The sequence below is a fragment of the Polyangium spumosum genome (genome assembly GCF_009649845.1).
In the GTDB taxonomy this organism is placed as follows: domain Bacteria; phylum Myxococcota_A; class Polyangia; order Polyangiales; family Polyangiaceae; genus Polyangium; species Polyangium spumosum.
Map to the genome: position 1 here is coordinate 516,409 of NZ_WJIE01000005.1, position 228,833 is coordinate 745,241.

197 protein-coding genes and 2 tRNA genes (1 of these 199 running past the window's edge) are annotated in these 228,833 nt (G+C 70.0%); 86 read left to right on the forward strand and 113 right to left on the reverse strand.

The window, feature by feature from the left end; all coding sequences use genetic code 11:
* The 4 genes from GF068_RS19495 to GF068_RS19510 all read right to left on the reverse strand — a co-directional run.
* Nucleotides 1-98 carry the beginning of an AI-2E family transporter gene (locus GF068_RS19495; protein ID WP_153820913.1) on the reverse strand. 991 nt of this gene lie to the left of the window's left edge, so only the first 98 of its 1,089 coding nucleotides appear in the window; the start codon lies at nt 96-98; its stop codon lies beyond the left edge, outside the window.
* An 86-nt stretch (nt 99-184) separates the two neighbouring features.
* Nucleotides 185-1,168, reverse strand: coding sequence for a hypothetical protein (locus GF068_RS19500; protein ID WP_153820914.1), 984 nt, complete (start codon nt 1,166-1,168; stop codon nt 185-187).
* 74 nt (nt 1,169-1,242) lie between these two features.
* Nucleotides 1,243-2,748 carry a vWA domain-containing protein gene (locus tag GF068_RS19505; protein ID WP_338046469.1) on the reverse strand — a complete coding sequence of 502 codons (1,506 nt, stop codon included), beginning with the start codon at nt 2,746-2,748 and terminating at the stop codon, nt 1,243-1,245.
* Between the two features lie 58 nt (nt 2,749-2,806).
* Nucleotides 2,807-4,894, reverse strand: coding sequence for a beta-galactosidase (locus GF068_RS19510; RefSeq protein ID WP_153820915.1), 2,088 nt, complete (start codon nt 4,892-4,894; stop codon nt 2,807-2,809).
* Between the two features lie 89 nt (nt 4,895-4,983).
* Here GF068_RS19510 and GF068_RS19515 point away from each other — a divergent pair, with 89 nt between their 5' ends.
* Nucleotides 4,984-5,508 carry a hypothetical protein gene (locus tag GF068_RS19515; protein ID WP_153820916.1) on the forward strand — a complete coding sequence of 175 codons (525 nt, stop codon included), beginning with the start codon at nt 4,984-4,986 and terminating at the stop codon, nt 5,506-5,508.
* A 13-nt stretch (nt 5,509-5,521) separates the two neighbouring features.
* Entirely contained in the window at nt 5,522-6,556 is a 1,035-nt protein-coding gene (locus tag GF068_RS19520; protein WP_153820917.1) for a nucleoside hydrolase, read from the forward strand.
* Nucleotides 6,557-6,590: 34 nt separating this feature from the next.
* Here GF068_RS19520 and GF068_RS19525 read toward each other — a convergent pair whose 3' ends face one another.
* Complete coding sequence (locus GF068_RS19525; RefSeq protein ID WP_153820918.1) at nt 6,591-7,280, reverse strand: DUF6968 family protein; 690 nt, start codon at nt 7,278-7,280, stop codon at nt 6,591-6,593.
* Between the two features lie 19 nt (nt 7,281-7,299).
* Complete coding sequence (locus GF068_RS19530) at nt 7,300-7,650, reverse strand: hypothetical protein (RefSeq protein WP_153820919.1); 351 nt, start codon at nt 7,648-7,650, stop codon at nt 7,300-7,302.
* 247 nt (nt 7,651-7,897) lie between these two features.
* On the opposite strand from GF068_RS19530, the gene GF068_RS19535 reads away from it, so the two are divergent.
* A complete protein-coding gene (locus GF068_RS19535; RefSeq protein WP_153820920.1) occupies nt 7,898-8,635 on the forward strand; it encodes a hypothetical protein in 738 nt (245 codons plus the stop codon).
* A gap of 276 nt (nt 8,636-8,911) precedes the next feature.
* Entirely contained in the window at nt 8,912-13,558 is a 4,647-nt protein-coding gene (locus tag GF068_RS19540; RefSeq protein ID WP_153820921.1) for an N-6 DNA methylase, read from the forward strand.
* A gap of 15 nt (nt 13,559-13,573) precedes the next feature.
* Here the strand turns inward: GF068_RS19540 and GF068_RS19545 are convergent, their stop codons facing one another.
* Both GF068_RS19545 and GF068_RS19550 read right to left on the reverse strand, forming a co-directional pair.
* A complete protein-coding gene (locus GF068_RS19545; RefSeq protein ID WP_153820922.1) occupies nt 13,574-14,380 on the reverse strand; it encodes a hypothetical protein in 807 nt (268 codons plus the stop codon).
* 1 nt (nt 14,381) lies between these two features.
* The gene (locus GF068_RS19550; protein WP_153820923.1) at nt 14,382-18,248 is read right to left on the reverse strand and encodes an NADH-quinone oxidoreductase subunit M; all 3,867 of its coding nucleotides are present in this window, start codon (nt 18,246-18,248) and stop codon (nt 14,382-14,384) included.
* A 147-nt stretch (nt 18,249-18,395) separates the two neighbouring features.
* Between GF068_RS19550 and GF068_RS19555 the strand changes: the two genes are divergently transcribed.
* Nucleotides 18,396-19,268, forward strand: coding sequence for a PAS domain S-box protein (locus GF068_RS19555; protein ID WP_153820924.1), 873 nt, complete (start codon nt 18,396-18,398; stop codon nt 19,266-19,268).
* Here the strand turns inward: GF068_RS19555 and GF068_RS19560 are convergent.
* The 5 genes from GF068_RS19560 to GF068_RS45195 all read right to left on the reverse strand — a co-directional run bounded on the left by GF068_RS19560 (nt 19,234) and on the right by GF068_RS45195 (nt 23,106).
* The gene (locus tag GF068_RS19560; RefSeq protein WP_153820925.1) at nt 19,234-20,070 is read right to left on the reverse strand and encodes a DUF3226 domain-containing protein; all 837 of its coding nucleotides are present in this window, start codon (nt 20,068-20,070) and stop codon (nt 19,234-19,236) included. The genes GF068_RS19555 and GF068_RS19560 overlap by 35 nt on opposite strands.
* The gene (locus GF068_RS19565) at nt 20,067-21,140 is read right to left on the reverse strand and encodes an AAA family ATPase (RefSeq protein ID WP_170319574.1); all 1,074 of its coding nucleotides are present in this window, start codon (nt 21,138-21,140) and stop codon (nt 20,067-20,069) included. Before GF068_RS19565 ends, GF068_RS19560 begins: the two co-directional genes overlap by 4 nt.
* A 99-nt stretch (nt 21,141-21,239) precedes the next feature.
* On the reverse strand, nt 21,240-21,797 hold the full coding sequence (locus GF068_RS19570; protein ID WP_170319575.1) for an RNA polymerase sigma factor: 558 nt from the start codon (nt 21,795-21,797) through the stop codon (nt 21,240-21,242).
* 197 nt (nt 21,798-21,994) lie between these two features.
* Complete coding sequence (yihA, locus tag GF068_RS45190) at nt 21,995-22,774, reverse strand: ribosome biogenesis GTP-binding protein YihA/YsxC (RefSeq protein ID WP_338046470.1); 780 nt, start codon at nt 22,772-22,774, stop codon at nt 21,995-21,997.
* A complete protein-coding gene (locus GF068_RS45195) occupies nt 22,771-23,106 on the reverse strand; it encodes a gamma-butyrobetaine hydroxylase family protein (protein WP_240807041.1) in 336 nt (111 codons plus the stop codon). Before GF068_RS45195 ends, yihA begins: the two co-directional genes overlap by 4 nt.
* A gap of 92 nt (nt 23,107-23,198) precedes the next feature.
* On the opposite strand from GF068_RS45195, the gene GF068_RS19580 reads away from it, so the two are divergent.
* On the forward strand, nt 23,199-24,347 hold the full coding sequence (locus GF068_RS19580; RefSeq protein WP_153820928.1) for a metallophosphoesterase: 1,149 nt from the start codon (nt 23,199-23,201) through the stop codon (nt 24,345-24,347).
* On the opposite strand, the gene GF068_RS19585 is transcribed toward GF068_RS19580, so the two are convergent.
* The 3 genes from GF068_RS19585 to GF068_RS19595 are packed head-to-tail and all read right to left on the reverse strand — an operon-like array spanning nt 24,313 to nt 28,282.
* A complete protein-coding gene (locus tag GF068_RS19585) occupies nt 24,313-25,281 on the reverse strand; it encodes a Gfo/Idh/MocA family protein (protein WP_338046471.1) in 969 nt (322 codons plus the stop codon). The genes GF068_RS19580 and GF068_RS19585 overlap by 35 nt on opposite strands.
* A gap of 60 nt (nt 25,282-25,341) precedes the next feature.
* Nucleotides 25,342-26,289, reverse strand: coding sequence for an acetyl-CoA carboxylase carboxyltransferase subunit alpha (locus tag GF068_RS19590; protein WP_153820930.1), 948 nt, complete (start codon nt 26,287-26,289; stop codon nt 25,342-25,344).
* 13 nt (nt 26,290-26,302) lie between these two features.
* Nucleotides 26,303-28,282, reverse strand: coding sequence for an adenylate/guanylate cyclase domain-containing protein (locus tag GF068_RS19595; RefSeq protein WP_153820931.1), 1,980 nt, complete (start codon nt 28,280-28,282; stop codon nt 26,303-26,305).
* A 177-nt stretch (nt 28,283-28,459) separates the two neighbouring features.
* Between GF068_RS19595 and glpK the strand changes: the two genes are divergently transcribed.
* Nucleotides 28,460-29,971 carry a glycerol kinase GlpK gene (gene glpK / locus GF068_RS19600; protein WP_153820932.1) on the forward strand — a complete coding sequence of 504 codons (1,512 nt, stop codon included), beginning with the start codon at nt 28,460-28,462 and terminating at the stop codon, nt 29,969-29,971.
* A gap of 370 nt (nt 29,972-30,341) precedes the next feature.
* Nucleotides 30,342-31,142 carry a UPF0158 family protein gene (locus tag GF068_RS19605; RefSeq protein WP_153820933.1) on the forward strand — a complete coding sequence of 267 codons (801 nt, stop codon included), beginning with the start codon at nt 30,342-30,344 and terminating at the stop codon, nt 31,140-31,142.
* A gap of 9 nt (nt 31,143-31,151) precedes the next feature.
* Here the strand turns inward: GF068_RS19605 and GF068_RS19610 are convergent, their stop codons facing one another.
* A complete protein-coding gene (locus GF068_RS19610; protein ID WP_240807042.1) occupies nt 31,152-31,844 on the reverse strand; it encodes a hypothetical protein in 693 nt (230 codons plus the stop codon).
* A 65-nt stretch (nt 31,845-31,909) separates the two neighbouring features.
* Here GF068_RS19610 and GF068_RS19615 point away from each other — a divergent pair, with 65 nt between their 5' ends.
* A complete protein-coding gene (locus GF068_RS19615) occupies nt 31,910-32,959 on the forward strand; it encodes a BMP family lipoprotein (RefSeq protein ID WP_153820934.1) in 1,050 nt (349 codons plus the stop codon).
* Nucleotides 32,960-32,972: 13 nt separating this feature from the next.
* On the opposite strand, the gene GF068_RS19620 is transcribed toward GF068_RS19615, so the two are convergent.
* The 3 genes from GF068_RS19620 to folP are packed head-to-tail and all read right to left on the reverse strand — an operon-like array spanning nt 32,973 to nt 36,085.
* A complete protein-coding gene (locus GF068_RS19620; RefSeq protein WP_153820935.1) occupies nt 32,973-33,917 on the reverse strand; it encodes a CdaR family protein in 945 nt (314 codons plus the stop codon).
* Nucleotides 33,914-35,206, reverse strand: a complete 1,293-nt coding sequence (gene cdaA, locus GF068_RS19625) for a diadenylate cyclase CdaA (RefSeq protein WP_240807043.1) — start codon at nt 35,204-35,206, stop codon at nt 33,914-33,916. The genes GF068_RS19620 and cdaA overlap by 4 nt, the downstream gene beginning before the upstream one ends.
* 3 nt (nt 35,207-35,209) lie before the next feature.
* Entirely contained in the window at nt 35,210-36,085 is an 876-nt protein-coding gene (gene folP / locus GF068_RS19630) for a dihydropteroate synthase (RefSeq protein ID WP_240807044.1), read from the reverse strand.
* 309 nt (nt 36,086-36,394) lie between these two features.
* On the opposite strand from folP, the gene GF068_RS19635 reads away from it, so the two are divergent.
* From GF068_RS19635 to GF068_RS19645, 3 genes are read left to right on the forward strand one after another with little or no spacing between them, the layout of a single operon-like run.
* Nucleotides 36,395-38,137 (forward strand): HDIG domain-containing metalloprotein, encoded by a 1,743-nt coding sequence (locus GF068_RS19635; RefSeq protein ID WP_338046472.1) that lies wholly within the window; start codon nt 36,395-36,397, stop codon nt 38,135-38,137.
* Nucleotides 38,138-38,171: 34 nt separating this feature from the next.
* A complete protein-coding gene (locus tag GF068_RS19640; protein WP_338046473.1) occupies nt 38,172-39,899 on the forward strand; it encodes an acyl-CoA dehydrogenase family protein in 1,728 nt (575 codons plus the stop codon).
* Between the two features lie 48 nt (nt 39,900-39,947).
* Nucleotides 39,948-40,916, forward strand: a complete 969-nt coding sequence (locus GF068_RS19645; RefSeq protein WP_153820936.1) for a GNAT family N-acetyltransferase — start codon at nt 39,948-39,950, stop codon at nt 40,914-40,916.
* Between the two features lie 4 nt (nt 40,917-40,920).
* Here the strand turns inward: GF068_RS19645 and GF068_RS19650 are convergent, their stop codons facing one another.
* Nucleotides 40,921-41,556 (reverse strand): hypothetical protein, encoded by a 636-nt coding sequence (locus GF068_RS19650; protein ID WP_153820937.1) that lies wholly within the window; start codon nt 41,554-41,556, stop codon nt 40,921-40,923.
* 81 nt (nt 41,557-41,637) lie between these two features.
* The gene (locus GF068_RS19655; RefSeq protein ID WP_240807045.1) at nt 41,638-42,789 is read right to left on the reverse strand and encodes an exo-beta-N-acetylmuramidase NamZ family protein; all 1,152 of its coding nucleotides are present in this window, start codon (nt 42,787-42,789) and stop codon (nt 41,638-41,640) included.
* Nucleotides 42,790-43,011: 222 nt separating this feature from the next.
* On the opposite strand from GF068_RS19655, the gene GF068_RS19660 reads away from it, so the two are divergent.
* The gene (locus tag GF068_RS19660) at nt 43,012-44,463 is read left to right on the forward strand and encodes a serine/threonine-protein kinase (protein ID WP_153820939.1); all 1,452 of its coding nucleotides are present in this window, start codon (nt 43,012-43,014) and stop codon (nt 44,461-44,463) included.
* Nucleotides 44,464-44,553: 90 nt separating this feature from the next.
* Nucleotides 44,554-46,131, forward strand: coding sequence for a serine/threonine-protein kinase (locus GF068_RS19665; protein WP_153820940.1), 1,578 nt, complete (start codon nt 44,554-44,556; stop codon nt 46,129-46,131).
* Between the two features lie 8 nt (nt 46,132-46,139).
* Here the strand turns inward: GF068_RS19665 and GF068_RS19670 are convergent, their stop codons facing one another.
* The 7 genes from GF068_RS19670 to purN all read right to left on the reverse strand — a co-directional run bounded on the left by GF068_RS19670 (nt 46,140) and on the right by purN (nt 52,968).
* Nucleotides 46,140-47,513: a trypsin-like peptidase domain-containing protein gene (locus GF068_RS19670; RefSeq protein WP_153820941.1), complete on the reverse strand. Its 1,374-nt coding sequence runs from the start codon at nt 47,511-47,513 to the stop codon at nt 46,140-46,142.
* Nucleotides 47,514-47,588: 75 nt separating this feature from the next.
* On the reverse strand, nt 47,589-48,422 hold the full coding sequence (gene truA, locus GF068_RS19675) for a tRNA pseudouridine(38-40) synthase TruA (RefSeq protein ID WP_153820942.1): 834 nt from the start codon (nt 48,420-48,422) through the stop codon (nt 47,589-47,591).
* 16 nt (nt 48,423-48,438) lie between these two features.
* Entirely contained in the window at nt 48,439-48,750 is a 312-nt protein-coding gene (locus tag GF068_RS19680) for a hypothetical protein (protein WP_153820943.1), read from the reverse strand.
* 109 nt (nt 48,751-48,859) lie between these two features.
* Entirely contained in the window at nt 48,860-49,441 is a 582-nt protein-coding gene (gene rsmD, locus GF068_RS19685; protein ID WP_153820944.1) for a 16S rRNA (guanine(966)-N(2))-methyltransferase RsmD, read from the reverse strand.
* 34 nt (nt 49,442-49,475) lie between these two features.
* Nucleotides 49,476-50,615: a PEGA domain-containing protein gene (locus tag GF068_RS19690; RefSeq protein ID WP_170319576.1), complete on the reverse strand. Its 1,140-nt coding sequence runs from the start codon at nt 50,613-50,615 to the stop codon at nt 49,476-49,478.
* An 81-nt stretch (nt 50,616-50,696) separates the two neighbouring features.
* Nucleotides 50,697-52,292, reverse strand: coding sequence for a phytoene desaturase family protein (locus GF068_RS19695; protein ID WP_240807047.1), 1,596 nt, complete (start codon nt 52,290-52,292; stop codon nt 50,697-50,699).
* A 13-nt stretch (nt 52,293-52,305) separates the two neighbouring features.
* Nucleotides 52,306-52,968 carry a phosphoribosylglycinamide formyltransferase gene (gene purN / locus GF068_RS19700; protein WP_153820946.1) on the reverse strand — a complete coding sequence of 221 codons (663 nt, stop codon included), beginning with the start codon at nt 52,966-52,968 and terminating at the stop codon, nt 52,306-52,308.
* A 62-nt stretch (nt 52,969-53,030) separates the two neighbouring features.
* On the opposite strand from purN, the gene GF068_RS19705 reads away from it, so the two are divergent.
* Nucleotides 53,031-53,957 carry an esterase-like activity of phytase family protein gene (locus GF068_RS19705; protein ID WP_153820947.1) on the forward strand — a complete coding sequence of 309 codons (927 nt, stop codon included), beginning with the start codon at nt 53,031-53,033 and terminating at the stop codon, nt 53,955-53,957.
* Here the strand turns inward: GF068_RS19705 and GF068_RS19710 are convergent, their stop codons facing one another.
* Nucleotides 53,958-54,827, reverse strand: coding sequence for a serine/threonine-protein kinase (locus tag GF068_RS19710; RefSeq protein WP_170319577.1), 870 nt, complete (start codon nt 54,825-54,827; stop codon nt 53,958-53,960). It lies immediately after the preceding gene.
* 127 nt (nt 54,828-54,954) lie between these two features.
* Between GF068_RS19710 and GF068_RS19715 the strand changes: the two genes are divergently transcribed.
* The 3 genes from GF068_RS19715 (at nt 54,955) to GF068_RS19725 (ending at nt 56,744) form a co-directional block, all read left to right on the forward strand.
* Nucleotides 54,955-55,395, forward strand: coding sequence for a hypothetical protein (locus GF068_RS19715; RefSeq protein ID WP_153820949.1), 441 nt, complete (start codon nt 54,955-54,957; stop codon nt 55,393-55,395).
* A 292-nt stretch (nt 55,396-55,687) separates the two neighbouring features.
* Nucleotides 55,688-55,924 (forward strand): hypothetical protein, encoded by a 237-nt coding sequence (locus tag GF068_RS19720; RefSeq protein WP_153820950.1) that lies wholly within the window; start codon nt 55,688-55,690, stop codon nt 55,922-55,924.
* Nucleotides 55,925-56,081: 157 nt separating this feature from the next.
* Entirely contained in the window at nt 56,082-56,744 is a 663-nt protein-coding gene (locus tag GF068_RS19725; RefSeq protein ID WP_153820951.1) for an AMIN-like domain-containing (lipo)protein, read from the forward strand.
* Between the two features lies 1 nt (nt 56,745).
* On the opposite strand, the gene GF068_RS19730 is transcribed toward GF068_RS19725, so the two are convergent.
* A complete protein-coding gene (locus tag GF068_RS19730; protein ID WP_153820952.1) occupies nt 56,746-57,603 on the reverse strand; it encodes a phosphatase PAP2 family protein in 858 nt (285 codons plus the stop codon).
* A gap of 59 nt (nt 57,604-57,662) precedes the next feature.
* On the opposite strand from GF068_RS19730, the gene miaA reads away from it, so the two are divergent.
* Nucleotides 57,663-58,640 (forward strand): tRNA (adenosine(37)-N6)-dimethylallyltransferase MiaA, encoded by a 978-nt coding sequence (gene miaA / locus GF068_RS19735; protein ID WP_240807049.1) that lies wholly within the window; start codon nt 57,663-57,665, stop codon nt 58,638-58,640.
* 4 nt (nt 58,641-58,644) lie between these two features.
* On the opposite strand, the gene GF068_RS19740 is transcribed toward miaA, so the two are convergent.
* Nucleotides 58,645-59,625, reverse strand: coding sequence for a BREX-2 system ATPase PglY family protein (locus GF068_RS19740; protein WP_153820953.1), 981 nt, complete (start codon nt 59,623-59,625; stop codon nt 58,645-58,647).
* 72 nt (nt 59,626-59,697) lie between these two features.
* Here GF068_RS19740 and GF068_RS19745 point away from each other — a divergent pair, with 72 nt between their 5' ends.
* Both GF068_RS19745 and GF068_RS19750 read left to right on the forward strand, forming a co-directional pair.
* Nucleotides 59,698-60,807, forward strand: a complete 1,110-nt coding sequence (locus GF068_RS19745) for a M14 family metallopeptidase (protein WP_170319578.1) — start codon at nt 59,698-59,700, stop codon at nt 60,805-60,807.
* Between the two features lie 14 nt (nt 60,808-60,821).
* On the forward strand, nt 60,822-62,339 hold the full coding sequence (locus GF068_RS19750; RefSeq protein ID WP_153820955.1) for a glycosyltransferase family protein: 1,518 nt from the start codon (nt 60,822-60,824) through the stop codon (nt 62,337-62,339).
* 6 nt (nt 62,340-62,345) lie between these two features.
* Here GF068_RS19750 and GF068_RS19755 read toward each other — a convergent pair whose 3' ends face one another.
* From GF068_RS19755 to GF068_RS19765, 3 genes are read right to left on the reverse strand one after another with little or no spacing between them, the layout of a single operon-like run.
* Complete coding sequence (locus tag GF068_RS19755) at nt 62,346-62,975, reverse strand: hypothetical protein (protein WP_153820956.1); 630 nt, start codon at nt 62,973-62,975, stop codon at nt 62,346-62,348.
* A complete protein-coding gene (locus tag GF068_RS19760; protein WP_153820957.1) occupies nt 62,972-64,177 on the reverse strand; it encodes a methanobactin export MATE transporter MbnM in 1,206 nt (401 codons plus the stop codon). Before GF068_RS19760 ends, GF068_RS19755 begins: the two co-directional genes overlap by 4 nt.
* Before the next feature lie 4 nt (nt 64,178-64,181).
* Nucleotides 64,182-65,069, reverse strand: coding sequence for an MbnP family copper-binding protein (locus GF068_RS19765; RefSeq protein ID WP_170319579.1), 888 nt, complete (start codon nt 65,067-65,069; stop codon nt 64,182-64,184).
* A gap of 249 nt (nt 65,070-65,318) precedes the next feature.
* Between GF068_RS19765 and GF068_RS19770 the strand changes: the two genes are divergently transcribed.
* The 3 genes from GF068_RS19770 (at nt 65,319) to GF068_RS19785 (ending at nt 69,414) form a co-directional block, all read left to right on the forward strand.
* A complete protein-coding gene (locus GF068_RS19770; RefSeq protein ID WP_153820959.1) occupies nt 65,319-67,448 on the forward strand; it encodes a DsbA family protein in 2,130 nt (709 codons plus the stop codon).
* Nucleotides 67,449-67,522: 74 nt separating this feature from the next.
* Nucleotides 67,523-68,338: a hypothetical protein gene (locus GF068_RS19775; RefSeq protein ID WP_153820960.1), complete on the forward strand. Its 816-nt coding sequence runs from the start codon at nt 67,523-67,525 to the stop codon at nt 68,336-68,338.
* A gap of 53 nt (nt 68,339-68,391) precedes the next feature.
* Nucleotides 68,392-69,414: a hypothetical protein gene (locus tag GF068_RS19785; protein WP_170319535.1), complete on the forward strand. Its 1,023-nt coding sequence runs from the start codon at nt 68,392-68,394 to the stop codon at nt 69,412-69,414.
* A 16-nt stretch (nt 69,415-69,430) separates the two neighbouring features.
* Here the strand turns inward: GF068_RS19785 and GF068_RS19790 are convergent, their stop codons facing one another.
* Complete coding sequence (locus GF068_RS19790) at nt 69,431-70,921, reverse strand: glutamate-cysteine ligase family protein (RefSeq protein WP_153820963.1); 1,491 nt, start codon at nt 70,919-70,921, stop codon at nt 69,431-69,433.
* Between the two features lie 40 nt (nt 70,922-70,961).
* Nucleotides 70,962-71,498, reverse strand: a complete 537-nt coding sequence (locus GF068_RS19795) for a DUF4920 domain-containing protein (RefSeq protein WP_153820964.1) — start codon at nt 71,496-71,498, stop codon at nt 70,962-70,964.
* A 101-nt stretch (nt 71,499-71,599) separates the two neighbouring features.
* On the opposite strand from GF068_RS19795, the gene GF068_RS19800 reads away from it, so the two are divergent.
* The 3 genes from GF068_RS19800 (at nt 71,600) to GF068_RS43660 (ending at nt 73,694) form a co-directional block, all read left to right on the forward strand.
* On the forward strand, nt 71,600-72,424 hold the full coding sequence (locus GF068_RS19800; protein WP_153820965.1) for a hypothetical protein: 825 nt from the start codon (nt 71,600-71,602) through the stop codon (nt 72,422-72,424).
* A 17-nt stretch (nt 72,425-72,441) separates the two neighbouring features.
* On the forward strand, nt 72,442-73,092 hold the full coding sequence (locus GF068_RS19805) for a deoxynucleoside kinase (protein WP_153820966.1): 651 nt from the start codon (nt 72,442-72,444) through the stop codon (nt 73,090-73,092).
* 221 nt (nt 73,093-73,313) lie between these two features.
* Nucleotides 73,314-73,694, forward strand: coding sequence for a response regulator (locus tag GF068_RS43660; protein WP_170319581.1), 381 nt, complete (start codon nt 73,314-73,316; stop codon nt 73,692-73,694).
* Between the two features lie 27 nt (nt 73,695-73,721).
* Here the strand turns inward: GF068_RS43660 and nadA are convergent, their stop codons facing one another.
* Nucleotides 73,722-74,675: a quinolinate synthase NadA gene (nadA, locus tag GF068_RS19815; RefSeq protein ID WP_153820968.1), complete on the reverse strand. Its 954-nt coding sequence runs from the start codon at nt 74,673-74,675 to the stop codon at nt 73,722-73,724.
* Nucleotides 74,672-75,610 carry a lysophospholipid acyltransferase family protein gene (locus tag GF068_RS19820; protein WP_153820969.1) on the reverse strand — a complete coding sequence of 313 codons (939 nt, stop codon included), beginning with the start codon at nt 75,608-75,610 and terminating at the stop codon, nt 74,672-74,674. Before GF068_RS19820 ends, nadA begins: the two co-directional genes overlap by 4 nt.
* Before the next feature lie 476 nt (nt 75,611-76,086).
* Here GF068_RS19820 and GF068_RS19825 point away from each other — a divergent pair, with 476 nt between their 5' ends.
* On the forward strand, nt 76,087-76,872 hold the full coding sequence (locus tag GF068_RS19825) for a hypothetical protein (protein WP_153820970.1): 786 nt from the start codon (nt 76,087-76,089) through the stop codon (nt 76,870-76,872).
* Between the two features lies 1 nt (nt 76,873).
* On the opposite strand, the gene GF068_RS46315 is transcribed toward GF068_RS19825, so the two are convergent.
* Nucleotides 76,874-76,996: a hypothetical protein gene (locus GF068_RS46315; RefSeq protein ID WP_275939183.1), complete on the reverse strand. Its 123-nt coding sequence runs from the start codon at nt 76,994-76,996 to the stop codon at nt 76,874-76,876.
* 4 nt (nt 76,997-77,000) lie between these two features.
* Complete coding sequence (locus tag GF068_RS19830) at nt 77,001-77,498, reverse strand: cysteine hydrolase family protein (RefSeq protein ID WP_153820971.1); 498 nt, start codon at nt 77,496-77,498, stop codon at nt 77,001-77,003.
* Between the two features lie 183 nt (nt 77,499-77,681).
* Between GF068_RS19830 and GF068_RS19835 the strand changes: the two genes are divergently transcribed.
* Both GF068_RS19835 and selD read left to right on the forward strand, forming a co-directional pair.
* Nucleotides 77,682-79,076 (forward strand): ABC1 kinase family protein, encoded by a 1,395-nt coding sequence (locus GF068_RS19835; RefSeq protein ID WP_153820972.1) that lies wholly within the window; start codon nt 77,682-77,684, stop codon nt 79,074-79,076.
* Nucleotides 79,077-79,092: 16 nt separating this feature from the next.
* Nucleotides 79,093-80,142: a selenide, water dikinase SelD gene (gene selD / locus GF068_RS19840; protein ID WP_153820973.1), complete on the forward strand. Its 1,050-nt coding sequence runs from the start codon at nt 79,093-79,095 to the stop codon at nt 80,140-80,142.
* Here selD and GF068_RS19845 read toward each other — a convergent pair.
* Genes GF068_RS19845 through GF068_RS19855 form a run of 3 tightly spaced genes read right to left on the reverse strand, consistent with a single transcriptional unit; the run spans nt 80,139 to nt 84,149 of the window.
* The gene (locus GF068_RS19845; protein WP_153820974.1) at nt 80,139-81,629 is read right to left on the reverse strand and encodes a hypothetical protein; all 1,491 of its coding nucleotides are present in this window, start codon (nt 81,627-81,629) and stop codon (nt 80,139-80,141) included. The two genes, selD and GF068_RS19845, sit on opposite strands and share 4 nt — an antisense overlap.
* Nucleotides 81,629-82,618, reverse strand: coding sequence for a tetratricopeptide repeat protein (locus tag GF068_RS19850; RefSeq protein ID WP_153820975.1), 990 nt, complete (start codon nt 82,616-82,618; stop codon nt 81,629-81,631). Before GF068_RS19850 ends, GF068_RS19845 begins: the two co-directional genes overlap by 1 nt.
* The gene (locus tag GF068_RS19855; protein ID WP_153820976.1) at nt 82,608-84,149 is read right to left on the reverse strand and encodes a serine/threonine protein kinase; all 1,542 of its coding nucleotides are present in this window, start codon (nt 84,147-84,149) and stop codon (nt 82,608-82,610) included. The genes GF068_RS19850 and GF068_RS19855 overlap by 11 nt, the downstream gene beginning before the upstream one ends.
* A 182-nt stretch (nt 84,150-84,331) precedes the next feature.
* On the opposite strand from GF068_RS19855, the gene guaB reads away from it, so the two are divergent.
* Complete coding sequence (gene guaB / locus GF068_RS19860; protein WP_153821206.1) at nt 84,332-85,783, forward strand: IMP dehydrogenase; 1,452 nt, start codon at nt 84,332-84,334, stop codon at nt 85,781-85,783.
* Here guaB and GF068_RS19865 read toward each other — a convergent pair.
* Entirely contained in the window at nt 85,771-86,562 is a 792-nt protein-coding gene (locus GF068_RS19865; RefSeq protein ID WP_153820977.1) for a hypothetical protein, read from the reverse strand. The genes guaB and GF068_RS19865 overlap by 13 nt on opposite strands.
* An 86-nt stretch (nt 86,563-86,648) precedes the next feature.
* Here GF068_RS19865 and GF068_RS19870 point away from each other — a divergent pair.
* The 4 genes from GF068_RS19870 (at nt 86,649) to rpsI (ending at nt 87,998) form a co-directional block, all read left to right on the forward strand.
* Nucleotides 86,649-86,735: transfer RNA gene (locus tag GF068_RS19870), tRNA-Ser, on the forward strand.
* A gap of 70 nt (nt 86,736-86,805) precedes the next feature.
* Nucleotides 86,806-86,890 (forward strand) — tRNA-Ser (locus GF068_RS19875).
* 254 nt (nt 86,891-87,144) lie between these two features.
* Entirely contained in the window at nt 87,145-87,588 is a 444-nt protein-coding gene (gene rplM / locus GF068_RS19880) for a 50S ribosomal protein L13 (protein WP_153820978.1), read from the forward strand.
* 14 nt (nt 87,589-87,602) lie between these two features.
* Nucleotides 87,603-87,998 carry a 30S ribosomal protein S9 gene (gene rpsI, locus GF068_RS19885; RefSeq protein WP_153820979.1) on the forward strand — a complete coding sequence of 132 codons (396 nt, stop codon included), beginning with the start codon at nt 87,603-87,605 and terminating at the stop codon, nt 87,996-87,998.
* An 82-nt stretch (nt 87,999-88,080) separates the two neighbouring features.
* Here the strand turns inward: rpsI and GF068_RS19890 are convergent, their stop codons facing one another.
* Together GF068_RS19890 and GF068_RS19895 are read right to left on the reverse strand one after the other, a co-directional pair.
* The gene (locus tag GF068_RS19890) at nt 88,081-88,569 is read right to left on the reverse strand and encodes a hypothetical protein (protein WP_153820980.1); all 489 of its coding nucleotides are present in this window, start codon (nt 88,567-88,569) and stop codon (nt 88,081-88,083) included.
* Nucleotides 88,538-90,532 carry a M23 family metallopeptidase gene (locus GF068_RS19895; RefSeq protein WP_206079500.1) on the reverse strand — a complete coding sequence of 665 codons (1,995 nt, stop codon included), beginning with the start codon at nt 90,530-90,532 and terminating at the stop codon, nt 88,538-88,540. Before GF068_RS19895 ends, GF068_RS19890 begins: the two co-directional genes overlap by 32 nt.
* A 102-nt stretch (nt 90,533-90,634) precedes the next feature.
* On the opposite strand from GF068_RS19895, the gene GF068_RS19900 reads away from it, so the two are divergent.
* From GF068_RS19900 to GF068_RS19920, 5 genes are all read left to right on the forward strand, one after another.
* Nucleotides 90,635-91,390, forward strand: a complete 756-nt coding sequence (locus GF068_RS19900; RefSeq protein WP_153820981.1) for a tetratricopeptide repeat protein — start codon at nt 90,635-90,637, stop codon at nt 91,388-91,390.
* On the forward strand, nt 91,391-92,608 hold the full coding sequence (locus tag GF068_RS19905) for a DUF2062 domain-containing protein (protein ID WP_153820982.1): 1,218 nt from the start codon (nt 91,391-91,393) through the stop codon (nt 92,606-92,608). It abuts the gene before it with no gap.
* 65 nt (nt 92,609-92,673) lie between these two features.
* Nucleotides 92,674-94,302 carry an amidohydrolase gene (locus tag GF068_RS44300; RefSeq protein ID WP_206079501.1) on the forward strand — a complete coding sequence of 543 codons (1,629 nt, stop codon included), beginning with the start codon at nt 92,674-92,676 and terminating at the stop codon, nt 94,300-94,302.
* Nucleotides 94,299-95,603, forward strand: coding sequence for an amidohydrolase family protein (locus tag GF068_RS46320; protein ID WP_153820983.1), 1,305 nt, complete (start codon nt 94,299-94,301; stop codon nt 95,601-95,603). The genes GF068_RS44300 and GF068_RS46320 overlap by 4 nt, the downstream gene beginning before the upstream one ends.
* Nucleotides 95,600-95,968, forward strand: coding sequence for a hypothetical protein (locus GF068_RS19920; RefSeq protein WP_153820984.1), 369 nt, complete (start codon nt 95,600-95,602; stop codon nt 95,966-95,968). Before GF068_RS46320 ends, GF068_RS19920 begins: the two co-directional genes overlap by 4 nt.
* 266 nt (nt 95,969-96,234) lie before the next feature.
* Here the strand turns inward: GF068_RS19920 and GF068_RS19925 are convergent, their stop codons facing one another.
* Nucleotides 96,235-97,446 carry a phage head spike fiber domain-containing protein gene (locus GF068_RS19925; protein ID WP_153820985.1) on the reverse strand — a complete coding sequence of 404 codons (1,212 nt, stop codon included), beginning with the start codon at nt 97,444-97,446 and terminating at the stop codon, nt 96,235-96,237.
* A gap of 46 nt (nt 97,447-97,492) precedes the next feature.
* Here GF068_RS19925 and GF068_RS19930 point away from each other — a divergent pair, with 46 nt between their 5' ends.
* The gene (locus tag GF068_RS19930; RefSeq protein WP_153820986.1) at nt 97,493-98,089 is read left to right on the forward strand and encodes a DUF938 domain-containing protein; all 597 of its coding nucleotides are present in this window, start codon (nt 97,493-97,495) and stop codon (nt 98,087-98,089) included.
* A gap of 4 nt (nt 98,090-98,093) precedes the next feature.
* Here GF068_RS19930 and GF068_RS19935 read toward each other — a convergent pair whose 3' ends face one another.
* The 5 genes from GF068_RS19935 to ku all read right to left on the reverse strand — a co-directional run bounded on the left by GF068_RS19935 (nt 98,094) and on the right by ku (nt 104,614).
* Entirely contained in the window at nt 98,094-99,665 is a 1,572-nt protein-coding gene (locus GF068_RS19935; RefSeq protein ID WP_206079502.1) for an amidohydrolase family protein, read from the reverse strand.
* Nucleotides 99,666-99,862: 197 nt separating this feature from the next.
* Complete coding sequence (locus tag GF068_RS19940; protein ID WP_153820988.1) at nt 99,863-100,849, reverse strand: hypothetical protein; 987 nt, start codon at nt 100,847-100,849, stop codon at nt 99,863-99,865.
* 119 nt (nt 100,850-100,968) lie between these two features.
* Entirely contained in the window at nt 100,969-101,781 is an 813-nt protein-coding gene (locus tag GF068_RS19945) for a DUF4339 domain-containing protein (protein ID WP_153820989.1), read from the reverse strand.
* 35 nt (nt 101,782-101,816) lie between these two features.
* Nucleotides 101,817-103,670 carry an ABC transporter ATP-binding protein gene (locus GF068_RS19950; protein WP_153820990.1) on the reverse strand — a complete coding sequence of 618 codons (1,854 nt, stop codon included), beginning with the start codon at nt 103,668-103,670 and terminating at the stop codon, nt 101,817-101,819.
* Between the two features lie 53 nt (nt 103,671-103,723).
* On the reverse strand, nt 103,724-104,614 hold the full coding sequence (ku, locus tag GF068_RS19955; RefSeq protein WP_153820991.1) for a non-homologous end joining protein Ku: 891 nt from the start codon (nt 104,612-104,614) through the stop codon (nt 103,724-103,726).
* A 30-nt stretch (nt 104,615-104,644) separates the two neighbouring features.
* On the opposite strand from ku, the gene ligD reads away from it, so the two are divergent.
* From ligD to GF068_RS19970, 3 genes are all read left to right on the forward strand, one after another.
* Nucleotides 104,645-107,224: a DNA ligase D gene (gene ligD / locus GF068_RS19960; RefSeq protein WP_153820992.1), complete on the forward strand. Its 2,580-nt coding sequence runs from the start codon at nt 104,645-104,647 to the stop codon at nt 107,222-107,224.
* Between the two features lie 101 nt (nt 107,225-107,325).
* Complete coding sequence (locus GF068_RS19965; protein WP_153820993.1) at nt 107,326-107,559, forward strand: hypothetical protein; 234 nt, start codon at nt 107,326-107,328, stop codon at nt 107,557-107,559.
* Between the two features lie 239 nt (nt 107,560-107,798).
* On the forward strand, nt 107,799-108,734 hold the full coding sequence (locus GF068_RS19970) for a hypothetical protein (RefSeq protein WP_153820994.1): 936 nt from the start codon (nt 107,799-107,801) through the stop codon (nt 108,732-108,734).
* 4 nt (nt 108,735-108,738) lie between these two features.
* On the opposite strand, the gene GF068_RS19975 is transcribed toward GF068_RS19970, so the two are convergent.
* The 7 genes from GF068_RS19975 to GF068_RS20005 all read right to left on the reverse strand — a co-directional run bounded on the left by GF068_RS19975 (nt 108,739) and on the right by GF068_RS20005 (nt 119,976).
* Nucleotides 108,739-109,329 (reverse strand): SRPBCC family protein, encoded by a 591-nt coding sequence (locus GF068_RS19975; protein WP_153820995.1) that lies wholly within the window; start codon nt 109,327-109,329, stop codon nt 108,739-108,741.
* Between the two features lie 136 nt (nt 109,330-109,465).
* A complete protein-coding gene (hemH, locus tag GF068_RS19980; protein ID WP_153820996.1) occupies nt 109,466-110,362 on the reverse strand; it encodes a ferrochelatase in 897 nt (298 codons plus the stop codon).
* Nucleotides 110,363-110,423: 61 nt separating this feature from the next.
* Complete coding sequence (gene cysN, locus GF068_RS19985) at nt 110,424-112,343, reverse strand: sulfate adenylyltransferase subunit CysN (RefSeq protein WP_153820997.1); 1,920 nt, start codon at nt 112,341-112,343, stop codon at nt 110,424-110,426.
* A gap of 1 nt (nt 112,344) precedes the next feature.
* A complete protein-coding gene (cysD, locus tag GF068_RS19990) occupies nt 112,345-113,256 on the reverse strand; it encodes a sulfate adenylyltransferase subunit CysD (protein WP_153820998.1) in 912 nt (303 codons plus the stop codon).
* A 101-nt stretch (nt 113,257-113,357) separates the two neighbouring features.
* On the reverse strand, nt 113,358-114,476 hold the full coding sequence (locus GF068_RS19995) for a hypothetical protein (RefSeq protein WP_153820999.1): 1,119 nt from the start codon (nt 114,474-114,476) through the stop codon (nt 113,358-113,360).
* A 296-nt stretch (nt 114,477-114,772) separates the two neighbouring features.
* Entirely contained in the window at nt 114,773-117,349 is a 2,577-nt protein-coding gene (locus tag GF068_RS20000) for a hypothetical protein (RefSeq protein WP_170319582.1), read from the reverse strand.
* Nucleotides 117,346-119,976, reverse strand: coding sequence for an AAA family ATPase (locus GF068_RS20005; RefSeq protein ID WP_170319583.1), 2,631 nt, complete (start codon nt 119,974-119,976; stop codon nt 117,346-117,348). Before GF068_RS20005 ends, GF068_RS20000 begins: the two co-directional genes overlap by 4 nt.
* A gap of 191 nt (nt 119,977-120,167) precedes the next feature.
* Here GF068_RS20005 and GF068_RS20010 point away from each other — a divergent pair, with 191 nt between their 5' ends.
* Nucleotides 120,168-121,274 carry a choice-of-anchor L domain-containing protein gene (locus GF068_RS20010; protein WP_170319584.1) on the forward strand — a complete coding sequence of 369 codons (1,107 nt, stop codon included), beginning with the start codon at nt 120,168-120,170 and terminating at the stop codon, nt 121,272-121,274.
* A 1-nt stretch (nt 121,275) separates the two neighbouring features.
* Here GF068_RS20010 and GF068_RS20015 read toward each other — a convergent pair whose 3' ends face one another.
* From GF068_RS20015 to GF068_RS20035, 5 genes are all read right to left on the reverse strand, one after another.
* Nucleotides 121,276-124,071, reverse strand: a complete 2,796-nt coding sequence (locus GF068_RS20015; RefSeq protein ID WP_153821003.1) for a M16 family metallopeptidase — start codon at nt 124,069-124,071, stop codon at nt 121,276-121,278.
* A gap of 109 nt (nt 124,072-124,180) precedes the next feature.
* Nucleotides 124,181-124,795, reverse strand: a complete 615-nt coding sequence (locus GF068_RS20020) for a Uma2 family endonuclease (RefSeq protein ID WP_153821004.1) — start codon at nt 124,793-124,795, stop codon at nt 124,181-124,183.
* A 109-nt stretch (nt 124,796-124,904) separates the two neighbouring features.
* Nucleotides 124,905-125,615: a hypothetical protein gene (locus tag GF068_RS20025; RefSeq protein ID WP_153821005.1), complete on the reverse strand. Its 711-nt coding sequence runs from the start codon at nt 125,613-125,615 to the stop codon at nt 124,905-124,907.
* Nucleotides 125,616-126,060: 445 nt separating this feature from the next.
* Nucleotides 126,061-126,285: a DUF2188 domain-containing protein gene (locus tag GF068_RS20030; protein WP_153821006.1), complete on the reverse strand. Its 225-nt coding sequence runs from the start codon at nt 126,283-126,285 to the stop codon at nt 126,061-126,063.
* A 77-nt stretch (nt 126,286-126,362) separates the two neighbouring features.
* Nucleotides 126,363-127,223: a hypothetical protein gene (locus GF068_RS20035; protein WP_153821007.1), complete on the reverse strand. Its 861-nt coding sequence runs from the start codon at nt 127,221-127,223 to the stop codon at nt 126,363-126,365.
* Nucleotides 127,224-127,288: 65 nt separating this feature from the next.
* Here GF068_RS20035 and GF068_RS20040 point away from each other — a divergent pair, with 65 nt between their 5' ends.
* Nucleotides 127,289-129,514, forward strand: coding sequence for an IPT/TIG domain-containing protein (locus GF068_RS20040; protein ID WP_153821008.1), 2,226 nt, complete (start codon nt 127,289-127,291; stop codon nt 129,512-129,514).
* 36 nt (nt 129,515-129,550) lie between these two features.
* Nucleotides 129,551-131,752: an FG-GAP repeat domain-containing protein gene (locus GF068_RS20045; protein WP_153821009.1), complete on the forward strand. Its 2,202-nt coding sequence runs from the start codon at nt 129,551-129,553 to the stop codon at nt 131,750-131,752.
* Between the two features lie 78 nt (nt 131,753-131,830).
* On the opposite strand, the gene GF068_RS20050 is transcribed toward GF068_RS20045, so the two are convergent.
* The gene (locus GF068_RS20050) at nt 131,831-133,078 is read right to left on the reverse strand and encodes a VWA domain-containing protein (RefSeq protein WP_153821010.1); all 1,248 of its coding nucleotides are present in this window, start codon (nt 133,076-133,078) and stop codon (nt 131,831-131,833) included.
* Nucleotides 133,079-133,444: 366 nt separating this feature from the next.
* On the opposite strand from GF068_RS20050, the gene GF068_RS20055 reads away from it, so the two are divergent.
* Entirely contained in the window at nt 133,445-133,921 is a 477-nt protein-coding gene (locus GF068_RS20055) for a hypothetical protein (protein ID WP_153821011.1), read from the forward strand.
* Here GF068_RS20055 and GF068_RS20060 read toward each other — a convergent pair.
* Entirely contained in the window at nt 133,914-135,194 is a 1,281-nt protein-coding gene (locus tag GF068_RS20060; protein WP_153821012.1) for a hypothetical protein, read from the reverse strand. The two genes, GF068_RS20055 and GF068_RS20060, sit on opposite strands and share 8 nt — an antisense overlap.
* A 62-nt stretch (nt 135,195-135,256) precedes the next feature.
* On the opposite strand from GF068_RS20060, the gene GF068_RS20065 reads away from it, so the two are divergent.
* Complete coding sequence (locus tag GF068_RS20065) at nt 135,257-136,408, forward strand: metallophosphoesterase (protein ID WP_153821013.1); 1,152 nt, start codon at nt 135,257-135,259, stop codon at nt 136,406-136,408.
* Nucleotides 136,409-136,423: 15 nt separating this feature from the next.
* Here the strand turns inward: GF068_RS20065 and nadE are convergent, their stop codons facing one another.
* The 3 genes from nadE to GF068_RS20080 all read right to left on the reverse strand — a co-directional run bounded on the left by nadE (nt 136,424) and on the right by GF068_RS20080 (nt 139,607).
* Nucleotides 136,424-138,343 (reverse strand): NAD(+) synthase, encoded by a 1,920-nt coding sequence (nadE, locus tag GF068_RS20070; RefSeq protein WP_153821014.1) that lies wholly within the window; start codon nt 138,341-138,343, stop codon nt 136,424-136,426.
* A 104-nt stretch (nt 138,344-138,447) separates the two neighbouring features.
* Nucleotides 138,448-138,915, reverse strand: a complete 468-nt coding sequence (locus GF068_RS20075; RefSeq protein ID WP_153821015.1) for a DUF6968 family protein — start codon at nt 138,913-138,915, stop codon at nt 138,448-138,450.
* Nucleotides 138,915-139,607: a hypothetical protein gene (locus tag GF068_RS20080; protein WP_153821016.1), complete on the reverse strand. Its 693-nt coding sequence runs from the start codon at nt 139,605-139,607 to the stop codon at nt 138,915-138,917. Before GF068_RS20080 ends, GF068_RS20075 begins: the two co-directional genes overlap by 1 nt.
* Nucleotides 139,608-140,009: 402 nt before the next feature.
* Between GF068_RS20080 and GF068_RS20085 the strand changes: the two genes are divergently transcribed.
* Nucleotides 140,010-140,288, forward strand: coding sequence for a hypothetical protein (locus tag GF068_RS20085; protein WP_153821017.1), 279 nt, complete (start codon nt 140,010-140,012; stop codon nt 140,286-140,288).
* Here the strand turns inward: GF068_RS20085 and GF068_RS20090 are convergent.
* The gene (locus tag GF068_RS20090) at nt 140,251-140,631 is read right to left on the reverse strand and encodes a hypothetical protein (protein WP_153821018.1); all 381 of its coding nucleotides are present in this window, start codon (nt 140,629-140,631) and stop codon (nt 140,251-140,253) included. The two genes, GF068_RS20085 and GF068_RS20090, sit on opposite strands and share 38 nt — an antisense overlap.
* Before the next feature lie 236 nt (nt 140,632-140,867).
* Here GF068_RS20090 and GF068_RS20095 point away from each other — a divergent pair, with 236 nt between their 5' ends.
* Nucleotides 140,868-141,998, forward strand: a complete 1,131-nt coding sequence (locus GF068_RS20095; RefSeq protein WP_338046475.1) for an IS1 family transposase — start codon at nt 140,868-140,870, stop codon at nt 141,996-141,998.
* Between the two features lie 194 nt (nt 141,999-142,192).
* Here GF068_RS20095 and GF068_RS20100 read toward each other — a convergent pair whose 3' ends face one another.
* The 6 genes from GF068_RS20100 to GF068_RS20125 form a co-directional block, all read right to left on the reverse strand.
* A complete protein-coding gene (locus tag GF068_RS20100; RefSeq protein WP_153821019.1) occupies nt 142,193-142,690 on the reverse strand; it encodes a hypothetical protein in 498 nt (165 codons plus the stop codon).
* Between the two features lie 192 nt (nt 142,691-142,882).
* On the reverse strand, nt 142,883-143,461 hold the full coding sequence (locus GF068_RS20105; protein ID WP_206079503.1) for a sigma factor-like helix-turn-helix DNA-binding protein: 579 nt from the start codon (nt 143,459-143,461) through the stop codon (nt 142,883-142,885).
* The gene (locus GF068_RS20110) at nt 143,458-143,727 is read right to left on the reverse strand and encodes a hypothetical protein (protein WP_153821020.1); all 270 of its coding nucleotides are present in this window, start codon (nt 143,725-143,727) and stop codon (nt 143,458-143,460) included. Before GF068_RS20110 ends, GF068_RS20105 begins: the two co-directional genes overlap by 4 nt.
* Nucleotides 143,724-144,029, reverse strand: a complete 306-nt coding sequence (locus tag GF068_RS20115) for a hypothetical protein (protein WP_153821021.1) — start codon at nt 144,027-144,029, stop codon at nt 143,724-143,726. Before GF068_RS20115 ends, GF068_RS20110 begins: the two co-directional genes overlap by 4 nt.
* The gene (locus tag GF068_RS20120) at nt 144,029-144,361 is read right to left on the reverse strand and encodes a transcriptional regulator (RefSeq protein ID WP_153821022.1); all 333 of its coding nucleotides are present in this window, start codon (nt 144,359-144,361) and stop codon (nt 144,029-144,031) included. The genes GF068_RS20115 and GF068_RS20120 overlap by 1 nt, the downstream gene beginning before the upstream one ends.
* A gap of 229 nt (nt 144,362-144,590) precedes the next feature.
* Entirely contained in the window at nt 144,591-145,541 is a 951-nt protein-coding gene (locus GF068_RS20125; RefSeq protein WP_153821023.1) for a hypothetical protein, read from the reverse strand.
* A 47-nt stretch (nt 145,542-145,588) separates the two neighbouring features.
* Here GF068_RS20125 and pfp point away from each other — a divergent pair, with 47 nt between their 5' ends.
* Both pfp and GF068_RS20135 read left to right on the forward strand, forming a co-directional pair.
* Nucleotides 145,589-146,911 (forward strand): diphosphate--fructose-6-phosphate 1-phosphotransferase, encoded by a 1,323-nt coding sequence (pfp, locus tag GF068_RS20130; RefSeq protein WP_153821024.1) that lies wholly within the window; start codon nt 145,589-145,591, stop codon nt 146,909-146,911.
* Nucleotides 146,908-147,387, forward strand: coding sequence for a GNAT family N-acetyltransferase (locus GF068_RS20135; RefSeq protein WP_338046476.1), 480 nt, complete (start codon nt 146,908-146,910; stop codon nt 147,385-147,387). Before pfp ends, GF068_RS20135 begins: the two co-directional genes overlap by 4 nt.
* Here GF068_RS20135 and GF068_RS20140 read toward each other — a convergent pair.
* The 4 genes from GF068_RS20140 to GF068_RS20155 form a co-directional block, all read right to left on the reverse strand.
* Nucleotides 147,384-149,000, reverse strand: coding sequence for a mucoidy inhibitor MuiA family protein (locus GF068_RS20140; RefSeq protein WP_170319585.1), 1,617 nt, complete (start codon nt 148,998-149,000; stop codon nt 147,384-147,386). The two genes, GF068_RS20135 and GF068_RS20140, sit on opposite strands and share 4 nt — an antisense overlap.
* Nucleotides 148,993-151,077 carry a DUF4139 domain-containing protein gene (locus GF068_RS20145; protein WP_153821026.1) on the reverse strand — a complete coding sequence of 695 codons (2,085 nt, stop codon included), beginning with the start codon at nt 151,075-151,077 and terminating at the stop codon, nt 148,993-148,995. Before GF068_RS20145 ends, GF068_RS20140 begins: the two co-directional genes overlap by 8 nt.
* Nucleotides 151,078-151,146: 69 nt before the next feature.
* The gene (locus GF068_RS20150; RefSeq protein ID WP_153821027.1) at nt 151,147-152,952 is read right to left on the reverse strand and encodes a WD40 repeat domain-containing protein; all 1,806 of its coding nucleotides are present in this window, start codon (nt 152,950-152,952) and stop codon (nt 151,147-151,149) included.
* Between the two features lie 104 nt (nt 152,953-153,056).
* On the reverse strand, nt 153,057-154,901 hold the full coding sequence (locus GF068_RS20155; protein WP_153821028.1) for a MutS family DNA mismatch repair protein: 1,845 nt from the start codon (nt 154,899-154,901) through the stop codon (nt 153,057-153,059).
* An 89-nt stretch (nt 154,902-154,990) separates the two neighbouring features.
* On the opposite strand from GF068_RS20155, the gene coaBC reads away from it, so the two are divergent.
* Complete coding sequence (gene coaBC / locus GF068_RS20160) at nt 154,991-156,214, forward strand: bifunctional phosphopantothenoylcysteine decarboxylase/phosphopantothenate--cysteine ligase CoaBC (protein ID WP_338046477.1); 1,224 nt, start codon at nt 154,991-154,993, stop codon at nt 156,212-156,214.
* Complete coding sequence (locus tag GF068_RS47080) at nt 156,205-156,954, forward strand: CPBP family intramembrane glutamic endopeptidase (protein WP_153821030.1); 750 nt, start codon at nt 156,205-156,207, stop codon at nt 156,952-156,954. Before coaBC ends, GF068_RS47080 begins: the two co-directional genes overlap by 10 nt.
* Nucleotides 156,955-157,019: 65 nt before the next feature.
* On the opposite strand, the gene GF068_RS20170 is transcribed toward GF068_RS47080, so the two are convergent.
* Entirely contained in the window at nt 157,020-157,862 is an 843-nt protein-coding gene (locus tag GF068_RS20170; protein WP_153821031.1) for a hypothetical protein, read from the reverse strand.
* 191 nt (nt 157,863-158,053) lie between these two features.
* The gene (locus GF068_RS20175; RefSeq protein ID WP_153821032.1) at nt 158,054-158,803 is read right to left on the reverse strand and encodes a YebC/PmpR family DNA-binding transcriptional regulator; all 750 of its coding nucleotides are present in this window, start codon (nt 158,801-158,803) and stop codon (nt 158,054-158,056) included.
* Nucleotides 158,804-159,061: 258 nt separating this feature from the next.
* On the opposite strand from GF068_RS20175, the gene thrS reads away from it, so the two are divergent.
* Genes thrS through GF068_RS45220 form a run of 4 tightly spaced genes read left to right on the forward strand, consistent with a single transcriptional unit; the run spans nt 159,062 to nt 163,909 of the window.
* Entirely contained in the window at nt 159,062-160,891 is a 1,830-nt protein-coding gene (gene thrS / locus GF068_RS20180) for a threonine--tRNA ligase (RefSeq protein ID WP_153821033.1), read from the forward strand.
* A gap of 14 nt (nt 160,892-160,905) precedes the next feature.
* Nucleotides 160,906-162,222 (forward strand): hypothetical protein, encoded by a 1,317-nt coding sequence (locus tag GF068_RS20185; protein ID WP_153821034.1) that lies wholly within the window; start codon nt 160,906-160,908, stop codon nt 162,220-162,222.
* The gene (locus tag GF068_RS45215) at nt 162,219-163,538 is read left to right on the forward strand and encodes a WD40/YVTN/BNR-like repeat-containing protein (protein ID WP_240807051.1); all 1,320 of its coding nucleotides are present in this window, start codon (nt 162,219-162,221) and stop codon (nt 163,536-163,538) included. Before GF068_RS20185 ends, GF068_RS45215 begins: the two co-directional genes overlap by 4 nt.
* A complete protein-coding gene (locus tag GF068_RS45220; RefSeq protein ID WP_338046479.1) occupies nt 163,535-163,909 on the forward strand; it encodes a zf-TFIIB domain-containing protein in 375 nt (124 codons plus the stop codon). Before GF068_RS45215 ends, GF068_RS45220 begins: the two co-directional genes overlap by 4 nt.
* 7 nt (nt 163,910-163,916) lie before the next feature.
* Here the strand turns inward: GF068_RS45220 and GF068_RS20195 are convergent, their stop codons facing one another.
* On the reverse strand, nt 163,917-164,525 hold the full coding sequence (locus GF068_RS20195) for a hypothetical protein (protein ID WP_153821036.1): 609 nt from the start codon (nt 164,523-164,525) through the stop codon (nt 163,917-163,919).
* A gap of 16 nt (nt 164,526-164,541) precedes the next feature.
* Nucleotides 164,542-165,372 (reverse strand): polyphosphate kinase 2 family protein, encoded by an 831-nt coding sequence (locus tag GF068_RS20200; RefSeq protein WP_338046480.1) that lies wholly within the window; start codon nt 165,370-165,372, stop codon nt 164,542-164,544.
* Between the two features lie 84 nt (nt 165,373-165,456).
* On the opposite strand from GF068_RS20200, the gene GF068_RS20205 reads away from it, so the two are divergent.
* Nucleotides 165,457-166,632, forward strand: a complete 1,176-nt coding sequence (locus GF068_RS20205; RefSeq protein WP_153821037.1) for an LBF_2804 family protein — start codon at nt 165,457-165,459, stop codon at nt 166,630-166,632.
* A gap of 58 nt (nt 166,633-166,690) precedes the next feature.
* Here GF068_RS20205 and GF068_RS20210 read toward each other — a convergent pair whose 3' ends face one another.
* Genes GF068_RS20210 through GF068_RS20220 form a run of 3 tightly spaced genes read right to left on the reverse strand, consistent with a single transcriptional unit; the run spans nt 166,691 to nt 170,944 of the window.
* Nucleotides 166,691-169,981, reverse strand: coding sequence for a VIT domain-containing protein (locus tag GF068_RS20210; RefSeq protein ID WP_153821038.1), 3,291 nt, complete (start codon nt 169,979-169,981; stop codon nt 166,691-166,693).
* Between the two features lie 51 nt (nt 169,982-170,032).
* Complete coding sequence (locus tag GF068_RS20215; protein WP_153821039.1) at nt 170,033-170,416, reverse strand: Hsp20/alpha crystallin family protein; 384 nt, start codon at nt 170,414-170,416, stop codon at nt 170,033-170,035.
* Nucleotides 170,417-170,449: 33 nt separating this feature from the next.
* The gene (locus tag GF068_RS20220) at nt 170,450-170,944 is read right to left on the reverse strand and encodes an Hsp20/alpha crystallin family protein (protein ID WP_153821040.1); all 495 of its coding nucleotides are present in this window, start codon (nt 170,942-170,944) and stop codon (nt 170,450-170,452) included.
* A gap of 362 nt (nt 170,945-171,306) precedes the next feature.
* Between GF068_RS20220 and GF068_RS20225 the strand changes: the two genes are divergently transcribed.
* Nucleotides 171,307-171,855 carry a YtfJ family protein gene (locus GF068_RS20225; protein WP_153821041.1) on the forward strand — a complete coding sequence of 183 codons (549 nt, stop codon included), beginning with the start codon at nt 171,307-171,309 and terminating at the stop codon, nt 171,853-171,855.
* 55 nt (nt 171,856-171,910) lie between these two features.
* Here the strand turns inward: GF068_RS20225 and GF068_RS20230 are convergent, their stop codons facing one another.
* Nucleotides 171,911-172,915, reverse strand: a complete 1,005-nt coding sequence (locus tag GF068_RS20230; protein WP_338046481.1) for a MerR family transcriptional regulator — start codon at nt 172,913-172,915, stop codon at nt 171,911-171,913.
* Between GF068_RS20230 and GF068_RS20235 the strand changes: the two genes are divergently transcribed.
* From GF068_RS20235 to GF068_RS20250, 4 genes are read left to right on the forward strand one after another with little or no spacing between them, the layout of a single operon-like run.
* Nucleotides 172,903-174,402: a phytoene desaturase gene (locus GF068_RS20235; RefSeq protein ID WP_153821043.1), complete on the forward strand. Its 1,500-nt coding sequence runs from the start codon at nt 172,903-172,905 to the stop codon at nt 174,400-174,402. The genes GF068_RS20230 and GF068_RS20235 overlap by 13 nt on opposite strands.
* Entirely contained in the window at nt 174,383-175,414 is a 1,032-nt protein-coding gene (locus GF068_RS20240; RefSeq protein WP_240807055.1) for a phytoene/squalene synthase family protein, read from the forward strand. The genes GF068_RS20235 and GF068_RS20240 overlap by 20 nt, the downstream gene beginning before the upstream one ends.
* Complete coding sequence (locus GF068_RS20245; protein WP_153821213.1) at nt 175,414-176,841, forward strand: geranylgeranyl reductase family protein; 1,428 nt, start codon at nt 175,414-175,416, stop codon at nt 176,839-176,841. The genes GF068_RS20240 and GF068_RS20245 overlap by 1 nt, the downstream gene beginning before the upstream one ends.
* A 16-nt stretch (nt 176,842-176,857) precedes the next feature.
* Nucleotides 176,858-177,664 carry a lysophospholipid acyltransferase family protein gene (locus tag GF068_RS20250; protein WP_153821044.1) on the forward strand — a complete coding sequence of 269 codons (807 nt, stop codon included), beginning with the start codon at nt 176,858-176,860 and terminating at the stop codon, nt 177,662-177,664.
* On the opposite strand, the gene GF068_RS20255 is transcribed toward GF068_RS20250, so the two are convergent.
* From GF068_RS20255 to crtD, 5 genes are all read right to left on the reverse strand, one after another.
* A complete protein-coding gene (locus tag GF068_RS20255; protein ID WP_153821045.1) occupies nt 177,618-178,502 on the reverse strand; it encodes an STAS domain-containing protein in 885 nt (294 codons plus the stop codon). The two genes, GF068_RS20250 and GF068_RS20255, sit on opposite strands and share 47 nt — an antisense overlap.
* 173 nt (nt 178,503-178,675) lie before the next feature.
* Nucleotides 178,676-179,155, reverse strand: coding sequence for a sterol desaturase family protein (locus GF068_RS20260; protein ID WP_153821046.1), 480 nt, complete (start codon nt 179,153-179,155; stop codon nt 178,676-178,678).
* Entirely contained in the window at nt 179,152-180,345 is a 1,194-nt protein-coding gene (locus GF068_RS20265) for a glycosyltransferase family 2 protein (RefSeq protein ID WP_153821047.1), read from the reverse strand. Before GF068_RS20265 ends, GF068_RS20260 begins: the two co-directional genes overlap by 4 nt.
* Nucleotides 180,342-180,989 carry a carotenoid 1,2-hydratase gene (locus GF068_RS20270; RefSeq protein ID WP_240807057.1) on the reverse strand — a complete coding sequence of 216 codons (648 nt, stop codon included), beginning with the start codon at nt 180,987-180,989 and terminating at the stop codon, nt 180,342-180,344. Before GF068_RS20270 ends, GF068_RS20265 begins: the two co-directional genes overlap by 4 nt.
* Nucleotides 180,990-181,210: 221 nt before the next feature.
* On the reverse strand, nt 181,211-182,752 hold the full coding sequence (gene crtD, locus GF068_RS20275) for a 1-hydroxycarotenoid 3,4-desaturase CrtD (protein WP_153821048.1): 1,542 nt from the start codon (nt 182,750-182,752) through the stop codon (nt 181,211-181,213).
* A 103-nt stretch (nt 182,753-182,855) separates the two neighbouring features.
* Between crtD and GF068_RS20280 the strand changes: the two genes are divergently transcribed.
* Nucleotides 182,856-183,761, forward strand: coding sequence for a polyprenyl synthetase family protein (locus GF068_RS20280; RefSeq protein WP_153821049.1), 906 nt, complete (start codon nt 182,856-182,858; stop codon nt 183,759-183,761).
* Here the strand turns inward: GF068_RS20280 and GF068_RS20285 are convergent, their stop codons facing one another.
* Both GF068_RS20285 and GF068_RS47085 read right to left on the reverse strand, forming a co-directional pair.
* Nucleotides 183,762-185,366 carry a sensor histidine kinase gene (locus GF068_RS20285; protein WP_153821050.1) on the reverse strand — a complete coding sequence of 535 codons (1,605 nt, stop codon included), beginning with the start codon at nt 185,364-185,366 and terminating at the stop codon, nt 183,762-183,764.
* A 30-nt stretch (nt 185,367-185,396) separates the two neighbouring features.
* The gene (locus GF068_RS47085; RefSeq protein WP_338046482.1) at nt 185,397-186,731 is read right to left on the reverse strand and encodes a GAF domain-containing protein; all 1,335 of its coding nucleotides are present in this window, start codon (nt 186,729-186,731) and stop codon (nt 185,397-185,399) included.
* A 197-nt stretch (nt 186,732-186,928) separates the two neighbouring features.
* Here GF068_RS47085 and GF068_RS20295 point away from each other — a divergent pair, with 197 nt between their 5' ends.
* Nucleotides 186,929-189,124, forward strand: coding sequence for a hypothetical protein (locus GF068_RS20295; protein ID WP_206079504.1), 2,196 nt, complete (start codon nt 186,929-186,931; stop codon nt 189,122-189,124).
* Nucleotides 189,121-189,996, forward strand: a complete 876-nt coding sequence (locus GF068_RS20300; RefSeq protein WP_170319586.1) for a formylglycine-generating enzyme family protein — start codon at nt 189,121-189,123, stop codon at nt 189,994-189,996. Before GF068_RS20295 ends, GF068_RS20300 begins: the two co-directional genes overlap by 4 nt.
* Here GF068_RS20300 and GF068_RS20305 read toward each other — a convergent pair.
* The gene (locus GF068_RS20305; protein ID WP_153821052.1) at nt 189,993-190,838 is read right to left on the reverse strand and encodes a hypothetical protein; all 846 of its coding nucleotides are present in this window, start codon (nt 190,836-190,838) and stop codon (nt 189,993-189,995) included. The genes GF068_RS20300 and GF068_RS20305 overlap by 4 nt on opposite strands.
* A complete protein-coding gene (locus GF068_RS20310) occupies nt 190,826-192,076 on the reverse strand; it encodes an AAA family ATPase (RefSeq protein ID WP_170319587.1) in 1,251 nt (416 codons plus the stop codon). Before GF068_RS20310 ends, GF068_RS20305 begins: the two co-directional genes overlap by 13 nt.
* Nucleotides 192,077-192,724: 648 nt before the next feature.
* Between GF068_RS20310 and GF068_RS20315 the strand changes: the two genes are divergently transcribed.
* The 4 genes from GF068_RS20315 to GF068_RS20330 all read left to right on the forward strand — a co-directional run bounded on the left by GF068_RS20315 (nt 192,725) and on the right by GF068_RS20330 (nt 197,631).
* Entirely contained in the window at nt 192,725-194,839 is a 2,115-nt protein-coding gene (locus GF068_RS20315; RefSeq protein WP_153821054.1) for a hypothetical protein, read from the forward strand.
* Between the two features lie 125 nt (nt 194,840-194,964).
* Nucleotides 194,965-195,318: an HU family DNA-binding protein gene (locus tag GF068_RS20320; RefSeq protein WP_153821055.1), complete on the forward strand. Its 354-nt coding sequence runs from the start codon at nt 194,965-194,967 to the stop codon at nt 195,316-195,318.
* Between the two features lie 56 nt (nt 195,319-195,374).
* On the forward strand, nt 195,375-196,604 hold the full coding sequence (tyrS, locus tag GF068_RS20325) for a tyrosine--tRNA ligase (RefSeq protein ID WP_153821056.1): 1,230 nt from the start codon (nt 195,375-195,377) through the stop codon (nt 196,602-196,604).
* A gap of 43 nt (nt 196,605-196,647) precedes the next feature.
* Nucleotides 196,648-197,631, forward strand: a complete 984-nt coding sequence (locus tag GF068_RS20330; RefSeq protein WP_338046483.1) for a hypothetical protein — start codon at nt 196,648-196,650, stop codon at nt 197,629-197,631.
* Between the two features lie 4 nt (nt 197,632-197,635).
* Here the strand turns inward: GF068_RS20330 and GF068_RS20335 are convergent, their stop codons facing one another.
* Nucleotides 197,636-197,842, reverse strand: a complete 207-nt coding sequence (locus tag GF068_RS20335; RefSeq protein ID WP_153821058.1) for a hypothetical protein — start codon at nt 197,840-197,842, stop codon at nt 197,636-197,638.
* Between the two features lie 76 nt (nt 197,843-197,918).
* Between GF068_RS20335 and GF068_RS20340 the strand changes: the two genes are divergently transcribed.
* Nucleotides 197,919-198,248: a PilZ domain-containing protein gene (locus GF068_RS20340; RefSeq protein WP_153821059.1), complete on the forward strand. Its 330-nt coding sequence runs from the start codon at nt 197,919-197,921 to the stop codon at nt 198,246-198,248.
* Here GF068_RS20340 and GF068_RS20345 read toward each other — a convergent pair.
* Entirely contained in the window at nt 198,193-199,734 is a 1,542-nt protein-coding gene (locus tag GF068_RS20345; RefSeq protein WP_153821060.1) for an FG-GAP repeat protein, read from the reverse strand. The two genes, GF068_RS20340 and GF068_RS20345, sit on opposite strands and share 56 nt — an antisense overlap.
* 161 nt (nt 199,735-199,895) lie before the next feature.
* Nucleotides 199,896-200,501, reverse strand: coding sequence for a 5-formyltetrahydrofolate cyclo-ligase (locus tag GF068_RS20350; RefSeq protein WP_240807059.1), 606 nt, complete (start codon nt 200,499-200,501; stop codon nt 199,896-199,898).
* Nucleotides 200,502-200,595: 94 nt separating this feature from the next.
* On the opposite strand from GF068_RS20350, the gene GF068_RS45225 reads away from it, so the two are divergent.
* The 3 genes from GF068_RS45225 to GF068_RS20365 are packed head-to-tail and all read left to right on the forward strand — an operon-like array spanning nt 200,596 to nt 203,410.
* Nucleotides 200,596-201,297 carry a glycosyltransferase family 2 protein gene (locus GF068_RS45225; RefSeq protein ID WP_153821061.1) on the forward strand — a complete coding sequence of 234 codons (702 nt, stop codon included), beginning with the start codon at nt 200,596-200,598 and terminating at the stop codon, nt 201,295-201,297.
* Nucleotides 201,294-202,760 (forward strand): C45 family autoproteolytic acyltransferase/hydrolase, encoded by a 1,467-nt coding sequence (locus GF068_RS20360; RefSeq protein WP_338046484.1) that lies wholly within the window; start codon nt 201,294-201,296, stop codon nt 202,758-202,760. The genes GF068_RS45225 and GF068_RS20360 overlap by 4 nt, the downstream gene beginning before the upstream one ends.
* Entirely contained in the window at nt 202,760-203,410 is a 651-nt protein-coding gene (locus tag GF068_RS20365; RefSeq protein ID WP_153821063.1) for a LolA family protein, read from the forward strand. The genes GF068_RS20360 and GF068_RS20365 overlap by 1 nt, the downstream gene beginning before the upstream one ends.
* Before the next feature lie 8 nt (nt 203,411-203,418).
* Here GF068_RS20365 and GF068_RS20370 read toward each other — a convergent pair whose 3' ends face one another.
* From GF068_RS20370 to GF068_RS20395, 6 genes are all read right to left on the reverse strand, one after another.
* Nucleotides 203,419-204,630, reverse strand: a complete 1,212-nt coding sequence (locus tag GF068_RS20370) for a PAS domain S-box protein (RefSeq protein ID WP_153821064.1) — start codon at nt 204,628-204,630, stop codon at nt 203,419-203,421.
* A gap of 124 nt (nt 204,631-204,754) precedes the next feature.
* Complete coding sequence (gene priA / locus GF068_RS20375) at nt 204,755-207,025, reverse strand: replication restart helicase PriA (RefSeq protein ID WP_153821065.1); 2,271 nt, start codon at nt 207,023-207,025, stop codon at nt 204,755-204,757.
* A gap of 81 nt (nt 207,026-207,106) precedes the next feature.
* A complete protein-coding gene (locus GF068_RS20380; protein WP_170319588.1) occupies nt 207,107-208,522 on the reverse strand; it encodes a serine/threonine-protein kinase in 1,416 nt (471 codons plus the stop codon).
* 50 nt (nt 208,523-208,572) lie between these two features.
* Complete coding sequence (locus tag GF068_RS20385; RefSeq protein ID WP_153821067.1) at nt 208,573-210,018, reverse strand: hypothetical protein; 1,446 nt, start codon at nt 210,016-210,018, stop codon at nt 208,573-208,575.
* A gap of 280 nt (nt 210,019-210,298) precedes the next feature.
* Nucleotides 210,299-211,405, reverse strand: a complete 1,107-nt coding sequence (locus tag GF068_RS20390) for a hypothetical protein (RefSeq protein WP_153821068.1) — start codon at nt 211,403-211,405, stop codon at nt 210,299-210,301.
* A gap of 136 nt (nt 211,406-211,541) precedes the next feature.
* Nucleotides 211,542-212,987, reverse strand: coding sequence for an MFS transporter (locus GF068_RS20395; protein ID WP_153821069.1), 1,446 nt, complete (start codon nt 212,985-212,987; stop codon nt 211,542-211,544).
* A 92-nt stretch (nt 212,988-213,079) separates the two neighbouring features.
* Here GF068_RS20395 and GF068_RS20400 point away from each other — a divergent pair, with 92 nt between their 5' ends.
* Nucleotides 213,080-214,804, forward strand: coding sequence for a rhomboid family intramembrane serine protease (locus GF068_RS20400; RefSeq protein ID WP_153821070.1), 1,725 nt, complete (start codon nt 213,080-213,082; stop codon nt 214,802-214,804).
* Nucleotides 214,805-214,860: 56 nt separating this feature from the next.
* On the opposite strand, the gene GF068_RS20405 is transcribed toward GF068_RS20400, so the two are convergent.
* Nucleotides 214,861-215,916 carry a Ca2+-dependent phosphoinositide-specific phospholipase C gene (locus tag GF068_RS20405; protein WP_153821071.1) on the reverse strand — a complete coding sequence of 352 codons (1,056 nt, stop codon included), beginning with the start codon at nt 215,914-215,916 and terminating at the stop codon, nt 214,861-214,863.
* Between the two features lie 16 nt (nt 215,917-215,932).
* Nucleotides 215,933-217,081 carry a peptide-N-glycosidase F-related protein gene (locus GF068_RS20410; protein ID WP_153821072.1) on the reverse strand — a complete coding sequence of 383 codons (1,149 nt, stop codon included), beginning with the start codon at nt 217,079-217,081 and terminating at the stop codon, nt 215,933-215,935.
* 84 nt (nt 217,082-217,165) lie between these two features.
* Between GF068_RS20410 and GF068_RS20415 the strand changes: the two genes are divergently transcribed.
* From GF068_RS20415 to GF068_RS20430, 4 genes are all read left to right on the forward strand, one after another.
* The gene (locus tag GF068_RS20415; protein WP_153821073.1) at nt 217,166-218,068 is read left to right on the forward strand and encodes an ABC transporter substrate-binding protein; all 903 of its coding nucleotides are present in this window, start codon (nt 217,166-217,168) and stop codon (nt 218,066-218,068) included.
* 10 nt (nt 218,069-218,078) lie between these two features.
* On the forward strand, nt 218,079-218,345 hold the full coding sequence (locus tag GF068_RS20420) for an acyl carrier protein (RefSeq protein WP_153821074.1): 267 nt from the start codon (nt 218,079-218,081) through the stop codon (nt 218,343-218,345).
* A complete protein-coding gene (locus GF068_RS20425; protein ID WP_153821075.1) occupies nt 218,342-220,144 on the forward strand; it encodes a fatty acyl-AMP ligase in 1,803 nt (600 codons plus the stop codon). The genes GF068_RS20420 and GF068_RS20425 overlap by 4 nt, the downstream gene beginning before the upstream one ends.
* A gap of 119 nt (nt 220,145-220,263) precedes the next feature.
* Nucleotides 220,264-220,617 carry a hypothetical protein gene (locus tag GF068_RS20430; protein ID WP_153821076.1) on the forward strand — a complete coding sequence of 118 codons (354 nt, stop codon included), beginning with the start codon at nt 220,264-220,266 and terminating at the stop codon, nt 220,615-220,617.
* A 35-nt stretch (nt 220,618-220,652) separates the two neighbouring features.
* Here the strand turns inward: GF068_RS20430 and GF068_RS20435 are convergent, their stop codons facing one another.
* Nucleotides 220,653-222,590 carry a TonB-dependent receptor plug domain-containing protein gene (locus tag GF068_RS20435; RefSeq protein ID WP_153821077.1) on the reverse strand — a complete coding sequence of 646 codons (1,938 nt, stop codon included), beginning with the start codon at nt 222,588-222,590 and terminating at the stop codon, nt 220,653-220,655.
* Between the two features lie 8 nt (nt 222,591-222,598).
* Nucleotides 222,599-223,699: a hypothetical protein gene (locus GF068_RS20440; protein WP_153821078.1), complete on the reverse strand. Its 1,101-nt coding sequence runs from the start codon at nt 223,697-223,699 to the stop codon at nt 222,599-222,601.
* A 149-nt stretch (nt 223,700-223,848) separates the two neighbouring features.
* Between GF068_RS20440 and GF068_RS20445 the strand changes: the two genes are divergently transcribed.
* Nucleotides 223,849-224,316: a hypothetical protein gene (locus GF068_RS20445; RefSeq protein ID WP_153821079.1), complete on the forward strand. Its 468-nt coding sequence runs from the start codon at nt 223,849-223,851 to the stop codon at nt 224,314-224,316.
* A 15-nt stretch (nt 224,317-224,331) separates the two neighbouring features.
* Here the strand turns inward: GF068_RS20445 and GF068_RS20450 are convergent, their stop codons facing one another.
* Entirely contained in the window at nt 224,332-224,823 is a 492-nt protein-coding gene (locus GF068_RS20450; protein ID WP_153821080.1) for a hypothetical protein, read from the reverse strand.
* Nucleotides 224,824-225,412: 589 nt separating this feature from the next.
* Here GF068_RS20450 and GF068_RS20455 point away from each other — a divergent pair.
* The 4 genes from GF068_RS20455 (at nt 225,413) to GF068_RS20470 (ending at nt 227,450) form a co-directional block, all read left to right on the forward strand.
* Nucleotides 225,413-225,757: a transcriptional regulator gene (locus tag GF068_RS20455; RefSeq protein ID WP_240807061.1), complete on the forward strand. Its 345-nt coding sequence runs from the start codon at nt 225,413-225,415 to the stop codon at nt 225,755-225,757.
* A complete protein-coding gene (locus GF068_RS20460) occupies nt 225,754-226,176 on the forward strand; it encodes a hypothetical protein (protein ID WP_153821081.1) in 423 nt (140 codons plus the stop codon). The genes GF068_RS20455 and GF068_RS20460 overlap by 4 nt, the downstream gene beginning before the upstream one ends.
* The gene (locus GF068_RS20465; RefSeq protein ID WP_153821082.1) at nt 226,177-226,716 is read left to right on the forward strand and encodes a hypothetical protein; all 540 of its coding nucleotides are present in this window, start codon (nt 226,177-226,179) and stop codon (nt 226,714-226,716) included.
* A gap of 230 nt (nt 226,717-226,946) precedes the next feature.
* Nucleotides 226,947-227,450: a hypothetical protein gene (locus tag GF068_RS20470; RefSeq protein WP_153821083.1), complete on the forward strand. Its 504-nt coding sequence runs from the start codon at nt 226,947-226,949 to the stop codon at nt 227,448-227,450.
* Between the two features lie 166 nt (nt 227,451-227,616).
* Here the strand turns inward: GF068_RS20470 and GF068_RS20475 are convergent, their stop codons facing one another.
* The gene (locus tag GF068_RS20475) at nt 227,617-228,750 is read right to left on the reverse strand and encodes an IS1 family transposase (RefSeq protein WP_153821084.1); all 1,134 of its coding nucleotides are present in this window, start codon (nt 228,748-228,750) and stop codon (nt 227,617-227,619) included.
* Nucleotides 228,751-228,833 lie beyond the last annotated feature (83 nt).

Genomic DNA, 228,833 nt, shown 5'->3' on the forward strand with positions numbered 1-228,833 from the left:
CCCAGGGCGATCGGGACGAGCAGCGTCCGGACCATCCAGAAAAACAGGACGAGCAGCGCCGTCCTCAGCACAACGGAGAGCCAGCGATCTCGTTCCATGGGCAGCCGCGCCTCGCTGAAGCGGAGAGGTGGGACGAAAGAGGCGCGGCGTCAACGGTGGGCAGGGCCCGCCGCGCGCATTTTCGTCACGCGCCGTCGCAGACCGGGCTCCCCGTCCCCGGGCTGCAAGACCCCGCGTCACAGAAGCCGCTCGCGCATTCGGCGGAGACCATACAAGGCGCGCCGTCCGCCTTCGTCGCCGTGCACGTCCCCGGGCCCGCGGCGTCGTCGCAGAAGCCGCTCGCGCATTCCGCGCCCGTGACGCACGCCCCGCCGTCGGCCTTCTTCGCGGCGCAGGCCCCCGCCGACACGTCGCAATAACCGCTCTCGCAGCCGGCGTTCACCGCGCACGGCCCGCCTTCGGGCGCGGGCGCGGCGCAGACGCCGGTGTCGAAATCGCAATAGCTGCTCTGGCACTCGATGTCGAGCGTACACGCGGCGCCGTCGGGCGTGGGGGCGAAACACTTCAGCATGCCGGCGTCGAGCCGGCAGGTGAGGCCAGGGCCGCAGAGGCCGTCCTGGCAAGGCTCTCCCTCGCCGGGCGGGGCTTTGCAAATGCCGAGCTCCGCGCCCGAGGCGCCCGCGCACTTCGCGCCGGGATCCTCGCATTCGTCGTCGCCGAGGCAGGCGCCGCCGAGCGCGACGGTGCCCTGGAACGCGGCCTCGCAATCGGGGTCCTCTTCGAGGAAATCGGAGCCGAAGAAATCGCCGCAGGAGGCGGACCCGGCCTTCGTGAAGCACGCCTCCGCGCGGGCGGCGTCGTAGACGATGCGGCCGGCCTCGATGCCGCTCCGGAGATCGACGACGACGGCGCCGAAGAAGCTCTCGTACCGCGCCTCGCATTCGGCCTGGGTGCCCGGCACGGGGTCGAAGAGGAGCACCTCGTCCCGCTCGGCTTCGTCGCAGCAGGCGAAGACGCGGCCGCACTGGACGCGGGCATAGGTGGAAGGAAGCCCGGCGAGCGGATCGTCGGGCTTCGTTTGCGGGGGATCTTCGCTGCAGCCGGCCCACGTGAAGCCGAAGAGGCCGAGCCAGAGCCCCACGCCGAGGATCTTCGCAATCGTTCGCACGCGTCTCACGTCTCCTCCGGCGTTCTAAGAGAGCTCCGGCGGAGAAGCAACAGCGCCGTTCGGCGGGCGTCGCTTCAGGGCGCCGCGTAGCTCGGGTGCTTCTTGATCAGCGCGGCGATCTCGTCGAGCTCGGCGTCGGGGGCGCCGGCCTTCGCGGCTTCGATCTGCGCGAGGGCGCTCGTGAAGGCCTCCGCGCTCGGCTGCTTCAGGGCCTCGGCATAAGCGACGATCGCCTTGCCCTTGGCGAGCTGGGGCGAGGGGGCGGCGAGCAGCTCGGCGAGGGTCGTCGTGACCTTCACCTCGCGTGATTGATACGTGAGCGGCGTCTTCCAGCGCGCGACGACCGTGACGGTGTCGTCCATGTTCAAGACCGACGCGTCGCAGGCCTTCACGACCTGGTTGAAGATCATCGCGTCGCTCGGGGCGAGGTGCTGCGGCTCGATCTCCTCGGGGTTCGTCGAGTACTCCTCGCCGTAGAACTTGTACATGCGCATGTACCAGGGCAGCGTGATCTCGACCTGCACGCCGCGCGCGGCGACCTCCATCGTCTCGTCGAATCGATCGACGAACATCCGCGTCGCCTCCGCGGTGCTGTCGAGGTAGACGTAGGCGCCGCGCCCCTTGTCCGTGACGGCGTCCATCAGCCCGTCGTTGTAATACTCGGCCGGGCCCGCGCCGACGCCGACGAGGTAAATGCCCTCCTTGTCGGCGTCCTGCGATTGCAGGCCGATGAGGCCCTCGTCGGTCACGCCCACGTTGGCGCCGCCGTCGCTGATCAGGATGACGCGGTTGATCCTCCCCGCGCCATAATGCTGCTCCGCGAGCTTGTAGCCGGCCGCGAGGCCACTCGAGAGGTCCGTCCCGCCGCTCGCCTGGATGCCATTGGCCTTCGCGAGGAGCTGCTCGTCGTTCGGCCCCGTGACCTTGTGGCCCGCGAGCACGACGTTGTTGTCCGTGTTCCACGTGACGACGTTGACGATATCGCCCTCGGCGAGGCTCTGCGCGATGGCCGCGACGGTGGCGCGCTCGCGCTTGATGGGCTCGCCGTCCATGGAGCCGGACGTGTCGAGCACGAAGGTCACGGTGATCGGCCTGCGCGGCTTGACGGCGTCGAAGGAGCGGACGCCGAGCTGGAGATCGATCTCGCCGGGGACGGCCGTCTCGGCCATGTGCGGGAGGATCGAGAGCTCGCCGGCCGGCGGCGCGGGGTACTGGATGCGGTAGTAGTTGAGGAACTCGTAGGTGCGGACGAGGTTCGCGCTCGGGGTGATGCCCATGTTCAAGAGCTCGCGGATCTGGACCGGCGAGCCCATCGAGTTCGAGTCGTCGGCCGAGAGGTAGAGGATGACAGGGCTGTCCTTGTCGAGGCTCTCACACGCAAAAGGTGCGTCGGCGTCCGCGCCCGCGTCATTGCCGTCCGGGGGCGGAGGCGCCGTCGGCGGCGCCGCCTGGCCGCCCGAGCTCCCGCCCGCATAATTCGGCATACCCTGGCCAACCTCGGCATGGTCCGCACCACACGCGGCGATTCCCACCGCGGCGAGGGTGAAGACCGCCGAGCCAAGCAAAATCGATTTTCTCACGAAGCACCTCCGAAGTCAGGACGCGGAGAGCGCCTAGCAACGGACATGCCCCCCAGGATCACCGCAGCGCCAGCATCCGCACCGTCCGCGGCTTCATGCGCACCTCGATCGTGCCGGCGCGCGCTTCGAAGGTCGAATCGTCGATCAGGTCCGTCGCCTTCGTCCGCGCCGCGCCGGCGCTCACGCGGGCCACGAAGTCCCGCTCGGACGGGTTGATCACGAAGAGCACGCGTGGCGCGCCCGAGGCGTCCTCGTGCACGGTGACGTACACGCCGCCGGGATCGCAGGCGTACGTGGGCAGGCCGAGCGTCTCGATCGCCTGCGCGACGGCCGCGTCGGCCGCGGCGGGCACGTCGGGCGTGAGCGGACCGTCGTCGCCGAGGCGGCCGAGGTCGAAGGGGACGTCCACGGGACGGAACGCGCCGTCGAAGCGAGGCTCGCGCGGGCCGAGGGTGACGCGGGCGCCACGCGCCTTGGCCTCGGCGAGGCGCTCGAAGAGCTCGGGCTTGAGGGCGCCGGAGGTCGCGCAGATGAGCCAGCGCGCGTCGCCGAGCGCGGTGTCGCGGTCCTCGCCGCCGACGACGGCGAAGGGCACGCCGCGCGACTCGAGGGCCTGCTCGAAGGCGGTGGCGAAGGTGTCGGCCTCGATGGCGAGCGGATACCCGAGGCCGAGGTCGTCCTCGACGCAACGCTCCCGCGCGCCGGCCCCGACGATGGAGAAAAACGCGCCCGAGAGCGGGCCGAAGGCGTGCATGACCCGCGCGAGCCTGCGCTCGGTGCGGGGGATGAGGATCCGGACGGGGGTCTTCCGGCGCAGATCGTGGAAGCTCGTCTGCTCGAGGGCGGCGCAGAGCTTGCGCCAGAAGGTGGCGTACGGGCGCTCGCGGCCGTGGCGGTCGATGGGGGCGCCGATCCAGCGGTCGCGCTCGACGGCCATGTAGACGTTGAAGCCACGCAGGCCGTAGGCGAGGGCGCAGAGGACGGTGAAGGCGCCGTCGCGCTCGTCGAGGGGCGGGAAGAAGGGCGGGAAGCCGGCGCCCATCTCGCAGGCGAACGCGGGCACGGAGAGGGCCTCGCAGCGCGTCGCGAGCTCGCTCGTGCGGCGGGCGATGATGGCGCGGCTCGTGGGGTTCGCCAGGTGGTAGTAGTCGAGCCCGACGAGGTCGACGACCTTGGTGACGCGGGCGGCGTTGAGGGGCGTCGCGTCCTGGCCCGGCGGCAGGTTGTGCGTCGTGGGCAGCCCGTCCATGCCGGCGGCGGCGAGCGCGCGGCCGAGGCGCTGGAACGCGGTGGCGAGCAGGTGCTCGTGGAACTCGGACCAGTCGAGGTGTCGGGCGAGGTCACGCGGGCGCGTGGCGTCGAGCTTGCGCGGCGGGTCGATGGAGGAGAAACGTGTCGCCTCGCCCTTGCGGCTCGACGGGACCTCGCCGTCCTTGGGCTCGACGCCGTAGGAGGCGCGCAGGGCCTCGATGGTGCCGTACTTTTCGCGCAGGAACTCGCGGTAGAGGCGGATCGCGTCGGGGTGGTAGTCCTGGTCGTAGGCGCCGTCGCGGAAGTAGAGGGCGCCTTCGTTGTCGATCTGGAAGAGGACGATGGGCCCGTCCGGGTAGAGCAGCGGCGCGAGCGTGGGGCCGAGGGCCTGGAAGTACCGCGCGGCCTCGTCGTGGAAGGCGTCGCTCGCGTAACTCGGGACGGGGAACGCGAACGGGAGCATGGGGAGCAAGACCGGGTTCTGGTCGGGGGAGCGGGCCTGGCAGGCCGGGTCCCAGACGATACGCTCGGGCAGGCCGAAGTAGGTGAGCTCGGCGTTGATGTGGGGCCCGGGGCGGGCGATGACGTGGAGGCCGAGCTCCTCGGCGATGCGGCAGAAGCGGGTGATGTCGCGCTGGGGGTCGGTGGCGCCGAGCTCGAGCTTGCCGGGGGCGACCTCGTGGACGCCCCAGGGGATGTAGGTGTCGACGAGGCGCAGGCCCATGGCCTTGACGGCCTCGAGGCAAGCGCGCCAGGCGCCGGGGTCGAGGCGCCAGTAGTGGACGGAGCCTGCCCAGAGCGGGACGACGTCGCCGTTGATCTCGATCCCGCCTGGGACGAGACGCACCTTTCGCCCCTGCCCTTCGGCCCTCGGCCTGTCTTCACGTGCGGTCATGGCGGCGGGGCGGAGGGTAGCAAAGAAGGGACGAACCCGTGAGCTTCAAACGGCGCGAAGAGCCGCCGAGCTCTGGTACGATGCGCGCCATGGCGAGCAAGACCCACGTCGATGGGAACAAGGTGACGATCGACGACAGCCTCTACCACGTGAGCGCCGCGGGCGGTCAGTACGCGGTGACGGACGAGTTCGGCTTGCGCACGGGTTACTTCTCGGTGCGCGGCCGGGTGGTGACGCCGGAGGACTACGGCGTGGAGGGCGCGCACCCGGTGCTGCAGATCGGCAAGCTCTGGGCGGCGGCGAACCTGTGGAAGGCGAACGAGAAGTCGACGTCGTCGCTTCCGACGAAGGGGTTCTGTCGCGTGGTGACGCACGAAAAGGCGAGCGAGGCGGACCTGGAGAAGGCGCGCGCCTATCGAGCCTGGATGCGCAAGCAGCCCGGGTGCAAGGCGAGTTATTACGTGACAGACCCGTCGAGCGGGAAAGGAATGACGATCAGCATCTGGGAGACGCGTGACCAGATGAATGCGGCCAAGGAGGCGAGGCCGCCGGAGGGAGCGGTCCTGCTGAAGTCGCTCGGGGTGGAGGTGTTCCCGATGGTGGAGGAGCCGTAGCGGGGGCGAGGGCGTGATTTCGACGCAGGAAGCCCCGCTCGGCGCGGCGCCGTCGATCTTCGACCTGGACATCGGCACGGATCCGGACGACACGTGCGTCGCGGCGATGCTGGCCGCGCGGCCGTCGCGATTTCGACCTGCCCTGCTGGTGACGAGCGACGAGACGCGCGAAAAAGGGCGCGCGCGGTTCCTCGCGGGGTTGCTCCGCGCGTCGAGGGTGGAGCTCCCGGTGGCGGCGGGGCTGCCGAGCGTGCGCAATCGGGCGTCGTGCCTGGTGGAGGAGGCGGGGCTCGCGCCGGACGACGTGCGATTCTCGGTCGACGCGGTCGGGGAGATCGTGCGGGTGCTCGAGGCGTCTCCGCGGGTCGATTACGTGGGGCTCGGGCCGCTCTCGAACCTCGACGCGGCGCTTTTGGCGCGTCCGGAGCTCGCGGCGCGGGTGCGTCTCTTTCAGATGGGCCCGGCGCTCGCGGGGGCGTACCGGCGGGAGGCGGCGCAATACAATGCGCGGCTCGACCCGGGGGCCTTCGCGCGGGTGCTCGCGCGGGTGGAGAAGCCGCGGCTATTGTTCAGCCATTCGAGCTGGGGGAGCGGGCTCGGGGTCTACCCGGACGACCCGCTGGCGTGCGCGCTCCGAGGGGCCTCTCCCGCGGGAGCGCTCTTCGTGCGGCACCTGGAGGCGTGGGTGGAGACGGGCAAGCCCTGCTCGATCATGCACGACCCATTGACGGTGCTCTCGGCGGCCTTGCCGGGGCTCTGCGATTCCGCGGATGTGTCGCTCGTGGTGCGCGACGACGGATGGGTGGGGCTGACGGAGGAGGCACACGCGGCGCTGGCGAGGGAGCTGCCAGCGCGAGGGAAGGTGATCGCAGGGTTGTTATCGGAGCGGCATGCGCAGATGGAGGGCGTCCGGATCGAGGCGCGAATGTCGCTGGATACGGATGGCGCAGCGGCGAGGCGGGCGATCGGGGAGGCGCTGCTCGGGGAGGAGGGGGCGGCGGTGGGGGTGGCGTGGGGGGATTGGAATCGGGGGCGGGGGGAGAGATGAGGGGTCGAGGTTTCGCGCAAGGGAACCGCGCGGATCACGGCGGCGCGACGGCGTCGGGATCGACGACGGGATCGGTCGCAAAGGCCCGCCCCACCTTGTAGGGGAAGTCGCTGCAGTCCAGCGCCAGCCCGGACGCCGGGCCCGTCGGGGCCATATCGTCGAACGCGACACGCGCCAGGGCGAGCGCGTCGAGGAAGGCCTCGATGAAATCGGCGCCGACGCCATACCGGACCGATGCCCCCTCGGACGGACCAAACGCAAAGCCACACTTCCACGATCCGTCGTCCGCCTGAAACGGCTTGAACACGGTGAACACGAGCTCCGTTTCGACGCCGCTCGTATCGGAATGGCCGAGCGCTCGTGTCGTGAGCACCTCCAGGTCTCCCGGGTTGCTCTCCGGCGCTGGCACCTCGGGGGCGCGATATTCGCCTGGCCTGGCCTGGGGCGTGGGCAAGCCGGAATGCGACATGCCTTGCCAGTGTGAGCGCTCCTCTTCGGGGTGCTCGACGTAACCACGCGCGACCTTGAGGCACCCGACGAGCGCCTGGATGAAATCGATGCCGCCGACGTAAACGACGCGCCGATGGGTGGGTGGACTGAACTGGAACCCGCACTTCCACCCGCCATGCTCATCCGCAAAGGGCACGAATACCGTGAGGGTGACGTCCCGCTCCTTGCCGTCGTCTCCGCGGTACTGGAGGACGCGTGTGGTCAGGGTGGCCATTCGGATCTGCCTTGGTGCTCTAGTCGGCGTAGGGGATCTTCTTCATGCAGTCTTGCAACTTGTCGGCGCAGTCCTCGTAACACAGCCGGAGCTTCTTCCTGTCCTTCAGGTTCGATCGCGTGCACCAGTCATAGCAGTGGTCGTGAAGCGTTTCGCATTCGCGGACCCTGCGCTCTCGCTCGTCCTCGCTGATCCCTCCCATCGGTATCGGGCTTGCTGTGCCCTCGCGCGACCCGAGGTTCGTTGTGTCGTTTGCGGCGGACGTCAACGTCGGACGCTGCGCCTCCGGGCGAACGTCACCGATACCCGACGCCACACCAAGCGATCCGTACAGGAAAAGCGCCCCGAGACCCAGCAGCAACTTGGCCATGATTCCCCTCCACGCTGCCCCCCCCGGGGCGCAGCATGAGCACGGTATCAGGCGTGATCCCGAAGTCCACAAACTGGCGACCGGACGCAGCGTAACGCCGCAGTCGTGCGCGACGGCGCGACCGAGGGTTCGGGGGGCGCGGGGCGAGACTCCTACGCGTCGCGGCCCACCCTCCCCAACTTTCCTCTTGTAAGCCCCCCACGTGCTCGCCTACCGTCCTCCCCCTTCCCACCTCCTGGAGGACCCCATGGCGGACAAGAACATCGATCAGGACGAGACGCAGATCTACGGCCCCTATGCCTCCAAGAAGATCCGCACGCGCCTCGTCGGGCTGGTCCCCGCGTTCGATTCTACGTTGAACTACGTCGCCGATCGCCTCGACGACACCACGAACGCCGTCAAAGCCGCCGTCGACGCAGCCCGGGACAAGGACGCCGAGCGCCGCAAGGGCACGCAAAACAAAAGGCCTCTCCTCAAGGAGGCCCGCCGATTGCTGGGGCAATTCAGCAAGCACCTCAGCGCCCATGACGCCAGTATCGTCGACCGGAAGGTGTTTTTCGTCCGCGATGGCACGGCGACGGGCGTCGGCAATGCCGCGCATGACGTGCTGCTCGCCGTCACGCATATCACGACGAAGCTAGCGGGGCCCCAGTTGACCGTGCGCGACGCGGCGCATTGGTACGGGCGGTTCGATTCCATGATGAAGACCCTCACGCCGGTCGTCGCGCACGCCGACGACGCGCTGGTCGATCGGCAATCGCTCACGCCGGAGGTCGAGGCGGCCCGGCAGGCGTGGCTCAATCGATACCTCGCCGCGCGCTCGATCGTGGAGGGTGTGCTCCGGGAGCTCGGCCGGCTCGATCAACTCTCGCTTTTTTTCTACGACCTGCGCGTCCCCGCCGGCACCAAGCTCACCGAGCCCCCGCCGGACGAGCCGCTCGCCCCGCTGGCGCCGGAAGACGACGATCAGGACGACGAGCCGTGACAGGCGAGCCGATCGGCGGCCGATCCGCCCGGCAGGAGCCTCCAGGCGCCTCGGTGGGAGGCCGATCGGCGCGGTAGGAGCTTCCAGGGGACCTGAGCGGCGGCCGATCGGCCCGGTAGGAGCTTCCAGGTGCTTCGGTGGGCTGCCGATCGGCGCGTTAGGAGCTTCCAGGGGACCTGAGCGGCGGCCGATCGGGCGACCTGGACAGGCCGGAGGCCCGCGTCGCCCGATCATCTCGCATCCCCGGCCCGAGGGCACGTGATAGGGTCGCGCGCCGTGTTGCCCTACCTCGAACCGCATGGGCTCTTCGCCCCGACGTACTTCGCGCGTGTGGTCGCCGACCCGAGAGGCACGTGCCCACGCACGCAGCCGGTCGACATCGACACCCGCCTCGCGGCCCTCGTCGAGATCTGGGGCCGTTACCGACCCTCGTTGACCATGCCCGCGCCGTCGCAGAAGGGCCTGTTCACGGACACCGCCGAGACGAAACACGTCGGGCTCCCCCGGGATCTCCGGCCCCTGCCCAAGTCGCAGGAGGCCGTGGCAGAAGGGTTCGTGCAGCTCGTGCTGGAGAAGGTCTGCGGATACCACGCCGACCCCAAGCCGCCGCTCCTCGACCCTGCGACCCAGGAAAAACACATCCCCGACTTCGTGTGCTTCGCCAGCCAGGAGGCGGCCGTGCGGCTGCGCTCCGGGCGCAAGATGCCCGAGGCGCGTGTCTACTGCGCAGATGCGTTGCTCGTCGTGGACGCGAAGCGCTTCGGGAAAGGCGTGGGCGCCGACGAGGCCGGCGATGAGCAGAGCCGCGCCAAAGGACCCAAGGCCGCACGGAAGGAGCCGACCGCGAGCGAGGACGTCGAGCAGGTCCTCCGCTACCTGCGGGTGACGGGCAAGCGCTGGGGCGTGCTCACGAACGGGCGCTCGTGGCGGCTCATGGAAGCGGGGAAGTTCGAGGCGCACCTGCGCTTCGACCTCGTGCTCTTCGCGGAGGACCTGCTCGCCCGCGGCGGCGTGTTCACCGACGAAGACCGCGCCGCGCTCACGCTGTTCCTGCACCTCTTCGGCCCCCCGGCGACGAGCGGATACCTCGACATGCTCGCGCGCGAGAGCGAGGTCGAGACCCGTCGCGTCCGCGAGATCCTCCGGGAGCGCGCACACGAGGCCGTGTCGATCGTCGCCAATGGTTTCCTGCTCCACCCGGGCAATGGCTTCGTCGCGCGGGAGGGCAGCGCGCTTTCGGCCCCGACGCAGGAGAAGCTCGACGAGCTGCGCGAGCTATCGCTCGTGTTCCTCTACAGGCTCCTGTTCGTGCTCAAGGCCGAGGCGATGAACCTGCTCCCCATGCGAGACCGCAACGGAGCGAAGACCTCTTACGCGAAGCACGCGTCCACGGAGGCGATCTTTCACGCCGTCGCGAGGCTCAGCGCGCACGAGCGGACGGAGTCGAGCGCGGCATACAAGATGCTCCGCGATCTGTTCCAGCTCATCGACAAGGGCGGCGAGTACGACGTCCTCGCCTACAACGGCGGGCTCTTCTCGGCGGGCGACCACCCGGACCTCGAAGAGCTCCGCTTGCGTGACGACGTGGTCCACGCGCTGCTCGTCTCGCTGATCTACCTCGACGCCGATACGAGCGGCGTGCGCGCGGGTGAGCCGCTCGTCGCCGTCCCGTATGCGGACCTCGACGTGCGGGATCTCGGCGACGTGTACGAGGGGCTCCTCGAACTGCGCCTCGTGCGCGACCCGCAGGTGCCACTCGATGGGGTGGGCGTGCGCCCGTTCGTGCTGCGCAACCAGGATGGCGAGAAGAAGGCATCGGGCAGTTACTTCACGCCCGACGTGATCGTCGAGCATCTGGTGCGGCGCGCCTTGCAGCCGCTGCTCGACGCATGTGGGACCGATGCGGAGGCCGTCCTGTCGTTGAAGGTCGTCGACCCCGCGATGGGCAGCGGGCATTTCCTGGTGAAGGCGATCGACGTGATCGCGTGGCACCTGACTCTGCGCTGCGATCCGCTGGAGCAAGGCGTCGCCAACGACAACGGGCCGCGGGAGCTCGCGTACTGGAAGCGGCGCGTGGTGGAGCGGTGCATCTACGGGGTGGACGTGAACCCGATGGCCGTGGAGCTCGCGAAGGTCGCGCTGTGGTTGCACACGGCGAGCGCGGGCAAGCCGCTGTCGTTCCTCGACCATCACCTGAAATGCGGCAACGCGCTGGTGGGCGCGCGCCTCGGTCGGCTCAACGTGCCGGCGCGGGTGGCGCGACGGACGAAGAAGGGCGACGTCTGGGAGCCACGGCCCACGGGCGAGGCGCAAGGCAAAGGCAAGGCGAAGGGCAAGGGTGAGGGGCCCGCGGAGCAGGCGCCCGCGCAGCGCCCGCTCGCGCTTTCGCTCGACGAAGGCTGGATGAAGGACATCGTGGCGCGCGTGGCGCAGGTGGCCGCGCAGCCGGCGAATACGGTCGCCGAGGTGCACGACAAGATCCGGCGACATCAGGACGTGGACGCGCGCCTGCGCTGCCATCGATTGCTCGCGGACCTGTGGTGCGCGCAGTGGTTTTTGGCCGCGCCGGACGTGGAGGGCGTGCACGTGTACCAGAGAGGCGAGGGCCTGTACGAAGAGCTCCGCGAGGCGTGCGTGCGGAGCGGGTCGGACGGCGACGAGCTCCGGCGGATGACGATCGAGAAGGTCGCCGACGTGCCGCTCGTCAAGGAGATCGCCCGCGTGCGCGAGGAAGGGTATGGGCCGCGTCTGCTGCGCTTCTTTCACTGGGAGCTCGAGTTCCCGGAGATCGCGTTCGACGCGACGGGGGCGCGGCGACCGCGGGTCGGCTTCGACGCCGTGGTCGGCAACCCGCCGTGGAACAAGCTGAAGCCGGCGAAGCGCGACTTCTACGGCCCCTTCTCGGACGAGGTGGCGAACACGCAAGGGCCGTCGCTCGATCGGCTGATCGACCGGTTGCAGGGGGAGCGGCCGGAGCTCGCGTCGGGGTGGGACACGTATACGAATCGAATCGAGACGCTCGTCGAGTACCTCGCGGAGGGCGGGGACTACGAACATCAGTCGGTCGAGGTGAACGGGAAGAAGACCGGGGGTGATCCGGATCTGTTCCGGTATTTCATCGAGCGGGCGCACCAGCTCGCGCGCGTCGACGGTCGTATCGGGCAGGTGGTGCCGTCGACGTTGTGGCAGGCGGAGGGGTGCACGGGGCTGCGGCGGCTCTTGCTGGAGACGTGCACCATGGGATGCCTGTACGGCTTCGAGAACGCGAGGCGATGGGCGTTTTCCATTCACTCGCAGTTCAAGTTCTCGACTTTCGTCGTGGCGCGTCGCCCTGCATCCGAGGGGCACAAGTTCCCGGCGGCGTTCATGCTACGCGACGCCCGCGTGCTCGAGGGGGGCTTGCAAGAGCGGGTGGTCGAGATGTCGCGTGCGTTCGTGGACGCGGTCAGCCCGGGGACGCTGGCGCTGCTGGACGTCAAGAATGAGCTCGAGGCCAAGCTCATCGAGCGGCTTCACGAGGAGCACCCGGCGCTCGGGAGCGAGAAGAGCGGGTGGGGCGTGAAGTACCGCAATGAACTGCACATGACGAACGACGCGTGGATGTTCCGCAACCGCGCGTGGATGAAGGCGCGGGGATTCACGCAGGTGATGCCGGTCCGTGACACGCAAGGTCAATGGACGCAGCGCTTCGAGGGACCGGGTGAGGTGGCCGAGCTGCCCGAGGCACTTCCGGCAGGCGGCGAGTACTGGGTCGCGGCGAGCGAGCGATATTATCGAAATCGAGGGTATGCCGAGCGGAGCGGCGAGATGAACGGCCAAACGGTGGCGTGGTTCATCCACCCGAGTGACGTGGGAAAGGACGAGGACAAGTCGCGTATCTTCGCGGGGGAACGGTACACGGCGCTTTACGACGGTCGACTCATTCACTCATTCGATCACTGCTATCAACGATACGTATCGGGCGAGGGCCCCAAACAGATCTGGGCACGCCTGGATCTGGGCGTGAAGAAGTACGAGCCAAGGGTATTCACATGCCGGGTGGAATCGGCAGCGCCGTTACAGGCACGATGTGGGTTTCGCGATATCGCTCGCGGAACTGATGAGCGTACGATGATCGCCGCGATCGTACCGGGCGACGTAACCTGCGGGAACAAGGTCCCCGTGCTGCGCTCGACCCACGATGACGTCGTCAATGTACTGCCCGGGATCCTCGGCTCGCTGACGGCCGATTTCATCATCCGCTTACGCGTCGGCGCGACGCTCAACTGGATTTACGTGGCACGACTCATCGTACCGCGTCGGGAAGAGATCGACAGTACATCGCTCGAACGCCTGCGAGTCCTCGTCGCCCGCCTCTCCTGCACGACGCCCGAGATGGCCGACGTCTGGACGCACGTCTTCCCGGACGAGCCTTGGTCCTACGATTCAGCAGAACGTGACCCCTGGAAGCGCGCCGAGCTGCGCGCGGAGATCGACGCCATCGTCGCGGACCTGTACGGCCTTTCCGTCCCTGAATACGCGTACGTGCTGACGACGTTCCCCTTGCTCGATCGAGACCAGCCGCCGCTGCCCGGCGATGGCTTCGTCACGGAGGGGAAGGAGGCGTCCCGCGGTTCCGACGACGAGCGGGGCGTGACCTGGGACGAGACGGAGGACGGTATCGTCGAGATCACGCCGCGCAGCTTCATCACGCGTGATCTCGCGCTGCTCCGGTACATGCAACGCAAGGGATATCCGATCCCCGCGGACCTGGACGCATTCTATCGAGACGTCGTGGGCCTGGACCCGCGAGGGCCCCTCTCGCGCTTCCGCGTCGGAGCGCTGCGAGACCTCGAAGCGCGCGTGATCGAGGCAAAGAAACGAGGCGCAGTCGCGTACGTGCCGAGCGGGCGGGGCGGGGGGCAGGACGAGGAGACGAGCTGAAGCGGTCTCGCCCCCTCACCACCCCGGCCCCTGCCCTCCAACCACGATATGCAACCCCGCGTCATGGTGCGGCACCTCGGCCCTGTCCAGGTGGAGCGCCCGCACCTGTGACGAGGCCCCCAGCACGACATGCGGCACGACGCCAATCGTGACCGCCCCGATCTTCTCCGTGCCCGCCCCGATCGCCACGCCGAGGGCCGCCGAGAGCCGCGTCTCGTTCGAGAATGCGCCGAGCAAGAGGCCACATTGCGGCAGCGGGCCCTCCAGCGGGCAATCGTCGTCGCCGGGCAAATCGAGGTACGCCGTGTGGTACGCCGCGCCATGGCTCACGTAGAGGTTGAAGAGCGGCGCCACGCGGCCCAGGCGCTTGCTGAGGTCGAGGCCCGCGCGACCCCAGGGGCCGTGGCCGACGCCCGTGTAATACCCGCCCGCCCCCAGCACGAGCGAGACAGGGTCGCCATTGTCCTCGTCGAGCACAGCGAACCGCGCCTCGCCGCCAAAACGCTGGAAGCCGAGGGAGGCCCCGATTTCGAGCCAGCGCTTCAGGCCATACCGAAAACCGACCTCGTAGGCGCCGAGGCCGCTGCTCAAGAACCACGGGAAGGTCGAGTCCTCGGGGTAGATGTCCGCGCCACCCGTGGTCACGGGGGTCTCTGCGCCGGAGGGGCGCTCGAAATGGCCCCAGCCGAAGTTCCAGGCGACCGCGTGCACGCTCCAGCCGAATTTGCCGGCCGGTGTGGTGTCGCCGGTGCGAGGGGTGATGGCAGGGCTGCAGGCGAGGAGGGCGAGGGGGAGGAGGGCGAGGGGGTGGAGGCGCGGCATTTCAGGTGCTCGTCCGGTCCTCGGGAGCGTGCACCGGGATCGCCGCAATCTGCAACGGCCCCGGTCGATCCACCAACCTGTGCATCTCGCGGCTTGCCGTATCCACCATCCCGAGCAGCGGCCTCGGCCAGATCCCGAGCACCACCACGACAATCACGAGCGGCAAGGCCGCCGCAATCTCCCGACCGTGCATCGCGGGGAACTTGCCCCCGAACGGCTCGAGGTATTTGCTCGTCCGCCACTCCTCGCGCGCCTCGCCAAACAGGAGATGCGCCATCGCGAAGAGGTGCACGCCCGCGAGCACCACGAACCCCGCCGCGCCGAGGACGCCGATCCACCGCTCGCGCGCGAACGCGCCCCAGAGCGCGAGCAAGGGACCCCAGAAACCCGCGAGAAGCGGCATTCCGAGCGAGGCGAGCATAGCCAGGCCAAAGAGCAACGCGAAGAGCGGCATTTCGCGCGAGAGGCCGCCGAACCGGCCGAGGTCACGCGAGGACACGCGTGATTCGAGCGCCGACACGAGCACGAACAAGAGGCCCACGATCACGCCGTGTAGCGCCGCCACGGCCACGCTCGCCTCGAATCCTTGCGGGGTGAGCGAGCCCATTCCCAGGAAAACAAAGCCCACGTGGGCCCCCGCGATACGGGCGAGGAATCGCTTGAGGTCACTCTCGGCCATCGCCGCGAACGCGGAGACGAAGATGGCGACCACGCCGAGGATCGAGACCGTCATCGCCGCCCAGCGCATGCCGTCCGGCAAGACGCCGACGCCGAGCCGCAAGAGGCCATAAACGCCCGTCACGAAGAGCGCGCCCGAGAGCAAGACGCTCGTCGGGGTGTCCGATTCGGAGTGCAGGTCCGCGAGGTATCCCGGGAGCGGGAAGGCGGACAGGCGGAGGGCGAAGGCGAGGAAGAGGGCGGTCCAGACGACCTTCACGGCGGAATGGCCAAAGAGGAGGAGGCCCTTGTCGACCCAGGCCACACGCGCGAGCTCGGGAATGGCCGCCGAGCGGCGGACAGCCTCGCCCGTCGAGAGATAGGTGGGGTCACCATTTTGCCAGAGCCAATAGGAGGCCGCGCAGAGGAGCGCGGCGCCGATCAGGGAGGAGACGAGCACACGAGCCGCCGCGCGGCGAGGGCCAGGGCCGCCGCGGCGCGCGACGAGAAAACAGGCCGGAAGGAGGCCGAGCAGCCAGAAGGCGCAAAAGAGGAAGAGGTCGAGCGAGACGAGGACACCCAGGGAGGCCGTGAGGAAGAGGCCGGCGAGGGCGTGGTAGGTCGAAGCGCGCTCGCGCAAGGTCGCGCTCGTTATCGAGGCGACGAAAGCGACGAGGACAGCAGAGGCGACGAGGACGAGGGATACGCCGTCGACGCCGATGGACCATTCGACGCCGAGGGAGGGGAAGAGGCGGCTCCGCTCGATGAGTTGGAAGCCGTCATTGCCGTCGGCGCGGGTGAAGAGGCGGTCGAATCGATAACAGAGCCAGCCGACGAAGAGGAGGAGCGCGCCGTGGACGGCGGCGCTCGTGGCGGCGAGGGTACGCGAATGGTCGCGGCGCGCGAGGCGGAGGAGGAGCGCGAGAAGGGTGCCGAGCAGAGGGAAAAAGACGACGACGAAGAGCGGGGCGCGGCCGAGGAGGCCACGGCCGAGGAGGCCAAGGCCAAGCGGGCGCTCGGCGCGAAGGGGCATCACGAGGGGGCGCGCGGGTTCGTCACCGGCGCGGGTGCTCGATTCGACGAGGACCTGGCCGTAGAGCTCGCGGGCGCGGGCAGCCTCGTAGCGCCATTTGACGACCACGCGGCGCTCCTGGCCCGCAGGGATACGCGTGACGAGGGGCACGCGCGCGCCTTCGACGGTGACGGTGAGGCCAGGCGGGAGGCGAGGATCGGCCGGCGAGGTGCGTAACTCGACGCGCGAGACCTCGAGCAGGCCAGGGCCCTCGTTCCGAAGGAGAAACGCGCCGGTCATCTGCTCGCCGTCTGGAGAGAGGGTGAGCTCGACGTGGTCGCCGCCGAATTCGGGGCGAAGGACGGCGCGGCCCGAAGGCGCGTCGTCCGCAAAGGCCGGCGAGGCAAAGCCGAGGAGCACGAGGGCGACGAAGAGGGAGAAGAGGCGCGAAAGGAGGCGCGCCGGGAGGCCAAGGACGAGGTCGTCGATCGCAGAGACGAGCTTCGAGGCGAATCGCGCGATCGTGGTGGCCCCTTCGAGGGTGGCCTCGCCAAGCCGAGGTCCGAGGCCTTCGAGCAGACGCGCGCCAGGGAAGGTGCGCGCCTCACGAGGGCGCTCGTCGGGGCGCTCGGAGGTCGTTCGAAGGCAAACGAGCGGGAGAAGGAGCGCCTGCAAGGAGAGGAGGACGACGGCGAAGGTCGGCGCTTCGAGGCCAACGGACACAAACGAGAGGCCCACGGAGGTGAGCGCGAGGAAGACGAGGCGGTGGAGGCGTCGGCGCTCGATCAGCACACGGAGGCCCGCGAGGAGGGCCGCGAGCACGCCGAGGGTGGTGACGATCGTGGAGGCCGTGGAGCTGAACGAGAGGAGGTCGGAGAAACGAACGAGGAGGAGAGGGCCCGGCGCGAGGGAGAGGCCAAGCACGAGCGCGAGCGCAGGCCGCGAGAGGAGCGAGGCGGCGCGAGGGAGCCAGCCAGAGAAGGGGAAGGTCGCGCTCGTGGCGAGAGCGCCGACGAAGAGGAGGAGGCAGGCGAGCGTGACGAGGCCGATCGAGCCAGCGCCGTGCTTGCGGAGGAGCGAATGGGCGAGGAGGTGCCGGCCCGTCTCGTCACGCATCACGAGCTGGTCGTGGATCTCCCGAAACGCGACCGTGGAGCCGACGGGCGCGATTCGCACCTCCTCACCTTCGAGGACGACGAGGCGCTCGATCCAGGTGACCTCGAGGCCATCCCCCGTGACCATGGCGCCGCCGCCCGGCGCGACGACGACCGCATGCGAGCCCGCAGGGATCGGGCGGCGCACGAAGGGCGCGATCGCGAAGGGCGCAGGGTTCTGCGCGAGCTGGGCGCGATCGGAGACGCCGAGGTAGACCCGCGCGCCCGCGTGGCTCGTGAAGGTGAGGAAGCCACGCTGCTCGGCGCGCTCGGCGATGATCTTGGCGTCACGCTCGCCACGCGGGCGGTCGACGTCCTCGGCGACGGTCTCTTCGTGAGGGATGCGGCCCTCGGCATGGACGGGGACGAACCGCGCGCGGTAGTCGGAGAGGAACTGGCCCTCGTCGAGCCAAGCGCCGCCGAGGCCCCAGAAGAGGAGCACGAAGCCCCCCGCGAAGGCGACGCCGCCAAAACTCGCGACCACGCCCGCGCGCACGCCCGCCGAAGCAGCCGCCTGCGTGCTCTTGCCCTGCACGAGGAAGAGGCCCGTCGCGAGCACGACGGCGCCCCAGCCAAAGAGCCAACCGATCGCATCGGCCGCGAGCACGACGAGCGAGACGCCAGACGCGAGGAGAGAAGCACACGCGGTGAAACGAATCGACGCGCGGTCGTCCTCGACGAACCTCGGCGCGAGGAGGTGCACGCCGAGGACGGCGAGCAACGCAGCGAGGAGGAAGGCCGTCGCGAGCGGATCGAGGACGAAGGAGGCGCTCGCGTCGAGAGTGCCGATCCGCAAGAGGCGGAAGGCCACGTCGAAGAGGGCGCGGCGCGCAGGCTCGAGCGAGGCGAGGCGCGCCGCACCCGCGAGCACGACGGCGAGCGAGAGCAAGGTCGCGCCGAGGCCGAGGTGCGTCACGCGACGTCGCCCGATCCGCACGCCAAAGAGAGCGACGACGATCGCGACGAGCAGAGGCACGAGCGGCACGAGGCCAAGCGGCACGAGGGGCGCCTCGACGGGCGCGAGCGGACCAGCATACGCGGGCATGGCTTTCGGGGAGGATGTCGCGGGCGTCGGCGGGCGCCAGCCCCGTTCGTCGCTCCACTCGATCAAGCGAGGAAGCCACAGGATCTGGGCGAATTTTCTGAGCCCGCCGCCCGCCGCGACGAACGAGCGGACGTGTCACGCTAGGAGATGCCTGGGAAGCCCGACGTCGCACTTCTGGTCGAGGACACGGCCGGCGAGCTGCAAAGGCTCCACGAGGAGAACCGGCGCCTGCGCGAGGCCGAGCGTCGCCTCTCGATGCTGGTGGAGCTGACGAACGACTGGATCTGGGAGGTCGACGCGAAGGCGGTCTACACCTTCGTGAGCCCACGCATCCGCGATTTCCTGGGCTACGAGCCAGAAGAAGCGCTGGGAAAGACGCCCTTCGACTTCATGCCGCCGGAGGAAGCCACGCGCGTCGCGGCCGCCTTCGTGCCGATCGTGGAGGCACGCGCGCCGTTCAGGGACCTCGAGAACGTGAACGTGCACAAGGACGGTCGGCGGGTGGTGCTGGAGACGAGCGGGGTGCCCCTGTTCGACGAAGAGGGCAGGTTCTCGGGGTTCCGCGGGGTGGACCGAGACATCACGAAGCGAAAGCAAGCCGAGGCGGAGCGAGCGCGGATGCAGGAGGAGATCATCCACGCGCAGGAGAGGATGCTCGCGGAGCTGGAGTCGCCGCTGTTGCCGGTCGCGGAGGGCGTGCTCGTGATGCCGCTCATCGGCTCGGTGGACAAGCGGCGCGCCGGGCGCATCGTGGACGCGCTGCTCGCGGGTGTGTCGGCGCGCGCCGCGACGTTCGCGATCATCGACCTGACAGGCCTGCGCGCCGCAGACCACGCAGTGGTGGAGCTGCTCTGCGAAGCGGCGCGCGGGGCGCGGCTGCTCGGCGCAGAGGTGCTGCTGACAGGGGTGCGGCCCGAGGTGGCCCGCACGATGGTGGAGCTCGACGTGAACGGGGTGCGCACGCAGAGCACGCTGGCGCAGGGGATCAGGTTCGCGCTGGGGGCGCGGAGGCGAGGGTGAGGGACGACGCCCCCGGGATGCCGAGGAGCTCGTAGAGAAACACGCGCACGGCCTTGATGCGCGGGAGCTCGCACGACGCGCCTTCGAGCCAGCGGTTGTCCTGGATGGAGACCTGGACGGCTTTGCCAGGACGAAGGACGCCTGCGATGCACGCGACGGTCGCCTTGTTGCGCCCGGCCGGCTTCGTGAAGTCTGCCATGTCGTCGCGGTTGAAGGCTGCATCCTTCGGATTCACGCCTGCCACGAGAGCGTGGGCTGCGACGAGGAGCGAGGGGTAGCTGGTCGCCGCACCCTCGAGGAGCAGGTCCTCGAGGGTGCCTGGTTGATGGTTGTCAGGCAGCACGAACACACCGGTTCGTGGGGGGCCGGGCGTGATCTCGCCGGGCTCGTCGGGGAGCGCGACGGGGGCATCCTTCGAGGCCGCGAGCTTCGCCTTCAGCTCCGCGAAGCGATCGCGGGGCGTAGCCTTCTGGTCGGCGTCGAGGACGACACCGATGGACGCAGGAGATGGGCGCAGCTCGGTGAGCGACTCTTCGATGGTCTGCGCGATACGCGACTCGCCGGTGGCCGCGTGGATGGCGAGCGAGACCTCGGTGTTCTGGAAGAAGAAGGGAACCGAAACGCGCCGGAGCAGATCGAGATCGGGCGGCGGCGGGAAGCTCGTGGGGATGAGCCGCCTCCAGTAGGGATCAACTTCCGGTTGCTTCTGGACGCGCTTCAGGCCGAGAGGCTTGAGGAGCCGCGCGACGAGCTCGACGTCGTGCGGGCCCTCGACGACGATGTACGCGTACCGGACGCTCATCGCACGTCGAGCCCTCGCTCGTAGCGGATGCGCTTGAGCAGGTCCTCGCCGTAACGGCGGGCCGTCGTCTGATCGCCGTCACGTTCCAATCGGTAGGCGACGATGTCTTCTTCGGGCGTCGGGTCGACCGCGAGGATCGCGTCGAGCGCTTCGAGGCTGTGGGTCGTGGCGAAGACCTGCACGTCGTGCTCGGCGCAGGCGTCGAGGAGCCAGCGGAAGACGTGCTGGAGCACGGAGACGTGGATGGCGGTCTCGAGCTCGTCGATGAGCAGGATGCCGCCCGCGATGCTCGGTATCGTCAGAGCGAAATGCAGAGCGCGACGAACGCCATCGCCGTAGGAGCTGAGGGGCAAGAGGCCAGCGCGCTCGTCGCGCAGGTAAACCATCGCATAGGGTTCACTCGCCCACGGGGGTACGAGGAGCTCCGCGCCGACAATCGCAGGCTCGATCTTCCGCAGCAGATCGATCGTCGCATCCCAGTGTCCACCGAGCTTCGCCTCCGAGATGTCACGGACACCGCTCGGCTGGATCGAAGCGTTGATGGCGCGAACCGGCACCTGGGGCTCGACCGGCTGCGGTGAAAATTCCCAAGCCTCCCTTTCCCAGAACGTGAACGACCCTCGCGCCTCGTCTGCGGAGAACAGGTCGAGCTGGCGGGTCTTGGCGACGACATCGATGCGCGCACCACGGCGCTCGACGGCAGGTCCAGGAACGGCCGCGCGAACGTCCTGGTATTGCGCTACGACCTCACGCACGGGCGCGCGACCCACACCAGCGACGCGGAGAGTGCCCTCGTAGGGCTTCGTGAACACGACATCGCTGGTATGGGGAAACAGCCAGCGAAGCAGCTCGCCGGCCGGCAAACCAGCAAAGACATCCCGCCATGCCGCAATCGCAATCCACTTCCGCGGATCCAGCGGCGCGCAGAAGACGGACAGCGCCTCCAGCACACTCGTCTTCCCCGAGTTGTTCCGGCCGACGAGCAGGTTGAACCGGCCGAGGTCCCGCAACTCCAGGTCACGGATCCCCCGGAACCGCTCCACCGTGAAGCTCTCGAGAGGCAGTCTCATGGGCACGACCGGGGACATGTCCCGAAGGCGGCAAGCTCTATACCATCGACGCGAACAGCGAAGGGGGCTCGACCCGATTTTCCACCCAAACCCGCCCTTTCACTCGTCCTCGGATCCGCCCACCCCGCGCATCTCGAGCGGCCCTTCGAGGGCCACGCGCAAGGCCGAGAGGGCGCGCGCCGCGCGGGACTTCACGGTGCCGAGCGGCACGCCGTCGCGCTCGGCGATCTCCGGATAACTGAGCCCCTCGAAGAAGGCCGTCTCCAGCGTCGCGCGTTGCGCCGCAGGCAGACCAACGAGCGCCGCCCGAACCGCGCGGCGCTCGAGGTCGAGGACCGAGGTCGACTCGGGATCCACGACGGGCTCGGCAGGCTCGTGCCGGAGCTCCTCCTCCGTGATCTGCGCCCTGCGGGTGCGCCGCCGCGCCCGATCGAGGGCCAGGTTGCGCACCGTCGTGACGAGCCACGCGACGACCGTGCCTCGCTCGGCGCGGTACTGATCGGCGCGCTCGACGATGGCGACGAACGCGTCGTGCACCACGTCCTCGGCCTCGAGCGCGTCGCGCACGATCTTGAGCGCGAGCCCGTACGCGACGCTCGCGTGACGATCGTAGATCTCCGCGATGGCGTCGTCGTCGCCGTCGCAGATGCGGCGCATGGCGCGCGCGTCCAGCGCGTCCCGCTCTGCCCGGCTCTGGCGCCCACCCGCCGTCATCGCCACCTAACGAAAGGTGTACACCGGCCGAACGTCAACCGATTTACGGTGCGCATCGGCGTACGCTCCCCCGCGGCTGAGCACGCTTCGCAAGCGCGGGCACGCCCCACACGCGGAGATCAACACGCACACCCACGCCGTCAGGAAGGCTCGGGCTCGACGTCCTTCGCCTCGGGCGCGGCTTCGGGCGCGGCCTCGGGCGCGGCCTCGGGCGCGCCGAGCGTGACCTTGCGGAGCAGCGCCCAGAGCTCGGCGCGGCCCTCGGCCGTGACCGACGAGAAGCCGAGCACCTTGCGCCCCGTGCGCTTGGCCATCGCCGCCGTGGCGCTGCGGCTCGCCGAGCGCCCGATCTTGTCGATCTTCGTGGCGACGATGACGACCTCCACGGGCCTGCGCTGGACGTCGCGCGCCTCCTCCACGAACTGGATGAGCTCGAGGTCGTCCTCCTCGAGGCCACGCCGCGCGTCGACCAGGATCACGAGGGCCGCGAGGGTGACGCGGCTGCGCAGGTAGCCCTCGATGAGGTCGCCCCACGCCGTCCGTTCGGCCTTCGAGCGCCTCGCGTAGCCGTAGCCGGGAAGGTCGATGAGGTGGAAGGTCGCGCCGTCCCGCGCGCGCGCCTCGAAGAGGTTGATCTGGCGCGTGACGCCGGGCGTGGCCCCCGTGCGCACGAGGCCCTTGCGCTCGACGAGCGTGTTGATGAGGCTCGACTTGCCCACGTTCGATCGACCCGCGAAGGCGATCTCGGCCATGGTCGGCGCAGGGAGCGAGGAGCCCGGCGCCGCCGCGGCGAGGAAGTCCGCGTGGACGATCTGCCTGGGATCGAGCGACTTCTTCTTCTTGGCCTCGGCGGGCGCGCCCTTGGGCTTCGGGGCCGCCGCGCTTTTTTTCTTCTTCGCCGTCTTGGATTGGTCGTTCACGGCGTCGATCCCGGGTTGAACGTCGGCTTGCACGCGTCGCACTGGCAAAGCGAGCGGAGGTAACGGAAGGAGTAGATCCCCGTGTCGTGCTGGTCGCCCCAGGTGAACTGCAGGGCGTAGTTGCCGACCTGCTGGATGTCGCGAAGGGAGAGGTCGCCGCCCGGCACGAAGTGGATGGTGCCGCCGTGGCCCTGGCAGACCGCGCACGGGCAGTAGCCGCGAAGGGTCTCGTGCGGAAGCACGCTCTTGTGCCCGTCGGCCCACTGGATCTCCATGGTCCGCGCGCCGTGCGGGGCCTTGACCATCGTGGGCTCGATCCTCGGATCGCTCATCGTGCTCGCTTCCTGTGCTCTGGGGACTCGCGCGCTAGCATGAAGCTTCGGGCGGCGTAAAGCAGCCACTTTCGCTGCGATGTCGGAGGGTGATGCGAAGGTTCTGGACCGTCCTGTTTGCCGTGACCGCCGCGCTGCACGTGACGTTCGCCGTCGCAGCACACGCGCTCCTCACGCGGGCCGGCGCGCCGTCGCCGTGGCTCTTCGCGCTCGTGCTCTCCGCGCTGCTCGCCTACACGTTCCGCGGACGGATGCTCCTCGCTTCGGCCGATCGCCCGGTGCCCCGCCTGCGCCGCCTGCTCGTCGAGGAGCCGTACTACGTGCACTGGTGCGCCCTCGTCGCGGCGCTGCCGATCTGGGTCGCAGGGCTCGCCCTGTCGATGATCGCGGCCTTCGTGGTCCCCGCGGCGCTCGTGCCCACGTCGGGCACGCTCGCGATCGCGGCGTACGGGCTCGGGCTCGCGCTCGCCGGCTGGGGCGTGTTCGTGCGGCGGCGCTGGGTCCGCGTGCGGACGATCGACGTGCCCATCCGCGGCCTGCCGCCCGCCTTCGAGGGCTACCGCATCGCCCACCTGTCGGACCTGCACATCGGCGCGCTCTGCCCGCGCGAGCACGCAGAGCGCTGGGCCGACACCGTCCGCGCGCTCGACGTCGACCTCGTGGCGCTGACGGGCGATTACGTGACGAGCGGCGACGCGTTCCACGGCGAGGTCGCCGCGCTCGCGAGCTCGCTGCCGAGCCGCGACGGGGTGATCGCCGTGATGGGCAACCACGACTACTTCGGCGACGGCGAGGCGCTCGTGGTGAAGCTGCGCGAGGCCGGCATCGTGGTCCTGCGCAACGAGCGCACGTCGATCGAGCGCAGCGGCGCAGCGCTCGTGATCGCGGGCGTGGACGACACGTGGTCGCGCCGCGCCGACGTGCGCCGCGCGGTCGACGGACACGAGAGCGGCGCGCCGCTCGTCGTCCTGGCCCACGATCCGCAGCTCTTCCCGGATCTGTCGGCGCGGGGCGCGTCGCTCGTGCTCTCGGGGCACACGCACTGGGGTCAGGTCGCCGTGCCGTTTTTCTCGACGCGCTGGAACCTCTCGGCCCGCGTCTACCGCTACCACGCCGACCTCTACCGCGAGGGCGACGCGTGGTTGTACGTGAACCCCGGGCTCGGCACGACGGGGCCGCCGGTGCGGCTCGGCGCGGCGCCGGAGATCACGATCCTTCGGCTCGGAGCGAAGTCGGCCTGATCCCGCCGCCGTCGACGAGCACCCGCTCGGCCTTCTCGAGCACCCGCACGACGACCGCGCCCTCCTCGAACGGCGTACGCGGGACGCGGCGCTCCTCCACGCAACGAAGGAAATGATCGATCTCGACGGCCATCGGCTCACGCCAGGGGACGCGGATCTCCTCGGTCGGGCCCTCGAAGGAACCATCCGGGCGCCGCGACAAGAAGACCCGATCCGGCGCGCGCACGTCGTCGAGCATCACCACCGCGGACGAACCCACCACCACGATCCTTCGCTCCTTCGTCGCATGCACGCGCGAGAGCTCGATCCGCGCCGCGAGGCCCGAATACGTGCGCAGCCCGAGAACGACCGGATCGCCGTCGGGCCCGCTCGTCGCCTCGATCGACTCGACCCGGAGCGGCTCGATCGCATGCACGATCGAGAGGTCGTGCGGGCCGAGCGACCAGAGCGCCGGCACCGATCGATCCCCACGAATGGAGAGCCGCGACGCGGCGAGGTGCCGGATCACGCCGAGCGCACCCTCGTGCACCATCGCGACGAGCCGCTCGACCGCCGGGTGATACCGCAAGAGGTGCCCCACCATCACGACGCGCCCGAGCGCCGCCGCGCGCGTCACACAAGCCTCCGCGTCCGCCGCCGAGAGCGCGAGCGGCTTCTCGACGAAGACGTCGAGCCCCGCGTCGAGCGCCGCCAGCACGAGCGAGGCATGCGAGCGCGGCGGCGTGGCGATCACCACGGCGCGCGCGCCGAGCGCGGCGGCCTCCTCCAGGCTCTCGACGATCGCAGCCGTCTTCGCCTTCACGCGCGCCACCTCGCGCCGCGCGGGGCTCGTCTCGGCGACCGCGACGAGCTCGGCCCGCGGGCTCTCGCAGAGGACACGCAGGAGGTTTTCGCCCCACGCGCCGCAGCCGACGAGGGCGACGGGTACGGTCACGGCCGCTCCCAAGCGAAACGCATCCGCCGCGTATAGCGCCCTCCCGCCGCGCGGGAAAGGTCAGGCGAGGAAAGACCCGAGCGCGCGGAAGCGCTGATACCGATCGTCGACGAGCTCGTCCCCCGTGAGCCCGTCGAGCGAGGTGAGCGTCTGCCAGAGCGCGACGTCGAGCATACGCGCGGCCTCGTCGTGGTCCTGATGCGCGCCGCCCGTCGGCTCCTCCACGACGGCGTCGACCACGCCGAGCTGCAGGAGCTCGGGCGCGGTGATCTTGAGCTGCGCCGCCGCTTCGTCCGCGCGCGCGCCGTCGTTCCAGAGGATCGCCGCGCAGCCCTCGGGCGAGATGACCGAGTAACAACCAAACTCGAGCACGAGCACGCGGTTGGCCACGCCGAGCGCGAGCGCGCCGCCCGATCCACCCTCGCCGATGATCGTCGCGACGATCGGCACGCGCGCCCTCGCCATGGCCGCGAGCGCCGCGCCGATGGCCTCGCTCTGCCCGCGCTCCTCGGCGCCGATGCCGGGATACGCGCCGGGCGTGTCGATGAACGTGAGCACGGGCAGGCCAAACTTGTCGGCGAGCTCGTACATGCGGATCGCCTTCCGGTAGCCCTCGGGGTGGGGCATGCCGAAGTTGCGCTTCACGTTCTCCTTGGTGCCGCGCCCCTTCTGGTGGCCGACCACGACGACGCTGCGGCCGTGAAACGACGCGAGCCCCGCGACGATCGACGGATCCTCGGCGAAGCGACGATCCCCTTTGAGCTCGACCCAGCCGGTGAAGAGGCGCTTGACGTAGTCGAGCGTGTAGGGCCGGTTCGCGTGGCGCGAGAGCTGGACCTTCTGGATCGGCGTGAGGTCCGCGAAGATCTCGCGCGCGAGCCGCGACGTCTTCTCTTCGAGGCGCGCGAGCTCAGGTTCGAACCTGCGATCCGACGCAGCGAGCGCCCGCAGCGCCCGCACCTTCTCGACCAGATCGGCGATCGGCTTCTCGAACGGCAGCACGAACATGACGAGCTCGGGTCTACTCCGAGATCGTCGGCTCGGCGATGAGGTTCGCGGGGACCTGCGCCGACGTGGCTGGACGGATCACGTTGAAGACGCGCAGCGGCTTCTCCTTGCCCTTCACCTTCGCCGACGGGAGCTCCTCCGTCTCGAACCGACCCGCGAGCCGGTCGTGCGTCATCTCGCTGACCACGATCTGTCCGGCCAGCGCCACCGAGCAGAGGCGGGCCGAGGTGTTCGCGGTGTCGCCGATGACCGTGTACGAGAGCGCCTTGGAGCTGCCGATGTACCCCGCGACGAGCGGGCCCGTGTGGATGCCGATGCCGATGGCGAGCGGGGCGAGGTCACGCTCGAGGCGCCTCCGGTTGAAATCGCCGAGGACCTCCCCCATCTCCAGCGCGCAGAACACGCTGCGGATCGCGTCGTCGGGGTGGATCACGGGCGCGCCCCAGATGGCCATGATCCCGTCGCCCATGAACTTGTCGAGCGTGCCCTCGTACTTGAAGATCGTGTCCACCATGAGCTCGAAGTACTCGTTGAGCATGTCGACGAGCTCTTCGGGCGGGGTGTTCTCGCTCATCGCGGTGAAGCCGCGGATGTCGCTGTTGAAGACCGTGCACTCCTCGACGCGCTGACCGCCGAGGCGCACCTCGAGCTGGCCGCTCATCACGCGCTCGGCGATGTTCGGCGAGAGCAGCCGCGAGAAGCGCTCCCGGGCGATGATCTCGTTCTCGATCTTCTTCCCGAGGATGTTGATCTCGATGAACATCGAGGCCTGATGGGCCACGGCCACCACGAGCTCGAGGTCCTTCGGCTGGAACTGCGCGAGCGTCTCCGAGTCGAGCCAGAGCACGCCGAGCACGTCCTGCGAGTTGTTCGGCGCGACGAGCGGCACGACGATCGCCGAGCTGATCCGGTTCAGGATCATGCTCTTGCCCTTGGAGGCCGCAAAATCCATCGCCGCGTCGTGCGTGAGGACGGCCGCGCGCTCCTTGACCACGTGGTTCAGGATCGTCGACGAGACGCTGATCGGCGCCGTCGTGCCGTCGCGGCGCTGCGAGGCGCGCGGCGTGAGCTCGCCGTTGTCGTCGCGGAGGAAGATGACGCCGCGATCGGCGCGGATGAACTTGAAGATGCTCGCGAGGATCTTGTCGAGCAGCTTCGAGGTGTCGCGCTCGGAGGCGATCTCGCGCGAGAGCTCGTGCGACAAGCGCAGCCGCTCGTAGTCGGCGCGGAGCTGGTTCAGGTCGCTCGCGAGGCGGTCGAAGGGCAAGAAGCCCTTCTCCACCGCGGCGATCTGCGTGCCGATCTGGCGCGCTTGATCGTTGAGGTCGATCCGCGTGCCCTGCGCGACGTAGGAGTGCGGGCCCGTGACGAACGTGTGCGCGCCCGAGCCCCTCCCCATCATCGTGAGGTTGGGGCTCGCGTTCGGGATGCCGAGCGCCGGGTTCGGCGCAGGCAACCCAGGACCGCCGGGGCGCGAACCCAAATTCGGCGGCTGCGGACCCACGGGCCGCGGCGGCATCGGCGGCGGCGCGAAGGCCCCTTGCGGCGGACGATTCGCGGTCGCCGCGGGCACCGCCGGCAGCACGTGGGCCGACTGTGCAAGCGGAGACGGCGCGACGGGGGCCGGCTGCGGCGTGGCGGCCCAGGCTTGCTGCGGCGCGGGCGCGGGCGCGGGCGGCGGCCCCCCTGCGGTCCCCGCGACGGGCGACGGCGTGTCGTCGAAGCGACCCCGCGTCGATCCGAGGGCGATCTCGTCGCCGTGCTTCAGGGGAGCCTCGCCGCGGACCCGCTCGTTGTTGATGAACGTCCCGTTCAAGCTGCCCAGATCACGCAGGTAAAACTGCGCCCCGCGGAGCTCGATGATGCAGTGCTCCTTGGAGACGATCTTGTCGAGAAGCTGGATCGAGTTGTTGGGGTGGCGCCCCAACGAGTTCACGGGCCGCAGCTCGATGGCCTGCTGCCCTTCGGCGGTCTGCAGGATCAGTCGAGCCATCAGGTGAGCCGTTGCGCTTGCATTCCGACAACCACGGGAGGCCCTGCCCGCACAAAAGGCAGACGGCCGCCGAACCGGTACGCGAAGAAGTGTATTCCTTCTCCAGGGATTAAGCGAGAGGTTCGACGCGCCGATCGTCCCTTCCCCCCCCGCGGCCCCTGGGCTAGGGCCGAAACCATGGCCGCCGACCTTCTGCTCGCGATCGATCAAGGGACGACCGGGACGACCTCCCTCGTGCTCGACACAGAAGGGACCACACGCGGACGCGCGACGCGCGAGTTCCCGCAGCACTTTCCCCGCCCCGGCCTCGTCGAGCACGAGCCCGAGGACATCTGGCAAAGCGTGCTCGAATCGGTGGAGGCCGCGCTCGCCTCGGCCTCGATCAAGGGCGACCGCATCGCCGCCGTCGGCATCACGAACCAGCGCGAGACCACGCTCGTCTGGCAACGCGCGACCGACAAGCCCATCCACCGCGCGATCGTCTGGCAAGACCGGCGCACCGCCGATACGTGCGCGCTCCTGCGCGAGCGCGGCCACGAGCCCGACGTGAAACGGACGACCGGGCTCGTGCTCGATCCGTACTTCGCCGGCACGAAGCTCACCTGGTTGCTCGACAACGTCGACGGCGCCCGCGAGCGCGCCGAGCGCGGCGAGCTCGCCTTCGGCACCATCGACAGCTACCTCGTCTGGCGCCTGTCCGGCGGCGCGATGGGCGGCTCGCCCGTGCACGCGACCGACGTGACGAACGCCTCGCGCACGCTGCTCATGAGCCTCGAGACGCTCGACTGGGACGCCGAGATGCTCGCGCTCTTCCGCGCCCCGCGCTCGGTGCTGCCGAAGATCGTCGACTCGGCCGGGCTCATCGCGAAGACGCATGGATTCCCGCACCTGCCCGACGGCGTGCCGATCACGGGCATCGCCGGCGATCAACAAGCCGCGCTCTTCGGTCAGGCCTGCTTCGACACGGGCGACGCGAAATGCACCTACGGCACGGGCGCCTTCGTCCTCGTCAACATCGGCGAAAAGCCCATCACGAGCCGCTTCGGCTTGCTCACGACCGTAGGCTGGAAGGTGGGGAGCGAGGTCGTCTTCGCCCTCGAAGGCAGCGCCTTCATCGCGGGCGCGGCCGTGCAATGGCTGCGCGACGGGCTCGGCATCATCCGCAGCGCGGCCGAGATCGAGCCGCTCGCCGCGAGCGTGCCCTCGAGCGAAGGCGTGACGTTCGTGCCCGCGCTCTCGGGCCTCGGCGCGCCGTACTGGGATGCGAACGCGCGCGGGATCATCCACGGCATCACGCGCGGCACGACGAAGGCGCACCTCGCGCGCGCCACGCTCGAGGGCATCGCGCTCGAAGTGACGGACCTGCTCCGCGCGATGGGCGACGACCTCGGCAAGCCCCTCGGCCGCATGCGCGTCGACGGCGGCGCCGCGAACAACGACCTGCTCATGCAGTACCAGGCCGACACGGCGGCCCTCACGATCGAGCGCCCCATCGAGCTCGAGTCGACCGCCCGCGGCGCCGCCATGCTCGCGGGCGTGGGCGCCGGCCTCTTCCGCGGCATGCGCGACGCGGCCCGGATGTCCCGGGTCGAGCGGACGTTCGAGGTCGCGATGTCCGCAAACGAGCGCAAAACCCACCTCGACCGCTGGTCCGACGCCGTCGCCCGCGCCCGCTCGTCGCGCGGTTGACGAATTTTCGACGCTTCATTTTCCCCGCCCCGGACAGACCAGCTCCGGCCAGATACGCTCGTCCGTTCGCTTTACGAGCATTTCCGGCGCGAACCTGCTACTTCGCTGTTTTCGGGGACAAGAAGTGGGACGCTTGGCAAGCTGGCGCACCGGGCGCCTGGGACGAACCGGTCACGGCGAAGCCCATCGCACGGAGATGGCCGAGCTTCCGGCCTGGGGAACAGGCACTATGTTGCGAGAGTTCACCCCAAAGCGACCTCACAGAGCGTAAAATTCTATGTCAACGGAGAGCTCCCGTTCTCACTTGGTTCCCCTGCAGAGGCCCGGCCGGCCCGCCACACGTCGGGTCGTGTCGCTCGATGAGGAGGAAATGCCGAAGCCTGAAAATCCTTCCACCTCGGGGGTGGTCTACCGGGACATCCCGATCGATTGGGAGGCGCTGGAGGACGCGTTCGAGAACAACGCGCCCGAGGTCCACTCTTACCTTCACCTCGTGACGGGTGACGTCCTGCGCGTCGTCGACGGAGTCGCGGACCCGCAGATGCACGCGCGCATCGCGGCCGATCCGAACTACCTCCGCATCGACCCGGTGAGCTCCCGCGAGCAATACCGCTGGATGGAGCGCTTCATCCCGATGGTGGAGGACCCGGAGCTGCAGGGAAAGCTGACGCAAGCGATCGACGGAAAAGGCGCCTTCCGACGCTTCAAGGACGTGCTGATGAGCTACGGCCCGGAGCGCGAGCGCTGGTTCTCGTTCCGCAGCGAGCGGCTCCGCATCTTCATGGAAGCGTGGCTGAACGCGCACGCGCTGAACCCGATCGCGCGCCCCGTGTGGGTGCCCGAGCAGCCGCCCTCACGCAGCGAAGGATCAGCCGCCGCGGACACCGCCGCGCCCGTCCCGAGCACGCGCGAGCGTGGTGACGAGCCGCCGCGCGAGCTGCGCCGCGGAAAGAGCGTGGAGACGCTGCGCAAGAACCTGCGCGACATCGCCGACGCCCTCGGCCCGCGCGACCTCGACACGCTCACGGCCTTCGCGGAGTTCCTGAAGGCCCGTCGCGCCGCTCGCTCGTTCGCCCATCATTACGAGGGCAGCCACGCGCACACCGAAGAAGAGCCCGCCCCCGCCTCGCAAGAGATCGTCGGCGGCGAAGCGCGCTCCGCTTCGTCCTGAGCCTCCGATCTAACGAGATCGTACGATCGTGACCGTCACGCGTGAACGCGCGGTCTGGTAGTAACTCGCGATCGCATCGCCGAGCCTCCGCGCCACGACCCACCGACCCAGCGCGACCGAGACCTGCTCGTACGGGCGACCCGTGAAGGGCGTGGTGCCCGTGCGCAAGAGCGCGCGCAGCTCCGGGTCGCTCGGCGCGAGCATCGGCGCGACCATGCGGTCGAGGTAGAGGCTCGCGCGCGCCTGGCGCCGGAGGAGCGCGTCGATCTCGTCCGAGCCGATCCCCTCCGCCCTGGCCGCGGCGATGAGCTTGTCCCGTCCACGCACGCGTTGCTCGAGCACCGCGCGCGCGGACTCGGCGCGGATCGCGATCTCCTTGGCGTCGGGCGCAGGCAGGATGGGCAGGTTCGCGAGCAGCGTCTCGGCGATGTGGCGATCGAGCGCGCCGCGGACGTGGCGATCGGTGAAGGGCGCCGGATCCGGATCCGGATCGGCCATGGCCTCGATACGCGCCTCGAACGCGAGCTCGCGCTCGTAGACGAACTGCGGACGCGTGACGCCGCCCGTCTCGGGCGCATGCCACCGGACGACCACACGATCGAGGAGCGCAGGCTTCGCCTCGGTCTGCGCGCCCGCAGGCGCGGCAGGCGCGAGCGCGGCAAGGACGACGACGAGGAGGACGGCCAGGCGCATCGAGGACATCGAGGAGCGAACCATACCGCGGGCGCGGTGCTCCATCGAGGGCGCCTCTGCGCTAGCCTCGGTTCATGGCCGAAAAGAGCCCCCCTGCCGCGTCGAAGCTGACGGTGGTGACGCTCGTCGTCACGCTCGCGGCGGCCGCGTCGACGCTGCTGCCGGCGCGCGCGGAGGAGCCGCGGCCGGAAGGTCCACACACGAACGTGCGCGTGGGCCTGGTGTTCGACGTCGGAGGGCGCGGGGACAAGAGCTTCAACGACGCGGCGTACGAGGGCCTGTCGCGCGCGTCGCGCGAGCTCGGCGTGACGACGGAGGTGCTCGAGCCGAGCGGCGCGGAGGATCGCGAGGCGGCGATGCGCCTCTTCGCGGCGCGCGGCTTCGACCTCGTCATCGGCGTGGGGTTCATCTTCTCGACGGACGTGAACGTGGTGGCGCGTGATTTCCCGAGCACGCGCTTCGCCTGCATCGACTACGCGCCGCCGATGGAGGGCTCGATCCCGCCGAACGTCGTGGGCCTTCGTTTCCGCGAGGAGGAGGGCTCGTTCCTCGTCGGCGCCGTCGCCGGGCTCGTGTCGAAGACGGGACGCGTGGGGTTCGTGGGCGGCATGGACATCCCGCTCATCCGCAAGTTCGAGGCGGGTTACCGCGCCGGCGTCGAGGAGGTTTGTCCGCGCTGCGAGGTGCAGGTAGGCTTCGCGGGCACGACCCCCGACGCGTTCCGCGATCCGGTGAAGGGCAAGGCGCTTGCGATCAGCCAGATCGCCGCGGGCGCGGACGTCGTCTACCACGCGGCGGGGACGACGGGGCAAGGCGTCTTCGAGGCGGCGCGTGACATGGGCGTGAAGGCGATCGGCGTCGACGCGGACCAGCACGACGAGATGCCCGGCACGGTGCTGACGAGCATGATCAAGCGCGGCGACGTCGCCGTGTTCGACGCGATCGAGGACGTCGCCGAGGGCCGCTTCCAGGGCGGGCTGCGCACGTTCGGGCTCGCGGAGGACGCCGTGGGGTACGTCGACGAAGGGCCCCACGCCGCGGGCATCCCCGAGGAGACGAAGAAGAAGGTGGAGGCGCTCGCCGAGCGCGTGATCCGCGGCGAGATCAAGGTCCCCGAGCGCTAGGTCAGCGCTCGCGTCACCACTTCACGAGCACCTTCGGCGGATCGACCACGACCTTCACGTGCGGCACCTCGAGGAGCACGTCGAGGTACGCGCTGCCCGGCTTGCTCACGTCCGCGCCGGAGGCCTTCGGCTCCACGCGCGGCACGAGCGACTCGGGCGAGACCGCGTTCACGTCGTCGTTCGAACCGACGAGCCGCACCTTCACCGTGGGCGGCATGGTCGTCGCGCGCGGCAACCCCACGACCTCGACGCGCAGGTTCGCGAACTCCTTCTTCGCGAGCTCACGCGCGATCTCGACCGTCGCGATCACGCTCTCGACGTCGTAGATCACGAGCTTCGGCGGCTTGTCGAGCGGCAAGGGTCGGCGGTAGACACCCTCGGTCAAGCCCGTCACGTCGAACGGCGCCGCGCGCGCGTACTGCATGACGTCCACGATCGAGCGGGGACCACGCGCCTGCACGACCTTCGGCTCGGAGCCGATCACGCCCTTCACCGCGAAGGAGGGCGCAGGCTCGCCCGTGCGCGCGATCTGTACGGGGATCTCGCGCTCGACGACGTCGTCCCAGCGCAGCTCGATCGAGGGCGGCTGGACCTCCTCGATGGCCACGCCCGTGGGGACACGGAACATGCTCGGCTTGAGGTCGACGTTCGTCTCGCGCCCGCTGCGCAGGTTGAGCTGGAGCGTGCCGAGGTCGTCGCTGCGCAGGTCGTCGAGCTGCGTGCGCGAGCCGCGCAGCGTGACCTTCACCTCGTTGGGGATCTGGGTCATGAGCTGCCGGTTCGCGCTCTCCGGCGGCATGATCGACACGACGCTGACGGAGAACGTGCGCTGCGCGTTCTCGGCGCCGTGGATGAACGCGTAGATCCCGAGCGCGCAGAGGAGCGACAGGATCTTCAGCCCGATGTTGTCGAGCAGCGCCGCGCGGATGTTCTCGCGGATCCCGTCCTTGGCCGTCATGAGTCGTCACCGTGCGTGGGGCTGCCGGCGCCTTCACCCGCGCGAGGCGCAGGCTGCGTGCCCGGAGGCGCGCTCGAAGGTGGACCGGGAGGTGTACTCGGAGGCGTCTCCTGCGGCGCCACGGGCACCACGGCAGGCGGCGGCATCGTGGCCGAGGTCGACGTGGTGGACGACGTCGTCGCCGCCTCCGCGGCCGGCGGCGGCGGAGGCACGGAGGACGCGGGCACGAACGTGCTCGGGCGCAAGGTCGGCGCGGCGACCGAGGCCGGCGGCATCTCCGTGGTCGAGGCCGGTCGCATCGGCGTCGCGCTCTGCGGCATGCGCGACGTGGGCGTGCCCGGGACGCCGGGCATCGGCGTCGCGGTGACGGAGACGGGCGTCGGGATCGACGGACGCACGGTCGGAGCGGGCGGCGGGACCGCGGGCGTGCGCGAGGGCTGCGGCGGGCTCGGGGCCGGCGGGGCCGGCGGTTTGCGCGCGGCGGCCGCCTTCTGCTTCTTGCGCGACGAGCGGCCGAAGAGGCCGAGGAGCGCGTGCCGGAGCGACTGGCCGTCGAGGTTCGAGACGATGTTGCCGCTGAAGCAGAAGCTGATCGTGCCGCGCTCCTCGCTGACCACGACGACGACCGCGTCGGTCTCCTCCGTGATGCCGAGCGCGGCGCGGTGGCGCGAGCCGAGGCTCGCGTCGAGCACCTTCGTCTCGGGCATCGGGAAGAACACGCCCGCGCGCGCGATCTTGAGGTCGCGGATCAGGACGGCGCCGTCGTGCAGCTTGTTCACCGACTCGGGGACGAAGAGGCTCACGAGCAGCTCCCGCGTCACCACCGAGTCGAGCGCGACGCCGTCGCTCTTGCAGAACTCGAGCACGTTCGCGTCCTGCTCGAAGGCGATGATCGCGCCCATGCGATGGCGCGCGAGCTCCGTCGCCGCGGCCACGACCTCGTCGATCACGCGCGACTGCTGCTCGCGACCGCCGGCGAGCCACGCCTTCGAACCCATGCGGATCAGCGCGCGGCGGATGTCGTTCTGGAAGACGACGACGACGATCAGGATGATCGACGAGAGCAGCCACGAGAGCAGGTGCAGGAGCGTGACGAGCTCGAACGTCTTCGCCGCGAGGTAGAGCAGAAAGACGATGCCGAGGCCGAGGCCCATCTGCATCGCGCGCGTGCCGCGCAAGACGAGCAGCGCGCGGTAGATGACGTACGCGACGATGAAGATGTCGAGCAGGTCCCGCAGGATCTGCAGGAGCGGGCGGGCCGCGAAGAGGCGAAGCAGGCCGTCGAGCATGGCTCAGGCTTCCCCTCCTCGGCCCGCGTCGATCGCCGCCGCGACCGCGAGCGCTTGCACCACCACCGCGACGTCGTGCACCCGCACGATGGCCGCGCCGCGCGCCACGCACGCGAGCACCGCGGCGATCGTCCCGCCGAGCCGCTCCCCCGGCGGCGCGAGCGCCTTCGCGTCCGGCGTCGTCGCCGCGCGCGCGACGAACGATTTCCGGCTCGGCCCCACGAGCACCGGGAAGCCGAGCGCCACGAGCTCGGAGAGCCGCGCGCAGAGCTCGATCGAGTGCTTCGTGTTCTTCGCGAACCCGAGCCCGGGATCGAGCACGAGGTCCTCGCGCGGCAGGCCCGCCGCGATCGCTCGTTCGGCCGCCGCGGTCCACTCGCGCGACACGTCCGCGACCACGTCGCCGTACGCGTCGTCGTCGTAGATCGAGAAGCCGCGCATGTCGGTCATCGATCCGCGGCAATGCATCAGGACGAGGGAAGCGCCGAAGCTCGCGCAGAGCGCGCCGAGCTCGGCCGCTGGCTCGAGGGAGACCGTGTTCACGATGCGCGCGCCCTCGCCGAGGGCCCACGCGGCGACGTCGGGCGACGTCGTGTCGATCGAGACCACCACGCCGAGCGCCGCGCTCTCGCGGACGAGCCCGCCGATGCGCCGGATCTGCTCGGCCGCGTCGACCGGCTCCGCGCCCGGCCGCGTCGACTCGGCGCCGATGTCGAGGATGTGCGCTCCTTCGATCACGAGCCCCCGCACATGCCTAGCGGCTGCCGCATCATCCAGGAATCGTCCCCCATCCGAGAATGAGTCCGGGGTCCGATTACAAACCCCCATGACGAGCGCGCCCCGTCGGCTCGAAAGAAGCGCGCGGAGCGGGGACGACATTGTGTGTGCGTAGCAAGTTCCGAGCCGGCCGGCAATCTTCGACCGTGTGCGGCAAAAACCCCACGATCCGAGAGCGGTTTTTGGCGACTTTCCAGGGCCTCGAGGAAGCGACCCCCGAGCTTGGCCGGCGTCGGCGGGTGTTTGGCGGGCGTGGCCGGTGCGATCTGCCTGACGCGCGGCGAAATGCCTGCTACGGTCGGCCGATCCGCGTGTCCGAGGCGTCTCGGGCCGCATTCGGCCGAGGCCACGCCGAGGCCCGAGCGAATGATGCTAGCCACGCGTGTTCGAGCAGGGGCGTCCGCCGGCCTCGTGCTGAGCCTGATTTTCGCCGCGCTGTTCACGGCCATCGGCACCTTCGAGCTGTACCTGCCCTCCATGGCGCCGCGCCTCGGAGCGGCGGCGCCGGTCACGCTGCGTATCCCGTACGGCCCGCGGATCGTCCGCGACGCTCGTTCGGGCCGGCTCGCGTACGAGCACGCGCGCGTGGTCGTTCCCCGCGGCACCCTGCTCCGGGAGGAGAACGACGAGCACCGCGCCGCCTTCGCCTACGAATCGACGCGCAGGCCTCCGGCGACGGCGCGCCTCGTCTCCAACTTCGTCATCCATTTCATCGTCTGCCTCATGCTCACCGCGTACCTGCGGCGCTTCGGGCAGAACCGCGTGCGGCTCCTGCGAGCGCAGCTCGGCCTGCTCAGCTTGATGGCGGGCAGCGTCGCGCTCGCCAAGGGCATGCTCCTGTTCACGGCGCTGCCGGAGTTCTGGGTGCCGATGGCGGCGCTGCCGCTCTGGGTCGCGCACGCGTTCGATCGTCGCACGGCCTTCCTCGTCGACCTCGCCGTCGCCTTCGTCGCCGCATCACTCCTGCGCTTCGACAACATCCTCCTGTCGGTGCTGCTCGTGCGCGGCGTCGCGGCCACGCTCTTCTTCTTCGATCGCAAGCACGCGCGGCAGATGCTCGTCGCGGGCACGCTCGCGGGCGTCTCGGGCGCGGTCGTGTTCGTCGCGCTCACCGTGATCTACGAGGGCAGGTTCAACCTCCTCGCCGACATCCTCCGCGGCACGAGCTCGAGCGTCCTCGCCTGCATTGGCGGCGGCATGCTCGCGGGCATCCTGGCGCGCGCGCTGCGCGATCCGGCCGAGCGCGCGATGGGCCATGTCTCTCGGGACAAGCTGATCGATCTGACCGACCTCGAGCAGCCGCTCTTGCGGAAGATGGCGGCCGAGGCGCCGGGGAGCTGGGAGCACGCGCGCGCGATGGCGAACCTCGCCGAGGCGGCGGCGAGCGCGATCGGCTCGGACGCGCTGCTCACGCGCGTCGGCGCCTACTACCACGACCTCGGCAAGACCGTGCAGCCCAAGTATTTCGTGGAGAACCTCGCGCACGGCGAGAAGTCGCCGCACGAGGAGCTCGACCCCGAGGTCTCGGCCGACGCGATCATGGCGCACGTCGTGATGGGCACGAAGATCCTGCGCGACGGCCGCATCCCCGAGCCCGTCGTGGAGTTCGCCTACACGCACCACGGCACGCAGGTCGTCGAGTTCTTCTGGCACAAGTGCAAGGAGCAGGGAAACCCGCGAGGCCTGACGCAGGAGTACTTCCGCTACCCGGGCATGAAGCCGCAGACGAAGGAGACGGCGATCCTCATGCTCGTCGACTCGATCGAGGCCGCGAGCCGGACGATCTGGCCGCCCGAGCAGAAGAAGTTCGAGGAGATGATCCAGCGCGTGATCTTCACGAAGCTCTCGAGCGGGCAGCTCGACGAGTCGGGGCTCACGCTGGAGGACCTGCGCATCATCACGACGCGCATGGCGACGACGCTCGTGAACCTCTACCACGGCCGCATCAAGTACCCCTGGCAGCGCGACAAGCAGGACGCCGAGAAGACACCCGTCGTGCACGGCGCGCCGCCTCCGCCGGCGCCACCTCCGCCGCCGGCGACGACGACCCCCGTCGTGCACTCGCCCGCGGAGCTGCCCGAGCCGAAGAGCTCGAAGGACGGGCCGAAGTCGGGCGAGCAGAAGCCTCCGACGTCGGAGGAGACCGCGAGCTAGTCCTCGTCCGGGAAATACTTGCTACAACGAGCGAGTGCCCCCGACGATCGAGCAAAGCTTCACGAAGGCGCTCTTCCACGGCGTGATCGCCGAGGACATGATCTTCCCGTACCCGGAGATGACGTCCGAGGAGCGGCAGAGCACGTCGATGATCCTCGACAGCGTGCGCCGGTTCTTCGCGGCGAACGTGGACAGCGCGAAGATCGACCGCGAGCACGAGATCCCGAAGGAGGTCATGGAGGGCCTCAAATCGCTCGGGCTCTTCGGCCTGCAGGTCCCCACCGAGTACGGCGGCATCGGCCTGTCCACGGCGGCGTACGCGCGCGTCATGCAGGAGATCGGCGGCATGGACGCGTCGATCGCGGTGACGCTCGGGGCGCACCAGTCGATCGGCTACAAGTCGCTCCTGCTCTTCGGCACGCCCGAGCAGAAGCGGCAGTACTTGCCGAAGCTCGCCACGGGGGAGTCGGTCGCGGCCTTCGCGCTCACCGAGCCCTCCGCAGGCTCCGACGCCGCGGCGATCAAGACACGCGCCGAGAGCGTCGACGGAGGCGCGGCGTACGTGCTGAACGGGTCGAAGATCTGGATCACGAACGGCGGCTTCGCGGACGTGTTCACGGTCTTCGCCCGCACGAGCGCGCTCGAGGAGGGCGCCAAGCCGAAGATCACCGCGTTCATCGTGGAGCGCGGCATGGGCGTCACGAGCGGGCCGAACGAGCACAAGCTCGGGATCCGCGGCTCGTCCACGACCGAGATCTTCCTGGAGAACGTGCGCGTGCCCCGGGAGAACGTCGTCGGCGACGTGGGCAAGGGGTTCAAGGTCGCGATGGAGGTCCTGAACTCGGGGCGCCTCGGCCTCGCCTCGGGCTGCGTCGGCGTGTGCAAGACGCTGCTCCGCCTGGCGATCGCGCGCGTCGAGGAGCGGCGCGCCTTCGGCCGCAACATCGGCGAGTTCGGGCTCATCAAGGACAAGATCGCGCGCATGCTCGCCGAGACGTACGCGCTCGAGTCGATGACGTACCTCACGGCGGGCCTCGTCGACTCGAAGATCGCCGACTACTCGCTGGAGAGCGCGATCTGCAAGGTGAAGGGCTCGGAGACGGTCTGGAGCGTCGTCAACGAGACGCTCCAGATCGCGGCCGGCATCGGCTACATGCAGGAGTATCCGTACGAACGGATCCTGCGCGACTCGCGGATCAACCTCATCTTCGAGGGCACGAACGAGATCCTGCGTTGCTTCATCGCGCTCTCGGGCATGGCCGCGCCGGGCAAGGCGCTCGCCGAGGTCGCGAAGGCGATGCGCGAGCCGATCAAGGGCTTCGGGCTGCTCAGCGACTTCGCGCTCCGCAAGGCCCGCGCCGCGCTCGGACGTGAGCGTTTGAGCCGCGCGCACCCCTTGCTCGGTCGCGAGACCGTGATCTTCGAGGAGTACGTCTCGGAGCTCGCCGCGCAGGCGGAGAACGTCCTGCGCAGGCACGGACGGGACATCGCCGAGATGCAGTTCACGCAGCTCCGCATGGCCGACATGGTGATGGACCTCTTCGCCATCGCCGCTTGCCTCACGCGCACGACACGCGCGATCGAGCGGCGCGGCGAGGACGGGGCGCGGCGCGAGATCGACCTCTGCTCGCTCTACCTGAACATGGCCCACAAACGCCTCCGGCAGACCGTCTCGGACTTCCAGCGCAACGACGACGAGCTGCGCAAGCAGATCGCCGGGCGCGCCTACGTCGACGGCGCCTATCCGTTCGACGTGATCTGACGCCCACGGCCGAGCCGGCCCGGCGCGCGCCTTGCAGCGCGCCCGGACGTGACCACTTCTCCTGGATTCCTCATCGAACGCGCCGACGCACGGCACCGCGACTACGTGCTGCATTTGCTCTCCGAGCACCTGCCCGGGTCGGACGTCGCGCGCAGGCACGCCTGGCTCTACGAGCAGAACCCGCACGGCAAGGCCGTGACGGTGATCGCCCGCGACGAACGGAGCGGCGAGCCGCTCGGGATCACCTCGGTCTTCCCGCGCCGCATGCTCATCGCCGGCCGCACGCGCCTCGGCTCCGTCGGAGGCGACGGCTACGTGCGCCCCTCGGCCCGGAGGCGCGGCATCGCCACCGCGATGCACCGCGCCTCGCTCGAAGAGATGCGCAAGGCAGGCGTCGAGGTCATGTTCGGCCCGCCCGAACCACACAACCTCCGCGCCCTCGAGCGCGCCGGCGCGCGCGTGGTCTGTCACGTACGCCGTTACGCGCGCCCGCGTATCTTGCAGGGCCTCCTCGGCCCCCTCGCGCGCCTCGTCACCCGCGGCGCGCGCCTCGCGCCCATCGAGGGGCGCGACGGCCGCGTCGATCGGATCTTCGAACGCGCCATCGACGACACCGTCGTCACCCCCGTGCGCGACGCCGCGTATTACGCGTGGCGCTTCGTCGAGAGCCCCGCGCGCGCGCAGCGCGCCTTCGTCGTCCTGCACCACGACGAACCACTCGGCTTCTGCGTGCTCGAGCGCGCCGGCACGCGCGTCGCGCTCGTGGACCTCGTCGCGCATCCGGACGACTTCGCCTCGGCGCTCTCGATCGCCGCCGCGGCCTCGGGCGCCGAGGCGCTCGTGACGCAGCTCAACGACCGCGGCCCGCACGCGAAGAACCTCGGGCGCGCCGGGTTCTTCGCGCGCGAGGGCAAACCCTTCCAGGTCCACGCCTCCGAGGGGATGGATCCGGCCGTCTTCGACGCGCACCGCTGGTACTACAGTTGGGGCGACGGCGATCTCGACCGCGTGCTCTAGCGCCTCACCGCACCGCCATCGGCCCGATCACCTCGAGGACCGGAGCCCCCTCCAGCACCCGGGTGAACGACACGAGCGGCAGGCGCTTGTGGGATCCTCCGCTCGCCTCGTTCACGCCGATCCGCCCCGAGGCGATCGCCTCCTGCAGCGTCGGGATCACGGCCCGATGCTGCGCGAGCGGTCCGTCGCTCGGATCGAGCGTCGTCTCCGACTCGACCTTCCGGCCCGGCAGCTCCACCTCGAACATGCGGCCGCTCCGGTTGTCGACGACCCCGTAGACGTACACGCTCACGTCGGGCGAGGGCAAAAGCCCGTAGGTCCGCTGGACCTCGTTCACGAGCGCCGCGAAACGCGCGCCGTCGAGCCCCGTCGGCAAGAGCTCGCCGACCCGCGCGAGGTCGACCATCCGCTCGTGCATGTACCCGAGCAGCATGCCGCGCAGCCGCTCCGTGAACATCGGCGACGCCGCGCGACCCGCCGCGCTCACCGCGTCCTCGACCGCCGTGATCAGATCCTCCGGCTGGAAGATCGCCACCTCGATGCACAGGTCCTTGCAGAACGCGTGAACGAACGCGGCCGCGTCCCTCCGGACCCCCTCGTCGAACCCTGCGAGCGCCTTCGTGACCGGCTCGGTGATCATGCAGGTGAGCCTCCTCGGCGACCCCTCAGCGTAGCGCCGGAAATGCCGAGCAGGTAGGCCACCGAGGGCCGCCGTCCCCGCTCAAATCGCCGCTTCTTGCAGCGCCGCGCTCGCCTCGGCCATCACGTCCGGCCAGGTCGGATCCGGCGCCGACACGTACTCGGCGACCGAACGCGCGTCCTCGCCCGCCTCGATCGCGCGCCGCGCCTCGTCCGAGCCCGTGAGCAGGTCGAAGGCGGGGATCGTGTCGATGTACTCGTAGCGCTCCGTGCGGAACAAGAAGCTCTCCGGGTTCTGCCGGCGCGCGAGCGCCACGAGCGCGGTGTACGTGGCGACGGGCCGGAACGTCATGCGATCGGCGATGTGGATCTGCACGCCGCCGCAGATCTGTCCCGCGTGCTTCTGGAACGTCGGCCGGAACGTGAGAGGTCGCGCGACGAAACCAGGCAGCCCCGTCGCCCGCAGCCCCTGCGCGAGCTGATGCCCGTCGAGCCACGGCGCGCCGACGATCTCGAAGGGCCGCGTCGTGCCGCGCCCCTCGGAGAGGTTCGTGCCTTCGATCAAGCAGCCGCCCGGATACGCCATCGCCGTGCAGCACGTCGGCATGTTCGGCGAGGGCATCACGAAGGGCCGGTCCCACACGTCCGCGTATTTCTCGCGGTCCCAGCCCTCCACGGTCACGATCGAGAGCGCGTCGCCGAGCGGGATGCCCTCGCGACGCGCGAAGAGCGCGACCACCTCGCCGATCGTGAGCGAGTGCCGGACCGGGATCGGCTCGAGGCCGACGAACGACTGGAACCCCGGGGCCTGCGAGCGCCCCTCGATCGTGCGGCGCGAGCCCGTGATCGGGTTCGGCCGATCGAGCAGGATCACCGGCACGCCCGCCTTCGCCGCCGCGCGCAGCGCGAGCAGCGCGGTCCAGACGAACGTGTAGTAACGCGCGCCCACGTCGGCGAGGTCGATGAGCAAGAGGTCGATCGACGCGAGGTGCTCGGGCCTCGGCGAGAGGTCCTCGAAGCGATCGCCGTAGAGGCTGATGATCGGCGCGCCGGTGCGTCTGTCTTTCGCGTGCGGCACGTCGACCATGTCCTGCGCTTCGCCCCCGTAGCCGTGCTCCGGCCCGAAGAAGAGCGCGGGTTTGCAGCCGATGCGGGCGAGCACGTCGCCGATGTGCTCGATGCCCCGATCCACGCTGGCCGGATGCGCGAGCACGCCGAATCGCGTGCGGTTCAAGCGAGAGGTGACCGAAGGGAGGCGAGGGAGCCGATCGAGTCCTACGAGCACCGCCCGGCCGTACTCCGACCCTGAGCGGCCGTCCAGAGGGTGAGCACGAGACTTACCAGGACGGTCTCGAGATCGTGGGAAATCAAAGGGGTTCGACCGTGGGGGAGCGCAAGATTCCGGCGCCGTGGTACTTTCCCATCGGTACTTTTCGGGGGGTTCGGGCGCCGGACGATGGCTCTTCAGATCGGCCAGATCTACGGCGGCAGGTACCGCGTCCTTCGCGCGCTCGGCGAAGGCAAACACGGCCCCGTCTACGAGGGCGAAAATGTCGAGATCCATCGGCGCGTCACGCTCGAGGAGCTCGCTACGTCGCGGCTCGATCGCCCCGCCTCCGCCCTCGCCGCGTTCGCGCGTGACGCGCAGGCCGCGAGCGGCGTGCCCTCGCCGCACGTCGACAAGATCCTCGACGACGTGGAGATCCCCGGCGTCGCGCGTGTGCTCGTGAAGGAGCCACGCGAAGGGGTGACGTTACGCGACCGCATGCGCGAGCGTGGCCGCCTCGACGCCGACGAGGCGAGCCGCATCGGCATCCAGATCGCCCGCGGCCTCGCCGACGCACTTGCAGCCGGCGTCGTGCACCGCGCCCTCGAGCCCGAGAGCGTCTTCCTCGCGCGGGGCCCCCTCGCTCGCGCCGAGCTCGTCAAGGTCCTCGATTTCGGCGTGGCGCACATCGCGGAGAAGCAGCCGCCCGATCACGCCACGCCCTACACCGCCCCCGAGCAGATCCGCACCACGAACGAGGTCGACGCGCGGGCCGACGTCTACGCGCTCGGCGTGATCCTGTACGAGTGCCTCGCAGGTCAGGTCCCCTTCCCCACGAGCGCCGAAGATGAACTCCTCTTCACCATTGTGATGGGGGACCCAGCGCCCATCGAATCGATCGCGCCCAACGTCGACCCCGAGCTCGCGACGATCGTGCACAAGGCCATGGCGCGCGACACGAGGGTCCGGTATCAACGGCCCAAGGACCTCGCGCAGGCGCTCGCCACCTTCCGGGCTCGACGTGGCCTCGGCGCCGTCCCAGAGCCGCTCGACCCGCGCACCCCATCGCCCTCCATGAGCGCCCCCGAGGACGACGACGACCTGATGATCGCGGACCACGGCACGGTCATCATGGACCGGAAGCCGGGGTACCCCGCCGCGCGCCCGGCTCCGCCGAACCCGCCGCCGCCGCCGAGCCACAGACAACCGCCGATGTCGGGCCCTTCGCCCGCGGGGCTGCCCGTCCTGCCCTCGTCGATCACGGGCCTGCCGCCGAAGGCGCAGCCGCAGCCGCAAAAACGGCTCATCGCCCTCGTAGGCGGCTCGGCCTTCGTGATCGTGTTCGTCCTGGGCGCGATCATCATGATGCTCGTGCGCTTGACGCGAGACACGAGCGAGGAGGCAGAGGCGCCCGCGGCCTCCACGTCCGCGGCCCCCGCGAAGGCGCCCTCCGCCGTGTTGCCCACGGTCGCGCCGCTGCCTGCGAGCGCGGAGGTGGAGGCGCCGGCGGTGGAGGAGGGCTCCACGCGGATCATCACGCCGCCGCCGACGTCGACGCCGAACACGCGCGGCGCGACCCCCGTGCGTACGTCGCCGGGGACGAAGAGCACCGGCAAGCGCCGCATTTCGGACGACCTGTGAGGGCGCATCGCCGTTCGCGCGAGGCGCGCGGCATCACCGACGAGAACTCGACTCCATGCGCCTTTCGCGCGGTATGATGAAACGCAGCCGATGACGCTCCAGCCCGGCAACATCATCGAAGGCAAGTACCGCATCACCCGCCTCCTCGGGCAGGGAGGGATGGGCGCGGTCTACGAGGGCGAAAACGAGCGCATCCACCGGCGCGTGGCCATCAAGGTCCTGCACGCGTCGGTGTCGGGCAAAGAGGACGTCGTCCAGCGCTTCGAACGCGAGGCGCAGGCCGCGGGGCGCATCGGCTCCGAGCACATCGTCGAGGTGCTCGACCTCGGCAACCTGCCGAGCGGCGAGCGCTTCATGGTCATGGAGTACCTCGACGGCGAGAGCCTCGGCCAGCGCATCAAGAAGCGCAAGCGCCTCACGCCGCAGGAGCTCGCGCCGCTCATCCACGGCCTGCTCGAGGGGCTCGCGGCCGCGCACGACGCGGGGATCGTCCATCGAGATCTCAAGCCCGACAACGTCCACCTGGTGACGAACAAGAACCAGCGCGACTTCGTCAAGATCCTCGATTTCGGCGTGTCGAAGTTCTCGGCGCTCGACACCGACATGAGCATGACCAAGACCGGCGCGGTCATGGGCACGCCCTACTACATGTCGCCCGAGCAGGCGCGGGGCGGGAGGATCGACGCGCGCAGCGACCTCTACTCGGTCGGCGTGGTCATGTACCAGGCGATCACGGGGCGCTTGCCCTACCAGGCGCAGACGTTCAACGAGCTCGTCTTCAAGATCGCGCTCGAGTCGCCCGATCCCGCCGAGCTCGTCGTGCCGAACCTCGACCCGGCCTTCGCCCAGCTCATCGCGAAGGCGATGATCCGCGACGTCAACATCCGCTTCCAGACGGCGCGCGAGTTCCAGGCCGCCGTCGCGCAGTGGATGATGGCGAACCCGGCCGGCCCCGAGCTCGCCGCGGGCCGCATCCCCACGATCCAGCCGGGCGGCATGGGCGGCTTCGATCCGCGCATGAGCCAGCAGAACCCCCTCGTCGGCACGGGCCCGCTCGGCTTGCCGCAGGGCTTCGACCCGCGTTTGAGCGCGCAAAACCCCATGGTCGGCGGCTTCGACCCGCGTTTGAGCCAGCAGAACCCCATGGTCATGGGGCAGCCGGGCTTGATCCCCGGGACGAACCTCGGGATGTCGCACCCGAGCCTCGGGATGTCGCAGGCAGGCCTGACGGTCGCAGGCGTGCCGCCGAAGAGCGGCAACGGCGCGATGGTGGCGATCGGCCTGCTCGGGACGCTGCTCGTCGCGGCGAGTGGCCTCATCGTCTGGAAGTTCGTGCTCGACAAACCCGCGCCCGCGCAGCCGCCGGCCATGACCACGCAGGCCGCCGCGACGCAAGCTCCGCCGGTGCCGACGCCGACGCCCACGCTCGCGCCGACGCCGACGGTCGCGGCGACGGAGGAAGCGCCGCCGGAGACGCCGCCGGCAAACACCGCGGCGGTCGGGACGGCGACGCAGGCGCCGATCGGCACGGGAACGGCCGCGCCCTTCCCCACCGGCGCGCGCACGGGCGGCACGGCGACGACCTTCGGGACCGGGACCGCAAAAAAGCCGCCCACGCCGCCGCCCACGTCGACCGGCGGCGGCCGCAAGATGGGCAGCGATCTCTAGCCCCGGACCTAACGCACCGCCGTGTAGAACGTCGCCTTGTCGCGACGAACCCGGAGCAGGAGACGCCCGTCCTGCGCGGCTTTCTGCACGTCCGCCGACGTCGGCAGGCGCGAGAAGTCCGCCTCGAGCACCACGTCGCCGCGCTTGAGCCCCGCTCGATCCGCCGGCGAGTCCGGCGACACGGCCACGATCTGCGCGAGCGTGCTGCCGCCGTCGCCGTCCACGTCCCGCAGCGTGATCCCGAGGCCCTGCGGGCTCGACACCTTCCGCTGGACCGGCAAGGCCGGCGGCGAGGACTCGCTCTTCGCTTCGAGCGTCACCTTCGTCTGGTAACGCTTGCCCGCGCGGAACACCTCCATCGGCAGCACCTCGCCGTCGTCGTGCAGGAAGAGCTCGCGGATCACGTCCTGCGCGTCGGCGATCGAGCGGCTGCCGATCTTCGTGACGATGTCACCCGGCTCGAGGTGCGCCTTCTGCGCCGGCCCGCCGGCCACCACGGTGTTGACGAGCGCCCCCGCGTGCGGCGCGCTCGGGATCTCGGCCGCGAGCTGCGGCGTGAGGTCCTGGATCCCGACGCCGATCCACACGCGCATCACGTGCCCCGTCTTCAGGATCTGCTGCGCCACGCGGCGCGCGATGTTCGAAGGTACGGCGAGGCCGATGCCCTGCCCCTTGCTCACGATCATCGTGTTGATCCCGAGCACCTGCCCGTCGAGGTTCACGAGCGGCCCGCCCGAGTTGCCCGGGTTGATGCTCGCGTCGGTCTGCAGATAGTCCTCGATCGCGTTCATCCCCACGCCGCCGCGGCCCTTCGCGCTGAGCACGCCCGTGGTCACGGTGTGGCCGAGGCCAAAGGGCGAGCCAATCGCCACGACCCACTCGCCGACGCGCGCCGCGTCGCTGTTGGCGAACGTGGCGACGGGCAGGTTCGTCGCGTCCACGCGGAGCACGGCGAGGTCCGTCGCAGGGTCACGGCCGGCCACGCGCGCAGGCAAGGTGCGCCCGTCCTTGAGGCGCACGTTGATGGCGCGCGCGGCCTCGATGACGTGGTTGTTCGTGAGGATCGCGCCGTCGGCCGAGAAGATCACGCCCGAGCCCATGCCACGTGTCGTCGCGTCGGTGCGGAACCAGCGGCCCGCGGAGGGCTCGCCGTTCGCGACGGTGACGTCGATCTGCACGACGGCAGGGCTCGTCTTCTCGGCGACCGCGACGAACGTATCGCCGAGCGCGCGCACGTCGGCCGCCGTGGGCAAACCCCTCGCGGACGGCGCGGGCAGAGGTGCTTTCGGGCGCGGCGGCGCGGCCTGCGCGAGGGCGTCCGAAGAGGCCGAGCCGAGCCCGACCATCACCAGCATCGAGGCGAGCATGCAGCGAGGGCGCATCGTTCCTCCGAGGAAGGCAGTCGCTCGATTATGGATCCCCGAGGCCCGAAAAGGCACGCGGAAGACGCGCGCCTCTCACGTCTCCGGCTCGACCGGCCACGCGTCGCGCCCCTCGTCGGCGAGCGCGACCGAGACCAGATAGAGCCCGTCCGGCGGCGCCGTGATGCCCGCGTCCTCCCGGCGCTTCGAGGCGAGCGCGCGCGTCACGGCGCCCGGCGCGAGCCGCTCCCGCGCGACGTCCACGAGCGTCCCCACCAGGATCCGCACCATGTTGTGCATGAACGCGTCACCCTCGACCTCGATCCGGACGAGGCGAGGATCGTCCCGGTCGACCTCCACCACGAGGCGCCGGATCGTCCGCACCGTGTTCTCCCGGGGGTCGGCGGCCGAGCGGAAGGCCGCGAAATCGTGCGTGCCGAGGGCGAGGCTCGCCTCGGCGGCGGCGCGCGCGATCGAAGCGTCGTCGCCGAGCTGCTCCACGCGCCAGACGCGACCTTCGAGGAACGGGTCTCGCACGAGGTCCCGCAGGAGCAGATACCGGTAGCGCTTGCCCTTGTTCGCGAACCGGGGCGTGAAGCCGCGCGGCACGAGCGAGGCGCGGCGCACCGCGATCTCCCGCGGCAAGTGCCTCGCCGTGCCGAGGACCCAGCCCCGCGGCGGGATCACGCGGGAGGGGTCGAAGGCGACGCGCTGGCCGAAGGCGTGGACGCCCGCGTCGGTGCGGCTCGACCCGCGGATCTCGCGGATCGTGGGGTCGAGGGCTCGGAGCGCGGCGAGCAGCTCGCCGGCGATCGTGCGGCGCTCGGGCTGGTGCGCGAACCCCGAGAAGCTGCGGCCGTCGTAGGCGACGGTGAGAAGGACGCCGTCGGGCAGAGGGCTCTCGACCCCCTCGTCAGCGGGCTCGTTCATGGATGGCCGCGCGTGGCTAGTTGCCGCCGCCGCTGCCGCCGCCGCTGCCGCCGCCACCGCCCTGGCCTTGGTTGACCTCCACGCCGTAGCCGTAGAGGCAGGCGTCGCGCTCGAAGCCCTGGAGGTCCTTGCAGCACTCGGCGGGGGCCTTGACGTCGCCGTTGACCACGCAGACGGCGAACGGGTTGCAGCTCTCTTCGTTGTCGATCGCCCCGTTCCCGTCGATGTCCCGGTTGCAGTCCGGCGTCGTGCCCTCCTCGGACGCGCACGCCGAGACGCCGCAGAGGAGCAGCGCCGCGAAGATCGCCGCGAGGAGCGGGGAGGCCATGCGGATACCGTTCGGAGAAGCGAGGGGTTTCATCGAGGTGGTGCTCATGGCTGGAAAGGGGAAAACGCGAGCGCGCGGCGTGCGCTCTCTCGCGAAGCGACACCTTACCTTACCCATCTGCGGACCCGGAGGGAACGTCCTCCGCGGGCGTGTACAGGGAGATCGCGGTATCGCCATAGATCCGCGTCTCGTCGCGCACGAGGCGCGGAGGCGCGGGCGGGGCGTCGCGGCTCGCGTGCTCGAGCACGACGCGGGCCCCGGGCGAGACGAGGCGCGACGCCTCGACGGTGAGCGCTTCGAGCACACGCGCCGCCTCCACGAGCGCGGCGTACGGCGGGTCGAGCAGGATGAGGTCGAAGGGGCCGAGCGGCACGAGCGCGGCGAGGGCGCGCGTGACGGGCTGCGTGATCACCCGGCAAGCGCCGTCGATCCCGAGCGAGGCGAGGTTCTTCTGGAGCGCGGCGAGCGCGGGGCGGCCGTTCTCGACGAACACCACGCGCGAGGCGCCCCGGGAGAGCGCCTCGATCCCGAGCGCGCCCGTGCCTGCGTAGAGGTCGAGCACGCTCGCGCCCGAGACGTCGCCGAGCACGTTGAAGAGCGCCTCGCGCACGCGATCACTCGTCGGGCGCGTGGCGTGACCGGACGGGGCGACGAGCCTGCGTCCGCCGAGCGAGCCCCCGATCACGCGCATGGCAGTGGGAAGATGGCAGGCGCGGGTGGCGCGCTCAGAAGCGGAAGCCCACGTCGAGCTTGCCGCCGGTGTGATCGACGCGGGGCAGGATCATGAGGCCCGCGACGGGTTTTTCCTTCGTGGTCTTCGCGCTCGTGGCGACGAGGAAGACGCCCGCGCCGGCGGCGATGGCCGCGAGCGGGTAGAAGATGAGCTGCAGGAGCTGACCCGTCTCGCCCTTCGAGCACTGGTCGGCGACGTAGGGCCGGTCGAAGCCGGTCTCGACGCTGCCCGTGCCCCGCGCGACGTCGCAGATGTTCGTGTTCGTCTCGTAGAGATTCTGGTTCTGCTTGTAGCCGTCGTCGTTGTTGACGCCGTTCACCGTCGCGGTGCCGTAGATCCCGACCGCGCCGAACGCGACGCCCGCGCCGATCGCGGCGAAGCCGCCGATGCGCTTCCAGTTCGTCGGCGTGGTGTCACCGGCGGGGACGGGCGCGACGACCACGTCCGTCGGCGAGTTCGGCTTGACCGTGATGTCCGTGGACATGTCGGCGTATCCGGGCGCCTTCACCACGAGGCTGTGCGTGCCCGAGGGGACGAAGAACGTACCTTCGCCGTTGGTGAGCGCGCCGAGCGGCTGGCCGTCGACGAAGACCTGACCGGCCACGCTGCCCGCCTTGACCTTCACCTCGCCCTTGGGCGGGCCGTCCGTGAGCTTGTTCAGCGCGTCGGAGGCGATCTTCCGCAGCGCCTCGTCCTGCGCCTCGGTCAGGTTCGCGCTGTACTCGACCTTGTGGTCCGTCGTGCCCTTGCCGCGGACCCAGAAATGCAGCTCGCCGCTGACGTTGCCGCCTTTGCCCTTGTCGAGCTTGCCCCACACGTACCGGTCGGCGCGGATCTGATCGGCGATACGCGACTGGCAGCTCGCGTCCGGCGGATCCGGGCACTTCAGCGAGAGCGTCAGCACCTCGAGCGAATAGTCCCCCTCGCCCTGCGACCAGCCCGGCGTCGCCCTGACCGCGTTCCGCAGCGCCTTCGTCAGCGCCTCGGCCTGATCGTCGGCGTCCATCGTCTGGATCGAGATGATGTGGATCGGCAGCGTATCGGGCCCGGGCTCGGAGGCCTGGGCCGCTCCGACGGACATCAACGTCGCGAACGCGAGCGTCGTCGCCAGACCGTATCGGGGTGCGCGCATGGTCATCTTCCCGCTCTCTCTCCTACGCGCGACCACGTTAGCCTCCCTTGGGCTCGTTCCGCAATTATGCGGTGACGTGGCTCAACCGATCTCGACCTTGCTCCACATGTCCCGCCGCATCTTCTCCTTGCGGCGGTCGGTGCGCGTGACGAGCCGTGCTGCGCCCCACGCGGCGAGGAGCTGCCCCTCCTGACCGAGGCCCGGCAAGACGCTGCGACCCACGAGGAGCGTGCGCTCGATCGGCCCTCGGATCGGCTCGCCGCCGAGCCCGAGATACCCCGGCGGGTCGACCTCGAGCTGCCGGACCATGGGCTCGGGCGAGGTCGACGCGCCCGTGAGCGAGGCCCGATCCACCGGGCGAAAGCGGCCCTCCTCGTACACCCAGACCGGCAGGCCGTCGTGCACCGAGTCGACCACGCGCAGGTGTCGCTCGAGGAACGGTAGCTCCGCCGCGAGCGTCGAGAGCACCACCTCGCGCATGCCAACGAGCGGGATCGGGCTCCGATCGGGCAAGAGGACCTCCGCGACGAGCAGCGACTCGCCCTTCACGCCGGGCATCACGTGTCGCTCGAGGTGGATCACCGGGCGGTGCGCGGCCGGCGGCGCGCTCGAGCGGGGCCCGGCGCCGGGAGCCGTGCGCGCCGCGGGCCGCAGCGCAGGTCGATCGCCGGGCAGGACGAAGCTCTCCACCCCGAGGGGCGCGGGCAAACCCTCGTCGCGGACGACGAGCGAGACGACGAACCTCCCGACGGAGGACGTGATCCGCGGCCACTCGCGCTGGGCGCGCTTGTGGATGCCCTCGCCCCCGGAGAGCGCCGCGAGGCCCTCGCCGTCGAGGTCGGTGATCACGAAGCTCGCGCCCGTCGGCCCATCGTCGCCGTCGACGACCACCCCCGCGGCCGAGCCTCGCCGCAGGTGGAGCGCCCGCGCGCGGGCGGAGAGCATGCAACGACCGCCATGCGCCGCGATGCGATCGACCATGAACTGCTCGAGCTCGTCCTCGCCGCCGGGCAGCGTGTAGAGGCCGCGGGTCCAGGCGCCGTGCAGGCGCGCCACGGCGAAGGGCGGCGGGAGCGAGGAGAGGTCGGTCGCGAACGCCACCGAGGACGTCACCACCTGGCGGAAGAAGTGCCCGCGCGGCAGCTCGACCAGGAGATCCGCGTCTGGCTCGGCGCGCACGTAGGGCAGCATCGCGGCATAACGCCCCGTCTCGCGCCGCTCCCAGAACGTACCGGGGGGCCAGACCGCGTCCCTCTCGAAGGCCTCGTCGGCGGCGCCGTTCACGCGGGCGAGCTCGGCGTAGAGGTCGTCGACCACGCGGCGCACCTCGGGCATCTCGCGGTCGATCTCGCGGCCGAACAGCACGAGGTCGGGCGGGATGTCGAGCCTGCGCCGCGGCGCGAGCACCTGCATCATCGGGCTCGCCGGCACCACGCGCCGCTTCCACGTCTGCGACTGCGCGAGCTCCACGAGCACGCGTGTCCACGCCGGCGAGCTCGCCGCGAGCATGGTGAAGGCGCGCCTCTGCAGCGTGCGCGGTCCGAGCTTGTAGCTCGCCGGCCGCCCTCCCTGGCCGAGCACGAGCACCGTGAAGTCGCGCCGCGCGAGCAGCGCCGCCGTCACGAGCGCGCCGAGCGATCGACCGAGGACCACGACGTCGAAATGCTTCGAGGTCACGACGCGCTCTCCCTCAATCGTCCACCACGACGCCGAGCGCGCTCGGGACGCCCACGAGCTCGACGCGAGACGGGCCCGAAGGCGTCGCCGACGGGCGCACCGCGAATTTCTCCGCGGCGATCGCGGAGAGCACGTGCACGAGGAGCTCGTGCTCGCGGGCGAGGATCCGCGCGGACAAACGCTCCTCCGTGTCGTCCGGCAGCACCGGCACCGCGGCTTGCGCGAGGATCGGCCCCGTGTCCGTCCCGGCGTCGACGAGGTGCACCGTGCAGCCCGTGATCCGCACGCCGTGCGCGAGCGCCTGCCCCTGCGCGCTCACGCCGGGGAACGCGGGCAAGAGCGAGGGGTGGATGTTGATCACCCGGCCGGGGAACGCGTCGAGCAGGACGCTCGTGACGATCCGCATGAAGCCCGCGAGCACCACCCACGTCACGCCGGCTTGTTGGAGCGCGGTCACGAGCGCGGCGTCGAACGAGGCGCGGTCCGGGTGATCCTTGTGGCTGATCACGGCCGTCGGCGCGCCGGCCTCCTCTGCGCGTCGAAGGCCCGGCGCGCCGGGGCGGTTCGAGATCACCAGGCGGACGCGCGCGTCGAGCTTCCCTGCCGCGATCGCGTCGAGGATCGCCTGGAGGTTGGAGCCGCGGCCGGAGATGAGCACACCGAGGTCGAGGGTCATCGGGCCGAGGCATCGTAGCCGAGGATCGGAGACGCGCAGCGTGATCCGGATATCATCGGGCCGTGCGATCCGAACTCTCGCGCCTCCTGCTCGCGTCCGCCGCGCTCTCCCACCTCGCGTGCCCGTCGCGCTCCTCGCCCGTCCCTCTGGGCGACGGCGGCGTGCCGCGACAGATCCTCGTGACCGGGACGGACGCCGTGGGCCTCTCGTCGCTCGCGGTGGGCCCCTCGGGCGCGCTCTTCACGATGACCGAGCGCGTGCCCCTCCTGATCGAGCTCTCGCCGAGCGGCGCTGCGGCCCGGCAAACCCTGGTGAGCGGCGCGCCCGAGGGCCTCGATTTCGAGTCGCTCGCGTGGCTCTCGGGCGACACGTTCGTGATCGGCACCGAGGGTGGTTGCTCGAAGACCGGCGCGGATCGGATCCTGCTCGCGGAGCGCGAGGGCGACGCGGCGCGGGTCAAGCGGACGCTCGACGTCCCGCTCCAGGACTGGGACACGAAATGCGACGAGGGGCACGGCATCGAGGGCCTCTGCGCCGCGTCGGGGCGGATCGTCGTGGCCATCGAGAATGCGCTGAAGGGCGAGGGCTCGAAGCGATACGCGCCGATCGAGCGAATCGACCCGGAGACGGGCGACCGAGCCGCCTTCCGCCTCGCGCTCACCAGCACGAAGGACGAAAAAGGAAAGATCTCGGGCCTCGATTGCCGGGCCCGCGGGGACGACCTCATCGAGGTGCTGGCGGTCGAGCGTCATTTCGCGGTTTCGCGGATCCTCTCCTTCGTCCTGCCCACGAAGGGCCCGGGGGCCTCGGCCCCGATCGAGCCTCGTGTGCTCGTCGACCTCGCGCCGTTTTCGAATGACGGCAAGCGCAATTTCGAGGGGATCGTCTGGAAGGACGACGCCCACGCCCTCCTGATCGTCGACAATCAGTACGGCGAGAAGGTCTCCGGGCCGAACGAGCTGCTCGAGGTGACGCTGCCCGCCCCCTGATCAGCCCGCGCCGCCGCGCCCGAGCATGCCCACGAGCGGCAGCCACAGCTCTCGCACGGTCGGAAAGCGGCGCTCCGGCTCGATGGCGAGCGCGCGCTCGACCCAGGCGTCGATCGCAATGGGCAAATCCGGCCGCAGCGCGTGCAGGCTCGGCCGCTCTCCGCGCGTGCTCATTTTCACCACGTCGATCAACGTCTCCGCGGGGAACGGCACCCGACCGGCGAGCGCGCGGAAGATCACGGCGCCGAGCGCGTACACGTCCGCCGCCGGCGTGACCCGGTCGGGCCGACCTTGCCAGCCCTCGGGCGCGATGTACGACGGCGACCCCACGACGAGCCCGTCCTGCGTGAGCGGCGTCGACACCGCGAGCACCTTGACGAGGCCAAAATCGAGCAACCGCACCGGCCCCCGCGCCGTCGAATCGAGCACGAAGATGTTCGCCGGCTTGATGTCGCGGTGCACGATCCCCCGCTGGTGCGCGACGTCGAGCGTGTCCACGATCGGCGAGAGCAGTTCGAAGAGCCTCGAGCGCGAGAGCCTGCCGATGTCGCGCTCGTGATCGACGAGGAAATGTTCGAAGTCCTTGCCGCGCAGGAGCTCCATCACGAGGTACATCTGCCCGGCCTTCGAGCGGTTCAGCGCGAAGATCTGCACGGCGCTCGTGCCCGACAAGGCGCCCATCGCGCGCGCCTCCCTCCGCAGGCGGGTCGCGAACTCGGGCTCGTCCGCGACCTCGGGGCGCAGGAATTTGACGGCCACGGGCGCACCGATGTCGAGGTCCTCGGCCTCGTAGACGGTGCCGTGCCCGCCTTCGCCGATGCGCCGGAGGATCCGGTACTGCCCGTCGATCACCTCGTTCACCTGAACCATCCGCCGATCCTCCGCGGGGCCGCATGACCGAAGGCCAGGCCGCGGGGCCATCCTACACGGAAACTGGACTTGTCAGGACCGCGGGGCCAAAAGCCTCTATCCGCGACGCACAGCCGGGAGACCCACCATGCTCGAACGTTTCCGCTTCCTCGCCGTCCATCCCCTCAGCCGCGCCGCCGTGCTCCTGGCCTTGCCCTTGGCCTTCGCGGCGTGCGGCTCCAAGGTCGTCATCGACGGCGGAGGCGCGACCGGCGGCGGCGGCAGCGGCGCAGGCGGCGCAGGCGGCAGCGGCAGCGGCGGCGACGATACCCTCCAGTGCGGCGAGGAGCCCAAGATCGGCAAGCTCGTCGCCGTCTGCGTCACCATGGACGGCGACTTTTGCCCGCCCGCGGAGACGAGCCCGGTCCTGCTCGGCACCCTCGCGAAGGTGATGGGCGTCTGCGCCGAGACGAGCCCCGCGGCCTGCTGCGGAGAGCCCGCGCTCCGCCAGGTCGTCTGCGACCTGCCGCCCTCGAACGACGAGTGTTGTTACCACGTCCATTACCTCGAAAACGCGGGTTGTCCCTGAAGGCCGGCCGGCGCGCCCTCCCCCGGCCGGCCCTCCAGAGCTCCCTGCGCCCTCCCGGGTGAAGTAGCCCACGCCGCAGATCGGACATTCCCTGTCCGATCGACCCCTGCATTTCGCTGGAAATTGCCCGCGTCCGCGTTATCATGTGCGCCGTTCAACGGACGATGAACGTGCTGCTCGAGATCGGGCGGGCATGATCCATCGGGCGGATCCTCGAGGGGCCGGGTGATGGCGCAAACACGCGCGCCCGCTGGCGCTCCTGCGATCCGTCCATTGCGTGAGGGAGGTCTTCGTGACGCTCGCGATGCATCATTTCGACGGCGTTCGTATTCGCATGCCCATGCTTGTCGCCGTGGTCGCGGCATTCGTGCTGCTCAGCGCCACGCTGCTCGGCGTCGCCTCGTGGATCGTGGAATCGAAGGGGTCCTCTGCTTCGGGGAGCGCGCAGACGTCGAGCGCGTCGGCCGATGGCGCGCCACATTCGGCGCGCCTCCTCGAGGACCGAGGGCGCCCCGGACGCCGATACTGATTTCCAGCGGGCCCGCGCGGAGCTCCCGCGCGGGCCCGCGCCCGTGTTGACGTGAGGCCGGAGGCCGGCTAATCGGCCGAGCGACGTCGTCCTTACCGCGCGCCCCGAGGCCCTTGCGCCAAGGCCCCTCGCGCCGAACGGACACGGAGCAAATCCCATGCGTACGCCCCTCCTGCTCCTGCTCGCCAGCCCGATGCTCTTCGCCTGCCGCGACGCCGCGCCCGACGCCACGAAGCCGCCGGCCGAAGCCACCACGGCCACGGCGCCAAGCGTGGCCCAAGCGCCCGCGCCGCCTCCCGCCGAGACCGCCGCGCCGGCCCCGACGCCGCCGCCGGCCGCGCCCACGCAGGGGGCGAAGGAGCCCGGGGAGACGGCGCCCGAGGTGTTCGAGGGGACGGCCGCGGCCACCGAAAAGAAGATCGCCGAGGTGCACACGGTCGAGCTCCGCTCGGTCCGGTCCGCGCGCCACGCGGGGTTCGATCGGGTCGTATTCGAGTTCTCCGGGCACGCATTGCCCGGCTACCGGATCGAGTACATCGACAAACCCGTCCGCCGCTGCGGCACGGGCGACGTCGTGGAGATGGCCGGCCAGGGATGGCTGAAGGTCCGCATGACGCCGGCGCGGGCGCACGACGAGGCGGGCCGCCCGACCGTGGGCTCGAGCCCCGAGCGCCCGAAGCTGCCGGTGTTGCTCGAGCTATCGCCGACCTGCGATTTCGAGGGAGAGCTCTCCTTCGTGCTCGGCGTCGCCAAGCCGAACCGGTATCGCGTGCTCGAGCTCCGCGAGCCGCCGCGGCTCGTCGTCGACGTGCGCCACTGATCTAATCGAGCATCCCGCTGAAGCCGACGAGCGCCCCGCCGCTCGGCAGGGGACCCGCGTTCATCCCCGAGAGCCGCGGCCCCGAACCGTCGGCCCTCGGCCGGTGCAGCCACGGCACCACGAAGCCGACGGCCGAGCCCACGATCGCGCCGATCACCACGTCCGAGAAATAATGTTTGTCCGCGGCGATGCGCAGATACCCCGTCGTCGCGGCGATCGTGAGCCCCGTGGCCCAGATGAAGGGCGCCGCGCGGTATCCCTTCAAGCTCGCCACCATCCCGCTCGACACGGCGAGCGAGAACGTGGACGAGGCGTGGCCCGAGAAAAACGAGAGGTTGTTGTCGCGGTTTTTCCGCTCCTCCGCGGTCGCGGGGCCATATTCGAGCAGCGGCCGCTCCCGCCCCACGGTGAACTTCACGATCTGGGTGAGGTCGGCCGCGACGACGAGCGACTCCAGGATCACGAGCGCGTCCGTCCCCCACTCCCCGAGCGTGCCGCCGTTCGTGTACACGACGAGCGCGCTCCCGCCGAACGCGGCGAGGGGCGCGACCCCGAAGAGCCCCACGTCGCTGATCGTGGCCGCCGTCTTCCGATTGTCCCAGCCGAGCCCCCTCGCGATCGCGTCGTCGCCCCCCGGCGGGCTGCACCAGCGGCACGTCGCCGGCGCGATCCTCGATTTCAGGATCTCCGTCGTGATCCACGCGGCGGCGCCCACGCCGGTCACCGTGAGGTCGACCGGCAGGTTCACGCGCATCATCGGGCGAGCGGGCGGCGGCGCGCCCTCGGCCCAGGCGACGGCGGGCGCGGCGAGGCACGCGACGAAGACGAACGAAAACACCGAGCGCGACATGGCGGACATGCGGCAGATGCTACAGGAAGTCCGCGCGCGGAAAGGGAAGACTCCTCGCGAACGCGACCATGCGCCCCGACGATCCCGAACCCCGAGAGGCCCGCACCCCGGGCGAGCGCGACGAGCCGAACGAGATGGCGCAAAACGCCCCGTCGTGGCGCACGATCGAGCCGCCACGCGAGGGCGAGCTCGTCGTCGTCGTCGGCCCCACCGCGAGCGGCAAGACCGAGCTCGCGATCCGCCTCGCCGAGCGCTTCGGCGGCGAGATCATCAACGCCGACAGCGTGCAGATCTACCGCGGCTACGACGTCGGCTCCGGCAAGCCCACGGCCGAGGAGCGCGCGCGCGCCCCGCACCACCTCGTCGACGTCGCCGATCCGCTCGTGCCCCTCGACGCCCAGACCTTCGCCGAGCTCGGCGAGCGCGCGATCGAAGACGTGAGGCGCCGCGGCCGCGTGCCCATCGTCTGCGGCGGGACGTTCCTCTGGATCAAATCCCTCGTCTTCGGCCTCGCCCCCGCGCCGCCCGCCGATCCCGCGATCCGCGCGCGCCACGCCGCGTTCGCCGAGGCCGAAGGGCGCGCGGCCCTGCACGAGAAGCTCGCCTTGGTCGACCCCGAGAGCGCCGCGCGGCTCTCGCCGAACGACCTCGTCCGCGTGAGCCGCGCGCTCGAGATTCACGAGCTCTCCGGCAAGCCGCAGAGCCAGTGGTTCGCCGAGCACGGCTTCCGCGAGAAGCGCCACGACGCGCGCCTCGTCGGCGTCGCCTGGCCCCGCGAGACGCTCGACGCGCGGATCCGCGCGCGTGTCCGGGCGTGGCTCGACGCCGGCTGGATCGACGAGGTGCGCGCGCTGCTCGACGCGGGCCACGCCGCGGCGCGGCCCATGGGATCGGTCGGCTACAAGCAGGTGCGCGCGCACCTCGAAGGCTCGATACGGCGCGAGGAGCTCGAGGACGCCATCGTCCGCGCGACGCGTGTCTTCGCGCGCCGCCAGCGCACGTGGCTGCGCGACGAGCCCGTGCTTTACGTCGCGCTCGACGCCTGACGCTTCACGCGCCCTTGTCGCTCACGTCGAGCATGACCGAGACCGAGAGCAAGATCGGCCCCTTCGCGGCGTCGAGCTTCTGCTCGGCCTCTCGCATCGCCTCGACCAGGAGCGCGCGCGCCGTCTTCTTGTCGGGCGTCGATCCTCGCCGCTCCACGACGATCCGCGCGAGCGGCAGAGCGCCCTCCGAGGTGAGCGTCTTCGTGAGCGCCTTGCGCCTCGTGCTGTCCGGGCGCGCCCGCGTCGCGCTCGGCGGCGGCGTCCCGCGGGAGGCCTCGATGCGCACCTCCGCGGGCGCCACGACGCTCGCGAGCACCGTGCTCCTCGCGGGCGCGCCGTCCTCGAAGTGAACGAGCGTCGGGCCTCCGTCCGCGCTCGGCGTGCCGCTCAGGAGGTAGGCCTGCGCCGCGCCCGCCACCATGCGCAGCTCCACCGAGAGCGACCTGCGCATCTCGTCCTGACGCAGGATCGATCGCGCCTCGCGCAGGTACTTCGCGGCCGAGAGGTCGTGCTTCTCGCGCCCCGCGAGCTGCTTGAGCACGCCGAGCACGAGCGGATCCTCGAGCGTCTCGAGCGAGTCGTTTGCGGCGCCGAGGCTCGCCTGCACGGCCGACGAGCTCGTCTCGAGCCGCGCGGCGGCGAGCGCCTCGACGATCTCGCGCGCCTCGCGCAGCGTCTTGCTCGTGATCGACTCGCAGAGCGCCCGCGCGCTCCGGGCCGTGCGAAGCCTGTCCGCGTCGGGATCGACGCCGAGCTCGGTCGCGCGTGCTTCGAGCGCGTCCACGAGCCTGCGCGCCGCGGGCGTGATGGCGCGGACGACCTCCAGCGCCTTGCGCCCGAGCTCCTCCAGGCTCTTCGCGGAGAGCGTGCGCTCCGTGAGGGTCACGCCGAGGATCCCCGTCCCCAGAACGACGGCGCGCGCCCATGTCGTCGGCTCCGGCATCCCGCCGCCGCTGCTGTCGCTGCCCGTCCTGCTCTTCGCCATCCGACCTCTCCGCGGCCGAGTATAGGCGAGATCGCCCCCCGCGCGTCCGCGGTTCGTGGCATGATAATCATCATGCACGTCGACGCCGACCTCTGCGGCGGGAGCATTGTCGTGTCGGGCCACCGCCCCGGGGCCGAGGCGGAGCTCTCCTTGCGCGCCGACAGCGCCGCCGGGATCCGGCAATGGTTCCATTTCCGCGTGCGAGGCGCCCTCGACGCGCGCCTCGAGCTCTCCATCGTCGACGCGGGCCAGGCGATGCACGCCGACGCCTTCCGCGGCTACCGCGCGCTTGGTTCTTACGATCTCGAACGATGGTTCCGCGTCCCCACCGATTTCGACGGCCGTCGCCTCGTCCTGCGGCACCGGCCCGATCACGACACGGTCCACTATTCGTATTTCGCGGCCTATCCCCTCGATCGGCTGTCCGCGCTGCTCGCGGTCGTCGATCGCTCGCCGCGGGCGCGCGTGCTCTCGATCGGGGCGAGCGTCGAGGGGCGCCCGATCCACCTCGTCGTGCTCGGCGAGGACGGCCCGGGCAAGCGCCGCTTGTGGATCGCGGGGCGCCAGCATCCGGGCGAGACGATGGGCTCGTGGTTCGTCGAGGGCGCGCTCGCGCGGCTCCTCGCCGAGGACGACCCGGTCACCGACGCGCTGCTCGGCGAGGCCGTGGTGTACGTCCTGCCGAACCTGAACCCGGACGGCAGCACGCGGGGCAATTTCCGCACGAACGCGGCCGGGCGTGATCTCAATCGTGAATGGCACGCGCCGAGCCGCGACGGGAGCCCCGAGATCCTCGCCGCGCGTGGCGTCATGGAGCAGGCGGGCGTCGACCTCTTCCTCGACGTGCACGGCGACGAGCACGCCGACGTCGCGTTCGCCATCGGCTGCGAGGGCAACCCGGGGTTTTCCGAGCGCCTCCACGACCTCGAGCGCCGCTTCGCGCGGAGCCTCGCCCGGCGCGAGGGGGGTTTTTCTTCGGAGCTCGATTATGGCTCCGACGACCCGGGCAAGGGCGACCTGCGAATCGGCAACAACTGGGTCGGCGAGCGCTTCGATTGCTTGTCCATGACGATCGAGATGCCTTTCAAGGAAGGCCCGAGCGGCTTCGGCCCCGATCGCGCCTCGCAGCTCGGGCGCTCCTCGCTCGAGGCCGTGCTCGAATCTTTGGGCGTGCTGCGCTAGGGTAGCGCCCCTCGATGCTTGCTCGGCTCCACTCCCTTTGGCGGCGCCTGCCCGCCTTCCTCGGCCGCGCCCTCCCGTGGCTCGTGGCCTTGGGCGCCTCCGCGTACCTCGTCATCTATCTCGTGCTCGCGATCGTGCACCTCCGTTATCCCTTCGAGCTCGAATGGATGGAGGGCGGCGCGGTCGACCACGTGCGCCACATCCTCTCGGGCAAGCGCCTCTACGACCGCCCCACGATCGAATTCGTCCCCTTCATCTACACGCCCCTCTACTTCTACGTCTCGGCCGCCGCGAGCAAGCTCTTCGGCCTCGGCTTTTTTTCGCTCCGCCTGGTCTCCTTCCTCTCCTCGCTCGGCTGCCTCGGGCTCATCGCCCTCTTCGTCCATCGGGAGACGAAGAGCCGCCTCGCCGCGGTCCTCGCGGCGGGGTTGTTCGCCGGGACGTACCGCGAGAGCGTCGCCTTCATGGATATCGCGCGGGTCGACTCGCTCGCGCTCCTCCTCTTTCTCGGCGGCCTCTACGTGCTGCGATTCCGCGAGGGGCTCGGCTTCCGGCTCCTCGCCGTCGCCTTTTTCCTGCTCTCGTTCCTCACGAAGCAATCGATGCTCGTGGCGGCGGCGCCGCTCGCCGTGTACGCCTTCTTCGCCGACGGCTGGAGGCGTGGGCTCGCTTTTGGCGTGGCGCTCTTCGGCGCCATCGGGCTCTCGACCCTGGCGCTCGACCGCCTACACGGTGGCTGGTTTCGTTATTACGTCTTCTTTTTGCCCTCGCAGCACCCGCGGGTGCCGGCGATGTGGGTCGATTACTGGATCGAGGACCTCTTCGCGCCGCTCGTGATCTCCTTCGTCGCGGCCCTCTACTGGCTCGCGGCCTCGGGCGAGGGGGCGAAGAAGGCGCGCCTCTTCTGGTTCTTCGCGGCGGCCGGCGCGCTCGGGACCTCGTGGGGCGGGCGGCTGCACGCCGGCGGCTGGCCGAACGTGCTCATGCCTGCGTTCTCCGTGCTCGCCATTCTCTTCGGCCTCGGCGTCGCCGCGGCCCTGGAGAGCGCCGGTAATGCCCCCGAGGCCCATCGCGCCCGCCTGCGCGCCGCGGCGTTTGGCGTGGCGGCCCTCCAGCTCGCCTGCGTCGTCTACGATCCTCGCCGCTTCGTGCCTTCCCGCGGCGACGAGAAGGCGGGCCACGCGTTCGTGAAGACGCTCGCCGCCTTGCCCGGAGACGTCTGGGTCCCGGCGCACGGCCACCTCCCGGCGCTCGCGGGCAAGCGCCCGTTCGCGCACGAAATGGCGATGCAGGACATCCTGGGCATCGGCGGCGGCCCGGCCGGGATCGCGCTCCGGAACGAGATCCGCGAGGCGCTCGAGGCGCGGCGCTTCGGCGCGGTCCTCCCGGACACCGATTTCTACAAGAAAGAGATCAACATGTTTTACGCGCGAAACGAGAGGGACAAGCCGCTCTTCTCGGGGCGCGATTTCTTCCCGGTGACGGGTTTGCCGACGAGGCCGCGGGGGGTGTGGCGCCCGCGGCGGCGCTGAGGGCGCTCACGGCCCGATCAAAAACGTCACCGCCTCCCCCGCGAACGGCCCTCCGTCCTGCGCCACGCGGTTGTCCTCGAAGATCGCGTTCGTCACGACGAGCGTCACGGGCTCCCCGGTGAGCGCGAGCTTCGTCCACGAGGCCGCGTCGAACGTGTACGAGAGCTCGGTCGTGAAGACACGCACGAGCTCGGGGCTCTTCGGCGTCGAGAACGAGAGCAGATACGCGCGCCCGTTCACCGGCGCCCCGTGCGCCCACGCCTCGCGCGGGCCCCAGAACGACGAGACCACCTTCGCGGCCCTGACAAACCTCTCTCCGGGCGAGACCTCGCGCGACGCCGACGATCCCTTCACGTGCCATTCGATCGTCGGCGGCACGTCCTTCGGCAACGTCGCGCCCGCGGCCGGCGTATCGACCACCACGCCTTGCGCGGCGTCCGTCTTCGACGCCGCGAGCAACATCGCCGCGAGCGCCTCGTCCGTCGCCGCGCCTGCGTAGATCACGCCCGAGAGGTCCGGCCCGGTCGGCTCGGTGGGGCCCTCCGCCTCGCCTCCGCCACACGCGCCCACGCTCGTCCCGACGAACACCACGCCCGCGAGCATCAAGATCCCTGCGATTCGTCCGATTTTTTTCACGGCGATCCTCCCGCGTCGTCCTCTGTCCACGGATCCGAAAAACGAGGGTCCACGAGCAGCGCCTCGTCCGTCAGCGCCTCGAGGAAGGCGATCACGTCGGCCTTCTCCTCCTCGGTCAACAAAAAGCCGCTGATGAGCTCGCTCTTGTACGGGTTCTGGCTCCCCACGCCCGCGTTCGGCCCGTCCGCGATCGTGCGACCGCCGGCCGCGTAATGGTCGAGCACCTCCGAGAGCGTGGTGATGCTGCCGTCGTGCATGTAGGGCGCCGTCAGCGTGATGTTGCGCAACGTCGGCGCGCGGAACCGGCCCATGTCGGTGGACACGCCCGTGATCTCGTAGACCCCGCGGTTCTCCTCCGGATACGCGCCCGTGCCGCCGAGGTTGTACAGGCCCGTGTTGTGGAACATCGTCTCGGTGAACGTGCTTCCGTCGTGCTCCACGGAGTCCGAGAAATTGAAGCCCCCGTGGCAATGGAAGCACTCGAGCTTCTCCGAGAAGAAGAGCTCCTTGCCCCGCTTCTGCGCGTCCGTCAAAGCCTTCGCGTCGCCCCCGTAGTTGTGACGATCCCAGGCCGAACGGTAGGAGATCACGGTGCGCTGGAAGGCGCCGATCGCGCGGACCACGTTCGAGATCCGCACGGGATCCGCCTCGCCGGGGAACGCCTTCGGGAAGAGCGCCTCGTAGATTGGCTCCTTCCGCAATCGCTCGAGGAGCACGTCTTCCTTTCCCGCGAGCCCGAGCTCGACCGGCGTCTCGCCGAAGAGCGGCAGGAGCGCCTGCTCTTCGAGCTCCGTCATCAAGGGGTTCGCCCAGGTGAGCGTGGACAGATACCCCACGTTCACGATCGACATGCTCCCCCGCGGGTGCACCTCGCCCGTCGAGCCGATCCCGGAGGGACGCCCGTCCGTGAACGCGAGCTTCTGCTCGTGGCACGACGCGCAGCTCTGCGTCTCGTTCCCGGACAGACGTTTGTCGTAAAAGAGGCGCCGACCGAGCTCGACCTTGTCGGCCGACATCGGGTTCTCCTCCGGCACCTTGGGCTTCGGGTACCCCGCGGGCAGGCCAAAATCCCAGGCCGCGGGGGCCGGGGGCTCGGGCGGCAGAGGCCCCTCGCCCTCCCCGCCGCAGCCAGCGGCGGAGCCGAACAGCAAAAGGACGGCGATCGGGCCGCGCGCGGCGGTGGAGAGGGTGAGGTTTGTCATGGATTCACTCCACCGAGAAGAGCTTCTGTTCGTCCGGATGAACCGAGCCGTCGTCCACGTGAATGCCGAGCCGGCCCATGACGGCCTGGCATTCGGGGTCGTCGAAGCCGCCCATGCAGCCCGGCGCGCCGCCCGCGTTCTGCGAGAGGTCGCTCTCCGCGACGAGCGCCGCGTAATCGACCACGAACTTGCCCGTGAGCGGATCGTAGTCGGTCAGGCGCACCTCGGGGCGGTTCGGCCGGTCGCAGGCCGTGACGACCCCCGACCCGTCCTCCGTGCACCCCGTGCTGCCGATGTGCACGTTAAAAGCCCCGCCGCCCGCCGTGGGCGCCGCGTCCACGCGGAGGAACTTGTACCCGCCGTTCCAGTTCCAGAACAGCGCGCTCAGGTTGAGCGGCGAAGGCGCCGTCGCCGCGTCGGCGTGGTTCAGCTCGAAAGGCACCCCGACCTTGAACGTGATGCCCTGGTAGCTCCCGGCCTGCACCCGGCCCTTGATCGTGGTGTTCGTCTCGCTCGTGCCGTTCGCGCAGGCGCCGGTTTTGTCCTCGAAATCGAGGAGCGCCAGGTCCTCGTGTTGCCAGAGCCCGTCCTGCGTGAGATCGACCGGGAACTCGCTGCCATCCTTGCGCAGGAGGCGCACGTCGTGCACGTAAAGCCGAAAATCGGTGATCTGCACCTCGGTGTTCGTGCTGCCCAGGGTGTAGGTATCGGTGCAATCGAAGACCTTGTCCCCGACGCGCCCCTCGAACGTGATCTCCACGTCCATGAGCGACGCCCCGCCGCCGCTTCCGCCACTTCCGCCACTTCCGCCGCTGCCGCCGCTTCCACCCGCGCCGCCGCTGCCCTCGCCGTCGCCGCCGCATCCGGCGACGAGCCCGGCAAAAAGCGCCACGACGAGCCACGTTCCCCTCGAAGTACCAAGTTCACAAGTCACGTCTCACCTCCGTCCGAAAGCCATGCACCGGTTCCTGCGGTCAGGCAATGCGACAAATTGATGCATCCCCCGTGCCACGCGGCCCCGGGCTCTCCTTCGGCCGCGCCGCGCATTGACGGAAGCGGTACGCCCGGGGGATGTTGAAGCCGCGCGGATCGGCGCGCAAGCCGCGTGCGTCGCGTTCGGGTTTCTTGTAGGGTGCCGGCCATGCTCGTGAAGCTCTACCGAATCGGGTTCGTGACGGCCCTCTCGGCCGCAATCGCCTGCGGCCCGGCGCCTGCGCCGCAGGCCGCCTCGCCCGGCGCCGGGTCCCAGGGGCCTTCGGATCAGGCTGGTGCTGCCCAAGAAGGCGCCGAGAGCGCGGACAAAGGCGCCGCCCTCCCCCGCGCCGCGCGCGCCGGGGGCGAAGGCGACGGCGAGCTCGCCGTGGCAGGCAGCGGCCGCGGCCCGCGTGACGACGTCGGCGGCTTCCCCCCGCGGCCCGTGGCCCCGGCGGAGGTCGGCAACTGGACCGGCGGCAACGAGGTCGACACGGGCGAAGGCGCGAAGAGCCCGGTGCCCGTCACGGCCGCGGATCCGAGCTGGGGCAGCCCCAAGGCGCCCGTCACGATCGTCGCGTTCTCCGACCTCGAGTGCCCCTTCTGCGGGCGCGCCGCGGGCACGCTCGCCGATCTCGCCCGGATCTACGGCAAGGACCAGCTCCGGATCGTCTGGAAAAACTTCCCCCTCGATTTCCACAAGAACGCGCGCCCCGCGGCCGAGGCGGCGATGGCCGTGTTCAAGCTGAAAGGCGCGCCCTGGTTCTGGGCCTATCACGACGCCCTCTTCGCCGGCCGCATCGATCCGCAGGTGATCGACGGCTCGCTCCCGCGTGGCCTCACCCGCAAGAACATCGACGCGGCGCTCGCGAGCGGCGACATTGCAAGGAAGGTCCAGGACGACATCGACCTCGGCAAGAAGGTCGGCGTCATGGGCACGCCGGCCTTCTTCATCAACGGCGTGCACCTCTCCGGCGCGCAGCCGGTCGACAAGTTCCGCGCCATCATCGACGAGCAGATCGCGGCCGCGCGCAAGGCGACCGCGGGCGGGACGGCGCCCGAGAAGGTCTATGCGGTGCTCTCGGCGCAGAACTACCAGAAGCCCGAGGACCGGCCCGACGCGCGGCCGAGCCAGCCTGCGGAGGACACGAAGACCGTCTGGCGCGTGCCCGTCGACGGCTCGCCTGTCCGGGGCAAAAACACGGCGCTCGTCACGCTCGTGACGTTCACGGATTTCCAGTGCCCGTTCTGCATCAAGGTCACGCCGACGCTCGAGCAGCTCGCCCGCGATTACGGGGACAAACTCCGCATCGTGTACAAGAACAACCCGCTCCCGTTCCACAAGGACGCCGAGCCCGCGGCCGAGCTCGCGCTCGAGGCGCGCGCGCAGAAGGGCGACGCGGCGTTCTGGAAGGCGCACGACCTGCTCTTCGCCCAGAATGGCAAGCTCGCGCCCGAGGACCTCGAGTCGGTCGCCAGGAGCCTCGGGATCGACCTGAAGAAGGCGAGCGCCGCGATCGAGAACAAGAAACACAAGGCGCGTATCGAGCAGGACCAGGACCTCGCCGACGACGTGCAGGCGACCGGCACGCCGCATTTCTTCATCAATGGGCGGAGGCTCGTGGGCGCCCAGCCGATCGACAAGTTCAAGGCGCTCATCGACGAGGAGATCACGAAGGCGGAGGTGATGGTCAAGAAGGGCACGCCTGCGGCGAAGCTCTACGACACCCTCATCAAGGACGGCAAGGCGGCGACGTTCGAGAAGGTCCCGGTCCCCGCGGTCACGAAGGACAACCCGAGCCGCGGCCCGGCGAACGCGAAGGTCGTCGTGCAGATCTTCTCCGATTTCGAGTGCCCGTTCTGCAAGCGGGTCGGGCCCACGCTCGACGAGCTCCAGGCGGCCTTCCCGGGCAAGCTCCGGTTCGTCTGGCGAAACAAGCCGCTGCCGTTCCACAAGAACGCGATGCCCGCGGCGATGGCGGCCATGGAGGCCTACAAGCAAAAGGGCAATGACGCATTCTGGAAGATGCACGACGCGTTTTTCCAGGACCAGACGCAGCTCGACCGCGCCGGGATCGAGAGGACGGCCGCCGCGCTCGGGCTCGACGTGCAGAAGGTCCTCGCCGCGATCGACGGGCAGACGCACAAGGCGCTCATCGACGCGGACCTCGCGGCCGCCGACAAGGCCAAGGTCTCGGGCACGCCCGCCTTCGTGATCAATGGGTACTTCATCTCCGGCGCGCAGCCCCTCGGCAAATTCAAGAAGGCCGTGAGCCTCGCGCTCAAGGAGGCGAAGTAGCCGCGTCGGGTCTTCGACGCGGCCCGCCCTTTTCGGGCTTTTGCCTGGCACGGCTCTTGATATTCTCGTCGCCGATGCGCAATCGCCTGCTGCTCGGCCCCGCCCTCGCCCTCACCACGATCACCTTCGCCGCGCGCGCGGAGGCGCAGCCCGCGGACGTGGCTCCGCCGTCGCCGCCGCCTCCTCCACCTGCGGCGACGGCGCCCGCTCCGCCCCCGCCGGCGGCTCCCCTCCCGCCTCCCCCGGCGGGGACGGCTGCGAACGGGGCTTCGCTTCCGCCGCCGCCGGCCCCGCCGCCGGGCGCCGCGCCGTACGCGCCGTATCCCCCGGGAGCGTATCCCCCGTATCCCCCGTATCCCCCCGGGGCGTATCCTCCTCCGCCGAACGGCGCCTGGGGCCACAACCCCGCGCTCCCCGGCTGGAGCACGGCGGGGTCCACGCGCACGGTGACCCGCTGGTATGGGTGGCAGACGTTGATTGGTGTCCTCGCGGGTGACCTCATCACGCTCGTCGGCCAGGGGAGCGCGGTCTCGTACCTGGGCGTCGTGGGCCACGTCTTCAGCGGGCCGATCGTCCACTGGGCGCACGGAAACGTCGGCCAGGGTTTCGCGAGCCTCGGCCTCAACGTCGGCGCTCCGCTCGGCGGGGGTCTCATCGGGATGATGGCCGGCGCGGGCGACGGCCTGGATGCCCTGGGGTACGCCGCGATCGGAGCCCTCGTCGGGTATTTCGCCGCGCCCATCATCGATATCGCCGCCATGTCGACGGAGACGGTGGAGGTCCCGAACACGCCGAAGAAGGGAGCGCGGGCGCTTTGGCCGAGCTCGGTCACGGTCGTGCCCATGATGGATCAGAATCGAGCCGGGCTCTCGCTGGTCGGGCAGTTCTGAGCGGCGACGCCGCCCCTTTACAGCGCCGTACGAATGCCCGATCATCGGCGACCATGAAGACATCCTTGCTTGTGGGCGCGGCCGTTCTGGGCGTGATCATCGGGACGGCGTCGAGCTGTACGCTTGGCAGTTACACCCCTCCTGGCGCGAGCGGCGGCGAGGCGGGCAGCGGGGGCGGCGGGGGGAGCGGCGGGAGCGGGGGCGGAAACGGCGGCAATGGCGGGGGACAGGGAGGAGGCGGCGGCCTCGGTGGGAGCGGCGGCCTCGGCGGGAGCGGCGGCGCGGGGGGCGGCGTCACGGAGTGCAAACTCGACGCGGAGTGCCCCCAGGTGCAATGTCACAACCGCTACTGCGACGGAGGCATCTGCAAGTACAAGCCGATCGACCTCCCCGATACGAACCAGAAGCCCCAGGCGACCGGGGATTGCAAGAAGCATGTGTGCATCCAGGGCCACCTCGAGGTCGTCGCGGATCCGACGGATTCCCCGAACGACGGGAACGACTGCACGGACGACTTCTGCGTCGAGGGGATGATCGCCCACAGCCCCGACGCCACCAACGATTGCAATTACAACAACCTCGTCCCGGGCCACTGCGTCGGCAACGATAACAGCAAGACCGCCTCGTGCGTGCAGTGCGAGGTCAGCGAGCACTGCGTGGCTCCCCTGACGAAGTGCGATGCGAATCACTGCGTCGGCGAGCTTTGCCTCAACGGCGTCAAGGACACGGCCTTGGGCGAGAGCGACATCGACTGCGGCGGCCCGTGTGCTCCCTGCGAGGTGGGCGAGAGCTGCAACATGGGCACGGATTGCGCGTCGGGCGTCTGCGACGGCTCGGTGTGCTCGCCTCCGACCTGCTCGGACGGACTATCGAACGGCCACGAGACGGGCAAAAATTGTGGGGGGCCGGATTGCGAGCCGTGCTTCGCGAGCGAGCGCTGCGCGAAGGACGACGACTGCAAGTCCAAGGTCTGCCGGGACGGCGTCTGCAAATCCCCGGCGTGCGCCGACGGGGTCCAGAACGGACAGGAGACGGGTATCGATTGCGGTGGCTCGTGCCAGATCCTGTGCCCCTGATCCAGCGCGCCGCGCCTCAACCCAGGACCTTCGCCCACGCGTGCACGGGCTCTCCGGAGGCGGCGCGCTCCTCGTAATGGGCGAGCATCCGCCGGAGCGCCTCCTCTTTCGAAAAACGAGCCCCGAGCGCCTCGAGCGCCGCGCGTTGCCAGCGCGCGCCCGTTTGTCGAGACCGTACCCGCTCCAGGAAGACGCCGAGGAACCGGTCGGCCTCGTCTTCGACGACACCCGCGCCGAGCAGGCCGCTCCGGGCGAGGGGCACGAGGCGCTCGCAGAGCGCGGCGATCGGGGTCGCGCGGGGCGAGGGGGGCTCGTCGCTCGGATAAGGCACGATCGCGTCGAGCCCATGCTGGGCCGCGCGATAAAAGGCGTGGCGCGCGAGCTCGAAGGGATACGCCGGCAGGAGGTGGTCGACCTCGGGCGCGAGGCCGATCGTCACGCCGAGGAGGAAGGCGGCGCTCGCGAGCATGTCGATCACCGTGGGACCGGCCGGCAAGGCGCGAAACTCGATACGAAAATGGCCGCCGCCCGCAGGATCGTAGACCGCGCGGTTCCAGCGCCACACGGTGCCGTGGTGCAGGCGCAGCTCGGCGAGCTCGGGCACGCCGCCCGATTGAAGGGTTTTCCGCGCGTCCTCGCCCCCGAGCACGGGCAGGAGCGGGGCGTAGAGCCGGACGCTCTCGGCGAAGAGCTCGGCGGCCCCCTCGCGGACCCAGCCATAGCCGAACGAGACGCGTGACGGCGGGTGAAACGCGGCCGGGGCGTCGAGGCGATCGTCGACGGCCTGGCGGAAGAGCGCGATCCGCGTCTCGTCCCAGAGGCGATGGCCGATCAGGATCGGCGAGTTGCCCGACGCGGCGAGGGCCGGGATCGTGGCGATCTGCGCCGCATTGTAATACCTCGAGAAGCTGCCGGGCGGGACGCGCAGGTGGACCTGGAACGAGGTGCCGGCGCCCTCCATCGCGACGTCGTCCGTGTCGAGCGCGAGCGGATCGTCGCCGTGAATGCGGACGTGGAACGGCCCGCCGCGCAGGCGTCGGATGCGCTTTCCGAGGGCGCGATACCGAGGGACGTCGGTCATCTCCGCGGCCGTGAGGTCCTCGCGGCGCAGCGTGGGCAGGATGCCGATTGGCACGATACGCCCGCCCTGGTCCCGGGCGGCGCGGTTGATCTCGGCGAGCGCGCCTTCGAACTCGGCCACGAGGGCCGAAAACGGGCGGCCGGCGAGCGGACACGGGCGGGCGTTGAACTCGAGGTTGAACCGATCGAGCTCGACCGTGAAGCGAGGATCGACGGTACGCGCGAGGACCTCGCGGTTTGCTGGCAGGGGCAGGCCGGCCGGATCGACCAGGAAGAGCTCGAGCTCGGCGCCGACCGTGGCCGGCCCCTCGCCGAAGCCGGGCCGCGAGACGAGCGCGTCGAGGACGTCGAGCTCGTCCCGCAGGCGCTCGGAGAAACGGACGAACTCGTCCTCGCTGAAATCGTCGCGCGTGATGAGGAGGCCCATACCCGCCGAGCTTTGAGCTCGCGCTCGGCGGTCGGGAGCCTCAGTCGAGGAACTCGATGCCCGTCGCCTCGATGTTCACCTGGGCCATCTTGGCGCTGCCGCCCTGGCCGCAGCCGTCGTCGGCGCCGCAGACGCCCTTGTCGGCCTCGGGCGCGAGGACCTTGCCCTGGATGACGGCGCGGTGGCCCGACGCGTCACGCGGCACGAAGAAGCTGTGGCCGGCCATCTTGATGTGGGCCTTGCCCGAGGTGTCGGCGATCTCCATCCAGCAGCCCATCGACTTGCAGACCGAGGAGACCACGCCCTCGGTGCGCACGGTCTGGTCGGCGAACTTCGTGGGCTCCTTCGTCAGGTCCGTGAGCGCCGTCGTCTTCGCCTCCGTCACGGGCTGACCGAACTTCTTCTGCGTGAGGGGCTTGATGCCCTCCGCGGTCGCGCCTTGCGGCTGCGCGGGCGCCTCCGTCGGCTTGGCCGGCGGCTCCCCCGACACCGTGGGCGCGGGCGCGTCGGGCTTGCTGCAAGCCGCGAGAAGGAGGGTGAGACCGGCGAGCGAAACAAAAAGCCGAGACGTATGCATGGCGGGCGGAGTGTGCCGCAGATTTCGGGTTCATGCCAGATCGGTTTGATGTCGCGGTCGCTCGACCGAAGGAGCCCGATCTTTGCTACAAGGGGCCCGCGATGCGAGCACGGGTGAAGCGCCTCGAACAGCGACGGCGGAGCGGCCGGCGTGCGCTCGCGGCCGCGGCCGCGGGGACCTTCGCGCTTGCCCTCGGGAGCGGGCGAGCGCGCGCGGAGGAGGCGACCGAGGCGCCCGTCGTGCACGGCGTGTCGGCGACACCCGAGCCACCTGCGCGCCCGCGAGAGTTGCCTCCGCTCGACGTCCGTTCGCCGCCGTTCACGCGGCACGTCGACCTCGGCGGAGGTGTGGCGCTCGTGCATCGGTTCGCGAGTGACGAGCCACGCGTGCGGTACCCGGCGGCCGTGGGGATGGCTCTCTGGGCGCGGGTCGACGTCACGCGGTGGCTCCGCGCGAACCTCTACGCCTTGCGCACCGAGCGCGACATGGCCTTGCCCGCCGGCGCGCTCGGGCTCGCCGGGGATCCGGGCGACGTCGAGTACTACGCGTACTCCTTTGGCTTGCGGCTCGCGCCGACGTGGCACCTCTCGTCGCGGGCGCGGGCGTGGGCGAGCGCGGGCGCGGGCTGGGGACGGCTCGAGCACGGGCGCTTCTCGGTGGTGTCGCCTTCGGGCGTGTTTCTCGTGCGCGAGCGCAGCGCTTCGTACGTGGAGCTGCCGCTCGGCGTCGGCGCGTCGTTCGACGTCGTGCCGCGCTGGCTCGCGGTGGAGCTCGAGACCTCGGGCGTGTTTTACGTGGGGCAACGCGGCCGTGCCTTCGACGAGGCGCAGGCGGTCGACGCCTCGGGGCGGCGCGTGACGGTCGGAGCTTTCCCCAGGTTCGATGGGGGTTTCGTGACGACGCTCGGGCTCTCGCTCGTGCTTTGAGGGGTGCGGAGGACGGGATGATCGAGAGCCCGAAGGAAGGCGCGCGCCCCCGGATCATCGCGGTGGCGGGGAACATGGGCGCCGGCAAATCGAGCCTCGTGAAATGGCTCGAGCAGCAGTTCGGAATGGTGCCCTTCTTCGAGCCGAACGAGGAGAACCCGTACCTGTCCGACTTCTACGCGGACATGCCGCGCTGGGCGATGAGCTCGCAGCTCTTCTTCCTCGTGCGTCGCTTCCACATCCACCGCGACGTCGTGCGCCGCGCGGCCGTCGATCCGCGGCCGATCGTGCAGGACCGGACCCTCTACGAGGACGCGGAGGTCTTCGCCGCGCACCTCCACCGGGCCGGCTACATCGACGAGCGCGACTGGCGGATGTACGACGACCTCTATCGCACGTTACGCGAGGAGATCCGGCCGCCGGACCTCATGATTTACCTGCGCTGCCCGCTGCCCACGCTCGTGCGGCGAATCCGGCAGCGAGGGCGCGAGTTCGAGCGCAAGGTCCCGAAGAGTTACCTCGCCGCGCTCGACCGCCTGTACGAGGAATGGCACGCCCGTTACGACCTCTCGCCGACCCTGGTCCTCGAGACGGACCGCCTCGACTACGTGGAGCGGCTCTTCGACAGGCTCGAGGTCGTGCGCGCGATCGAGAAGCACCTCGGCTGAAGATCCCCCCGCGGCGGCGCCATTACGTGCATTTCTGCTCGCCAATCGGCGTCAACGCCTTGGCACTCCGCGCCAAATGGACGCATGCGTGCTTTGGCGCTTGCGTAGGGCTCGGCGATGGGCGACGTAATGGAATTCCTGGAGCGCGCGTGGCTGTTTTGGGCAACGGGATCGGCAGGGCGGCGGGAGCGGGAGAGGTGAGCGCGACGAGGCGGTCGCGCGTGCTCCTGGTCGACGACGAGCCGTTCATCATCTCGTCGATCCGGCGGATCCTCTCGGACGAGCACGAGGTCGTCGCCGTGTCGAGTGGCCCCGAGGCGCTCGCGATCGTGCAGGCGGGCGCGCGCTTCGACGTGGTGCTCTGCGACGTGCGGATGCCGGGCATGAACGGGTTCGAGCTCTACGAGCGGCTGCTCGTCGTCGCGCCCGAGGTGGCCAAGCAGATCGTCTTCTTCACGGGCGCGGCGTTCACCAGCGACGTCCGCGCCTTCTTCACGCGGGTGGAGAACGTGCTGCTCGAGAAGCCCGTCGACCCGCGCGAGCTTCGCGCGATCGTGCGCAGGCTCGTGGCCGAGCAGAAGGGCGCGCCGCCGAAGCGTTGAGCGCCGAAGGGTGGCCGGTCCGGCTGCTCAGGAGAGCGCGAGCATGCGGTCGATCGGCACGCGGGCGCGCTCGCGTAACGCGGCGGGCATCTCGATGCGGGGCTCGAGGTCGCGCAGCGCGAGGTAGACCTTCTCCATCGAGTTGAGGCGCATGAACGGGCACTCGTTGCAGGCGCAGTTGCCCTCGGGCGGGCCCTCGATGAACGTCTTGTGCGGCGAAGCCTTGCGCATCTGGTGCACGATGCCGCTCTCGGTCGCGACGATGTAGGCCTTCGCGTCGTCGGACTGCGTGTACTTCAAGAGCGCGGTCGTCGAGCCGATGAACTGGGCCATCGCGAGGATCGGCTCCTCGCACTCGGGGTGGGCGATGAGCTTGGCCTCGGGGTGCTGCTCGCGCAGGCTGATGATCTTGCGCAGGCTGAAGGTCTCGTGCACGACGCAGCTCCCCTGCCAGAGGCGCATCTTGCGGCCGGTCTTCTGCTCGAGCCAGCGGCCGAGGTTCTTGTCGGGCGCGAAGAGGATCTCCTTGTCCTCGGGGATCGCGCGGACGATCTTCTCGGCGTTCGACGAGGTGCAGATGTAGTCGCTCTCGGCCTTCACCTCGGCCGTGCAGTTGATGTACGTGATCGAGACGGCGTCCGGGTACTTCGCGCGCCAGGCGCGGAAGCGATCGACCGGGCAGCCGTCGGCGAGCGAGCAGCCGGCCTCGAGGTCGGGCACGACGACGATACGATCGGGGTTCAGGATCTTCGCGGTCTCGGCCATGAAGTGCACGCCCGCGAAGAGGATGACGTCGGCCGTGGTCTTCTTCGCCTGCTGGGCGAGCTGGAGCGAGTCGCCGAGGAAGTCGGCGAGATCCTGGATGTCGCCCTCCTGGTAGTAGTGGGCGAGCAGGACGGCGTTGCGCTCCTTCTTGAGCCGCACGATCTCGGCCTCGAGATCGAGGCGCGGGTCGATCTTGCCTCGGACGGTTTCGGTCATCGTGGCCCCCAACGTAGAGGCTCCGCGGGCGCGACGCCAGGGGGGTGAACCGCCACGCGCGCGAGGTGTTCGAGGTGGTCACGCAAGCGCGCGGAGGGCGCCTCGCCGAGCGCGCCTGCGTGAAGCTCGGGGCCGAGCGTGACACGCACGTCGACGTCGCCGAAGCCCGGGAGCGTGAGCTGAAGGAGCGGCACGAAGGCGTCCGTCGCGCCCGCGCGCCCCACGAGCGCGGAGGCGAAGGCGCGCGCGCGAAGCGAGACGACGCCCGAGACGATCGCAGGGACGACGACGAGGTCGTCCCGCGCGCGCCGGGCGAGCGAGACGAGCGCGTCGAGGCCGGGTCTCCATGCGTGGAGCGCGCTCTCGCCGGGAGCGACGAGGCGCGGATCGGGCTCGATGCGGCCCGCGGGGAAATGCAGGAGCGCGCCGCCGCGGACGAGGTGACGCGCGGCCGAACGAAGCGCGCGTCCGGCGCGCGCGTCGGGCGGCGCCGCGAGCAGGTGCCTGCGGACGTGGGGCAAGGCGAAGAGCAGGTCACGCTCGGCGGTGATGACGGCGAGGTCGTCGCGGCCCACCGCGGCGAAGAGCGCGAGCGCGTCGTAGAGGCCCGGGTGGTTCGAGACGACGAGCAGAGGGCCACGCGCGGAGAGCGCGGCGCGGCGCGCGTCGAGATCGTGAGGTCCACCCGAGGCGTCGGCGAGGCGCGCGCGCACGCCGTACCGATCGAGCATCCGGAGCGAGGCGCGGCGGAGGGATCCGAGGCGCGCGAGGTCGTCGTCGAAGGCGACGAGGTTCTTCGCGAGCGAGAGGGCCGCGGGGTGGAGCGCGACCTCGGCCACGCGCGCGGCGAGAGGGCCGCGGTCCTTCGCCACGTGCCCGGCCATCTCGGCGCGCGTGATGTGGAGGATGTGTTCGAGGTCGGCGGATGCTTTCACCTCCAAGCACCTCGCGCGCACGTCGAGAGCCCTCGCCTGATCCGTTCGAGCGCGTTCATGTCGCGGTGGAGGATACGCGGCGCGTGGCCGCGGCGTGACGGCAAGGCCGCGCCGTTCGAATGCACGCCCGCCCGCCGTCGCGGCAGGCTTCGGCCCCGCGCATGCATCGTCTCAAGCCGCCGCGGCACGACCTCGACGTGCACCGGCACACGCTCCCCCCGCGAAGGCACGCCCGGACCGCCGAAATGCAGCGCCTCGACGTGCGACGGCACACGCTCCCCCCGCGAAGGCACGCCCGGACCGCAAGAATGCAGCGCCTCGACGTGCGACGGCACACGATCGTTTCGTGTCGGCAGACGTTTCCGCCGTGAAGGCACGATTTCGACCCGTGAATGCATGCGTCGCTCCGTCGAACGCTCCCGCTGACGGCGCTTTTACCAACCCGAACCGCGCATTCGCGCAGGTAGGACACGAACATGAACCTCGATCTGACGACGATCTCCCCCAGCGGCCGTGAACGTTACCTCCGCATCGGCCGCACGTACGGGTCCGGCGATACGCTGAAGCAGGCGAACAAGACCCTCAAGGCCCTCGAATCCCACGCCGCCCCGCTCGAGACCGGCGGGTTCTCGGTCGACGACGGCGTGCTGCTCGAGGCCGCGCGGAATGCATTGATCGACGCCGGCGTGGGCCGGGACGAGGCCGCCGGGAAAAAGCGGTCGACGATCCTGGCGTTTCGCGCCGCGACCACGGACGCGAAGGCCACCCGCGCCCGCGCGCGTGTGGTCCTCACCGCCGCCCACCGCGTGCTGGAGGACGGCGGGGACGAGGTCGCCGCGCGGGCGGCGCAGACGGCGCTCGACCGCACGAGTGTATTGCCCGACGACGCGGAGCAGCTCGCGACGCAGCTCGATTCGCTCCGGACGACGCTGGGCGACGCGGCCATCGTCGCGGTCACCGGTTCGCGCGGAGGGCCGATGGTGCTGGAATCACTCGTGTCGGCCGCCGCCGCGCTCCGCGCCGCCGCGGAGGAGCGAGAGACGACGGGCACGCAGCTCTCCACCGAGCAGATGGACGTCATCGACGGGATCATCGTGACCCTGTGCCGCGCGGCGAGGAACGCCGCGCGCCTGACCGCGACCTCGCAATCGCAGCCGGCGCTCCTCAAGGCATTCGCGCTCACCCACATCGCCCCCGCGAGCCGCGCCGAGGAAGAGGCCGAGAGCCCGGCCGAAGCCGAGCCCGAAGCCTCCCCCGCCTGATTCAAGAAAATCGCAGCTCCATGACCCGCCGAGGGTCGTCCTCGCCGAAATCATGCGGCTCGTCGCAAGGGGCGCCGATCACGTAGCCGTCGCGCAGCTCGTCCTTGCGCGGGGCGCGGACCATGGCCTTACCCGAGCACCTGCTTCAGCGCCCCGTACGAGATGACCTCGCCGATCCGCTCCACGAAGGGGATGTTCTCCGCCACGCCGCTCGCCAGCGAGCCACGCAGGACGATCGGGAGGAAATCGTGGTCCTTCGCGCCGCGATAGGTGGAGAGCACGCAATACTCGGCGCAGAAGCCGGTGACGATCACCGTGTCCACGCCGAGCTCGCGCAGGTGCCCCGCGAGCTTCGTCTTGTTGAAGGCATTCCCGTACGTCTTGTGAATACGCAGATCCGAGGGCAGGATCTTCAGGCTCTCGGGGATCTCGAAGCCCGGCGCGCCCGGGACCACGCCGTCCTCTTCGTCCACGTCCTGCACACAGATGACCGGCAGGCCACGCGCGCGGAACAGGTCAATGGCGGCATTGATGTACTCGATCGCATTCTCCAGGGAACGCGCCGTCTCCGGGCTTTGCTCGAAGAACTGCTTCTGCACGTCGATCACCAGCAGGGCCGGCTTCATGAGAGCTCCTCGTGGCAGGCCGATGCGCGCCCGCTCACGGGCGTGACGGTACCGCAGAGCGGCGAGCGTCGTCTACAGCACGATTTCCGCGGGACGAGCGGCCATGTCCCTTGACGATGCTGGTCGACCGGGCCCAAGTAACGGCTGCGGCACGGCCCGGAAGCGCCGCGCCCCCGCCCCCGCATGGCCGACGACAAACCCAAGGACAAACCGCCGACCTCGCGCCTCGGCCGGCTCGCGCGCCTCGCGAGCCTCGCGCCCCGCGCCTCGGCCTTCGCGATCGAAGGCGCCAAGCGCGCGCTCGGGAAGGGCCCGCGCAGCGAGGACGAGGAGGCCGCGGCGAAGGAACGTATGGCCGTCGAGGTCAAGAAGACCGCCGAGGCCATGCTGAAGACGCTCGGCGAGATGAAGGGCCTGCCCCTGAAGCTCGGCCAGATGGCGAGTTACATCGACGGGCTCGCGCCGCCCGGCCACGAGGACAAATTCCAGGCCGCGCTGAAGAAGCTGCAGGACAAGGCCCCGCCCCTCTCGGCGGAGTCGGCCGCGCAGATGATCAAGGCCGAGCTCGGCGCGCCCCCCGAGGAGGTCTTCGAGAAGTGGGAGGCCATGCCCTTCGCCGCCGCGAGCATCGGTCAGGTGCACCGCGCCGTCACGAAGAGCGGCGAGCCCGTGGCCGTGAAGGTGCAGTACCCGGGCATCGACAAGGCCATCGAGAACGACCTGAAGAGCATCTCGATGCTCGAGGCGATGATCAAGCCGCTCTCGCGCAAGCTGAACGCGGCGCAGACGCTCGACGAGATCCGCGCCGTCTTCATGGCCGAGCTCGACTACGGGCGCGAAGCCGAGATGGCCGACCTCTTCCGCCGCCTGAACACGGACGATCCGGACATCCTGATCTCCGAGGTCCACCACTCGTTGACGACGCGGCGCGTGCTCACGACGAGCTTCGCCGAGGGCGTCGGCTACGCCGAGTTCTGCGAGAAGGGCAGCCAGGCGGCGCGGAACCGCGCGGGCGAGGCGATCTGGCGGTTCACGTTCCGATCGATGTTGCGGTACGGGGCGCTCTACGCCGACCCGCATCCGGGCAACTACCGCTTCCTGCCCGACGGCCGCGTGCACTTCCTGGATTTTGGCTGCGTGAAGATGCTGCCGCCCGACCTCGTGGACGGCATGAAGCGGTACATGCGCGCGGCGCTCGACAACGACTGGGTCGAGTTCGATCGCGCGTGTATCGAGGTGCTCGGTTACGACCCGAACGACGAGAGCTGGGACCTCTACCGCAGCTACACGATGGAGCTCATGATGCCGCTCACGACGAAGGGCACGTGGGTCTGCTCGCGCGAAAAATCCCGCGAGACCGTGCAGTTCCTGGCGCGAGGCATCAAGAGCCTGGCCTTCAAGGAGGGCGAGGCGATCCCGAACATCCCGCACGTGCCGAAGATGCCGCAGGACTTCACGTTCGTGAACCGCCTGCAATGGGGCCTCGCCTCCGTGATGGCCGGGCTCGGCACGGAGGCGTCGTTCCGCACGATCAGCGAGCCGTGGATCCGCGACGGCGTTCATCCGATTCCCGCCTGAACCGAGAAGCAGAACCATGAGCGTACGACTCACCCAGGTCGCCAAGCGCGCGGGCTGCGCGGCGAAGCACCCGCCCGGTTACCTCTTCCCGCTGCTCCGAGGCCTGCCCCCGATCCGCGATCCGAACGTGCTGATCGGGACGAACACCGCGGACGACGCGGCCGTCTACCGGCTCTCGGCCGACACGGCGCTCGTCCTGACGACGGACTTCTTCACGCCGGTCGTCGACGATCCGTACGACTTCGGCGCCGTCGCCGCGACGAACGCGCTCAGCGACGTGTACGCGATGGGCGGCCGACCGCTGACGGCGCTGAACCTCGTGGGGTTCCCCGACGACACGCTCGACGCCTCGATCCTCGCCGAGATCCTGCGCGGCGGGGCCGAGAAGGCCCACGAGGCGGGCATCGATCTCGTTGGAGGTCATACGATCAAGACGGATGAGCCGATCTACGGGCTCGCCGTGACGGGGCTGGTGCACCCCGATCGGGTGGTGTCGAACGCGGGAGGTCGTCCGGGGGATCTGCTGGTGCTGACGAAGCCGCTCGGGATCGGGATCCTGACGACGGCGGCGAAGCAAAACAAGGACACGCGCGCGGCGATCGGGGAGGCGATCCGGCTGATGTCGACGCTGAACCGCGGGGCGTGCGAGGCGATGACGGCGGTGGGCGCAAACGCGGCGACGGACGTGACGGGCTTCGGGCTGCTCGGGCATCTCCGGAACGTCGTCGCCGCGAGCAAGTGCGGCGCGACGGTGTGGCTCGACGAGGTGCCGGTCGTGGAAGAAGCGTGGGCCTACGTGAAGGAAGGCATCGCGCCCGGCGGGACCCACGCGAACTTCCGGTTCCTCGCCGACCACGTGACGTACGAGGACGGGATCGACAAGAGCGCGCAGCTCGTGCTGAGCGACGCGCAGACCTCGGGCGGGCTGCTCATCGCGGTGGAGCCTTCCCGCGTGGATGCGCTCGTCGCCGAGCTCGAGACACGCGGCACGCCGGCGCGGGCGATCGTGGGCAGGCTCGACGAGGGGCCGGCCGGGAAGATCCGCGTGACCGCGCGGCGAAGCTAGGGCGAGAGCGCGAAGACGAACCCGTCGGTGCCGTTCATGCTGCTGTTCGTCAGCGTCTCGCCGGACGAGAGCGGCAAGTCACGCTCGAACCAGCCTCCGACGAGGACCTGATCCTTGCTGTCACAGAGGACCGTGGTCGCGCCCTGCCACTCGTCCCCGCCGAAGCCCTTGCCCCACAGGACACGGCCCTCGGCGTCGAGCTTCAGGACGAACACGTCGCTCGGGCCCGAGCCGCTCTGCGCGCTGATGATCGCGTCCTCGCCGTAAAACTCGAGCGCGCCCCGGAACTCGCCGCCGACGACGACGTCGCCGCTCGGAGAGACGGTGATCGACCTGCCGACCTGGTGGCCGACCGAGCCAAAGCGCTGGCTCCAGAGGTGTTTGCCCGCGCCGTCGAGCGCGAGCACGAAGAGGTCGGAGCCGCCGCGGCCCTCGAGCAAGGTGCCGCCGCCGAGGTCGAGGCCGACCTGGAAATCACCCGTCACGTAGATCTCTTCGCCAGGCCCGATCGCCACGCCGTGCGCCGCCTGATCGTCGGCCGGGCCAAACGTCTTGCCGAAGACGCAGGTGCCGTCGGGCGCGAGCCGCGCGACGAACGCGTCGGTGCCGCCATACGTCGGGAGCGCGCACCCCGAGAACGTCAGCGTGCCGGACAAGGTCCCCGTGAGGACGATGTCGCCGCTCGGCATCACCGCCACCGCCACGCTCGGGTTCCTCCAGTCTTCGCTCCCCGCTCGGCCGACGCGCTGGTGCCAGAGGTGCTGGCCCCCAGGGTCGAGCTTGAGGACGAAGATGTCGGTGCCGGCGCTCGGCGCGGTGACGACGCCATCGCCGAAGTCGACGTTCCCCTTCGCGACGCCGACCACGATCACGTTGCCGTCCGGATCGAAGGCGACGTCGGTCGCGTACTGCACGTCCGCGTCCCCGGCCCGATACGCCCACTGGCCCAGGCCGCTCGCGTCGAGCTTCACGACGTACGCGTCGATCAAGCCGCCGACCACGGGCGAGGTCTTGCCGTCGACGTCGAGCGCGCCGTCCCAGCCGCCCGCGAGCGCGACGTTGCCGACCTTGTCGACGGCCACCGTCGTCCGGAACTGCTCGGCAGAATCGCCGAAGTGCTTCGCCCACACCGCGTTGCCCTCGACGACGGACATCTTCACGAGGGCGATGTCACGCGACCCCTTGGTCAAGAGCGGTGACCCCGCGACGTTCGGGAGCTCGAGCGCATTGTCGAAATCCACGACGGAGAAGAGGTAGCCCTCGTCGCGCACGACGGCGAGGTCGCGGACGAGCTGCGTCGAGTCGACGGCCACCTGGCCGAAGCCCTGTTTCCACACGAGATCGCCGCCGGGCTCGGGGCCGCCGCCGCTCGTGACGTCGGGGATCCTCGTGCCCGGCTGGGCGTCCTCGGCCGCGCAGCCGAGCGCGCCGATCGTCACGAGCCCGAGGGAAACCACGAGGAGCGCTCCGCGATGCGTGACGGCCATCAGAAACGACCTCCGATCCCCGCCCCCGCGCCGTCGGGCCCGACCCACGGCCACGTCGTGACGTACGCCGTGCGCGCCACGGCCGTCTTCGGCGCCGTGACGAAACCAACGACGGCCGCGCCGAGCGCGGCCACGCCCCCGATGCCGAGCCCGATGAAGAGGGCGTTGTCGCGGTTCTTGCGCGTGTTGTCCTCCCCGGGGTCGTAGTACTCGAGCGGCGGGCAGCCCGTCGTGACGTCGCCGTCGCAGATGCCGACCTGCTTGCCCTCGACGTACGCCTGGTCGATCCGGAACACCGCCGCGCCCGCGAGGAGCGCGATGCCCGCGCCGCCGGCCGCCCACGCCCAGACCGGGATACGCCGCGCCGGGGCCTCCGTGTCGGTCCGGAGCTTGATCGAGACGTCGACGACCTTGCCCTCGGGCACCTCCACGGCCGTCGTGAAGGGCTGGTAGCCGGGCGCGTCGGCGCTGATCGACTGCGGGCCGAGATCGACGGGGATGACCGTGCCGAGCATGGCGACGGGCACGTCCTTGCCGTTGTGCGTGACGCGCAGGCCCGGAGGCGCGCCGCCGCCGATCGTGATCTTGATACGCGGCAGGCGCGGCTCGATCTTCGTGAGCCCCTTCTGCGCCACGTCCTCGAGCGCGCGCTTGCGCTCCTGCCCTTGCGTCTCGCGGTTGAGCACGAGCGCGCGCTGGTAGGCCGACCACGCGAGCGCGAGCTTGCCGTCCTGCTCGTAACAACGCGCGAGGTTGAGCAACGTGCTCGCCGCGGGGTAGAGGATCATGCTCGCCTCGAACTTGGCGCAGCCCTCTTTCCAGTCGCCACGATCGATCAGATCCCGGCCCGCCTGAAAGAGCGCCGCCGCCGCGGGATCGGGCACCGACGCGCTCTGCGCCTGCGCGGCCCTCGGCGGCGCGAGGACGAGCGTCGCCCCGAGGCACGCGACGAGCAAGGTTCCGAGAGGAGCGCGTGGCTCAGAGCTCACGGAGCGGATCATACCCCGTTTGCGTCTTCGTCGTGCCTTGCTTGGTCGCGGGGTTCGTCTTCGTCGTGGCCGTCGGCGCCGCCTTGCCGGCGGCCGCGGCCGCCGGGGTGATGACGCTGCCAGGAGAGGGCGAAGGCGGCGTGGTGGTCAACGCAGAGGGCAAGGCGGTGGCTTCGGGCGCCTGGGCCTCGGGGGTCGCCGCGGCGACGACGGTCGGCTTGGCCGTCGGGGTCGGGCCCTGCCCCTCCGCGGCGGGCCCCGCGGCCGTCACGTCGGCCGGGCCGGAGAGGCGCAGCACGATCGCCGCGACGCCGAGCCCCACGACGAACGCGAGGAGAAGCACGGCCCCGATCCGCCTGCGCTTCGACTTCTTCGCGGGCGGCGCCGCGGGGGTCGCCATCGACGCCGGGGTCGGCTGGTGTCGCGACGACGCGCCTTGTGGCCCCATGCCCGGCGGCCGAAGCATCGGCGCCGGAGGCAGGGGCGGCACGGGCGCGGGCGCGGGCATGTCGTGGCGAGGCGAGGACGCGTCGGGCGGGCGATAGAGGCCTCCGGCGAGCCTTCGAACCGAGGTCGCCGTGAACATCTGCTCCCAGTCGCCGGTGCTGTTCATCGGCCGCGCGTCGAGGGGGACGCCGAGCACGTTCGCGAGGGCGAGGACGAGCTCCGAGGCCTTCGTGAAGCGCCCCTGCGGCCTGGGCCAGGTCGCCTGGGTGAACCACGCGTCGAAGGCCGGCGGCAGCGCGACGCCATAACGGCGCGCGCGGGCTGTCGCCGGCTCCTTCGCGCCCTCGACGATCTTCAGGAGCAGCGTGTAGAGCGACTCGAGCGTGCGGCTCTCCTCGAGCCAGTAGGGCTCGCCGACGAGCAACGCGTAGGCGATGTGCGCGAGGGCGTAGAGGTCGGCGCGATGATCGATCGTGCCTTCGCCCATGATCTGCTCGGGCGACATGTACGGCGGCGTTCCGAGGTTGATCGTCTGCTGCTTCATGCCCGCGTGCTGGCCGGAGGCGAGCACCTTCGCGATGCCGAAATCGAGCAGCTTGATGCGGGGCGTGCCGTCGTCGCGGTACGTGATGAAGATGTTCTCGGGCTTGAGGTCGCGGTGGACGATGCCCGCGGCGTGCGTCTTGTCGAGGGCGCGCGCGGCCTGCGAGAGGATGAGGACGATCTCGGGCGGCGTGAGTTTTCCGCGGTCGCCGAGCACGTTCGCGAGGTCGTCGCCGCGGAGCAGCTCCATCACGAGGAAGGGCGCGCCGGTCGCGGCGTCGACGTCGGCGTCGAAGGTCTCGACGATGTGCTCGCTGACGATGTCGGCGGTGATGGTCGCCTCGAGCTTGAAGCGCTCGCGCATCTCGGCGCTGCCGACGAGGCCCGGGAGCATCACCTTGAGCGCGCGGCGGCGGTGGGTCTTCTGGTCGATGACCTCGTAGACCGCGCCCATGGCGCCCGTGCTGACGCAACGCACGACCTCGTAATGGCCGTGGAAGATCTTGCCCGGGGCGAGGAGCCCTGCATCCGGTTCCGCCAAGGGATCTTTCTTCTAAGCGCGCGGCGAAACGCTTTCAATAGCCGCGCCGCGCCGCCCGGCTCCTCTCCTGAAATTTTCCGCATGTTCAAGTTCGGGCCGTGGGCATTGACACGACGATGCCCTGGATCCGTGGCGTCCCCGGCGGGCCCGCGCTAGACCCGCCGCCTGCCGCGAGGAAGGTGATGCTCGACGACAAGCTCCGCGAATGCCTGACCTTCGACGACGTCCTGCTGGTGCCGGCCTACAGCGAGGTGCTGCCGAACCAGGTGGACGTGCGGGCGCGCTTCAGCCGGCGCATCCCGCTCAACATCCCGCTCGTCAGCGCGGCGATGGACTCGGTCACCGAGGGGCGCTCCGCGATCGCCATGGCGCGCGCCGGAGGCCTCGGCATCATCCACAAGAACCTCACGGTCGCGCAACAAGCCCGCGAGGTCGAGCGCGTGAAGCGCGCCGAGAGCGGCATGATCACCTCACCCGTGACCGTGCGCCCCGACGAGTCGCTGCGCGACGCGCTCGCCGTGATGAACGAGCACGACATCAGCGGCGTGCCCGTCGTCGAAGGCGGCTCGCCCGTCGGCATCCTGACGGCGCGCGACATCCGCTTCGAGAAGAACCTCGATCAGCCCGTCAGCGCGCTCATGACCCGCGAGCTCGTGACGGTGCCGCCGGGCGTCTCGAACGACCGCGCGAAGGAGCTGCTGCACGCGCACCGCATCGAGAAGCTGCTCGTCGTGGAGCACGGCAAGCTCATCGGCCTCATCACGATCAAGGACCTGCTGCAGGCCGATCGAAACCCCGACGCGAACAAGGACGAGGCCGGCCGCCTGCGCGTCGGCGCCGCGCTCGGGCCGGGGCCGGACGCGGACGAGCGCGCCGAGGCGCTCGTGGCCGCGAACGTGGACGTGCTCGTCGTGGACACGGCGCACGGGCACTCGAAGGGCGTGCTCGACACGGTGAGGCGCGTGAAGAACCGCTTCCCGCACATCGACGTGGTCGGCGGCAACGTGGCCACGCCCGAGGCGGTGGAGGCGCTCGTCGACGCGGGCGCCGACGCGGTGAAGGTCGGCATCGGGCCGGGCAGCATCTGCACGACGCGCATCGTCGCGGGCGTGGGCGTCCCGCAGATCACGGCCGTGTCCGACTGCGCGCGTGTGGCGGATCGGCACGGCATCCCGATCATCGCCGACGGCGGCATCAAGTACTCGGGCGACGTGACGAAGGCGCTCGCCGCGGGCGCGTGGAGCGTGATGGTGGGCTCGCTCTTCGCGGGCACGGACGAGGCGCCCGGCGACCTCGTGCTCTACCAGGGCCGCAGCTACAAGGTGTACCGCGGCATGGGCTCGCTCGGCGCGATGCGCAAGGGCTCGAAGGATCGGTACGGGCAGGCCGGCGCCGCGGACGAGAAGCTCGTGCCCGAGGGCATCGAGGGCCGCGTGCCGTACCGCGGCTCGTTGCGATCGATCGTGCACCAGCTCGTGGGCGGCCTGCGCTCGGGCATGGGCTACACGGGCTGCGCGACGGTGGCCGAGCTGCGGCAGAAGGCGCGCTTCGTGCGGATCACCTCGCAGGGGCTACGCGAGAGCCACGTGCACGACGTGATCATCACGGAAGAAGCGCCGAACTACCGGACGTGACGCGCGCTCGTGGGCCGCAGCGGCTTGTCGCGGCCCTCGCTGAGATCGAAGCGATAGAGCAGGCCCACGCGGAAGGTGAGCGCGTTCGTCGTGCCCGCGCCGGGCGCGCAGCCGTCGATGACCTCGCTCGAGAGCCGGTAGGCGTCGAACGATCCTTCACCTGTGAAGGAAACGGTCTTGCCGAGCGGGATCTCGGCGCCCGCGGAGACACGCATGGCGAGGTTCAAGCTGTCCGTCGCGGAGCAGGAGAACACCTGCCCGCCGCGGAGGCCGCCGTCGAGGAGGAACACGCCATCGGCGTGCGCGCCTTGCCAGACGGCGCCGAGCGCTGCGCCGAAGAACGGCACGATGGGCTCGAGGCCGGAGAGGCGGACGCGGAGAGAGGCCCACACGGTGTCGGTCGAGCGAGCGATGTGAACGGCGCCGTAGGGCATGACGCCGCTCTCCTCGCGTCCGAGGTTCGTGTGCTCGTACGAGAGCCCGATCCAGACGGGGTGCAGGAGGTACGCGAGCCCGAAGCCGAACGTGGTCCCGCCGCGCTGCGCGACCGGGAAGAGCGGCGCATCGCCGAGGCGGATGGCGGCGCCGGCGGAGGCCGAGAGGTCGAAGCCCGTTTGCCGCGGCTTCTTCGGCGGACCGGCCGTCGGCGGCGCGGACGCCTCGGGAGCAGGGGCGGGGGTGGTCTGGGCGCGCGCCTCCTCGGCGCCGAGGAGCGACACGAGCAGCGCGGCCAGGCCCAACGGGCGGGCCGACCGGCGCTCTCCGAGCAGCGGGATCATGGTCCGAGCCTTACGCTGGTTATTTCTTCGTTGGCAAGGACGGACGAAGCTTGACCAGCCGGCCGCCTTTTGCCATCTTCCGCCGCGGAGAGGTGACCGAGAGGCCGAAGGTGCCTGATTCGAAATCAGGTGTACCCTCACGGGTACCGCGGGTTCGAATCCCGCTCTCTCCGCACAGACCAGCGTGACCATGAAAGCGCGTCGACGGCTCCCAGCCCTCGGCGCGCTTCCATGAAAGCGCCTGGAGAGGTGACCGAGTGGTCGAAGGTGCACGACTGGAAATCGTGTGTACGGAAACGTACCGAGGGTTCGAATCCCTCCCTCTCCGCCGAAGCTGAAACAGAAAGGGTCTGCCACCGGGCAGGCCCTTTCCTGCTTTGTGGGTCCCGCGGTCGTTTGAGGGCGGCTTGCGCGACGACGCGGCCCCTTTTACACACGCGAGAGGTGGGCCGCCCACGTGAGGACGGGTGGATCACGAACGATCCGATGCGGTTTTGACCTCGTCGATCCTTGACAGACCGCGACTGCGCCTGTAGAAGTTGCGCCCCTTTCAGCAAGCCGGTGTCCCTCGGAGTCCGAGCGATGAATCCTGTCCCCAAGTCGTACAGCGCCAAGCCTGCGCAAGCGCACGCAGATCGTAAGTGGTGGGTGATCGATGCGGAGGGTAAGACCCTCGGCCGCCTCGCCTCGCAAGTCGCGACCATCCTGCGTGGCAAGAACAAGCCCACGTTCACGCCCCACGTCGATACGGGGGATTTCGTGATCATCGTGAACGCCCAGAAGGTGGTGCTCACGGGGCGCAAGCTGGAGCAGAAGCAGTACGTCCGGCACAGCGGTGAACCGGGAGGTTTCCGGACCGAGGCGTACGGTCACCTGCTCGAGCGCAAGCCCGAGCTGCCGATCGTCAAGGCGGTCAAGGGCATGCTCCCGAAGAACATCCTCGGTCGCGAGCTCATCACGAAGCTCAAGGTGTACGCCGGACCGGATCATCCCCATGCGGCGCAGAAGCCGCAGCCCCTTGCGTGAACTGAGGCCGATCCATGCCCGAGAACAATCGCATCTACGCAACCGGTAAGCGCAAGACGGCCGTCGCGCGCGTGTGGATCTCGCCGGGCTCCGGCAAGATCTCGGTGAACGCTCGCGGCGCGAACGACTACTTCGTGCGCGAGACCAACCAGATGATCATGCGCCAGTCGCTCGAGCTCCTCGAGCTCGTCGACCAGTACGACGTGCAGGCCACGGTGGCCGGCGGCGGACACAGCGCCCAGGCCGAGGCCATGCGCCACGGCATCGCGCGCGCCCTCTGCCTCGCCGACCCCGAGCGCCGCGCTTCGCTGAAGCGCGCGGGCTTCTTGACGCGCGACGCGCGCAAGAAGGAGCGCAAGAAGTACGGTCAGCCGGGCGCCCGCAAGCGCTTCCAGTACTCGAAGCGCTGATCGCTCCAAGCTCGATCTCCAGAAGCCCCTCTCCGCCTTCACGGGAAGGACAGGGGCTTTTGGTGTTTTGTCCCCCGCCCGATCAGCGCGCCTTCGCTTCGAGCTCCGCGCGCTGCCCGTCGAGCCAGGCCCGACCGCTCGTCTCGTCGTCGAAGTACCCGAGCCTCAACTCGGTCCGGGTGATCGCGCGTATCGCGCGCATGACGAGGTCCGTGAGCACCCGCGCGTACCGGCTGCCGCCACACACGGCGAGCGCCCGGAACGGCGTCCCCTGCGCGGGCTCCGTGGACGCCTTGCGCGCGTCCATGGTCGAGCCCTTCTGTCGAGAGATGTCGATGAGGACGAGCAGGTAGGGTTTGCCCGCGTTCCACTGCCCCTCGGCCGCGCGTAGCGCCCGGAGCTGTGCCCCGTCCACGACCCCACCGAGGCGGTAGATCACGAGGTCGGGCTCCTCCACCTCGAGGAGACACTCACCCGCCCGCGCGATCTGCACTGGCTTCGCCGATTCCTTGCTGTTCAAACGATCCCCCGCGGCCTGCTCAATGCGCCTCGGCGTCCTCGTCCGGATCATCCGGGGGCGCCTCGGGCGCGGGCGCGGACGGAGCCTTCTTCCCGGGGCCCGCGATCGGCGTCGCCGACGACGGCCCCATGGGCAGGTCCTTCAAGAGCGGCGCGGGGATCGGGATGCCGCCGCCTTCATCATCGTCGTCGCCCGTCGCCTCGACGGAGCCCGACGGCTGGATCGCCGCCGGATCCCCGGCCGGCTGCGGCGCTTGCGGAGCCTCGGGCGCCCCTTCTGCCGCAGGCGCGGCGCTCGCCGCCGGCGAGGGCGCGGCCACGGGCGCAGGCGCGGGCTTCTCGGGCGGAGGCTCGGGGAGCGGGATCGCGTCGAGGCGCCGATCGAGCTCGGCCTTCGCCTCCAGGAACGCGGCGCGATCCATCGGCGGCAGCACACGCTCGCCGTCCATCTGCAGCGTCAAGGCGTCGAAGAACTTGCCGTCCTTCTTCGCGCTGAAGTGCAGGTGCGGGCCCGTCGATCGGCCCGTCGAGCCGACGTAACCCACGAGCTGGTGCACGCCGATCTTCATGCCGATCTTGATGCTCGGCGCGAAACGCGAGAGGTGCGCGTAGCCCGTCTGGATGCCGTTCGGGTGCATGATCGTCACCAGGTTCCCGCTCGGACCCGCGGGCCCCACCCAGTCGACCGTGCCTTTGTAGGCCGAGTACACCGGCGTCCCCATCGGCGCGCCGAAGTCCGTGCCGTTGTGCGGCATCACCTTCTTCAGCACGGGGTGCTTCCGCTTCGGGTTGAAGTGCGACGTCACCGGCGCGCCCGGGCACGGCATGCGCCAGCCTCCCGAGTACGGCTGCTTGCCGCGATCGTCCCAGTAACCACGCGCCTCCTGGCCGTGGAAGGCGTAGACGCGGATCGGCTTCTCCGCGGGATCGGCCGGCCTGTACTCGAGCGCGACGATCTTCTTGTACCGCGCGAAGAGCCCGAGCGCGGTCTCCTCCACCGCGATCACCCGCACGGTGGAGCCCTCCTCGAACGCCTCCGACGAGATGCGCCCGCCGAGCGCGTCGTCGATCGTGTCGATGATCCCGTCTTCGAGGCCGCCGAACTGGTACGCCGCGACGAGATCCTTGCCCACGTAAAACGCGCCCGTGACCTCGGCCTCGGCGACCTTCATGTCGAGCCGCGTGCCGACGAGGAGGCCGGTCTGGTCCTCGCGCGCCTGGTAGACCTCGAGCGGCGAGACCTCGAATTCGAAGGCGCGGACCTTCTTCGTCGCGCGGTCGAGCGCCACGAAGAACTTGTCCTTGCGGCCGCACTTGTCGAACTTCCGCGTCCCCTCGAAGGCCTTCATGATCCGGTAGGTCTGGGCCTTCGGGACGTCCTTGCTCGCGAGCGCTGCCACGAAGCTCTGCCGATCGATCGTCCCCGACAGGATCTGCACCGACGGATCCTTCGCGAGCTCCGACAGCCGCCACGGCCCCGGGATCGGCTCGCGCTTGCGCTTCTGCGGCTGCGCCTTCGCCGCGTCCGTGTTCTCCGGCGTCGAGGCCTGGTTCGAGAGCGCGGCGCCCGCGATGAGCGCGCGCTCGTTGCGCGGCGGCACCACCTGGATCAAGAGCGCGATGATCGACGTCACCGTCGCGAGGCCGAACAGGCTGCCGAAGATCGCCGTCATGCGCGGCGTGAGGTGCACGCCTGCATGCGCGCGGGGCGGTAAAGGCCGGGCCGCGGGGCCTTCGAGCCCCGACGAGAGCGGCGCCCCTGCGCTGCCCCCGAGCCCCGAGAGCGGGCCTCGTGGCGCGGCCGGCGGGCCCTCGGCCTCGCGCCTTCGCAGCGGCACGACCAGCCGCGATCTCGAAGCGTCCGTGACGCTCCCTCCCGGCTCGGGCGACGCGTCGTGCAGGTCGTCGAGCTCGGGCGCTCGGGAGCGCTCCTCGACGGGGATGATCGGCTCCGGGACGTCCGCCACGGGATGCACGTACCCCGAGCAGACGGAGGCGGCAACCGCTACGTGCATGCCGGGGCGATCCCATCCGCCTCGGTCGAAGTGTTGGAAAACGTAGGCTTTTTTCGCCGGGGTGCGTCGCCGAGTTGGCTCGGCCGACGTAAGCTTCGGCGCATGGATGAGCGCCTCAAGGATCTGCTCCGCGTCGCGCGCGAGCACTACCAACGACGGGATTACGACCGCGCCGAGCCCGCCCTGAGACAAGCGCTCGCGCTCCATGGCGAGCTCGCCGACGTGCACGACATGCTGGGCGTGATCCTCCACGATCGCGGGGATCTCGTGGGCGCGCGTTTCCACTTCGCGAACGCCGCGCGGATCAACCCGGCTTACACCGAGGCCCTCATGAACCTCGCGGTCACCCACGCCGACCTCGGCGACTACGAGTCGGCGCGCGAGGTCTATCGCCGCATCCAGTCGGAGAACACGGGCACCACGAACGATCCCTTCGTGCGGGGCAAAATCGCCAACATGCACGCGGACCTGGCGCAGGCCTACCTCGACGCCGGCAGCCCGCGCGACGCCATCGCCGAGCTGCGCCGCGCCGTCGACCTCTGCCCGCGTTTCCCGGACCTCCAGACGCGCCTCGGCACCCTCTACCGCGACCAGGGCAACCACGCCCTCGCCCGCGAGTGTTACACCGCGGCCATCGAGGCGAACCCGAAGTACGCGCCGGCCCACGTCCTGCTCGGCCTCACCATGCTCGCGCTCGGCAGCGCCGATCAGGCCGTCGCCTGCTTCCGCTCGGCGCTCTCGGTCGACCCGGACAACAAGAGCGCGAAGATGTACCTTCGCCTCGTCGAGGCCCAGCGCAACGCGCGCGCGGCCAAGCAGCAGAGCCGCTCCCGCGAAGGAGCACAAACTCCAACGTAATTGGCCACCTTCTCCCTCTGGCGCGAAGAACTCCGCCGCGCCTTCCGCGACCTCCAAGGCGAGGACCTCTCTCCCGCGCGGCTCGGCGCCGCCGTCGCCGTCGGCCTGTTCATCGGCGCGCTGCCCGTCTTCGGCTTCCACCTCCTGCTCGTCCTCGTCGTCTGCCTGAAGCTCCGCCTCCACGCCGTGCTCGCGTACGCCGCGGCGAACGTCTCGAACCCCTTCTTCGCCCCCTTCCTCCTCACCGCGGAGATCCAGGCCGGCGCCCGCCTGCGCACCGGCGCGTGGCTCCGCCTCGACCATCCGATCGAGGCCGGCTACGGCGCCCTCGCCGACTTCGCCGGCTTCATGCTCGTCGGCGCTCCTCTCGTTGGCCTCGCCCTCGCCGCCGCCGGCTTTGCCCTCACCTTCGGCTTCGTCCTCGCCAAGCGCGCGATCCGCCCCGCGTCCGGCGCGCTGCCGCCCTATCGCCTCCCCGACGACGCGCCTCCCTGGATCGTCGCCGCCGAGCGCGTCGCCTCGCGGTACGCCGCCCCCGACAGCCCCTCGGCGGCCGACAAGAGCCTCTTTCACTACGTCCGCATCAAGCTCTCGCTCGACCCGGTCGCGCGCCTCATCGCCGACATCGAGGGCGACCACGACGGCGCGCTCGGCGACGTGCTCGACATCGGCACGGGCCGCGGCCAGCTCCCGATCCTCCTGCTCGCGCTCGGCCGCGCCCGCCGCGCCCACGGGCTCGACTGGGACGAGGCCAAGATCGAAGCCGCGCGCCGCGCCGCCGCGACGCGGCCCGACGGAGACGCGCCCGCGCCGGCCACGTTCGCCCGCGAGGACGCGCGCCGCTTCGAGGCCACGCCCGCCGACACCGTCCTGCTCATCGACCTCCTGCACTACTTCACGATCGAAGAGCAGGACGCGATCCTCCGCTGCGCCGCCGACCACGTGAAGCCGGGAGGCCGCCTCCTCGTGCGCGAGGCCGACACCGAGCGCGGCTTCCGCAGCTTCGCCACCTTGCTCGAGGAAAAAATCTTCACCACCCTGCGCTTCAACCGCGGCGAGCGTGTTCGTTTCCGGCCCGCGCGTAGCATCACCGAGCTCCTCGAAGCGCGCGGATTCCGCTGCGACGTCCTGCCGGCCTGGGGCTCGACGCCCTTCTCGAACGTCCTCATCGTCGCGCGCCGCCCGGCCGTGTCGCTGGAGAATGCCCCCGCGGCGTGATCCCGCGGCGCCGCGCGATTCCGTGCGCCCCGCACGTTCGTCCCTGTGTGATACCGTCCGCGCCGATGTTGCCTCGCCGCGCGTTTTGGCTCCTCTCGCCGCTCCTCGTCGCTCTGCCTGCTTGTGTCTCCTCCTCGACCTCCGCGCCTCCGAGCACCGCCGCGAAGGCCGATCCGCCTCCGCCCGAGGTCCCCTTCCCCTGGGAGGCCGGCGTCTCCACGGCCGCGGGCACGGAGACGCCCGCGGCGGCGGCGCCCCCTGTCCTCATTCGCAACGCGACGCTCTGGCTCGCCACGGGCAAGACGATCCCGCGTGGCAGCATTCTCCTTCGTGACGGCAAGATCGCCGCGGTCTCCGAGGGGGAGCTCGCGCCGCCCGAGGGCGCGCGGGTCCTCGACGCCGCGGGCAAGTTCGTCACGCCGGGCATCATCGACACGCACTCGCACCTCGGCGTCTACCCCATGCCGGGCGCCGTCGCGCACCTCGACGGCAACGAGGCGAGCTCTCCCGTCACGCCCGACGTCCAGACCGTCGACGGCTTCTGGCCGCAGGATCCGGCCATCGAGCGGGCGGTCGCGGGCGGCGTGACCACGCTCCAGATCTTGCCTGGCTCGGCGAACCTCGTCGGCGGCCGCGCCGTCACCTTGAAGCTCCGCCCTGCCCTCTCGCCCCGGCAGATGCATTTCCCCGGCGCGCCCGACGGCCTCAAGATGGCCTGCGGCGAGAACCCCAAGCGCACCTACGGCATGGCGCGCAAGAGCATGCCCGGCACGCGCATGGGCAACCTCGCCATGCAACGCAAGGCCTTCCTCGAAGCGAAAAAACACGAAGAGGACTGGCAACGATATCGCGTCGCCGAGGCGAACCGCGTCGCCGAGGACCAGAAAAAGCGCGCCGCCCACGAGGCCGAGGCCCTGTCCCGCAAGAAACAACAGGCGCAATGCGCGGACGACCCGTACCTCGCCGCCTGCGCCGAATGGCAAAAGGGCTGGGACAAACCCCTCGACCCCCCGAAGCCGAGCGAACCCGGCGCCCCGCCCCCGCGCGACCCGGCCAAGGAGACGCTCATCGGCGCCCTGCGCGGCAAGGTCCTCGTGCACGTCCATTGTTATCGCGCGGACGACATGCTCGCCATGCTCGCGCTCGCCGACGAGGTCGGCTTCGAGGTGAAGAGCTTTCACCACGCGCTCGAGGCCTACAAGATCCGCGACATCCTCGCGCAGAAGCGCGTCTCCGTCTCCACCTGGGCCGACTGGTGGGGCTTCAAGATGGAGGCGTATGACGGCATCCCCGAGAACGTCGCGCTCGTCCACGAATCGGGCGGCATTCCGATCGTGCACACCGACTCGCCCGAGGGCATCCAGCGCATGAACCAGGAGGCGAGCAAGGCGCTCGCCAGCGGCCGGCGCGCCGGGATGCGCCTCACGGACGAGGACGCCATTCGCTGGCTCACCGCGAACCCCGCCTGGGCCCTCGGCATCGAAAAACGTGTCGGCACGCTCGAGGTCGGCAAGGACGCGGACGTCGTGCTCTGGGATCACCATCCCTTCTCGGTGTATGCCTCGGCCGAGCAGGTCTGGATCGACGGCGCCACCGTGTACGAAAAAGGCAAAAAGCGCCCACCCTGGAGCGATTTCGAGCTCGGCCAGCCCACGGGCCGCCCCACGACCCTTTTGCCCGGAGGTGCGCCGTGATCCGCCATGCCCTCGTCGTTTCCCTCTTCGCCCTGACGATCTCCACGGGCGCCCTCGCGCAGCCGCGCCCCGCGCCGGCGCCCGCGAAGGCCGCGGATCCGGCCGCCGCCGCGCCGATGGCGATCGTCGGCGGGCGCGTCCACACGGGCACGGGCGAGGTCCTCGAAGAGGCCACGATCCTCCTCGACAATGGCCTCGTCCAGAAAATCGGCAAAGGCCTCGCCGTCCCTGCGGGTATCCCCACGATCGACGCCAAGGGCGCCATCGTCACGCCTGGCTTCGTCGACGCGCTCACGGCCGTCGGCCTCGTCGAGGTCTCGCTCGAAGAGGGCACGCACCACGACAATCGTGGCGGCAAGGACCCCATTCGCGCCGCCTTCCGCGCCGCCGACGGCTACAACCCCGCCTCCACCGTCGTCGGTATCACGCGCGCCGAGGGCGTCACGTCTGCCGGCGTCGTCCCCGTGGGTGGCCTTTTTTCCGGACAATCCGCCTGGGCCGACCTCGACGGCGACACCCGCGAGGCGGCCCTCGCGCAAGGCCCGCTCGCGATCCACGTCCACCTCGACGGCGGCCTCGACGGTGACCGCGGCGGCCCGGCTTCGGCCTTGCTCCTCGCGCGTGAGGTCTTCGACGACGCCCGTACGTTCCAGAAAAACCGCGCCGCCTGGGAGCGCAACCAGAGCCGCCCCTTCGCGGCGAGCCGGCTCGACCTCGAATCGATCACGCTCGCCCTCGCCGGCCGGATCCCCGTCGTCTTCCACGTCGATCGCGCCGCCGACATCCTCGCCGCCGTCGCGCTCGCGAAGGAGTTTGGCCTCCGCCCCGTCATCGCGGGTGGCGCCGAGGCGTGGAAGGTCGCCTCGCGCCTCGCGGAATCGAAGGTCTCGGTGATGGTCAATCCCCTCGAACCCGGGCCCACGAGCTTCGACACCCTCGGCACGCGCGACGACAATGCCGCGCTCCTCCACGCCGCGGGCGTCTCCGTCGTCATCACCACGAACGACACCCACAATGCGCGCAAGCTCCGCCAGGTCGCCGGCAACGCCGTCCGCGCCGGATTGCCGCACGCGGCGGCGATCGCGGCGATCACGCGCGCGCCGGCCGAGGCTTATGGGCTCGGCGCGAAATACGGCACGCTCGCCCCGGGCAAGGTCGCCAATCTCGTGGTCTGGTCCGGCGACCCGCTGGAGATCGCCTCGCGCCCGCTCGCCGTCGTCATTCGTGGCAAGAAGGTCGACCTCGCGAACCGCCAATCGGCCCTCTTTTCGCGTTACAGAAAGCTCCCTGCCGCCCGGTGAACGCGCCCGCCCCGCCTCGTTTTCGTATCCGCCTCTTCCTCGAGCGCCTCGCCGTCGGCCATTTCTTCGGCTACCCGCTCGCCTTCGTGTGGGCGGTCGCCTCGATGCCCGTCACGATCCACCTGCATTTCGAGCGCCTCTCGCGGATCGAGCACGACACCGAGTTGATGGGCCAGCTCGTCGTCCGCCTCGTCGCCTGGCCCGCGGGCGTGGTGTTCGTCCTCTCGCACCTCTTCGCAATCGCGTGGGGGCTCGTGCAGGAGAAGCGACGCGGGCAATGGGTCTTCCTCGGCGGGTTCGGCGTGCTCCTCGGGACGGGCGTGCTCTTCGGGGCGGGGAGCTGGCTCTGGTTGTATTTGCGGTGACGCCCCGGAGGCTCACGCGAGCCTCCCGGCGGATACCTACCGACCGCCGGAGGTTGGCTTCATCTCAAAGGCGAGCACCTGCCACCTTCCGGAGGCTCACGCGAGCCTCCCGGCGGGTACCTACCGACCGTCCGGAGGCTCGCGCGAGCCTCCCGGCGGGTACCCACCACCTTCCGGAGGCTCGCGCGAGCCTCCCGGCGGTCACCCACCACCTTCCGGAGGGCTCACGCGAGCCTTCCGGGAGTAGGGAAGGCCACGTTCCCGGCTCATCGGATCTCCAGATACCGCAGGTCCACGCTCTCCTGCGGCCCGTCATTGTCCCCGAGCAACCACGCCCTCGAATCCTCCCCGATCGGCGAAACCGGCCCGATCTTCCGCACCGACCCGTCCCCCTTCGTCGCTCCCTTTATCGAGATCTCCCGCCCGTTCGGCAGGTATCGCGCCCGCACCTCGAGCGCCTGCTCGCGCGACCATTCGAGCCCCTCGATGACCAGGCTATCCGTCGATCCCACCTCGAGCAGCGTCAACGTCCCGCCCGGGTTCATCCGGAGAAACACGTTGTCGTCCTCCACGGCCACGAGGTCGTGCACCACCGTCTGCTCGCTCGACGCGTAATGCGGCGCGTACCGGATCGTCACGTCGAAATAACCCGACGGCGCGAAATCCTCCAGGTCGACGTTCAGCCGATCCGCGTCCCGGTTCACCGGCGCCCCATTCGTGGGGATGAAGCTCGAAGGGTACGTCCCGACCTCCACCTGCGCCCCGAAGACGACGAACTCCGTCGGGCCCATGATCGCCGGCGCGTCCCCGATCGAATCCGTGACGATGTACAGATTCCCCTGATCACTCGCGGCTCTCTTCACGTCGTACCGCTCCCACGCGCCCGCGTCGACGCTCACGAACGACGAATCCCCATAACCGAAATACGCATACGGCGCCTCGCCGCCCGTCCCCATCACCCAGGCCGACGCGACCTGGCCGCCCTCCACGACGATGAAGGGCGCGATCTGGCTCCCCTCGGACCGCAGGCGCACGCCTCCCGCCCCGCCCGCAGGGTCGGGCGCCCCGGGCTCGACGATCATCGGGCTCATGGGCAACGTTTGCCAGCCGGCCCCTCCCCAATCGCTGTACGGGTTCAGGTTCGTCCGCTCCGTCTCCATGACGAGACCCCAGCCCATTCCCACGTTTCGTGGCCTCGCCTCGCCCTTCAGGTATCCGAGCCGTAATGTACCGGGACCAACCTGCGACGTGCGCGGCGCCTCGGTCCTGTTGAAATACTCCAGCCATTCCGGCGTCGTGTACATCATCTCCGGCCCGGGATCGGTCGCCTCCCACACGAGCGGATCCCGCGGCGGCAGGCTGCCCGGATCCTCGTCGAGCGAGAGCTCGCTCCGCAGCCCGCCCACGACCTGACAGCCCAGGGACGGGGCCACGAGGATCCCGAGCCCGAAGACTGTTTTTGCCTTCCAAGCGCGCATCTTGCTAAGCTCCACGGAGGCCAAGATACACCACGGAGAGGCCCTCATGAAGCGACGCGCCCCCGCAGCCGAGAGAAATCGCGAGCCCATCCTGGACGTCCTCCAGCGCGTCCTCCCGGATGGAGCATTCACCCTCGAAATCGCCAGCGGCTCGGGCCAGCACGCCGCGCACTTCGCGGCCCACCTGCCCGGCGTCACCTTTCAGCCGACCGACCCCGACCCCGCCGCGATCACCAGCATCGAGGCCTACCGCGCCGAGCTCGACCTGCCGAACTTCCTCGGCCCCTTGCGGCTCGACGCCGCCGAGGACACCTGGCCCGTCACCCGCGCCGACGCCGTCGTCTGCATCAACATGATTCACATCGCCCCCTTTCGAGCGTGCGAGGGCCTCTTCCGCGGCGCCGCGCGTATCCTCCCCCCGGGCGGCGTGCTCTTCACCTACGGCCCTTATCGTTTCTCCGGCGCGTTCACCGCGCCGAGCAACGAGGCCTTCGACGCCTCGTTACGCGAAATGGACCCGTCCTACGGCGTGCGGGACGTCGACGACCTCGACCGCCTCGCGTCGCAATGGGGGTTCGTCCGCGAGGAGACCGTGCCCATGCCCGCCAACAATCACTGCCTCGTCTTCCGCAAGACGGCCTGAACGATCACTCGCATTTCACGAGAGGCGCGAGCGGCGCGAAATCCCACTCCGACAGGTTCATCTCGTCGTACGCCACGAGCTCCGACGTCAGGATCTGCGTGATCTCGGCCCAGGTCTGCCCGAACTTGTTCGTCGCCGTGCCGCCCGTCTCCGCCACGCAGGCGAACTTCGTCGCCCCGCAAATCTCGAGCGCCTCGCAGCCCGGCGCCGCGGGCCCGAGCGCCACGAGCGCCGCGTCTCCATAAAGCGGCACCCCGTTCACCACGACGAGCGACACGTCCCTCGGCCTCGCCGCGAGCACCGACTCGAACGGCACGCTCCCGTCGCCCGCGATCACCGTCACGTCCGCCTTTTTCCCGACCTCGAGTGAACCGAGCACGTCCGAGAGCCCCAGCGCCTTCGCCGCATTCACCGTCACCATCTGGACCAGCATCAACGGCGAGAGCACGTCCCCGAACGCCTCGTTGTCCACCCTGTCGGCGAAGCGCAATTCATCGAGCAGGTTCTGGCTGCCCCCGAGCGACCAATCCGGCGCGAGCGCCACGTTGATGCCCAGCGACATGGCCAAGGGCACGTTCGTCGTCTTCGTGAGGTCCGTCCCGCCGCCGTAGAGGAACACGTTCGAGCGCGGCGACCACACGAGGCTCATGCCCACGTCGGCCATCTTCGTGAACTCCGCCTCCCCGAACGCGGTCCCGTGCACGATCGTCGTCTCGGGCGCGTAGAGGCAGCCGTCCGGCGTCGTCGCCGTCCCGAGCGTCGTGAACTGTTTCCTCGCCGTCTCGTCCACGCCCTCGCCGCAATGCACGACGAACGCGTCGGTCTTGTCGCTGGCGAAATTCGCGCACACGGAATCGCCGCTCGAAGGCGGGAAGAGCACGGAGACCTGCACCTTGTCCGCGCCGAGGTCGTTGCTCTTTTGATCGATCGTCCTGGCGAGCGAACCATAACACGTCTTGTCGATCGGGTTCGCCGCGCCCGCGATGCTCGTCGTCCCGGCGACGAGGCCCTTCATCTCGCCGTACTTGTTCATCTCGCAGCCGAAGCCCGGGTCGAGGTTCGGCGTCCCCTCGCCGTTCATGTATTGCTTCGCGTCGACCATCGCCTGGTAACGCGGCTCGTTCGGCCACTGGTTGTGGTTGCCGTACGGCTTCGAGGGGCTCCAGTCCGACTCGTCGAACATGTCGAACAGGATGTGGTTGTGCGTGTCGATCATCCCCGGCAGGATGATCCCGTTCGTCTCGACGACCGTCGCGTCCGCGGCGCCCGGCGCGTCCGCGCACGACGCGCCCACGCACGTCAGCGTGTCGCTCTCGATGAGCACCTCCCCCGCGAATGCCTTGTCCGGGGTGACCACGCACCCGACGAGCCGCAGCTTCCCGGGCATCCCGACCTTCGTCACCTCGGGCGGGCCCACCTCGGCCACGCAATCGGTCACGACCGGCGCATGCCCGCCGCCGCCGCCGGTGCCCCCGGCTCCGCCCATTCCGCCCGCGCCGCCCGTTCCGCCGGCGCCGCCCATTCCGCCCGCGCCCCCGGCGCCGCCCATCCCCGCGTCGCCGCCCGCTCCCCCCATGCCTCCCATGCCTCCATCAACGTCCACCGGCAGGGGATTGCTCGGCGTGGGCACTTGCTCGTTCGAGCAACCGACCACCGAGACCAACCCAAGAGCCCAAAGGATGAAGGTTCGCGAGGAGGCCACGGGTCGAAGGTACAGGTTTTCCCCCCGAATGACACGACGTTTTTCGTGTCATCTCCGTGGCACGCGGCGCGTCAATCGGCCCTGCGCAGAGCCGTGAGGGGACCTCGCAGCAGGCCACCCTCGAACCCTTCGTCGAGGAAGGCAGACCCGCCGCCCTTTTCCACCACGATTGCGTGAACGCCCTGGTCGGTCGCGACGAGCGCCCGGTCCCCGGCCACGCAGAGATCACGCGAGAAAAACGTACCTGCGCGACGAACCCGCCCCTCGAGCCCCACCTCGGTCACGCCGAGGACCACGTCCTCCTCACCGAGCGTCGCGATCCACAACGTATTCGTCGACAGCACGAGCGCCGCCCCGCCGAGCACCTCCGCCGCCTCGATCCGCTCGATCCCCGGCCCGACCCCGAGCACCTCGGCCTGCCCCGCGCCCGCCGCATTCACTCGGCGCACTGCGAGATCACCGCCCGCGACGTCCCAGAGCAGCCCCGCCTCGCTCGACGTGGGCACGAATCGGGCCGTCGGCGGCTCGATGCTTGGAGCTCCAAGGGTCTGTCCGACCGTCACGATCACCTCGTCGCCCGCCAGCGTCCCCGACACCCGCATCAATGTGTCGTCGTTCACGCCGTACGACAGCACCTCGATCCGCTCCCCCTCCCTCCACGCCGAAGCGGGCCGCGGCGCATAGGCCCCTTTTGCGATCTTCCCTTCCCGCAGCACCTTCCACCGGGGGCCGTACGTCGCCTGCTCGAACACCCAGAGCCCCTCGTTCGTCGCGAAGAGCGCCGCGCCCCCATCCACCCAGGCCGCGTGCGCGCACGCCCCCACCGCGCCCTCGTGCAGGGGACACACCCGGATCTCCCCGCCCGACGCGTCCTCGTTCTCCTCGAGCACCCATAACCGCGAGCCGTCCGGCGCCACGGTCACGTCCCGCGGCGTCCCTCCGCCCCCTTCCGCCGCGCTCGTCACGGCCCCCGTCGCCGCGTCGAAGACCTGGACCTCCCCGCCCACGCCAAACCCCACGACATACCACATCTCGGCTTCGGAAGAAATCTGTTTCACCTCCAACGGTTCATCCTGCCGACACGCCGACAACCCCAGAAGCCCGATTCCCAGCAACCATCCTCGCGTCATGCCCCTCCATCGACGCGACCCCCGCGGCAGTTGCGTGAAATCGTCCTCTAGGGACAACGAATCCGCGTGGGCAATGGCTCACACCGCGCCACGCCTTTGTGCAACACGCAACACGCCTCATGCGCTCCGTGGCAGGGACAATCCTTCGGCTTCGTACCGTCCCCGCAGAGCACGCCGCGTGTCTTCTCGAACTCGGCCTGATCGGCGCGCAGGAGCGGCAGCTCCTTCGACGAGAGCAGCGCGAGCGCCCGCGCCGCCTCGGGCTTTCGTTTCTCCGCCGCCGGCAGCGTCTCGAGCAGCGCCCGCGCCTTGCAAACCGCCACGCGCGCCTCCATCGCCGGGCCCGCGAGCGCCGCGCTCGCCAGCTTCACGCGCTCGCTCGTGGAAAGGTTCGCGGCGTTCGCCGCCTCGATCGCCTCCTCGATCGCCTCCTCGATCGCGCCAGGCTCCGCCGCGCTCGGCGCCTCGGCGGGCGCCGGCTCCGCGCTCGCACTCGCCGCGCCCGTGCCTGCGCGCCATCGATCCTCGATCTCACGCACCAGCCCGTCCTTGTTCTCCGCGACATGGCCATAAGCCACCACCGCGACCACCACGGAGGCGACCGCCACGGCGACCCGCACGAGCTCCATCCGCGTATATGCGAGCCACTTTCCGCGGCGCGGCATGTCCTTGCCTCGCGCGCTCCGCGCCACGAGCTCGTCCGCGAACGCGGGGTGATCGTCGAGCGCAATCCACGTCTCCAGCCCCTCCGGCCGCACGCGCGTCGCCGAGGGCAAGCCGCGCTTGATGGCCCAGAGCACGGCCTCCTCGCTCATCGGACCGATCGTCTTCTCGCCGTCGTGGAGCTCCCACCCGGGCATGATCGCTCAAGTTACCACGGCTCGACGGTTGCGGCTCAAAGAACCTGCGCCCCTTCGGTCGTCGAGACCAGCGCCAATACGTTGACCGCCGCCCCGACGCGCTCGCCCGTCACGCCGCCTTCGCGCCCCCCTTCGAGCTGCCGCTCCACGAGCCTCCGATACAGCCCGCCCTGCTGCATCAGCGTCGCGTGATCCCCGCTCTGCACGATCTTGCCGTCCTCGATCACCACCACCCGGTCCGCCCCCATCACCGTCGACAATCGGTGCGCGATGATCAGCGTCGTCCGGCCTCGCATCAATCGGTCGAGCGCCTCTTTCACGAGGTGCTCGCTCTCCGCGTCGAGCGCGCTCGTCGCCTCGTCCAGCACCAGGATCCGCGGATCTTTCAGCACCGCGCGCGCGATCGCCACCCTCTGCTTCTGCCCCCCGGAGAGCTTCACCCCTCGCTCGCCCACCAGCGTCGCGTATCCCTCCGGGAACTTCGAAACGAACTCGTGCGCGTTCGCCGCCCGCGCCGCCGCCTCCACCTCGGCCTCCGTCGCGGTTGTCCTGCCATACCGAATGTTGTCCGCCACGCTGCAAGAAAACAGCATCGGCTCTTGCGACACCACCCCCACGTTGCGCCGCAGCCATTCCGGCGAGAGCTCCCGCAGGTCCTTCCCGTCGAGCGTGATCCGCCCCTCGCTCGGATCGTACAGGCGCAAGAGCAAGGCCGCGATCGTCGATTTCCCCGAGCCCGACGGGCCCACGAGCGCCACCACCTCGCCCGGCGCGATCGTGAGGTCGAGGCCCCGCAGCACAGGAAGATCCTTTCGCGATGGATAAACGAAGCTCACCTTCGAGAGCTCGATTCCGCCCTCCACCACCTCGGGCCGCGCGCCCTCGGCGAGCGGAATCGCGGGCGGGCGATCGATCAGCTCGAACACCCGCTCCGCCGCGCCCGACGCCCGCATCAGGTCCGCCCAGAGCTCGCTCATCCCGCCCAGCGAAAACGCCACCATCAACGTGTAAATCAGGAACGACGTCAGGCCGCCGGGCGTCATCTCGCCCTGCGCGACGAGCCGCCCGCCGTACCACAACACCAGCGCGAGCGCCGCGAACGCCGCGAACGACGAGACGCTCATGAAGACCGAGCTCGTCACGATGCGCCGCCATACCACCGCGAACGCGTCCCATACCGCCGACGTGTATCGATTCGCCTCCGTCCTCTCCGCGGCGAACGCCCGCACCGTCCGGATGCCCGCGATCGTCTCCTCGGCGACCTCGTTCGCCCGGGCGAGCGCGTCCTGCGCCTCCCGCGACAGCTTGCGCACGCGGCGCCCATACGCGACGGCCCCGAGCGCCACCGGCGGTACCACCCCGAGCATCACCGCCGTGAGAATGGGCGACGTGTACACGAGGAAACCGACGCCGCCGAGCACCTGCGCCGCGAAACGCAGGCCCATCGAGATGTTCACGCTCACCGCGTTTTGCACGAGCGTGGTATCCGCGGCGAGTCGGCTCGTGAGCTCGCCCGTCTTGCGCTCGTCGAAAAAGGCGATCTCCTGCGCGAGCAGGTGCTCGAACAGATCACGCCGGAGGCGCGTCACCACCCGCTCGCCCGCGCTCGTGAAAAGCACGAACCGCAGCGCCGTCGTCGTCGCCTGCACGGCCGCCAGCGCGACCAGCGCCAGGGCCGCCCGATCGATCGTCCAGAACCCGTCCGCCTTGCCCACCGCGCGGTCCAGGATCACCCGGAACGCCTGCGGCACGAGCAGGCCCATCAGCGTCCCGATGACGAGGAACAAGGTCCCGGCCGCGAGCCGGGCGACCTCCGGGCGAGCGAGCCCGAGCAAGCGGCCCAGGGACATGTTCGTCGGAGGGGCGGGTTTGTCCGGATCGGAGCCCATGATCCGGCGCTTTTACCACGGAGCCCGCCCGCGGACGACGCTGCTCGGCTTCTTTATCCTGCTTTCCGCACGCGCTCGCGCGGCGCGCGCCTCGGCGCGGCCTTCTTCAACGCCGGCCGCGGTCCCTCCTCCTCGGCCGGCGCCTCCTCGGCGGCGGGGGCGGGCTTCTCCTCCTTCTTTCCGGCCAGGCTCTGCTTGAGCGCCTCGAACAGATCGATGATCTGCGCCTGCGGCTCGGCCGGCGGCAGCGAGATCTCCTGCCCTGCCACCTTCTTCTCGATGAGGCCCGTCAGCCGATCTTGATATTGGTCGTGGAAATTCTCCGGGTGGAACGCGTCCGCCGACAGCTCGCCGATGAGCCGGTCCGCGAGATCCTCCTCCTGCGGCCGGAACTCCACCTTCGCCGCCGGCGCGACCTCCTCGAACGGCCGCACCTCGTCCGCGTAATACACCTGGTGCATGATGAGCCCGCCCTTGTATGGCCGCAAAAGGACGAGCTGATCCTTGCCGCGGGCGCCATACCGGCCCACCGCCATCTTCTTCGTCCGCGCCATCGCGTCGGCGAGCAGCTTGTACGCCCGTCCGCCGCCCTTGTCCGGGCCGAGGTAATTCGTCTTGTCGACGTAAAGCAGGTCGACGGTCTCTGCCGGGACGAACTCGACGATGTCGATCCGCTCCGTCCGCTCGGCGCGCACCGCGTCGAGGTCCTCGTCCGTCACCTCGACGTATTGCTCCCGCGCGTACTCGAAGCCCCGCATCGTGTCCGATCGCTCGATCACCTCGCGGTCGTACGGACAGTACAGCTGTTGTTTGACGCGGGTCCCGCATTTCTTGTGAAGCATGTGGAAACCGACGCCGTGGGAAGACGTGGCCGTGTACATCTTGACCGGAATGGAAACCAGGCCAAACGAGATGGTCCCCGTGCCCGTGGATCGCGCAGCCATGCGCGTCGATCCTTGCAAAGGTCGTGGACGATGCCGGAGGACCCTGTGGACGGATCAGCGAAGCTCGACGCGTACCGGAAAAAGCGTGATCCCGGGCAAACGCCCGAGCCCTTCGCCGCCCCCGCCGGCTCGCCCGGCGAGACGACGGAGGGCGCGTACGTCGTGCACCTGCACGACGCTCGCCGCCGCCATTACGACCTGCGCCTCGAGGTGGGCGGCGCGCTCGAGAGTTTCTCCGTGCCGAAGGGCCCCACGCTCCATCCGGGCGAGCGCCGCCTCGCCGTCCGCACCGAGCCGCACCCGATCGAATATCTGCATTTCGAGGACGTCATCCCCGAGGGCAATTACGGTGCCGGCCCCATGATCGCCTGGGACACCGGTAGCGTCCGGTACCTGGGCGAACCTGCCGAAGAACAGTTACGCAAGGGCAAACTCGAGTTCGAGCTCTCGGGCCACAAGCTCCACGGCCGCTTCCTCCTGGTCCGCCTGAAGGACTCCGAGAAAGACTGGCTCCTCTTCAAGAAACACGACGCCTTCGCGGATCCCGGCCGCGACATCGTCCAGGAAAAACCTCGCTCCGTCCTCTCCGGCCTCGACGTCGCCGAGCTCGGCCACGCGAAGGACATCGAGGGCGAGCTCCTCTCCCGCGCCGAGGCCCTCGGCGCCCCCACGGGTTCCATCGAGACGAACATGGTCCCCATGCGCGCCTGCCCCGCCCCGAAGGGCTCGCTCGGCTCGGACTACGTCTTCGAGCTCAAGCTGGACGGCGTCCGCTGCATTGCCCGGAAAAACGGCTCGGACGTCCTCCTCCAGTCGCGCACCCTCCGCGACGTCTCGCGTGTCTATCCCGAGGTCGCGCGCGCCGTGCACAAACTCCCCGCCGCCCGCCTCGTCCTCGACGGCGAGCTCATCGCCCTCGACCAGGCCGGGCAGCCGAGCTTCCAGCGCCTCGCCCAGCGCATCCACCTCGCGAGGGGCGCCGACATCCGCCGCGCCGAGGTCCGGCTCCCCGTCCTTTACGTGGTCTTCGACCTGCTCGCCATCGGCGACCGCGACCTGCGCCGCCTCCCCCTCCACGCCCGCAAAGAGCTCCTCCATCACCTCGTCCGCGCGCCCGGCGAGATTCGCTCCCTCGACATGATCGAGGGCGACCCCACGATGCTCCTCGATTTCTGCCGCGAGCGCCGGATGGAAGGCCTCGTCGCCAAGCGGCGCGACGCCCCCTATCGCCCCGGCCCCGCGCGTTCGTACGACTGGATCAAGCTCAAGTGCGAGCGCGACGACGATTTCGTGGTCGTGGGGTATACCCTCGGCGAAGGCGCCCGCGCCCGGCTCGGCGCGCTCGACGTCGCCGCCTTCGAGGCCGGCGAGCTCCGCTACCGCGGCAAGGTCGGCAGCGGCCTCGACGCCGATTCCATCGAGGCCCTGCTCGCGCGCCTCGACCCCTCGCGCACGGACAAACCCACCGCCGGGGGCGCTTACAACGCCGCGCCGCGCGGACGCGTCCACGTCCGGCCCGAGCTCGTCGTCTCCGTGCGTTTTTCCGGGTACACCGACGAGGGCAACCTGCGCTTCCCGGTTTTTCGCGGGATCCGGGACGACGTCGCGCCCGAGGAGTGCGTGGCCTCGCCGCACGCCGATCGTGAGGAGAGCGAAATCGAGCGCCTCGCGGCCGAGTCCGCCCACGCGGGCGCCGCCGCGGCCGGGCCGAGCAAGATCCCCGTCAGCAACCCCGACAAGGTCCTCTTCCCCGCGGACGGCATCACGAAGCGCGACATCGCCGATTATTACGCCGCCGTTGCGCCCGTCCTCCTGCCGCACCTCCGCGACCGGCCGGTGATGCTCGTGCGTTACCCCGACGGCATCACCGGCAAGTTTTTTTATCAATGGAACGTCCCCGCCGGCCTGCCCGACTGGGTGCCCACGCTCCGCGTCCGCTTGCCGGGCCGCGAGGAGGAAATGGAGGTCTTCCACATCCGCGACGAGGCCACCCTCCTCCTTGTCGCGAGCCTCGGCGCGATCCCCATTCACGTGATCGCCTCCCGCGTCCCGCACCTCGAGCAGGCCGATTTCCTCAACATCGACCTCGACATCAGCGGCGGGACGTTCTCCCATGTCCTCACCCTCGCGCGCTCGCTGAAGGACCTGCTCGATCGGATCGGCCTCACCGGTTTTCCCAAGACGAGCGGCCAGTCCGGCCTGCACGTCTTCGTCCCGCTCGGCCCCGATATCTCCTACGAGACGGCGCGCGCCCTCGCCGATCTGCTCGGCCACATGCTCGTCCGCGAGCACCCGGACATCGCCACCATGGAGCGCTCGAAGGCGCGCCGCGGCCCTCGCGTCTATGTTGATACTGGACAAACCGGCGCATCCCGCACCATCGTCGCCCCGTACGCCGTACGCGCCGTCCAGGGTGCGCGCGTCTCCACGCCGCTCGGCTGGGACGAGGTCGACGCGTCGCTCGATCCCCGCGCCTTCGACATTCGCACGGTCCCCCGCCGCGTGGCGCGCACCTTCGACCCGATGGCAGCGCTGCTCACGGAGACCCCCGCCGTGCTCGCGGCCATCGAGCGGCTCGGAAAGCTCGCCCTCGGCCGCCACGTCGCTTGACCCGCCTCCACGCAAAGAGCGCCACGCCACCCCCTGAACGCCCGCGCCCGGCGCGACAACTCGTGGTAGGAGGGGGCGAACGCACCACCGAGGAGTTCATCATGCGACGCGCCTTCCAGACCTTCGTGCTCACCTCCTTCCTTGGCCTCGCCCTCGCCGCCTGCGGCGGTTACTCGGAGGACGAAGCCACCACGAAGTGCGACCTCGAACGCACCGCCAAGGCCGCCTGCATGAACGACGCGGCCTACCAGCAGTGCCTGAGCTGCTTCCAGGAGTGCGGCGACACCTGCGCCATCGCCGAGTCCTGCCCCCTGCAGTACATCTGCGCCGAGTGATCCCGCCCACGCATTGACGCCCTCGAGCCGATGTGGCTCGGAGCACCGGGCCGTGCCGGGGAAAAACATCCGCCCGTGCGCAGCGGCGCCTTTGCCTTACCGCCCCGGTCACGATCGGCGCGGCCGTGCACCTGGCCAAACCAAAAAAGTGCACGCGCCGGGACGAGATTCGTTGCCTGGAGCGGAAAGGCAGTGAAACCTTCCAGGGGTTTGCCCCGTCCAACTCGCGGTACAGCGCCATGACCTTCGACCCCTTCCTCCACGACGATCCGCCCGACACCCGCCACGACGCACCCACGAGGCGCATGATGGAAGGGTTTCTCGAGGACGACGTCGCGTCGAGCGACGGCCCGAAGACCCGCGCGATGCGCCCGGACGAACGGGAAATGGCGCTGCTCGGGCCCGAGGCGGGCCGATTCGAAGGCGACACGGCGGCCTGGGACGACGAGCCCGCCGCGCCCGTCTTCCCCCCGTCGTTCGCCGACGCGGAGGACGAAGACGCGGCCCTCGCCGGTCTCGCCGAACTGTCAATACGGTGCGATCGGAAGACGTTACCCTCGGCCCGCTTCACCCAGCTCGGGCAGCCCCTCGCCGCCCCGCATTTCGCCGACCTCGGCTGGGAAAACACGCTCGGCGCGGACGAGACCTCCGGGGACGAAACCCCGATCCCTGGCTCGGACGAGCCGCCGATCTCCTCGCCTTCGATCTGGGGACGGGTGCAGCAGTTCGTGGCCCGCCTCGCCTCGAAGCGCACGCCGCCGAACCCTTCGGCCTCACACGCGCGGAGCACGGCGCGCGCGCTCGCGGACCTCGTGTGGACGATGGAGGACGCGGACCTCGAGGTCCTGGCCTCGCACATCGAGCGCGTGGTCTCGCTCCGCCAGCTCGGCCCCGACGCCTACGCGGAGGCGCGGATCCTCGACGCGCTCGGCGCGCTGGAGTCGGCGGACCGCGCCTCGGGCGGCATCCCGCTCACGGCCCTGCGCGCCCACATGCCGGAGGTGTCGCGCGGCGCGCTCGACGCGGCCCTCCTGCGCCTCGAAGAGCGCCGCTTCCTCGCGCTCGCCCCCGCCGACGACGTGCCCGAGCAGGACGCGCTGCGCGATCCGAAACGAGGGCTGCTCGGTCGGTGCGCGCTGCTGGCGGCTTCGACGACGGGACGAACGCGAAGCTAAAGCGTCACTTCACCTTCGCCGCTTCTTCGCCGACACGTTCGAACAGCTCCGGGATCGCCTTCTTCTGGGCGGCTTCGCGGATCCAGCCGGGCAGGGAGGTGTTCGGCTCGGCGTGCACCGTGTACACGACGAGGCTCTTCTTGCCGCCGTCGTGTGGCTTGACCTCCCAGCTCCCCTGGTTGAACTTGTAGTCCCCGCGCACGAGCTTCCAGCGCCGCGACATGCCCTTGTCGCTCACCTCGTGCACGGCTTCGGTCACGGCCGTCAGGTTCGAGAGCGGGAACGGCATCGCGATCGTCACCTCGCAGGTGTGCTTGTTCCCCTCCTGCTTGACGAGCCGCGAGGCCTCGATACGCGGCATGCGCTTCTTGTACTTCGCGCACTCCGACACCACCTGCCACACCTTCTCGGGCGGCTGATCGATCACGCCCTTCGCCACGACCTTCGGCGTATCCGTGCCCTTGACCTCGACCACGCGGACATCGGGCGGCGCCGAGCCACCCGCGGCGGCCTCGGGCCCGGCGAGCATCGCGAAGGCGAGGGCGGCGCCGACGAACATGGGGCGGGCGAAGAGGAGCGATCGTTCACGTTCCATCGTGGTGCGGCCTCCGATCCGTGATGATCGAGAACTATCAGCGGAGCCGCGCGGCGGACAAGCCCTCTGCGCGAGAATCCTCGCAAAGATCCTCGCCGTTCGTCATGTACGTTTTCGAGGTGGCTGTCCCGAAGACTCAATCCACTTCGAGCGCGCGCCGCGCGACGGCCTCGAGCGCGTCGACGAACCGCGGCCGGTCACAGACGGCCTTCGCCCGCAAGAACCGACCGATCCCCGCCTTTTCGGCGATCTTCGGCGCCTCGATGTCGAGGTCGTAGAGCGTCTCCACGTGCTCGGCGAGAAACCCGATCGGCGCGACGAGCACGGACGTGGCGCCCGTCCGCGCCAGCTCGGCGAACGTCTCGGCGAGGTCCGGACCGAGCCACGGCTCGGCGCTCGCGCCCTGGCTCTGGAACGCGATACGCGTGGAAAAACCCCGCCCCTCGAGCCGCGCCGCCACGGCGCCCGCCATTTCGCGGAACTGCGCCTCGTACCGGTCCCCCATCGCGATCACCCGTCGCGGCAGGCTGTGCGCCGAGAGGACGATCGGCACGGCGCGGCGCTCCGCTTCGGGCACGGCGGCGAGCGCCTCGTCGATCGTCTCGACGAACGCGTCGATGAGCGCGGGCTCCATGCCCCAGGCCGGGACGGCGCGGATCGAGAGCTCCGGGTGGCTCGCGGCGGCCTCGCGGACGGACCCGTGATACAGGTCGACCGATTGCGGCGCGAGCGGGAGCGAGACGAGCGTACGTACGCCCTTCTCGACGATCCTCGGCAGGACCTCGCTCGGATACGGATGCCAGAGCCGGCCCGCGACGAACACCGGAATGCCGAGCCGCGCCTCGAGCGCGCGCGCCTGGGCCTCGGTGATGGCCATGAGCGGCGAGCCGCCGATCACCTCGAACCGGTGCGTGACCTCCTGGACGAGCTCGGGCGGCGTGGGCCGACCCCGGCGGATGTTGTTCAGGAACGCAGGGATGTCGTCGGAGCGGGAGACGGTCCCGTGGCAGGAGACGAGGACGGCGGTCGACATGGCGCGGATGTATAAGGCAAGGCCGGGGCGGCGAAAAGCCACCCCCGGCACGATGCCGTGATCAGACGATCCGCCCCCGCCGCTCGAGCTCCCGCACGATCCGCTCGGCGCATTCGGCCACGCTCATTTCGTGGCTCGGCAGCACGAGGTCCGCGTCCTCCGGCGGATCGTACGGGAAATCGATCCCCGGCACGTCCTTGATCTTGCCCGCCGCGACGTCGCGGTAAATCCCGCTCCGATCGACCTTCCGGCACCATTCGAGCGGCGCGGCGAGGTGCACCAGGAAAAACCGGTCCGGCCCCACGAGATCACGCGCCCGCCTCCGCACCGCGTCCTCCGGCGCGACCAGCGAGGCCACGCAGATGAGGCCCGCTTCGTTCATGATCCTGGCGACCTCCATCGAGCGGCGCAGATTCTCCGAGCGGTCCTGCGCGGAGAAGCCGAGGTCCCGGTTCATCCCGTGCCGCATCGCCTGCCCGTCGATCGAGACGACCGCGCGGCCGAGATCGAACAACCTGCGCTCGACCTCCAGCGCCACGCCCGTCTTCCCGGACCCGGCGAGCCCCGTGATCAGGACCGTCGTCGGCCGCTGCCCATAACGTTTTTCGCGCTCCTCGACCGTGACCGCGCTCTCCGTCCGCGTCAGCCTCCCTTGCGCCGGATCGTCCCAGTGTCCCTCGCCGCTCTCGACGATCATCCCGGCGCCCACCGTGCCGTTCGTCACGCGGTCGATCAAAATGAACGCGCCCGTCGCCCGGTTCTTCGTGTACGCGTCGAACAGGAGCGGCCGGCTCGTGCGCAGCTCCACGCGGCCGATCTCGTTCAGCCCGAGCGCCGGCGCGTCGCTCCTCTCGAGCGTGTTCACGTCCACGCGATGGACGACCCGCGTCACGCTGCCCGGCGTGCGTAACGAGCCGTGCTTCACCCAGTATTCGCGCCCCGGCACCATCGGCCGCTCGTCCATCCAGACGAGCATCGCGAGCACCCGCGTCGAGATCTCGGGCCGATTGTCCGGGTGACACAATACATCACCGCGGCTCGCGTCGATCTCGTCCTCGAGCGTCAGCGTCACCGACATCGGCGCCGCGGCCTCGGCGATGTCCCCCTCCCACGTGACGATCCGCGAGACCTTGCTCGTGCGGCCGGACGGCAACGAGACGACCTCGTCGCCGACCCGGACCAACCCCGACGCGATCGTCCCGGCGAACCCGCGGAAATCCTGGCTCGGCCGGTTCACGTATTGCACGGGGAAACGCAGATCCACCGTGTTCGACGCCTCGTCGATCGGCACCGTGTCGAGCAGCTCGAGCAATGGCTCGCCCTCGAACCACGGCATGGCCGCGCTCCTTGCGACCACGTTGTCGCCCGCGAGCGCGCTCATCGGGAGGAACCAGTGATGCCGGTCCGGCAGGAGCGCCGCGAATTCGAGGTAGGCGCGCCGGATCTCCTCGAAGACCTCCCGCGAATACCCGACGAGGTCCATCTTGTTCACGGCCACCACGACCTTCTGGATCCCGAGCAGGCTCGTGAGGAACGCGTGCCGCTTCGTCTGCGTCGTCACGCCTTTGCGTGCGTCGATCAAGATCACCGCGAGCTCGGCCGTGCTCGCGCCCGTGGCCATGTTGCGCGTGTATTGCTCGTGGCCCGGCGTGTCCGCGATGATGTATTTTCGCCGCGCGGTCGAGAAATACCGATACGCGACGTCGATCGTGATCCCCTGCTCGCGCTCGCTCTTCAGCCCGTCGACGAGCAGGGCGAGGTCGATCGCGCCGCCCTGGGTGCCGAAGACCTTGCTGTCCTTGGCCACCGCGGCGAGCTGGTCCTCGTAGATGCCCTTCGTGTCGTGCAGGAGCCTGCCGATCAGCGTGCTCTTGCCGTCGTCGACGTTCCCGCACGTGAGGAGCCGCAGGAGCTCCTTCCGCTCGTTTTGCGCGAGGTACGCCTCGATGTTGGTCCGGGCGAGGTCCTCTTCGTGGCTCATCTCAGAAGTACCCCTCGCGCTTCTTCTCTTCCATGCTCCCCGACTGATCAAAATCGATCAGCCGGCCCTGGCGCTCGCTCTGCCGGGCGAGGAGCATCTCCTGGATGATCTCGGGCAACGTCGCCGCCTCGCTCTCGATCGCCCCCGAGAGCGGATAACAACCGAGCGTCCGGAACCGGACCTTTTTCATCCGCGGCGCCTCCCCCGGGCGCAGCGGCAGCCGCTCGTCGTCCACCATGAGCAGCACGCCGTCGCGCTCCACCACGGGGCGCTCTTTCGCGAGATAGAGCGGCACGATCGGCAGTTTTTCCTGGTGGATGTACTGCCAGACGTCGAGCTCGGTCCAGTTCGAGAGCGGAAACACCCGAATGCTCTCGCCCTTGTGGATCTCCGTGTTGTAGAGGTTCCAGAGCTCCGGGCGCTGGTTCTTCGGGTCCCAGCGGTGGCTCTTGTCGCGGAACGAAAAGACGCGCTCCTTCGCGCGGGATTTCTCCTCGTCGCGCCGCGCGCCCCCGAACGCCGCGTCGAAGCCGTACCTGTCGAGCGCCTGCTTGAGCGCCTGCGTCTTCATCACGTCGGTGTGCACCTTGCTCCCGTGCGTGATCGGCGAGACGCCCGCCCGGACGCCCTCCTCGTTCGTGTACACGAGCAGGTCCACCCCGAGCTCGGCCTTCACGTAGCCGTCGCGATAAGCATACATGTCCCGGAACTTCCACGTCGTGTCCACGTGGAGCAGCGGAAACGGCAGCTTCGCCGGGTGGAACGCCTTGCGCGCGAGGTGCAAGAGGACCGTGCTGTCCTTGCCGATCGAGTAGAGCATCACGGGCCGCTCGAAGCACGCGACGACCTCGCGGAAGATGTGGATGCTCTCGGCCTCGAGCATCTTGAGGTGCGTGAGCTTTCCCGGAGACATGTTGCCCTTTGACGCGATGAGCCGAAGCTCTCGGCGTCGCGGCAGAACATCCCGCGAACCGGGCGTCTGTCAAGGGCGACCGGCCCCGCGCGCGATCCGGCTCACGCCGCGATCGAGCACAATCGATCACGCAAGGCGGGCAGCGAGGGCGCGGCGGCCGAGGCGAGGGACAGGGCCACGTTCGCGGCGCGCTCCCGGACGGCGCGGGGCGCGTCGCTCTCGACGACCCGGAGCGCGAGCTCGGCTTCGAGCGGCGCGTCGCCGAGCAGGCCCGCGAGCTCGAAGGCCCGCACGGCGAACGCGGCAGGGGTCCCGCCGAGCCTCGCGAGCAGGCGAAGCGCGCGCGCGCCGAGGGCGAGATCGTCGAGGGACGCGGGCGAGACGCGGAAGCGCTCTTCGAGAGCCTCCACGACAAACGTCGAGCGCGCCTCGGCCGCGGCGAGCTGGCCCGAGGCCGCGAGCGCCTCGGCCCGCTTTTGCTCGAAGATCGGGCGCGTGGGCGAGGGCGCGCGCGGGAGGGCCGAGGCGAGGAAGACGAGCGCCTCGCCGAAGAGGCCCATGCGACAGAGCGCGCTCGCCGTCGCCTCGCGCCGGAAGGCGTCGAGCGCGGCGGGATCGTCCTTGCCTTTCACGCGCGCCACGGCGAGGGCGACGTCGTATCGCCCCGCGGTGATCAGCGCCTCGAGCGCCGCGGCGATCGCGTCGGCCGCGAGCTCCGGCCCGAGCAGCGGCGCGAAGGCCACGACCTCGGCCCATCGCGCGCTCGTCACGACGAGCGGGCCTGCCTCGAGCGAGCCGCCGAGCGGCAGGGCCGCGAGTTTTTCGAAATGGAACAGCGCCTCGTCGAATCGCCCGAGCGTGGCCTCGATCTTCCCGAGGCCAAGGACGGCGCGCAGCGCGAGGGCGAGGGCCGCGGGATCCCCCCTTCGATCGGCCCCCGCGAGCAGCCGGATCGACGTCTCGTAAAGGCGCCGCGCGTCGAGGGGGCGACGGGCGCGCGACGCGATCGACGCGGCCTCCTCGAAGCAGAGGGCGAGGTGCGCGGCGCGGTCCTCCTTGGCTTCGAGGGCGCGATCGAGGCGCGCCGCGACGTGCGCGCAGGCCGGCTCGAGGGGGCCTCGCGGCGACCTCTTCTGTGCGGTCATGAATTCGTCGCAGAGAAAGCTCTGCGAGCCGTCGGAATCGGAATCGGCTGGCCAGGCGAGGGCGATGGCGCTCATGAGGGCCGCCTTTCGTGGTTCGCGATCGATCGTCCGAGGACCGGACAAAAGCCGGCGAATGCCTCCGAGGAGGCGTGCGCCCCCAAAAGGAGGCGCAATCGGGGCAAGGTCTCCCAGCCCCGCGGGTACTGCATTGGATTGTGGCCGAGCGCTGCGGACGTCAACGCTCGGTGGATTCGATCCTTACGGGATCCACCGGGAACAGGCAACGAATTTGAGCGCGCAGGTAGGACAGGGAATGTCCGTTTCGGGGCCTACGTCATGGGCGCTCGGGCGCCGGCTCTCCGTGTTCGGGCCTAACGACGCGGCCCCGCCACGGCCGCGTGCACCGCGCGCATCGCCCCGGCGACCGCGCCCGCCTCGTCCCGCATCACCACGAACCACCGCGCCGGCGTGAGCATCGCGTCGGGCAGGAGCCGCTCCAGCAAATCGATCGCCTCGGCGCGCCGCGACAGATCGGTGCCGCCGAAATCACCCACCACCTCGGCGATCGTCGAGAGCACGACGATCACCGCCTCGCCATCGGACGACCGAACCGCAGGCGTCTCCCCGCCCTCCGCCGCCGGCGCCGGGAACCACCGCAAGAAGCGCCCCTCGAGCGCGCGCCGGTCCTTCTCGATCGCCTCGCGCAGCGCCTTCGTCCCCTCCCCCTTTGCCCGAGCGTCCTCCGGGATCCCGAGCGCCGCCTCCGCGCGTGACGCCTCCGCGCTCGCGTCCGCCTGGGCCACGAGCGCTTCGAGCGCCGCCGCGCTCCGCCTCTCCGCGAGCGCCCCGAGCTCGTCGACGAGCCCGCCGAGCTCCGCGCGTAGCCTCGCCGCGCGCGCCTCCACGGAGAGGGTCTTCTCATCGGGCGGCGCCTCCACGTGGATCTTCGGCCCCGTGAACAGCTTTCCCTCGCAGATCTCGACGAGCGCGTCGTCGTCGAGAAAATGATAAAATGCCCGCTCCCCGCGCGCCCGCTGCCGCGCCACGAGCGCCCGCAGCGCCGGGTTCTCCTCCCCGAGCGCCACCACGCTCACCGCGATCGGCACGTCGCCGACCTTCTCCCGCGCCGCCTGGATCACCTCCTCGCGCACCACCGCGTCGCCGTCGGTGACGAGCACGACCTGCGCCCGCGCGAGGTCCGGATCCTCGTCTTTTGCCTTCCGGATCTCCTCGAAGCTCGACAGCAGCGCATTCTCGATGTCCGTGCCGCCCTTGCGCACCGTCCCCACCACGTCGGCCATCGCCGCGAGCGCCGCCTTGCCGTCTCCGATCCGCGTGATCGGCCCGATCTTCTTCGTGAAATATCGATAATGCAGGGTGAGGCGTATCGACCGATCTCCCTCGGCGAACCTGCGCACCAGCATGCCGAGCTCCGCCAGCAAAATGGCGTCCCGCACCCGCGCGCGCGAGCCCTTCTTGCCGTCTTCGAGCATCGAGCTCGACCCGTCGAGCACGTAGACACGCGCCTCGCCTACGAGCCGCGTCCGCGTCCTCTTCTTGACCTCCTGCTCGACGTACCGCCGCGCGAGCAGCCGCCCCTCCGCGAGCGCGAGCAGCACCGTACGAGGGTCCTCGATGATCGCGTGCGGGATGTCGAGCACGTCCCGCGCGGGCATGAGCAAGAGATCCTGCGTCGGGTGACGGACGAGGCGCACGCGCGCCTCGACCTCGGTCACGCGCACGGGCGCGAGCGGCACGCCGACGTCGACCGTGCCGTCGATCGCGCAGAGCGCCGCGTGTGTCTCCGCCTCGTTTTCGGCCGCGAGCCATTGCAACGCGAGCAGGCGATACTTCTTGTCCTCCGCGCTCTCGCCCTTCGGCGGCCTCGCCTGCGATTTGCGCGCCTCGACGTACCCCTCCGCGATCGCCGCCATCGCCGCGCCGCCGAACATCTCCTCGCTCGATCGGCGCAGGCCGCGGAGCATCTCCGTTTCGGGGTCCTCGCCCTCCCCCTCGCCGAGCCTTTGGCGCGCGCGGCTCGCCGCGGTCGCGAGCGCCTCGTCGCCGGCCGCGAGGGAAGCGCCGTCGAGCGCGACGAGCGCGGCGTGTAACCTCTGCCGCTCGCCCCGCGCGAGCGCGTCCTTCGCCTGATGCAAGAGCCCGCGGTGCGGCGAGAGCCCCGCGGCTTCGAGCCGATCGATCCGCGCGATCTCCACGGCCAGGTGACGCCGCCGCACCTCGACGCCCTCCTCGCCGAGCGGCAGCGCCGCGGACGCGTCGAGCAAGAGCTTGCGCGCGGCCTCGAGCAGCCGCCGCTTGCGCGCGAGGAACTCCGTCTCGCCCCGCGCCGCGTCGAGCAGGTGATCGATCGCGAGCAGCTCCACCTCGACGAGGCGCTCCTCCTCGGCCGAGAGGGGTTTGTCCAGGAAGGAGTCGGCCGCCTCGGCCGGGTCCGCGGCGGGCTCGTCTTTCCCCGCGCCCTTGGGTTTGTCCTTCTCGCCCGTCTCTCCCGGCGCGCGGGGCGTGAGGGCGAGCGGCGGCGCGATCCGCACGGGGTCGATCGCGGCGGCGATGCGGCGCGCTGCCTCGTTTTTCTGGTCACGCGCGGCGCGCTCGGCCCGCACCGTGACCTCGTAGAGGCGCCTCACCCACGCGGCGTGCGCGAGCGGCACCCTCCCGTGCACCACGAGCGTGCGCTCGAGCGCGACCACATTGCTCTCGAGCTCGCGCGTGGCGCCCTCGACGAGCGCCTCGGGCACGCTCTCGGCCCCGGGCGCGCGCAGGGCGTCGAGCAGCGCCGTGACACGTGTCGTGCGCAAGGCCGGCCGATACCCGAGGGCCCGGAGCAAGGGACGCGCGAATCGCACGAGCGGCGCGCGCACGTCGTGCGGACGCGCCGTCAGCCGCTCGATACGCTCGCCGATCGGGGAGAGCGCGCCGTCCGTCATGCGTCTCCGGCGCGCAAGGCCTTCTCCCATTCGGCGTCCGAGCGACGGCGGAAGAGCTCGGTCACGGCCACGCGTGTCCTCTCGTCGAGCGCGTCGATGCGCCTCCGCACCACGTCGATCTCGGCCACGTGCGCCGGAAACACCTCGGCGACGTTCCGCGCTTCGAGGGAGAACCGCGTCAGCGCCGAGTCGTCCCACAGGACATCGAAGAACCGCGATTGCACGATTTCACGCAGCCGCGCCTCCGCGCCGCCCGACGCGCCTTCGAGGTCTTGCCAGAATCGCTCCAGGTAATCGAGGGCCCGCCCGATCCGCGCGAGATCCCCGGCGACGACCCGCCCGCGCAGGGCCTCGGGCAGCTTCGCCGTCGCCGACGCGATCGCCGCGGTCGCCTCCGCGGGCGAGGGCGCCTCCCGCACCGCGTCGGACGCGACCACGAGCGCGATCTCGGCGAGCGTGTACGCCGACGAGACCCGCTGCTCGGCCGCGCGGAGCTTGCGATACCCGTCGTAATCGTGTTTTTTCCCTTCACGCGCCTGCGGCGCCACGTCCCCCCGCAGCAGCGCCTCGGCCGCCCAGCCGAGGAACGCCTCGGGCGCGATCGCCCGCGCGAGCCCCGCCTTCACGAGCACGGCGACGAGCCCCTCGACCTCGCGCACGAGCGCGGGCCTGTCGCGCGCGTCGAAGCCCTTGAACACCGCCTCGATCAGCGCGCCGAGGCGCGGGCCCGTGACCTTCTCTTTCAGCGTCGAGGGCGCGCCGCGCACCTTCTGGAGCCGCGCCGCCATCACGTCGAGCCGATCGAGCTCGGGCGCGATCGCGGCGAGCACCTCGGCGAGCCGGCGCGAAGGCGCGCTCTTCAGGGCGCTCGTGACGACGATCCGGAGCGAGATATCGAGCAGGATCGCGATATCGTCCTCGGCCGCGGCGACCGCGCGTTGCCAGGCCTTCTCCTCGCCCGTCTCGTGCACCGCGCCCTCGGCGAGCAGCTCCCGCCGCAGCTCGTAGAGCGCCTCCAGCGCGTCGATCCGCGCGCGCGCCCTCTTTTGCGCCTCCGTCCCGTCGTCGAGGATGGACGCGACGAGGTCCGTCGACGAGGCGCCCGCCGCGTGCCCCGCGGCCTCGTCCACCATCACGAGCGCCCGGCCGCGGAGCCAGCGCGCGAGGGCGCGTGTCCCGGCCGTGCCGTCGTCGACCTCGGCGCCGAGGCGCGACAGCTCCTTCACCACCTCGCCGATCGGCTTCTGCCCGCCGCCCGCGGCCGCGTCGATCCCGCGACGCACGACGAGCGTCGTCAGCGCCGTCGTCGCCTCCTTCACGAGCGCCCCTGCCCGCTCCGGCTCGATCGAGCCCGCGCGCGCCTGCGCCCCGAGCTCGCGCATCACCGAGAGCAGCCGCGTCGCGTCCCTCGATGCGACGGCTTGATCGAGCATCCCGCGCGGTTTGTCCTCGGGCGGGGGCGGCTCCGACTTGCGTTTCTTTTTATTGCCCCCCTCCGCCGGCGCGGCCTTCTTCTCGACGACGGTCGGCCGGGGCTTGACGTGAATGGGCGGCATCTGGGCGAGGCACGATTCGAAGATCGAGCGCTCCGTGCGCACGATCTCGATCTGCCTCCGCTCGTTCGGGTCGCTCTCGCGGCCGAGCAGCGCCTCGGTCTGGTCGGGCGTGGGGCCCGAGAGCAGGAGGTGCAGCCGCAGCCATTTGAAATCGGAGGGCAGGACCTCGAGCGAGCGCTTCGGGTTGTGCAGGATCTTGTCGGCCATCACGGCCGCCCGCAGGACGCGGCCCGAGCGCACGGCCGTGCGCGTGGAGATGTACCTCGTGGGGACGAACGCGGGATCGGCGCGCACGGCGGCGTTGAGCTCACGATCGAAGCGCTCGAGCAGGGTGGCGAGCCCGTCGCAGACCGGATCGGAGACGTGCACCTCGTCGGCCGCGTGCTGCAATGCATCGAGGTCCTGGACGCTCAGCATCGATTCGAGCAGCGCCCGCGAAGAACCTCCGACGTGGCGGCGCAGCACGAGGGCGAGCCGGCTCGGATCGGCGAAGCCCCGGGGCACGAAGGAGACGAACGCGATCCGGTCGACGAACGCGAGCAGCGTCTCGCGCGCGCCCTCGAGCACGTCGGCGATGTACCGGTTCGTCGTCATCAATGCGCACTCGATGCGCCCTCGCTTCACCGTCCCGCCTTGCTTCACCTCCCGCTCGTGCAGCACGTTCAGCGCGGAGCGCAGCAACATGTCGCGGCCGTCGAAGATCTCGTCGAGGAAGGCGTGGACCGCGCCGAGCATACCCTCGTCGGTGAAATGCTCGGTGCGCCCCGTCTCCATGAGCGTCTTGAAATCGATGGGGCCGATGAGGTCGGTCTGGACCGTGCTCTCGCCGATCTGCCGCGCGTAGAGGCTCGGCTCGCCCGTCTCCTCGTCGAGGATGCGGCCGAGGACCGCCGAGGCGAGCTGGCTCTTCGCCGTCCCCGGCGGCCCGGTGACGAGCAAATGCTCCCGCGCGAGCAGCGCGAGCGCGAGCTGGAGGAGGACGTCGTCGCGCTCGAGGAAGATGTGATGCAGCTCGTCGAAGAAGGCGCGAAAGCGATTGGAAGCGGCCTCGAGGCGGATCGGGTCGACCATCGCGGCCGAGGGTAGCGGCGAGCGGGGGCCGACGTAAAGCCCCGCGTGGGGCGGGACGTCCCGTCGGCAAGGGATCGGCCGCGGACACTCGCGCCGCATCCGGAAAAATCTCCCGCCGTTCCAGCACCCGGGAAGTTATCGCGGCATCGGATTGCGGCGACATGAGACACCTCCTCGTTCTACCCGCCGCGATGTCCGCCTTGGTCTACGGCGCGAGCGCGTCGGCCGCGCTCACCCTCGGGACGACCGGCGACGCAGACATCCTCGCGAGCCGGATACACGCCGGCGGACAGGCGATCACGATCACGTCCGCGATCTACAGCGGCTCGTTGCACGCGGCGGCGACGTACACGGAGGGCCCGCTCGGCATCGCGGACGGCGCCCTGCTGACGACGGGCCAGGCGCATATCGCGCTTCCGCCGAGCGACAGCGGCGCCGCGGGCGCGGACAACGCCCTGCCCGGCGATCCGCTCTGCGACGCGCTGATCCCCGGCTTCCAGAGCCACGACGCCACCAAGCTCACGATCACGTTCGACCTCGCGCCCGGCTTCGACGGCATCTCGTTCCAATCGATCTTCGGCTCCGAGGAGTACCAGGAGTACGTCGGCTCGACGTACAACGACGTCTATGCCGTGTACCTCAACGGCGCGCAGGTCGTGTTCGACGACGCCGGCAACCCCATCACGGTGAACGGCCCGTTTTTCTCCTCGGAGGCCGTGATCGTCGCGCCCGAGACCCAGTGTGAATACGACGGCTCGACGAGCCTCCTGACCACGCGCGCCCCGCTCCTCGGCGCGTCCGTGGACAACGTGCTCGAGATCGTCATCTGCGACGCGGGCGACCACGTCCTCGACAGCGGCGTCTTCCTCGCCAACCTGAACGGGTGCGTCGGCGACGATTGCAGCGGCACGCTCCCCTGCGGCCTCGTCGACGGCGACGGCGACGGCGCGACCTCGTGCGACGATTGCGACGACACAGACCCCACCGTACACGCGGGCGCCTTCGGCATCTGCTGCGAGGACGGCGACGGCGACGGCGTATGCGACGACGAGGACGCGTGCCCCGACACCGAGCCGACCGAGCCAAACCCCACGCTCGGCGTGAATCGCTGGTCCACCGGGGGCGGCGACGGCGACGCCGATACGACCTCGCCGCCCATTTTCGGGCGGCGGCGGTCTCACACGATCGTCGACACCGACGGCTGTAGCTGCGCGCAGCTCCTCGAGGAGCTCGGCTTCGGGGAGGAGGACGCGATGCAGGAATGCAGCATCGGCGGGGGCGAGACCTGGGGCGGATGATTCACGGAGCCGCCGCGGCCTGCTCGCTCTCCTTCGGCGCCTCGGCCTTCGGCTTCTTGCTCGCGGCGATCGCGGCCTTCACCGTGGGCTCGTCGCCCACGATGAGGATCGTCGGCCGGCCGGCGAAGCAGCTCCCGAAATCCTCCTTCACGGCCTCCGCCGTCACCCGGGCGATGTACTTCGGATGCTCGTCGATGTCGCGCGGGCTGAATCCGGCGCTCCGCGACGCGACGAGCGCCGACACGATCGCCCCGTGCGTCATGTACCGCGTCGATTCCTCTCTCCCCTCCGCGAGCTTCGCTTCGGCGAGCTCGTGGCTCGAGACGGGCGTCTCCGCGAGCCGCGCGAGCGTCCCCGAGAGCTCCCCGATCACCTCGGCGAGCTTGGCATTCTCGACCGCGCTCCGGATCTCCAGGCGCGACACACCTCCGCGCATGACGAACGAGCCCGCGTCCACGCCGTACGTGGCGCCGAGCCGCTGCCGGAGCGCCTTCTCGAGCTGAATACCGACGATACGCGCCCCCACGTCGTGACGTACGTCCGTGGCCTTGTCCGGCGCGGGGGGCAAGAGACACGCGAAATGCACGTCCGCCTGCGTCGCGCCGGGCCGGTGCGCGGTCAAGAATCGTGGCTCCTGCCGAACGCGGCCCGGATCGAGGTGCTCCATTTCCTCCACGGCGGCCTTGCTCTCCCAGCCCTCGAACTGGTCCCGCACGATCTTCTCGACCGCCACGGGGTCGATCTCGCCGACGACCACGAGCGTCGCGTTTTTCGGCGCGTGCGTGGCGTCGATCCACGCCTGCCCCGCGCTCACGCCCGAGCCGGCCACGTCCTCGGCCGTCGCGGTCCGCCCGTACACATGGCCCTGGAAGAGCGCTTGGAGCAGGCTCCTCTCGCCGATCACCTCGGGCTTCCGGTCGACCAGGCGCAAGAAGGGGACCTGCGTCCGCTCGAACTCCGCCCACCTGCCCCGATCGATTTCCATCGAGCGCACCCGCTCGCCCAGGATGCCGATCATGATCCCCACGTTCCCCGCCGCGCCCGTGATCCGGTACGAAGACCGATCCTGCGCGTGCGACAGGGACCATCGGCCGCCGAAGGCGGCAGGATCGCCATGCCACCTATCGCGGGGCTGGGCCAGCATCATGCCGACGCGGGCGCCGGCGATATCGGCCGTCCCCTGCAACCCTCCACGAAAGCCGATGGCGACGGTCACGAGGGGCAGGCCCTCCCGCCGGCCGAGGAAGACCTCCATGCCATTCGGGAGGGTGAAATTCGAGTACGCGGAGACGCCCGGCGTCGGCGCCATTCCGACGAGCCGCTGCTCGTCGACGCGCATGGGCACGCGGTCCTCCTCGTCGAAGACGGGCGCGGAGATCGGCGTCGCCTCCACGGGCTTCGCGCCGCTCGCGGGGGGCGCGAACAGCACGGCGCGGGCCCGCTCGCGGGTGAGATACCGGCGCGCATAGTCGGTCAAGCGCTGCGGCTCGAGCGCGGCGACATTGGCGAGCGCTCGGGTATAGATCGCCGGATCGCCGGAGAAGTGACCGATCTCGGCCCGCGCGAGCCCACGCGCGCCGATGTGCTCGGCCTGGAGCACCATCTGCACCACGGCCCTGCGCTTGCTCGCGGCGAACCTGTCCGCGTCGAGCAGGACCCCGGCCGCGCCGCCCTCGACGCCTCCCCACAATCGATGGAGCTGGTTCAGCACGTGCTCCTTGCTGCGCTCCGGGTGCCCGCCATTCTTCAGGACGACCCGGCAGAGGAGCATGGACGCCTGCGTGCCCTCGATGAGGCGGGTGGAGATGCCCATGATGTCCCCATCCTCCCGCTCCGCCGCGTCGAGCCGCGCCTCGGCCATGGCCTCGACGAACCCGGCCACATAGGCGGAGGTATCGAAGCTGCGCGGCAAGGACCAGCCGATCCAGAGCTCGGGCGTCGTCACGTTCGCCTCCTTGCGCGTCAGCGGTCCTTGCGGCGGCGGAGGCGGCGGCTCGGGCGCGACCGCGGGCAATCGAGGTCCGATCTTCACGGGCGCCGGCGCCTCGAGCAGCGCCTTCGGCAAGCTCTTCTCGACGAGCGCGCCGGCCTGCGCCGGGTCGACGTCGCCGACGATGACGAGCGTCATGTTGTCGGGCCGGTACTGCTTCTGCAGGAAGGCGGCGATGTCCTCGGTCTGGATGCTGCCGAGGCTCTCGCGCGTGCCGATGACGGGCCGCGCATACGGGTGCCCGGGGGGAAACAGCGCCGCCTGCATGGCGCCGAAGACCTCACCGATGAAGCCCGTTTCATTGCGCTGGCGCAGCTCGTTGCGCACGACGTCGAGCTCGACCGCGAGCGTCTCCGGCGTGATCTTCGAGACCGGCGCGAGCATCCGCGCGCCTTCGAGCCCGAGCATCTCCCCGAGCGAGGCGGCGGGACCGATCTCGAAATACACGGTGTCATCGAAGCCGGTATACGCATTCCATTGCCCGACCCCGGCCCGCTCGAGGAGGCGCTTCATGCTCGACTTGCCGAACGGCCTCGATCGGAAGGTCAGGTGCTCGATGAAATGCGCGAGCCCCTCCTTGCCCGGCGGATCACTCGACGACCCCGCCCCGACGACGAGGAACGTGCCGACGAGCGGCATGCGGTGATCCTCCTCGAGGAGGACCCGGAGCCCCGAGGGGAACTTCAAGTCGTGCAGCGGAAACGAGACGTTCCGCATGGCGAGCCCCTGGCGCGGTGGCACGAGGGAGGGCGAGCAGCCCGCGAGCGAGAGGAGCAGAGCAGCGAGGAGAGTTTTTGGCGCGCGCATCGGTAGGGGCCGATGCTACGTACTTCTGCCCGGGCGTGGAAGTATTCAGCGGGTTATGGGCGGACGAGCGGGCGGGGGTATGCGTCAGGGACGGCCCCGTCCGTCCGGCTCAGCCTTGCGCCTCGCCCTCGGCCCGCACCGCGGCGACCTCGGCCCACAGGGCATCGATATCGATCACGAGCCCGGCGCACCCCGGGACGGATTCGATCCGTCCGTCCGTCGACGTGACCTTGTGGATATACTCGTTCTCGGGCCCGAGCTCGAGGACCTCGAACGACTGTAATGCCGGATCGACGATCCAGTACCACTTCACCCCGAAGGCCGCGTACTCTTTCAATTTCTCCACGCGGTCGCGCCGGGCGTCCCTGGGCGTCGCGGAGACGACCTCGACCGCGATGCTCGGGGGCACGCGGATCGGGCCTTCGGCGGGCGGGCGCCTGGCGCCGGCGAGGTACACGGTGAGGTCCGGCATGCGCCCCCGCGTGGCCGACACCACGAACTTGCCCGCGGACCCGGCGACCCGCGCGCCATGCGCGAGGGCCCAGGATCGAAGCAGGTGCGCGAGCCAAACGACGACGACCTCGTGGACGTACCCGGCCATCTCTTCCTCGACGAGCTCGCCATCGACGAGCTCCCCCGGCTCGTCCTCGGGCAGCGCGGCCCACTCCTCGAGCGTCATGCGCCGAGGGGACGCGCGGTCGGCGTCGTGAGCGACGAAGCTCATGGGCGAACTGTATCGATCCGGGGTGCCGGTGTCGAGCCACGCCTTCGAGGCTCGACACCGGCGCGGGGAGAAACGTCAGGCGGGCGGGACGAACGAGCTCAGGCGGGGATCAAGCTTCGACGGGCGGGAGCGGGTGCGAGGGGATCGGCTCTTCCGGCGTGTCGTCGTCGCTCGTGGTGGAGGCCTCGGCCTCGTCGACGACGGGGAAGATGGCGTTCTGAATGGCGCGGTCGCGCGGGAACGCCGTGCGGACCTGGCCCATGATCCGCTCGACCGTGTCGTGGTGCGCGTCGCGGAGCGCGAGCTCGACCTTGAAGGCCTCGTCTTGCGCGGAGAGCGCGGAGAGGTGCGCGGCGACGGCCGCCTCGAAGCTCACGAGCGCGTCCGAGAGCTTGAGGAGCCACGCGGCCCGATAGGCCTCGATGCCGGCGACCTTCGAGTGCTGAAGCCGCTCGACGAGGTCCTTCAACGGCTTGACCTGGCGTTTGCCGACGGGGCGGAGGATGGGCTTCACGCCCTTCGGAAAGACACTCGCGCAGATCCGGCCGCGCCTGCCGCCGTCCTCGATCTCGGCGGCGCGGAGCGCGGAGCGGATGACGCGCTCGACGCTGTATTCGGCGAAGCGGAGCGCGGCGCGGGTCTTGATGACCGGAACGCGGAGCGCGCGGCGCTTTTCGTACTGAGCCCCGAGGGCGTCGTTGACCGTCTGCATTTCGGCGGCGGCGGGGGCCGTCTCGGGGAACAACGCGAGGCCGGCGATGAGGTCGACGCCATACTCGACACGAACGATCGACGCGGCATTGTCGCGATACTTGCGCATGGTCTCTTCCCTGGGCCCATGGCCCGGTGTGGTTGGTTTTCGGCAGCCCCTGCCGAGCACGTCGCGTCGGCAGGTTCCCGTTGAACGGCGACGGGAAGTTTTCATTCGGGGCAGAGCAGGAGTTCGACGCCGGAGCGACGCGAAAGGGTCGCCCCGCGGCGACGGGCACAGGAGGACGTGATCCGAGGGGGTCGCCCCGCGGCGAGGGGCAAGCGTCGAGGTTGCTCCTCGGGGTCGCCCCGCGGCGAGGGGCAAGCGCTATCGTGACGCGAAGGGGTCGCCCCGCGCCGAGGGGCAAGCGTCGACGTTGCTCCTCGGGGTGGCCGCGGGGCGAGGGGCGCGTGTCCTCGTTGCTTCTGGGGGTCACCCCGCGGCGAGGGAAGCGCGCCTTCGTGCCCGCGAGGGTCGCCCCGCGCCGAGGGCGAAGGAAACGAACGCGCGCCCCTCACGCCGCGACCTGGTACTCGATCTCCGCCGCGCTGAGCGTGGTCGGCTGCAGGTCGACGACGATCGTGCTGCCTGGGTGCTTCCGCGCGAGCCCCTCCGCGACCTCGATGGCCTCCTCGCTCGTGCCATAAGGCAGCGAGTGCACGTGATAGCCCTCAGCGGCGACGACCCAGCCCCAGCCGTCGGGGTCCGGCGCGACGTGGTAGACGAATGCCCGTGCCATGCAGGGTCCCTGGGGCCGGCGCGCCCGGTCCGGGAGGGGGTGCCGGCGGACGAGCGGGGAGAGCCGCAGAGCGCCGGCTACCACGATCCATGGTCGCCGTGGAACTTCATCTCCCCCGCCCGATTCACATACACCACCACGTCATCCTCCATTCCCCACCGCAATCGCAAGAACGGCCACGCGTACGCCCGGATCACGTGCCGCACCACGGTCGACCCGGCGCCGATGCCCGCGAGACCCGCGAGCGCCTTGTCGATCGCGTCTCCGAAATCGTGGCCGTGGAATTCGGGGCGCACCTTGCGCTCGCCGCCGCGATACGCCGAGCCGGCGACGCGGCCCGTGAGGTCGTGGCAACGGAGCTCCTCCGGAAGCGCGTGCTGGAACTGGATGTCCTGCTCCATGCGGCTCTCGAGGCCGAACAACGACGGCACCGCCGTGATGTGCGTCGGCATGTAGGCCTCGTTCAGGAAGGCCGGCGTGTCCGTGTAATAACGGAGCCGCACCCGGTTCGCCTGCGTCGTGCCGCCACACGTCGGGCACTTGATGAAGCCCTCGTCGCACGAGCAACGCGTGCCCCCCCCGAAGAGCACGCCCGCCCCGCCGCAGACCCGGCAGCGCCGCTTGCCCGGGCTCGCCGTGCACGCCGCGCACGCGCCGCCCCCGAGGTTCGCGTCGATACGCACGTGATGGTGCACCTCGAGGTCGTCCGGCGGCGGCGGCTCGCCACGCGAGAGCGTCGCAGGCGCGCTCTCCACGTCCTCCACCCAGCTCGTGCGGCGGATCAGCGCCGCGTGAACCACCAGCATCACGAGCCGCTCCGCCGCGGTCGGCTCCCCCGGAGGCAACGGCAGCCATGTGCGGGCAGCTTCGAGCGTCGGGAAATACGAGACCTGCGAGGCCATGCACAGCAGAAAGCCAGCCTCCGCGCGCGCCGTCAAGGGAAGAGCCTCCCACCTCCCCCGAGCTCTGTTACCATGCGCAGCGAAAGGGCTTTTCGGGTGTGATGATGGCAACGTTCGGTCTCGGCAAGATCGTCCTCTACGCAGGGAACCCCGAAGCCGTGAGCGCTTTTTATACACGCGCCGCGGGGCTCTCGTTCGATCGCGTGGAGGGGACGCGGCGCTACGAGTCGGTCAGCACGGGCGGGACCTCGCTCGTCGTCGACCTCGCGCTCGAGCCGCTCCCGCGAAGCCGAAGGGAGTGCGCGCTCTCGCTGCGCGTGCCGAACCTGGAGGCCGCCGCGATGAGCCTGCGCGAGGACGGCATCGACGTGGGCCCCATCCTCGAGAGGCCCTCGGGCCTGTTCGCTTCGCTCAAGGACCCGGACGGGCGCGACGTGGAGCTCTGGGAGCCACGCGCCAAGCCGGTCAGCGTGGCGCCGCCCGCGAGCGTCGCGCCACCCGCGCTCGTCGCGCCCCCGCCGCCGCCGGCGCCCGCGCCGCTGCCGCCGGAGCCGCCGGCCGTCATCGACAAACCCGCGAGCGTCGCGCCACCCGCCATCGTCGACAAGCCACCCGTGCGGCTCGAGATGCATTCGGCGCTCGATCTGGAGAAGGAGCGCGACGAAAGCGCGAAGGAAGAGCCCGCGCCCGAAAAGCCCGAAAAGAAGGAGCGCGGGACCGATCCACCTCCGCCCCCGCCGATGATGGGCGCGCCGGGGCCGATCCTCACGGCGGTGCGGCCGGCGAAGGTCTCGGCCGAGGGCGGCGTGAAGGTCTCGCTCTACGGCGCGAACTTCGCCGAGGGCTGCCGCGTGCTCGTCGACGGCGACGATTGCACGAAGCCGAAACGAATCGACGATTTCACGCTGGAGATCGAGGCGCCCGCCCACGCGCCGGGGCAGGCCGAGATCGCCGTCGAGAACCCCGACGGGCAGCGCGCGGCCGTCTCGATGCTCTACGCCGAAGGCCCCTCGATCGAGCGCTTCTCGCCGCAGGAGGGCTCGCCGCGCGGCGGCATCGAGGTCGTGGTGGAGGGGCGCGATTTCGAGGAGGGCTGCCGCGTCACGTTCTTCGGCAACCGCGCGCCGGAGGTCGTCTTCGAGAGCCCGACGCGTATCCGCTTCGTCACGCCGCCGCAGGAGCAGCTCTTCCACGGCGAGCTGCGCGTGACGAACCCCGACGGCCTCTCCGCCCTCGCCGCCGAACTCTTCACGTATCGGCTCGCGACGCCCCACGTGCGCGAGGTCTCGCCGAACACGGGCCTCGTCGGCGGCTCGAAGCGGATCACCGTGACGGGCGTCGACTTCCATCCCCAATGCGTGGCGCGCCTCGGCGGCAGACAGGCGAGCTTCACGTTCCGCTCGGCCGAGTCGCTGGAGCTCGTGACCCCGCGCGCGAGCGGCCCCGGCGCCGTGGACCTCGAAATCGAGAACCCCGACGGGCAAATCGCGAAGCTCGAAGGCGCATTCACCTACGAGGCCGAGCCCACGCCGCCGCTGCTCGTCGAGGTGCGCCCCGACCGCGGATACTGCGCGGGCGGGCAGACGATCCGCCTCGCGGGTGACAATTTCGAGGCGGATACGATCGTGCGGATCGGCGAGGTGCGCGCCGTCGCGCGGACGAAGTCGCGCCACGAGATCGAGGTGGAGCTGCCGCAGCGGGCGCAGCCGGGCCTCGTCGCGATCGAGCTCGTCGATCGGCACGGCGTGGTCGTGCGCCGCGAGGAGGCGTTCACCTACGAGTCGCGGCCGGCGCCGCGCGTCGACAGCGTCAGCCCGCGCAATGGCCCGATGGTCGGAGGGACGCGCCTCGTCGTCGAAGGCGACCATTTCGACGAGCACGTGTTCGTGCGGATCGGCGGCCAGGCGCCGAAGAAGGCCGTCGTCCGCTCGGCGACGCTGATCGAGCTCGTGGCGCCGCCGTCCCGCGCGTCCGGGTTCGTCGACGTCGAGGTCGGCCGCGGAGACGCGGGCACGACCGTCGTGAAAAATGCCTTCCGGTACGACCCCTCGCCCGCCCCCGGGATCGAATCCGTCGCGCCGAACAAAGGCTCGGTCGAGGGGGGCACCGAGGTCAGCATCGAAGGCAAGAACTTCATCGCCGACTCGACCGTGCTCTTCGGCGGCAAGCCTGCGCAACGCGTCAAATTCGTCTCGGCGACGACGCTCGAGGTCAAGACGCCCCCGGGCAAAAATGGCGAGATGGTCGACGTCGTCGTGAAGAATCCCGACGGCAAGGAGGCCGTGACGAAACGCGCGTTCCTCTACGACGCGCGTTACCGTTCCTGACTTCTCAGCCAACCGCGCCTGGGATAACGTGCGGGGATGCGCACGATCCACCGCACTTTCTTCCTCCTCGCGATCCTCTCTTCGGCGGCCGCCCTCTCCCAGGGCTGCTCCTCGGACACGAATACGACGGGAGGCGCCGGCGCCGGCACCGGCGCGTCCGGCGGGCTCGGAGGAATGGGCGGCGAGGGCGGCGACATCTTCGTCGGCCCGTCGTCGAGCGGGAGCGGCGGCGCGGGCGGCGACGGCGGTGACGGCGGCGACGGCGGCGCGGGCGGCGGCAACGAGGCGTGTGTCTTCGTGCCGCAGGCCGGCGTCTTCAGCCCGGAGCTCGAGTGCGCCTGGAACGGGTCGCCGAATGGACCTTACACGGCCCGCGACGACGTCGTGATGACGCCGGTCGTCGTGAACCTGACGGACGACGACGGCGACGGGCTGGTCACGACCGACGACATCCCGGACATCGCGTTCGTCGCGTATCGATTGCAGGAGGACGGCTGCTGCAATACGCAGGGCGCGCTCCGGGTCCTCTCGGGCGCGTGCAACCCCGACGGCACGATGACCGAACATTTTGCGGTCGGCGGGACGGAGATCCAGGCGGACATCGGGGCGAGCGGCGTCTGGCTCGACAACTCGGGCGGGCTCGCGGCGGGCGACATCGACGGGGACGGGTCGGTGGAGCTCGTGGCGACGACGAACAACGGCGGGACGATCGCGTTCGATCGGACGGGGAAGGTGAAATGGTACCAGCCCGCGCACCCCGGGAAGGCGTCGCGCGACCACCTCGCGGGCACGACGCCGTCGATCGCGGACCTCGATCACGACGGCAAGCCGGAGATCATCCAGGGCCGCGTGGTCCTGAACGGCGCGGACGGCACGCTGAAATGGCAAGGCGCCGCGGGCACGGGGATCAACGCGTTCATGGGGCCGGTGAGCGCCGTCGGCGACCCGGACCTCGACGGGACGATGAACGTGCTCGCCGGCAATACGATGTACTCGATCACCGGCGAGGTGATGTGGACCTACACGTTCCCGGAGGCCGCGAATGCTGCGAACTGCGCGGCGCCGAACGGCTACACGTGCGACGGCTACACGGCGACGGGCAACTTCGACGGGGATGATTTCGGCGAGATCGTCGTGGTGCGGGCGGGCAAGATTTACCTCCTGAACCACGACGGGACGGAGCTCGACGTGAACGGCGCGCCGGGGATCGTGACGATCCCGAAGGGCGGCTGCGCGCTGAACGAGGGCGGCCCCCCCACGGTGGCCGATTTCGACGGCGATGGGCAGGCCGAGATCGGCGTCGCGGCGGCGAACTATTACATCGTGGCCGACCTCGAATGTTTGGCGACCCCGCTGCCCGCGCAATGCTCGGACCCGGGCATTCGATGGAAGGTGGCGAACCAGGATTGCTCGTCGCGCGTGACGGGCTCGTCGGTGTTCGACTTCGACGGCGACGGCCGCGCCGAGGTCGTCTACAACGACGAGCAGAACTTCCGGGTGATGAGCGGCACGGACGGCGCGATCCTCCTGCAGAAGACGAACCGCTCGCATACACGCCTGGAGATGCCGATCGTGGCCGACGTGGACAACGACGGCAATGCGGAGATCGTGTTCATCGAGAACGCGCACGGCGGCAGCACGACCCAGGGCATCCGGATCTGGGGCGACGCGAACGACTCCTGGGTGCCGACGCGGCGCATCTGGAACCAGCACGCCTATCACGTGACGAACGTGCTCGAGAACGGGGCGATCCCGGTGAACGAGCCGCCGAACTGGCTCGAGCCGACGAAGGCGACGCCCGCCGGGAAGATGAACAATTTCCGGCAGAACCTGCCCGATTTCGACGTCTTCGCCGCGCCCGACCTCACGCTGACGCTCGCCCTCGACAAGGGATATTGCCCGACCGGGCTCGGGCTCGCCGCGACCGTGTGTAATGACGGCGCGGTCGTCGTGGGCGCGGGGATCCCGGTGACGTACTTCGACAACACGACACAATTGCCCGTCACGTGCGTGAACGGGGCGACCGCGACGACGAAGCCGCTCGCCCCGGGCAAGTGCCAGACCGTCACCTGCGAATGGGCGGGCGCCCCGTACGATCCGCAGCCCGTCGACGTGCGCGCGTGCGTCGACAACGAGGGCTACACCTGCACGAAGGGCGCCTCGGGCGGCAACAACGAGTGCAAAGAGGACAACAACCAGGGCGACAGCGCCGGGACCGGCTGCAAGCAGCCCACCTGAGCGCGGTCCTGCGCCACGCGCGCCCCGCAGGAGAGCTCTCCTGCGGGGCGGCGCGCCGTCGATTCACTTCACGTCACTTCACTTCACGATGGTCGCGCAGCCGACGAGGACGTCGATCTCGGCCTTCGTGTCCGCCTTCACCTGCGAGCACGACGCGTCGCAGAGGATGATCTGCTTCGGCGCGCCGGGGACGTCGTAATGCCAGGCGAGGCCGGCCGCGGGGCAGTCGGCCGCGGTGGGCACCTGCGGGACGATGACCGAGATGCCCGACTCCGGCGTGTATTCGACGTTGATCGCGTTGTAATCGATGTCGTCACCCGGCGGCGGCTGCGGGATGAGGTACGAGCACGAGAGCGCGGCGCCACGAATCTCGTTCATCGCCTGGAGGAACTGCTCGGTCGCATTCTGGCTCCCGTCGACGATGATCGCGGACCCCGTCCCGCCGGACGCGGCGACGCTGTTCAGGCTCGCGATGTTCCCGACGCCGATGACGAAGGTCTTGATGCTGGGGACGCCGCCGAATGCAGCCGCCGCGACGTCGACGGAGGAGGTGCTGCCCGAGCAGCCGGTCGGCTCCCCGTCCGTCGCGAGCACGACGACGGTCGTGTGCGTGGGGTTCGAGATCGCCCATTGCTTGGCATAATCGACCGCGCCCTGGAGCGCCGGCCCGGTCGGCGTGCTGTTCCCGGATGGGGAATGGGAGTTGATCGAGTTGATGATCGTCGTCCCGACCGCCGGCAGCGGGGCGATCGGCACGTCGGGCTTCGCGTAATCCTCGGGTTTGCACGAATCGCCGCTGATCCCGTTGCAGACGCCGGGGAAGCCGGGGAGGGGCGCCGCGCACGGGCCACACGCGGCGGGCCCGCAATCGGCGTCCGTCGCGCAAAACCCGAGGTTGGGGCATACGACGCCGGTGCTCTGCGGGAAATACTGGATACCGACGCCGATCCCCGCGGCGGCGGGCTGCTGGACGAACGCCTTGAGGGCCGCCGTCGTCGAGGTCCACTTCGCGTTGTCCTGCATCGAGGAGGACTGATCGAACATGATGTACATGTCGAGCGGCACCTGCTCGGCCTTGTTCTTCGTGGCCGCGCAGCTATCGTTGCCGCCCTGGCCGGCCATGCTCCCTCCGGCGCCGGCCGGGATGAAGCCGCCCGCGTCGCCGCCGTTGCCGCCATTGCCGCCGGGTCTCCCCGCGCCGGCGCCATTCGTATCGCCGAAATCCGTGCTCCCGCCCGATGCCGAGCAAGCCGCGATCAACGCGCCGGACAGCGCCGTCGCGCAAACGACCCTCGAGAGACCCGAAGAAAAGAACCCGTCACGCATGCCGTTGCCCTCCGGCCGCGGATCGGAGCAGCCGAGCGGCCTTCACGTCAAGCCCGGATCACCTGGACCGACCACAAAACGAGCCCGGTTCCGGGCCCCTTCGTCACCACGATCGGAAATGTCCGCGGCGAGCACCCTCGCCGCCCCCGCCGCCCCGTCGCCGCGGCGCGGCGCGCCGGACGTCGCCTCTTCCAGAAAGTAACCTCGCCCGGCCTTTCCAGGTTCACCCGTCCCGCGGAACAACCCCGGACACGAAACCTCTCTATCGGCACTTTCCAGGTTCCCGCGCGGGCAGCGCCGGCTCCCGCGGGGCCTGCTCGCCTCGAATGGCGTGACCGTTGCCCTGCCGCGCTCGTCGTGGGGACCATGGCTACTCGGAGCACGGGAACGAGCCGGAGCGGACGCTTTAGCCTCGTCGGGAATACCCTCGTCACCGTGGGCGCGCTGGCGAGCGCGTTCGGGGCGGTCGGTTGGCTCTCCGCCCTGCGTTCTCCGTCGATCCTGGCGGTCGCGCTCGGGTTTGTCCTGTATGGCCTGGTCCCGCTCGTGGTGGGGGTCGGCCTCGTGTGGCGCGGGCTCGGCCTGATCGAAGAGGCCGAGTCCGCGCGGCGCGTGGACGCCGTGAGCCGGGCGGCGCTGCTCGACGCCCTGCGCGGCGACGGCCTGACGGCCCGCGAGGTCGCCGTGAAGCTCTGCCTGCCGAACGCACACGAGGCCGAGCGCGTGCTCGACGGCCTCGTGCGCGAGGACCTCGCGAAGCTCGAGGTGACGGACGACGGCGAGCTCGTCTACCGGCGCGCGGGCGCCGGGACGTTCGTTTTCATGAACCGCGACATCAACTGACCGTTCCATCGAGCACGCGCCGGAACGCCCGCTCGCCGAGCTCGCCCGCCGCCGCCTCCTCGAGCGCCTGCTGCATCGCCTCGTCGGCGCAGGCCTCCGCGGCCACGCGGATACGCGCGGGCGCCTCGGGGTGCTGCGCGCTCCGGAGCGCCACCGCCGCCCCGAGCCGCTGCCCCGGCGGCAGATCGGGATCGTCGACCACGGAGAGGAGCGCCTCCGGCGTCACCGCGGTTTTTCGGTATTCCGGGCGCAACAGGAGGGACTGGAGCTTGTCCTTCCATTCCGTGAACGACTTGCCCGCCGGATCGAGCTCCGCCCCGACCGGCGGCCCCTCCGCGCCGTTCGACCCGAGCGCAATCGCGATCCGGATGCGGCCGGCCAGGGCCTGGATGACGCTCGGCTCGCCCGTCGCGACCTCGATCCGCCGAGCTCGTTCGCCCTCCTCGGCCATCTCGAGGGAGAGCACGCGTGGCTTCGTATCGACCGAGCGCACGTGTGCATATCGGATCCATCGATCCTCGAAGCCGCCGCGAATACGCAGCCCGTCGCTGCCCACGATGACCTCGCGCGGCCGCGTGAGCTGCACGAGGACGAACATCGTGAGCACGACGGCCCAGGCGAAGAGCCCGATCGGCCAATCGGCGCTCGGGTCCTCGGTGACCCAATACCCGACCGGGATCAAGAAGAGGATACAGACGATCGGCAGGGTCACGCAGCCCGTGGCGAGCGGCCGGTACGGCGAGCCGATCGAGACGGCCACGCGCCGCCGCGCCGCGTCGATGCCGAGCCGATCGAGGAGCCGATGCGACGTCATGCCGTCGGGGACCTCGGCCGTGAGCACGCCGCCTCTGCGAAGATGAAACGCGACCCGCGGGCGCTCTGCGTCGAGCAGCGCGCCCGGGAGCACGAGCCCGCCCTCGATATCGGCGCGCGCGAGGCGCCGCTCCCTTCCGCCGCGGACGATCACGAGGCCCCCGTCCTCGGCGCGTAAAAAGCCGGAGCTCGGCCGCGGAAAGGACACCGACGTGAGAACGGCGCCGATGATCACCATGCACGGGGCGACGAGCAAGCCGAGAAACGCGGCGAGGAAGAGGAGCGCGGAGAGGACGGGCGAGGCATCGACGCGGTCGGGCCCCACGATCGACATGAACATCAAGATGAGCCCGGGGAAGCCGACGAAGGCGATGAACCCCGCGCGCATGAGCCCTCCCCCGAGCCGTGGGCGGCGCTGTTCGATGGAGGGGCTCGGGACGACGAGGGGCTCGGTGCTCATGAGGGCCGAGGGGCGGAGCCTATCATAACGACACCGGCGCATGAATTGTGTAGATTGCCTCCATGGCTGACCTCGGACGTTCTTTTTGGGGCAAGCGCCGCCTCCTGGTCTCGTCTCTCGTCGTGTCCTCTTTTGGCCCGCTCGTGATCACGAGCTGCGGCTCGGGGGAGTCCACGAACACCACCACCACGTCTTCGCTCGCGGGCGGCACCGCCACGACCGGCGCAGGGGCCTCGGGCGGCGGCGGCGCGGGAAATGGCAGCGGCGGCGCGGGGGCCGCGGGGGGCTCCGGCGGCGCGGGCGGAGCGTCGACGTCGAGCTCGGGCACCGGCGCGGGCGGCGGCAGCGCGGCGAAGGTGGTCAAGCTGCTCGCGATCGGCGACACCGGCGAGGGCAACGAGGCCCAGCACGCGGTCGCCGATCGAATGAGCGAGAAATGCCAGGAGGTGGGCGGCTGCGACGCGGTGCTCGTGAACGGCGACAACTTCTACGACCACGGCGTGCAGAGCGTGGACGACCCGCAGTGGGGCGAGAAGTTCGAGGCGCCGTACGATCGGCCGAACCTCGATGGTTTGCCTTTCTACGCGGTGCTCGGCAACCATGATCACGGCCCCACGTCGAGCGGGAACAAACAAGCGCAGATCGACTACTCGTCCCTGCCGCTCGGGAGCGGCCCCGGGATGCGGCCGAGCGACAAATGGCGCATGCCCTCGGCCTATTACGACGTGAAGATCGGCCACGTGCACCTCTTCGGGATCGACACGGTCGATTTCCTGAACGGGTCCCAGAAGAACGAGATGAGCGCGAAGGTCTCCGCGTCCACGGCGACGTGGAAGATCGTCTTCGGCCACCACCCGCGGTTCACCTCGGGCGAGCATTACTGGGACAACAACCTGCTCGGCATCGCGGGGCTGTTCTCGTTCCAGAAGGCCATCTATTGCGGCGCGGACATGTTCATGGCCGGGCACGACCACGACCTGGAGTTCATCGACAAGGGCCGCGACGGCGACTGCCCGGACACGCATTTCGTGATCAGCGGCGCGGGCGCGAAGACGCGAGACACCTTCGAGTTCGTCCCCACGGACGAGAAGCAGCTCTACTTCACCGACAGGGTCGAAGGCTTCGCGTACCTGGAGTTCGACGGGCCGAAGCTCACGTTCGAGTTCATCGACCGAAACGGCGCCGTGGTCTTCACGAAGACGATGACGAAATGAGGATCCCGGCCGGGATCACTCGCCCTTCCACTCCGTCCGCTGCACCACCGGGAGCTGGAGCGCGCGCTCGCGATCGAGGTCGAGCGAGCCGAGGTGGATCGCCAGCGGCGATTGCACCCACTTGAAGATCGATTGCGTGAACAGGCGCGCGAACTTGTCCGCCCACGCGGCGAGCGCCGCCGGATCCCGCTCGGGGAAGACGCTCGTCAAGGCGCGCGCCACCTCGTTCGGCGCGAGCTTCTCCGCGCCGTAGAGGTAGAGGCAAGCGTCGAGCACCTCGAAGGGCATGAGCTCGGCCTCGCCCGATTGGTTCGCCGCGAGCTCGGGGCCCGCCGTGGTGTCCAGCGTGGCGCGGATGCCCGGATGGCCGAACCGCTTCTCCAGCCGCTCGAGCAGCGCGATGACCACGGTCTTCGGCAGGTTCGCGATCACGCTGAAGGCGCCCTCCAGGTCCCCGCCGACGGTCGTGTAGCCGAGCGCCTTTTCGCTCATGTTGCCGGTCTGCAAGAAGAGCGCGCCGCTCGTGTTCGACCAGTTCCACATGCGCTGGCCACGAATACGCGCCTGCACGTTCTGCTTCGTGAGCTCGGTCGGCTCGGGCCCGTCCGGACCGAGCAGCGTGCGCGTGGCGTCGAGCTCGCGCACGAACGCGTCCTCGATCGGCACGACCATGAACGAGACGCCGAGGTCGGCGCAGATCCGCGCGGCCGCGTTCTGCGTGGCGTCGCTCGAGTATCGTGACGGCATGTAAAACGCGCTGATCATCGAGCCCGCCTTCTCGCGCAGGGCCGCGCCCTCGAGCTCGGGGTGGAGCAGCTCCGCGGCGCGATGCGCGACGAGCAGGGTGAGCAGCGAGTCACGCCCGCCCGAGAGCGCGAGGCCAATACGACGGAACGCGCCCGTCTTGCGATAATAGTCGGCGACGCCGAGCGCGAGCGCGTCGTGGAAATCGTCGAGCAGCTCGTCGCGGGGCGTCTTCGCCGGCAAGCTCGCCGCGGGCAAGAAGAACGAGGTCCCCGGCGGAGGCGCGGGATATCGGAGCTTCGAGCGATCGGCCGTCTTCTCGGGCAACACGTACACGTGCACGGGCTCCTGCTCGCGCCGGAAGGCCTCGAGGTCGCTCCGCCAGGTGCTCGCCTCGCGCCGGCATCGAATGGTGCGATCGAGGTCGACGACCGTCGCCGCGTAGCCCTCGCGGAACCGCGGCGCCTCCAGCATCGGGCGGCCATTCTGGTTGACGAACCCGCCGCCGTCGAAGACGAGCCCGTCGTTGGCGCCGACGAGGTTCGCATAAGCGATCGTGCACTGGTTGTCCGAGGCGCGCGTGGCGATCATCTCGCGCCGCGTGCCCACGACGCCCGCGCGGAACGGCGAGGCCGAGAGGTTGCAGACGATCTCCGCGCCCGAATAACAGCGCCGCCGCATCGGGCCGTCGGGCGACCAGATGTCCTCGCAGACCTCGATCGCGAGCGTGCCGAAATCGAACTGGAAGATCCGATCGCCGCAGAACACGCCACGCGTCTCGAGCTCCATGCCCGGCACGCCGCGGGAGAAGACACGCGACTCGTAGAAGACGTTGTACGTCGGCAGCTTCTCCTTCGGCACGAACGCGATGATCTCGCCGCGGTGCACGAGGGCGCCGACGTTGAAGAGGTCGCCTTCGACGCCCACGGTCAGGCCGAGGACGAAGACCGTGGGCAGGCGCGTGGTCTCCGCGGCGAAGCGCTCGAGCTCGCGCCGCTGGCTGTCGACGAAGGCCTGCCACTGCACGAGGTCCTCCGCCGCGTACCCGCCGACGACCTGCTCGGGGAACACCGCGAGCGTGACGTCGTCCTCGGCCATCGCGGATGCCAGGCGAATGCACCGATCCACGTTCGAGCGGACGGCGCCGACCGTCGCGTTCACACTGGCCACCCCGATCTTGACGAGCCTCATGGCGCCGAGCGTAGCAGCGGGAGGGCGTGAGCGTCAGCCAGAGAAGTCCAGGGCGGGCTCAGCCAGCGAACAGGTACGAAGGCCGGCAGCAGGACGTGAGCGCGTCACTCCGTCCGCGGCTTCGCCCGCGCCTTGCGGCGGGCCTTTCGACGCTCGATGAGCTCGCGGAAGAGACGGGCGCGCTCCTCGATCTCCGCTTCAATCATTCTTTCAAGGTGTTGTTGAAAACCGAGACCATGTGCGAAGGGTACATCCATTTGAAATCCAGTAATATTTTCCTCGAATCCTTCCCACCGAAGCGGAACACCACTCTGCACGAGTGTGCAGCGAATGCCTGTCAGGGCGTTCTGGAGCGCCGCCATCGAATCGATGCTGTAAGCAAATTGAATCGAGTCGTCCCCCAACCCCAGGACGACGAAGGGGCATCTCCAATCTTGGGCCCCGGGGGGCAACTCAGGAGAACCGACGCGGACCACGACGATGCCCCCAACAGCATCACGTCGCTCGAGGCGGCGCTCGGCCATCCAGCGTATTCGTTTGGTTTTTGATGTGGTCTTTTGGGGCTTGGACATTACCAGTATCCGAATTTCTCGTTGCACCAACCGCGCTTCTCTTGTTCGCTCTTCTTCGTTTTGCTCCAGCACTCCGCACGGTCCTCGCGCCTGGGAATCGAATTGCACAAGTTCTCCCAAAGCGCACCCCCCGCCGCAGCCGCATCGAGGCAACGCCTCAAGTTCCGGTTGGGCCTCCTCCGAGCCACCTCCGCAATCTCCCCCGTGGCCTCCACCGCCGCGGCAATCGCGACGGCGACGGGGGCCGCTTCGATGACGATCTCGGCGAGGGCGACCACCACCAGCACGAACGCCGCGGCGTTCCCGACGAGCGCACGCTCCGCCGCCGTTTGCCCGTTCGCAGGCGTGGGCGACGCGGACACGCGCAGCTTGCCGAGAAGATCCTCCGACACCGTCATGCCTCGCAGCGCGATCCGCATGCAGATCGCGAGCTCCGGATGCGGCACGCCTCTTCCCTCGACCTCCACGACGCGGCCCTCTTCGTCGACCTTCACCGTCGCGTCGAACGTGTAGTAGCCGCCTGCGAGCTCGCCACCGAGCTCATCGACACACGCGCGCAATCGCTCCGCGGTGGCGGCGGGGAGGCGCGGGCGATCGTCCGGGTGGTGGCGGATCGTGGCCGAGGAGCAGCCGAGCGGGACGAGCGCCACCGTCGCGAGGCCGAGCAGCCCGAAGGAAACGAAGGGTCGCATCCGCTGAAGCCGCATGACCCAGATGCGACCAGACGTCTCGAGCTCCGTCAACCCGACCAGTACGCATCATCACCAAACGACGCGTCTCGAAGTCTCGCGCGGCCGTCTCGAAGTCTCGTGCGCGAACCCCGAAGGTCTCGCCCACGCGTCTCCAGGTCTCGCCCACGCGTCTCAAAGTCTCGTGCGACCGCCTCGAAGGTGAGCGAACGAACCCCGAAGGTCTCGCCCACGCGTCTCCAGGTCTCGCCCACGGGTCCTGATCAAACTTGATCAGCCGGTTCGGCGCGACGAACGCGCGAGCCTCCCGTCGAGCCCCCTCCGATGTCCGGCGAGGTGGGCGTGTGTCCTTCCTGAACATGCGCCGCGGACTCCGGGGTGGCGGACATCCTACTCCTCGCATACATGTCCGACACCTACCTCATCCACCTCGACGACAAGGGCAACGCCGTCAGGACCCCCATCACGCCGGAGCAGATCCCGACCGAGGACGAACAACGTCGCCTGATCGAGGTGTACAAGGCGCGCGGTCTCTTGCTTTGGTGGTCCGTTTGCGCGGACGGGCGCGGGGTCCGCGTCACGGTTGAGGACGAGCATGCCGCGGTCATGGTTCCCATCTTCCGCGATGGGCGCGTCGCCGCGTACGTCAACGAATCCCGAGTCGCCACTCTTCCATGTGTTTGAACACCGCTTGCGACGCCTTCAGGACGAACGCGTCTTTATCGCCGTTCGGGAGCAGCACGGCACCAAGGCACTCGAATTGGAATGCATTGCCGTCCATGCGGGTCGCAAGCACCTCGACGTGTACGGCAAGCGTGAACTTGTCCGGCTTACAACGCAAGCAAACCCGATACGCGTTATCGCTGAACAAAACACAATTCTTCGCCAACAACCGACCGTCGCCGACTTCGCCGTTGTAGCCCGAAACCCGAATGTCGTGCTCTGCGTGAGGGTCGCGAATAGCATACGCGATACGGTAGGCGATGTTGAGAAGGTCCGAACAGAGGTGGTCTTCATCTGTGGGCATGATCGCCGTCCTACCGACGCACGAAACGCGAGGCCAACTTCTCGCCCCGAACCCCATCGTCCGACGACGTTCTTACCTAGGACAATTCATGTCCTAGGCCATTGCCGAATATCCACGAATTCCCGACGAATCGTGATAGATTCATCCCATCGAGTGAGCCGCTGAAACGGTCGAGCCGACGACGCGCATGGGGCGCGACGCGGCGCCCGTGGCGGCCCTTCGTCGGGATCCACGTCGTGGCGAACGTCCTGCCCATCGAGAAGCGCACCGACGTGGTGAAGCACCTCGTAGAGGGTGCCAGCGTTCGCGCAACGTCGCGGCTCACGGACGTGTCCCTTCCGACGGTCCTGTCCACGCTCGTCCGCGTCGGCGCGGGGTGCGACAACCTCCACAACCTGCTCGTGAGGGACCTCGACATCCGCGAGATCCAGCTCGATGAAATCTGGTCGTACGTGCAGAAAAAGCAGGCGCGCGTGACCGCGGAGGATCCCGCCGAGTTCGGCGACGCGTACGCCTACCTCGCCATGGCGCGGACGAAGAAGCTCCTGATCGCCTACCGCGTGGGGAAGCGGGACGAGGCGAACACGCGGGCGTTCGTGGCCGACCTCCGCGCCCGGCTCGTGACGATCCCGGAGCTGTCCACGGACGGCTGGCAGAGCTACCCCGTCGCCGTCGGGCAGAGCTTCGGCGGCGCGGTGGACCACGCCGTGATCCACAAGGACTACTCGAAGAAGGGGCGGCGCGAGGGGCCGGCGGACCATCGCTACGAGCCCCCGCGCGATCCGTTCATCACGAAGAAGACCGCGCACGGTGCGCCGAACCTCGACCGCGCGAGCACGTCTCACGTCGAGCGGGCGAACCTCACGGTCCGGATGCACGTCCGCCGGTTCACCCGGCTTTGCAACGGCTTCTCGAAGAAGATCGAGAACCACCGCGCCGCCGTGAGCCTGCACGTCGCCTGGTATAACTTCTGCCGCGTCCACGAGAGCTTGCGCGTGACGCCGGCCATGGAGGCGGGGATCACGGATCACGTCTGGTCCGTGCAGGAGCTTGTCGAGCGCGCCCTTGCGGCGGAGCCGTGCGCGCCTCCGGAGCCGAAGAAGCTCGCGCCGCCCGCACCGGCCCCGGGCGAGAAGCAGGGCGGCGCCCGCGAGCTGCCGAACGGCAAGGGATGGCTCCGCGCCCTGCCCGGCGGGAAGGGCAAGCCGAGCGAGGCTCCGCGGGCACCTACGCCGCCCGCCGCGCCACCGGCGAGGGCCGGGACGGAGGAGTCGCCGCCCCAGCCACTTCCGCCACCGGGGACGCAGCTTGACCTGTTCGCGTGGCGGCCGCGGGAGAGGCAGTTGAGCCTGTTTCCGGACGGGTGAATGTGGCACGGCGCGTGCTAAGTTACCGTGTATGCACACTCCGCGCTTGCCGATGCTGCCCGCCGACCACGAACAGCCGGATAGGGACAACGCGCTGCCGATATACAACGAACACAAACGCATTATCGGCTATTCACCGCACCACAACCCGAGCGAGTGTTATCCGCTCGTCATAAACGGGCTCGTTATGGGGTTCATCTATCCTTCCACGCGTCATCCCGAGCCTTGCGCGCAAAGTATTCAATAATTCTCTTGGCCGTGTCTTTTGCAGCAACATCCATTGCGGCAGGAGCATGGATGTCAAACTCCTCATTGTGCGGTCCACTCGCGGTAGACGTGACCCACAACAGTTTCCATTTGTAACTGCCATCTCCGACTGCGGTGGCGCGCATTCGCAAGTCAATTTTCGCGGTGCATGCACGTTCGCGGTCATAGCGATCCATCAAAAACTCTGCTTCAATGCAGAAGCGAGCTACGCCCTCATACGAGACCGCAATTTCGCCATTCTTTGCATACGCTTCGTCGTTCGCTCGCTCTATACGTGCAAGACGCCAACTGCCGGGCACACCGAGACGAGTGCAAAGCTCACTTGCCACATGATTAGCGGCATCTAGCGCTGAACCGCGCAGCCGATTCCACTGCTGAAACGCGGTATTGTATGATGTTACGATTTGGGAATGTAGTTCCGACACGCGTCTATACCTCCAAAGCAAACGCTACCGATGTAGCGCGCTATGCCGCAACCCGGAGCGTATGCGCCGGGCGCATACGAGCACGCGTGACGGGCTTTCAGATGTGCAATGCGCCGTGAAAGGCGCTGGGGGCGGGACGGTCCTGGACGGAAGAGCAGGCGAGCGCCACCGGAGTAGGCGGCGCTCGTCCGTTCAGCGGCGGCGCTTCCTGGGGCGGTCGTAGCGCTTAGCGAGCGCGTTGCGGGCCCGCGCGACGTGGCTGTAAACGGTCGCGACGTCGAGCCCCAGCTCGCGGGCGATGTCTTCCGCGCTCTCCCCTTGCAGGACGAGCAGAAGGACGCGCACCGGCCGGGCCGTCGAGCGCGCGATGCTTCGCAGGAGGTGCCGGGCCTCTGCGATGTCCTCCGGACGCGCCGCGAGATCGGGCAGGTCGCGATCGTGCTCCTCGCCGATCGGCACGTGGCGAGCGTCCTTCCGGCGCAGCCGAGCGGCTTGGTTGCCCGCGACGCGCCACGCGATGTTCACGAGGAGCGAGCGGATCACGACGTCGGGCGGGTCGGTGTACGCGCCGCGTACGCGCCCCTCGTCCACCATGCGCCAAAGGACGTAGAGCGCGTCCTGCGTCACCTCGTCCACGTCCGCCTCGCCGAGCACGGGCCACTTCGCGCGGAGGTATGCGCGGGCGAAACCGCGGTACGTGTTCAGGTCACGCGGCGTGGCTTCGATGATCGGCTCGCCCGGACGATCGGGATCGTCGCGGTAGCGGATCACGGCCCACCTCCGCGGACCAGGGCGTCGAGATCGACGTCGAGCGCGTGCGCGACGCACGTGGCGAAGTGCAGCGTGCAGGCGAGCTGCCCGCGGAGGAACGCCTGCACGTACATCGGCGCGTAGCCGATCGCGTCGGCCATCTGCCACAAGCCGCGCGAGGCGACGACGGGCGCGAGGGCTCGACGCACGCGATCGGCCTGCTCGGTCGAGAGCACCGGGGGGAGGCTGTCGGGGGTTTTGTCGTGGTCCTGGTCGTGCTCGCTCACGAGGCGCCTCCCTTCCGCTTCGGGGGCGTCACGAGGACCAGGGCGGGCGCCTTGCGGGGCGACGCCTTGCCCGTGAGGGCGTCGTCGAGCGACAAGCCCACGGTGCGCGCGATGCTCCGCGCGAGGGCCATGTGCCCGGGCTCGATCCCGTCCATGAATGCGAGCACGACCGAGCGCCGGAAGCTCACGGCGTGAGCCACGGCGATCCACGTGCCCTTCTCGCGGAAGAGGTGACGCAGGAGGGCGCGGAGGTTCGCCCGCTGGATCTCGATCAAGCCGCCGGGGTAGAGGGGAGCGGCCATCACAACGCGCCTCCCTTCCGCCCGCAGAGCGCGCACGCGCCGGCCACGTGGGGACGCCCGGTGAGGACCTGTTCGACGGGGATGCCCGCGGCGCGGGCGAGAAGCACGGCCACGGCGTAGGACGTCCGCTGCCCGGCTTGGATGAGCGTGGTTCGGTGGACGCCCACGACCGCGGCCAGGACGTCGAGCCCGCCGTAGGCGCGGGCGACGTTGCGGATCGTGGCGCGGATCCGCTTGCGTTCTTCGGACGTGGGGAGGAGGTTCGGGCTCTTCCGGCCCTTGGGCGGACGAGTCCCTTGGCCCCGCGGGGCAGGGTGGACTAAACGAAGCATGGGTTGCGACTCCGGCTGATACGGGGTTGCGGCCAAGTCGCCCCGCTGGGTTTCCAGACCCTTCGGGGCGGCGCCTTGTTCAGGCCCGCCGAACCTACGCGCCGAAATCGCGCATTGCTACGGCCGATCGCGAACCTTGATCAGTCGGGCCCGATCTTGATCAGCACCCGCCCACGCGTCTCGAAGTCTCGTGCGACCGCCTCGACGTCACGCGCAGGCGCCTCCCACCTCAACGAGGCATGAAGGTCTCGGCGAGCGTGAGCAGCCGATCGATCTCGGCCTGCGTCAGGTGCAGGTCGCTCTTCACCTGCGAACCCTCGGCGCGGAACACGACGGGCGCGAAGAGGCGCACCTTCACGATGCCGAGGTTCAGCGAGGTGGCCCGGTCGATCGACGAGGTGAGCGCCGCCGCGTCCACGCTCGCCTGCGCCGGATCGGCGCTCTCGCCCGTGGCCGAGACGTCGACGCCGCCATCCGCGGCGAGGCGCAAGCGCGCGACCGACGAGCGGATCGTCGGCGGCACGGGCGGCGCTTGCGAGCCCGCGAGGCTACGCGAAGGATCGAGGGCCGTGGCGACGACAGCCTCCGGGCCCTCAGGGTCGGGGAACCCCCCCGTGCCCTCGAAGCGACCAGCCTGCGAGGCGAGCGACTCCGGCAGGATCGCGAGGAAGCCGTCCTCGACGATGGAGACGACGCGGGTTTGTCCCTTCACCGTGACACGCGCCGAGGGCACGCTCGCCGCCTCGATCCACGCGCCGGGCGGCTGGCTGCGCGCGATCATCGCGTGCAGGCCCTGGCGCGTCTGCTGCTCGTCGAGCTTGTGTTGCACGATCGCGACCGCGAGGTCGTCACGCGTCGCGCCGGTCGAGGCGACGTAAGCCGCGACGACGTCGCCGGTCGCGTCGATGCCCGTGCCTTCGAGCATGGCGCGGAGCGGGTTCATCGCGCGGACGCGGACCTCGAGCGGGTGGCCCCGGAGCCGCTCGGCCCAGACCATCACGCCGATACGCGCGTTCACGATCGAGCGCGCGATCTCGGCGGCGTTTTTGGGCCGGGGCGCAGGGGGCGCGGCCGCTTCGAGGGGCTGCTCTTGCGACGCGCAACCTGCGAGCGCAAATGACGCGAGGGGCGACGCGACGAGCGCCAAAAGCAGGACGGCCGAACGGGAGCGCCTCGTCACGAATCCAGGTTAGCGAAAGCCCGAAGGGGAAGCTAGGGTCCGGAGTCATGAGCCACGTTCCGAAGAAGGTCGGTATCCTCGTCGGCGGCGGGCCCGCGCCGGGCATCAACGCCGTCATCGGCGCGGCCACGATCCGCGCGGTCCTCTCCGGCTTCGACGTGGTCGGGATCCAGGACGGATTCTCGTGGATCATGAAGGGCGACCTCGAGCACGCCCGGCCGCTCTCGATCGAGGACGTGAGCCGCATCCATTTCCGCGGCGGCTCGTACCTCGGCATCGCGCGCGCGAACCCGACGAAATCACAGGAGCTGCTCGAGGAGACGGTGCTCTCGCTGCTGCGGCTCGAGATCGACAAGCTCATCACGATCGGCGGCGACGACACGGCCTACTCGGCGTCGCAGGTCGCGCTCCAGTCGAAGGGGCGCCTGCGCGTGGTGCACGTGCCGAAGACGATCGACAACGACCTCGATCTGCCAGGGTACGCAGATACGTTCGGCTTCCAGACGGCGCGCCACATCGGCGTCGAGCTCGTCGAGAACCTGATGGTGGACGCGAAGACCACGCACCGCTGGTACTTCGTGGTGGCGATGGGGCGGAAGGCCGGGCACCTCGCGCTCGGGATCGGAAAGGCCGCGGGCGCGACGCTGACGATGATCCCCGAGGAGTTCCCGGCCGAGGGGCACGTGCCGCTGAAGACGGTCGTGGACGTGCTCGCGGCGGCGATCGTGAAGCGCCTCGCGGCAGGCAGGTCCGACGGCGTGGCGATGATCGCCGAGGGCATCGTCGAGCGCATGGAGGAGCACGACCTCGAGGGGCTCGCGGGCGTGGAGCGCGACGCGCACGGGCACGTGCGGATCGCGGAGATCGCGTTCGCCGACATCCTGAAGGCCGAGGTGCAGAAGCGGCTGAAGCAGTTCGGGGTCAAGGCGACGATCATCCCGAAGAACATCGGCTACGAGCTGCGATGCGCCGACCCGATCCCGTACGACATGGAGTACGCGCGGGACCTCGGGTATTGCGCGTCGAAGTACCTCGCGGAGGGCGGCACGGGCGCGCTCGTGGCGATGGTGCAGGGCTCGTTCCAGGCCGTGCCGTTCGACACGATCATGGACCCGAAGACGGGCCGCATGCGGGTGCGGATGGTGGACATCACGAGCGATCGGTACATGATCGCGCGGCGATACATGCTCCGGCTGCGCAAGGACGACTTCGAGGATTCGAGCCAGCTCGCCCGGTTCGCGAACGTGCTCGACATCTCGATCGAGGACTTCCAGCGGGAGTTCGGGTACCTCGTGGAGCACGAGCCGATCCCACGCACGTTCTACCCCGACGAACGGCAGAAGCCGTCGATCGCGCCGCCGAACAGGTGAAGAAGGACCCGATGGAGCAGCTCTCGATTCGCCTCGCGCACGCGGGGGACGTGGACACGCTCGCGCGAAACCACCGCGCGATGGCCCTGGAGACGGAAGGAAAGGCGCTCGATCCGGAGACGACGATCCGGGGCACGCGCGCGGTGATCGAGGACCCGAGCAAGGGGTTTTACCTCGTGGCCGAGCGCGGCGGAGAGACGGTGGGGCAGCTCCTCGTGACGTTCGAATGGAGCGACTGGCGAGACGGGACGTTCTGGTGGATCCAGTCGGTCCACGTGGCCGAAGAGGCGCGGCGCACGGGCGTCTACCGCGCGCTGCACGATCACGTGGTCGGCAAGGCGCGCGCGGAGAAGGACGTCTGCGGCGTGCGGCTCTACGTGGACAAGGAGAACCACCGCGCGCAGAAGACGTACGCGGCGCTCGGGATGCGGCCCGCGCATTACGATGTGTTCGAGATCGATTTCGTGCTCGGTTAGAAGGCCGGGAGCGTGACGCGCGCGCCCGCGCGCACCTCGAAGGTGTACGAGAGCGTGCGCGTCGCGTGCGCGCCCACGTCGACCGTGGCGCGGAGAAAGCCGTCCTTGTCGAGGGAAATCCCTCCCGCCTCGGCGAGGTGGATCTCGACGTCCTCGATCTCGCTGACCGGGATACGCTCGGTGACGAGCACCTTCCTCGCCCTGCTCGAGAGGTTCGAGAGGTAAAGCGTGACCTTGCGTTCGAGGCGCTGCGCGCCGGTGATCGCTTGTGTGTCGCGCTTCTCGTCCTCGCTGCGGCGCACGCGGATCGCGTCGTCCGGGCCAAAGCCGAGCTCGAAGGGCTCACCCTTGCCCACGAAATCGAGGCGCGCGCGGCCGACGAGGCTCGCGCCACGCGCGAGGCGCACCGGGCCCGCGAGCAAGGGACCCGCGCCCTCGAGCGTGGCCGTGGCGCGAAGATGCGCGGCCGGCGAACGAACGGCGACGACGAGGCGCGCGAGCTCGGCCTTCACAGCGGCGCGGCCGATCTCCACGCGGCAAGGGCGCCCGTTCGAAGGGAGCGAGGCGCGCTCCTTGCCGGTGTAGGTGACAGGCTCGCCGCCGTCATCGACGCCGGGCATCTCGGCGGTGGCGCGGTCGCCGCGGTCGAGGCCCGCGAGCTCGATCGACTGCTCACGCGCCGCGACGACGATGTTCCTGCGCTCCTCTTCGGTCTTCCGGCGCGTGGAGAGCACGTCGTCGGAGAGCAGCGGCGGCGATGCGGCGCGGGTGGGGCGCGCCGTGGAGAAGCGCAGCTCGACGTCGTCCCAGGCCTCACCCGTGCGTTGCCACGCGGCGGCGTACGTGACGATCTCGACCGAGCCCGCGGTCGCGTCGGGCCCGTCGGAGGTGAGGCGCGCGAGGTGCTCGGGGCGCCAGAGCGCGCAGGGGAGGCGGTAGGTCAGCTCGACCTCGACGTCACCCTCCTCGTGGGCCTCGATCTCGAGCTCGATGACCGCGTCGTAACGAGGTGTCTCCGCGCGACCTTCGGCGAGGCGCGCCTCGGCGCGGCGCCGGTCGACCTCGGTCTGCGCGCGCTCGGCGCGGACACGAGCCATCTCGTCGAGCGTGGCCTTCGCGGAGACGTCGATCGCGCGCCACCCCTCCCGATACGAGCCCATCACGCCCGGATCCGAGGCCTTGCGCGGGCCGAGCGAGGCGGACTTGACCCATTGCGTGGCGAGCTCGTCATGTTGCCCGAGGGCCCGCTGGAGGCGATCGACCGCCTGATCCGCCGCGACCACACGATCACGCGCGGCGCGGACCTCGCGTTCGAGGGCCTCGATCTCCTCGCGCCCGAGCGCGCGCTCCTCGTGGGCGCGACGAAGGACCCGCGCGGAGAGGACACGCGCCTCGCCTCGCGTGATCCTGGCCTGCACGGTGCCGTCGTCGACGAGGAGCGAGACGCCGGCGATGGCCTCCCAGCGCGTGCCTTTGGCGGCGCGGAAGGAGGCGCGACGCACGACCTCGGCGCGGTCCTCGAAGAGCGTGACGCGCGCGGCGCGGCTCGAGTGATGCGCGCGATCCTGCGACGGTTCCTCCGAACGAACGGCCTCCACCACGGGCTCACTCACGGCGGTTTCCTCCGACGATCTCGCTCTTGGCCGGCAGCTTGATCCGATAGGCGTAGGTGATCTTCGACTTGCCGCCCGCGGGGACCTCGACGCGGAAGCGGCGGCCGCCGCGCACGGGCGCGCCGACGATCGATTGATCGTAGACCTCGGGCTCGGGCTCGGCGGAGGTGAGCTTGACCGTGACGTCCTTGTCGTCGGTGACGGGGATTCGTTCGAGGATCTCGACCTGGATCGGGACGCCGAGCGAGGAGGTGAGGTCGACGGTGACGTGGTGATCGACGACGGTGGATCCGCCGAGCAAGCCGGCCGAGCTCTCCTCGACGCGGGCATTACGCGCGATACGAACGCGGTCCTCGACGCCGAGGCCGACCTGCACGTAGCCGCCACGATCGACGGCCGCGATCTCGGCCGCGGTGACGAGGGCGCCTTCGAGGAAGACGTCGACGGGGCCGGCGCAGAGCGGCGCGCCGAGGGGGTTTTCGATGCGGGCCTCGCGGTAGACCTCGCTCGACTCGCGCGGGACGGCGCGGAACTGCGCGCTCGAAGGGCCCTCGCCGGCCTTCACGTGCACGCGATGCGGCCGGCCGTTCGAGGGGACGTCGGCGCGACCTTCGGCGTCGTAGCGGTGATCGAAGCGGCCACGCGAGGCGAGCGGGTCCTGGGTGCGCGCGGGGTTCGGCAGGGCCTCGATGCGCTCTTTGGCGCGGCTCGCCTCGCGGCGGGAGGTGTCGCTCTCGGCTTTGCCGAGGCGGCCACGGCGCTGTTTTTCGTCGGCGGGGGCGAGGACGAGGGCGTCGAATTCGAGCCAGCTATCGTCGGGCTCGAGCGAAGGCGGCGGCGGCGCAGGTTCGTCGTGGGCGCCGCCCGCCTTTCCTTCGAGGGCGAACTCGTCGCCGCCGCCGCCCCCGTCATCCCTCATCGCCGACGCGCGGGATTGCACGGCCGCCATCTCCGGCGCCGGTTTGGCCGCTTTTTTGAAGGGCGGCGGCGCGGACCTCGCCGGCATGGGCGCGGAGGGCATCGGCGGGCCGTACCCCGGCGGCGGGGGCGGCGCGCCGAGGGATTGCGGCGCTGCCATCGGCGGCGGCGGGGGGGCCGCGGGCTGCGCGGGTGGCCGGGGCGCCGCGGGCTTGCCGAGCGGCGCGGGCGCGGGGCGCACGAGCCGCACCATCGCCGCGTCGTACGCCTCGAACATCGCGTCGAGCCCGGGCGGCGGAGGCCGATACCCACGCTTCGCCGGCGGTTGCGCCCGGCCAAACCGGAGCGACGGGAGCTCGGGCAAACGCGCGTCGTGCACGAGGTCGGCGGTGGAGAGCGAGAGCTCGGCGTCCTTCCAGTCCTCGCCCGAGTCCTGCGCGACGAGCGCGTCGAGCTCGAGCCGCACGCGCGTCGCGTTTTTCGTGAGCCACGCCTTGTACGTGGGCCACCAGCGCGCCGCGAGCACCACGTACTCGATCTCGAGCGCCTCGATCGCGCCCTGCCCCGCGCCGAGGCGCACGTGGCAAGCGAGGGACGGCCTCGACGAACCGGCGCGCTCCTCGGTGCTCGCCTGCGCCTCGGCGAGCTGCGCCGCCTCGATGGCGCGATGGACCCGCTCGAGGGAGGCCCCGATCTCGGCGAGGCGGGTATCGAGCGCGACGAGCTCCTCCTGCGCGAGGCGCGAGGTCGCGAGGGCGTCCTCGATCCGCGCGCGAGGATTCCCCTGCCGGAGGCGGCGATCCATGCCGAGGTCGAAGGACAAACCGGCGAGCAGGTTGCGGCGGCCCGTGAGGTGACGACGCTCCTCGCCGAGGGCGTCGCGCTCGGCTTCGAGGGCGCGGACCCGCTCACGCGCCGAGCCCGCCTTCGCGGGCCCTTCGGGCAGGACGAGGCGCGCGGCGACGGAGACGACCTCGCGGCCGCCCGTGGCGAGCGCGCGAAAGCTCGACGGCTCGGAGAGCGTGGTGACGCCGGGGACGACGAGCTCGCACGGCTCGCTCGGGAGCACGGGCGGGAGCATGACCGTCCGGGTGACGAGGGCGCCACGCGCATGGACGACGACGCGGCGGATACGGCTGCCTGTGGCGAGCGAGGTCATGGGCAGGCGCGAGGATACGCGAATCGAAGGGCCGATCGCCGGGAAATCCGGATCCGCGAGGAAGAGGCGTCAGGGCGAAAAACGCGTCACGAAGACGTCGAGCGCGCCCTTGCTCACGAGCGGCGAGAGGGGCGGGCCAAAATCGAGCGTCCCGGCAAAAGCGCCCGTCACGAGCGCGCGAGAATCGGGCAAAACCACGACACCGAAGCCGCGCTGCGCCTCGGCGTCGCCGTCGGTCCTCGCCCAGAGGAGGGCGCCGTCCGCGCCGGCGTATTTCGCGATGAACACGTCGGCGGATCCGGCGGAGACGACGGGGCCGGCGCCGAGATCGATGGAGCCGTCGAAGCCGCCGGTCACGATCACGTTGCCCGCCGCGTCGAAGGCGACGCCCATGCCAATCTGATCACCACCCGTCGTGTCGCCGAGGCTCTTGCCGAACCGGAGCGCGCCGTCCGGCTCGAAGACGAGGAGGAATGCGTCGAGCGAGGTCGCGCTGGTGAGCGTCACGCCGGAGAGCACGATCGAGCCGGAGAACGCCCCCGTCACCGCGACCTCGCCCGAGGGGCCAACCGCGACGGCGTAGGCGTGCTGCGATTGCGCGTCGCCGATGCCGACGCCCCATTTCGCATTCGTGTCCACGCCCGAGAGCCGCGCCACGAAGGCGTCGCCGCCGCCGCCCGCGGGGAGGACGACGCCACCGCCGAGATCGAGCTGCCCGTCGAAATCACCCGCCACGACGACGTCGCCGCCGTCCACGAACGCGACGCCGTGGGCCCGCTGCGCGGCGGCGTCGCCATAGAGGCGGCTCCAGATACGTTCGCCCGCCGGATCGAGCACGGCCACGAAAAGATCGGCGTCGCCGGTCGATGTCTGCGCGCCGCCGCCAAAATCGACGGTGCCCGCAACCTCGCCCGCGACGGCGATCCGGTCGTGGGGCCCGGCAGCGACGGCGTTCGCGGCCTGGACATCTCCGTCCCCGAACGCCTTCGCCCACCGCACGCCGCCCGCCGCGTCCACCGCGACGACGAGGGCGTCGACGCCATTGGCAGCACTCGTGAGGACCTTGCCATTGCCAAAATCCATCGACCCCTGGAAATCACCCGCGACGATGACGTCCGCCGAGTCTCCGGCGACGGCGACGCCACGCGCCGCGGCGCGGCCGCCCTCGGCAGCGAACTCCCGGCTCCACGTCATGGCGAGGCTCGCGACGCGCCGGTCGACGTAGAGCTTTCCGGAGTTCACGGTCCGGAATTGCACGTCGCCGTCGAGCACGCCCGCCGTCGCGTGGACGAGGCCGTTCGTCGCGACCCCGAAGGCCACGTCCGAGAGGTCGCCGCCGCGCGACGCTCCGAGCTCGACGTCGCCCGCGCACCCGGGGGCCACGCCGTCACAATCCTCGTCGCCCTCGGTCGCGCAATCCTCCGCCGAGGGCGAGGCCTCGGGGACACAAGCGCCAAACGAGAGGCCGTCGGGCTCGCAGGTGCGCACGCCCGCGGCGCACGCGCCGAGCTTGCCCGTCTCGCAGGGCAGGGTCGCGCCGGGATCGCAGAGGCACTCGTCGTCGCCGCGGCCTTCGCCGTCGCAATCCTCGTCCTCGGGCGTGAAGCAGTTTTCTTCCTGGGGCACGACCTCGCCGACACACGCGCCGAACGTCTGATCGATGCGACAAACAGCCGCGCCGGGGACGCAGAGGCCAACGCCGGCCGTCGCGGCAGGGCCCGTGTAGCAACGCGCGGACACGCCGACGATACACGGCGCGTCAGGATCGAACGAACCATACACGTCGAGCGCGCAGGCGGAGGGGAGCGCGGAGGCGAAGAGCGAGACGAGGCCCACGGCGGCGAGGCGCAGGTAGGTTCGTCTTCGGCGGACCATGAAGGAAGCTCCTCGGGGAAAGGCCCCAGAGACCGAGCAGGAAAAAGCGAACGTGTATCCTACGAAATTCGGGGCCCGCAGATCAACTCCGCGGGCAGCGCGGCTCAAGCCTCGGGCAGCGCGACCTTGATCCCCACGAGGCGCATGAGCCGGAGCGCGTTCGTGGTCGAGACGACGCCGGGCCGGAGCACGTAATCGAAGGTCATCTTCCCCTCCTCGACGTGCTCCTGGAAATGCACGTTCGTGACCCGGCCGCCCGTCTGCGCTTCGAGGTCCGCGAGCGCGAGGTCGTGCGAGGTGACGGCGCCGATCGCGCCCTTGTCGAGGAGGTGGACGACGACGGCGCGCGCGCCGATGTGACGCTCGCGCGAGTTCGTGCCGTGCAGGACCTCGTCGAGGAGGAAAAAGACGGGCTCGCCCCGGTCCGCCGCGTCGACGACGGACTTGAGCTTCTCGAGCTCGGCATAAAAATGGGACACGCCCTGCTCGAGCGAGTCGCTGATCCGCATGCTCGTGCGCACCGAGAGCGGCGTCATCTGGAGCTTGCGCGCGCAGACGGGCGCCCCCGCCTGCGCGAGCACGGCCGCGAGGCCCATCGAGCGCAACCACGTGCTCTTGCCGCTCATGTTCGAACCGGTCACGAGGATCCCGGAGCCGGGGCCGTCGATCACGAGGTCGTTCACGCGCCGCGTCTTGCCAGGGATCAGCGGGTGCCCGAGCCGCTCGGCCACGAACCGCGGCGGGCCCTCCTCCACCACGGGGAAGGCAAAATCCGGGTGCTCGTAGGCGAAGGCGCCGAGGCTCGCGAGGGCCTCGAGGTCGCCGAGCGCGGAGAACCAGCCGCGCACGTGGCGCCCGGCGCGCAGGCGGAACCGCTCGAGCGCGGCCATGCAGAAGACGTCCCAGAGCAGGAGGACGTTCGCGAGCAGGTGCACGAGCCCCGAGTGCCGGAGCTCGACGAAGCCGAGCACGCGCTCGAACGAGGCGAGCTCACGCGAGGCCGAGGGGCCGTCGCTTCCGCCGAGCAAGGCCGCGCGGAGCTCGACGAGGCGCGGGGCGCGGAGCTCCTCGGCCTCGATACGCGCGAAGAGGTCGCGGTACCTCCCGAACGGAGCCTCCTTCGACGCGGCCTGCGCGAGCGCGGGCTGGATCTTCGCGCTGAGGAGGAAGAGGACCACGATCTGAAGGGCAAACGGCGCGAGGTAGGCCCGGCCGAGGAGCGGCGGGAGCGCATTTCCAAGCCCGTGCGAGAGCGCAAAGAGGCCCACGGTGAGCGGCACGAGGACAAACGCCGCCCGCACGAGCGTACGAGACAACCCGTCGCGGAGCACGGGCTCGGCCTCGGCCCACGCGACGAGCGGCGCGGTGGCGCGGCCCCGCGTGCCCGCGGCGGCGCCGATCGTGGCGAGGTCTTCACGGAAGGCCGTGAGGCCGGCGAGCTCGCGGACGGCGCCTTGTCGCGCGGCGATCTCGGCGGGCGAGGCGCGCTCGGCGAGCCAGCGCGCGAGGGCCTCGGTGCCAGGCGCGGTGCGGGTCTCGTCGAGCAGGCGGAAGACCGAGGCAGAGCCGAAGACGTCGAGGTCGATCGCGTAGGGATGACGCGGATCCGTCGCGGGGCCGCTCGGGAGCGCGTCGGGCAAGGTGCCGGCGAGGCGCGCGAGCGCGCGGTCCACGATCCCGAGCCGCGCCTGGACCTCGGTCTCGCGGTTGACGAGCGATCCGTGCACGGCGACGACGGCGATGAAGACAGCCCAGCCGAGGGCGACGAGCACCCAGCCGATCATGGGCAACGACCGAAAAAACCCGTACCCGAGGGAGCCGAGGGCCACGAGGAAGAGCAGGCCCCGCAAGCCCGAGAGGCGCGCGGAGCGACGGGCGAGCTCGTCCGCCTCGGCCGCGAGCGTGTCCCTGCGCGCGCGCACGACGACGTTCGGATCAGCGGAACTCAACGTAGTTTCGGGCGCGTCGGGCACGGCCGGAGCCTACCGCGGCGGGGGGCATGTACGCTCGCCCCATTTCGTGCAACCTTTCCGGCCCCGTGTCTGCCTCCTCGCCCACGTCCGTCCCCCCCACGATCGTGCTCGCCGTGAGCGGGAGCATCGCCGCCTACAAGGCCGTGGAGGTCGCGCGGCTGCTCAAGAAAGCGGGGGCGCGGGTGATCCCGCTCATGACCCGATCGGCGCGCGCGTTCGTGGGAGCTCAGACGCTCTCCGGCATCACGGGCGAGCCGGTGCACGAGGAGATGTTCGACCCGTCTTACCCCGGGGAAAAACACGTCGATCTCGCGCGCGCCGCGGACCTCGTGCTCATCGTGCCGGCGACGGCGGACCTCATCGCGCGGCTCGCCGCGGGCCGCGCGGACGATCTCCTGACCGCGCTCGTGCTCTGCGCGCGAGGGCCCGTGCTCGCGGCGCCCGCGATGCATCCGCGCATGTGGGAGCACCCGGCGACGGCGCGTAACGTGGCGACACTCGCGGCGGACGGTCGCGTGTCGCTCGTGGGGCCAGTCTTCGGCGAGGTGGCCTCGGGGGAACACGGCATGGGGCGGATGGCCGATCCCGCGGAGATCACGCGAGCAGCACGCGCGGCGATCGGGCCGCGGGATCTCGCGGGGATCCGGGTCGTGGTGACGGCGGGGCCGACGGTCGAGGACCTCGATCCGGTGCGGTTCCTCGGCAACCGCTCGACGGGAAAGATGGGCTTCGCGATCGCGGAGCGCGCGGCTTCGCGGGGCGCGTCGGTGACGCTCGTGTCGGGGCCGGTCTCGCTCGCGACGCCGAGGGGCGTGACGCGGGTGGACGTGCGGAGCGCGCTCGACATGCAGGCCGCGCTGAGGGAGGTGATGGGCGCGGATCTCGAGCACGCGGACGCGCTGATCATGACGGCGGCGGTCGCCGATTACCGGCCCGCGGAGCAGAGCGCGACGAAGCGGAAACGTTCGGCCGAGCCGCTCCGGCTCGAGCTCGTGCCGAACCCGGATCTGCTCGCCGAGGTCGGCGCGGCGCGCAAGGGCGCGCGGCCCGTGCTCGTGGGTTTCGCCGTGGAGACCGCGGACGACGCGGGGATCGAAGCCTACGCGCGCAGAAAACTCGCGGCGAAGTGCGTGGACATGGTGGTGGCGAACCACGCGAAGGACTCGTTCGGCCGCGAGGACAACCGGGCGACGATCGTGACCGCGGGCGGCGCGGAGGCGCTCGGGGTCCTGTCGAAACATTCGCTCGCGGATCGGATCCTCGATCGTGTGGCGGAGCGATGTCGGTGAGCGAGGCAGACGACGACGAGCTTTCGGACGAAGACGAAGAGGACACGTCCAGCGAGCCGACGTCGAAGCGAGAGGCGCTTTTCATCGCGGGCGGCGTGACGATCACGAGCGCGCTCGCCGTGGGGTTCGCGTTCTCGGACGAAGCCGCGGGCACGCCCTTCATGCTCGGCGCGCTCGTGCTCGTGTACGGGGCGCTCGCGGCCTTCACGGTGTGGCGCCTGCGCGCGCGAGGCGAGCTCGACGAGCAGCTCCGGCCACGCGGCGGGGATCTGACGGTGGGCGCGGTCGTGGCGGCGGTCCTGTACGGCGTGGCGACGGGCGTGCACCTGCTCGTGACCTCGCCGCCTTCGCCGCGGGCCGCGTGGATCATGCAGGTGTACGCGACGCTCGGTGATCCGGCGGCGGAGGGGCGGCACCTCGTCGGCGGCGTGGTCTTCGTGGTGGCGGCGCTGGAGGAGCTCGTCTGGCGCGGCCTCGTGCAGCGCGTGTTGCTCTCGCCCTTCGGGTGGTTGCGCGCGTGGCTCCTGCAGGCGGCGCTGTTTGGCGTGGCGCACCTGCCGACGATGTTCCTGCTCGGTGATCCGCGCGTGGGGCCGAACCCGCTGCTCGTCGCGGCGGGCGTGGCCTATTCGCTCGTGTGGGGCCGGCTCGCGATGCGTATGGATCGCCTGCCGCCGGCGATGTTCGCGCACGCGCTCTTCACGTGGGGCGTGTTCGAGTTCCCGATCTGGAGGCCTTGAGCGTTCGAAAAACAGAGGCGCCCGCGGAGCACCACGAGCGCCTCTCGATCCTCTCGCGAGGGTGATCAGCCGTTCTTGCGGTTGCGACGCCGCGCGGCCGAGATGCCCATCGCCGCGAGCCCGAGCGCGATGCCCGTGACGGCGAACGGCGACTCGGTCTGGTTCGGCGAGGCCGAGCAGCCGAACCCGCTGGCCTCGCCCGAGCCCGCGCAGTCCGCGCCGCCGAGCGTGATCGTGCACTCGCCCTGCGCCTGCGCCGAGACGTCGACCTGGAGGCCCTGCGCGATGAGGGCGTTGATGCACGACTTCACGTCGCTCGCGCCCACGTACTGATCGTTGCAGAAGAGCGCGCCCGTGGGCTCCTGGCACTGCACTTTGCAGCCGCCTTCGAGCTTCGCGTAGCAGGCGAGGTCGCAGTCCATGTTGATGTTCGCGGTGCACGCGCCGGTGCAGCAGGTGTCGCAGTGGTCGATGCAGTTGCTCGGCTGCACCTGGCACTGGGAGCGGCAACGGCTGGTGCAGCTCGCCTTCGCGTCGGTCACGCAATCGCGGTCCGGGTAGTTCGCCTGGCAATCGGCGATGAACGGCTGCTCGCATTCGTCGTGGCAGCCCTGGATGCAATCGAGCTTCGACGGATCACACTCGGCGATGCAGGCCTCGCCGCAGTTATTGGTGCACATCGAGCTCGCCGTCGCGGTGCAGCCGCCCTCGCAGCCGGCGGTGAACCGGAGCGACGTGCAGTCGGCTTCGCAGCCGCCCTCGACGCGGACCTCGCAGCCGAGGCCGTTCTTGTTGAAATCGAATTTGCCGCACGCGGCAGGCGTCTCGACGGCGAGCGCCTGGGAAGAGGCGAGGAGCAAGGCAGGGAACGCGAGGACCGAAAGCACGAGCTTGCTGAAGTTGGCCATGGGGTCTCCTTCCGATGCGAAGGCAGAGGGTATCAGGAACCGTTCGATCGAGGCCTGCGCGATCACGCAGGCGTTCGTCGTAAGACGGTCCTTCCCCAGGCTCGTTCCAGAGCTCGTTCGAGTCCGGATGTCGCTCGCGCAAAAAACGAGGGGACCTTCCGCTGCGGAAGGCCCCCGAAGGCCACGCGCGCCTAGCCCGCGATGCGAGCGAGCTCGTCTTCGGAGACGTCGAAGTCAGCGTAGACGTTCTGCACGTCGTCGTGATCGTCGAGCGCGTCGAAGAGGTTCAGGCAGACCTCGGCGTCACGGCCCTCGACCTGCTTCTTGTTCTTGGGGACGTACGCAGGTCCGCTCGACTTGACCGCGATCTTCGCGTCCTCGAGCGCCTTCACGACGGGATCCGTGAGCTCGACGCTGCACGTCACCTGCCACTCCTCGCCCTGGTCGGTGTAGTCGTCGGCGCCCGCGCCCACGGCGATCTCCATGAGCTGGTCCTCGGTCGCGGCTTCCTTCGCCAGCGTGATGAGGCCCTTGCGATCGAAGGCCCACGCCGCCGAGCCCGACGAGCTCATGACGCCGTTGTTCTTCTCGAAGATCTTGCGGACCTCGGCGACGGTGCGGTTCTTGTTGTCCGTCATCACGTCGACGATGAAGAGCGTGCCGCCGGGGCCCGTGCCCTCGTAGACGATCTCCTCGTAGTTGACGCCCTCGATCTCGCCGGTGCCGCGCTGGATCGCCCGCTTGATCGTGTCGGCGGGCATCGCCTGGCTGCGCGCGTCCGTGACCGCCTTGCGCAGGCGCGGGTTGCCGTCGACGTTGCCCCCGCCCATGCGGGCCGCGACGGTGATCTCCTTGATCAACTTCGTGAAGAGCTTGCCACGCTTCGCGTCGAGCGCGCCCTTCTTCCGCTTGATCGTGGCCCATTTGGAGTGGCCGCTCATGCCTTCACTGCTCCTCGAAAATGTGCGCCCGGGGCGCACCGCGCCGTAAAGCGCGCGGAAGGTAGCGAGGCGGACTCCCGGAGGCAACCTCGCGTTGCGCTCCCCCGGGCGTTTTTCCGATCCGCCACGTCACGCTGCCAGGCGACCTCGCTTGCTTTCAGGGCGACGGTGTCGCACGTTTCGCCCCTCGCCAGGCCCGCCCGAGGCGGCAAAGGCCGGCGAACGAACCGCTCTGCACACGACCGAGAGAACCGAGCCATGCCCGTCATCGAAGAAAAACCCCAGGACGAGAAGCTGTTTCGCATCCGCCACTCGCTCGCTCACGTCATGGCGCAAGCGGTCCAGACGCTCTACCCGGGGACGAAGCTCGGGTTCGGCCCGGCGATCGACGACGGCTTCTACTACGACTTCATCCTGCCGAAGCCGGTGAGCGACGCGGAGCTCGCCGCCATCGAAGGGAAGATGCGCGAGATCATCGCGGCGGCGCAGAGCTTCTCGCACGAGGATCTCCCGCTCGACGCGGCCCTCGCGCGGATCGAGGGCCAGATGGGCGAGCCCTTCAAGGCCGAGTACGCGCGGGAGCTCGCGGCGAAGAAGGGCCACAAGGAGATCAGCTTCTACGCGAACGGCGGCTTCGTCGACATGTGCGAAGGTCCGCACGTCTCGAACACGAAGGACATCCCGGCCGACGCCTTCAAGCTGCACTCGCTCGCGGGCGCGTACTGGCGCGGCGACGAGCGCAACGCGATGATGACGCGCATCTACGGCTACGCCTTCAACACGAAGGCGGAGCTCGACGAGTACGTCGCGGCCGTGGAGCAGGCCAAGCAGCGTGATCACCGCAAGCTCGGCCAGGAGCTGCGCATCTACGCGATCCGCGACGAGATCGGCAAGGGCCTGCCGCTCTGGCTGCCGAACGGCGCGGCGATCCGGCACGAGATCGAGAAGCTCGCGCACGAGATGGAGTTCCGCGCGGGCTACAAGAAGATCGCCACGCCGCACATCACGAAGCGTGGCCTCTTCGAGACCTCGGGCCACATCCCGCTCTACGAGGACGGCATGTACCCGCCGATGGTCCTCGACGAGGAGGGGCGCGGCGCGGGCGGGCCGGAGGAGTCGTACTACCTCAAGCCGATGAACTGCCCGCACCACCACATGGTGTTCGCCTCGGAGAAGCACTCGTACCGCGATCTGCCGCTGCGCTACACCGAGTACGGCTCGGTCTACCGCTTCGAGCGCGCGGGCGCGCTCCAGGGCCTCACGCGCGTGCGTGGCATGACCATGAACGACGCGCACATCTACGTGACGCCGGAGCAGCTCAAGGAAGAGTTCCAGGCGGTCATGAAGCTCCACGAGCGCTACTACGCGCTGTTTGGACTGACGAACTACTTCATGCGCCTGTCGCTCTGGGATCCGGCGGATCCGAAGCGCGGCTCCAAGTACGTCGACGATCCGGAGAACTGGGCGCTCTCGGAGCGGCTCGTGACCGAGGCGCTCGAGGAGATGGGCGCGAACTACAAGGTCTCGCCCGGCGAGGCGGCGTTCTACGGGCCGAAGGTGGACTTCCAGTTCGTCACGGTGACGGGGCGCGAGTTCACGCTCTCCACGAACCAGCTCGATTTCGCGGTCCCGCCGCGCTTCGGCCTCGCCTACACGGACAAGGACGGCAAGGAGAAGACGCCGTACTGCATCCACCGCGCGCCGATGGGCACGCACGAGCGCTTCATCGCGTTCTTGATCGAGCACTTCGGCGGCGCGTTCCCGACGTGGCTCGCGCCCGTGCAGGTCGTGGTCGTGCCCGTGAGCGACAAGTTCCTCGCGTACGGCAAGAAGATCGAGGCGCTCCTGCGCGAGGACCTCGTGCGCGTGGAGCTCGACACGAGCTCGGCCACGATGGGCAAGAAGATCCAGGAGGGCGCGACGCGGAAGATCCCGATCCTGCTCGTCGTGGGCGGCAAGGAAGAGGCGGAGCAGACGGTGACCGTGCGCAGGTACGGCATCAAGGAGCAGAAGGCGATGCCGCTCGCGAGCTTCGTCGAGATGCTCGCGCAGGAGATCAAGGAGCGGCGCCACGTGAAGTCGTGGTAGTTTCGGGGGGATCGATGATCCCCCCGGGCCGCCTCGTTTCGTTCGTTCGAGAGGCGCAAAAGCTCGCGCCCGTGCTCCTCGCGCCCCTCGCGGCCTGCGTCCTCATCACCGACATCGACGAGAGAAAGATCCACGAGGGCGAGGCGTCGTCCGCTTCGTCGTCGGCCTCGTCCGGGGTCGGGGGCGCGGGCGGCGAAGGCGGCGCCGCCCCCTGCACGAGCGACGCGGATTGCCCGGGGGTCCTCTCGGCGTGCGGCGAGCCGCGCTGCTTTCCGGACGGGCGCTGCGGCTTCGACAACCAGCCGATCGGCGCGCCCTGCGACGAGGGCGCGGGGGCCGCGTGTGACGGGAAAGGTCATTGCGTGGAATGCACGGCGAACGTGCATTGCGCGAGCAGGAAATGCGGGCCGGATCGAACGTGCGTCCCGGCGACGTGCGGCGACGCGATCGAGAACGGCGACGAGACGGACGTCGATTGCGGCGGCTCGTGCGTGGCGGACTGCGGACCGGGCGCGGGCTGCGGCGGGGACGGCGATTGCGTGGGCGGGCTCTGCGTCGGCGGCCTGTGCGCGGCGACGTGCACGGACGGGGTGAAAAACGGCGAGGAGACGGGCAACGATTGCGGCGGGCCGGACTGCGAGACGTGCCCGCTCGGCGCGGGTTGCGAGGTCGACGGGGATTGCGAGTCGTCGTTTTGCGCGGACGGCCTCTGCGCGGCGGCGCCCACCTGCGCGGACGGCGAAAAGAACGGCGAGGAGACGGACGTCGATTGTGGAGGAGCGGCCTGCCCGAAATGCGGGCTGGGCGGCGCTTGCGTGGACGGGATCGATTGCGAGAGCGCGTCCTGCGTGCAGGGAGCGTGCGCGGCGCCCACCTGCGCGGACGGCGTGAAAAACGGCGCGGAGGCGGGCGTCGACTGCGGCGCGGTTTGTCCGGAGGGGTGCCCGCCGGGCGAGCCTTGCGAGGGCGCCGAGGATTGCGCGAGCCAGGTCTGCGAGGGCCCTTCGGGCAGCGCCGTCTGCGCCGCGCCGTCCTGCTTCGACGGCCAGCACAACGGCGACGAGGCGTTTTACGACTGCGGCGGCTCCTGCGACGTGAAATGCCCGCCGCTCTCCCCGTGCCTCGTCGACGCCGATTGCAAGGGTGGCCTCTGCGACCCGCAGAAGCTCACGTGCTCGCCCACCTGCACCGACGGCTACCAGAACGGGGGCGAGACCGACCCGGATTGCGGCGGCCCGTGCGCCACGAAATGCCCCGAGGGCGGGCATTGCCTCACGCACCTCGATTGCGTGCCCGACACCTACTGCGAGCAGGGACATTGCTTGCCATGAGGCGCCTCGGAGCCCTCGCGATCGCCCTCGTCACGGCCCTCGCCCTCGCGTCGGGGACGGCGCAGGCAAATGGCCGATTCCCTTCGGCCGGGCACGTCGAGGTCGATCCGGCGGATCCGGCGCACGTGGTCCTGCGGGCGACGTACGGGCTCGTCGTGAGCACGGACGCGGGCGAGCGCTGGTCGTGGGTCTGCGAGGAGGCCATGTCGTTCGCGGGGATCTGGGACCCGCCGATCGGCATTGCCGCGGGCGGCGCGCTCCTCGTGGGTTTGCCCGACGGGCTCTCGGTCTCGACGCCCGACGGCTGTGGCTTCTCGCGCGCAGGCGCCCTCGAAGGCCGGCTCGTCGCCGACCTCGCGGTGGACAAGAAAAACCCGGCCCGCGCGGTGGTGCTCACCTCCTCGCCCGTCGGCGCGGGCTTCGATACGCGGCTCTTCTGGACCGAGGACGGCGGCCTGTCGTTCACGGACGCCGAGGCCGTTTTCCCGGACAACCTGCGCGGGCTCACGGTGGATCTCACGCCGGATCCGGCGATCGTGTACGTGAGCGGCGTCCTCGGCGGGCCTTTGCCGAGGGGCGTCGTGTTGCGCTCGGCGGACGGCGGGAAGACGCACGCCATCACGGCCGTACCCGGCGGCGACGAGGCGCACGCGCCATACATCGGCGCGGCGGATCCTTCAAACCCGGACAAACTTTACGTGCGTCTCGACGGGGCACCGGGGCGGCTCCTGCATTCGGCGGACGGCGCGACCACGTGGGAGGAGCTCTTCGTCGGGGAGGGGGCCCTGCTCGGGTTTTCGCTCTCGCCCGATGGAAGCGCGCTCGTCGTGGGCGGCGAGAAGGACGGGATCTGGCGCTCGCCTGCGCCGGAATGGGCCTTCGAGCAGGTCTCTCGATTGCATACGCGGTGCCTGCGCTGGGCGGACGCGGGCGTGTATGCGTGCACCGAGGAGGCGCTCGACGGGTTCTCCGTAGGTTTGTCCGTGACCGCGGGCTCGACGTTCGGCGTGGCCTCGCGCCTCGCGGACCTCTGCGGCCCGCTCCCCTGCCCCGCGGGCAGCGCGACGCGTACACAATGCGAGCCGCGCTGGCCCCTCTTGCGGACGACGCTCAATATCGTCTCCTGCGACGGCGCGGGCGGCGCGGGCCCGGGGGACGGCGGCGCGCCGCCCGGGGGCGACCCGGGGACCGAGCCCTCGGGGGATTGTGCTTGTGGCCTCGCCCGAGGGGTCGGGGGCGGCGAGGTGGGCGCTCTTTTCGTGGCCCTGGCCGCCATCGGCTTCAAAGCGGCGCGCCGGAGAGGAAGGCAATCGTGAACTGTCCCAAATGCCGAGCAACGATGGAGATCGTGTTGTTCGAGGACGTCGAGGTCGATCGTTGCACGGCCTGCAAGGGCCTCTGGTTCGACAGCCGCGAGAACGAGCGGCTCAAGTCGAAGCGGGGCTCGGAGATCATCGACTCGGGCGACCCGAAGACCGGGCGGAAGAACAACACGATCCCGTACGTGCGTTGCCCGCGCGACGGCAATCCGATGGTGCGCATGGTCGATCCGGCGCAGCCGCACCTCTGGTACGAGACCTGCTCGACCTGCGGCGGCGCCTATTTCGACGCGGGCGAGTTCCGGGATTACAAGAACCTCACGATGCTCGATTTCATCCGCGATCTGTTCGCGAAGCCGCGGGCCTGAGCCGCGGTCAAACCTGCAGGATGTCGCAGGCTTCGTCGGGAAAAACGCAGCCGTAGGGCGGACAAACCATCTGCCCGTTCGAATTGCGGACGCATTGGCGATGCGGCTTCCAGCCCTTGGGATCGTCGTCGAGGGGCGGCGGAGGCGGAGGCGGCGGAGGCGGCTTTCGAACGATGGTTTTTCCTGCGTCCGCGACGCCGGCGTCCACGGGGGCGGCGTCCACGCGCTCGGGGAGCTCTGGCAAGGGCGGGTCGCTCGGAGGGGCCCCGACGAGGAAGGGGCTCGGGGGCGGCGGGGCGTCGCGCGCCAGGTCCTCGGGCGGTGAAGGCCTCTTCGGGGGTTCGGGCGGAGCCGGGGGAGCGGCGCTCGCCGTGGCATTTTCGGCGGATTCGGGCTCGACCGGAGGCGCCTCCTCCGTCTTGCAGGCCGTCCCCGCGAACGTGAGGGCCATCGCGGCGCCGAGCGCATAACGCTGCGCGCGCGACATCTCGGGGCGGGCCGAGGGCGGAGACGGCTCACGCGCCGCGGCGGAGAAGACGAGCCCGCAGAAGGGACACGCGGGCTCGGACGAAAAGACGTGCCGCCGGCAAGCCGAGCAGAGGATCATCGTTCGCATGGCAAGCGCCCCGGGCTCAGGATTTGCGGGCTCGATAAGCGTCGAGCTCGGCCTTCCGCTGTTTGCCGACCTGGTCGAGTTTGTCCTGCCAGATCTTCTTGTAGGGCCGGAGCGTCTGCACGAGCTCGCGGGCGATGACGAGGTTCCGGTACCATTTCGCGTCCGCGGGCACGATCGTCCACGGCGCGCGCTTCGTCGCGGTGCGCGAGATGGCGTCCTCGTACGCATCGGTGTATTCGCCCCATTTCTCGCGCTCCTCCCAGTCGCCCGGGTTGAGCTTCCACGCCGTGCGCGGGTCCTCCTCGCGCTCGAGGAGGCGCTTCTTCTGCTCGTCTTTGCTGATGTGCAGGAAAAACTTCAGCACGATGGTGCCGTGCTCCGAGAGCAGCTCCTCGAAGTCGCGGATGTGGCCGAACCGCTCGCCCCAGATCTCGCGGGGGACGAGGTCGTGGATACGCACGACGAGAACGTCCTCGTAATGGGAGCGGTTGAAGATCGCGAACTCGCCCTTCCGCGGCGCGTGGCGGTGGACGCGCCAGAGGAAATCGTGCTCGCGCTCCTCCTCGGTGGGCACGCCGAACGAGGTGACGTGCACGCCGCGGGGATTCAAGTGGCCCACGACGTGCTTGATCGCGCCGTCCTTGCCCGCCGCGTCCCGCCCCTGCAGCACGACGAGCACCGAATGCGTGCGCGCGCCCCACAGGAGATCCTGCAGCGCGAAGAGCTCCTCGCCGAGCGACTCGAGCTCCCGCGCCGCCTCGTCGCGCGTCACCCCGCCGGGCGGTGACGCGCCGATCGCGCCGAGATTCACCTTCTCCCCGTTCCTGTCGAACGTCACGACGCCCACGCGGTCTCTCCTTTCGAGGTCGGATGAGCAAACGCAAAGATCCGCCGCACGTCAAGGGCCAATTCGTGTATCGTCGCGGATCGCATGGTCAGCGCGAGCGGGACGGAGCCGGCGGCCCGAGCAGAGACGAAAACGCCGATCCTCGAGCGGCTCGGCGTGCTGTATTTCCGCCGCCTCTCGGCCACGGCGCCGCGCGTCGCCGCCGAGGACGCCATCACCGTGCTCAACGCCGAGGAGCGGCGGCAGCTCTCGGCCGTGGTGCGCGGCGCCGTGATCCGCGCGAGCCTCGCGGGCGCCGTGAGCGCGGCGCTCGCGGCCGGCGCGGAGGTGCTCGCCGAGCGGCTCTTCGGCGCCGAGCACCAGAGCGCAGGCGCGGCGGCGCGATACTGGGCGCTCGTCGGCGGCGTGACGATCGCCTCGGCCGTGGCCGAGATCCTGTTTCTTTACTGGGATTCCTTGCGCGCCGTGCACCGGCTCTCCCGCGCCGCGGGGCTCGATCCCTTCGCGACCGAGGCGAGCGGGGACGGCGCGGCCGTGGCGCTCGCGCTCGCGCGCGCGGCGCTCGAATTGCCGAACCCGACGGACCGCGTGTTCGGGGTCGATCCGCGGCGCGAGGCGTCGAAGCTCAAATTGGCGATCGCGTCCTTGCTCTACAAGGTGAAGGTGAGCGTCACCAATTTCGCGGTGAAGGTGCTCGTCCGGCGCCTCGCGGGCCGCGCGCTCGTGCGCACGTGGTTGCCTTTCGTCGCGGTGCCCGGCACGGCGGCGTGGAATGGGTTCGTTTGCTGGATCGTGCTGCGGGAGGCGAAGATCCGCGTCATGGGGCCCTCGGCCGCGCGGGAGCTCGTGCGCGCGATCTTCGATCAGGGTGTAGCGCCCTCGCCCGAGGGGCGCCTCGCGCTCGTGCGCGCCGTGGCGAGCTCGATCGTGCGCACGGAGGACCTGCACCCGAACCTCCACGCGGTGCTCGTCGAGGTCGTGCGGCGCGTCCCCGATCCGCTGCCCGAGGGGATCGACGATTCGCGAGTTTTCCTCGAGGCCTTGCCGCGCCTCCCGCCCGAGGAGCAACGAATGGCGCTGCAGGTCCTGCTCTCGGCGGCGATCATCGACGGCCGGTTCACGACCGCCGAGAAGCGGCTGCTCGTCGAGGCCCAGGTCGCCTGCGGGAGGACACCGGACGTGAAGCCGGCGGAGCGGCTCCGGCGCGCGTTCGTGGCCGGCAAAGGCTCGCTCGACGAGCTGATTCGAACGCTCCTCTGATCCGACACCCGAGCGCCGTCGCAACCATCTGCCCTGACAAACCGTGTACCTGCCGATTTCAACGCGGAGGCGCCGGGAGCTTCCCGTTGACGACGCCGAGATCCACGAACGCCCGGTCGGTCATGACCACGAAGGGCCGCTCCTCCATCCGGAGCTCGCCATTGCCGTCGTGCTCGACGATCTGCAGCTTGCCCATGCCGTACCCCATCGGGCCCTTCGAGTAATAATGTGCCTGCAGCTTGTACGGGTAGGCCGCGGCGCGGCCGTCGATGGCGAAGCACTCGGGGCCGTATCCCGTCGTGACGTCGGCGAAGAGCTCGCCGCCGGAGCGGAGCTTCCTCCTGCTGTAATAGGCGTGCCCGCGGCGACCGTCGCGGATGTGGAAATCGACGTCGTTCGCGTCCGTCTCCCACGTGAGGACGAACCGGAGCGAGGCGCGCGTCGCGAGGGGGACGCCGAGCTCGCGCAGGGTCTTTTCCACCGCGGCGCGGCGCTCGGGTTTGGCGCGGATGAGCGCGGCCGCGAGGATGCCGACGTCGTCGGCGAGGACGCGGCGGACGCCGGCGAATCGGCCGCTCGGATAGCGACGCAGGAAGGCCTCGGTGATCACCTCGAACGCCTCGACAAACTGGCCGGCGCGCGCCAGGGCAAACGCGAGGAGCCTGTGCCCCGAGGGGTGATCGGGCCGCGACGCGACGGCCTTTTCGTAGTTGTCGACGACGAGGAAGGGGACGCCGCCTTCGCGATTGCCGATCCGCTCGAGCCGCGCGCCGGCGAACCTGCGCAGGTCGGCGCGGGACGGGAAGAGGTCGATGATCGAGCCATACGCGCGCGCGGCCTGCCCGAGGTCGCCGAGCCCCTCGAAGGCCTCACCGAGCGCGACGAGCGCGAGCGCGTCTCCCGGCTCGTCCTTATGCCACGCGGCGGCCATGGCCAGCGCTTCGGTGTGTTTTTTCGCCTGGACGAGGTTCATCACGTCGGCGAATTTGCCTTCGTACGGGGCGACGCCCTTATCCGTCGCGTCGTCGTCCTCCTCGAATTCGTCGCGAGGCGGCGGCGGCGGCCTTCGCTCGGGCGGCGGTCGCCACGATGGCGAGGCGGCGCCTGCCGAGCCATTTCCCCGGGGATCCGTGAGCGGGACGGCATGATTGCGGCTGCCCGGACGGGCCGCGCCCGCGGTCGCCGTCGCCGCGGGGGCGGGCTTCGCGGCGGCGCGGGGCGGGCTCGGCGCGGGGCGCGCCTCTGCGGCCGGGGCTTGCTGGGCAGGCTCGGGTGCCGCCTCCTCTTTGAGCGCTTCGCGCGAGAGCGTCTCCGATGGCGGAGGAGGAGGTGGCGGCGGCGGCGGCTCCGCTTCGGCCACGGGCGCCGCGGCCGGCGGCGAAGGTGCGCCGCCCGTGTCCTTCTTTTTCCGCTCCTTTTCGTCCCCGTTCCTGGCGACGGTCTTCGTGTCCTCCGCGCCGTCGGCCGGGCTCGTCGCAATGGTCACCGGGCCGCCTTTGCGTTGCATGAGCTCGACGCCCGAGCGACCGACCACGAGGATGTCCGCGAGCGCGGTCCGGTCGATGCCAAAACGAGCGTAATCGTCCTCCGTCTCCAGGACGAGCAGCGCCGTGAGATCGGAGAGCACCCGGAACCGCGTGGAGAGCGAGATGATCTCGCGCCGGAGCGCCTCGCGCCTCCCCTCGTCCGTGGCCGCGTCCATCTCGCGCGAGAGGCGCTCGATGTTCGCCCGCGTCGCCGCGCGTTCGAGCAGCGGGCGCTCGGCGAAATCGGTCTGGATCTTCGTCCGCGCCGTCCCGGAGGGCCCCTTCACCTCGACCTCGAAGGGCGCGCTCGGCGGGATCTCCGCAAAGACGAGCGCCTCGTCGCCGGGCTGCACGCCGTCGAGTTTTTCCGGGTACACCCATTTCGCGCCGGGGACGTGCACCCGGAGCCCCGAGACGGTGGCGCGGCCGAGGCGCTCGGCGAGCTTTTGTGGGCTCTCGGCCGCGTCGAGGACCACGCCGTCCTGCGGGAAGGTGCCCGTCGTGAGCCCGTGCAGCAGCGCCTCGTCACGAATGCCGCCCGCCACGAGGGCGTCGAGCCGACGAATGCCCGCGTCCTTCAGGCGCCCGAGCTCCGCCGCGAGGTCGGCCGCCTTCGTGGGCCCGGCCGTGGGAATGCCGTCCGTGAGGAGCAAGGCCCGCGTGAATTTCCCGCCCTGCTTCTTCACGTACCCCGCCGCGCTCCCGAGCGCGAGCCCGAGGTCGGAGGCGCCGAGCGCCTTGCGCCGCAGAATGGCCTCGATCTCCTTGCGACCAAACCCCCTCCTCGGCCCCATGTACACGGGTTCGAGCGCTTGATCGAAGCAAGCGACCGCAATGGGCATGTCGCTGCCCATCTCGTCCGGGAGGGCGGCGAGCAGCGCGGCGAGGCGCTCGGCCTGCGCCTCCAGGTCGAGCGCGCGCGAGGCGCTCGTGTCCAGAAGGACGAGCAGGTTCCGCACCGGCTCGGGGCGATTCTCGGCGACGGGCGTGACCCGCGCGACGGCGAGCTCCTCGTGACGCAGGCCCACGGCGGACGCGCTCGCGCCGAGCGGGAGCACGAAATCACGGTCTGGCGCGAAATTCGCCTGCTTGAAGGCGTGCATGCGGCGCACCGGCTCGCCCTTGTCCCCACGTCGGCGTTCGATGACGCGCATGTCGAACTTGCCCAGGCGCGGCAGGCCCCGGAGATGGGCGCGATAGGGATCGGCGCGCGAGGCGAGCGACTGCGAATAGGAGACGATGATCTCCTTTTCGCCCGAGGCCGGAATGGGGAACACCCGGGCCTGGAAGCGGTTGCCGGCCTGCTTCTCGAGCAGCGCGGGGTCGGCCTTGCGGTGGAGGAAATCCTCGTAGGCGACACGCGCCGCCTGGAGCTCGACGACCTCGCCCTCCTTCCAGCCGTCCGCGTTTTTCATGGCGAACCGGCTGATCGTGGCCCCGGGCGGCAGGACGAGCTCGAACCGCCCCTCGATCGTGCGGGGCTCGGGGTTCTTGAAGACGAAATGCAGCTCGGTGAAGGCGAGCGGGTCGAGGACGGCCGCCGCGACGTCGAGCGACTCGATCACGAGGCCGACGCCGTCGGGCGAGGTGAGCGAGACGGGCGCGCCGCCCCGATCGCCCCCCGCGACCTCGAGCGGCGCCGCCGGGATCACCTCCCAGCGCACGGGGACGACCGGCAGGTCCCCGAGCGTCGCCTCCTGCTCGCCGGCCGCGCCGCCGAACGCCGCGGATTGCGGGCCCGTGACGATCGTCGGCCCCGGGCCGCAGCTCGCGAGGGCCTGAGCGAGGACGAGGAGGGCGAGGCGGGAGAGGCGGCGGCGCATACGGGCGAGACTACGCCCATGGCCCCGCCGAGCGGAAGCCAATCGTCGGGATCAGCTCGCCTTCACCGCGATTTGCCGGGGCCTCTGCGCGGAGATCTTGGGCAGGCGGACCTTGAGCACGCCCTGCGCGACCTCGGCGGTGATGCCGTCGGCCACGATGCCCTGCGGGACCAGGAAGGTCCGCGTGAAATCACCCGGCCGGCCCTCGACGGCGAGCGGATTGCCCTCCGGCGCGCTCGCCCGTTTGCCTGAGATCGTGAGCTCGTTCTTGTCGAGGCGGACATCGATGCTATCGGGGCCCACGCCGGGCAGGTCCGCGATGATCAGGAGCTCGGTCTTGTTCTCGTAGACGTCGACCGCGGGCGCCACGCCGCGCCGCGCCTCCAGGCTCTCGGAATGGTTCTCGCGCTCGTCACGGCTGGTCTGCGCGTTCATGGTTGCTCTCTCCTTCTCCTTCCAGGGTCGATTTCAGGACGCCGACTTGACGGCGATCTGCCGGGGCCGGGCCTCCGGCGCCTTGGTCAACGTGAGCGTGAGGACGCCGTCCTTCAGCGCCGCGCTCGCCTTCTCCGCGTCGACCTTGCAGGGCAGCGCCACGCTGCGCGAGAATTTCACGGGCGCGCGCTCCCGCTTGTGGATCGCATACCCCTCCGGGACGTCCGCCTTCCGCTCGCCGGAGAGCGTGAGCACGTCCTGATCGATCTCCAGCTTCAGATCCGATTCTTTCATTCCGGGAACGTCGGCCGCGATCACCAGCGCGTCGCCCTTGTCGTGGACGGAGAGGCGCGGCCACGTCGCGACCGTGCGCGACGCCTGGCCGGCCTCGAAGGGCTCGAAGAAAAATGACGAGCGCGGCCAGGCGTTTCCTCGAGAATCGTACTCGTCGAACAGCCGGTCCATTCTCCGGCGAAGCTCATCCATGGCGGCAAAGGTCCTGTTCACGTCCCCGAATCGCATCAACATGGTCGCCTCCGTATGCCCTCACGGGGCGTGGCTCCGCCCCTGCGAGCCCCGAGGGCGCCGCCGACGGGGCGAACCATGCCCACGCCGCAGCCACGCCTCCGGGCCCGCCTCGTGCACCTCTCCCGAGGGGCGATGAATCGTCCTCGATTCTCTCCCGCCGCTCGGGTTCGGACGCGATGCAATCTCTACACGGGTCGGCCGCTGTCAAGACCGGCCCCGCGCGCCCCCACCCCGAGGACCGAGACCCCACACCCCTCCCGGCGGGTCCGTATGAACACGAAACAAAGGTTGACTTTTATGTCTAACCTTGTACAAAGAGTGTACAACCTCGACGTGACGCGAGGGATGCGGAGGAAGCGGCGATGAGTTCCAGGGGAAAAGCTTCGAAGTTCATCTCGGCGGCGGCGCTCACGGCCGCCCTCGTGCCGGGCGTCTCGCTCGCCCTGCCCAAGGAAGGCGCCGAGCTGCCGAACGCGCGGCTCGAGGACGCCGACGGCAAGGCGCTGCAGATGAGCTCGCTGAAGGGCAAGCCGATCCTCATCGTATACGAGGACAAGGACTCGGCGAAGCAGAACCAGCCGCTCAAGGACGACCTGTCGAAGCTCGCGAAGGGCGACAAATACAAGCAGAAGGTCGCGCTCGCCGCGGTCGCCGACGTGAGCGGCTACGACTGGTGGCCCGCCAAGGGCTTCGTCAAGGACGCCATCCGCGAGGAGTCGAAGAAGCAGAAGACCACGATCTATTGCGACTGGGACGGCTCGTTCCGGAAGGCTTACGGCATTCGCAAGGGCGTGAGCAACGTGATCCTCGTCGGCAAGGACGGGCGCGTGCTCTTCGCCGGCTCGGGCGCGCTCGGCGCGAGCGACCGCAAGAAGATCCTCGAGCTGCTCGGCTCGCAGGTCGAAGGCTGAAAGTCCGTCCGCTCCCGCTCCCTCGCCCAGCCGGGAGAGGGAGCGGAAAAACCCTTCAATCCTTGCCGCTCGCCCGCTGCGGGCGGCGACGCTTCTGCGCCGCCACGACGCGCTCGATCGTCTGCCGCGCGCCCGCGAGGTCGCGGCCGACGCAGATGCCGCCGCGGTCCTCGATCCAGCCGCGCATGGGCTCGGCGCCGTCGCCGCCGATGAGCCACGCCGCCCCGCGACAAGCGTCGGCATAGGCGTCGACGAGCTCACGCGCGCGCGGCGCCGGCGGGGGGATGGTGACGCTCAGGCCCACGATGTCGGGCTGCAAGGAGTCGACGACCCGCGCGATGGCCGGCGGCGGCGTGCGCGCGCCGAGCATGAGCGTGCGGAAGCCCCACGAGGCGAAGCGCAGGCCGACGCCGTAGAGGCCGAGGACATGGTCCTCGTCGGCGAAACAAGCGAGCGCGATGCGGCGCGTCGCGTCCGCCGGCTGCGCGAGGCGCAGGAGATGGATGAGCGTGCCTCCGAGCACGTTCGAGGCGAGGTGCTCCTGCGCGACGGTGATCGAGCCGGCGTGCCAGAGGTCGCCGATCTCGCGCAGCGCCGGGCCGATCGTGCGCTCGAAGATCGCCACCGCCGTGCCGAGGGTGAGGGTCTTCGACACCTCCTCCTCGAGCGCGTCGGGGTCGAAGCGGCGCGTGGCCTCGACGATCCGATCACTCGCCGCCATGAAGGGATCGATGTCGGCGACCACGCCGCCCGGCGTCGGCGCGGCGAGCGGGGCGCTCGCGGGCTCGCTGAGCAGCAAGCGGGCGGATTCGGCGGGCGCCATGCCGGACTTCACGAGGTCGCGCATCTTGACGATGAGCGCGACGTCCTCGTCGCTGTAGAGCCGGTAAGCGGAGGGCGTGCGCGACGGCGCAGGGACGCCGTAACGACGCTCCCAGGCGCGGAGCGTCGCAGAACTCACGCCTGTCAGTTCCGATACGGTGCGGATTCGGTAGAGGCTCAACGGGAAACCTTTGTCAAACTTGGTACAGACCTTATACTGTCCACATGCAACGTTCAACCCCCAAGCCTCATGCCATCGTCATCGGCAGCGGATTCGGTGGCCTGGCGGCGGCTGTCCGGCTCGGCGCCCGCGGTTACCGCGTCACGGTCCTGGAGAAGCTCGATGCCCCGGGCGGTCGAGCGTACGTCCACCGGATCAACGGCTTCACGTTCGACGCGGGCCCGACGGTGATCACGGCGCCTTTCCTGCTGGAGGAGCTCTGGACGCTGGCGGGCCGCCGGATGAGCGACGACATCGACATGCGGCCGGTGACCCCGTTCTACCGCATCCGGTTCAACGACGGCGCGACGTTCGACTACACGGGGGACGCGGCGGCCATGCGCCAGGAGGTCGAGCGCCTCGCCCCGGGGGACGTGGAGGGTTACGAGCGGTTCATCCGCACGAGCGAGGAGATCTTCAAGGTGGGCTTCGAGGAGCTCGCTCACGTGCCCTTCGGATCGTGGTGGGACATGGCGAGGATCGTCCCCGACATGGTGAAGCTCGAGAGTTATCGCTCGGTCTACAACCTCGTCGCCAAGCACGTGAAGGACGATCGGCTGCGGCAGGTGATGAGCTTCCACCCGCTGCTCGTCGGAGGGAACCCGTTCTCGACGACCTCGATCTACACGCTGATCGCGTTCCTCGAGCGAAAATGGGGCGTGCATTTCCCGATGGGCGGGACGGGCGCGCTCGTGAAGGGGCTCGTGAACCTCATCGAGGGCCAAGGGGGGACGGTGCGCTGCGGCGCGCAGGTGAAACGAATCCTCCTCCAGGGCCGGAGGGCGCGCGGCGTGGAGCTCGAGAGCGGCGAGCGCATCGAGGCCGAGGTGGTGGTGTCGAACGCGGATTCGGCCTGGACCTACAGGCACCTCGTCGACGAGAACGTCCGCAAGCGCTGGACGAACGAGCGGTTGGAGAAGCAACGATATTCGATGGGGCTGTTCGTCTGGTACTTCGGGACGAAGCGCAAATACGAGGACGTCGCACATCACACGATCTGCCTCGGCCCGCGCTACCAGGGGCTGCTCGAGGACATCTTTCAGAGGCACGTGCTGGCCGATGACTTCAGCCTCTATCTGCACCGGCCGACGGCGACGGATCCGGCGCTCGCGCCCGAGGGGTGCGACGCATTTTACGTGCTCTCGCCCGTGCCGAACCTCTCGAGCGGGACGAACTGGGAGAAGGAAGCGGAGCCGTACCGCAAGCGCGTCGAGCAGTACCTCGAAGGGGCGCTGATGCCCGGGCTCGCCAAGGAGATCGTGGCGTCGCGGGTGACGCACCCGCAGGAGTTCCAGGACCGGCTGCTCTCGTTCCGCGGCGCAGCGTTCGGGATGGAACCGGTGCTCACGCAGAGCGCGTTCTTCCGTCCGCACAACGAGAGCGAGGACGTGGAGCGGCTCTACATCGTCGGCGCCGGGACACATCCGGGCGCAGGCTTGCCAGGCGTTTTGTCGTCGGCGCGGGTGCTCGACAGGGTGGTGCCAGATGCGACCTCGCTCCATTGAAAGAGCGATGCTCCTCGGCGCGCCGCTCCTCCCGTCGACGGACGAACACGCGGCGTCGGCCGAGGACCTCGCCGCGTGTCGGGAGCTCTTGCGCAAGGGCTCGAAGAGCTTCTTCGCCGCGTCGCTGCTCCTGCCGAAGCGGGTGCGCGTGCCGATGCTGCCGATCTACGCGTTCTGCCGCGTGGCCGATGACGTGGTGGATCAGGCGAGCGAGCCCGGCGCAGTAGAGGCGCTCACGGCGCGGCTCGCTGCGGCGTACGAGGGCAGGCCGCACGACTCGCCGGTCGACCGCGCGTTCTCGGACGTGGCGCGCGAGCACGAGCTGCCGCGCGTGGTGATGGAAGGGCTCATCGAGGGTTTTTCCTGGGACGCCGAGGGGCGGCGGTACGAGACGCTCTCGGATCTGCACGCGTACTGCGCGCGCGTGGCCTCGACGGTCGGCGTGATCATGAGCGTGCTCATGGGCGTGCGAGACCCGCAGGCGCTCGCGCGCGCGTGTGACCTCGGCGTCGCCATGCAGCTCACGAACATCGCGCGCGACGTGGGCGAGGACGCGCGAAACGGCCGCGTGTACCTGCCGCTCGCGTGGCTCGAGGAGGCCGAGATCGACGTCGGGAAGTGGCTCTCGCGGCCGGTGTTCAGCGCCGCGCTCGGCGCCGTGGTGGAGCGGCTGCTCTGCCACGCGTCGGTGCTCTACGCCCGCGCCGACCTCGGCATCAAGATGCTGCCGCGCGACTGCCGGGCCTCGATCCGCGCGGCGAGCCTGATCTACTCGGACATCGGGCGCGTGGTCGAGCAGAAGGGCTTCGACTCGGTGACGAGCCGCGCCTACGTGCCGCTCGCGCGCAAGCTCCTGCTGCTCGTCCGCGCGCTCGTGTCGCCCACGCCGAGGCCGTCGCTCGCCATCGAGGCCTGCGGAGGCCCGCTCGATCTCGCCCCGCTGCCCGAGGTGCGATTCCTCGTCGACGCCGCCGCGCGCCCGAGCCGCAAGCGTGAAGGGGAGCGCGCGTGATGCGCAACGACGAGGCACGCCGGCGGGTGCGAGAGGCCGGCGGGGAGGAGCTCTGCGAGCGGCTCGTGCACCTCGACGCGATACGCGCGGCGCGCGCGGAGCGGCAGCCGACGATCGAGCTCACGCGCCCCGACGAGGGCACGACGCCGGACTACGACGTGGTGATCGCCGGCGGCGGGCTCTGGCTGCTCGTGGCGCCGCTGCTCGCCGCGCGTGGGCTCTCCGTGGCGGTGTTCGATCGCGCGCGGATCGGGCAGGCGCACCGCGAGTGGAACTGCTCGGCGAAGGAGCTCGCGCCGCTCGTGTCGTCGGGGCTCCTCCGCGAGGACGAGGTCGAGCGGCTCGTCGTGGCGAGGTACGACCACGGGGTTTGTCGGTGGCACGGGGGCGGGACGTACCCGGTGCGACGCGTGCTCGATCACGCGGTGGACGCGGGCAAGCTGCTCGCCGCGGTGCGGGCGCTGGCGGAGGCGCGTGGGGTCGCGCTGCACGACCGAGAGGCGATCGTGGCGCACGGCGAGGGGCCGGCGGGCGTGGCGCTCGCGACGAGCGCGGGAGCGACGCTGTCGGCGCGGATCTTCGTGGACGCGCGCGGCGCGTCGAGCCCGCTCGCGACGGCGGACCTGGTTTGTCCGACCGTGGGCGGCGTGCTCTCGGGCCTGGAAGAGGGCGAGGCCGAGGACCAGATCCGGCCCGACGTGGGCGAGATCCTGGCGACGACCGAGGGCGTCGAGGAGGGCCGCCAGCACATCTGGGAGGCGTTCCCGGGCAAAAGCGGCGAGGTGACGGTCTACCTCTTCTACTACGCGCTCGGAGGCGCGCCCGGCGCCTCGCTGGTCTCGCTCTACGCGCGCTTCTTCGAGAAGATGAGCGCCTACAAGCGCGGCGATTTCCGGCTGGTTCGCCCGACGTTCGGGTTCATCCCGGGCTGGTCGAGGCTAGGTCCGGGGCCCGCGCACGGTCAAAGGGTGGTGCTCGTGGGCGACGCGGCGGCGCGCCACTCGCCGCTCACGTTCTGCGGCTTCGGCAGCGCGCTGCGATCGTTCGAGGGCGTGGCGGCGTCGATCACGCGCGCGGCGGAGCAGCCGGAGGGCAGAGGGGCGAGCGTTTCGCCGGGTGACGCGCCGATCCACAAGGGCACGGGCGCGCTCGCGTGGCTGATGGCGACGCCGCCGAAGGAGCCCGCGCGCGCGTGGGAGCTGAACGATCTGCTCGACACGGCGTTCGCGACGCTCGCCGACATGGGCGACGAGGCCTACGGCGCGCTCTTGCGCGACGAGATGTCGGCGAAGGACTTCGTGCGTTTCTTGCGGACCGTCGCGGGCAAACGGCCACGCGTCTACCGCGACGTGCTCGGCCGGTTGCGGCTCTTCGGCCTCGGCCGCTGGGGTTTTTCCGTGGCGCGTGAGCTCCTGCGCGCGAGTTGAGGGAGGCGAGGGCGCGATGATCCCTGCACGCAAGGTGGGCTGGTTCGACGCGTGGTTCTCGGGTCACGCGCGCTCGCGGATCCAGTCCACGTTCGGCGAGGTGCGCGCGCGCGGGCTCGATCGGGCGCGGGCGCTCGCGAAGGAGGCGCCGCTCCTCGTGGTCTCGAACCACACGTCGTGGTGGGACCCGCTCGTCGCGATGCACGTCTCGACGCACCTGCTCGGCACGGACGGCTACGCGATGATGGACGCGAAGAACCTCCGGCGCTTGCCGTTCTTCGCGCTCGTCGGCGCCTTCGGCGTGGACCTCGACAAACCCGCCGACGGCGCGCTCGTGATGCGGTACGCGGCGCGGCTGCTCGACGCGCCGGGCAAGCTCGTGTGGGTGTACCCGCAAGGGCAGGAGCGGCCGATCACGGAGAGACCACTCGCTTTTCGCGCGGGGTCGGCGGAGATCGCGCGGGTCTCGAGGAAGGCGCGTGTCGTGCCGGTGGGCCTGCGCTACGAGTTCGGCGGTATGGAGCGGCCGACGCTCTGGCTCTCGTTCGGCGAGCCCATGCCGGCCGAGCGCGACACGACGAAGGGCCGCGCAGCGCAGGAAGAGGCCGTCGAGGCGGAGCTCTCGCGGATCGAGCGCGCGGCGCGCGGCGTGGGCGCCGAGGGCTTCGAGCTCGTGTTCCGCGCCGCTCCCTCGCGCGTGGGCGTCGTGCTCGAACGGATGCTCGCCGCGATGACGCGGCCGTGGGTGATGCGAGCGCCGAAGGAGCCGAAGGCGCTCAGCGCTGCGGACGCGCGGCCGAAGGTGACTTCATCGCCGCCTTGATCGCCTCGCGCAGGTTGCTCCGCACGGTCGTCGTGGTGAGGTCCGCGCCGAGCGCGACGAGGGTCTGCGCCACGGCGGGGCGGACGCCCGTGATGATGCTTTGAGCACCAAGGAGCGTCGTCGCGCGGATGATCCGGAGGAGGTGATCGGCGGTCGCGTCGTCGACGGTCTCGACGCCGGTGAGGTCGAGGATGACCTGCGCCGCGCCGAGCGAGACCACGGTCTGGAGCAGCCGCTCGGTGATCTCGGCGGCGCGCGCCTCGTCGAGCTGCCCCACGACGGGGAGCGCGAGCACGCCGTCCCAGACCTGGATGATCGGCGCGGACATCGAGTGGATCGTCGAGCGCTGCTGCTCGATGATCGCGATCTTCTCCTTGAGCTCGAGCTCGCGGCGCTTCTGGTCGTCGATGTCCTGGAAGGCGCCGAAGATCCGCACGACCTTGCCGTCCTCCACGTGCGCGAGCCCGGTGGCGCGGACCCAGAGCCGGCGCTTGGTGTAGGTGACGAGCTCCATCTCGAGGTCGAAGGGCTCGCCCACCGTGACGCAACGCTCGACCGCCTTCGCGATGACGGGGACCCACTCGGGCGCGTAGAAGTGGATCCCCTGCTGCACGTCCGGCACGAACCCGGGCGGCGTCTCGTGGATGCGATAGGTCTCCTCGGTCCAGAAGAGCTGATTGGCGCGGCAATCGAGCTCCCAGCCGCCGACCCTGGCGAGCGCCTGCGTCTGCTGCAGGAGGATCACCGTCCGGCGGATGGTGTCGTCGCTCAGCGTGCTCGGATCGACGTCGCGGCCGATGGTGTCCTCGCGACGGGCAGGCGGGGGGGACTGGTTCATTGGACCTCAAACGATATGAAGGTTCGACGAGCCACGACCCCCCCCGGCCGAGAGGATCGATCGATATCACGAAGCTTCGTCGAAGGAGGAGCGCCGACCGAGGGGCAACCTGCACCTGGAAATGCGACAAAACTCCGACGATTTTCGCGTGTTCGAGGTACGGCAGCTCGCAACTACGAGGAGGGACGCCCGCTCTTCCTGGTGTGCCAGGCGAGCTCCCACGGGCCGAGGAAGAGGCCGTAGGGGCCACGCGCGCCCTTCGCGTGGTGGACGAGGTGTGCGTCACGAACACGCGCAAAGTACGGGATCTTCGCGAGCGCCTGGACGGGGAGGCGGCCGTGGACGAGGCCGTCGTGCACGACGAGGTACGCGGCGCCGAAGAGGGTCATGCCGATGCCGACGCCGAAGACGACCTCACGAACGAGGGAGGGAGCGGCGACGCAGCCGTGAAGGATGGCGGCGATGGCGATGGGGGCGTGCAGCACGCTGAGAGCGTCGTTCGCTTCGAGCAGGCCGCGGCGCTTGCGGTGATGCGAGCGGTGCAAGCGCCAGAGCAGCGAGTGCCAGACGCGGCCGTGCAGGAGCATCGCCCAGAGCTCCATGCCCGCGGCGACGGCGAGCGCGACGGGGATCCACACGAGGGCCGAGCTCATGGCTTCACGGCGGAGGGCTGGCGCAAGAGGCCGGTGCGGTCGACGACGAGCACACGATCACGCCACGTGACCGTACGAGATCGCAAGGCCCGCGTGAAGGCGAAGGCGAGCACGACGTCGGCGAGCACGGCGTCCCGTATCGCTGAGATGAGCCCGACGGAGCGCCCCGCGGCCCACGCCGCCACGAGCGCGATGACGAGGCGCGCCCCGAGCGCGAGCAGCGCCGCGGCGAGGGCGACGTTCGGCACGACGAACGCGAACGCCGCGGCGAGCAGCACGATGGGCCAGGTGGCGAAGAAGAGCGCCGGGTAGCTCCAGAGCAGGAGCGGGCGCTGCGCGCGGATCACCGTCAGCCACCGGGAGAAACGCGCGATCACGGCCTCCCACGAGCGACCCTCGGCGAGCGAGCGCGCCACGATCGGCACCGCCACGACCGAGCCGCCCCTCTCGCGCACGCGCCGCGCGATCTCCATGTCCTCGCCGAGGTAATCGACGAGCGAGCCAAAACCGCCGATCGCCGCGAGCGCGCTCGCGTGGATGGCGAAGAGCTTGCCGACGAGGCCGCGCGGGTCGAGCCGCGCGAGCACGGGGAAGGCATGCAGCGAGGCGCCGAGGACCGCCGCCGAGGCATGATCGCCGAGCGTCCGCGGCGGGGCATGTTCGGCCGGCGGGGCCCACGCGACCCACGCGGGCGAGGGGCCGACGAGCGGCGCGACGAGGGCGTCGAGGTCGACGCCGTCGAGGTCGACGTCGCTGTCGGTCACGATGAGGACATCGGCGCCCTCGGCCGCCGCCGCGAGCTGCGCGGCCTTGCGGTTCGGACCGCCGCCGCCCGTGAAGACGATCTCGGCCTCGATCCCTGCGCGCGCGAGCGCCTCTTTGGCCCGCGTCGCCGCGGGCAAGGCGAGGTCGCTCTCGTCCTCGATCGCGAAGCGGCAGCGCACGTCGAAGGAGCGCTTGGCGCGCGCGAGCGAGGCGAGCGTACGCTCGAGCGAAGGCTCGTTGCCCGCGCACGGGCGCACGACGAGGACGGAGGGGTTCTGCTTCCGAACGGCCTGCTCGGCACCCTCGCCGCGGGCGGCGCGTGGGGCGAAGGTCGTGCGCCGGACGGCCTCGAGCGAGGTCGAGGCGACGGCGAACGACCAGCCGAAGAGCAGGAGGCCGAGGAGGTCCGGGATGTCCGTCGTCATGGCAGGACGCGTCGCATCCGATAAGGCAGCATGAACTGCACCAGCCGGGTGCGGAACCGATCGAGCGAGAGCGCCTCGTGCACGCCGTGCGCCTCTTCGCCGAGGTACTGGCCCGAGAGCTGCGAGCGCGCGTAAAACGGCGTGTCTTCGAGGGTCCGCGCGAGCTTCGGGGACGTGCCCGGATCGACCCGCACGGAGCGCTCCATGCCCCAGAGCGTGCGCGGCAAGCGCGCGACCGCGAGCGGCTCGATCGGCTCGGACCGCCCGTCGGCGCCGAAGCTGTGCTGGATCAGATCACGGGTTCCATCACGACGAACCGAGTCGTACGTCACGACCGTACGGCGCCGCGTGGTCGCGCGGCTCCAGCTCCAGCCGGTGAAGCCGTCCTCGAGCGGCTCGTCGCCGAAGTTCGAATCGACGTACGCCAGACCCGTCCAGCGCGTGCCCTCGGGCCTGCGGATGTCGACCTCGGCCCGCGCGATCGGCGCGACGGGGGCCCAGCGGTGGCGGCCCTGCGTGTCGATGACGAACGACTGCTCGGCGAGCGCGATCGGATGAATCCGCACGGTGCCCGAGACGCGGCCGGGCAAGGGGGCGGTCTTCTCCTCGAAGCGCACGACGAGCGTCTCGTCCTGCCACTCCATCGAGCTCGTGCCGATGACGAGCGACGAACGAGACCGACGAACGTCTGCCCCGCCGCGCTCGGTGAACGCCCACGCGTCGCGCCGCCGCCCGTAGAGGGCGACGTTCAGCGAGCAATGCGCGAGCGGGTCGGCCGGGCCGCGCGCGCGTGCGTCCGCGTAAAACGGCGAAAATACGCTCCCGACGAGGCCGATGATGGTGACGCCGTTATGGCCGTCGTCGCTCAGCGCGTCGAGATACCACCACGCATAACCGTTTCGCGTGATCGGCTCGTCGAAGCGAGGTCCTCGATCACGGCGTTCGCGCAGAGGCGCCCGCTCAAGGCCGCCATCGGCACGCCCGCCCCCGGATGGGCGGCTCCCCCCGCCAGGTAGAGCCCCCGGATCTTCGTGCGGGACGCCGCCCGGACGAACGGGGACTTCCACCCGTGTGAAGCCGGACCGTAAAGCGCCCCCCCCGTCCCCGGGAACAGGCGGTCGAAATCGCTCGGCGTCGTCACGACGGGCGGCGCCGAGAACTGCGGAAAGGAGAGACCCGCCCGCTCGAGGAGCGAGAACGCTGCTGATTCGCATTGCTTGATCTCCGAAGGGGTGAAGGCGCGCTTGTCCCCGCGGGCCGGCGCATTCACGAGGCAGAGGAACCGCTCGGGGCCGGAGGGCGCGCTGCCCCCGTCGTCGCGATCCTGGGCGCAGACATACACCGTGGGCTCTTCGGGCAGGTCTCCCCGGTCGAAGAGGTCGCGGAACTCCGCGTGATAGTCTTTCGAGAAGAATACGTTGTGGCGCGTCAGCGGATACGCCCCCTTCGCCTCCGCCACGAAGGCCCAGGTGACGGCCGAGAGCGAGCGGTCCGCGGGCGCGGGAATGGCGCGCCTGGCGGGGGTGCCGAGCATCCCCTCGAAGAGGGCCGCGGGATCCCCATTGTGGACGACGATATCGGCCTGGAGGCGCTCGCCCGACGCGAGGCGCGCGCCCGCGACGTGATCCCCCGCGACGACGAGCTCGGTGACGTGCTCGCCGCAGCGGATCGTGACGCCGAGGCGCTCGGCCACGCGCGCGAGCGCCTCGGCCACGCGGTACATGCCGCCCTCGACGAGGTAGACGCCGTCCCGCTCCACCTGGGCGATCACGTTGAGCGTGGCCGGCGCGAGGAACGGGGACGAGCCGCAATACGTCGCATAACGTCCGAAGAGCTGGCGCAGGCGCCCGTCCTGGAAAAACTCGCCGAGCGCCTTCCAGAGCGTCCGGTGGCCGTCGATGGAGAGCATGCCCTGAATGCCGAGCGAGCCCACCGCCACCATCGCCGAGGCCAGGCTCGGGCGCTCCGAGCAGAGGAAGGGCTTCTGCACGGCCTCGTAAATGCGCTGGGTGTACGCGCAAAACCTACGGTATCCGTCACCCTCGGAACGCCCGGCGAACGCCGAGATTGCCTCGACGGACCGGTCGAGATCGGCGTACAAATCGAGGATGGGTCCCGTTCCCCAGGCGTGTCGCGCGAGGACCTCCGCGCGACGGAGGGTGAGCTCGGCGTCGAGCGAGGCCCCCGCCGCAGCAAAGACCTCCTCGAGGACCCACCGCATGGTCATGACCGTAGGGCCTGCGTCAATGGCGCGGCCCGCCACGTCGACCTGCCGCATCTTGCCGCCCACCCTGGGCGCTCGCTCGAGGACCACGACCTCGATCCCGCGACGAGCGAGCTCCAACGCAGACACGAGGCCACCCACGCCGGCGCCGATCACCACCGCACGGCTCGTCCCATTCGCCATGAGCCCGTTCCTACAACAACCTTGGACACCTGTCTAGAGTTTGTTCACCATGACCCACCAAACCCTTGACAAGGGTTCCACAACCGTGGACGATACCTCCCGCATGGACGTCTCCAGTCGCGTCGAACGCGCCCTGCGCGCTGCCCTCGATCCCATGTGCGCCCCCGGCGCACCGCCCCGCCTCGCGGCCGCCGTCTATCACTCGGTCTTTCCGGCCGGCGCTCGCATTCGCCCGCAGCTCTGCCTACGCGTCGCGATGGCCTGCGGAGAGGACGTGCCCGGCCTCGCCGACGGGGTCGCCGCGGCCGTCGAGCTGATGCATTGCGCGTCGCTCGTGCACGACGACCTGCCCTGCTTCGACGCCGCCCTGACCCGGCGCGGGCAACCTTCGACACACCGTGCGTTCGGAGAGCCACTCGCGGTGCTCGCCGGCGACCAGCTCATCACGCTCGCCTTCGAGGTCCTGGCGCGCTCCTCGGCCTCGGCCCCGATGCGGCTCGGCAAGCTCGTCACCACGGTCGGCCGAGGCGTGGGCATGCCCTACGGGATCATCGCGGGCCAGGGCTGGGAGAGCGAGGCGAACATCCCCGCGACCCTCTACCGGAGGGCCAAGACCGGCGCGCTCTTCGAGGCCGCCGCGGTGGGCGGCGCCCTCGCCTCCGGCGTCGATGCGGAGGAGGCGGAGGCCTGGCGCGGGTTCGGGCAGCGGATCGGCGAGGCGTACCAGATCGCCGACGACATGCTCGACGTGCTCAGCGACGCGGCGAGCGCGGGCAAACCCGTGGGCCGCGACGCCGCGCTCGGGAGGCCAAACGCGGCGTGTGACCTCGGCCTCGGCGCCTCCACGCACCTCTTCGAACAGCTCGTCGAGGCCGCGATCCTTTCGATCCCCGATTGCCCGGGCCGCGAGGACCTCTCGCGCTGGGCCACGCAGGTCGTCGACCGCATCCGCCGCCGCGCCCACGTCGCCGTGTCGCAATCCTCGCAGGGCGAGCAGCCCGAGGTCTGATCATCCCACCGCGGCGGCCCCCGCGAGCGGCAGCCTCGCCTCGCCGCGCAGCGCCGGGACCCGCAGCACGAACACGCTGCCCATGCCGTCCTCGGTGACGGGGCTCTGCACCTCGATGCTGCCGCCGTGGCTCTCGGCGATGTGCTTGACGAGCGCGAGCCCGATGCCGCTGCCGCGGATGCGCTGCTCGCCCGCGCGGCGGCCCCGCACGAAGCGCTCGAAGATCCGCTCCTGCTCCTCGGGGTCGATGCCGGGCCCGCGATCACTCACGCGCACGACGACCGCGCCCTGCTCGGCGGCGACGTCGACGTCCACGCGGCCGCCGTCCTTCGCGTACTTGAAGGCGTTGTCGAGCAGGTTGATGATCGCGAGCTCGATCGCGCGCGCGTCGATCATGGCCTCGGGCAGCGCCTCGGCGCAGACGAGGTGCACCACGATCCCGTCGCGCTCGGCGCGGTAGCGGTAGACGTCCACGGCGCGGCCGACGACGTCCTCGACCTTGCCGCGGGCGAACTCGTACGCGGCCTTGCCCCGCTCGACCTTGGCGAAATCGAGGACGTTCTCGATCAGCGCCGTGAGCCTCTCGCTCTCGCTCACGATGATCTGCAGGTACTGCCTCCGCTTGTCCTCGGTCGCGACGCGATCGGCGAGCAGGATCTCCCCGAACATGCGGACGAGCGCGAGCGGCGTCTTCAACTCGTGCGAGACGTTCGCCACGAAGTCGCTCTTCAGCGCGGCGAGCCTGCGCTCCTTGATCGAGGCGAAGATGATGATCGTCACGCCGACGAGCACGACGATCGCCGCGAAGCCGACCATGCCGAGCTCGACCAAACGCTGGCGCTCGACCTTGTCGCCGAGGTCGTCGGCGCTCGTGAGCGCCATCTGGAGCCGCCAGTTGTAGAGCGTGGTCGGGAAGGGCCGGCCGACGGTGAACTCGCCGCCCTTGATCGGCGGTCCGAAGACGATGCGGCCCTCCTCGTCGATCACGTTCATGCGGCTGTTGCCGCGATCGAGGTCGCGGTAGAGCCGCGGGAAGACGTCGTGCACGAGGCGCGGCACGTCGTGCCAGGCGACGACGAGGTACCGTCGCCCCGCGTAGGCGCGCTGCCAGTAGCTGATCAGGATGCTCTGCTGATCGATCACCTGGTGCAGGTGCCGCAGCTCCTCCGTGTTGCCCTCGAAGTTCAGGCTGGAGAGCAGCCGGCCGTGGAGCAGCCTCCGGAACGCGTCGTCCTCGCGGCCCGGCGCGCGCGAGGCGAAGGCGAGCACGTCGCGCGCGTCGTGGCTCAGGTCGAGCACCAGGATCGCGCGCACCGTGGGCGTCTCGCGCGAGGCCGTGGGCAACCAGCGGCGCGCGATCGTCGTCAGGTTCGCGATGTCGACGTGCGCGGCGACGACGTTGTCCTGGTTGATGATGAGCTTGTCGAGGCGGTCGACGCGCTCGTCGGCGAGCGTGAGCGTCGCGTCGAAGACCGTCTGCTGGCGGGCCTTCTCGATCTGCAGCGTGGTGCGGAGCGCGATGCCGCCGAGCACGAGCACGGCGAACACGATCGAGGGGACGATCGCGAAGTAGAGCAGCCGTTCGCGCCGCCTTCGTCGCTGCATGCCGGGCCCGCGCCTCCCCTCGCGGCGCGGCTAACGCGCCGCCTTGTTCGCCGTCGCCCGGATCCGCTCGGGATCGAGCACGACGCCCTGGATGCCGAGGAACTCGGCGAGCTCCTTGCCGACGTAGGTGAGCGCGTTGCCCTCGACCATCCCGTAACGACCGCCGCCGGTGGGGTTGACGATCTCGATGAGCCCGAGCGTCTTGCCGCCGCCGATGGCGGGCGCGACGGCGATGCTCTTCGGGTCGACGCCGAAGGCCTTCCAGCGCGCGTCGACGGCGCGTGGATCACGCTGCGCGTCGCTGATGACGAGGGCCTTCTTGCTGGCGATGGCGGCCTGCGCGAGGCCCGTCCGATCCGGCATACGCGCGAGCAGCCTGTCATGCTTGCCGCCCTTCTGCCGCACGAGGACGAGCTCGCGCTTCTCGGGATCGTGGAGCCACACGAGGATGAGCTCGCTCGGGAGCTGCTCGGCGAGGATCGAGACCACGAAGTCCGCGCCTTCGAGCGCGTCGCTCAGGAAGTGCAGATCGGTCGAGGCGCCTTCGAGCTCCTTCATGAGCTCGTCGGCCGAGCGAACCCGCGCCTTGGGCGGCGGCGAGGATTTCGTCTTGGCCGTCGGGGGCACGGAGGGCGCCTTGAGCGCGGGGTTCGAGCCGGCCGGCGCGCGCGGCGGCGGCGTCGAAGGTGAACGGGCGGGCGGCGTCGAGGCGGCGCGTGGCGCGGGCGCGGGCGCGGGCTTGCTCGGCTGCTGCGGCGGCTGGATCTCCGGGTCGCCGCGCCAGTCCTTCCACTGCAACGTCACGAGCGGCGCGCGCTTGGGCTTGCCTTCGAAGGCGTGATCGAAGACCGCGAGGTTCACGAGCCTGCCCTCGACGCCGTCGAGCGCCTTCTTCACGGCCTCGAACCGCTCCTGCGCGACGCGCCTCGCCGCGTCGACCGACGTCCCCTCGGGCACGACGTACACGTACTCGCGGTACGTCAGCGGCGACTCCTCCGTCGCGTTCACCTCGCGGCTCGTGAGCACGCGCAGGGCCGCGGCGGCGGGCGCGGGCGTCACGCGGGGCGGGGCGGCGACGCGCGGGGGCGCGGCGGCGGCGGCGCGGGCCTTCGGCGCCTCGGCGGCGGCCTTCCCGCCGGCCGAGAGCGCGGCGTCGTCCGGCGCTTTGCGCACCACGTACCGGAGCTTCTTCACCGGGTCGACGGCCTTGTACCCGTCGTCGAGAAGCTCGATCGAGAAGCTGCCGAGCGACCCATCGTCGCCGCGGAGCGCGCGCGCCTTCTGGAGCGCGGGCTGCCACTGCGGTGCCTCCACGGTGAGCTTCACCGGAGGTTCGGCGGAGGCCCCGGCCGACGAGATTTCCACGAACCAGCGCATCGGTCGTCCATTCGGCGTCGGCGCCTTCCGCGACGCTCGAACGCGGTTCTTTTCTACAGGTGTGTCCCGGGCTGGTCAACGCGCGCGCCCCTGGAATTCCCGGCGAGCTGGTCTTTGCCGGCCCCGTGCGTCGCGGCGAGGTCTCGCGTGGGCCGGGGCGGGGAATCGTGTAAGAAGAGTCCCCCGTGGCCGCCACACTGGACAAAGACGAAGCTCCACCTTCCTCTGGGGCCCGGAGACACGAAGGCGCGGAGGGTCCTCGGCTCTGGGGCCGGATCCTCGAGAACTGGCCTGCGATCGACGGCGTGCTCTACCCCGTCTTCGCCTCGGCCACGGTCCTCTACGCGGCCACCGTGTTCTACGGGTACATGCACGTGCAGACGCGCGGCGGCTGGTCGGCGCCGCTCGACGACGTCTTCATCCACTTCGACTACGCGCGCGCCGCGGCCCGGGGCTTTCCCTTCCAGTGGTCCGAGGGCAACGGCTTCTCGAGCGGCAACACGAGCCTGCTCTACCCGTTCACGCTCTCGCTCGGCTACCTGCTCGGCTTCCGCAGCCTCGACCTCATGGCGTGGGCGGCCTTCGTCGCTTGTGTCTCCACCACGTTTTTCCTCGTCGCCGCCGGACGCTTGACCGAGCCGCTCGGGCGCGCCGCGAAGTACCTCTTGCCTCCGGCCGTGCTCTCGCTCGGCGCCCTCGACTGGTCGCTCTTCAGCGGCATGGAGAACGCCTTCCACCTCGGCGTCTGGGCGCTCGTGCTCCTGCCCGTGCTCTCGATCGCCAGGGCCCCCGACGACCCGAGCGCCGTGCGCCGCAGCGGCCTCCTCGCGGGCCTCGCGGGCGCGCTCCTCTACGCGACGCGGCCCGAGTCGGTCGTTTGTATCGCAACGTTCGCCCTCTACGCCGCGCTCGCCGTGCGTCGGCACCTCGGGCTCCGCGCTGCGCTCGCGACGCTCCTCCGCGTGGGCGTGCCGGGCGCGATCGCGGCGGCGGCGCAGGCCGTGGCGAACCGCGTCTTCACCGGCGAATGGGCGGCGGCGGGCGCGATCGTCAAGCTCGTCGTCAACCACCCCTACATGAACGGGGAGCAGAAGCTCGACGAGTACCTCTCGCACCTGAAGTACGCCGTCCTGCGCAACACCCAGCACCACTTCGCCGACTGGATCCCTGGCCAGAACCTCCCCTGGGGCTGGCTCGTCCCGCTCGTCGCGTTGATCCCCTTCTTCTCCCGCAAGACCCGCGCGATCGCCGCGCTCCTCTGGGCCCAGGTCGCGGGCTGGCTCGTGCTCGTCGCGCTGAACGGCCAGGTCCGCTGGCAGAACGAGCGCTACACGATGAGCGCCGTCGCGTGGCTGCTCGTGCTCGCCGCGATGGGCCTCGGCTTGCTCGTCATGCCGGCGATCGAGGCGACGCGGCGCGCGCGTGGCCTCTTCGTGCTTCGTGTCCTCGTCGCGTGTGGCGTCGTCGTCGTCTACGGCTTGAACCAGGCGCCGAACATGCGCGACCAGATCTGGTTCTTCGGCCGCGCGAGCCGCAACATCCGCGACCAGCACGTCGTCGCTGGCAAGGTCCTCGCCGAGCGCCGGGCGAAGCGCGTGCTCGTCGGCGACGCGGGCGCGTTGATCTACGCCTCGGACTTGCCTGGCATCGACCTCATCGGCCTCGGCGGCTACCACGACCTGCCCTTCGCGCGTGCCGGCGTGAACGGCCTCGGCGCGCAGATCGAGCTGCTCGAGCGCATCCCGCCCCAGGACAGACCCGACTACATGGCCCTCTACCCGACGTGGTGGGGCGACCTCCCTGCCCTCTTCGGCCGCCGCCTCGTCGGCGTGCCCGTCGTCGGCAACGTGATCTGCGGCGGCGCGGAGAAGGTCATCTACAGGGCCGACTGGAGCGCGCTCGACCGGAGCGGCTGGCCGCGGACGCGGCGTGACGGCGAGCGGATCGTCGACGAGCTCGACGTGGCGGACCTCGTCAGCGAGAAGGCGCACGGCTACAACTTCCCGCGCCCGGGCATGGGTTACGTGGTGCACCGCGTCCTGCCCGAGCCCGGCCAGAAGGTGCGCGAGCTCTTCGACGCCGGCCGCATCGTCCCGCATGGCCAGGCCGAGCTCGCGAAGCTCGCCGCGCCGAAGCGAGGAGGCCGCCTCGTCGTGCGTACGGTCGCGGGCCGACAGATCGCGGCCGAGGTCCGGGCCGACGGCCGCCTGCTCGGCAAGCTCGAAGCGCGCCCCGGTCCCACCTGGACCGAGCCGAGCATCGAGCTACCGGCGGACCTCCCGCCGCATTTCCAGCTCTCGATCACGCCGGTCGAGGGTGAATGGATCACCTACCACGTATGGGTGCTCGAGAGCGACGGCGGGCCGTCGGCGGGGCGATGATGCGATTGTCGACGAGGCTCTTGCTCGGGTCCTCCTTTGTGGTCGGCCTGATGGGCTGCGGCCGAACGGACGCGGAGAATGCGCGCCGGGCTGCGGTGACGCCGCGGGGCGCGCGATTGGTCTCGATTCCTGGGGCGACGTTTTCGTTCCGCGAGACCATGTCGCTGGGGCGGACGCCGGTCACGGTGAAGCCGTTCCAGATCGAAGCGACGGAGGTGACGGTCTCGGCCTACGCGGCGTGTGTCGGCGCGCGTGCGTGCGCGGCGCCCGTGCCGTTCGAGCCGACGTGCAACTGGGGCAAGGCTGGGCGGGGGGATCACCCGATCAACTGCGTGAGCCCGGAGGAAGCGGAGGCGTATTGCCAGTGGAATGGTGGTCGCCGTCTGCCGACGATTTACGAGGCGTACTGGGCGGCGCTCGGCGATGCACGGATGAGCGAAGCGGAGCGGATGGGGGAGCGGCACCGGACGTATCCGTGGGGCCGTGACGAGCCGGAGAAGGTCGAGCATTGCTGGCAACGGGGAGCGTTTGGCGGGACGAAGGGCGGCGCGGTCGGGCCGATCACGAGCGTCGCGCCGCCGGTGCCGGCGGATCTGGGCACGTGCCCGGTGGCGAGTTACACGGGGGAGCGAAGCCCGTTCGGGCTCTACGATACGGCGGGGAACGTGGCGGAGTTCGTGTTCGATCCGAAGCCGCGGACGTGTATCGACAGGACCGGCGAACATCCGTGCCCGCGGGGAGAGATGTTCCGCGTGACGGGAGGGTCGTGGCACGACCAGGGGATGATGGGGGATCAGTCGCCGGCGAATAACCACCCGGTCGCGCAGAGCCGGCACCCTTGGTATGGGTTTCGGTGTGTGGTGGGGGGCTAGCTCGATGGATCCTGGGACGCTCTGCGGGCCAGGTCCCGCAGCGCGAGGATCGCGGGTCGGAGCATGAGCCGGCACGTCTCTGCGGCCTTGTCGGGTCGGATCCGGCGGAGCATATCCGGGCCGTTTTCGCGTTTGCTGTAGGTGTACGTCCGCCGATCGGCCGCTTCACCCTTCTCCATCGCCAGCCTCTCGAGCACCTTCTGTATCTCCGTGCTGAGCTTCCGCGTGCAGCTCCCCTTCTGCGGATCGAAAGGCCCTCCGAACGCCTCCACGCGAACCCACGGACGCTCGCCGAGCAGTTCTTGCTCCAGCGCCCTGCAGAAGTTCACCTGAATCGAGTCATATTCCTGCCCGAAGCCTTCTTCCCAGTCTGCGAGCAACCAGGACTCGACCTCGGGTGATGCGAGAAGCGCCACGAAGGGGAGCTCTGGCCGCGCGGTGCTTTCGCGAACCTCCTGCTCCCGCTCCTCGAGCCAACTCTTCCGATGGGCGTCGTCCCGAAATCGGCAGTCGGCATCATCGATGAGGACGATCGCGTCGAACTTGCAGTCCGCTCCGCGATAATACTTCTCCAGCCGCTCACGCATCGTCCGTTCGAGGGTGCGACCCGTGACGCCGCTCGCGCTGGGGTGCTTGAAGCTCGCTGGCGCGCTGCCAGGCTTGTGCTTGGGTCCCGGCTTCTCGCGGGCGGGAAAAGCTCGTTCCCACGCGATCTCGGGGCTGATCTTGCGCAGAAATGCGTCAATCGCGGTGAGCTCGCGGACGCCCGATTCAAGCGTCCTCGCGCCGAGCTCGGTCTGCCCGCCCGTGCAGAAATAACCGATACGGATCACGCGGGCCATCCCCCCAGCTTGGGCTCACCGACGCGGTACAGATCTCCGAGCTCCCAGCCCTCCTGAAAGAACGTGTCCAGCTCTTGCGGCTCGACCCGCTGCACGCCGCGCCGAGGCCAGTTGAAGACGAAGAGCGCGACCTCACGCTCGCGAAAGGCCTCCGTGAAGACGTCGAGCAAATCCGGCGAGTGCGTGCTGATGAAAATCTGATCAGCCGACTTGCATTCGAGGAGCCAGCGCCCGAGGACGCGCAACCACGCCGGGTGCAGGTTCAGCTCCGGCTCGTCGAGGGACAGAAGGCGCATCTGGACGGGAGACGTGACGAGGTGCGCCAAGATCATGGCCTTGATCGTGCCATGTGACATTTCGCCCAGCTTGAACCTGCGCCCATCCAGGAAATCGAGGCGGAGAGAATGCTTGGTGTCGCCCACGCTCACGACCTTCACCTCGCGTAGATCGGCCATGAGCTGGGCGAGATGCCGATTGTATTCGCCGAGGCCCACCGCCTCGTCGACGTGACGGAGCACATTGGCGAGCTGCACCCCTCTCCTGTCGAGCATCGTCACGGAGATGTCCCTCGAAGAACCCTCGATGACCGCATCCGGGTAGATCTCGGCGCTGGCGTATTCGCGAAACCCTTTGAAATAGTCACGAACGTCGCGCGTCACCCGATCGAAGGTGGGATAAAAATCGGCGTAAAAATTCGGATGCCTCAGCAGCTCCTCGTGCTGCTGGAGGACCGTGTCCCTCGACGACACTTCCAGTTCGAGCGTCTTCGGGCTTCTCGCCGCGTCCTTGACGGAGAAGCTCACCCTCTCGGGGTCCTTCCGGTTCCGATCGAAGAACCAGAATGGTTTGTTGTGACCTTCGGCGGGCTCGGCATACGCCAGCCGTTCCTTGGTAATGTAGAAACCGCCGGGAAAATCCTCGGACCGAGCAACCTTGAAGCCGAGCTCGTACGTGAGTTTCTTCGCTTCAGGCGTCGATGAGAGTGTCCACGCGAGCTCGATCTCCCCGGGCGGCTGGCATTGTCGGTCGAGCAATTCCCCGCGCCCCTGCGCATCGAGCGCCGCGAGGAATGCGCTGCTGCCTTCGCGCGGGACGAGGACATCGGCCGCGAATCGGATCGTCTTGATGAACGTACTCTTGCCCGCATTGTTCGGGCCGATGAGGAGGTTCAGCCGTCCGAGCTCCAAGTCGTCCGCATCCAGATGACGGTAACGTTTCGCGCTGAACCTGTGCAGCATGAGCTGCAACATAGTCTCAACGGGCGCGACGTCACAAGCTGCGGATGTTCCAAAGGACCATTCTGTCCGGACGCTTCGCCATCTCTACGGACGATACCCACCGGCGCAAGCGCGCTCGACCGCAACGGCCGCGGCAGTCGACCGGATCCGCGAGGGAACCACGACGCCAACGCTCGCCACGCCCCGAGTTGCCTTTGGGGCCTCCCCATCTCCTGCTCCGAACGCTCCGACCTCCCTTTGGGGCCTCCCCATCTCCTGCTCCGAGCGCTCCGACCTCCCTTTGGGGCCTCCCCATGACGCACTCCGGCCCCACCGACCTCTCGTTGGGGCCTCCCCATGCCGCACTCCGGCTCCACCGACCTCCCTTTGGGGCCTCCCCATGACGCACCCCGGCACCGCCGACCTCCCTTTGGGGCCTCCCCATGACGCACTCCGGCACCGCCGACCTCTCTTTGGGACCTCCCCATGACGCACTCCGGCACCGCCGACCTCCCTTTGGGGCCTCCCCATGACGCACTCCGGCTACGCCGACCTCTCTTTGGGCTGTCAGATGTGATCCACCTCGCCCCACGAACCCCCGCACGCCCCTCCCCGTTCCGATGTACCCTCCCCCGTCCACCTCCCGCGCTTCCCCCTTGACACCCCCCCGTGCGCTTCGGCCTCCCCCGTGACCCCGCGCAGATCGCCGCCCTCCTCGCCGCGCTGATCACCCTCGCCTTCGCCCCGCGCTTCCTCCGACCCGCACCCCGCTCCCGCCTCTTCCTCCTCCTCGCCGCCCTCGCCGCTGCGGCCCTCTCCGCTGCGTACGTCGCCCTCTACCTCCGCGGCGGACCGCGCATCATCGATGCCACCAGCTACTTCCTCGAAGCGCGCCTCCTCGCCACAGGCCAGCTCGCCTTCCCCCTCGACGAGCCCGTCGCCTCCACCCTCGGCCGCTTCCTCGTGCGCGCCGATAGCCCCGACGGACCCACCGCCGCCGTCCTCTTCCCGCCCGGGTACCCCGCGCTCCTCGCCCTCGGCTTCCTCGCCCGCGCGCCCCTCGCCACGGGCCCGCTGCTCGCCGCGGCCCTCACAATCGCCACCTACGCCCTCGCCGAACGCGCCCTGCCCGAAGACACACCCCTCGCGGATCGTGTCTCCCTCGCGCGCCTCGCGACCCTCTTCTCCGTCCTCTGCGCCGCGCTCCGCTACCACACCGCCGACACCATGTCGCACGGCCTCGCCGCGCTCTGCTTCACGAGCGCGCTCGCCCTCGCGCTCGCCGCCGTGCGCGCCCTCGAAGCCCGGCGAAGCGCCCTCCTGCCCTCGCTCGGCGCAGGCTTCTTCGCAGGCTGGCTCGCCGCGACGCGCCCGCCCTCCGCGCTCGCGCTCCTGCTCGCCCTCGCCTTCCTCCTCGTCGCCACACGCGACACGACAGCACGCGCGTCACGCGCCTCGCGCCTCGCCTCCCTCGTGCTGCTCGCCGCGGGCGCCCTCCCCGGGCTCGCCCTGCTCATCGCGCATCAACACGCCGCCACCGGCGAGCTCTTCACCTCGTCGCAGCGCCTCTACTACGCCCTCTCCGACGGACCGCCCGGCTGCTTTCGGTACGGCTTCGGCGCCTCGATCGGCTGCCTCGGCGAACACGGCGACTTCGTCCGCCACAACCTTCCCGACGGCTACGGCGCCTACGCCGCCGCCGCCACCACCCTGCGCCGCCTCAAGCAACACCTCGTCGACGCCGGCAACGCCGAGCCCTTCACGTTGCTCGTCCTCCTCGGCGCCGTCCTCGCCGCGCGTATGCCGCGCGCGCGCCTCCTCCCCGTCGCGATCACCCTGCAGATCGCCGCCTACGTCCCCTTCTACTTCGACGGCAACTACCCCGGCGGCGGCGCGCGCTTCTACGCCGACGTCCTGCCGCTCGAGCACATCCTCGCCGCCCTCGCCGTCACGCACCTCGCCGCGCGCGCCAAAGACCCGCGCCACGTTTCCCTCGTCGTCGCCGCCGCCGTCGCCGCCCTCCCCCTCGGCTTCGCCTTCCGCGCCGGCTTCGATCACGCCGCGCTCCGCGATCGTGAAGGTGGCCTGCCGATGTTCGAGCCCGCCCGCCTCGCGCACCTGCCCACACGCGCGCTCGTCTTCATCGACACCGACCACGGCTTCAACCTCGCCTTCGATCCAGACACGAAGCGCGGCCACGTGATCACCCGCTACCGCGGCGACGCCCTCGATCGCTTCACCTGGGAAGCCCACGGCAAGCCGCCTGCTTACCGTTACCTCTTCCCCATCCCGCCCGACGGCGAGCCCCCGCCGCGTCCACCCGAGCTCGTCCCGTATTCGTTCGACCTCCAAGCACCTCTCGCCCTCGAAGGCGAGAACCTCTGGCCCGCGCTCGCGCAAGAAGGCGCCTTCGCCTTGCCCGCGTGGGCGACGGACGCTTGCGCCTCGGAGCGCCGCTGGCTCGCGCTCACGCCTTCCACGCAAGGCGGCGCCGTGACCCTCTCGCTCCCCGCGCCCTTCCTCGCGGGCCACCACGTCGCGCCGCGCCTCGCCCTCCTCGGCCCCACCTCCGTCACCGTCTCGCTGCACGTCGACGGCCAGACCCTCCACACGCACGAGCTCACGCCCCCCGACGCCCCGCGTTCGCCCTGCGTCACGCTCCCGGCCTTCCCCATCCCCGCGGGCGCCCGCTCCGTCGCGCTCACGCTGCGCGCGGGCCCTCTCCCCCCGGGTTCGCTCGTGGCGCTGGACCGGTTGGAGAGGCTGGAGAGCGAAAGTCATTGACGCTCGGCGTCCAGGATGCGAGGTGTGTCCTAAGTTCCTGGAATCGTGAGTCGTATCCGTCCGGACGCACATCAGGTGGGGAACGTACGGACGGGGGGCGGCATGACGGCCGCCGAGGGGTGCCCATGACGAAGAGCGAGCTCATCGACGCGATCGCGGGCCGTGGCGAGCTCACCAAGGCTCGCGCGGAGCTCGTGGTCAATTGCATCTTCGACGCGATGACCGAGGCGCTCCAGCGCGGCGAAGGTATCGAGATCCGAGGCTTCGGCAGCTTCACGGTCCGCCCGTACAAACCGTACAGCGGCAGAAATCCGCGCACGGGGCAGCCCGTCCCGGTGCCCGCCAAGCGCCTGCCCTTCTTCAAGGTCGGCAAGGAGCTGAAGGAGCTCGTCAACCAGAGCCGCGCCTTCGCCATCACCGGCGGCAAGGACGACGACGACCTCGACGACGATCTCGACGAGGACGACGAGGACGAATAGGCGCGGTGGATCGCCAGACGCTTGCGCCTTCCGCGCCGTCCGGCAAAGTCTCCGCCATGCTTTCCGCCGAGCGTCAGATGGAGGAGCTCTGCCGGGGCGTCGTGGACTTCCACGTCCGCGCCGAGCTGAAAGAGCGCCTCGAGGAAGGTCGGCCCCTGCGCATCAAGGCCGGCTTCGACCCCACGCGTCCCGACCTGCACCTCGGGCACACCGTGCTCATGCAGAAGATGCGGCAGTTCCAGGACCTCGGGCACCACATCATCTTCCTCGTCGGCGACTTCACCGCGATGGTCGGTGATCCCACGGGCAAGAGCGAGTCGCGCCCGCGCCTGACGCGCGAGGAGGTCCGCGCCGCCGCCGAGACCTACCAGGCCCAGGCCTTCAAGGTGCTCGACAAGGACAGGACCGAGGTCCGCTACAACTCCGAGTGGCTCGGCAAGCTCACGCCCTTCGAGATGGTCGAGCTCGGCGCGAAATACACCGTCGCCCGCATGCTCGAGCGCGACGACTTCTCGAAGCGCTTCGACGGCGGCGTGCCGATCCACATCCACGAGTTCCTCTACCCGCTGCTGCAAGCCTACGACTCGGTGGTGCTCGAGAACGACGTGGAGCTCGGCGGCACCGACCAGCTCTTCAACCTGCTCGTCGGCCGCGATCTCATGCCGCGTTACGGCAAGCGCGCGCAGATCGTCATGACCACGCCGATCCTCGAAGGCACGAACGCGCGCGTCGAGAACGGCAAGGTCGTCGGCGCGAAGATGTCGAAGAGCGCGAACAACTACGTGGGCGTCAGCGAGCCGCCGTTCGAGATGCTGCAGAAGCTCATGCTCGTCGACGATCAGGTGATCTGGCGATACATGGAGCTGCTCTCGTCCCGATCGAACGACGAGATCAACACGTTACGCGAGGACGTGAGCGGCGGCCGTCGCAACATCATCGAGGTGAAGGAGGTCTTCGCGAAGGAGATCGTCACGCGCTTCCACGACGCCGCCGCGGCCGACGCCGCGCTCGATCGTCGCCGCAGCGTGGCCGCCGGCAACGTGCCCGACGACGTCGAGGAGATCAACGTCGTCACCGAGGCCGAGTCGCTCTGGATCGCCAAGGCCTTGTCGCTGGCGGGCCTCGTGAAGTCGACGAACGAGGGGCTGCGGCTCGTCAAGAGCGGCGCCGTGCACCTCGACGGCGAGGTCGTGCGCGACGAGCAACAGAAGCTCGAGCGAGGCCGGAGGTATCTTGTCCGCGTCGGATCGAAGAACCGCAAGTTCGCGCACCTCGTCGTCGGCTGAAGCGCCGGATCCGCAGCGGCGCGCCCTGCTCGCCGCCACGCTCGTGGCGCTCGCCTCCGCCGCCACAGGCTGCGGCGCGCCACCACCACCCGTCACGAAGCCCGAAGGCAAGCCCGAGCCACCCCTCGCCGTCCCCTCGCTCGAGGCGCTCCTGCCCCTCGCAGGCCTGCGCTGGATCGTGCTCGCGAATCCACGCGAGATCACCTCGATCCCGTGGCTCGTCCCCTTCGTCGCCACCGTCATCCCCGAGGCCCGCTTCGACCGCTTCGCCCGCGGCACGGCCGTCGATCTGCGGCGCACGCCCGAAGCGATCATCGCCTCCTACACGACGAGCGAAGGCGACGCGCTCGTCGAGCTCGTCCGCCACGTATCCGACCCGCGTACGGTCGAGCGCGCCTTCCGCGACCGCCTCAGCGCAGGCGCCACGCGCGCCGTCGACCGTCACGACCTCGTCCGCGTCTCCGGCAAGATCGGCCGCTCGCCGCACGCCTTCGCCGCGATCGGCGCGGACGTCGCCTGCTTCCAGCAAGCGGGCTCGCTCGCGCGGGGCCCTTGCCGCATCGCCACGCTCTTCGCCCGCGGCGCCCTCGCCCGCGCGGCCCGCGCCCTCGACGAGCCGTCCCTGCGCGCGCTCGCCGAGCGCCTCGGCCCCGCGCCGGCCCGCGCCTTCGCGCTCGGGCCCTTCGAGGGGGAGCTCGCGCGTGGCGCGCGGGGCCTGCTCGCCGCGGCGACGGCGATCGGGGCGGCGGCGCGGCCGAGCGCGCGCGAGGGCATCTTGCTTTCTGTGGCGGTCGCGGGCGACTTCTCCCGCACCGGCGAAGCGGCCTCCGAGGAGCTCGCGGCCGCGTGGCGCGACCTCGCCGAGGGCTCGTTCGGCCACCTGCTCGGCCTCGACGCGCCCGTGACGGCGCCGCTCTCCACGCACGCGCCCGACGCCGTCGCGTTCATGGTCGAGCTCGACCCGCGCAAGCTCGCGAAGGGCCTCGCCGACGCGACGTCGAGCGAGATCGATCAGATCATGCGGTGAGCGGTCATCTCCGCCCCTTGAAGCCCATCATCCCCTGCACGACGGCCTCGCTCTCCTCGGCGATCGCGCCTTCCTGGGCGATGCGGTCGGCGCAGTCCTCGCACATCTTCTTTTTTTTCGTCCCGACCTTCACCGTCTTCAGCTCGTCGACCTCGTTCTCGCACTCGCGGCACGTCGCCATCGTGTCCTCCTCGCGCCGATCGTAGCCCATCGGCGCGAGCGGTCAGGCGACACGCGAAAACTTGGCCCTCGGGATCGGCTTGCCGTATCGCGGCAGATGGACCTTCATGGAACGACGGATCGGCCCTCGCGCGCTCTGCGATTATCCCCTGGTTGCGATCGTGGATGGACATCGCCATACGTGCCGCGCCGTCGACCTCTCGGTGAGCGGGCTCGTCTTCGAGGTCCCGCGGGGCCTCGTGGATCGGGAGCTCAGCCTGACGACCGCGTTCGAGCTCGACGTCGGCGCGGGCCGCCCGATTCGCCTGCGCGGCCGTCCGATCTGGTCGAAAGACCGGCTGCAGGCGATCCGGTTCGTCTCGATGAACGACGCCGACAGGCTCACCCTGGCCGAGCAGCTCGATCGGAAGAAGGTCCTCGGCGATCCTTTGCATTGAGGCGGCGCCGCCCGACGACGAAGGCCATTCCGAGCGCCATCACCGTCACGAACGTGCCCTCCGCCCCGTCGCGCTCGCCCGCGGCGCTGCACGCGCAGCCGCCGGTCATCTGGACGCCCTCGTCGCCGATGGTGGCCGGATTGGCCCCTGCCCCGGCGGGGCCGCCGCCGGCGCCGTCGAGTCCCCCGGCGCCCCCCGTGCCCGCGGCGACGAGCGCCCCGAAGGTGTACACCGAGCCCGCATTCTCGCCCTTGTCGTTATCGTCGCCCGGAGCCCCGACGAGCGCCATGTCGACGGAGAGCGCCACCGCGCTGCCGAAAAAATCGGCGTCCGCGCCGTCCGACGCGAGCAGCCTCTGCCCCACGACATACCCCTCGGACTCGCGCACGAACAGATAAGCCGTCCCCGCGCCCGAGACATCCGGGCCGCTCAGGTAGGTCCCCACGAGCGCGAGCTCACCCGCGAGCGCGGTGGCCATGCCAAACGAGCCGTATTTCTCGGGCTCGGCGGCGAGGAGCTTCTGCTGCATGGCCCAGGTCGTCTCCGCGCGGCTCCACACGTAGGCCGCGCCCGCGTCCTCGGCCCCGTCGTCGTGCCCGGAGGCCCCCACGAGCGCCGTGTCCCCCGCAATGGCCACGGAGGCACCAAAACGATCCTGCTCCCCCGCGTCCTCGGCGGCGAGCCTCTGCTCGAGCGGCCAGGCGCCCTCCGCGCGCGAGAAGACGTACGCCGCGCCGACCGAGATCCCCGCGTCCGACATCTCCCGGGGCGCGCCGATGATCGCGTCCTCGGCCGAGAGCGCGACGGAGGACCCGAAATGGCTCCCGTCCCCGCTCGCGGGCACGAGCGTCTTCTGCAGACCCCATAGCTGTCCCGACGCGTCCCGAACGAAGACATGCGCCGCGCCGGAGTCGACCCCGGCCCCGTCCTCGCGGCTCGCCCCGACGAGCGCGACGCCCCCCACGAGCGCCACCGAGGTGCCGAACGAGCCCACGAGCTCCGGCTTCGGCGATTCGAGCTTCTGCTGCTCGGTCCAGACGCCGTCCTTTCGCACGAAGACGTACGCCGCGCCCGCATATTCGGCCTGGCCGGTCTTGTTCGGCGCGCCGATGATCGCCACGTCCCCCGAGATCGCCACGGAATACCCGAATCCATCCGTCGCCGCTGCATCGGACGCGACGAGCTTCTGCTCGGGGATCCAGACGCCGTCCTTTCGCACGAAGACCTGCGCCGAACCCGCGTTTACCTCCACCTGATCGTCGCTGTGCGCCCCGACGATCGCGGTGTCGCCGTCGATCGCCGCCGCGGCGCCGAACTCCGCCTCCTTCGTCCCCTCGGGCGGCACGAGCTTCTCGCCCGCGGTCCATTCCAGCGCGAGGGCCAGGGCCGCGGTGCGCTCGGACCCGTCGGCCCCGCATCCGGCCACGGCGCCGAGCCACAAAAGCGGGACGAGCCCGCAGCAAAGCACGGATGAAATGGTGCGCATGTGTTCCCCCCGTAATCACGCGCGGGCGGTCCGCACGTGATTCTTGCCCAAAGCAAGACGCCCCAAGGTTTACACTACAAAGAGCGCGCGACCACCCGACTCGCTGGATTCGTGCAAAATCGTGGACGACCGCGTCCGGTTCCGCCGGAGACGGCCCGGCCTCACACCTCGATCACCCGTTCGTCCGTGACCACGACCGGCAGCGGCACGTCCCCCTCGGTCGCCGGCACCTCCGACAGCACCTGAAAATCGTACACCACGCCGATCGCCACCGCCGGCGGGCAGAATCGCGGCAAGGTGCGGTCGTAATACCCCGCCCCATAACCGAGCCGGTTGCCCTCCCCGTCCACGCCGAGCGCCGGCACCACCACCACGTCGACCGCGCCCACCTCCGGCTCCGACGGCAATGGCTCCTGAAACCCGAGCCCGTGCTCCTCCATCGCCGCAGGATCGGCCGGGATCCGGAACGTCATCACCTTCGTCGCCGGGTCGATCGCAGGAAATGCCACGACCACGCCCCGCGCCCGCAGGTCCGCGGCGAGCGGCCGGAGGTCCACCTCGCCCCGCTTCAGGATCGGCCAGAAGAGCGCGACCGCGCGCGCGCCCGAGAGCTCCGGCCGCGACAGGAGCCCCGCGCATATCTTCGCCGACCGCTCGGCGAGCGACTCGCGTGGGATCGAGTTCCGCAGCGCCCGCATCCGCTGCCTGAGCACGCCCTTCGCGCGGTAACGCAGCACGCGCATCGCCTCGGGATCGAAGTCTTCCATCGGCCCGAGGCTACCTCGAACGTCCACGCCGCGCACGCCCGCGTCGCGCGCGCCTCCCCTGCGCGCCCTCGCCGTGGTAACGGTTCTCGAACCGATGCGTCCTTGCGCGATCATCCCTGCTTATCAAGCCTCTCGCACCGTCGCCGAGGTCGTCCGCGCGACGCGGGCCCTCTGGCCCGAGCCCGACGCGGTCTTCGTCGTCGACGACGGCTCGACCGACGGCAGCGCCGAGCTCGCCCGCAAAGCCGGCGCCGAGGTCCTCTCCCACCCCAACAATCGTGGCAAGGGCGCCGCGCTGCGCACCGGCATGAGCCACGCCTTGCGCCGCGGCTTCGACGTCGCGGTCACGCTCGACGCCGACGCCCAGCATCCGCCGGCCGAGGCGCGCCGCATCGCCTTCTGCGACCCCGACCCGCGCGCCCTCGTCCTCGGCGTGCGCGACCTCGTCAAGGCCGGCGCCCCGCGCGCGAACCAGATGTCGAACCGCATCTCGAACTTCTTCCTCTCGCTCTTCAGCGGCCGCCCGCTCGCCGACACGCAATGCGGGCTGCGCCGGTATCCCCTCCAGACGACCCTCTCGCTCGGCGCACGCGACGACGGTTATGCGTTCGAGGCCGAGATCATCCTCCGCGCCGTCGCCGCCGGCGTCCGCATCGTCGAGGTCCCCATGGACGTCGTCTATCCGCCCGAGCACGAGCGCGTCACCCATTTCCACAGCGTGCGCGACCCGGCCCGCATCGTCTTTCGTGTCCTCGGCACCCTCGCCGAGTCGCGCATCACCCCCGCCACGCCGTGACCGAAGAAGGCCCGAAGAAGCCCGCCGAGAGGCCCCGCGCGCGCTGGAGACGGCGCCTCGTCGTGGTGTTCGTCCTCCTCGTCGTCGTCCCCACGCTCGCCCATTTCGGCGTTCTCCTCGGCACGCGCATCGAGCCCCCTGCCATCGCCGCGACGTCCGGCGACGCCGCCGAGGCGCGCCCCGGCCTGCGCGTCCTCGGCCCCGCGTATGCCCGCAAGCGCGGCGCGATCCTCGAGGTGCGCCTCGCGGGCACCCCCGAGGAGATCGGCCACCAGCATTCGCGCCTGCTCTACCCCGAAATGGTGGAGAACGAGGGCACCCTCTACGACCAGTTCCGCCATTATGTCCCCGTCCCGCCGCTCCGCTGGCTGCTCGTCGACCTGAGCCGCCTCGAGTTCCGCCACGTCGACCAGGGAATGCAGGACGAGCGCCGCCGCGAGATCGCCGCCCAGGCCCGCGCCTTCTCGCCCGACCCTTACGACGATTTCCTCTCGACCTACCATCGCTTCGTCTTTTTGCATTCCCTTTACGACATCGCCCTCTCCTTCGAGCATTCGCCCCTCATCGGCTGCACGAGCTTCGCCCTCGGCGACGGCGCCTTCGAGGACGGGCACACCGTGCTCGCCCGCAATTTCGATTTCGAGGCCGGCAGCATCTTCGACACCGGCAAGGCCGTCTTCCTCGTCCGCGAACAGGGCCGTATTCCTTATGCCTCCGTCGCCTGGCCCGGCCTCGTCGGCGCCGTCAGCGGCATGAACGCCGAGGGCCTCGCGCTCGTCGTCCACGGCGCCCGCGCGAGCGATCCGCGCCCCGTCGGCGAGCCCGTCGTCCACACGACGCGCGATCTGCTCGCCCGCGCCCGCACCACCGAAGAGGCCGTCGAGCTCCTCCGCGATCGCGCCCCCATGGTCTCGCACATGATCATGCTCACCGACGCGAAGGGCGACGTCGCCATCGTCGAGCGCGCCCCGGGCCATCCGATCCACGTCCGTCGTGGACGCGGCAAGGTCCCCCTCACGAACCACCTCGAAGGCCCGCTCGCCGGCGATCCCGCGAACCGCCGCGTCGAGGAGAAGACCTCCACCCGCCCCCGCCGCGCGCGCCTCGACGAGCTGCTCGCGAATCTCCCGCCCGGCGCGTCCGTCGAACGCGTGGTGGGCGTCTTGCGCGACAAAAAGGGCCTCGGCGACGTGGAGCTCCCGATCGGCCACCGCCGCGCGCTCGACGCGCTCATCGCCACACACGCCGTCGTCATGGACACCACGGCGCGTGTCCTCTGGGTCAGCGAAGGCCCCCACCTGCTCGGCCGCTTCGTGCGCTTCGACCTCGCCCGGCTCCTCGGATCGAGCTACGAACCCAGAGACGACGAGCCCATCGTCACCCTCCCCGAGGACCCGCTGCATCGGTCCCCGGCCTACGAGGCGTGGGAAAAAGCGGGAATGCCGCATCATGGAGAGCTCTGATGGATCGACGTGATTTCTTCCGAAATGCCCTCGCCGCCTCGGGCGCGCTCCTCCTCCCCTCGACGTTGGCCTCCGAGGCGTACGCCGACGAGGTCTCCGAGGTCCTCGCCCAGATCACGAAGGCCCGCGCGGATCTGAAGACGCTCGTCGGCCCCTTCGAGCAGGAGCGGACGATCGGCCTGCTCGCCACGGCCGTGAAGAGCGCCGGCGAGATGAGCCTGGTCCGGCCCGATCGATTGCGCTGGGAGCTCTTGCCCCCCGACGCGGTCACCTACTGGGTCGGCCCCGAGGGTTTTTCCTTCGCGACCCCGCGCGGCGCGGCGAGCGTCGGCAAGGCCGCCGCGGGCCGGTTCGCCGCGGTGCTCGGCGATCTCTTGATCCTGATGGGCGGCGACCTCCAGCAGCTCCGCGCCCGCTACGAGCTCACGGTCCCCAGCAAAAAAGACGGCATCACGCTCCGGGCCGTGCCCCGCGCCGAGGACGTGAAGAAACACGTCAAGCGCCTCGAAATGCGCCTCGGCCTCGAGCTCTGGACGATCAAGGAGGTCACGATCGAGGAGCAGAGCGGCGATCTGAGCGTCATTCGATTCGGAAAGCTCAAGCGCGACGTCGCCGTCGACCCGGCGAAGATGAAGCCCTCGAAGCGCTGAAATGTCCCCTAGCGGCGCGCGATCTTCCGCGCCGCCGCCAATCCATCTCGCAACGTCGCTTTCGTCGTGATCCCGCCGAGCCCGAGGTCGAGGTCCACGAGCGCCCGGGCCGCCGAGGGCGAGAGGCCCGTGAGCACCACCCGCGCGCCGAGCAGGCCCACCGCTTTCGTCGCGCTCACGAGCGCCTCCGCGACGGACGCGTCCACCGACGGCACGCCCGTCACGTCGAGAATGGCGACCTCGGCCGCGTGGGTCACCACGCCGTCGAGCAGCGTCGCCATCATTTGCTCGGCCCGCGCGTGGTCCACGGTCCCCACGAGCGGCATCAAGAGGACGCCGTCGCCGAGCGGCACGAGCGGCGTGGAGATCGCCCGGAGCATCTCGCGTTGCGCGCGGATCGTCTCCTCCTGCGCCGCAGCCGCCTGCGCCGCGCGCTCGGCCGCGAGCTGCTCCGTCACGTCCGTCAAGACCGCCTGCGAACGAACCGTATTGCCGTGCTCGTCCCGATCGGCGATCGCCGAGAGCATCACGTCCATCACCGAGCCGTCCTTGCGGACGAACTGATAAAGGATGTTGTCGCATCGACCGGTCTTGAAGAACTCCGGCAATACGACCTCACGGGCATATTTCGAGGATTCCGACGTCAAGAACTCCGACGAGCGCCGCCCGAGCACCTCGTCCGCCGTGTACCCCATCGCCTCGACCCATCGGTCGTTCACCGCGGAGAGCCGCCCCTGCGCGTCGATCGAATGCATGATCGCCGGCAGGCGGCTGTAGAACCATTCGTGGTGCCTCTCCGCGTGATCCGCCGCGCGGCGCGCCTCCGCGAGGGCCGCGGCCGATTGCCTCGCGAGGGACGTGGCGACGCGCTCGATGACCTCCTCGACGAAGGACGCCGCCGCTCCGCCGCCCGAAGGTTCGCTCGACGCGAGGGCGTGGCGGACGAGGGCGCGACGGACGGCGCCGAGCAAGACGAGCGCGCCGTCGAGCGGGGTCTCTGCGCGCTCCAGATGCTCGAGCAGGGCCGCGGCGAGGGCCTCCGGGTCGCCGTCCGGAGGTGGGCGAAGGATCCCGTCCACGAGCGGCGCGAGGCTCGAAACGGGCGCGCCCGCCGCTCCGCGCCCGACGCGCTCTTCCAGGTCCCGGCCGGCCTCTTCCAGGATGGCGTCACGCCGGGTGAGCAGCGAGACGAGCGCGGCGGCAATCGAAGGGGGCGACATGAGCGCGCGTTTATAGGTCGAGCGCCCGCGTTTGGAAACGATCTTTTGAGCACGAACGAACTGTAATTTCGCCCGAGGCTGGATTCCATGGACGCTCGCTCGCCCTCGCTCCGGGCGCGCGGCCTCACAACATCGCCACGGGATCCATGTCCACCACGACCCGCACCCGCCGATCGATCTCCGGGATCGCCGCGGCCGCCACCTGGGTCGCCGCCCGGAGGGCGCGCCGATCCTTGGAGCGCAAAAGGACGCGGAATCGATACCGGCCGCGCAGCCGCGCGAGCGGCGCCGCCGCGGGGCCGAGCACCTCGACGACGCGTGATTGTCCCTCGGGCGAGGTCTTCGCGTGCGCCGCGATCACGCCCGCCGCGCGCCGCGCCACGTCCTCGTCGAGCGCGTCGACCCGGAAGAGCGACAGCCGCGAAAAGGGCGGATATCCGACCTCGGCCCGATCGGCGAGCTCGTGCTCCAGAAAGGCGCTCACGTCGTGCCGCATCGCGAATTGCACGGCCGGCTGCGCGGGGTTTCGCGTTTGAATGATCACGCGGCCAGGGCGATCGCGCCTCCCGGCGCGCCCCGCGACCTGCACGAGGAGCTGGAACCCACGCTCGGAGGCGCGAAAATCCGGCAATGACAGCGCCGCGTCCGCGTTGAGCACGCCGACGAGCGTCACATTGCCGAGGTCGTGCCCCTTCGTGACCATTTGCGTGCCCACGAGCACGTCGATCTCGCCCGCCCGCATCTTCGCGAGGATCGCCTCGGCCTTCGCGCCGTCGGCGACGTCCCGGTCGAGCCGCGCCACGCGCGCCGCGGGGAAGGCCTCCGCGATGGTCTCCTCGAGCCGCTCGGTCCCGAGCCCCTCGAGCGCGAGCGAGGGCGCCTTGCACTCCGCGCACGCCGCGGGCATCGGCCCCTCCCAGTCGCAATAATGGCACCGCATGCGCCCGCCCCGCGCCCGGTGGAACGTGAGCGCCACCGAGCACGAGAGGCACGTCGCCACGTGCCCGCACGACTCGCACACGACGCTCGGCGCGAAGCCGCGTCGATTGAGGAACAGGATCGCCTGCTCCCCCGCGGCGAGCGACTTTTCGAGCGCGCGGTGGAGCGGCAACGAGACGAGCTTGTTCCCCGTCGGCCCCGGCCCGATCCGCCGCAGATCGACCGTCGTCACCTCGGGCAACGTCGCCTCCCGGTGCGCGCGGTCGGGCAGGCGTAATTCGACGAGTTTTCCCTGACGAGCGAGCTGCACCGATTCGAGCGACGGCGTCGCCGACCCGAGCACCGCCACGGCCGAGGCGCGGTGCGCCCGCAACAAGGCCATGTCGCGGGCGTGATACCGCACGCCCTCCTCCTGCTTGAACGAGCCGTCGTGCTCCTCGTCCACGAGGACGAGCCCGAGGTTCGTGACGGGCGCGAAGATCGCCGAGCGCGCCCCGATCGCCACGCGCACGGCCCCCGTCCGCACGCGCTTCCACATCGCGTGCCGATCCGACTCCGACAAACCGCTGTGCAAGACCGCGAGGTCATCGCCGAACCGCGCCCGGAAGCGCGACACGAGCTGCGGCGTGAGCGCGATCTCCGGCACCATCACGATCGCGCCCCGCCCCCGCGCGAGGCACCCCGCGATGGCGCGCAGATACACCTCGGTCTTTCCGGACCCGGTCACGCCAAAAAGAAGAAATGCGGCCGGCTTCGCCTCCGAGAGCGCTCCCTCGATCCGCGCCTCGGCCGCCGCCTGCGCCTCGTTCAATGCCGGCGGCTCGTCCTTCGGCTCGGGCCGCGCGAAGAACGCGTCGCGCGGCGGCTCCCGCTCCTCCACGACCACGAGCCCCAGCGACGCGAGCTTCTTCACGGCGGCCCGGGCATTACCGAATTTCTCCTCGAGCCGGGCGATCGGCATCTCCCCGTTCGCCCGGAGCAGCGCCAGCGCCGACGCGGCTTGCCCGCGCAAGACCCCCGGCTCCTCCACGGCGTCCGTGGGCCGCGCATACGCGATCTTGCGCCCGCCCACCTGCTTGACGCGCGAGAGCGTGCCCGGGAGCTCGCCTTGCGCCTCGAGCGCGCGCACGTCCTCGCGCTCGACGGCCGGCAACGCGAGCCGGAGGACCTCGCCGATCGGCGCGAAATAATACGACGAGAGCTCCCGCAAAAACGAGAGCAGCTCCCCCGGCAGGACGGGCTCGGGATCAACGACCGCCGTGATGGGCTTGAGCCGCACGCCCTCGGGCGCGTCGCCCTCGGAGGTCGCGAGGACCACGCCGAGGACCTTCTTTCGGCCGAACTCGACGAGCACCCGCGCGCCCGGACGAACCGAAGCGGCGAGCGCGGGCGGGACCTCGTAGGAGAAGGCCCGAGCGAGCGGGACGGGGACGGCGACCTCGCAGAGCAGGGGCATGGTTGCCCGGAGAGGTATCAGGTTTTCGAGGGTCGTGCACCCGGGAGGACGGGCGGACGCGACGACGACGATTGAGCCTTTTCAGCCGCCCGCCGTGAGCTGCAGCATCACGAGCCCCGCCACCATCGCCGCGGCGAGCAGCAAGATCGCCCCGGCATACCCGCCCTCGGACGCCTCGCGCGGCGCGACCTTCATCGGCGCTTTGCCTTCGCCTTGCGATTTCAACGCGCGGCGCCGCTTCTTCGCGAGGCGCCTCTCCCGCTCCGCCGGGCCCTCCGACCTCGCCTGCCGCACGCCGCTCTCCGGCGCGGGCGCCTTCTCCTCGGGGCGCGGCACGACCCGCTGCGTGGGCGGCGTGGGCGTGTGGTTCGTGTTTGTCTTGGCCGCATTACCGTTCGCCGGCCGCGCGCGCTTGCCGATCGGCGTGATCACCGCGACGGGGCCGCGCTCGATCGCCTCGATCGCGCGCTGCCGCGCCCTCCGCTCGGAGAGCACTTCCTTGCCGAAATGCTGCGTGAGCCACGCGCCGAACTGGATCGAGCTCGCGAGCATCCTCGTCTTCGCCGCGTACACCTCGAGGTCGCGCAGCATCGCCGCGGCCGTGGGGTATCGCTCGTCCTTGTCCTGGGCGAGCGCGCGCCGCACGATCCCGAAGAGCTCCTGCTCCTCGGGCAAACCTCGGCTCGGCAGCTCCGGGATCTCGGCCCGGCGCGAGGCGTCGAGCAGCGATTCGCCCTGCCGCGCCTTGTAGAGCCTCCGGCCGGCGAGCAGCTCCCACAGGATGATGCCGACCGCGAACACGTCCGAGCTCGCCCCGAGCGCCTCGCCCCGCGCCTGCTCCGGGCTCATGTACCCGGCTTTGCCCTGGAGCGCCGTCTCCACGCCGCCCGGCGCGCCGGCCCGCGCGATGCCGAAATCGCAGAGCTTCACCGTCCCCTCGAAGCTCACGAGCACGTTCGATGGCGAGACGTCGCGGTGCACGATCCCGAGCGGCGCGCCGCGCTCGTCCTTCATTCGATGCGCGTAATCGAGGCCCCGCAGGACGTCGCCGACGAGCAAGAGCGAATACGCGACCGGGAAGGGCACCTTCGCCGCGGCGGCGCGGCGCAGGAGCTCGCGCAGGTCGTAGCCCTCGACGTATTCCATCGCGAGGTAAAGGCTGTCACCGTCGCGGCCGAGGTCGTGGACGAGGGCCACGTTCGTGTGGCGAAACAGGCTCGTGATCCGCGCCTCCTCCGCGAGCATCTCGGCCATGCGCGTATCGTGCGCGAGCTCGGGCAGGACCTCCTTGATGACGCAAAGGCGATACGCGCCGAGCTCGGTCTTCTGGCGGGCCAGGTAGACGTTGGCCATGCCGCCATAACCGATCCGCTCGAAGAGCGTGTACGGGCCGAGCTTGCAGGGCAAACGGCGGCTCGCGCGCTGCTTCCGGCGCGAGGACGGAACGGCGGAGGGCGGAGGCGTGGGGGTCGGCTTCTCGGCGAGCGCGGCGGTCATCGGCACGTCCCCCATGCCAGAGGGCCGGGGGACGGGCCAAGAAACCGCGACTAGAACAAGATCTCGCGCTGGGCGGCCTGCGGCACGCCGCGGGTCTTCTTGTTGCTACCGAAGACGATGAACGGCTCGTCACGCGCCGGGCCGGTCAGGCGCTCGTAGATGGCGTCGATCGAGAGGATCAGGCCCGCGCTGAGCGTGGCTTCGGGGCTGTAAAACGGGTTTCGCCGCTTGCCGTCGAGGCCGATCTGCGTGTTGGCGTTGCCGTAATCGATCGAGAAACCCCACTCCGAGGCGGGGAAGTAATTGATGCCGATGCCGAAGCTCGTCGTGTATCGCGTCGTCGTGGGGCTCTCGACGCGGGTCGGCTCCACGCAACCCGTGGTGATCTTCACGCAGCCGCTCGTCTGCGGCTGGTTGAGGAGCGAGTACTGCAGGCCGCCGCTCAAGAAGAGCCAGAACGTCTTGCCAAAGAGCTTCTCGTCGAAGAAGAGGAACGCGCCGGTCGCCAGCCGGTTCGTGTCGACCGAGCCACCCGTGAGCTGGTCCGACATCGTCATGGTGCCCTGGAGCGTCTGCCTCGGAAGCTGGATGTCCGGGTTCGTCGGGACCGTCGCCCGCGTGAACTGGTGATCCCAGCGCAAGCTCGTGCCGACGAAGACGTTCTTCAGGAAATCCGCCTTCTTGCCCCGCAATGGCACGATCGCGAAGATCGAGACGCGCGGCGAGGTCGTCAGGTACACCCCGCGGTCGTGCGAGAGCTTGGACGTCGGCAAAAGGACGGTGCCGTTCGCCGCCATGCTGACGCCCCATTCCTCGTCCGCGCTCCTCCAGAGCGGCTTCGCGAAAATGGCCTGAACGGGCAGATCGCGAAAGAGCGGCTCGCGCTTCGTCGTCGTGGTGTCGCTGTTCGTCAGCTCGACGTCGAAGCCGGGCGCCGTCTGCACGCGGAGCGAATACCCGCGCGGCGAGCCGTCCGCGAGCTTCGGCTCGAGGATGAAGTAGTTCAGCGTGAGGCCGAAGCCCATCGAGACGTGCTCGTGCGAGCTGCTGATGTTGTCGCGGCCAATCCCGAGCGCCGTCGTCGTGGCATTCGTACCCCAGTTGAGGTTCGACCCGCGCCAACGCACGCGCGCCGGCAGCGTATTCGGCGTCACGCCCGCGTCCGCGCCCGGTCCGGGCGGCGTGAGCGTGCCATTACCACCCGGTACGGGCGGCGGAGGCGGCGGGTTGAGCGGGGTCGTGGTGTTGCCCGTGAGGTAGGGCGGGAGCGTGACGGGCGGCGGAGCCTCGGGCGACTCGGCCGGATCCCCCGGCGGAGGCGGGGTCGGCGGCGCGTCCGGGTTCGGGGAGGGGGGCGGCGCAGGGGGGGATGCGGGAGGCGCGTTCGGATCGGCCTGATCCGCGTCCGCAGCCGGCGCCGGCTGCTGCGCCAGCGCCGCGCCGTGCCCCAAGAGCCCCACGCCGAGGGCAAAGACGATCCCGAGACGATGCTTCATCCGTGCTTCTCCACGATCTGCCGAGCGCCCCCGCCGCCGATGTCGACGCCCCGAGGGACTCGGGTGCGTCTCACACCTGGCCCCCGGCGTCAACGACGGGGGAGGAGGACCGAGCGCGACGAGGCAGGATCCATACCGCGCCCGAAGTAGCCCGGATCCACGGGATTTTCCGCCAAAACAGCGCGAGGCGCGAGGGCCGAGGCGGGGGATCGTTACGGTCTTGACGAGGGGGGCCGTCGCGATGCTGACGAGCCGGGGGCGGGCCGTGGGGAGGCTTTCGTCAGCAGGGGCAGAAGAACGTGGGGGCGAGGACGCTGCGCACCAAAAAGCCGTTCGGGCCTTTGCGAAGGACCGATTGGTAGCCGAGCAACGAGGGCGACCCGTCCCGATCGAGGTGGACCAGGGTGCTCGGCGAGAAATCGTCCGCGCCCTCGTAGAGCTTCACGAATCGAGCGTTTTTGGAGCTCGACCCCTCGAGCTTCCAGAGCGCCGTGAGTTTCCCGCGAAACTCGCTGCAGACCGCGCCGGCCTCGGCGTCGAGCCACACGAACGTGCCCGCTTCGCCCGAAAAGACCTTTACCGTGGGGGCCGCGCCGTCGTGCGTTTCCCAGGGGACGCCGGGCGTCTGAATGCCCGAGCTCTGGTAGAGGTCGTCGATCTCCGCATACCCCGCGAGGTCCTGCATCTCGGCGACGGCGCGCTGCACGAGCGCCGCGGGCGCGTCCTCGACCGGGACGGGCCGCAATACCGAGAGATCCCGGTCGCGGGCGAACTGCGCGTCCTTGCAATGCCCCTGAACCTCTTCGATCTCCGCCACGAGCGAGCGACCCCCCTCGGCCGAGGCCCAGGCCTCCTCGGCGATCGTCTCCGGCGTCGCGGGCGGGAGGGGCGTCCCGTCGTAATCCTCACCCTTCCATTGCCGGCGAACGCCGTCGTCCGGCTCGACGCGGGCGATCAAAACGAGCGGGCCGAGCTTGCCCTCGCAAACGGGACCCCTGGGGCCATACAGGCGGACGGGCGTTCCGGTGCGCCGAACGAGCGAGGCCGGCAGCGCGCTCGGCTCGATCTCGCGGCGCGTGATGACAGGGAAGTCGTCCGAGACGAGGATCGGCGCGCCGCGGCCCCAGCGCGTGACGTCCGGGTCGGGGTGCAGCACGACGTAGGTCTTCCCATTCTCGACGATCACCTGCGAAAAGAGGCCGGGATCGATCTCGCCCGGCATGGCGGGGGCTTTTTCGGCAGGCGGCGCCGCCGGGGCGGGGACGGGCGCAGGCGACAGCGCGACGGGCGCCTCCAGGCTGGGGATCTTGACGAGGGCCTCTCGCTTGGAGCAACCGGCGACGGACACGACGAGCAGAAGAGCCGCGAGCGCGGAACCGAGACGCATGACGAAGCCTCCGGGCGCCGTCCCATCAGGATCCGTGCCGGGCTCCGTTCGCGCAGAATGCCGGGTTTTTTGCGGGGATCTGGCCGCGAGGGCCGTGTCTACCCGCCCACCGGGACGTGTACCGCTCAGGTTCCGCTCAAGCCGCCGCGGCTTCCGGCTTGCTCTCGGCTTTTTTTTCGAGGTCCGCGGGGGCCGCGGCGGCCTTGGGCTTCGCGTTCCAGACGCGCGTCGCGAAGAGCAGGCCCACGGCGGCGACCGGGAGCATGGCGAGCGGCCATTGTTTCCAGTTCGCCGGGTCCTTCGCGGCCTCGCCCTCGGGCAGGATGCGGGCATAAAGGAGCGATTGGAAGCCCGTGCCGAGATACACGAACCCGTCGATGATACCCGTGGCCACGCCGGCGTTTTTCTTGCCGCCGAAGTCCATGCTCGCGGTGCCGGAGAGCATCCCGTGCACGCCGATCACGCAGAGCGACATGAAGACCACGGCCCAGCCCGTGACGCTGCCGCCGAGCGCGAAAAACGTGACCACCACGCCCACGAGCAGGCCCGCATAAAGGACCGAGGCGACCGGGCCGCGGCGCGAGTCGAAGACGTGGTCCGAAATGAGCCCCGCGAAGATGCCGCCGAGGATCCCGGCCACGCAAAGCAAGACGCCCCAGTTCGCCGAGACGAACCCGTCCTTGACGCCCGTCTTGTCCGCGAAGACGAGGTACCACTGCATGACGGCGTTCCGCAGAAACCCGCTGCAGAACTCGATCGCGATGATGATCCAGATGACCTTCTGCGAGAACATCTTCCGCACGACGTCGACGAGCGTGGCCCGCCCGCCCGTGTCGCCGCTCGAGGCGTCGGCCGTGTCGAAATCGACATGACCCGCTTGTCCGGGCGTATCGCGGATGATGGCGGCGCAGACCACGAAGGCCAGGACGAGCAGGCCCGCGGGGATCATGAACGCCGACGTCATGCCCATGGCCTTCGCGATGAACCGGCTCCAGTCGTAGGCGAAGTAGAGGCCGAGCGAGATCAGGATCCCGAACACGCCGCCGAGCACGCCGCGCTCGCGCACGTGGAACCAGGGCGCGTTGACCTTGACGATCGAGACCGCGCCGAAGCTCTGGAAATACATGTTGGCGGAGAAGAGGACGGTGAACGCGGTGACGACGGACGCGTGCGTCATCTGGCCAGCCTGGGCGCGCATCGCGACCACGCCGAGCAGGGCGTTCATGAGGGCCGAGCCGCCCGCCGCGATGAGGATCGTCGCCCGCCCGCCCCATCGATCCGTGAGCGGGCCGTTCAAGAGGAAGGCCACGCCGTAAAGGATGGAGCCGATGCCGGCGATGTCGCCGTACTCCTGCTTCGTCAGGAGCCCGATCTTGTCCATCAGCGACGCGTTCGCCGAGAGGTTGTAGCGGCCGAAGTAGAGGAGCGCGTACGTCAGCCCGAGGGGGAACCAGTTCAAGAAACGCCGACGCTTGAAGGCCTCGGAGTGGCCGAGGTCGATCTTGGGCAAGCGGCTGACGACCACGGCGATCGCCGCGAGCAGGAGCAGGATCGGCAAGAGGTTCTTGAGCCAGTCGGGCATGACGGACCCCATCCTACCCGAGCCCTCGCCGAGACCGCACGCGTAAAGCCACGTTGCAGGGCGGGAGAAGCGCTGCAAGTCTGCCCCGGCGCATGAGGCCCGAAGAGAGGATCGAGGACGTGGAGCTCGCGACAGACCCGAGCGTGGTCCGCCGGGACAGGCTGCTCGGCGCGATCTTCACGGAAGATCCGGAGAGCTGCCTCATCCAGCACGGGCCCGTCGCCTCGCACGTGGTGACGACGAGCGCGCCGCCGCAAATTCTTCTGTTGCCCACGCGTGATCGCGACGCGCTCTCGCACCTGCCGAAGTTGCTCGCGCAGATCGTGCCGTCCGCAAAACAGTCGCCGGTGCCCACGCACGTCGTCGCCGTCGGCGGCGGCGTCGGGATCGTGGACGCGCTGCGCCGCGCGGCGTCGCAAGCCAAGGGGGCGCAGATCGGGTTTCACCACGTCGACGACGCGAGCCGGCTCGCGCACGTGAGCGGGTCGAAGCTGCCGCTGCTCGAACGCGCGGCCGAGCAGATCCGCGTGACGGAGCCGCCCGCGCCGGAGCGAATCCAGGAGGCGCTCGTGAAGGGGCGCATGCTGGCGCAGCAGGATCGGCGCGCGGCCTCGCGGCTGCGGGGCAAGACGCCCGTGACGATCGGGCTCATCGCCGTGTGCGCCGTCGTCGGCTTGCTCGGGCTCGCCTGGGCCAAGCAGATGGGCGGGTACACGCCGGCCATCGTGTCGATCGGCGCGACGAGCGGGCACGCGGTGCGCGGCGGCGAGGTTTGGCGCATCTTCGCCTCGGCCTTCTTGCACGGGGGCGTGGCGCATTTCGTGATGAACATGGTCGCGCTCGGCAGCCTCGGCGTGATGCTCGAGCCGGTCCTCGGGTCGCGGCGCTTCCTCGTGCTCTACGGCCTCTCGGGCCTCGGCGGCGCGCTCGCCACGACGCTGATCGGCAAGACGTGGAGCGTCGGCGCGTCGGGCGCGATCTGGGGCCTGATGACGGCCGTGCTCGCGATCGTGCTCTTCCCGCGTGGCGTCTTGCCGCCGCTCTTCATCACGCGGCTGAAGCAAAACGCGTGGCGGCCGCTCGTCCCGAACGTGCTCATCAGCTTCTTCCCGGGCGTCGACTACCTCGCGCACTTCGGCGGAGGTGTCGTGGGCTTCGTGGTCACGGCGCTCGTCCTCGGCCGTGGGCTCAAGCCGCTCGAAGAGCGCGCAGGCGACAGCGACGCCGAGCCCTCGCCGCGCCCCCTGCTCACGATCGTCGCGGTGGTCGTGGGCGCCGCGATGCTCGCCTCGATCGGCGCGGGCATCCGGCTCGGCGGCCCGTGGACGATGCAGAAGCCGCCCGCGATGAAGCGCACGGCGCTCGCCGGCGTGGGTTTGTCCGTGGAGGTCCCCGCGTCGGTCGTGAAGATGGCCGCGGCCGAGACGGAGAACCAGGGCGAGATGCACGTCTTCACGTACGGCGGCCTCGACGCGACGCCCGTGTTCGTGGAGATCCGCGCGTGGCCGCTGGAGAGGCCCGTCGAGCCCGGCGAGCTCGACGTCTTCCTCGAAGGGACCCGCGCGATGGCGGACGAGGGCGGACCCGCGAAGTCGGTGCAGCTCGAGAAGGCGCGGATCGTGACGGCCGGCGAGCGGAGGGCCGTGGTCGTCGAGCACGAGCTGAAGATCGACGGTGACCCCTTCGTGCTGCGCACCTACTTCCTCGCCGTGGGCGCGCGCGAGCTCATGCTGCGCGGCTACACGCGCAAAGACATGCGGCCCGTGGGGTGGAGCGACCTCGAGGAGAGGATCGTGGCGTCGATCGAGGAGCGCTAGGGGGTTTGGGGGCATAGCTCGGCTCGCCCGAGCGGAGCCCCCATCGTCGACCAGACTCAAGGGCCGACGAACGCGGGATCCTCGATCGCCTCGGCGCTGCACTCCATCGGCGCGGTCACGGGGTTACATCGCGAGGGCGTGCCGCCCGGGATCTCGACCCAGTACTCGGCCTCCGGCACCTTCGCGGGGAAGTCCGTCGTGACGAACTGCGCGCCGCTCGAGATCGCGGCCTCGCGCTGGATCGTGCTTCCCGTCTCGAGGACCTCGCCCGCGTTCCCGTCGGCGCGCGTGCGCACGAGCATGTTCGCGGCGAGCGCGGAGGCGATGGCGGAGGCGCCGCCCACGGGGTCGTTGATCACCGCGATCGCGGCCCACGGATCCGAGGGCGACGCGTCCGCGAAGAGGATCCGGCCTTCGAGGCTCGTATGGTCCTTTGTGTACGCCCTCCGTTTGTCGCCGGAGTCGTCCAGCGTGAAGAGGAGACGCCCGCGGACCTCCCCGAGCGTCGGCCACCCCTTCGAAAGGACCGCCTCCCGCAGCGTCGCCGCCTCGCCCTGCACCTCGTCCGGCACGAGGAGACGATCGTCCGGCCAAACGCTGCGGATCTCCGCGTGGAGGGCGGCGAAATATGCCTCCGCCCCCGCCTCGTCGGGCGGCACGGCGTCCTTGATCTCGACCTGCACGACGATCGGGTGGTGCGCCCGGTGCGCGTCGGACCATTTCTTCAGGACGACGAGGCAATCCGTGAACTTCCTGCACGTCGTCTGCTCGTCGAGGACGGGCAGGTGATACACCTCGAACGCTTCGAGCGCGAAATCGTACCGCAGGTCGAGCTCGACGTGCCGCACGCCCTGCGCGCCGAGCTGCACGTCGAGCGGCGCGTGCGTGTAGCGCCAATCGCCGACGGTGTTGCCCTCGGTCTCGACGTGGTAGCTGTTGTGTGTCGATTTCGTCTGCAGGTGATGCAGCCGCAGGACGTCGTCGAGCGGATAATCGAATTTCGGCTGCGGCGGCGCGGGCGTCAGGAGGTCCTGCGTCTCGCCCTCGCCGCCGCAGCCCGCGAGCAGGGCGGCGAGGCCGAGGAGGGCCGCGGAGGCGAAGGCTCGAGCCATTCGAACGACCTTCCCTTCAAGGCCCGTAGGCGAAATACGTGGCGCTCGACGCCCAGCTCCCGCCGGCCTCGACGGTATTGATCGACCACTGGAACGAATGTGATCCCGGCGTCCCGAGCTCGGGCGTCTCCCAGACCTTCGGCGCCGTCATGCTCCCCGGGCACCAGTTCGCCCGCGGGGCCTTCACGCTCGAAATGGCGCCGCACGGGTTCTCCTGGCAATAGGTAAAACTGTTTCCGCTCGGCCAGGTGTGCGTCGCCTCCGTGCAGAGGTCCTTGCAGTCCGTCCGCCAGGGCTTCCACGTGTCGATCACCGCGCCGTCGATCGAGACCGTGTGCGTGCGATTGCAGAACTCCTCGGCGGGCCCGATGCACCCCGTGCCGACGGCGCCGCCTCCGTGGCCGCTCGTGCGGAACTCGATTTTCCCCGCCGCCGCGCCCTCCGGCACCTCGAAGTTGATCACGCCCGGCCCCTCCGCCGTCGTCTGCGACCCGTAATGGAGCGATTTCACCGCGAGCACGTCCCGCGGCGGCGCGCCCGGCACCATTTCGAGCTTCGCCGTCACGTTCCAGCCCCCGTTCGAGCCCGAGACCATGCCCGCCGCGTCCGACCAGGTCGTGATGTGCGCGCGCATCCGGTGCTTGCCCGGCAGGCCGTTCGCCACGTCCGTCACGTCGATCTCGAGGTGCATCGGCCCGCCGAACGGCGTGACCGCGTGCATCAGCTCGAGCCCCGGCGGCTCCGTGGCGGGGTCCATCGGATCATCGATCGAGATATCGAAGTTACGATCGAACGCGTCGCAATCGGCCGGCCAGCTCTGCCCCTCCGGCGGCGGGTTGTCGACCCACTTGTCGAACGGATAACAGGTGCTCGCGAGGTCCACGACGAGCTTCGCGCTCGCGAACGGGCCGTCCTTGAAATCGACCTCGGTGAACACGGTCTGGAAATTGGGCTGGCTACCGTCGCTCGTGATGCGCGTGTCCTCGAATGCGTCGATCGTGTACGGATCCGCATACGACGGCCCGCCGCCGCCTCCCTGGCCGCCGCTGCCGCCCGCGCCCCCCGCCGCGCCTTGCCCGCCCGCGCCGCCCTGGCCGCCCGACGAGCCCCCTCCGCACCCCAGAAGCAAAAGGGCGCCGAGCCCCAGCACCAAGCCCGTCCTCATCGAACACCTCCACGGGCGAGGTTACATCAAGGTCGAGCCCGACCGCTAGGCAATCGGCGGCGCCGGCGCTAAAGAGCCCTGCCGATGAAAATCATCAAGGTCCAGGACGACAGACAACGCCGTCACATTTTCACGACCCCGCCGAGGCGCGTCGTCTCGCTCGTCCCGAGCGATACCTACTCCGTCATCCGGCTCGGCGCCAAGGACCGCCTGGTCGGTCGCACCCGCTTCTGCGTCGCGCCGGAAGGCGAGGTCGCCGGCATCGAGGACGTGGGCGGCACGAAAGACGTCGACGTCGACAAGGTCCTCGCCCTCGAGCCCGACCTCGTCATCGCCAACCAGGAAGAGAACACCCGGTCGCATATCGAGCGCCTCGACGCGGCCGGCGTCGCCGTCTTCGTCTCGTTCCCCAGGCGCGTCGCCGACGGAATCGCGCACCTCGCCCGCCTCGCCCTCGCGCTCGGCCTCGATCGCGACGAGCCCGCGCGCGCGCTCGTCGCGTCGGCCTACCACGCCCATCACGAGGCCGAAAAACACCGCGGCGAGCGGGTCCCCGTCCGCGCGTTCGTCCCCATCTGGATGGACCCGCTCATGACCGTGCACGAGGAGACCTTCATCTCCGACATGATGGATCTCGTGGGTGCGCAGAACATCTTCGCCGACCGCAGGCGCCGCTACCCGCTCGCCGCCGACCTCGGCAAGGCCGCGCCGCTCCCGCCCGAGCGCGTCGGCAGCCGCGACACGCGTTATCCACGCGTCACGCTCGACGAGGTCGTGGCGCGACAGCCCGAGGTCGTGCTGCTCCCCGACGAGCCGCACGCGTTCACGGAGAGCGACGCCGAGGTCTTCCGCAAGCTCGACATCCCCGCCGCGAAGACGGGCCGCGTGTTCTTCTGCGACGGCAAGGACCTCATGTGGTACGGCGCGCGCAGCGTGGAGGGCTTCGAGCGGCTGAGGCGTCTGGTGAACGGGGACGACTTGCGGTAGGAAGCGCCCCATGACTTGGAATCGGGAAACCGTCCACGAAAAGCTCATCGAGGTGTTCGGTCAGTACAAGCAGACCGACGCCGCGGTGAGCCAGGAGAGCCAGATCGTCGCCGACCTCGGCATCGATTCGCTCGGGGTCATGGAGGTGCTCGCGGACATCGAGGACACCTTCAAGCTCACGATCCCGGACGACGCGCTGCGCGACATCAACACCATCGCCGACGTCGCGGCCGCGATCCTCACGCGCCTCGAGGGCGACGGAAGGCTCGAAGGATGAGCGCCGAGACGCCCCGCACCGTCGCGCAGGCCATCGAGGACGCGGCGTCGAGCACGAGCACGGGGTATCGCTTCCTCGACGAATCTCCCGACGTCGCGCCCTTCCACTCGTACGCCGACATCGAGCGGATGAGCGCTCGTTTCGGCGGCGCGATGCAGGCGATGGGCCTGCGCAAGGGCGACCGCGTCGCGCTGATCCTCCCCGACAACGCCGATTTCGTCTTCGCCTTCCTCGGCGCCGTCCGCGCCGGGATCATCCCCGTGCCGATCTACCCGCCCACGGGCCTCGGCAAGCTCTCGGGCTACCTCGAGAACACGCTGCACATCGTGGCAAAGAGCGGCGCCCGCGTGCTCGTCACGAGCGGCGAGATCAAGAAGATCCTCGGCACGATCCAGGCCGAAGCGAAGGGGCTCGAGAGGGTCGTCGCGGTCGAGGGCGTGCGCACGTCGACCGACGAGCTCCGGCCTGCGAAGGTCGACCTCGACGACGTCTGCTTCCTACAGTTCACGAGCGGCTCGACTGCGCGGCCGAAGGGCGTGACGCTCACGCACAGAAACCTCGCCGCGAACGTACACGCGATCATGCCCGTGGGCCTGCGCGTCACGGACGCCGTCGATCATGGCGTCTCGTGGCTGCCGCTCTACCACGACATGGGGCTCATCGGCTTCGTGATCGCGCCGATCTACCACAAGAACGCGATCACCTTCCTGCCGCCCTTGCTCTTCCTGAAGCGCCCGGCGCGCTGGCTCGAGGCGGTCTCGAAGTACAGAGGCACGATCTCCTTCGGCCCGAACTTCGCTTATGCGCTCGCGGTCAAGCGCATCAAGGAGAGCGAGATGAAGGGGCTCGACCTGTCGAGCTGGCGCGTCGCGGGTTGCGGCGCCGAGCCCATCCGCGCCGAGAACCTCCGGGCCTTCGCCGAGAAGTTCGGGCCCGTCGGCTTCGACGAGCGCGCGTTCGTGTGTTGTTACGGCATGGCCGAGTCGACGCTCGCGGTCTCGTTCAGCAAGATCTGGACGGGCGTGCGCGCCGACGTCGTCGACGGCGAGACGCTCTGGTCGAAGGGCCGCGCCGAGCCCGCGGCGGAGGGCTCGCCGCGCGCCTCGGGCATCGTCGAGTGCGGCGCGGCCTTCGAGGGCCACGACATCAAGACGTTCGCGCCCGACGACGAGGAGAGCGCGCGCCCCTTGCCCGAGCGCGAGGTCGGCGAGCTGCGCATCCGCGGGCCGAGCGTGATGCAAGGTTACTGGGACGACCCGGAGGTGACGAAACGCGCCTTCGCGGGCGGATATCTGCGCACCGGCGACCTCGGCTACCTCGCGGAGGGGAAGGTCCACATCTGCGGGCGATCGAAGGAGGTCGTGATCGTCAACGGCCGCAACTACTACCCGCAGGACATCGAGTGGGAGGCGAGCCAGGTCGAGGGCGTGCGCAAGGGCAACGTCATCGCGTTCGGCACGATGAAGGGCCCTTCGGATCGCGAGCGTGTGGTCATCACGTTCGAGACGGGCGAGAAGGACGAGGCGGCGAAGAAGCGGCTCGAGGGCGAGGTCCGCAAGGCCGTGCAGCAGAGCGTGGGCCTGACCGTCGACGAGGTCGTGCCGCTCGCGCCGGGTGTCTTGCCGAAGACGTCGAGCGGCAAGCTGCAGCGCGCGAAGACACGCGAGCTCTACGAATCGGGGGAGCTCTTCGGGAGGACGAGCGCGCGCGAGGTGGACAAGATCGATCTCGTGAAGGAGATTGCGAAGAGCCAGATCGGGTATTTCCGGCACAGGCTGTTCGGGAAGAGCGACGATTGAGCGCTTGGAAGAACTCCCGCGTCTGCCGTAATACCCGATCCCGTTGGCCCCACCGTTGAGCACGGTTGGTCTCCGAATTGCACGTACGTCCAGGTGAACCCTTTTCGCGGAGGTTCGCCATGGGAGTGCGTAACATCGTAACAGGCATCATCACAGTCGCTTCGCTCTCGCTGATCGCGGCGGGCGCGAACGCTGCAACCCTCGCCTACTGTACCGGCAATGCTCGGTGGGTCTACGATCAAGCCAACCTTGATGTGGCATGCAGCGTCGTGCTCAGGAGTACCATCAACGCCAAAAAGAGCGTCACGCGAGCCCAATGGGGCAAGTTCAAGACCGGCAGCAGAAACAATGCCAATTTGATTTGCGATCAGGGAACCAAGCCGGTGGTGGGCACCGGCAAGAGTGTCTTCGAGAATGGGCGCAATATGGCGACCCAGCTCGGGTGGAAGAACTGCGTGCTGAAGATCTTGTGAAGCCGCGGCGAGGATCGTTCTCTACTGCCCAACCTCTAAAACCCCGCCTCCACCGATACCTGCGGGATCGTGATCGGCCCGAGCAATCGCGGCTGGCAGATCCCGCGGGCGCACGTCACGTCGAAGACCTCCTTGCTCAGCGTCGCGTTCTGCATGTCGAGCACGAGCGAGACGAACCCCGTCTCCCCGACCCGGAAGCGCCGCGAGACCCGCACGTCGAGCCGATAAAAAGGCCGGACCCGCGGCGGGTCTTCGACGGAGGCACCGCTCCCGGCCTCCTGCGCGGGGAAACCGCTGTAAAATACGTGCCGCACGCCCGCCTTCCAGCCCGCGCCGAGGTCGTAGAGCAAGGCCACGTGCGCGACGTGGGTCCGGTCGACCGCCGAGGGCGTCGTCAGGCCGCTCTTCGACGTGCGGGTCGAGCGCGAGAGCGTGTACGAGGCCATGAAGAGCAAATCTTTGCGTAATGCCCCGCGCCCCGAGAGCTCGAGCCCGTAGGCGTCCCCCGTGCTGCGCGAGAGGAACCGCGCCGGGCCGAGGTTCGTCCCGCGATCACTGCCGATCGGGTCCGTCAGGTTGAACGTCACCTGCCGGAAAAGCGAGCCGCTGATCTCGACCGGGATCGGCGAGAGTTTGACCTCCGCGCCGAGGCTCGATTGCAAGCTGCGCTGGAGCCCGCCCGTGATCCCGCCGATCTGCAGCGCCGGCAGCGGCGCGAAGCCCGGGAGCTGGGACGCCACGCCAAACGCAGGCACGATCCGCACGCGCTCGCCCACGCCGAACCTGCCCGTGATCTTCGGGTCGACCGCGAGGGCCGTGTTCCCCATCGACGTGTAATGGTCGACGCGCAGCCCCGGCGTGATCGTCGCCCTGTCCGAGAGCACCACGAGCGCGTCCGCCCAGGCGCCCACGGCCGTGTCCCAGCGGCTCGGGAAGAGGGCGCGGAACGCCTCGTCGAGCTCGCCGAGTGGCCCCGACGCGCAGCCCTCGACCGCGATGTCACACGGCTCCTTGTGCACGATGTCGTACCGATCGACCATCAGGTCGAGCCCGCCCCGGAGCAGCGCCTTTCCCTTGCCGATGGGAAAGGAGCCGCGTAGCCGCGCCCCGATCTTCCCATTGCTCGCGCTCTCGGCGCCGACCTGCCTCGACCGATCGAGCCCGAGCATCAAGGCCGCCCGGACCTTCGCGCCCGAATCGAATTCGTGGTCGTATCGAAGATCCAGGCGATGGAAATCCGCGTCGAGCAGGACGTCCTTCTCCCCGCCCGCGTCCGTCGTCGCCGCCAGATAATCCCACGCCCCGAACACGAGCGCCGTGAACCGCCCCCGCTCCCCCACGCGGCGGCTCACGCGCGCCTGGTAATCGCCGTACCCGAAATCGACGTTGTCGATCAGCGCCGAGAGGATGTGCCCGCCGAACGCATAATGCCCGCCGACGAGCACCGTCGTCTTGTCCCCGACCGGCCCCTCCACGACGCCGCCCACGTCCACGAACCGGAACGCGCCCTCGCCCTTCCATTCATTCGGGAACGGCGCCGCCTCGGCCTCGACCGCCGCGCCCGCGAGGCGCCCGATGTCGGCCGGATACGGCCCCATGTGCAAGGTCACGCGCGAGACGAGCGGCGCCGAGATCACGCTCGGCCCCGCGCCCACGTGAAAGAGCAAGGGCACGCGCACGCCGTCGTAAAAAAACCCGATGTTCCCCGGCGGCGCGCCGCGAATGTAATAGTAGGGCAATCCGCTCGCCGTCGGCGTCACGCCCGGCTGCACCTCGATCGCGCGGTACGGATCCCCGAGCACGCCCGGCATCTCCCGGATGTCCCGCCGCCGGAGCGAGACCGACCCCGCCGGCGCCTTGTCCCCCTCGACGGTCACCTCGATCGGCTCGGGAGGCGGCGGCTCCTCGGCGAGCGCGGCGGCGGGGACGAGGGACGCGGCGAACGCGAACAAGACACGCGCGCGCCTTCGCATTTCAACCCTCAGACATCCGAAAGGCCCGCCGCCTCCATGACGTCGATGGCCGCGCCGAGCGCCTTGTCCCCGCGCATCACGCGGCGCAGCTCGTTCGGCCCCTGATCCCGCAGGTGTGTCCCCTTCGCCGCGTGCCGCGAGAGCACCTCCGTGAGGCCGTGCAAGAGCGGATGACGGCCGAGGTCGGCCGCGAGCTCGGCGTCGTGCAGCGCGGGCTCGAGGAGCTGTGCGATGTACGCGTCCGACCAGCCGAGCGTCTTCTGCGCGTCCGTCGCGACGACCCGGAGCTGCGCCCAGAACAGCCGCTCCGCGCGCTCGGCCGCGGGCCCGAGCAGCGACTCGGCGCGCGCGCGCAGCGCCGAGCTCTCTTCCTTCGAGGCGCGGCGCATCTCCTTGTAGACCTCGCTCACGAGGCCGAGCAGGTGCGGGTTCGGCCGGTCGGCCGTGAGCATGTGCCGCTCGGCGCGCTCGAACGCCTCGAGCAAGGCGGCCTCGGCGCGATCCCAGCGGCGCTTCGCGATCTCGAGCCGCGCCGAGGAGCAGAGCGCGGTGACCATGTCGTGCTCGGCGAGCGCCTTCGTGTCGGCCGTGGCCTCGGGGTCCTCGAAGACGGGCTCGAGCCAGGTGCGCAGGCGCCCGACGAGCGCGTCCATCTCCTCCTTCGGATCACCCGACACCATGCAGAGCGCGACGCGCAGGAACATGGCCTGCCGCGCCTCGGCGTCGCGATCGGCGCGGCTCTGGCAGAGCAGGGGGATGGCGGCTTCGAGCGCGGCGGTCGCCTCCTCCTGCCTGCCGCGATCGAGCTCGGCGCGGGCGAGGTCGAAGTGGAGCGAGCCGAGTTTGTCCTTGGGGAACGACGGTAGCTGCTCGGCGCTGGTGATGGCGAGGCGCTGGTAGCGGGCGGACATGCCGGCGTTGTTGTCGAGCGCGTAGGCGAGCGCGGCGATGCGCGCGGCCTCGACGTAGCGCGGATGGGGTCGCCCGAGCTCGTGCGCGATCTCCATGGCCCTCTCGGAGGCGAGGACGGCCTCGGCGACGAGCTTCGCTTCGAGATAGGAGCGGACCGCGGCGAGGGCGCTCTGGAGCCGGGCTTCGACGTCGCTCATGGGGGGCGGATTGCAACACGTGAGGCCGCGATGTGCAACGCGATCGCAGGGTCTTGCAGCGCGGACGGTGGGAGAGGGAGGAGCGTTCGACTCGTCGGCGCGCGCCGGATCGTGTAGAGTCGCCACAACGCGCACAACGGAGTCCACGCATGACCCGCCGAAGGAAGCTCTTCGCCCTTGCGATCACCCTGCCGCTCGCCGTCGCCGTGGGCGTGGGCCTGAAGGTGCGCCGCGCCTCCTCGGACACGCTCGGCGCGGACGCCTGCGATAAGGACCTCGCGGCGGTGTTCGAGTTGTGCGCGCCTGGGGGAGAGGTATGCGAGAAGCCACCCGAGGGGCAAGGGGAGGCCTGCCAGGCCGGCTGCGTGATGGCGCGGTGTCCGAACCACGTGGCGTGTACGGAGCTGGATCCCATCTGGTGCAAACCGTGCGAGGATGAGCACGGCGCGCTTTACTGGCGTAACCTCGACGCGGCGGATCGCCATTGCGGGGGGCCTCCGCCGTTCGGTTCGCTCACGAGGCTGAAGGAATACAGCGACTGCTACATCGCGGACGTGGAGCGGAGATGTCCCGCGCTCGTGGGTACGAAGTGGTACGTGCCGTCGGATCGCCGGTAGTGACGGCTCGACGTCTCAATGCCCGCCCCCGCCCTCCGCGCCATATCCGCTTCCAGGTTGAGCCGTGCCGCCAGTGCCCTGGTGGTCGTTCTTGAAATCGCCGCTGGCCGCGCTCCCGACGATGATGACGGTGCCATCCCCGGGGCTCGAACCGCAGCCGTTCGAGCCAGGGGGATCGAGACAGATGATTCTGGGTGTAACGACGACCGAATCGCAGATCCCCGGGAGGCCCCGGTCCGTCACCTTCTGTTTGCACCTGTCCTCGTTCGTGTAGTCGCTTCCGCTGTCGATGATCTGCGGGTCCTCGACGCCCTCCAGGCGGTCCTCGAAGGCCCCCGTCTTGCCGCTGGCGCATTGCAAGACAGCGTTACACTGGACGAGCACTCCCTCCCTGCCTGACTCGCCATTCGGTGTTCCCCTCTTCGGGTTCTTGCACGTGGGTTCCCAGCAGGCCGGGGCGAGCACGACGAACCACACGAAAAGCAAGCCGACGACGAGCGCTCTCATGCCCCAGCCTCCGTGGTGGAATCATCGTAGAGGACGGGAACGGAACACACAACAATCGAGCACGGCCACCTCCGTCGCTCCAGCTCCACCGATACGTGCTCATGGAGCCGCAGCCCTCGTGATCGACGCGCCCACCGCCGGCGCCCACGTCGCGGCGAGGGCGCTCTGGAGCCGGGCTTCGACGTCGCTCATGGGGGGCGGATTGCAACAATACGAATTCGTATTCGCGTCCGGCGATGACGTGTATCGTTTTCCCTGCGCGCACCTGCGGGCCTGAAACGCAGCTTTTCGACAGACCCCAAGGTCTCGCCCACGCGTCTCCAGGTCCCGTGCACGCGTCTCCAAGTCTCGCCCACACGTCTCCAGGTCTCGCGCGAACGTCTCCAAGGTGAGCGAACGAACCCCGAAGGTCTCGCGCACGCGTCTCCAGGTCTCGCGCACGGGTAGTGGTCGCGACCGGCCCACCTGGTGGTTTCGAGGTGGTCGCAGTTGAAATCGTAGCCCCAAGCTAGGCGAAGGCGCCGCCCCGGAGGCGCAGGAACACCTCCGGGACGGCTGGATCGCAACCTCAGATCACGAGGTCACGACCGTGCGTCTACGCCTAGTTCACCCTGCACCGCAGGGGCAAGGAACCGATCCGCCCCGTGGGCGGAAGTCTGACCTTCTCTCCCTCACGGACGACCAGAACGACCGCCTGCGCGCGGCGATCAAGCATCTGCGCGGCGCGTACGGCACGTACGCCTGCCTCGCCACCGTCGTCGGCGTCCGCAAGGGCCTGCTCGTCAACGTCGCAACGGGCGTCCACCGCGGCTCCCACGCGCTCGCCTTCCACGTCGCTCGCGCGGGCGGCGTCTCCGTCGAGCAGATCCTCACGCCCGGCGTCGCAGACGCGAGTCGCTGCGCCCTCTGCGGCAGGAAGCGAGGCGCGTCATGAGCGAGCGTTCCATGGCGGACCTCGAGGCCGAGCTCCGTGCGGCCGTGAAGGCATTGCACGAGCGCCTCGGGGACTGGACGACCGTCGGCGAGGTCGTCGGTCGCGTCGTCGGCGAGCTGGTCCAGCAAGCGGGCGGCGAGAGCGCTCCTGGCGGAGAGGACCTCGCCGAGGGCGCCGCCCCGCAGAGCGTCCCCGCCGACCTCACCGAGGAGCAGCGCGAGCACCTGCGGGCCCTGCTTCGGAAGCTCTACGCGAAGCGCGGCGCCTGGTACCTCGTCGCGAAGGACGTTGGCTACCCCCGTCGCTTCATCGAGGCCTTCATCAAGGGCCAGGTGCAGGGCTCAATGCACTTCGCGGCCGGCGTCGCGCGCGCGGCCGGCGTGGAGCTCGAGGACGCGCTCGCGGGGAGGGGCTCGTGAATGCGCTACCGGCACGAGCCCGATCGGCCGGACGAGCCGATCCTCGAAGCCTCGGCGCGGGAGGTGAACGCCTTCCGCCCGTTCCTGCGCTCCTACATGCGGCGCCGCTTCCCCGTCGGCCTGGAGGACCCCGAGGACGCGGTGCAGATGACGATCATCGTCGTCCACCGCATCGTCGAAGAGGGGCGCATCCGCGGGGCCTACGAGCTCGAGCCCCAGGACGTCCTCTTCGCGTGGGTCATCGAAGTCGCGTGGCGGATCCGGATGAACGTCCGCCGCACGGCGCGCTGGCGCGAGCGGGTGATCCTTATCGGCGAGCCCGAGGAGGCGCTGGTCGAGGTGCCCTCGCGAGCGTCTGCGCTCGACGAGCGCGTCCACGCGCGGCTGCTCCTCGCCTCGATCGCAGATCGTGCCGCCGTGCGCTCACTGCGCGCGCTTATCCTCGTCGCCGAGGGCGCCACGCTGGAGGAGCTCGCGGCGGAGCTTGGCGCCGAGGCCGCTGAAGTCGTCCAGCGGCTGCGCGGCGCGCTCAAGCGTTGAGCCGCACGATGCTGGCGATCGCCAAGGTCATCGGGCACAACGCCAGACCTACCACAACCAGCTGCCTACTCCGGTGGCGCTCGCCTGCACCTCCGTCCAGGACCGACCTGCTTACGCCGCGAAACCCAGCGCATTGCACATCTGAAAGCCCGTCATGCGTGAACGCGTGCGCCCGGCGCATACGCTCCGGGTTGCAATACACGAAGCCATGTCGCTATGGTCCGCCATATATGTTACAGGCACAGGAAAAAGCGATCGACACGTATGCAAAGACGTATGAGCAAACGCGCAACGTCGAAACCACCGCGTTGAATGACTCAAGAGATGCTATCATCGATTTCGGCAACCGAATCACGACCGTCTTAGGGTTCAAGGAATGGGAGTTGGGCACGCTCGATCAAGCGTCGGATGGAACGATCTTGGTTGTTCCTCATAAGGGACACGCGCTGATAACGGAGCAGAGATTCGTTCTTGTTCCGATGCGCTGGCCGCTAGCCATGCAGAGCGGTCGGGATACGCTCATCTTCGATGCGGGATGGAGTTTCTGGTTTCAATATCCAGTCGAACGTTGGGTTCAGTTCGATGGTTTTCAAGAAAAAATTCCGTACCAGGACGAGCATACACTGCGAGACCTCGCGGAGCGTTTGCTGGGGAAGTTGCTCGGTCAAATCAGAGACAGGGCCGCGCTGGAAGGTCACAAGCGGGCCCGAGCCAGCCAACCACCCGTCCGTTGAATACTATCGGTTCGTGCTCGTGAGGGTTGGATACGAGCATGTACGCGACGATTCGCCCATTCATATAGACGGGTAGCCCTTTCGTTAGATCGGGCGTCTCATGTGTATCCGGCACTACGCTGTTGTGAATGGCCATGCCTAGCAATTGGCATGTGCTGTGCCACGTTCACACATCCGGCGCCCCAGGGCCGCCATCCCTTTCCGGAAACGGAAGGCTGAGTTGCTCCGGAGCGCGCTCTGGCCGACGCCACAAGAGCAGGTCGAGTTGCTCTCCTCCCGAAGGCACGGGCGACGACGTTGGCTCGGGGGCACGACCAGGCTTCTTTCCACCGCGGGGCGCAGGCGGGGGCGGGGACGGCACTGACGGAGCCGGTGGCACCTCGCCCCCGCGCACGAGGCGAAGGAAGCCTGCGCCGCTCGGGAGCTCGCGCACGGGCCCGGTCTGCGCCGGGAGCGTGAGGTGCTGCGGCACGGGTGCGTAGCCCTCTGGCTCGGAGAGGGCCGCCTCGATGAGCTCTTCGATCTCCCAGACGCGATCAACGAGCCCCGCCTCGATCGCGGGGGTCACGCGGTGCGCCCCGTGGATCTTGCAGAAGTTGTACGCGGCGATCCCGAGCGACATCGCGGCGCGATGCCCGCGCATCGTCTTGCTGAAAGCGAGGCAGAGCCGGCGCGTGCGCCCGACCGTGTGGCGCAGGGTGAGGTTCAGCCGCTCGACGCCGGAGGTGCTCACGCGGGCTGCATCCGGCGCGCCGATGATCGAGCTCTTCCGGATGAAGTTCGCGTCGCGGGCCGGCTCATATCGATGATCGGGGCTCCTGGAGTAGCCGTACTGCTTCTGCACCTGCCCATATTGCACGTGCCCGCCGAAGCTCGCGCTCACCGCGCCGACGTACGTGGCGAGCCCGTCTGTCGAGATCTGCGGCACGACAAGCAGGCGAGCGCGGAGGTCCGCGATGAATGCGTCGGTGGTGACCTGATCGCGCTTCCCAGCCCGGTAGGCGATCACGAGCTTCGTGCGTCGATCGAAGCCGATGAACGTGTAGACGTCGCCCCACTCCTCGGGGTCTCCCTGGACGACGCGCCGCTCCTTCTTGGCGATGAAGCTCCACGTCTCGTCGCACTCCACGTCCTCACACGTGAGACCGCGCACAACACGGTTGTGGATCCGCGCGCAGCCCTCGCCGACGTCGAGCCCGAGTCGGAGGATGGTGCTCTTGGCGACGCCAGTCATCCGCTCGGTAGCGCGGATGCTGTTCCCCTCGATGAGCGACGAGACGACTCGCGCTCGGGTCTCCATCGGTAGAGCGTTCGCCACAGCCTCCTGACCTCCAACAAGGATGAGAGCCCGCTGCCAGGACACGGCCGGCAGCGACCTCGGTG

Coding starts and splice junctions, on each gene's coding strand:
- GF068_RS19900 (WP_153820981.1), top strand. CDS start 90,635: ATGGATGAGCGCCTCAAGGATCTGCTCCGCGTCGCGCGCGAGCACTAC.
- GF068_RS20365 (WP_153821063.1), top strand. CDS start 202,760: ATGGATCGACGTGATTTCTTCCGAAATGCCCTCGCCGCCTCGGGCGCG.
- glpK (WP_153820932.1), top strand. CDS start 28,460: ATGGCCGCCGACCTTCTGCTCGCGATCGATCAAGGGACGACCGGGACG.
- GF068_RS19790 (WP_153820963.1), bottom strand. CDS start 70,921: ATGGGCCTCCTCATCACGCGCGACGATTTCAGCGAGGACGAGTTCGTC.
- GF068_RS20085 (WP_153821017.1), top strand. CDS start 140,010: ATGTCCGACACCTACCTCATCCACCTCGACGACAAGGGCAACGCCGTC.
- GF068_RS20150 (WP_153821027.1), bottom strand. CDS start 152,952: ATGGTCCGCCGAAGACGAACCTACCTGCGCCTCGCCGCCGTGGGCCTC.
- GF068_RS20420 (WP_153821074.1), top strand. CDS start 218,079: ATGACTTGGAATCGGGAAACCGTCCACGAAAAGCTCATCGAGGTGTTC.
- GF068_RS20435 (WP_153821077.1), bottom strand. CDS start 222,590: ATGCGAAGGCGCGCGCGTGTCTTGTTCGCGTTCGCCGCGTCCCTCGTC.
- GF068_RS20090 (WP_153821018.1), bottom strand. CDS start 140,631: ATGCCCACAGATGAAGACCACCTCTGTTCGGACCTTCTCAACATCGCC.
- GF068_RS20120 (WP_153821022.1), bottom strand. CDS start 144,361: ATGCTTCGTTTAGTCCACCCTGCCCCGCGGGGCCAAGGGACTCGTCCG.
- GF068_RS19965 (WP_153820993.1), top strand. CDS start 107,326: ATGCGACGCGCCTTCCAGACCTTCGTGCTCACCTCCTTCCTTGGCCTC.
- GF068_RS20115 (WP_153821021.1), bottom strand. CDS start 144,029: ATGGCCGCTCCCCTCTACCCCGGCGGCTTGATCGAGATCCAGCGGGCG.
- GF068_RS20170 (WP_153821031.1), bottom strand. CDS start 157,862: ATGGCCAACTTCAGCAAGCTCGTGCTTTCGGTCCTCGCGTTCCCTGCC.
- tyrS (WP_153821056.1), top strand. CDS start 195,375: ATGCTTTCCGCCGAGCGTCAGATGGAGGAGCTCTGCCGGGGCGTCGTG.
- miaA (WP_240807049.1), top strand. CDS start 57,663: ATGCGCCCCGACGATCCCGAACCCCGAGAGGCCCGCACCCCGGGCGAG.
- GF068_RS20265 (WP_153821047.1), bottom strand. CDS start 180,345: ATGACGACGGACATCCCGGACCTCCTCGGCCTCCTGCTCTTCGGCTGG.
- GF068_RS20040 (WP_153821008.1), top strand. CDS start 127,289: ATGATGGCAACGTTCGGTCTCGGCAAGATCGTCCTCTACGCAGGGAAC.
- GF068_RS20450 (WP_153821080.1), bottom strand. CDS start 224,823: ATGAGAGCGCTCGTCGTCGGCTTGCTTTTCGTGTGGTTCGTCGTGCTC.
- GF068_RS20065 (WP_153821013.1), top strand. CDS start 135,257: ATGGCTGACCTCGGACGTTCTTTTTGGGGCAAGCGCCGCCTCCTGGTC.
- GF068_RS19550 (WP_153820923.1), bottom strand. CDS start 18,248: ATGCCCGCGTATGCTGGTCCGCTCGCGCCCGTCGAGGCGCCCCTCGTG.
- priA (WP_153821065.1), bottom strand. CDS start 207,025: ATGCCCCTGCTCTGCGAGGTCGCCGTCCCCGTCCCGCTCGCTCGGGCC.
- GF068_RS20060 (WP_153821012.1), bottom strand. CDS start 135,194: ATGAGCACCGAGCCCCTCGTCGTCCCGAGCCCCTCCATCGAACAGCGC.
- GF068_RS20400 (WP_153821070.1), top strand. CDS start 213,080: ATGAGGCCCGAAGAGAGGATCGAGGACGTGGAGCTCGCGACAGACCCG.
- ligD (WP_153820992.1), top strand. CDS start 104,645: ATGCCGGAGGACCCTGTGGACGGATCAGCGAAGCTCGACGCGTACCGG.
- GF068_RS46315 (WP_275939183.1), bottom strand. CDS start 76,996: ATGGTCCGCGCCCCGCGCAAGGACGAGCTGCGCGACGGCTACGTGATC.
- GF068_RS20460 (WP_153821081.1), top strand. CDS start 225,754: ATGAGCGAGCGTTCCATGGCGGACCTCGAGGCCGAGCTCCGTGCGGCC.
- GF068_RS20245 (WP_153821213.1), top strand. CDS start 175,414: ATGCGCAACGACGAGGCACGCCGGCGGGTGCGAGAGGCCGGCGGGGAG.
- GF068_RS20270 (WP_240807057.1), bottom strand. CDS start 180,989: ATGGAGTGGCAGGACGAGACGCTCGTCGTGCGCTTCGAGGAGAAGACC.
- GF068_RS19950 (WP_153820990.1), bottom strand. CDS start 103,670: ATGGGCTCCGATCCGGACAAACCCGCCCCTCCGACGAACATGTCCCTG.
- GF068_RS19930 (WP_153820986.1), top strand. CDS start 97,493: ATGAAGCGACGCGCCCCCGCAGCCGAGAGAAATCGCGAGCCCATCCTG.
- GF068_RS19555 (WP_153820924.1), top strand. CDS start 18,396: ATGCCTGGGAAGCCCGACGTCGCACTTCTGGTCGAGGACACGGCCGGC.
- cdaA (WP_240807043.1), bottom strand. CDS start 35,206: ATGCTCGACGGCCTGCTTCGCCTCTTCGCGGCCCGCCCGCTCCTGCAG.
- GF068_RS19865 (WP_153820977.1), bottom strand. CDS start 86,562: ATGATCCCGCTGCTCGGAGAGCGCCGGTCGGCCCGCCCGTTGGGCCTG.
- GF068_RS20445 (WP_153821079.1), top strand. CDS start 223,849: ATGACCCGCCGAAGGAAGCTCTTCGCCCTTGCGATCACCCTGCCGCTC.
- GF068_RS19935 (WP_206079502.1), bottom strand. CDS start 99,665: ATGGGGGGAGCGGGCGGCGACGCGGGGATGGGCGGCGCCGGGGGCGCG.
- GF068_RS19805 (WP_153820966.1), top strand. CDS start 72,442: ATGATCGAGAGCCCGAAGGAAGGCGCGCGCCCCCGGATCATCGCGGTG.
- GF068_RS19925 (WP_153820985.1), bottom strand. CDS start 97,446: ATGCGCGCTTGGAAGGCAAAAACAGTCTTCGGGCTCGGGATCCTCGTG.
- GF068_RS20410 (WP_153821072.1), bottom strand. CDS start 217,081: ATGAGGACGGGCTTGGTGCTGGGGCTCGGCGCCCTTTTGCTTCTGGGG.
- GF068_RS19515 (WP_153820916.1), top strand. CDS start 4,984: ATGGCGAGCAAGACCCACGTCGATGGGAACAAGGTGACGATCGACGAC.
- GF068_RS20020 (WP_153821004.1), bottom strand. CDS start 124,795: ATGAGCTTCGTCGCTCACGACGCCGACCGCGCGTCCCCTCGGCGCATG.
- GF068_RS20380 (WP_170319588.1), bottom strand. CDS start 208,522: ATGACCGCCGCGCTCGCCGAGAAGCCGACCCCCACGCCTCCGCCCTCC.
- GF068_RS19615 (WP_153820934.1), top strand. CDS start 31,910: ATGGCCGAAAAGAGCCCCCCTGCCGCGTCGAAGCTGACGGTGGTGACG.
- GF068_RS19530 (WP_153820919.1), bottom strand. CDS start 7,650: ATGGCCAAGTTGCTGCTGGGTCTCGGGGCGCTTTTCCTGTACGGATCG.
- GF068_RS19710 (WP_170319577.1), bottom strand. CDS start 54,827: ATGGTTCAGGTGAACGAGGTGATCGACGGGCAGTACCGGATCCTCCGG.
- GF068_RS19525 (WP_153820918.1), bottom strand. CDS start 7,280: ATGGCCACCCTGACCACACGCGTCCTCCAGTACCGCGGAGACGACGGC.
- rpsI (WP_153820979.1), top strand. CDS start 87,603: ATGCCCGAGAACAATCGCATCTACGCAACCGGTAAGCGCAAGACGGCC.
- folP (WP_240807044.1), bottom strand. CDS start 36,085: ATGTCGTCCCCGCTCCGCGCGCTTCTTTCGAGCCGACGGGGCGCGCTC.
- GF068_RS19535 (WP_153820920.1), top strand. CDS start 7,898: ATGGCGGACAAGAACATCGATCAGGACGAGACGCAGATCTACGGCCCC.
- GF068_RS20030 (WP_153821006.1), bottom strand. CDS start 126,285: ATGGCACGGGCATTCGTCTACCACGTCGCGCCGGACCCCGACGGCTGG.
- GF068_RS19995 (WP_153820999.1), bottom strand. CDS start 114,476: ATGAGCGCCATCGCCCTCGCCTGGCCAGCCGATTCCGATTCCGACGGC.
- GF068_RS20000 (WP_170319582.1), bottom strand. CDS start 117,349: ATGACGGACGGCGCGCTCTCCCCGATCGGCGAGCGTATCGAGCGGCTG.
- GF068_RS20045 (WP_153821009.1), top strand. CDS start 129,551: ATGCGCACGATCCACCGCACTTTCTTCCTCCTCGCGATCCTCTCTTCG.
- ku (WP_153820991.1), bottom strand. CDS start 104,614: ATGGCTGCGCGATCCACGGGCACGGGGACCATCTCGTTTGGCCTGGTT.
- selD (WP_153820973.1), top strand. CDS start 79,093: ATGAGCGTACGACTCACCCAGGTCGCCAAGCGCGCGGGCTGCGCGGCG.
- GF068_RS20080 (WP_153821016.1), bottom strand. CDS start 139,607: ATGCGACCCTTCGTTTCCTTCGGGCTGCTCGGCCTCGCGACGGTGGCG.
- GF068_RS20025 (WP_153821005.1), bottom strand. CDS start 125,615: ATGCGCAAGTATCGCGACAATGCCGCGTCGATCGTTCGTGTCGAGTAT.
- GF068_RS20335 (WP_153821058.1), bottom strand. CDS start 197,842: ATGGGCTACGATCGGCGCGAGGAGGACACGATGGCGACGTGCCGCGAG.
- GF068_RS20300 (WP_170319586.1), top strand. CDS start 189,121: ATGATGCGATTGTCGACGAGGCTCTTGCTCGGGTCCTCCTTTGTGGTC.
- GF068_RS19580 (WP_153820928.1), top strand. CDS start 23,199: ATGCGAAGGTTCTGGACCGTCCTGTTTGCCGTGACCGCCGCGCTGCAC.
- GF068_RS20425 (WP_153821075.1), top strand. CDS start 218,342: ATGAGCGCCGAGACGCCCCGCACCGTCGCGCAGGCCATCGAGGACGCG.
- GF068_RS19590 (WP_153820930.1), bottom strand. CDS start 26,289: ATGTTCGTGCTGCCGTTCGAGAAGCCGATCGCCGATCTGGTCGAGAAG.
- GF068_RS20350 (WP_240807059.1), bottom strand. CDS start 200,501: ATGGAAGACTTCGATCCCGAGGCGATGCGCGTGCTGCGTTACCGCGCG.
- GF068_RS20255 (WP_153821045.1), bottom strand. CDS start 178,502: ATGAACCAGTCCCCCCCGCCTGCCCGTCGCGAGGACACCATCGGCCGC.
- GF068_RS19975 (WP_153820995.1), bottom strand. CDS start 109,329: ATGGAACGTGAACGATCGCTCCTCTTCGCCCGCCCCATGTTCGTCGGC.
- GF068_RS20210 (WP_153821038.1), bottom strand. CDS start 169,981: ATGCGCCGCCGCCTCTCCCGCCTCGCCCTCCTCGTCCTCGCTCAGGCC.
- GF068_RS47080 (WP_153821030.1), top strand. CDS start 156,205: ATGTCGGTGAGCGAGGCAGACGACGACGAGCTTTCGGACGAAGACGAA.
- GF068_RS20145 (WP_153821026.1), bottom strand. CDS start 151,077: ATGACCTCGCTCGCCACAGGCAGCCGTATCCGCCGCGTCGTCGTCCAT.
- GF068_RS19845 (WP_153820974.1), bottom strand. CDS start 81,629: ATGGCCGTCACGCATCGCGGAGCGCTCCTCGTGGTTTCCCTCGGGCTC.
- GF068_RS20305 (WP_153821052.1), bottom strand. CDS start 190,838: ATGGCCCGCGTGATCCGTATCGGTTATTTCTGCACGGGCGGGCAGACC.
- GF068_RS19570 (WP_170319575.1), bottom strand. CDS start 21,797: ATGCGCCGCATCTGCGACGGCGACGACGACGCCATCGCGGAGATCTAC.
- GF068_RS20240 (WP_240807055.1), top strand. CDS start 174,383: ATGCGACCTCGCTCCATTGAAAGAGCGATGCTCCTCGGCGCGCCGCTC.
- GF068_RS20465 (WP_153821082.1), top strand. CDS start 226,177: ATGCGCTACCGGCACGAGCCCGATCGGCCGGACGAGCCGATCCTCGAA.
- GF068_RS19890 (WP_153820980.1), bottom strand. CDS start 88,569: ATGATCCGGACGAGGACGCCGAGGCGCATTGAGCAGGCCGCGGGGGAT.
- GF068_RS20430 (WP_153821076.1), top strand. CDS start 220,264: ATGGGAGTGCGTAACATCGTAACAGGCATCATCACAGTCGCTTCGCTC.
- GF068_RS20225 (WP_153821041.1), top strand. CDS start 171,307: ATGAGTTCCAGGGGAAAAGCTTCGAAGTTCATCTCGGCGGCGGCGCTC.
- GF068_RS44300 (WP_206079501.1), top strand. CDS start 92,674: ATGTTGCCTCGCCGCGCGTTTTGGCTCCTCTCGCCGCTCCTCGTCGCT.
- GF068_RS19605 (WP_153820933.1), top strand. CDS start 30,342: ATGCCGAAGCCTGAAAATCCTTCCACCTCGGGGGTGGTCTACCGGGAC.
- rplM (WP_153820978.1), top strand. CDS start 87,145: ATGAATCCTGTCCCCAAGTCGTACAGCGCCAAGCCTGCGCAAGCGCAC.
- nadE (WP_153821014.1), bottom strand. CDS start 138,343: ATGAGGCTCGTCAAGATCGGGGTGGCCAGTGTGAACGCGACGGTCGGC.
- pfp (WP_153821024.1), top strand. CDS start 145,589: ATGAGCCACGTTCCGAAGAAGGTCGGTATCCTCGTCGGCGGCGGGCCC.
- GF068_RS20010 (WP_170319584.1), top strand. CDS start 120,168: ATGTCCGCCTTGGTCTACGGCGCGAGCGCGTCGGCCGCGCTCACCCTC.
- GF068_RS20235 (WP_153821043.1), top strand. CDS start 172,903: ATGCAACGTTCAACCCCCAAGCCTCATGCCATCGTCATCGGCAGCGGA.
- GF068_RS19795 (WP_153820964.1), bottom strand. CDS start 71,498: ATGCATACGTCTCGGCTTTTTGTTTCGCTCGCCGGTCTCACCCTCCTT.
- GF068_RS19690 (WP_170319576.1), bottom strand. CDS start 50,615: ATGCGCGCACCCCGATACGGTCTGGCGACGACGCTCGCGTTCGCGACG.
- GF068_RS19800 (WP_153820965.1), top strand. CDS start 71,600: ATGCGAGCACGGGTGAAGCGCCTCGAACAGCGACGGCGGAGCGGCCGG.
- GF068_RS19945 (WP_153820989.1), bottom strand. CDS start 101,781: ATGCCCGGGTGGGAGCTCCACGACGGCGAGAAGACGATCGGTCCGATG.
- GF068_RS19775 (WP_153820960.1), top strand. CDS start 67,523: ATGCGCAATCGCCTGCTGCTCGGCCCCGCCCTCGCCCTCACCACGATC.
- GF068_RS45225 (WP_153821061.1), top strand. CDS start 200,596: ATGCGTCCTTGCGCGATCATCCCTGCTTATCAAGCCTCTCGCACCGTC.
- guaB (WP_153821206.1), top strand. CDS start 84,332: ATGCTCGACGACAAGCTCCGCGAATGCCTGACCTTCGACGACGTCCTG.
- crtD (WP_153821048.1), bottom strand. CDS start 182,752: ATGGCGAATGGGACGAGCCGTGCGGTGGTGATCGGCGCCGGCGTGGGT.
- GF068_RS19510 (WP_153820915.1), bottom strand. CDS start 4,894: ATGACCGCACGTGAAGACAGGCCGAGGGCCGAAGGGCAGGGGCGAAAG.
- GF068_RS20205 (WP_153821037.1), top strand. CDS start 165,457: ATGGTCAGCGCGAGCGGGACGGAGCCGGCGGCCCGAGCAGAGACGAAA.
- GF068_RS19565 (WP_170319574.1), bottom strand. CDS start 21,140: ATGAGACTGCCTCTCGAGAGCTTCACGGTGGAGCGGTTCCGGGGGATC.
- GF068_RS19650 (WP_153820937.1), bottom strand. CDS start 41,556: ATGATCACCGAGCCGGTCACGAAGGCGCTCGCAGGGTTCGACGAGGGG.
- GF068_RS20345 (WP_153821060.1), bottom strand. CDS start 199,734: ATGCGCACCATTTCATCCGTGCTTTGCTGCGGGCTCGTCCCGCTTTTG.
- GF068_RS20415 (WP_153821073.1), top strand. CDS start 217,166: ATGAAAATCATCAAGGTCCAGGACGACAGACAACGCCGTCACATTTTC.
- GF068_RS19595 (WP_153820931.1), bottom strand. CDS start 28,282: ATGGCTCGACTGATCCTGCAGACCGCCGAAGGGCAGCAGGCCATCGAG.
- GF068_RS19560 (WP_153820925.1), bottom strand. CDS start 20,070: ATGAGCGTCCGGTACGCGTACATCGTCGTCGAGGGCCCGCACGACGTC.
- cysD (WP_153820998.1), bottom strand. CDS start 113,256: ATGTCTCCGGGAAAGCTCACGCACCTCAAGATGCTCGAGGCCGAGAGC.
- GF068_RS20395 (WP_153821069.1), bottom strand. CDS start 212,987: ATGCCCGACTGGCTCAAGAACCTCTTGCCGATCCTGCTCCTGCTCGCG.
- GF068_RS19680 (WP_153820943.1), bottom strand. CDS start 48,750: ATGGCCTCCCCGCTCCTCGCGGCGATCTTCGCGGCGCTGCTCCTCTGC.
- GF068_RS20390 (WP_153821068.1), bottom strand. CDS start 211,405: ATGCGTCTCGGTTCCGCGCTCGCGGCTCTTCTGCTCGTCGTGTCCGTC.
- GF068_RS20285 (WP_153821050.1), bottom strand. CDS start 185,366: ATGCAGCGACGAAGGCGGCGCGAACGGCTGCTCTACTTCGCGATCGTC.
- GF068_RS19825 (WP_153820970.1), top strand. CDS start 76,087: ATGAACCTCGATCTGACGACGATCTCCCCCAGCGGCCGTGAACGTTAC.
- GF068_RS19620 (WP_153820935.1), bottom strand. CDS start 33,917: ATGACGGCCAAGGACGGGATCCGCGAGAACATCCGCGCGGCGCTGCTC.
- GF068_RS20220 (WP_153821040.1), bottom strand. CDS start 170,944: ATGTTGATGCGATTCGGGGACGTGAACAGGACCTTTGCCGCCATGGAT.
- GF068_RS19670 (WP_153820941.1), bottom strand. CDS start 47,513: ATGCGCCCTCGCTGCATGCTCGCCTCGATGCTGGTGATGGTCGGGCTC.
- GF068_RS20195 (WP_153821036.1), bottom strand. CDS start 164,525: ATGCGAACGATGATCCTCTGCTCGGCTTGCCGGCGGCACGTCTTTTCG.
- GF068_RS20370 (WP_153821064.1), bottom strand. CDS start 204,630: ATGTCGCCCCCTTCGATTGCCGCCGCGCTCGTCTCGCTGCTCACCCGG.
- GF068_RS19830 (WP_153820971.1), bottom strand. CDS start 77,498: ATGAAGCCGGCCCTGCTGGTGATCGACGTGCAGAAGCAGTTCTTCGAG.
- rsmD (WP_153820944.1), bottom strand. CDS start 49,441: ATGCGCGTGATCGGGGGCTCGCTCGGCGGACGCAGGCTCGTCGCCCCG.
- GF068_RS19660 (WP_153820939.1), top strand. CDS start 43,012: ATGGCTCTTCAGATCGGCCAGATCTACGGCGGCAGGTACCGCGTCCTT.
- thrS (WP_153821033.1), top strand. CDS start 159,062: ATGCCCGTCATCGAAGAAAAACCCCAGGACGAGAAGCTGTTTCGCATC.
- GF068_RS19725 (WP_153820951.1), top strand. CDS start 56,082: ATGCGTACGCCCCTCCTGCTCCTGCTCGCCAGCCCGATGCTCTTCGCC.
- GF068_RS19715 (WP_153820949.1), top strand. CDS start 54,955: ATGCTCGAACGTTTCCGCTTCCTCGCCGTCCATCCCCTCAGCCGCGCC.
- GF068_RS20475 (WP_153821084.1), bottom strand. CDS start 228,750: ATGGAGACCCGAGCGCGAGTCGTCTCGTCGCTCATCGAGGGGAACAGC.
- GF068_RS19835 (WP_153820972.1), top strand. CDS start 77,682: ATGGCCGACGACAAACCCAAGGACAAACCGCCGACCTCGCGCCTCGGC.
- GF068_RS20260 (WP_153821046.1), bottom strand. CDS start 179,155: ATGAGCTCGGCCCTCGTGTGGATCCCCGTCGCGCTCGCCGTCGCCGCG.
- GF068_RS45215 (WP_240807051.1), top strand. CDS start 162,219: ATGAGGCGCCTCGGAGCCCTCGCGATCGCCCTCGTCACGGCCCTCGCC.
- GF068_RS19730 (WP_153820952.1), bottom strand. CDS start 57,603: ATGTCCGCCATGTCGCGCTCGGTGTTTTCGTTCGTCTTCGTCGCGTGC.
- GF068_RS19785 (WP_170319535.1), top strand. CDS start 68,392: ATGAAGACATCCTTGCTTGTGGGCGCGGCCGTTCTGGGCGTGATCATC.
- hemH (WP_153820996.1), bottom strand. CDS start 110,362: ATGTCGACCGCCGTCCTCGTCTCCTGCCACGGGACCGTCTCCCGCTCC.
- GF068_RS20055 (WP_153821011.1), top strand. CDS start 133,445: ATGGCTACTCGGAGCACGGGAACGAGCCGGAGCGGACGCTTTAGCCTC.
- nadA (WP_153820968.1), bottom strand. CDS start 74,675: ATGACCGAAACCGTCCGAGGCAAGATCGACCCGCGCCTCGATCTCGAG.
- GF068_RS20175 (WP_153821032.1), bottom strand. CDS start 158,803: ATGAGCGGCCACTCCAAATGGGCCACGATCAAGCGGAAGAAGGGCGCG.
- GF068_RS20250 (WP_153821044.1), top strand. CDS start 176,858: ATGATCCCTGCACGCAAGGTGGGCTGGTTCGACGCGTGGTTCTCGGGT.
- GF068_RS20215 (WP_153821039.1), bottom strand. CDS start 170,416: ATGAACGCGCAGACCAGCCGTGACGAGCGCGAGAACCATTCCGAGAGC.
- GF068_RS20405 (WP_153821071.1), bottom strand. CDS start 215,916: ATGGCTCGAGCCTTCGCCTCCGCGGCCCTCCTCGGCCTCGCCGCCCTG.
- GF068_RS20310 (WP_170319587.1), bottom strand. CDS start 192,076: ATGCTGCACAGGTTCAGCGCGAAACGTTACCGTCATCTGGATGCGGAC.
- GF068_RS20185 (WP_153821034.1), top strand. CDS start 160,906: ATGATCCCCCCGGGCCGCCTCGTTTCGTTCGTTCGAGAGGCGCAAAAG.
- truA (WP_153820942.1), bottom strand. CDS start 48,422: ATGAACGAGCCCGCTGACGAGGGGGTCGAGAGCCCTCTGCCCGACGGC.
- GF068_RS19750 (WP_153820955.1), top strand. CDS start 60,822: ATGCTTGCTCGGCTCCACTCCCTTTGGCGGCGCCTGCCCGCCTTCCTC.
- GF068_RS19895 (WP_206079500.1), bottom strand. CDS start 90,532: ATGCACGTAGCGGTTGCCGCCTCCGTCTGCTCGGGGTACGTGCATCCC.
- purN (WP_153820946.1), bottom strand. CDS start 52,968: ATGACCCTCGACCTCGGTGTGCTCATCTCCGGCCGCGGCTCCAACCTC.
- GF068_RS19970 (WP_153820994.1), top strand. CDS start 107,799: ATGACCTTCGACCCCTTCCTCCACGACGATCCGCCCGACACCCGCCAC.
- GF068_RS19665 (WP_153820940.1), top strand. CDS start 44,554: ATGACGCTCCAGCCCGGCAACATCATCGAAGGCAAGTACCGCATCACC.
- GF068_RS20320 (WP_153821055.1), top strand. CDS start 194,965: ATGACGAAGAGCGAGCTCATCGACGCGATCGCGGGCCGTGGCGAGCTC.
- GF068_RS19770 (WP_153820959.1), top strand. CDS start 65,319: ATGCTCGTGAAGCTCTACCGAATCGGGTTCGTGACGGCCCTCTCGGCC.
- GF068_RS19740 (WP_153820953.1), bottom strand. CDS start 59,625: ATGGCGAAGAGCAGGACGGGCAGCGACAGCAGCGGCGGCGGGATGCCG.
- GF068_RS20470 (WP_153821083.1), top strand. CDS start 226,947: ATGTTACAGGCACAGGAAAAAGCGATCGACACGTATGCAAAGACGTAT.
- GF068_RS20280 (WP_153821049.1), top strand. CDS start 182,856: ATGGACGTCTCCAGTCGCGTCGAACGCGCCCTGCGCGCTGCCCTCGAT.
- GF068_RS19610 (WP_240807042.1), bottom strand. CDS start 31,844: ATGTCCTCGATGCGCCTGGCCGTCCTCCTCGTCGTCGTCCTTGCCGCG.
- GF068_RS19545 (WP_153820922.1), bottom strand. CDS start 14,380: ATGCCGCGCCTCCACCCCCTCGCCCTCCTCCCCCTCGCCCTCCTCGCC.
- GF068_RS20050 (WP_153821010.1), bottom strand. CDS start 133,078: ATGCGTGACGGGTTCTTTTCTTCGGGTCTCTCGAGGGTCGTTTGCGCG.
- GF068_RS45195 (WP_240807041.1), bottom strand. CDS start 23,106: ATGAGCGATCCGAGGATCGAGCCCACGATGGTCAAGGCCCCGCACGGC.
- GF068_RS20005 (WP_170319583.1), bottom strand. CDS start 119,976: ATGGTCGACCCGATCCGCCTCGAGGCCGCTTCCAATCGCTTTCGCGCC.
- GF068_RS19745 (WP_170319578.1), top strand. CDS start 59,698: ATGCACGTCGACGCCGACCTCTGCGGCGGGAGCATTGTCGTGTCGGGC.
- GF068_RS20015 (WP_153821003.1), bottom strand. CDS start 124,071: ATGCGCGCGCCAAAAACTCTCCTCGCTGCTCTGCTCCTCTCGCTCGCG.
- GF068_RS20385 (WP_153821067.1), bottom strand. CDS start 210,018: ATGAAGCATCGTCTCGGGATCGTCTTTGCCCTCGGCGTGGGGCTCTTG.
- cysN (WP_153820997.1), bottom strand. CDS start 112,343: ATGAGCCACGAAGAGGACCTCGCCCGGACCAACATCGAGGCGTACCTC.
- GF068_RS20340 (WP_153821059.1), top strand. CDS start 197,919: ATGGAACGACGGATCGGCCCTCGCGCGCTCTGCGATTATCCCCTGGTT.
- GF068_RS20440 (WP_153821078.1), bottom strand. CDS start 223,699: ATGAGCGACGTCGAAGCCCGGCTCCAGAGCGCCCTCGCCGCGGTCCGC.
- GF068_RS20075 (WP_153821015.1), bottom strand. CDS start 138,915: ATGTCCAAGCCCCAAAAGACCACATCAAAAACCAAACGAATACGCTGG.
- GF068_RS19760 (WP_153820957.1), bottom strand. CDS start 64,177: ATGACAAACCTCACCCTCTCCACCGCCGCGCGCGGCCCGATCGCCGTC.